The 203,031-nt window shown below is 37.7% G+C and carries 188 protein-coding genes, 2 pseudogenes, 1 riboswitch and 1 other annotated feature; of the genes and pseudogenes, 50 read left to right on the top strand and 140 right to left on the bottom strand.

All coding sequences use genetic code 11. The features are described 5' to 3' along the window. Positions 1–250, top strand: a 250-nt coding sequence (locus AN161_RS30330; RefSeq protein WP_206743145.1) for a hypothetical protein, incomplete at its 5' end; no start/stop codon positions are given. 257 nt (positions 251–507) lie between these two features. Here AN161_RS30330 and AN161_RS12145 read toward each other — a convergent pair. Beyond that, the gene (locus AN161_RS12145; RefSeq protein ID WP_053594622.1) at positions 508–2,076 is read right to left on the bottom strand and encodes a cation acetate symporter; all 1,569 of its coding nucleotides are present in this window, start codon (positions 2,074–2,076) and stop codon (positions 508–510) included. Positions 2,077–2,101: 25 nt separating this feature from the next. Further along, entirely contained in the window at positions 2,102–2,437 is a 336-nt protein-coding gene (locus tag AN161_RS12150) for a hypothetical protein (protein WP_053594623.1), read from the bottom strand. A 234-nt stretch (positions 2,438–2,671) separates the two neighbouring features. Here AN161_RS12150 and AN161_RS12155 point away from each other — a divergent pair, with 234 nt between their 5' ends. After that, on the top strand, positions 2,672–3,850 hold the full coding sequence (locus tag AN161_RS12155; RefSeq protein WP_241774557.1) for an AraC family transcriptional regulator: 1,179 nt from the start codon (positions 2,672–2,674) through the stop codon (positions 3,848–3,850). Positions 3,851–4,205: 355 nt separating this feature from the next. On the opposite strand, the gene ileS is transcribed toward AN161_RS12155, so the two are convergent. Continuing rightward, the gene (gene ileS / locus AN161_RS12160; RefSeq protein WP_053594625.1) at positions 4,206–6,974 is read right to left on the bottom strand and encodes an isoleucine--tRNA ligase; all 2,769 of its coding nucleotides are present in this window, start codon (positions 6,972–6,974) and stop codon (positions 4,206–4,208) included. Between the two features lie 139 nt (positions 6,975–7,113). Between ileS and AN161_RS28810 the strand changes: the two genes are divergently transcribed. Next, positions 7,114–7,323: a hypothetical protein gene (locus tag AN161_RS28810; protein ID WP_143114764.1), complete on the top strand. Its 210-nt coding sequence runs from the start codon at positions 7,114–7,116 to the stop codon at positions 7,321–7,323. Positions 7,324–7,549: 226 nt separating this feature from the next. Next, positions 7,550–7,769 (bottom strand) — a binding site (T-box leader). A 115-nt stretch (positions 7,770–7,884) separates the two neighbouring features. On the opposite strand, the gene AN161_RS12165 is transcribed toward AN161_RS28810, so the two are convergent. From AN161_RS12165 to AN161_RS12190, 6 genes are all read right to left on the bottom strand, one after another. After that, positions 7,885–8,409: a DivIVA domain-containing protein gene (locus AN161_RS12165; protein WP_053594626.1), complete on the bottom strand. Its 525-nt coding sequence runs from the start codon at positions 8,407–8,409 to the stop codon at positions 7,885–7,887. 95 nt (positions 8,410–8,504) lie between these two features. Continuing rightward, a complete protein-coding gene (locus tag AN161_RS12170; protein ID WP_053594627.1) occupies positions 8,505–9,293 on the bottom strand; it encodes an RNA-binding protein in 789 nt (262 codons plus the stop codon). Positions 9,294–9,789: 496 nt separating this feature from the next. Beyond that, positions 9,790–10,068: a YggT family protein gene (locus AN161_RS12175; RefSeq protein ID WP_053594628.1), complete on the bottom strand. Its 279-nt coding sequence runs from the start codon at positions 10,066–10,068 to the stop codon at positions 9,790–9,792. A gap of 20 nt (positions 10,069–10,088) precedes the next feature. Beyond that, complete coding sequence (locus AN161_RS12180) at positions 10,089–10,586, bottom strand: cell division protein SepF (protein ID WP_053594629.1); 498 nt, start codon at positions 10,584–10,586, stop codon at positions 10,089–10,091. Continuing rightward, entirely contained in the window at positions 10,570–11,274 is a 705-nt protein-coding gene (locus AN161_RS12185) for a YggS family pyridoxal phosphate-dependent enzyme (RefSeq protein ID WP_053594804.1), read from the bottom strand. The genes AN161_RS12180 and AN161_RS12185 overlap by 17 nt, the downstream gene beginning before the upstream one ends. Before the next feature lie 152 nt (positions 11,275–11,426). Continuing rightward, entirely contained in the window at positions 11,427–11,663 is a 237-nt protein-coding gene (locus AN161_RS12190) for a YlmC/YmxH family sporulation protein (RefSeq protein WP_053594630.1), read from the bottom strand. 512 nt (positions 11,664–12,175) lie between these two features. Here AN161_RS12190 and AN161_RS28815 point away from each other — a divergent pair. Next, entirely contained in the window at positions 12,176–12,433 is a 258-nt protein-coding gene (locus tag AN161_RS28815; protein WP_143114767.1) for a hypothetical protein, read from the top strand. Between the two features lie 38 nt (positions 12,434–12,471). Here the strand turns inward: AN161_RS28815 and sigG are convergent, their stop codons facing one another. From sigG to AN161_RS12315, 24 genes are all read right to left on the bottom strand, one after another. Next, positions 12,472–13,245: an RNA polymerase sporulation sigma factor SigG gene (sigG, locus tag AN161_RS12200; RefSeq protein ID WP_053594632.1), complete on the bottom strand. Its 774-nt coding sequence runs from the start codon at positions 13,243–13,245 to the stop codon at positions 12,472–12,474. Between the two features lie 114 nt (positions 13,246–13,359). Beyond that, positions 13,360–14,067, bottom strand: coding sequence for an RNA polymerase sporulation sigma factor SigE (gene sigE, locus AN161_RS12205; protein ID WP_053594633.1), 708 nt, complete (start codon positions 14,065–14,067; stop codon positions 13,360–13,362). A 13-nt stretch (positions 14,068–14,080) separates the two neighbouring features. Then, a complete protein-coding gene (locus tag AN161_RS12210; protein ID WP_053594634.1) occupies positions 14,081–14,914 on the bottom strand; it encodes a sigma-E processing peptidase SpoIIGA in 834 nt (277 codons plus the stop codon). 602 nt (positions 14,915–15,516) lie between these two features. Beyond that, positions 15,517–16,683 carry a cell division protein FtsZ gene (gene ftsZ / locus AN161_RS12215; protein WP_053594635.1) on the bottom strand — a complete coding sequence of 389 codons (1,167 nt, stop codon included), beginning with the start codon at positions 16,681–16,683 and terminating at the stop codon, positions 15,517–15,519. Between the two features lie 53 nt (positions 16,684–16,736). Further along, entirely contained in the window at positions 16,737–18,020 is a 1,284-nt protein-coding gene (gene ftsA, locus AN161_RS12220; RefSeq protein ID WP_053594636.1) for a cell division protein FtsA, read from the bottom strand. 96 nt (positions 18,021–18,116) lie between these two features. After that, complete coding sequence (locus AN161_RS12225; protein ID WP_053594637.1) at positions 18,117–18,488, bottom strand: small basic family protein; 372 nt, start codon at positions 18,486–18,488, stop codon at positions 18,117–18,119. Positions 18,489–18,492: 4 nt separating this feature from the next. Continuing rightward, positions 18,493–19,212: a DUF881 domain-containing protein gene (locus AN161_RS12230; RefSeq protein WP_053594638.1), complete on the bottom strand. Its 720-nt coding sequence runs from the start codon at positions 19,210–19,212 to the stop codon at positions 18,493–18,495. 113 nt (positions 19,213–19,325) lie between these two features. Continuing rightward, positions 19,326–20,054, bottom strand: coding sequence for a DUF881 domain-containing protein (locus AN161_RS12235; protein WP_053594639.1), 729 nt, complete (start codon positions 20,052–20,054; stop codon positions 19,326–19,328). Beyond that, positions 20,032–20,865, bottom strand: a complete 834-nt coding sequence (locus AN161_RS12240; protein WP_053594640.1) for an FtsQ-type POTRA domain-containing protein — start codon at positions 20,863–20,865, stop codon at positions 20,032–20,034. The genes AN161_RS12235 and AN161_RS12240 overlap by 23 nt, the downstream gene beginning before the upstream one ends. A 20-nt stretch (positions 20,866–20,885) precedes the next feature. Beyond that, positions 20,886–21,965: a putative lipid II flippase FtsW gene (gene ftsW, locus AN161_RS12245; protein ID WP_053594641.1), complete on the bottom strand. Its 1,080-nt coding sequence runs from the start codon at positions 21,963–21,965 to the stop codon at positions 20,886–20,888. A gap of 40 nt (positions 21,966–22,005) precedes the next feature. Next, positions 22,006–23,355, bottom strand: a complete 1,350-nt coding sequence (murD, locus tag AN161_RS12250; protein ID WP_053594642.1) for a UDP-N-acetylmuramoyl-L-alanine--D-glutamate ligase — start codon at positions 23,353–23,355, stop codon at positions 22,006–22,008. Next, positions 23,352–24,326, bottom strand: coding sequence for a phospho-N-acetylmuramoyl-pentapeptide-transferase (mraY, locus tag AN161_RS12255; RefSeq protein WP_053594643.1), 975 nt, complete (start codon positions 24,324–24,326; stop codon positions 23,352–23,354). The genes murD and mraY overlap by 4 nt, the downstream gene beginning before the upstream one ends. A gap of 125 nt (positions 24,327–24,451) precedes the next feature. Next, a complete protein-coding gene (locus AN161_RS12260; RefSeq protein WP_053594644.1) occupies positions 24,452–26,368 on the bottom strand; it encodes a stage V sporulation protein D in 1,917 nt (638 codons plus the stop codon). Positions 26,369–26,426: 58 nt separating this feature from the next. After that, entirely contained in the window at positions 26,427–28,646 is a 2,220-nt protein-coding gene (locus AN161_RS12265; protein ID WP_053594645.1) for a penicillin-binding protein, read from the bottom strand. Continuing rightward, positions 28,643–29,008 (bottom strand): cell division protein FtsL, encoded by a 366-nt coding sequence (gene ftsL / locus AN161_RS12270; RefSeq protein WP_053594646.1) that lies wholly within the window; start codon positions 29,006–29,008, stop codon positions 28,643–28,645. Before ftsL ends, AN161_RS12265 begins: the two co-directional genes overlap by 4 nt. Next, complete coding sequence (gene rsmH / locus AN161_RS12275; protein WP_053594647.1) at positions 29,009–29,959, bottom strand: 16S rRNA (cytosine(1402)-N(4))-methyltransferase RsmH; 951 nt, start codon at positions 29,957–29,959, stop codon at positions 29,009–29,011. It abuts the gene before it with no gap. 58 nt (positions 29,960–30,017) lie between these two features. Continuing rightward, positions 30,018–30,449 (bottom strand): division/cell wall cluster transcriptional repressor MraZ, encoded by a 432-nt coding sequence (gene mraZ, locus AN161_RS12280; protein WP_053594648.1) that lies wholly within the window; start codon positions 30,447–30,449, stop codon positions 30,018–30,020. Positions 30,450–30,947: 498 nt separating this feature from the next. Beyond that, complete coding sequence (gene bshC / locus AN161_RS12285; RefSeq protein WP_053594649.1) at positions 30,948–32,564, bottom strand: bacillithiol biosynthesis cysteine-adding enzyme BshC; 1,617 nt, start codon at positions 32,562–32,564, stop codon at positions 30,948–30,950. A gap of 451 nt (positions 32,565–33,015) precedes the next feature. Continuing rightward, a complete protein-coding gene (locus AN161_RS12290) occupies positions 33,016–33,411 on the bottom strand; it encodes a DUF3397 domain-containing protein (RefSeq protein WP_053594650.1) in 396 nt (131 codons plus the stop codon). Beyond that, on the bottom strand, positions 33,408–34,310 hold the full coding sequence (locus tag AN161_RS12295; RefSeq protein WP_053594651.1) for a 2-dehydropantoate 2-reductase: 903 nt from the start codon (positions 34,308–34,310) through the stop codon (positions 33,408–33,410). Before AN161_RS12295 ends, AN161_RS12290 begins: the two co-directional genes overlap by 4 nt. A gap of 345 nt (positions 34,311–34,655) precedes the next feature. After that, a complete protein-coding gene (locus tag AN161_RS12300) occupies positions 34,656–35,033 on the bottom strand; it encodes a transcriptional regulator (RefSeq protein WP_053594652.1) in 378 nt (125 codons plus the stop codon). A gap of 110 nt (positions 35,034–35,143) precedes the next feature. Then, positions 35,144–35,911 (bottom strand): enoyl-CoA hydratase/isomerase family protein, encoded by a 768-nt coding sequence (locus AN161_RS12305; RefSeq protein ID WP_053594653.1) that lies wholly within the window; start codon positions 35,909–35,911, stop codon positions 35,144–35,146. A 163-nt stretch (positions 35,912–36,074) separates the two neighbouring features. Beyond that, positions 36,075–36,248, bottom strand: a complete 174-nt coding sequence (gene rpmF, locus AN161_RS12310) for a 50S ribosomal protein L32 (RefSeq protein WP_010858320.1) — start codon at positions 36,246–36,248, stop codon at positions 36,075–36,077. Positions 36,249–36,272: 24 nt separating this feature from the next. Continuing rightward, positions 36,273–36,806 (bottom strand): YceD family protein, encoded by a 534-nt coding sequence (locus AN161_RS12315; RefSeq protein WP_053594654.1) that lies wholly within the window; start codon positions 36,804–36,806, stop codon positions 36,273–36,275. Between the two features lie 203 nt (positions 36,807–37,009). Between AN161_RS12315 and AN161_RS12320 the strand changes: the two genes are divergently transcribed. Continuing rightward, positions 37,010–38,221: a nucleotidyltransferase gene (locus AN161_RS12320; protein WP_053594655.1), complete on the top strand. Its 1,212-nt coding sequence runs from the start codon at positions 37,010–37,012 to the stop codon at positions 38,219–38,221. A 360-nt stretch (positions 38,222–38,581) separates the two neighbouring features. Here AN161_RS12320 and AN161_RS12325 read toward each other — a convergent pair whose 3' ends face one another. After that, entirely contained in the window at positions 38,582–39,628 is a 1,047-nt protein-coding gene (locus AN161_RS12325; protein WP_053594656.1) for a SepM family pheromone-processing serine protease, read from the bottom strand. 118 nt (positions 39,629–39,746) lie between these two features. Here AN161_RS12325 and AN161_RS12330 point away from each other — a divergent pair, with 118 nt between their 5' ends. After that, on the top strand, positions 39,747–40,646 hold the full coding sequence (locus tag AN161_RS12330) for a hypothetical protein (RefSeq protein WP_241774558.1): 900 nt from the start codon (positions 39,747–39,749) through the stop codon (positions 40,644–40,646). A 498-nt stretch (positions 40,647–41,144) separates the two neighbouring features. On the opposite strand, the gene coaD is transcribed toward AN161_RS12330, so the two are convergent. The 3 genes from coaD to AN161_RS12345 all read right to left on the bottom strand — a co-directional run bounded on the left by coaD (position 41,145) and on the right by AN161_RS12345 (position 43,786). After that, complete coding sequence (coaD, locus tag AN161_RS12335; protein ID WP_053594657.1) at positions 41,145–41,636, bottom strand: pantetheine-phosphate adenylyltransferase; 492 nt, start codon at positions 41,634–41,636, stop codon at positions 41,145–41,147. Between the two features lie 97 nt (positions 41,637–41,733). Continuing rightward, positions 41,734–42,294 carry a 16S rRNA (guanine(966)-N(2))-methyltransferase RsmD gene (rsmD, locus tag AN161_RS12340; protein ID WP_053594658.1) on the bottom strand — a complete coding sequence of 187 codons (561 nt, stop codon included), beginning with the start codon at positions 42,292–42,294 and terminating at the stop codon, positions 41,734–41,736. Between the two features lie 76 nt (positions 42,295–42,370). Then, positions 42,371–43,786, bottom strand: coding sequence for a hypothetical protein (locus AN161_RS12345; protein ID WP_053594659.1), 1,416 nt, complete (start codon positions 43,784–43,786; stop codon positions 42,371–42,373). A gap of 56 nt (positions 43,787–43,842) precedes the next feature. Here AN161_RS12345 and AN161_RS12350 point away from each other — a divergent pair, with 56 nt between their 5' ends. Next, positions 43,843–44,232 (top strand): hypothetical protein, encoded by a 390-nt coding sequence (locus AN161_RS12350; RefSeq protein ID WP_053594660.1) that lies wholly within the window; start codon positions 43,843–43,845, stop codon positions 44,230–44,232. A 2-nt stretch (positions 44,233–44,234) separates the two neighbouring features. Here the strand turns inward: AN161_RS12350 and AN161_RS12355 are convergent, their stop codons facing one another. Next, on the bottom strand, positions 44,235–44,507 hold the full coding sequence (locus tag AN161_RS12355) for a YlbG family protein (protein WP_053594661.1): 273 nt from the start codon (positions 44,505–44,507) through the stop codon (positions 44,235–44,237). A gap of 260 nt (positions 44,508–44,767) precedes the next feature. Between AN161_RS12355 and AN161_RS12360 the strand changes: the two genes are divergently transcribed. Beyond that, a complete protein-coding gene (locus AN161_RS12360; protein ID WP_053594662.1) occupies positions 44,768–45,667 on the top strand; it encodes a glycerophosphodiester phosphodiesterase in 900 nt (299 codons plus the stop codon). Positions 45,668–45,925: 258 nt separating this feature from the next. Here AN161_RS12360 and AN161_RS12365 read toward each other — a convergent pair whose 3' ends face one another. Beyond that, the gene (locus AN161_RS12365) at positions 45,926–46,978 is read right to left on the bottom strand and encodes a tartrate dehydrogenase (RefSeq protein ID WP_053594663.1); all 1,053 of its coding nucleotides are present in this window, start codon (positions 46,976–46,978) and stop codon (positions 45,926–45,928) included. Between the two features lie 164 nt (positions 46,979–47,142). After that, entirely contained in the window at positions 47,143–47,589 is a 447-nt protein-coding gene (locus tag AN161_RS12370) for a YlbF family regulator (RefSeq protein WP_053594664.1), read from the bottom strand. Between the two features lie 87 nt (positions 47,590–47,676). On the opposite strand from AN161_RS12370, the gene AN161_RS12375 reads away from it, so the two are divergent. Next, positions 47,677–48,183, top strand: a complete 507-nt coding sequence (locus AN161_RS12375; protein ID WP_053594665.1) for a PaaI family thioesterase — start codon at positions 47,677–47,679, stop codon at positions 48,181–48,183. On the opposite strand, the gene AN161_RS12380 is transcribed toward AN161_RS12375, so the two are convergent. Next, on the bottom strand, positions 48,158–49,633 hold the full coding sequence (locus AN161_RS12380; RefSeq protein WP_053594666.1) for a UDP-N-acetylmuramoyl-L-alanyl-D-glutamate--2,6-diaminopimelate ligase: 1,476 nt from the start codon (positions 49,631–49,633) through the stop codon (positions 48,158–48,160). The genes AN161_RS12375 and AN161_RS12380 overlap by 26 nt on opposite strands. Positions 49,634–49,961: 328 nt before the next feature. Further along, positions 49,962–51,083, bottom strand: coding sequence for a CAP domain-containing protein (locus tag AN161_RS12385; protein ID WP_053594667.1), 1,122 nt, complete (start codon positions 51,081–51,083; stop codon positions 49,962–49,964). Positions 51,084–51,232: 149 nt separating this feature from the next. Between AN161_RS12385 and AN161_RS12390 the strand changes: the two genes are divergently transcribed. Then, on the top strand, positions 51,233–51,598 hold the full coding sequence (locus tag AN161_RS12390; RefSeq protein WP_053594668.1) for a YugN family protein: 366 nt from the start codon (positions 51,233–51,235) through the stop codon (positions 51,596–51,598). Positions 51,599–51,825: 227 nt separating this feature from the next. After that, entirely contained in the window at positions 51,826–52,890 is a 1,065-nt protein-coding gene (gene ytvI, locus AN161_RS12395) for a sporulation integral membrane protein YtvI (RefSeq protein WP_075807233.1), read from the top strand. Between the two features lie 121 nt (positions 52,891–53,011). On the opposite strand, the gene AN161_RS12400 is transcribed toward ytvI, so the two are convergent. From AN161_RS12400 to cyoE, 7 genes are all read right to left on the bottom strand, one after another. Further along, positions 53,012–53,473, bottom strand: coding sequence for a DUF420 domain-containing protein (locus AN161_RS12400; RefSeq protein WP_053594669.1), 462 nt, complete (start codon positions 53,471–53,473; stop codon positions 53,012–53,014). A gap of 34 nt (positions 53,474–53,507) precedes the next feature. After that, positions 53,508–54,437, bottom strand: coding sequence for a cytochrome c oxidase assembly factor CtaG (ctaG, locus tag AN161_RS12405; protein ID WP_053594670.1), 930 nt, complete (start codon positions 54,435–54,437; stop codon positions 53,508–53,510). Positions 54,438–55,036: 599 nt separating this feature from the next. Continuing rightward, a complete protein-coding gene (locus AN161_RS12415; RefSeq protein WP_053594672.1) occupies positions 55,037–55,381 on the bottom strand; it encodes a cytochrome C oxidase subunit IV family protein in 345 nt (114 codons plus the stop codon). Position 55,382: 1 nt separating this feature from the next. Next, entirely contained in the window at positions 55,383–56,009 is a 627-nt protein-coding gene (locus AN161_RS12420; protein ID WP_053594673.1) for a cytochrome (ubi)quinol oxidase subunit III, read from the bottom strand. Beyond that, complete coding sequence (ctaD, locus tag AN161_RS12425) at positions 56,009–57,892, bottom strand: cytochrome c oxidase subunit I (RefSeq protein ID WP_053594674.1); 1,884 nt, start codon at positions 57,890–57,892, stop codon at positions 56,009–56,011. Before ctaD ends, AN161_RS12420 begins: the two co-directional genes overlap by 1 nt. 41 nt (positions 57,893–57,933) lie before the next feature. Continuing rightward, positions 57,934–59,022 (bottom strand): cytochrome c oxidase subunit II, encoded by a 1,089-nt coding sequence (gene coxB, locus AN161_RS12430; protein ID WP_053594675.1) that lies wholly within the window; start codon positions 59,020–59,022, stop codon positions 57,934–57,936. Positions 59,023–59,122: 100 nt separating this feature from the next. Further along, positions 59,123–60,040 (bottom strand): heme o synthase, encoded by a 918-nt coding sequence (gene cyoE / locus AN161_RS12435; RefSeq protein WP_053594676.1) that lies wholly within the window; start codon positions 60,038–60,040, stop codon positions 59,123–59,125. Between the two features lie 336 nt (positions 60,041–60,376). Here cyoE and AN161_RS12440 point away from each other — a divergent pair, with 336 nt between their 5' ends. Both AN161_RS12440 and AN161_RS29645 read left to right on the top strand, forming a co-directional pair. Beyond that, positions 60,377–61,300: a heme A synthase gene (locus AN161_RS12440; protein WP_053594677.1), complete on the top strand. Its 924-nt coding sequence runs from the start codon at positions 60,377–60,379 to the stop codon at positions 61,298–61,300. Between the two features lie 303 nt (positions 61,301–61,603). After that, on the top strand, positions 61,604–61,753 hold the full coding sequence (locus AN161_RS29645) for a hypothetical protein (RefSeq protein ID WP_158003019.1): 150 nt from the start codon (positions 61,604–61,606) through the stop codon (positions 61,751–61,753). A 73-nt stretch (positions 61,754–61,826) separates the two neighbouring features. On the opposite strand, the gene pyc is transcribed toward AN161_RS29645, so the two are convergent. The 3 genes from pyc to AN161_RS12455 are packed head-to-tail and all read right to left on the bottom strand — an operon-like array spanning position 61,827 to position 66,800. After that, entirely contained in the window at positions 61,827–65,261 is a 3,435-nt protein-coding gene (pyc, locus tag AN161_RS12445) for a pyruvate carboxylase (protein WP_053594678.1), read from the bottom strand. A gap of 12 nt (positions 65,262–65,273) precedes the next feature. Further along, positions 65,274–66,458 (bottom strand): FtsW/RodA/SpoVE family cell cycle protein, encoded by a 1,185-nt coding sequence (locus AN161_RS12450; RefSeq protein ID WP_053594679.1) that lies wholly within the window; start codon positions 66,456–66,458, stop codon positions 65,274–65,276. Positions 66,459–66,518: 60 nt separating this feature from the next. After that, positions 66,519–66,800 carry a YlaN family protein gene (locus AN161_RS12455; protein ID WP_004224778.1) on the bottom strand — a complete coding sequence of 94 codons (282 nt, stop codon included), beginning with the start codon at positions 66,798–66,800 and terminating at the stop codon, positions 66,519–66,521. A gap of 182 nt (positions 66,801–66,982) precedes the next feature. On the opposite strand from AN161_RS12455, the gene AN161_RS12460 reads away from it, so the two are divergent. Next, positions 66,983–67,483, top strand: a complete 501-nt coding sequence (locus AN161_RS12460; protein WP_053594680.1) for a hypothetical protein — start codon at positions 66,983–66,985, stop codon at positions 67,481–67,483. 11 nt (positions 67,484–67,494) lie between these two features. Continuing rightward, complete coding sequence (locus tag AN161_RS12465) at positions 67,495–67,698, top strand: YlaI family protein (protein ID WP_053594681.1); 204 nt, start codon at positions 67,495–67,497, stop codon at positions 67,696–67,698. 395 nt (positions 67,699–68,093) lie between these two features. Here AN161_RS12465 and AN161_RS28820 read toward each other — a convergent pair whose 3' ends face one another. The 6 genes from AN161_RS28820 to typA all read right to left on the bottom strand — a co-directional run bounded on the left by AN161_RS28820 (position 68,094) and on the right by typA (position 74,399). After that, positions 68,094–68,318, bottom strand: a complete 225-nt coding sequence (locus AN161_RS28820; RefSeq protein WP_143114770.1) for a hypothetical protein — start codon at positions 68,316–68,318, stop codon at positions 68,094–68,096. A 622-nt stretch (positions 68,319–68,940) separates the two neighbouring features. Then, entirely contained in the window at positions 68,941–69,735 is a 795-nt protein-coding gene (locus tag AN161_RS12470) for an ABC transporter permease (RefSeq protein ID WP_053594682.1), read from the bottom strand. Then, entirely contained in the window at positions 69,728–70,495 is a 768-nt protein-coding gene (locus AN161_RS12475; protein WP_053594683.1) for an ABC transporter ATP-binding protein, read from the bottom strand. The genes AN161_RS12470 and AN161_RS12475 overlap by 8 nt, the downstream gene beginning before the upstream one ends. Before the next feature lies 1 nt (position 70,496). Next, positions 70,497–71,489, bottom strand: coding sequence for an ABC transporter substrate-binding protein (locus tag AN161_RS12480; RefSeq protein WP_053594684.1), 993 nt, complete (start codon positions 71,487–71,489; stop codon positions 70,497–70,499). A gap of 639 nt (positions 71,490–72,128) precedes the next feature. Then, positions 72,129–72,524: a YlaH-like family protein gene (locus tag AN161_RS12485; RefSeq protein ID WP_082340064.1), complete on the bottom strand. Its 396-nt coding sequence runs from the start codon at positions 72,522–72,524 to the stop codon at positions 72,129–72,131. Between the two features lie 30 nt (positions 72,525–72,554). Next, the gene (gene typA, locus AN161_RS12490; RefSeq protein WP_053594685.1) at positions 72,555–74,399 is read right to left on the bottom strand and encodes a translational GTPase TypA; all 1,845 of its coding nucleotides are present in this window, start codon (positions 74,397–74,399) and stop codon (positions 72,555–72,557) included. 138 nt (positions 74,400–74,537) lie between these two features. On the opposite strand from typA, the gene AN161_RS12495 reads away from it, so the two are divergent. Then, positions 74,538–74,723, top strand: coding sequence for a DUF5325 family protein (locus AN161_RS12495; protein WP_053594686.1), 186 nt, complete (start codon positions 74,538–74,540; stop codon positions 74,721–74,723). A gap of 39 nt (positions 74,724–74,762) precedes the next feature. Here the strand turns inward: AN161_RS12495 and AN161_RS12500 are convergent, their stop codons facing one another. Further along, positions 74,763–75,557 (bottom strand): inositol monophosphatase family protein, encoded by a 795-nt coding sequence (locus tag AN161_RS12500; RefSeq protein ID WP_053594687.1) that lies wholly within the window; start codon positions 75,555–75,557, stop codon positions 74,763–74,765. A 235-nt stretch (positions 75,558–75,792) separates the two neighbouring features. Further along, the gene (locus AN161_RS12505) at positions 75,793–75,990 is read right to left on the bottom strand and encodes a hypothetical protein (RefSeq protein WP_053594688.1); all 198 of its coding nucleotides are present in this window, start codon (positions 75,988–75,990) and stop codon (positions 75,793–75,795) included. A gap of 123 nt (positions 75,991–76,113) precedes the next feature. Between AN161_RS12505 and AN161_RS12510 the strand changes: the two genes are divergently transcribed. Continuing rightward, the gene (locus AN161_RS12510; RefSeq protein ID WP_053594689.1) at positions 76,114–76,740 is read left to right on the top strand and encodes a DUF1054 domain-containing protein; all 627 of its coding nucleotides are present in this window, start codon (positions 76,114–76,116) and stop codon (positions 76,738–76,740) included. Between the two features lie 465 nt (positions 76,741–77,205). Here the strand turns inward: AN161_RS12510 and AN161_RS12515 are convergent, their stop codons facing one another. Beyond that, positions 77,206–77,493 carry a UPF0223 family protein gene (locus AN161_RS12515; protein ID WP_053594690.1) on the bottom strand — a complete coding sequence of 96 codons (288 nt, stop codon included), beginning with the start codon at positions 77,491–77,493 and terminating at the stop codon, positions 77,206–77,208. 20 nt (positions 77,494–77,513) lie between these two features. Beyond that, the gene (locus tag AN161_RS12520) at positions 77,514–78,473 is read right to left on the bottom strand and encodes a nitronate monooxygenase family protein (protein WP_053594691.1); all 960 of its coding nucleotides are present in this window, start codon (positions 78,471–78,473) and stop codon (positions 77,514–77,516) included. 145 nt (positions 78,474–78,618) lie between these two features. Here AN161_RS12520 and AN161_RS12525 point away from each other — a divergent pair, with 145 nt between their 5' ends. Continuing rightward, positions 78,619–80,088 (top strand): aminotransferase class I/II-fold pyridoxal phosphate-dependent enzyme, encoded by a 1,470-nt coding sequence (locus tag AN161_RS12525; RefSeq protein WP_053594692.1) that lies wholly within the window; start codon positions 78,619–78,621, stop codon positions 80,086–80,088. Between the two features lie 152 nt (positions 80,089–80,240). On the opposite strand, the gene AN161_RS28825 is transcribed toward AN161_RS12525, so the two are convergent. Then, positions 80,241–80,444 carry a helix-turn-helix transcriptional regulator gene (locus tag AN161_RS28825; protein WP_053594693.1) on the bottom strand — a complete coding sequence of 68 codons (204 nt, stop codon included), beginning with the start codon at positions 80,442–80,444 and terminating at the stop codon, positions 80,241–80,243. Positions 80,445–80,619: 175 nt separating this feature from the next. On the opposite strand from AN161_RS28825, the gene AN161_RS12535 reads away from it, so the two are divergent. From AN161_RS12535 to AN161_RS12545, 3 genes are all read left to right on the top strand, one after another. Continuing rightward, complete coding sequence (locus tag AN161_RS12535; protein ID WP_053594694.1) at positions 80,620–81,216, top strand: class I SAM-dependent methyltransferase; 597 nt, start codon at positions 80,620–80,622, stop codon at positions 81,214–81,216. A gap of 341 nt (positions 81,217–81,557) precedes the next feature. Next, positions 81,558–81,872, top strand: coding sequence for a hypothetical protein (locus AN161_RS12540; protein WP_053594695.1), 315 nt, complete (start codon positions 81,558–81,560; stop codon positions 81,870–81,872). Positions 81,873–82,041: 169 nt separating this feature from the next. Continuing rightward, positions 82,042–82,494, top strand: a complete 453-nt coding sequence (locus tag AN161_RS12545; protein WP_053594696.1) for a GNAT family N-acetyltransferase — start codon at positions 82,042–82,044, stop codon at positions 82,492–82,494. Between the two features lie 314 nt (positions 82,495–82,808). On the opposite strand, the gene AN161_RS12550 is transcribed toward AN161_RS12545, so the two are convergent. The 7 genes from AN161_RS12550 to pdhA all read right to left on the bottom strand — a co-directional run bounded on the left by AN161_RS12550 (position 82,809) and on the right by pdhA (position 90,473). Further along, positions 82,809–83,486: an LrgB family protein gene (locus AN161_RS12550; protein WP_053594697.1), complete on the bottom strand. Its 678-nt coding sequence runs from the start codon at positions 83,484–83,486 to the stop codon at positions 82,809–82,811. Beyond that, positions 83,479–83,922 carry a CidA/LrgA family protein gene (locus AN161_RS12555; RefSeq protein ID WP_053594698.1) on the bottom strand — a complete coding sequence of 148 codons (444 nt, stop codon included), beginning with the start codon at positions 83,920–83,922 and terminating at the stop codon, positions 83,479–83,481. The genes AN161_RS12550 and AN161_RS12555 overlap by 8 nt, the downstream gene beginning before the upstream one ends. 640 nt (positions 83,923–84,562) lie before the next feature. Continuing rightward, complete coding sequence (locus tag AN161_RS12565; RefSeq protein WP_053594700.1) at positions 84,563–85,345, bottom strand: SDR family oxidoreductase; 783 nt, start codon at positions 85,343–85,345, stop codon at positions 84,563–84,565. 228 nt (positions 85,346–85,573) lie between these two features. Then, positions 85,574–86,989: a dihydrolipoyl dehydrogenase gene (gene lpdA, locus AN161_RS12570; RefSeq protein ID WP_053594701.1), complete on the bottom strand. Its 1,416-nt coding sequence runs from the start codon at positions 86,987–86,989 to the stop codon at positions 85,574–85,576. A 5-nt stretch (positions 86,990–86,994) separates the two neighbouring features. Continuing rightward, positions 86,995–88,329 (bottom strand): dihydrolipoamide acetyltransferase family protein, encoded by a 1,335-nt coding sequence (locus tag AN161_RS12575; RefSeq protein ID WP_053594702.1) that lies wholly within the window; start codon positions 88,327–88,329, stop codon positions 86,995–86,997. 47 nt (positions 88,330–88,376) lie between these two features. Continuing rightward, positions 88,377–89,354 (bottom strand): alpha-ketoacid dehydrogenase subunit beta, encoded by a 978-nt coding sequence (locus AN161_RS12580; protein ID WP_053594703.1) that lies wholly within the window; start codon positions 89,352–89,354, stop codon positions 88,377–88,379. A 3-nt stretch (positions 89,355–89,357) separates the two neighbouring features. Beyond that, complete coding sequence (pdhA, locus tag AN161_RS12585; protein ID WP_053594704.1) at positions 89,358–90,473, bottom strand: pyruvate dehydrogenase (acetyl-transferring) E1 component subunit alpha; 1,116 nt, start codon at positions 90,471–90,473, stop codon at positions 89,358–89,360. Positions 90,474–90,868: 395 nt separating this feature from the next. Between pdhA and def the strand changes: the two genes are divergently transcribed. Then, positions 90,869–91,426: a peptide deformylase gene (gene def, locus AN161_RS12590; RefSeq protein ID WP_053594705.1), complete on the top strand. Its 558-nt coding sequence runs from the start codon at positions 90,869–90,871 to the stop codon at positions 91,424–91,426. A 215-nt stretch (positions 91,427–91,641) separates the two neighbouring features. Here the strand turns inward: def and AN161_RS12595 are convergent, their stop codons facing one another. Further along, complete coding sequence (locus tag AN161_RS12595; protein WP_053594706.1) at positions 91,642–92,412, bottom strand: Cof-type HAD-IIB family hydrolase; 771 nt, start codon at positions 92,410–92,412, stop codon at positions 91,642–91,644. A gap of 745 nt (positions 92,413–93,157) precedes the next feature. On the opposite strand from AN161_RS12595, the gene AN161_RS12600 reads away from it, so the two are divergent. Beyond that, complete coding sequence (locus tag AN161_RS12600) at positions 93,158–93,367, top strand: DNA-directed RNA polymerase subunit epsilon (protein WP_053594707.1); 210 nt, start codon at positions 93,158–93,160, stop codon at positions 93,365–93,367. A 5-nt stretch (positions 93,368–93,372) separates the two neighbouring features. Continuing rightward, positions 93,373–95,040 (top strand): ribonuclease J1, encoded by a 1,668-nt coding sequence (rnjA, locus tag AN161_RS12605; protein ID WP_053594708.1) that lies wholly within the window; start codon positions 93,373–93,375, stop codon positions 95,038–95,040. 376 nt (positions 95,041–95,416) lie between these two features. Here the strand turns inward: rnjA and AN161_RS12610 are convergent, their stop codons facing one another. Then, entirely contained in the window at positions 95,417–96,250 is an 834-nt protein-coding gene (locus AN161_RS12610; protein ID WP_053594709.1) for a TetR/AcrR family transcriptional regulator, read from the bottom strand. A gap of 99 nt (positions 96,251–96,349) precedes the next feature. On the opposite strand from AN161_RS12610, the gene AN161_RS12615 reads away from it, so the two are divergent. Continuing rightward, positions 96,350–99,439 (top strand): efflux RND transporter permease subunit, encoded by a 3,090-nt coding sequence (locus tag AN161_RS12615; protein WP_053594710.1) that lies wholly within the window; start codon positions 96,350–96,352, stop codon positions 99,437–99,439. Positions 99,440–99,957: 518 nt separating this feature from the next. On the opposite strand, the gene AN161_RS12620 is transcribed toward AN161_RS12615, so the two are convergent. The 5 genes from AN161_RS12620 to AN161_RS12640 all read right to left on the bottom strand — a co-directional run bounded on the left by AN161_RS12620 (position 99,958) and on the right by AN161_RS12640 (position 107,558). Next, positions 99,958–100,953: a S66 peptidase family protein gene (locus AN161_RS12620; RefSeq protein ID WP_053594711.1), complete on the bottom strand. Its 996-nt coding sequence runs from the start codon at positions 100,951–100,953 to the stop codon at positions 99,958–99,960. 18 nt (positions 100,954–100,971) lie between these two features. Continuing rightward, on the bottom strand, positions 100,972–101,838 hold the full coding sequence (locus tag AN161_RS12625) for a S66 peptidase family protein (protein ID WP_082340067.1): 867 nt from the start codon (positions 101,836–101,838) through the stop codon (positions 100,972–100,974). A gap of 599 nt (positions 101,839–102,437) precedes the next feature. Beyond that, on the bottom strand, positions 102,438–104,960 hold the full coding sequence (gene mprF, locus AN161_RS12630) for a bifunctional lysylphosphatidylglycerol flippase/synthetase MprF (RefSeq protein WP_053594712.1): 2,523 nt from the start codon (positions 104,958–104,960) through the stop codon (positions 102,438–102,440). Positions 104,961–105,251: 291 nt separating this feature from the next. Beyond that, positions 105,252–105,956 (bottom strand): response regulator, encoded by a 705-nt coding sequence (locus tag AN161_RS12635; RefSeq protein ID WP_053594713.1) that lies wholly within the window; start codon positions 105,954–105,956, stop codon positions 105,252–105,254. Further along, entirely contained in the window at positions 105,957–107,558 is a 1,602-nt protein-coding gene (locus tag AN161_RS12640) for a sensor histidine kinase (protein ID WP_053594714.1), read from the bottom strand. Between the two features lie 440 nt (positions 107,559–107,998). Between AN161_RS12640 and AN161_RS12645 the strand changes: the two genes are divergently transcribed. Continuing rightward, complete coding sequence (locus AN161_RS12645) at positions 107,999–109,261, top strand: dicarboxylate/amino acid:cation symporter (RefSeq protein ID WP_053594715.1); 1,263 nt, start codon at positions 107,999–108,001, stop codon at positions 109,259–109,261. A 207-nt stretch (positions 109,262–109,468) separates the two neighbouring features. Here AN161_RS12645 and AN161_RS12655 read toward each other — a convergent pair whose 3' ends face one another. From AN161_RS12655 to AN161_RS12665, 3 genes are all read right to left on the bottom strand, one after another. Further along, positions 109,469–109,948 (bottom strand): hypothetical protein, encoded by a 480-nt coding sequence (locus tag AN161_RS12655; protein ID WP_053594717.1) that lies wholly within the window; start codon positions 109,946–109,948, stop codon positions 109,469–109,471. Between the two features lie 6 nt (positions 109,949–109,954). Then, entirely contained in the window at positions 109,955–110,617 is a 663-nt protein-coding gene (locus tag AN161_RS12660; protein WP_053594807.1) for a TrkA family potassium uptake protein, read from the bottom strand. 444 nt (positions 110,618–111,061) lie between these two features. Further along, positions 111,062–112,093 carry an MFS transporter gene (locus tag AN161_RS12665; protein ID WP_241774559.1) on the bottom strand — a complete coding sequence of 344 codons (1,032 nt, stop codon included), beginning with the start codon at positions 112,091–112,093 and terminating at the stop codon, positions 111,062–111,064. Positions 112,094–112,111: 18 nt separating this feature from the next. On the opposite strand from AN161_RS12665, the pseudogene AN161_RS12670 reads away from it, so the two are divergent. After that, positions 112,112–112,465: pseudogene (locus AN161_RS12670) on the top strand (transposase); the annotation flags it as partial. Positions 112,466–112,564: 99 nt separating this feature from the next. On the opposite strand, the pseudogene AN161_RS30590 reads toward AN161_RS12670, so the two are convergent. Beyond that, positions 112,565–112,774: pseudogene (locus AN161_RS30590) on the bottom strand (hypothetical protein); the annotation flags it as partial. 266 nt (positions 112,775–113,040) lie between these two features. Here AN161_RS30590 and AN161_RS12680 point away from each other — a divergent pair. After that, the gene (locus AN161_RS12680; protein WP_053594721.1) at positions 113,041–114,111 is read left to right on the top strand and encodes an SDR family oxidoreductase; all 1,071 of its coding nucleotides are present in this window, start codon (positions 113,041–113,043) and stop codon (positions 114,109–114,111) included. A gap of 470 nt (positions 114,112–114,581) precedes the next feature. On the opposite strand, the gene AN161_RS12685 is transcribed toward AN161_RS12680, so the two are convergent. From AN161_RS12685 to AN161_RS12705, 5 genes are all read right to left on the bottom strand, one after another. Then, positions 114,582–115,337, bottom strand: a complete 756-nt coding sequence (locus AN161_RS12685) for an SDR family oxidoreductase (RefSeq protein WP_053594722.1) — start codon at positions 115,335–115,337, stop codon at positions 114,582–114,584. Between the two features lie 60 nt (positions 115,338–115,397). Next, complete coding sequence (locus tag AN161_RS12690) at positions 115,398–116,183, bottom strand: MerR family transcriptional regulator (RefSeq protein WP_053594723.1); 786 nt, start codon at positions 116,181–116,183, stop codon at positions 115,398–115,400. A gap of 422 nt (positions 116,184–116,605) precedes the next feature. Then, positions 116,606–116,986, bottom strand: coding sequence for a helix-turn-helix domain-containing protein (locus tag AN161_RS12695; protein ID WP_053594724.1), 381 nt, complete (start codon positions 116,984–116,986; stop codon positions 116,606–116,608). Positions 116,987–117,226: 240 nt separating this feature from the next. After that, on the bottom strand, positions 117,227–117,682 hold the full coding sequence (locus tag AN161_RS12700; RefSeq protein ID WP_053594725.1) for a thioredoxin-like domain-containing protein: 456 nt from the start codon (positions 117,680–117,682) through the stop codon (positions 117,227–117,229). A 135-nt stretch (positions 117,683–117,817) separates the two neighbouring features. After that, entirely contained in the window at positions 117,818–118,360 is a 543-nt protein-coding gene (locus AN161_RS12705) for a peroxiredoxin (protein WP_053594726.1), read from the bottom strand. 683 nt (positions 118,361–119,043) lie between these two features. On the opposite strand from AN161_RS12705, the gene AN161_RS12710 reads away from it, so the two are divergent. From AN161_RS12710 to thiW, 7 genes are all read left to right on the top strand, one after another. Next, on the top strand, positions 119,044–119,586 hold the full coding sequence (locus AN161_RS12710) for an XRE family transcriptional regulator (protein ID WP_053594727.1): 543 nt from the start codon (positions 119,044–119,046) through the stop codon (positions 119,584–119,586). 17 nt (positions 119,587–119,603) lie between these two features. Next, on the top strand, positions 119,604–120,710 hold the full coding sequence (locus tag AN161_RS12715) for an ABC transporter ATP-binding protein (protein ID WP_053594728.1): 1,107 nt from the start codon (positions 119,604–119,606) through the stop codon (positions 120,708–120,710). Next, positions 120,700–121,509, top strand: coding sequence for an ABC transporter permease (locus tag AN161_RS12720; RefSeq protein WP_053594729.1), 810 nt, complete (start codon positions 120,700–120,702; stop codon positions 121,507–121,509). The genes AN161_RS12715 and AN161_RS12720 overlap by 11 nt, the downstream gene beginning before the upstream one ends. Further along, positions 121,506–122,303, top strand: a complete 798-nt coding sequence (locus AN161_RS12725; protein WP_053594730.1) for an ABC transporter permease — start codon at positions 121,506–121,508, stop codon at positions 122,301–122,303. The genes AN161_RS12720 and AN161_RS12725 overlap by 4 nt, the downstream gene beginning before the upstream one ends. Continuing rightward, positions 122,300–123,373: an ABC transporter substrate-binding protein gene (locus tag AN161_RS12730; protein ID WP_053594731.1), complete on the top strand. Its 1,074-nt coding sequence runs from the start codon at positions 122,300–122,302 to the stop codon at positions 123,371–123,373. The genes AN161_RS12725 and AN161_RS12730 overlap by 4 nt, the downstream gene beginning before the upstream one ends. 220 nt (positions 123,374–123,593) lie before the next feature. Continuing rightward, a complete protein-coding gene (locus AN161_RS12735; RefSeq protein ID WP_053594732.1) occupies positions 123,594–124,790 on the top strand; it encodes an MFS transporter in 1,197 nt (398 codons plus the stop codon). A gap of 63 nt (positions 124,791–124,853) precedes the next feature. Next, positions 124,854–124,961, top strand: a riboswitch (TPP riboswitch). A gap of 103 nt (positions 124,962–125,064) precedes the next feature. Beyond that, on the top strand, positions 125,065–125,565 hold the full coding sequence (gene thiW, locus AN161_RS12740; protein ID WP_053594733.1) for an energy coupling factor transporter S component ThiW: 501 nt from the start codon (positions 125,065–125,067) through the stop codon (positions 125,563–125,565). Between the two features lie 76 nt (positions 125,566–125,641). Here thiW and AN161_RS12745 read toward each other — a convergent pair whose 3' ends face one another. From AN161_RS12745 to AN161_RS12795, 12 genes are all read right to left on the bottom strand, one after another. Beyond that, positions 125,642–126,088, bottom strand: a complete 447-nt coding sequence (locus AN161_RS12745; RefSeq protein ID WP_053594734.1) for an EVE domain-containing protein — start codon at positions 126,086–126,088, stop codon at positions 125,642–125,644. A 16-nt stretch (positions 126,089–126,104) separates the two neighbouring features. Next, a complete protein-coding gene (locus tag AN161_RS12750) occupies positions 126,105–126,428 on the bottom strand; it encodes a hypothetical protein (protein WP_053594735.1) in 324 nt (107 codons plus the stop codon). Positions 126,429–126,773: 345 nt separating this feature from the next. Continuing rightward, the gene (locus AN161_RS12755; protein WP_053594736.1) at positions 126,774–127,019 is read right to left on the bottom strand and encodes a hypothetical protein; all 246 of its coding nucleotides are present in this window, start codon (positions 127,017–127,019) and stop codon (positions 126,774–126,776) included. Between the two features lie 28 nt (positions 127,020–127,047). Continuing rightward, positions 127,048–127,191 (bottom strand): hypothetical protein, encoded by a 144-nt coding sequence (locus tag AN161_RS29650; protein ID WP_158003020.1) that lies wholly within the window; start codon positions 127,189–127,191, stop codon positions 127,048–127,050. Positions 127,192–127,736: 545 nt separating this feature from the next. Beyond that, the gene (locus tag AN161_RS12760; RefSeq protein WP_053594737.1) at positions 127,737–130,334 is read right to left on the bottom strand and encodes a VWA domain-containing protein; all 2,598 of its coding nucleotides are present in this window, start codon (positions 130,332–130,334) and stop codon (positions 127,737–127,739) included. Further along, positions 130,318–132,063, bottom strand: coding sequence for a BatA and WFA domain-containing protein (locus AN161_RS12765; RefSeq protein WP_053594738.1), 1,746 nt, complete (start codon positions 132,061–132,063; stop codon positions 130,318–130,320). Before AN161_RS12765 ends, AN161_RS12760 begins: the two co-directional genes overlap by 17 nt. Positions 132,064–132,074: 11 nt before the next feature. After that, entirely contained in the window at positions 132,075–132,950 is an 876-nt protein-coding gene (locus tag AN161_RS12770) for a DUF58 domain-containing protein (protein ID WP_053594739.1), read from the bottom strand. Next, positions 132,947–133,942, bottom strand: a complete 996-nt coding sequence (locus AN161_RS12775; RefSeq protein WP_053594740.1) for a MoxR family ATPase — start codon at positions 133,940–133,942, stop codon at positions 132,947–132,949. The genes AN161_RS12770 and AN161_RS12775 overlap by 4 nt, the downstream gene beginning before the upstream one ends. Before the next feature lie 11 nt (positions 133,943–133,953). Then, a complete protein-coding gene (locus AN161_RS12780) occupies positions 133,954–135,390 on the bottom strand; it encodes a hypothetical protein (RefSeq protein WP_053594741.1) in 1,437 nt (478 codons plus the stop codon). A gap of 12 nt (positions 135,391–135,402) precedes the next feature. Beyond that, complete coding sequence (locus tag AN161_RS12785; RefSeq protein WP_053594742.1) at positions 135,403–136,248, bottom strand: ABC transporter permease; 846 nt, start codon at positions 136,246–136,248, stop codon at positions 135,403–135,405. Further along, the gene (locus AN161_RS12790) at positions 136,245–137,180 is read right to left on the bottom strand and encodes an ABC transporter ATP-binding protein (RefSeq protein WP_053594743.1); all 936 of its coding nucleotides are present in this window, start codon (positions 137,178–137,180) and stop codon (positions 136,245–136,247) included. The genes AN161_RS12785 and AN161_RS12790 overlap by 4 nt, the downstream gene beginning before the upstream one ends. Beyond that, positions 137,180–139,567, bottom strand: a complete 2,388-nt coding sequence (locus AN161_RS12795; RefSeq protein ID WP_053594744.1) for a hypothetical protein — start codon at positions 139,565–139,567, stop codon at positions 137,180–137,182. Before AN161_RS12795 ends, AN161_RS12790 begins: the two co-directional genes overlap by 1 nt. Positions 139,568–139,858: 291 nt before the next feature. Here AN161_RS12795 and AN161_RS28840 point away from each other — a divergent pair, with 291 nt between their 5' ends. Continuing rightward, complete coding sequence (locus tag AN161_RS28840; RefSeq protein WP_143114782.1) at positions 139,859–140,068, top strand: hypothetical protein; 210 nt, start codon at positions 139,859–139,861, stop codon at positions 140,066–140,068. Between the two features lie 47 nt (positions 140,069–140,115). Here AN161_RS28840 and AN161_RS12800 read toward each other — a convergent pair whose 3' ends face one another. The 11 genes from AN161_RS12800 to AN161_RS12840 all read right to left on the bottom strand — a co-directional run bounded on the left by AN161_RS12800 (position 140,116) and on the right by AN161_RS12840 (position 149,475). Further along, positions 140,116–141,003: a LysR family transcriptional regulator gene (locus tag AN161_RS12800; RefSeq protein WP_053594745.1), complete on the bottom strand. Its 888-nt coding sequence runs from the start codon at positions 141,001–141,003 to the stop codon at positions 140,116–140,118. Positions 141,004–141,071: 68 nt separating this feature from the next. Then, complete coding sequence (gene cbpB / locus AN161_RS12805) at positions 141,072–141,512, bottom strand: cyclic-di-AMP-binding protein CbpB (RefSeq protein WP_053594746.1); 441 nt, start codon at positions 141,510–141,512, stop codon at positions 141,072–141,074. 262 nt (positions 141,513–141,774) lie between these two features. Further along, positions 141,775–142,014, bottom strand: coding sequence for a hypothetical protein (locus tag AN161_RS12810; RefSeq protein ID WP_053594747.1), 240 nt, complete (start codon positions 142,012–142,014; stop codon positions 141,775–141,777). 66 nt (positions 142,015–142,080) lie between these two features. Next, the gene (gene fadH / locus AN161_RS12815) at positions 142,081–142,848 is read right to left on the bottom strand and encodes a 2,4-dienoyl-CoA reductase (protein ID WP_053594748.1); all 768 of its coding nucleotides are present in this window, start codon (positions 142,846–142,848) and stop codon (positions 142,081–142,083) included. Between the two features lie 15 nt (positions 142,849–142,863). Then, the gene (locus tag AN161_RS29655; protein ID WP_158003021.1) at positions 142,864–143,157 is read right to left on the bottom strand and encodes a hypothetical protein; all 294 of its coding nucleotides are present in this window, start codon (positions 143,155–143,157) and stop codon (positions 142,864–142,866) included. Then, complete coding sequence (locus AN161_RS28845; protein WP_143114785.1) at positions 143,154–143,588, bottom strand: hypothetical protein; 435 nt, start codon at positions 143,586–143,588, stop codon at positions 143,154–143,156. Before AN161_RS28845 ends, AN161_RS29655 begins: the two co-directional genes overlap by 4 nt. A gap of 102 nt (positions 143,589–143,690) precedes the next feature. Next, positions 143,691–144,875: an iron-containing alcohol dehydrogenase gene (locus tag AN161_RS12820; protein ID WP_053594749.1), complete on the bottom strand. Its 1,185-nt coding sequence runs from the start codon at positions 144,873–144,875 to the stop codon at positions 143,691–143,693. 16 nt (positions 144,876–144,891) lie between these two features. Beyond that, the gene (locus AN161_RS12825) at positions 144,892–145,653 is read right to left on the bottom strand and encodes a 3-hydroxybutyrate dehydrogenase (RefSeq protein WP_053594750.1); all 762 of its coding nucleotides are present in this window, start codon (positions 145,651–145,653) and stop codon (positions 144,892–144,894) included. A gap of 11 nt (positions 145,654–145,664) precedes the next feature. Beyond that, positions 145,665–146,981, bottom strand: a complete 1,317-nt coding sequence (locus AN161_RS12830) for a Na+/H+ antiporter NhaC family protein (protein WP_053594751.1) — start codon at positions 146,979–146,981, stop codon at positions 145,665–145,667. 64 nt (positions 146,982–147,045) lie between these two features. Further along, complete coding sequence (locus AN161_RS12835) at positions 147,046–148,566, bottom strand: CoA-acylating methylmalonate-semialdehyde dehydrogenase (protein WP_053594752.1); 1,521 nt, start codon at positions 148,564–148,566, stop codon at positions 147,046–147,048. Between the two features lie 15 nt (positions 148,567–148,581). Further along, positions 148,582–149,475 (bottom strand): NAD(P)-dependent oxidoreductase, encoded by an 894-nt coding sequence (locus AN161_RS12840; RefSeq protein WP_053594753.1) that lies wholly within the window; start codon positions 149,473–149,475, stop codon positions 148,582–148,584. 527 nt (positions 149,476–150,002) lie between these two features. Here AN161_RS12840 and AN161_RS12845 point away from each other — a divergent pair. After that, the gene (locus AN161_RS12845) at positions 150,003–150,617 is read left to right on the top strand and encodes a TetR/AcrR family transcriptional regulator (protein ID WP_053594754.1); all 615 of its coding nucleotides are present in this window, start codon (positions 150,003–150,005) and stop codon (positions 150,615–150,617) included. Between the two features lie 366 nt (positions 150,618–150,983). On the opposite strand, the gene AN161_RS12855 is transcribed toward AN161_RS12845, so the two are convergent. The 6 genes from AN161_RS12855 to AN161_RS12880 form a co-directional block, all read right to left on the bottom strand. Continuing rightward, a complete protein-coding gene (locus AN161_RS12855) occupies positions 150,984–152,990 on the bottom strand; it encodes a GGDEF domain-containing phosphodiesterase (RefSeq protein WP_053594756.1) in 2,007 nt (668 codons plus the stop codon). A 29-nt stretch (positions 152,991–153,019) separates the two neighbouring features. Continuing rightward, a complete protein-coding gene (locus AN161_RS12860) occupies positions 153,020–155,176 on the bottom strand; it encodes an RNA degradosome polyphosphate kinase (protein WP_053594757.1) in 2,157 nt (718 codons plus the stop codon). After that, positions 155,166–156,719 carry a Ppx/GppA family phosphatase gene (locus AN161_RS12865; RefSeq protein WP_053594758.1) on the bottom strand — a complete coding sequence of 518 codons (1,554 nt, stop codon included), beginning with the start codon at positions 156,717–156,719 and terminating at the stop codon, positions 155,166–155,168. Before AN161_RS12865 ends, AN161_RS12860 begins: the two co-directional genes overlap by 11 nt. Positions 156,720–156,996: 277 nt before the next feature. Beyond that, on the bottom strand, positions 156,997–157,899 hold the full coding sequence (locus AN161_RS12870; RefSeq protein WP_053594759.1) for a chemotaxis protein: 903 nt from the start codon (positions 157,897–157,899) through the stop codon (positions 156,997–156,999). 219 nt (positions 157,900–158,118) lie between these two features. After that, positions 158,119–159,447 carry an MFS transporter gene (locus tag AN161_RS12875; protein WP_053594760.1) on the bottom strand — a complete coding sequence of 443 codons (1,329 nt, stop codon included), beginning with the start codon at positions 159,445–159,447 and terminating at the stop codon, positions 158,119–158,121. 432 nt (positions 159,448–159,879) lie between these two features. Beyond that, positions 159,880–160,197 carry a helix-turn-helix domain-containing protein gene (locus AN161_RS12880; RefSeq protein ID WP_053594761.1) on the bottom strand — a complete coding sequence of 106 codons (318 nt, stop codon included), beginning with the start codon at positions 160,195–160,197 and terminating at the stop codon, positions 159,880–159,882. A gap of 158 nt (positions 160,198–160,355) precedes the next feature. Between AN161_RS12880 and AN161_RS12885 the strand changes: the two genes are divergently transcribed. Further along, complete coding sequence (locus tag AN161_RS12885) at positions 160,356–160,748, top strand: DoxX family protein (RefSeq protein WP_053594762.1); 393 nt, start codon at positions 160,356–160,358, stop codon at positions 160,746–160,748. A gap of 397 nt (positions 160,749–161,145) precedes the next feature. Here the strand turns inward: AN161_RS12885 and AN161_RS12890 are convergent, their stop codons facing one another. From AN161_RS12890 to AN161_RS12895, 3 genes are all read right to left on the bottom strand, one after another. Next, entirely contained in the window at positions 161,146–162,012 is an 867-nt protein-coding gene (locus tag AN161_RS12890) for an NAD(P)-dependent oxidoreductase (protein ID WP_053594763.1), read from the bottom strand. Positions 162,013–162,405: 393 nt separating this feature from the next. After that, the gene (locus AN161_RS27560) at positions 162,406–162,582 is read right to left on the bottom strand and encodes an aspartyl-phosphate phosphatase Spo0E family protein (protein ID WP_075807235.1); all 177 of its coding nucleotides are present in this window, start codon (positions 162,580–162,582) and stop codon (positions 162,406–162,408) included. 92 nt (positions 162,583–162,674) lie between these two features. Then, complete coding sequence (locus AN161_RS12895) at positions 162,675–162,863, bottom strand: hypothetical protein (protein WP_053594764.1); 189 nt, start codon at positions 162,861–162,863, stop codon at positions 162,675–162,677. Between the two features lie 124 nt (positions 162,864–162,987). On the opposite strand from AN161_RS12895, the gene AN161_RS12900 reads away from it, so the two are divergent. From AN161_RS12900 to AN161_RS12910, 3 genes are all read left to right on the top strand, one after another. Further along, a complete protein-coding gene (locus AN161_RS12900; protein ID WP_053594765.1) occupies positions 162,988–163,179 on the top strand; it encodes a DUF2187 family protein in 192 nt (63 codons plus the stop codon). A gap of 77 nt (positions 163,180–163,256) precedes the next feature. Next, positions 163,257–163,871 carry a type II CAAX endopeptidase family protein gene (locus AN161_RS12905; protein ID WP_053594766.1) on the top strand — a complete coding sequence of 205 codons (615 nt, stop codon included), beginning with the start codon at positions 163,257–163,259 and terminating at the stop codon, positions 163,869–163,871. 64 nt (positions 163,872–163,935) lie between these two features. Next, positions 163,936–164,634 (top strand): hypothetical protein, encoded by a 699-nt coding sequence (locus AN161_RS12910; protein ID WP_053594767.1) that lies wholly within the window; start codon positions 163,936–163,938, stop codon positions 164,632–164,634. Positions 164,635–164,951: 317 nt separating this feature from the next. Here AN161_RS12910 and AN161_RS12915 read toward each other — a convergent pair whose 3' ends face one another. Together AN161_RS12915 and AN161_RS12920 are read right to left on the bottom strand one after the other, a co-directional pair. Further along, positions 164,952–165,398 carry a MarR family transcriptional regulator gene (locus tag AN161_RS12915; protein WP_053594768.1) on the bottom strand — a complete coding sequence of 149 codons (447 nt, stop codon included), beginning with the start codon at positions 165,396–165,398 and terminating at the stop codon, positions 164,952–164,954. A gap of 122 nt (positions 165,399–165,520) precedes the next feature. Further along, positions 165,521–166,882, bottom strand: a complete 1,362-nt coding sequence (locus tag AN161_RS12920; protein ID WP_241774560.1) for an ATP-binding protein — start codon at positions 166,880–166,882, stop codon at positions 165,521–165,523. A gap of 315 nt (positions 166,883–167,197) precedes the next feature. On the opposite strand from AN161_RS12920, the gene AN161_RS12925 reads away from it, so the two are divergent. After that, positions 167,198–168,937 (top strand): B12-binding domain-containing radical SAM protein, encoded by a 1,740-nt coding sequence (locus AN161_RS12925; protein WP_053594769.1) that lies wholly within the window; start codon positions 167,198–167,200, stop codon positions 168,935–168,937. A gap of 925 nt (positions 168,938–169,862) precedes the next feature. On the opposite strand, the gene AN161_RS12930 is transcribed toward AN161_RS12925, so the two are convergent. Then, entirely contained in the window at positions 169,863–171,218 is a 1,356-nt protein-coding gene (locus AN161_RS12930; RefSeq protein ID WP_053594770.1) for a TrkH family potassium uptake protein, read from the bottom strand. 161 nt (positions 171,219–171,379) lie between these two features. Between AN161_RS12930 and AN161_RS31020 the strand changes: the two genes are divergently transcribed. Together AN161_RS31020 and AN161_RS29660 are read left to right on the top strand one after the other, a co-directional pair. Continuing rightward, the gene (locus tag AN161_RS31020) at positions 171,380–171,514 is read left to right on the top strand and encodes a hypothetical protein (RefSeq protein WP_277815941.1); all 135 of its coding nucleotides are present in this window, start codon (positions 171,380–171,382) and stop codon (positions 171,512–171,514) included. After that, on the top strand, positions 171,490–171,642 hold the full coding sequence (locus AN161_RS29660) for a hypothetical protein (protein ID WP_158003022.1): 153 nt from the start codon (positions 171,490–171,492) through the stop codon (positions 171,640–171,642). The genes AN161_RS31020 and AN161_RS29660 overlap by 25 nt, the downstream gene beginning before the upstream one ends. 56 nt (positions 171,643–171,698) lie before the next feature. On the opposite strand, the gene AN161_RS12935 is transcribed toward AN161_RS29660, so the two are convergent. Then, positions 171,699–172,466, bottom strand: a complete 768-nt coding sequence (locus AN161_RS12935; protein WP_053594771.1) for a TerC family protein — start codon at positions 172,464–172,466, stop codon at positions 171,699–171,701. A 200-nt stretch (positions 172,467–172,666) separates the two neighbouring features. Here AN161_RS12935 and AN161_RS31025 point away from each other — a divergent pair, with 200 nt between their 5' ends. Continuing rightward, positions 172,667–172,795 (top strand): hypothetical protein, encoded by a 129-nt coding sequence (locus AN161_RS31025; protein WP_277815942.1) that lies wholly within the window; start codon positions 172,667–172,669, stop codon positions 172,793–172,795. Positions 172,796–173,098: 303 nt separating this feature from the next. On the opposite strand, the gene AN161_RS12940 is transcribed toward AN161_RS31025, so the two are convergent. From AN161_RS12940 to AN161_RS12960, 5 genes are all read right to left on the bottom strand, one after another. Continuing rightward, a complete protein-coding gene (locus tag AN161_RS12940) occupies positions 173,099–174,184 on the bottom strand; it encodes an SDR family oxidoreductase (protein WP_053594772.1) in 1,086 nt (361 codons plus the stop codon). Between the two features lie 18 nt (positions 174,185–174,202). Next, positions 174,203–177,256 (bottom strand): efflux RND transporter permease subunit, encoded by a 3,054-nt coding sequence (locus tag AN161_RS12945; protein ID WP_053594773.1) that lies wholly within the window; start codon positions 177,254–177,256, stop codon positions 174,203–174,205. Positions 177,257–177,597: 341 nt separating this feature from the next. Continuing rightward, complete coding sequence (locus AN161_RS12950; RefSeq protein WP_053594774.1) at positions 177,598–179,175, bottom strand: peptide chain release factor 3; 1,578 nt, start codon at positions 179,173–179,175, stop codon at positions 177,598–177,600. Positions 179,176–179,554: 379 nt separating this feature from the next. Continuing rightward, a complete protein-coding gene (locus AN161_RS12955) occupies positions 179,555–181,021 on the bottom strand; it encodes a UDP-N-acetylmuramoyl-L-alanyl-D-glutamate--2,6-diaminopimelate ligase (protein ID WP_053594775.1) in 1,467 nt (488 codons plus the stop codon). 476 nt (positions 181,022–181,497) lie between these two features. Then, a complete protein-coding gene (locus tag AN161_RS12960; RefSeq protein WP_053594776.1) occupies positions 181,498–182,886 on the bottom strand; it encodes an aldehyde dehydrogenase in 1,389 nt (462 codons plus the stop codon). Between the two features lie 210 nt (positions 182,887–183,096). On the opposite strand from AN161_RS12960, the gene AN161_RS30145 reads away from it, so the two are divergent. From AN161_RS30145 to AN161_RS12970, 3 genes are all read left to right on the top strand, one after another. Next, positions 183,097–183,252: a hypothetical protein gene (locus tag AN161_RS30145; protein ID WP_198926879.1), complete on the top strand. Its 156-nt coding sequence runs from the start codon at positions 183,097–183,099 to the stop codon at positions 183,250–183,252. 32 nt (positions 183,253–183,284) lie between these two features. Continuing rightward, complete coding sequence (locus AN161_RS30335) at positions 183,285–183,608, top strand: hypothetical protein (protein ID WP_053594777.1); 324 nt, start codon at positions 183,285–183,287, stop codon at positions 183,606–183,608. 414 nt (positions 183,609–184,022) lie between these two features. Then, the gene (locus tag AN161_RS12970; protein WP_053594778.1) at positions 184,023–184,709 is read left to right on the top strand and encodes a YjjG family noncanonical pyrimidine nucleotidase; all 687 of its coding nucleotides are present in this window, start codon (positions 184,023–184,025) and stop codon (positions 184,707–184,709) included. Positions 184,710–185,057: 348 nt separating this feature from the next. Here the strand turns inward: AN161_RS12970 and lpdA (AN161_RS12975) are convergent, their stop codons facing one another. After that, positions 185,058–186,392 (bottom strand): dihydrolipoyl dehydrogenase, encoded by a 1,335-nt coding sequence (lpdA, locus tag AN161_RS12975; RefSeq protein ID WP_053594809.1) that lies wholly within the window; start codon positions 186,390–186,392, stop codon positions 185,058–185,060. A 121-nt stretch (positions 186,393–186,513) separates the two neighbouring features. Here lpdA (AN161_RS12975) and AN161_RS12980 point away from each other — a divergent pair, with 121 nt between their 5' ends. Continuing rightward, complete coding sequence (locus tag AN161_RS12980) at positions 186,514–187,062, top strand: hypothetical protein (RefSeq protein WP_053594779.1); 549 nt, start codon at positions 186,514–186,516, stop codon at positions 187,060–187,062. Positions 187,063–187,119: 57 nt separating this feature from the next. On the opposite strand, the gene AN161_RS28850 is transcribed toward AN161_RS12980, so the two are convergent. Genes AN161_RS28850 through AN161_RS12990 form a run of 3 tightly spaced genes read right to left on the bottom strand, consistent with a single transcriptional unit; the run spans position 187,120 to position 190,215 of the window. Further along, positions 187,120–187,434 (bottom strand): hypothetical protein, encoded by a 315-nt coding sequence (locus AN161_RS28850; RefSeq protein ID WP_143114788.1) that lies wholly within the window; start codon positions 187,432–187,434, stop codon positions 187,120–187,122. Positions 187,435–187,493: 59 nt separating this feature from the next. After that, positions 187,494–188,090 (bottom strand): hypothetical protein, encoded by a 597-nt coding sequence (locus AN161_RS12985; protein WP_053594780.1) that lies wholly within the window; start codon positions 188,088–188,090, stop codon positions 187,494–187,496. A 43-nt stretch (positions 188,091–188,133) separates the two neighbouring features. Next, positions 188,134–190,215, bottom strand: a complete 2,082-nt coding sequence (locus tag AN161_RS12990; RefSeq protein WP_053594781.1) for a catalase — start codon at positions 190,213–190,215, stop codon at positions 188,134–188,136. Between the two features lie 261 nt (positions 190,216–190,476). On the opposite strand from AN161_RS12990, the gene AN161_RS12995 reads away from it, so the two are divergent. Further along, on the top strand, positions 190,477–191,166 hold the full coding sequence (locus AN161_RS12995) for a hypothetical protein (RefSeq protein ID WP_053594782.1): 690 nt from the start codon (positions 190,477–190,479) through the stop codon (positions 191,164–191,166). A gap of 936 nt (positions 191,167–192,102) precedes the next feature. Here the strand turns inward: AN161_RS12995 and glpK are convergent. From glpK to AN161_RS13040, 9 genes are all read right to left on the bottom strand, one after another. Continuing rightward, positions 192,103–193,599: a glycerol kinase GlpK gene (gene glpK / locus AN161_RS13000; protein WP_053594783.1), complete on the bottom strand. Its 1,497-nt coding sequence runs from the start codon at positions 193,597–193,599 to the stop codon at positions 192,103–192,105. 167 nt (positions 193,600–193,766) lie between these two features. Then, complete coding sequence (locus tag AN161_RS13005; RefSeq protein WP_053594784.1) at positions 193,767–194,570, bottom strand: MIP/aquaporin family protein; 804 nt, start codon at positions 194,568–194,570, stop codon at positions 193,767–193,769. A 155-nt stretch (positions 194,571–194,725) separates the two neighbouring features. Further along, the gene (locus tag AN161_RS13010) at positions 194,726–195,289 is read right to left on the bottom strand and encodes a glycerol-3-phosphate responsive antiterminator (RefSeq protein WP_053594785.1); all 564 of its coding nucleotides are present in this window, start codon (positions 195,287–195,289) and stop codon (positions 194,726–194,728) included. Between the two features lie 127 nt (positions 195,290–195,416). Further along, positions 195,417–197,060: an FAD-dependent oxidoreductase gene (locus tag AN161_RS13015; RefSeq protein WP_053594786.1), complete on the bottom strand. Its 1,644-nt coding sequence runs from the start codon at positions 197,058–197,060 to the stop codon at positions 195,417–195,419. A 467-nt stretch (positions 197,061–197,527) separates the two neighbouring features. Then, positions 197,528–198,103 carry an RloB family protein gene (locus AN161_RS13020; protein ID WP_053594787.1) on the bottom strand — a complete coding sequence of 192 codons (576 nt, stop codon included), beginning with the start codon at positions 198,101–198,103 and terminating at the stop codon, positions 197,528–197,530. Further along, complete coding sequence (locus AN161_RS13025; protein ID WP_053594788.1) at positions 198,100–199,377, bottom strand: ATP-binding protein; 1,278 nt, start codon at positions 199,375–199,377, stop codon at positions 198,100–198,102. Before AN161_RS13025 ends, AN161_RS13020 begins: the two co-directional genes overlap by 4 nt. Positions 199,378–199,547: 170 nt before the next feature. Then, the gene (locus AN161_RS13030) at positions 199,548–200,711 is read right to left on the bottom strand and encodes an MFS transporter (RefSeq protein ID WP_053594789.1); all 1,164 of its coding nucleotides are present in this window, start codon (positions 200,709–200,711) and stop codon (positions 199,548–199,550) included. Between the two features lie 372 nt (positions 200,712–201,083). Then, positions 201,084–201,395, bottom strand: coding sequence for a helix-turn-helix transcriptional regulator (locus AN161_RS13035; RefSeq protein WP_053594810.1), 312 nt, complete (start codon positions 201,393–201,395; stop codon positions 201,084–201,086). 272 nt (positions 201,396–201,667) lie between these two features. Further along, positions 201,668–202,594 (bottom strand): NAD-dependent epimerase/dehydratase family protein, encoded by a 927-nt coding sequence (locus AN161_RS13040; RefSeq protein WP_053594790.1) that lies wholly within the window; start codon positions 202,592–202,594, stop codon positions 201,668–201,670. Between the last annotated feature and the right edge of the window lie 437 nt (positions 202,595–203,031).

Below are 203,031 nucleotides of genomic sequence, written 5' to 3' on the forward strand. Positions count from 1 at the left end.
GCGCGTTGACTTTCCGTCGCTCTGGTTTCCATCCGTCGCTTCGGCTCTTCCTTCCGTCGCTCTCGCCTTTCTTTCCGTCACTTCGACTCTTCTTTCCGTCGCTCTGATTTCTATCCGTCGCTTTGACTCTTCTTTCCGTCACTCTCGGCTTTTTTTCCGTCGCTTTGGCTCTTCTTTCCGTCGCTCTGATTTCTATCCGTCGCTTCGGCTCTTCTTTCCGTCGCTCTCGGCTTTCTTTCCGGCGCTTTGACTCTTCTTTCCGTCGCTCTGATTTCTATCCGTCGCTTCGGCTCTTCTTTCCGTCGCTCTCGGCTTTCTTTCCGTCGCTTTGGCCCTTCTTTCCGTCACTCTCGGCTTTCTTTCCGTCGCTCTGATTTCTATCCGTCGCTTTCGTCCTTCTTTCCGTCACTCTGGTTTCTACCATCACTTCGTTCCTACAAAAAAAGCTATTGCCATCACTTTATAAGTAATGGCAATAGCTTTTAATTTTTATTCGAGGCTGCGTTTTTAGGCTGTTTCAGATTCTTTTGAATGCACACGCTTCATGAAATCATTGACATCAGCTGGTACTTTTCGATCTAATAATGACACAATAACAACCGATAAGAAGCCAACTGGTACTGTCACAATGCCAGGAATTTTAAATTGTAAGAAACTTGGTAGTGTTCCTGGTAGGAAAATCATCCACATGGATACGCCAAGTCCAATTAGTAAACCTGCAATTGCTCCTTTCTCTGTCATTCCTCTCCACCAAATACCTAAAATGAATATTGGTGTAAATGTACTCGCCGCAACAGTAAAGGCTAGAGCGACTAAATGTCCAATGGATGCATCCTTAACAAGTAAGCCTAATACTCCATATAAAATACCTAATATAACAATTGCTACTTTCCCTGCAATCACTCGTTGTTTTTCTGTAATATCCTTTTTCATAATGCTTGCATATAAATCATGGGCTAATGCACCTGAGCTTGTAATAAATAATCCTGATAAATTTGAGAATATCGCCGCAAATGCCCCTGCTATGACCAGCCCAAGCAGCCATTTACCTCCTAATGCAAGTGCAGTTGTTGGAATAACCATATTGTTCCCGCCAAGCACTAAATCACGCATTACTTCCTCACTTGCTGTACCTGAGATAAAAATAGATCGACCTACGGCACCCAAATATACAGCTAATAAGAAAAACGCACTTGCAATTCCAATCGCCATAAGGGCTGATTTACGAGCTGCCTTCGCACTTGGATTCGTATAAAATCTTAGTAATATATGTGGCAGACCAATTGTACCTAATGCTAAACCTATTGTCATACTGATAGTTTGCCAAAATGTTGGGAAATAAAAGCCTGTCCCAGTCCATGCAGCACCATCAAAATTAATATCACTTCCATCTAAAGCGTATGGTGAGGTTCCTGTAATAGGACCGCTGAATGAATTAATAGCTGCTAAAATTTTATCGTAATGTAAACCACTATACATTGCTGCAATCAACATAACAATAAACGCACCGAGGCGAATCCAAAGCTCTAAAGCTTGGTTAATTGTTGTTCCTTTCATACCGCCTATTCCTACATAGAAAATCATTACAATACATGTAAAGATGATCCCGAATTCATAAGAGGTGCCAAAAAACATACTTAAAATTTGTGCTGCCCCTAATAATTGTGGCGCTGCATAAAAACCAGAAATCGCCAAAACTACAGCTACTGCTACTAACCGAGCTCGTCTACTATGAAAACGATAGGCTAAAAAATCAGCAACAGTAAATGCGCCGAAGCGTCTTAATGGACCAGCTACGAAAATAGCTAACAGTGTTAATCCAATGGAGAAGCAAAATGCATAATAAGCACCATCATACCCTAATTGAAAAGTTAAACCAGCTATCCCAAGAAAAGTAGCCGCACTTAAATAGTCTCCTCCAATTGCCGAACCATTTGTAAACCATCCAAAACTTCGTCCCCCAACAAAGAAATCGGATGCCGTTGCATTTCTTTTCGTTAAATACGTAATGTATACAATTGTTCCCATTAAAGCAATAGTCATTAACATCTTCGGTTCTAATAGAGCTTTCATCATTCAACATATCCCCCCTTAGCTAAAACTACTTATTAAGTATTTCGTATTTCTTTAGGCGTTTTTCGTACAATGCTGTATGCACATAAGCAATAATAAAAGCCATTGCCATCATAACGACTGTTGTCACAAACCATGTAATTGTCATACCGCCCCAAATTTTCTTAAAAGCAAATTCTGGAGCGAACCAGTTCATAACTGGAATGCTAAAAATTAAAATGAAATAAAATACCGTTAAGCCAAAACCTGTAGTAAACTCATCTTTCATAATTTTGTTAGTAGTTGCATCCAGTGGCGGAAGATCCCTCACATTTATGGTTCCTGCTTCCACGTATTCATAATCATGACTCCCTACTTCTGCCATATTTAAACTCCCCTTTCTGTATGGTAAATAATTATCTGAAATTTCAAATTATTATTCACTACAATTATTCTATTCTATTTAACCTATAATATAGTTACAAAATATTGCTGTATTAGTACAAAAAAATGCTATTTTAAGTTAAAATGTTTTTATTGTTTTTTATTTCAATAGAAGGGAGCTGTTAGCATTTTAAATATTGTTTGGTACATTGAAAATTCAAATACAAAACAACAAATGGGCTACTGGCTAGAAGAATTTCTACCTAATACATTTTCGAACTGTGAAGAACCCAAAACAGAAGATGTCGCCATCATTGTCTATGAAATCAACCGCTTATTTGACTGGGTAAAGATAAATCGGTTAAAAAGAAATTATCCTAATAGTATAATTGTCCCTATTGTTGCAGAACACCTTACCTACTCAACTGGTATAGCGATTGAACTAAATTTGCCCGCACTTCTCATAAAACCATTACAGAAAGCAAAATTTCTACGAATTGTTAAAAAGCTTTATACGTCCTATAAAGAAAAGCAGGAGAGTACTCTTACAATGCTTGAGCTATCACAGCAAATTTCGCAAGATCATACTTCACCTTTCCGAGAAGCCTTTTTAAAACGACTTATTCGAGGAGAAGTTGAAAATGAGCAGGAAATCATCCAGTCTGCCTCTTTTTTATCGAAACACTGTATTCCAAATATCGTGTTTTTAATTCAGGGCTATATAGATGTGAATGAAGATCGACCTGTCCCTCATGATGCGAGCAGTGTTATAACAAATGTGTTTCGTCAGAACTTTGCTAACAAAGCACCGTTGTCCTTTTTAAATTTTGAACGTTATTTACTGTTGCTTATGCGCATTCCTAATGAATACACATCATTTAAACATTGGTCTGAGGGGCTAGCTTGTTTACTTGAGGTTATTGAAGTGTTAAAAAAAGATTATTGCATCCATCTTTTTATGGGAATTGGCGGTGTTTTTCAGGACGCCATGCAAGTCAAGGAATCCTATAGCCAAGCGCGAAAGGCGCGGAGAAAACCACCTGTTCATAATATTCATATACGGTTTTATGAAGATTTAACAAAGCAAGAACAACTCCAAAAGGGTATCCAATATATAGAGGAACATTATGATGAACAAATTACAATCAGTGATGTTGCCAAGTATATTAACTTTAGTCCTACTCATTTTAGTAGATTGTTTAAAAAAGAGACTGGTCGGAATTTTGTTGATTATGTTGCCTTTACACGTATCATCAAGTCACTGCCGTATTTGCGAAAATACGATTACACCATTGAAAAAATCTCCTCCATCTGTGGTTTTAACACACCTAATTATTTCAGCCTTACGTTTAAAAAATATGTTGGCATATCTCCAACGGACTACCGCAATACAAAAGAAATATTATTTAAATAAAAAAGTGCATTCACGCCCATCAACATGTATAGTAAACGGCGAGAAGTTGATATATCACCCGTATGCCTTGCTCCTATCATCATGTCTTTAAAATACTTGCTATTGTTCGAATATCACGTTGTATTTGAAATGTGATATTGACGTTTTAAGTATTCAAAAATTCCTCCAAAGGACACGATCCGCACCCCGGCGTAGGGCGAGAATGCAATAAACTTATTTTTTATACATAACTCTATAAGGAAGGTTTTTCAACTTGCTAGAATAAGTTCTATCCGTCACTTTGGAACTAAAGAACGCAAGCCCCCCCATCATCAAGGAGACTTGCGTTTAATTTGCATTACTATTTGTTTTATTTTTAAGCGTAATATTTTTCTACAACGTCTGCACAACGCGCGCACACTGTTGAATGAGCTTCATTTGAACCAACTGTTTCAGAAATTGACCAGCAACGTTCACATTTTTCACCTGTTGCCTTTTCTACAACAATCGATGCATGTTCAAGAGCTAATGCATCTGCAGGTGCAGCTTCTATTGATGCCACCTCAAAGGCAGAAACGATTGAAAGCTGTGCAAAATTAATGTTTGCATCATTTAATAATGCTGCCACATCTTCTTTCGCATAAACTGTCACTTTCGCTTCAAGCGATTTACCGATTGTTTTTGCATTACGAGCTTCTTCTAATGCTTTTAAAATATCATCACGAACATCAATAATTTTCACCCATTTTGCACGTAGGTTTTCAAAGTTTTCATGTTCATCAACCTCTGGGAAGTCTGTTAATTGTACAGATACCTCTTCTACAACACCTTGAGCATGTAAGTAAGACCACATTTCATCAGTTGTATGAGGGATAATAGGTGACATTACTTTTACTAATGTCATTAATGTGTCATAAATAACCGTTTGCATCGCACGGCGGTCTTTGTTGTCATGACCTTCGATGTACACAACATCTTTTGCAATATCTAAATAGAATGAAGATAATTCTACGGCAACAAAGTTGTTCACTGCATGATAAACAGCTGCAAAATCATAGCGATCATATGCAGCACGTACAGTTTTTAAAACATCCTGTAGGCGCATATAAACGTATTGATCCATTTCACGTAGGTCTGCATAGGCTACTCGATCTTTCGTTGCATCGAAATCTGCTACATTTCCGTGTAAGAAACGGAATGTGTTACGAATTTTTCGATAAACCTCAGAAACTTGCTTCAACATATCCATTGAGATACGAACGTCGGCTGTATAATCTACAGAAGCAACCCATAAACGAAGAATATCTGCTCCGTATTGATCCATAACCTTTTTCGGGATAATGACATTCCCTAAAGATTTACTCATCTTACGACCTTCACCATCTAGAACGAAACCATGTGTTAATAGTCCTTTGTATGGTGCATAGCCATTAATAGCTACAGAAGTAATTAATGATGAGTTAAACCATCCACGGTGTTGGTCAGAGCCCTCTAAATATAGATCAGCTGGATATTTCATACCACGTTCTACTAGCACACCTTGGTGAGAAGAACCTGAGTCAAACCAAACGTCCATAATATCATTTTCTTTTGTAAATTCACCGTTCGGGCTACCTGGATGTGTGAAGCCTTCTGGTAATAATTCTTTTGCAGTTTTTTGGAACCAAATATTTGACCCATGTTCACGGAATAATGCAGAGATATGGGCAATTGTTTCTGGTGTAATAATTGGCTCACCATTTTCAGCATAGAAAATTGGAATTGGCACACCCCATGCGCGCTGGCGTGAAATTACCCAGTCCCCACGGTCACGAATCATATTATAAAGGCGTGTTTCACCCCAAGCAGGTGTAAATGCTGTTGATTTTACAGCCCCTAGTAACTCATCACGGAATGCATCAACAGACGCAAACCATTGCGGTGTTGCACGATAAATAACTGGTTTCTTCGTACGCCAATCATGTGGGTAAGAGTGTGTAAAGAAGTTAAGTTTTTCTAATGCGCCGACTTCTTTTAATTTTTCTGTGATCAATTTGTTTGCATCATTGTAGAATACACCTTCAAAACCAGGTGCTTCATCTGTATAGCAGCCACTATTATCAACAGGGCTAAGAATTGGTAGACCATATTGCTTACTAATATGATAGTCCTCTTCCCCGTGTCCTGGTGCTGTATGAACACAGCCAGTACCCGCTTCTGCAGTTACGTGCTCTCCAACCATTACAAGTGATTCACGGTCATAAAATGGGTGCTGTGCAACAACTCGATCTAATGCCTCACCTTTTACTTCCTGAACAACTTCATACGCTTCCCACTCAAGTTCGTTAGCAACTGTTTCTAATAATTCTTTTGCAACGATGAATTTTTTATCTGCAATTGCCACAACCACATAGATAAATTCAGGGTTTACAGAAATCCCTAAGTTCGCTGGAATTGTCCAAGGTGTTGTTGTCCAAATGATAAATTTAGCATCAGTTGGTACAACGCTTTTTGAATCTTTAATCGCAAAGCTTACATAAATAGAAGCCGATTTAACGTCTTGATATTCAATCTCTGCTTCTGCCAGTGCAGATTCAGATGATGGAGACCAGTAAACTGGTTTTAAACCTTTATAAATATAGCCTTTTTCAGCCATCTTTCCGAATACTTCGATTTGACGTGCTTCAAATTCAGGCTTTAATGTAATATATGGATTTTCCCAATCACCACGAACACCTAAACGGCGGAATTGTGTACGTTGGTTGTCAATTTGCTCGTACGCATACTCTTCACATAATTTACGGAAGTCAGCTACAGACATTTCTTTGCGCTTTACACCTTTGTTTGTCAGTGCTTGTTCAATTGGTAAACCATGTGTATCCCAGCCTGGAATATAGTTCACATGATAACCATTCATAGAGCGATGGCGCGTAATCATATCTTTCAGTACTTTATTTAAAGCATGACCGATATGGATATCACCATTTGCATATGGAGGACCATCGTGTAACACATATTCTGGGCGTCCTGCTGTGCGCTCCATCTGTAATTTATTTATGTCCATTCCATCCCATTTTTCTTGCATTTTCGGTTCATTTGCCGGTAAGTTTCCACGCATTGGGAAATCTGTTTTTGGCATTAATAAAGTATCTTTGTACTCAACCATTTTTTCAATTCCTCCTTTAAATTTACAAACAAAGAACAAATACACTTAAGTGCTCATTCACATACGACAGTTATTAGGCTTTTCACCATAACGTAGGGTTGATTTCCGTTCCGACTGGGCGCTTTCCTAGGGGCGTCCGATGAGCCGCTTGGGCCAACAAATGTTTTCTGTGCGAAAGCTTAGTGCTAACGTAGCGACAGCAACAGGATGTTTTTTGCGCGAAAGCGAAGCGTCAGCGGCAGGATGTTTTTTGCGCGAAAGCGAAGCGTCAGCGGCAGGATGTTTTTTGCGCGAAAGCAAAGCGTCAGCGGCAGGATGTTGGTCACGAAGGCGTTATCACAGGACGTGATGCTCTTAGCCTTCGTTTCTCTATTCTCCAGGGTCTCATTTGTGACGCTGATCCCTAAGGAGTTGCCCAGCCTCCACTCCAATCAACTTATATACATAGCATTCGTTTTGAGAAATGCCACCTCTAACTTCTAGTTATTGGCAAAATCAATTCATTTTAACAATGGAACACTAATAAGAAATGGAAGCCAACCGCCATTTGAACATAAAAAAGCCCCTCAATCCCTCAAAGGGACGAGAAGCTTATACTCGCGGTACCACCCTAATTGTAGTACAAAATTGTACTACCACTTAAAGCACATTAACGTCGTGCATTACGAAATAACTTACTACATTCAGTTATTTAGCTCCGAAGTGATGTTCAATGTTAGTTGCTTGTTTGGGCTCACACTATCCCCAAATCGCTTAACTACGCCTAACAAATACTGTCTTCGTCTCTGCCTGTATGCATATCTGTTCAAAATAATTACTATTACAATAGTATATGAAAATCAAACAATCACGTCAAGTTTCACTTATTGCGTTCAAAGGTCTACGCAATAATAGCAATATAAGGTAGCATTTAAATTTGATCGGCTTCCTGTGCTTCTTCAACAGATGTTTGAATTTCTGTAAGATCAATATCATATTGTAGCAAATGATCCCAATCATCTGCATTTAGTAAATCAAGCTGTGCCTCTACAAGCATTTTAAAACGATTACGGAATACCTTTGATTGTTTTTTCAGCTCATCAATTTCAATTGTTACCTTACGAGCCTTCGTTAAAGCCTCATTGATAATACGATCAGCATTTTTTTCTGCTTCCTTTACAATGAGTTTAGCCTCTTTTTGAGAATTTCTTCGTACTTCATCAGCTGCCTCTTGTGCAACAACAATTGATTTTTGTAACGTTTCCTCTAAAGTGTTAAAATGTCTCGCTTGTTCTAAGGACATTTCTAGTTGTCTGTCTACTTCTTTTTTTTCACGTAGCAAAATCTCATAGTCTTTAATAATTTGATCTAAAAATTCATTTACTTCATCTTCAGCATAACCCCTGAAGGATTTGGTAAACTCCTTATTATGTATATCAATAGGTGATAATGGCATACGATCCTTCTCTCCTTTACATGTACATTCGTACTTTCTATTATACAATTGTTCCGACAACTTAGCAGTAAAAATTAATGAAATTTACTTGATTTTTAGCTTTTTTGAGTCAAATGACCGACTTGTAAACGAATTTTATCTTTTTTTGTACGGCCTTCAGTCATAATGATTTTTACTCGACCGCTTCCGCGTACAGATAAAATATCTCCTTCTTGTAATTCAAAAGCAACTGTATCCCGCTCAGTCCAGTTGACACGTACCTTTTTACCTGTAATTAATGCTTGTGCCTTTTGACGCGAGATTTTTAAAACTGTTGAGATAATAACATCTAAACGCATGGAAGAAACAGTATGAGACTCTTCTAGCCACTCTTCCTCGTTTTGTAGCAGAGGCTCCGTCTCTTTAATTGATTCTACTTGTACTTTTACTTTGCCAATACCTGTTAAATGTAAACGTACATAATCTGCTACCTCATTCGCTACTACAAACTGTACTAGATGTTCATTTACACGAATATCACCAAATTTGCCACGATTCAGTCCTAATGATAATAATGCTCCAAGAACATCTGGATGTCGTAATTGTACATATTTCACAGGATATTGAATTGTAAAAACTGTAAGCTGAAAATCTTCTTCCACTGGCTCATAATAAGTAGGATAAATAAGCATACGTTGTCTTTCAGCTTCATCAAAGAGCCCAGCACTAGCTGTTTTTAATGTGTCATACTGTCCAATAATGGATGCAACAATAAAGCGTTGTCGAGGATCTAGAAAATCAGTAAGCTTTGGAGCATATCGATCCTCCACCTCACGCTGCCAGCTCACAACCTGTTCAATAAAAGACTGTTCATCTTTCCTAAAATGCTGAATTAAATGCTCCATGTAACTCCACCTCTATTATCTCTCTTTTACTAGTTCAATTTCATTGGTATTTTAAGGATTTATAAAAAATAGGCTCCTAACCATAAACTTGGGGGTTGATTTACGTTCCGACTAGGCGCTTTGTTGCTGCCGCTTCGCTTTCGTGCAGAGCTTCCTGAAGCCGTTCGATGAGCCGCTTCGCTCCAGGGTCTCGGGCCAACAGATGTCTTTTGCGCGAAAGCGTAGTGCTAACGTAGCGGCAGCAGAGGGTTTTGTTTGTGCGAAAGCGCAGCGACAGTAGCAGCCGATGTTGGTCACGAAGGCGTTATCACAGGATGTGATGCTCTTAGCCTTCGTTCCTCTAACGCTGATTCCCCAAGGAGTCGCCCAGCCACCACTCCAATTAACTTATATACATAGCACTACTCACACTTACGAATTCTAGGGAAGCACCACTAAATTGTTATGTAGTATTCCCATAAATAAAAAAACCCCACCAATAGTGAGGATTTCTTTATTAAAACATAAAGTATATTTTTTGAATAACAATAACAAGTCCATTTTTAATAAAATTAAGCATAAAAATTGCCACAATTGGTGAAATGTCAATCATCCCAATGGGTGGAATGAATTTCCTGAAGATACCTAAATATGGCTCACAAGCTTTTTCAAGTATCCGACCAACCTTTGTACTTTGTACAGCAGGTACCCATGACATCAGTACATATCCGACTAGCATAAATGAGTATATATTAAATGCTAATGACACATAGTAATAAATTGAATATAAAATCATATAAACTACAATCCTCGCTATTAATTATCGTCTAAAATAAAATTCGAAATTTCGCCAGACACTTCTACATTATCAGGTGTGCATAGGAAAATATCTTTACCGATTCTTTGAATATCACCGCCAAGTGCATAAACCGTGCCGCTTAAAAAATCAATAATCCGTACACCTTGCTCTCGCTCAATACGTTGTAAATTGACGATGGTTGCACGCTTATTTTTAAGATGTTCAGCAATATCCTGTGCTTCTGCATAAACTCTAGGTTCAACTAATACAACTTTTGCACCTTTAGAATTCATAGCTGCCTGCAAACTTACAATGTTGTTTGTAGGTGTTGTACTCTGCGGAAAAATTTCTTGAACCGGTGCCTTCCGCTCCTTCATAACTTTTTTAGGCTTCACTGATTGAATCTGCTGCTGCTGTTGTACGGGTTGCTGCTGTTGAATAGGAGCTTGCGCGATTTCTTCTTCTATTTCTTCCTCAAGATAAAAGAAATTTTTAATTTTATTTTTCATGCTCATCCCGTTCCCCTCTTTCATTTCCAACAAGAGCCGTTCCAACTCGAACAAATGTAGCCCCTTCCTCTACCGCAATTTCAAAGTCATTAGACATGCCCATTGATAACTCGGTACAAGGTGCATGTGCGAATCCTTGCTCGGCTATTTGCTGTTGACATTGTTTTAATTGCTTAAAAACAGAGCGAATAATTGTATCCTCATCTGTATTTGGTGCCATTGTCATTAGACCTACAACTTGAACTTTTATAAAATTTTTTAATGATTCAATAAAAGGCAGTACTTCCTCAATTGATAAACCATGTTTTGATTCTTCGCCTGATACATTAACTTGTACAAAGCATTTTATAGGTTTGTCTGCTCTTTTTTCAATTTCTTCTGCTAAACTCAGACGATCTAATGAATGTAAATAATCAATGCTGTTAATAACTTGTTTTACCTTACGTGTTTGTAAAGACCCAATATAATGCCAATGTACGTTAGCTTGAATAGCCTCAATTTTACGATTTAAGCCTTCAGGACGGTTCTCTCCTAAATGAATAAGTCCTGCATCAATTGCTTCTTGTGTTCTTTCTACTGAAACTTCTTTTGTTACTGCAATAATTTGGACTTTCTCTGCTTCACGATTTGCACGTTTTTTTGTGGCTTGTATTAGATCATTAATTTCATTCAAATTTGCTAAGATTTTTGTCACTGTTTTTCCCAACTTTACAACAATAGTTTCTCTTATTGTAACAAGCAATACTCGAATTATCAATGAATAGCCTGACCTATGTGAAAGTACATTTACCCTACCAACGCTTTAAAATTGCTTAGATTTTTAATACGCATAAAAATTTTTGCTCTTTAGGATAATGCTTTTACTAAAATGACATCCTTTCCAACTACAAGTACATCTTTCATATACACTTTCCTAACAGATTCTTCCCCGCGAAAAAGGCCCAGATATTTTCGGGGCTCCGCAATCATAAAAGCCGTTACATAGCCTGTTTCTTTTGATACCTCTGCATCTACCACAAATCCTAAAAAGCGTCCATTGCCTGCTTCAATAACTTCTTTTTGCTGTAACATCGAGAAACGCATTTTATCCCTCCTAGATCAATTACTCTCAACATCGTTTTATTTCCAACAAACTATGTTTTCCCTTTATATTTATGTGTTTATTGTTGGTTAAATGAAAATGAAATGATCAAGGAATCTTTCTTTGGCAAAACGAGGAGGTGATTTCCGTTCCAGGCTACTCGCTTTCCTGTGGGCGAGCGTCGAGCCGCTTCCTTCGCTACGTTGCTGTCGCTGCGTTAGCACTACGCTTTCGCACGGAAAACATTCGCTCCGTGCAGGGTCTCGCCTGTCTCGCTTTCCCACGGGAGTCGAGTAGCCTTCCACTCCAATCAGCGATAGCGTAGAATTTCAATAGTGGACGCTATAATAACATACCTTAAGTTAACACTTCGCCTTCGCACAGAAAACATTTGTTGCTGTCGCATAGACAAAACCCTTTTGCTAAAATTACGTTTTATCACTTAAATTATAGCAATTGGAAGAGGATACATGCTATATGAATTGGTTGATTGGAGTTGAGACTGGGCGACTCCTTGGGGATTAGCGTCAAAGATGAGACCCTGGAGCGAGCACATAGAGGAACGAAGGCTAAAAGCATCACGTCTTGTGATAACGCCTTCGTGACCAACATCGTGTTGGCCCAAGCGGCTCATCGGACGCCCCCAGGAAGCTTTGCTCTGTGCGAAAGCGAAGCGTCAGCGGCAAAGCGCCCAGTCGGAACGGAAATCACCCCCTCATTTTGCCGAAGAGCCATCTTAATCTTATATGACGTTTTAATTTCATCGACATAATTAAAATGCGCACCGAGAACTCGGATGCGCATTGTCTTTTACTTATAATCTTTCTGCATTGTTTCAATTGCATTTTTTTCCAGACGTGAAATTTGCGCTTGAGATATTCCCAATTCTTTTGCAATTTCAGTTTGTGTCTCACCGTAATAAAAACGCTTTGCAACAATCATTTGTTGACGTTCATCTAACTTTTGCAAACTTTCCTTTACCGACACGTAGGCAACCCATTGTTCTTCTGATACATCATCATCACGTAATTGGTCCATCATATAAACAGCGTCCCCACCGTCTGAATAAATGGGCTCTTGTAATGAAACTGGGTCTTGAATGGCATCTAAAGCAAATAATACATCTTCCTTTTTCATGTCAATCATTTCAGCAATTTCTTCAATCGTTGGTTCGCGTAAATTATCGGTTATCCATTGCTCTTTTGCCTGCATCGCCTTATACGCAATATCTCTTAGAGAACGAGAAACACGTAAAGCATGATGATCACGCAGATGGCGACGAATTTCACCAATGATCATTGGTACAGCATATGTTGAAAATCGCACATTATGCTTCAAATCAAAATGATCAATGGCTTTCATGAGGCCAATACAGCCTACCTGAAATAAATCATCTGCCTGTTCACCCCTATAGGCAAATCTACCGACAATACTGAGTACTAACCTTAAATTGCACATGACAAGCTCTTCCCTAATCTCAGTTTCTCCAGCTTGTAAGCGGATGAATAGTTCCTTCATTTCCTCGTGCTTTAAAATTGGCAAAGTCGATGTATCTAAGCCGCAAAGATCAACTTTAGTTCGCATATTCGATTCCTCCGGATGTTATTCTCTGACTAAACCGTTACATCAGTTTGTCCGAGAGAAACGAGAATATGCACTAAGGATACGACCAATTTTAGGTAGGTTAAATTTCCCTCTCTAAGATATTGGCTGATTTAAGTTTTCGCGTAAATCTTGAATAATTTTCTTCTCTAATCGAGAAATATATGATTGCGAAATACCTAAATGATCAGCAACTTCTTTTTGAGTCATTTCAATTTTTCCATTGAGACCGAAACGACATTCCATAATATATCTTTCACGCGCACCTAGTAAATTAATGGCATGAAACATATGTTGACGCTCAATTTTCTTCTCTACATTGTCTAAAATAATATGCTCTTCCGTTCCTAAAATATCAGACAATAACAATTCGTTTCCATCAGCATCGGAGTTTAATGGTTCATCTAATGAAACTTCACCCTTCATGCGACTTGTTTTACGTAAATGCATCAAAATTTCATTTTCAATACAACGTGAAGCGTATGTTGCAAGCTTAATATTTTTATCCGTATTGAACGTTTCAATCGCCTTAATTAAACCGATAGAGCCAATACTTATTAAATCCTCAATCGGCGTTCCCGTATTATCAAAACGTCTAGCAATATAAACGACAAGACGTAAATTACGTTCAATTAGTGTATCTCTAGCTCGTAAATCACCATTCATAAAGGATGCAATGACTGTAACTTCTTCTTCTCGACTTAGTGGCACTGGCAATGAATCATTTCCCCCTATATAGTACGTTTCACGACTCCGAAACTTACTCCATAATTTTTTCAAGCTAGCAAGTAGCCTAAGAAGCAATAGTTCTCCCCCTCTATGAGTTATTTGAAAGCGCTGAAAAATGTAAAATTGCTGCTGTGCTATGCGGAAAATTTTTAGCCTTTTTTGTTAAAACGATATATTCATTCATTTTCACTTGTGAGTGCTCCCCCTTTATATGCCACTCATCAAAGCGGAAACCTAGTACAACCGACTGCTGTTGCACTGTATTAACATGAATAAATCGAATGTAACGCTGATAATCTTCTGAAAACATGGATACATTATACGGATCAGTTTCTTGCCATTCTAATAATGATTTGCAAAATGCTGCAGGTAAATGCGGGCGTAATGCCGCATAAGAGACAAAGTGAACAGGTTTTCCTGATAATGGCTCGATAGCTTGATTCCCGGTATCTACAAATGCAGAGAGTGGTATCTTTACATCAAAAATTTTTAACGCTGTATCAAACACAAACTGACCACTTAACCGCTCAAGCTTTACAAATCCCCATTGCTTATAAAAAGCAAGAAGGTTACCAACAGCTAATAGTAGGCAAATGATTATAAAATGGATGACAGAAAGATTCTTTAAATACGGTTGTAATGCTGTTAATAATCCACCAATAATGATTGTTGCCGTTAAAACGATTGGTCCTTGCTTTTGAAAGCTTCGAATCTTGAAGCGAAAAGCTAGTCCGATTAGTAAGATAAAGCTTAGCAGCGTCGTCAACAGCATTTGTCCACCTATTACAGCTACAAAACTACTACAAATAGAACTCATTAATAATCTCGTGTTCTTTACAAAAACCCCTGTTACCTTTGCCGTAAACTTGAGTATCGCTAGATTAAAAAGTGTATTAATGAGCACCAGCCATTCTCCATACATAACAGCCGCCTCCTACTTACAAAGTTAGCATGTTACACCCACAAATATTGTCAAACAATCGCATCATTTCCTTAAAATGTTTTGACAAAATACATCCTTTCCTTACACAATTGAACATAATTAATTTTATGTCACTGAAAATAGTCAGGGGAATATCAATGAAATTATGCTGTCATATTAAATATAAGTATATGGCTTTTCTGCAAGGCGAGGGGTTGATTTCCGTTCCGACTGGGCGCTTTGCCGCTGACGCTTCGCTTTCGCACAGAGCAAAGCTTCCTGGGGGCGTCCGATGAGCCGCTTGGGCCAACACGATNTATCACAGGATGCTTTTAGCCTTCGTTCCTCTATGTGCTCGCTGCAGGGTCTCATCTGTGACGCTGATCCCCAAGGAGTCGCCCAGTCTCCATTACAATCAACCACTTCATAGAATGTATCTTCTGGGGATGTCACTCTCTAATTTAAAGAAAACAAATATTTTCAGTGCGAAAGCGTAGCGACAGCAGCAACAACATTCATAACATAATAGATTTTTAACAACATAAAAAGCTCGTATTTCACATAATGTAAAATACGAGCTTTTTAGAAGGTTGTATACTGATTTATCCGCGATTTTTACGGTTACGTAAAAATGCTGGTACTTCAAGCATGTCATCCTGTGCATAATTTTGTTGATTTTGACGTGGTTGCTCTTGCTGTACATGCATATCTTGACGTTGCTCACGAATCGGAGCTTGCTGTTGCTGTGCAGCTTGTCTATTTGTACTATTTGTACTTAACGTCGGTCGTGTAGTATTACGCTGTTGCTGTAGAGCTTCCTCTGAGAAACCAGTCGCAATTACTGTCACAATAATTTCATCTTTTAGATTTTCGTTAATAACAGAACCGAAAATCATATTTACTTCTTCATCTGATGCTGAAGCTACGATATCTGCGGCTTCTTGTACTTCAAATAAGCTAAGATTCGAGCCACCTGTAATATTCATAAGGACACCTTTTGCGCCATCAATTGATGATTCAAGTAAAGGACTTGAAATAGCTTTCTTAGCTGCTTCAGCAGCACGGTTTTCACCTGTAGCAATACCAATACCCATTAACGCTGAACCTTTGTTAGACATAATTGTTTTTACGTCTGCAAAGTCTAAGTTAATAAGACCTGGCGTTGCAATTAAATCTGAAATACCTTGTACACCTTGACGTAAAACATTATCTGCCTCACGGAATGCCTCTAGCATTGGCGTAGATTTATCGACAATTTGTAATAGCTTGTCGTTCGGAATGACGATTAAAGTATCTACAGACTCTTTCATGCCACCAATACCACCGATGGCTTGTGTTTGTCGTTTGCGACCTTCAAACGTAAATGGACGCGTTACAACACCAACTGTAAGAGCTCCTAAATCTCGAGCAATTTGTGCAATTACTGGCGCGGCTCCAGTACCAGTTCCTCCGCCCATTCCAGCTGTAACGAATACCATGTCTGCACCACTTAGAACCTCTTCTAACTGTTCACGGCTCTCTTCTGCAGCTTTTTTCCCTACTTCAGGATTTGCACCTGCACCTAACCCACGTGTTAGTTTTGTACCAATTTGTAGCTTTATTTCTGCTTTCGATAAATTTAGTGCCTGTGCATCTGTGTTTACTGCGATAAAGTCAACACCTTGTACACCATGTTCTATCATTCGATTGACAGCGTTGTTACCGCCGCCACCGACACCAATGACTTTTATTACTGCAAGTTGATCAACACTTGTATCAAATTCTAACATTTCTTTTTCCTCCCACGGTAACTCGACTCTGTATCATTCATTACGCATTCAAGTTAATCAAAAAATTTATCAAATAATTTTTTTGCTCTCCCGATTACGCTCCCTTTTGATTCTGAAGGTGCAGCATATTCTTGCTTTTTAGGTGTGGCTGCTGGAGATCCTACAACTGAATATTCAAGAGGTTGCGCATTTGTACTTTTTCCATAAAAATCATCTTCTAAATAGGCGTAACGAATAAGTCCAACCGCCGTTGTAAATGAAGGCTCTCTAACGCCAATATAATCGGGTGTATATATTCTAACACGCGTTTGCAAAATCTGGCGTGCCAGTTGAGCTATACCCTCAAGCTTTGCAACGCCACCCGTTAAAACAACACCACCTGGTAAATCTCGAACTCCTAGACGCGCTAGCTCGTCAATGACTAACTCAAATAATTCTTCTAAGCGAGCACCAATAATTTCTGCTATAAAGCGCTGGCTGTATTGATCTGTTGAATCGGTCCCTACAACCGGTACTTCAAAGAGTTCATCATCTGATGCGTCATCATAAAAGGCATGTCCAAATTGGTGTTTAATTTGTTCCGCTTGTTCTGTTGGTGTTTTTAAGACGATCGAAATATCTTTCGTGATATGATCACCACCAACTGGAATGACACCTGTATGAGTCAACAGTCCCTCTTCGAATACTGTGATAGTAGTTGAACCGCCTCCTAAATCAACGAACGCAGTACCTTGGTTTTTTTCATCCTCCGTCAATGCAAAAAAGCCTGCCGCTAATGGTTGCAAATATATTTCACGAATACTTAGACCTGCACGTTCTACACAACGTAGAACATTGTGTAGAAGTGTCTTCGAGGTTGTAATCATTGTGGCATCCATTTCTAAACGGATACCAATCATACCTCTTGGATCTTTAATCTCATCTAAGTTATCTACAATAAATTGTCTTGGAATGATGTTAACTAATTCGCGTTCAGGAGGTATTGACATGACTTGTGCAGATTCTACCACTCTATCTAAATCGTCATCTGTAATTTCCCTATTTTCACTATTTACAGCGACAACACCTTTAACTAGCTGTAACATCGTCTGGTTAGCCGGAACACCCAAAACGACTTCATTAATTTGATATCCTGTCATTCGTTCGGCTTGTTCTATTGCTTTTCGAATCGATTGAACTGTTGCATCAATATCAACAATTGCACCTTTTCGAACTCCATTCGATTTTACATTTCCGACTCCAATTACATGTAATTGACCGTCGCTCATTTCACCTATTAATACCTTGATAGAGGATGATCCTATATCAAGAGAAATATATAAATCTTGCTGATTCAATTAGCTGCACCTCCTTGAAAAAATGCTCTTATTCTCATTCTATTGTAAATTCCGCATAATGTCTAAGCAAATCGAGTATTTTGCTCAATTTTTCTCTCATTCTAAGGAATTTTTCTTCCTCTTGAGACGTTTCTCATCTAATCGAGTTAGTAAAATACGCCTAATTATTGCTATATTTTGGAATAAACGTACTCCAAAAGCAAAAACAGCAGCTAAATACAAATCTATTCCTAAATACACACCTAAAAAGGCTAATCCTGCTGCAAGAATTATATTAAAAAAGAACCCTGATACAAATACTTTATCGTCATATACTTGCTGTAATTGAGCACGAATACCGCCAAATAATGTATCTAAGGCTGCTAAAACAGCTATTGACAGATAATTTTCATATATAGAGGGTATTTGTATATTTGTTAACAAGCCAAGGGCAAGTCCAAACATCAAACCTAAAAATGGTAACCACATAAAATTATTCTCCTTTTTCCACCTCTGTTAAATAATCATTTGTCAATGGCTGATCAAATGCTGGGATTGTTAACTGCTCAGTTGGCTCCTCTATTATTAAATTAAAGTTATCTAAATAAAAGGAATCGATAAATGTAGAGGCCTGTAACGAATTGTACATTTTTTGAGCTTCTTTAAAAGAGCTTGTCCCAATATAAATTTCAAAGGGTGGTGAGGACAGTGGTACACTGTTCACTGTAGTCTTTCCATTTATGTCTCGAATGGCTGTCGTATGGACAACCCGATTTCCATCTATGGAGACACTCGCTGCATTGTTTTTAAACAGAGCATTCAGTAATTGAGTTAGTAAATCGGGTGAAATTTCTTTAATTTCATACCCCATTTCTACTAATTCTGGCGCTGGTTCAACACGAAGTACAACTCCTGGCCCTGTGACTTCCGTTAGCCCAGCCTGTAGCTTTAAACGATTCAACGTTTCATATAATGCTGCCTGTAAATTTGCTTTCTCAGATTGCTCATAGCGACCCACTACTTCATTAAGTGAGCGAATTTCTGCTAATAATGTGGAATGCCTTTGCTTCTCTTCTGCTAATTCCTCTCTTATGGCCCAAATATCTCGTGTATCTCGCTCAGCTGGTTGCTTTATGGTATTGTATTGTACCGCTATCATCAAACCGATAATAAATAGCACGATCGTTATTCGGGTGTACATATTTTTTTTCAAAATAGCCCCTCCTAGACGTATCGTAACACCCCACAGATTACGCCTTAGATCTGAATTATGCAGACGCATGTTAAAATCTATAACTTACCTGGAGGCTATAACTAAAATATAGTTTAACTTTCTACTTTTACTTTGGGCATTGTAAGCTTTTCATCTTCTTCTAATGACACAATAATATTGTCATTTATTAATTGATCCACAACACCACCATTTAAATTTAAGGAAGCCATTAATGTTGCTGAATCTCCTACAGCCTCGATGACAAATGGAGCCGGATGTTGCTTGCCATCAATAGTAATGACTGGTCCATTACAGCGTATATAAGAATCTGCCCTAACACGTTGACCATTAATAGCAATTGCTTGAGCACCAGAAATTTTAAGCTCATTGAGCAATTTAAAAACATGGCTTTCATGCACGATATAATCATTAGGATTAGCAGATTTCGGATTGTAATCCCCATCTTGAAGGGTTATACGTATCCCTTTTCCTTCTGCATTTAAATCACCTAACAACAAGCGTAAATCCTCTGCTTCTTCAACAAGCTTTGTATAATCCTTTTCACTAGCAACAAATGATTTTTCATGCTTGCGAATTTTTTCTTGTAATGCATTCGCTTCTTCGGACAGTTCTTTATTACGTTCTTGCTGTGCAATTAACTCCTCACGATATGATTCCTCTTGCTCAAAAAGCTCTGTATCCGTCGAACTTGCATCTCGATTGTCTTTTGCCTGGTTGTAAGAATAGCCAATGATAAACCCCATAGTCACACAAACAATAAGCAACTCAAATTGTTTTCTAGAAAAGAAATTTCCTTTGCTATTCTTTTTCTTGTTGCTCATCTTTATTCACTTCCTGGATGGCCGTTTCTCCATCTGCATTTTCTGTTAAGTCAACGTTTACTTGGTTGTACTCAGCATTGAAAGATTTAAAATACGAGCCAACCTCTAAATCGATGACACCCTTTTCTGCATTCGGAATTTGTGCCACAATTGAGGGGTAATGATTTAGCTTTTCTGCTAAAGTTTGAATAACAGCACGTACTTCATAACCATCATTCATAAAGAGCTTGACCGCATTAGGATTTGTCTCATCACTGTTTGTATTAACTTGAGAAATTAAGTCTAATACTTCTGGCTTTAATTGTGCTAATTGCTTAACTAGCTTATTAATTGTCTTTTCACCAGTTATACCGATAAATACAGGTGCATCAATCGGGATGTCATCCTCAGCATGTTCAAAACGCTTGCCATTTTCAAGCAATGGATAGTAAGTACCGTCACCAGCTAAGTACGCAACTTTTTTCCATTCTTTAATTTCTATTGTCACGCCTTGAATCCAATTACGTTTAACCTGTGCTTCTTTTACCCATTTATCCTTTAGTAATAATTTCTCCACATCTTCTACTTTAAATCCCCACATTGACTTTCCAGGTGTAAGACTACTGGCCTGTAAATAATATTGTTCATCTGCTAATTGAGCGCCGTTGACTGTTATTTTGTTGATTTTACTGTAAGGAGATTGAAAATAAAGGAGTACTGCTAACACTATAAAGAAAAGTAATATTAGCACTATAAATTTCCGATTTGTACGCTTTTTTCGTCGCTTTTTTAGCGTAGGTATGCGATCTTCTATATCAATTACTTTCTCCAAAAAGTACTCCTCCTTTATATTTATTTCGCTAATTGATAAATAATACCTATTATTAGCCACATTGTTACTAAAGATGTTCCTCCATAACTAATAAAGGGCAATGTGACACCTGTTACCGGAACTAAGCCAATCACTACAGCTATATTTAGAAATGCTTGTACGGCCAACATCGTTACAAGCCCAATGATCGCGTAATAAGATGTTCTTGATTTAGCCTGTACTGCGAATTTATAGCCTGCATAGATCGTCAGTACAAAAAGCGCTAAAATAACGAGCCCACCAAGCAATCCAATCTCTTCAAGAATTATTGCGTAAATAAAGTCATTTTGTGGTTCAGGTAAATATAAAAACTTTTGCCTGCTTTGTCCAAAGCCATGCCCGAAAATCCCAGCAGGACCTATAGCCATTAACGATTGTACAGCCTGAAAGCCACTTCCTAAAGGATCGACCCACGGGTCAATAAATGCCTCAATCCGCTTTAGTCGATATGGCGCTGTGACAATCAAGCCCACTAAGCCGGCAATCCCTACAACCATAAGCATTGCATAAAGCTTTAAAGGATACCCTGCCACAAAAAACAATAAAAACACAGAAACAACGAGAATAAATACTGAACCAAAATCAGGCTGCAGCATAATAAGTACAATGGGCAATAGTAAGACCAATCCATGCCGCCAATTTACAATCGGCGTACCCGTTTTATGTTGCGCTAAAATATGACTCAGGTACACAATGACTGTAATTTTCGTTAACTCTGCTGGCTGAATTGTTAACGGACCTACCCCAATCCAACTTTGAGAACCATTTCGTACAAGTCCAATTCCTGGTATAAGTACAAGGACCAATAAAATTAACGAAAATATATAGGCCATTTTCCAAAAGGACTGCTCTTTCAAAATATTTAATCGAATGGTGATTAAAAACACTACAATGGCTACGGCAAAGTACAGACTTTGCTTCATATAAAACGGCATTTTTCCACTATAATGAATTTCACTCCAATAGGTACCTGCAGAATAGACGAAAATTATGCCGATTATTGAAAGCATCAATGTTGTGACGAGCAATAAATAGCTTTCTTTTCCTCTCAGTAATGCCATCCTTCCAAGTCAAGTATATTCTAAAATAGTTACAGGCTCATTACAGCTTCATTACAGCATCAATAAAAACGTCACCTCGTATTTCAAAGCTGTCATATTGATCCCAGCTTGCACATGCTGGAGATAATAGAATCACATCTCCTTCTGCCGACATCGGTGCCGCATAATGTACGGCATCCTCAACATTTTGAGCAATGACAGTTTGCTGTACACCACAAGACTTCGCAAATTCTACAAAGCGTAGACCTGTTTCTCCAAAGGCAACAACACCTTTTACATGGCTCATGCATGGGCGTAATTCTTCTAATGAATGTCCTCGATCTAAGCCACCTGCAAGTAAAATAACAGGTGCTTGGAATGCATCTAAAGCACTTTTTGTAGCTAAACAGTTTGTCGCTTTAGAGTCATTATAAATCTTGCGTCCGTTCCATTCGCGCACGAACTGAGTACGGTGACGAACTCCTCCAAACTTAGTTAAGACTTCTTCCATTTTGGCTTTGTCACAGCCAACTAAAATGCAAGCCGCTACAGCTGCTAAAATATTTTCTAAGTTATGCTTCCCAGGCAAGGCGATATTTGCTCGCTCTAGATATGGCTCACCTTGCCAGTAAATTGTTGTGTCATCCGCACTAATTCCTTCATCCATACGTCCCTGAGAACTAAATGGTACCTTTTTAGCATTGGATTTTGTTGCATAATCAACAACAATCGGCTGATCAGCATTATAGATAAAATAATCACTTTCATCTTGATTACGTGTAACAGCACATTTCGCCTCTGCATAATTGTCAAATGTTCCATGATAATCAAGATGCGCTTCATAAAGATTTGTTAAAATAGCGATTTTCGGCTTGAATGTTTTTATCCCCATCAATTGGAAAGAAGATAACTCCGTAACAATTACATTATCCTTCGTTGCTTCTCTTGCAACACCACATGCAACCGTCCCAATATTTCCTGCAATTAACGGTTCTGGGCTACCATTATTCAGCATGTCAAAAATTAATGTTGTCGTTGTTGTTTTACCATTTGACCCTGTAATACCAATAAACGGCGCTTCACTAATTAAATAAGCTAGCTCAATTTCTGTCCATACGGGGATTTCACGGCTTATGGCATCTGCTACTATCTTGTTGCTATAGGGGATTCCTGGATTTTTTACAACTAATTCAAAGCCCTCATCGAGTAAATCCTCAGGGTGACGCCCACAAATAACCGTAATTCCTTTTTGCAATAGGCCTTGTGCATCTGGGCTTTCGTCAAATGGTTTTGAATCATTGACCGTCACAAAGGCGCCAAGCTCATGTAAAATCTCAGCTGCAGCCACACCACTTTTAGCTAAACCTAAAACAAGGACTTTTTTATGTTGTAAATCTGTATAGTTTCTCATATGAACGCCTCCGATAAGACTGCAATCAATGCTACTGCTAAAGCAGTTGACCAAAAGACAAGTACTACCTTCCATTCTGACCAACCTGATAATTCAAAATGATGATGAATAGGACTCATTTTAAAAATACGTTTTTTACGAAGTTTAAAGCTACCTACCTGTAAAATAACGGATAATGTTTCAATAACAAACACCAGTCCAATTAATAACAATAAAAATTCTGTTTTTACTAAAACAGATACCATCGCTAAAGCTCCACCTAATGCTAACGAACCCGTATCTCCCATAAATACCTTTGCAGGATTCGCATTAAAAAGTAAAAATCCTAATAATGCACCTGTCACCGCAAATGTAAATAAGGCGATATCAGCTTGATCTTGGAATAGAGCTATAACACCAAATGCTGCAAAGGCAATGGATGCAGTACCTGCCACAAGCCCATCTAATCCATCTGTTAAATTCACTGCATTTGAGAAGCCAACTAACCAGAAAATTAAAAAGGCAACATAGAAAATACCAAGATCGATCGTCCAATCTGTAAATGGTATAGCAAGTGTTGTATCAAACGATCCTACATGTAGTAAGAAATAGGCCAAGATCGCAATGACAATTTGACCAATCAGCTTTTGAAGGGATGTTAGTCCTAAATTACGTTTAAAAACAACCTTTAAGCTATCATCTAATAAGCCGATTAACCCAAACCCTACTAATACTAATAACAGTACGACGGTTTGTGTTGTAAACAAATCTAAAAAGCTACCTACACCAACCGTAGTAAGGATAATGGCAATTAAGAAAATAATGCCGCCCATTGTTGGTGTACCAGCCTTTTTCATATGCGATTTTGGTCCTTCTTCACGAATGCTCTGACCAAACTTTAGTCGGCGAAGAAGTGGAATACTAATTGGTGCCAGGATAACTGTTACTATAAAAGCAAGAGCTAAAATGGTAAGCGTTGTTGCGAGTTTCATTGAAAAATCTCCTTTAAATCTTGTTTCACTTTCTTCTTCAAGAAAAAAGCACAAACTTTCATTTATTTATTACTACCCTTCATAATAATAGTGGTTCTTTCCCATTTTTTAAAGGTAAAGTTATATTAGTTCTCTAAATATAAATGAATGGTGCCATCTTGTTTGATAACACTATCCACTTCAGGCAGCTGATTGCCAATTTTAGTCCCTTCTCCATGCCATTCAATACGGAATGGATAATGTTGCTTGGCAATATCGTCCTTCGTTTGACCAATAAAACTTGGTACCTTCACAGTGATTGGGTCACCCCAACGATAATCCTTTTCAAGCTGTTCCTTCGATTTTTCAATGCCAACAAAAGGTGCTACATCTTCTATAATTTGACCAACGATTGGAGCAGCTACTACACCGCCAAACTGCGTTGTCTTTTTCGGATTATCTACTGCAACATAAACGACAATTTGCGGATTATCCGCAGGTGCGAAGCCAATAAACGATACGATATATTCGCCACTTTTATAACGACCATCCTCTACCTTTTGCGCTGTACCGGTTTTGCCACCAATACGTAATCCATCTCGGTAGGCTTGTCGTCCTGATCCCTTCGCTACAACAGATTCCAATGCACCTCGAACCTTCGCTGACGTCTCCTCACGAATAACCTGATTTTTAACTTCCGGTTTAGTCTCTTCTATAACTTCCCCAGTGTTCGGATTAAAAACCTTCTTCACAACATATGGCGTATAAAGCTTGCCTCCATTTACGGCTGCAGCTACTGCTTGCACTTGTTGAATGGGTGTAACGGATACCCCCTGGCCAAATGAAGTTGTTGCCTGCTCAACAGGCCCAAAGGCTTCCTTTGAAAATAAAATCCCTGAAGATTCGCCGGCGATGTTAGACCCTGTTTTTTGTCCAAAACCAAAATCTTTAACATATTGTAGTAGTCTTTCATTTCCTAGTCGCTGACCTAATTCAATAAAACCTGGGTTACAAGAGTTCTCTACAACTTCTAGGAAGGTCTCATGTCCATGACCGTCACGCTTCCAACAGCGCAATCTAGCTCCTGCAACCATCGAATAGCCTGGATCATAAAAAGTATCCTTCTCTAAATCTACTAAATTTTCTTCTAGTGCTGCACTGAGCGTTATAATTTTGAACGTTGACCCCGGTTCATATGTCATCCAAACCGGTAAATTCCGATTGTAGATAACAGGTTCAACCATTTGGTATTCTGCTGGATGAAAGGTAGGATATGAGGCTAATGCTAAAATCTCGCCATTGTTTGGATTCATGGCAATCGCCATTGCTTGGTCAGCTTCATAACGCTCCATTGCCTGTGACAATTCACGCTCGACGACCTGTTGTACATCTACATCTATCGTTAGCTCGATCGTTGCGCCATCTTCACCGGACTTCCAAGCGCTCGCTACATTCTGCAAATTATTCCCTTTCGCATCTGTAAAGAGCCGTATTGCCGAAGAATTAGCCTGTAGCAGCTTTTCGTATTCATATTCAATTCCTGCTAAACCTTGTGTATCATAGCCTGTGAAACCTAAAAAACGGGATAGCAGAGTACCATATGGATAATCCCTTGAATAATCGACGCCACTATATAATCCGTCAATCTGCATCCCCTGTAATTCCACTGCTTTTTCATAGGGAATATTTTTCCCTTCAGGTGCCAGCTTTACTAAGTATTCTTTTTTCTTCATTTTTTCCAGAAGCTTTTGTTCATCTACCCCCAGAACTTGGGCAATTTTTGCTGCTGCTCCTTCAATGTCCTTACTTTGAGAAGGCATAAAATATAAAGTTGGCGCAAGCTTATTTGTGACAATATTTTTTCCATCACGGTCTGTAATATGCCCTCGCTCATTGGCAAATGGAATTTCTCGGTCCCAATTCTCTTCGGCTTTCTTTGTCAATTCTTTTTGATCCAGTACCTGCAAGAAAAAAATTCTAATGACAATGGCAGCTGCTACAAACATAAACAATACATATAAAATTCTCAATCGCTTTTTGGAATGGATAGAAATCCACTTCATTCGACATCACACCTTGTTTTTTACAACGTATGAAATAAAGTGGACTTCTATTCAGTGTCTATTCATTATCTATCTGTTCAATTTCATCCTCGGATGGTGCTTCAACATCTTTATTAAAGCTTTCAGAAGGAGTTTTCAACTTCACGACAATCGGTGAACTATCTGAAATTACGGTACCTGCCGATACGCTCTGACTAGCTACAAAGCCCTCTCCAACGACTTCAATTTCTAAATTTGCCATTGACTTAAAGACTAGTACATTACGCAATGACCAATCGGTGAAGTTTGGTAGTGTTACATCACCTTCTGTCTTTAAAAACACAATATTACCATTTACAAGTTTTTGAGGACCTTTTGGATACTGGTCAATAATTTTACCACCACCACCTACAATAACTGGCTGTAGGCCATCATTTGCAAGCTCTACTTGAATAGCCTCAGCACTTTGACCTGTGTAATCTTGTATTGTTGCGTTGTCAACGTGCTGTACATCTTCAGGATTAACGTTTAAGTACTTTAAACTATTTAACATTACTGGGTTAAATACTTTTGAAACTGGTACAGAACCGAGTTCACCCTTTAACTTTGGCCTTTTTACTGAGACATACATAATGAGCTGAGGGTTATCTACAGGGGCCATCCCTAAGAAAGAATAAAGGAATTCATTTGATCCCCATGAATATCTACCATTTCCTAGTGGGATTTGGGCAGTACCTGTTTTCCCTGCAACTTCATATTCATCAAGGATAAAGTCCTCTGCCGTACCATACTCGGCCGTTAAAGTAGAGGCAAGTATTTCTTTTACTTGCTTCGCTGTGTCAGCTGAAATTGGTTGTCCTTTTTCAACCGGCTCATGATTTTGAATAGTTTTTTCTGTCGAGGAATCAACAATTCGATCAATAACGTAAGGTTGCATCATTTTTCCATCATTCGCAATCGCCGTCATCGCTTGAATTAACTGAATCGGTGTTACTGTAGAACCTTGACCGAACGTTGTTGTCACTCGTTCTACTGGATATTTCGATAAAAGTGTACCCGACGCTTCATTCGGTAAATCAATGCCTGTTTTCTTACCAAATCCAAATCGATCTAAATAATCAAAAAATACATCGTTACCAATTTTCTTTAAAAGGTGAGCCATTGAAGTATTGGATGAACGTTGGAAGCCTTCTAAATAAGGAATCATACCCCAACCAATCCCATTATTATGGTCTCTAATAGGCTCGCCAAAAACCCGGTATGTTCCTGACGGATATCTTTCATTTGGATCCCAAACCCCAGTATCAATAGCTGAAGCGAGCGTGAACGTTTTCATCGTCGAGCCTGGTTCTATGGTCTCTTCAATAGCCTCGTTCAGCCACTTCATATTGTCGCCTTCACGTGTATCAGGATTAAACGTAGGTCGCTGTGACATCGCTAGAATTTTCCCTGTTTTCGGATCTGCTACAACAGCTGTCATCGATTCAGAGTTGTATTCCTGTTCCACCTGTGTCATTGCTTCCTCTAAAAAGCTTTGTATCGTTTTATCAAGTGTTAAATAAATATCTTCACCATTCTTCGCAGGTGTTATCATTTTCTCACTATTTGGCAATAGATAGCTGAAGGCATCTGTTTCGTATTCAACCTTACCGTCTTTTCCAGTTAGCTCTTTGTTGTAGGTGTATTCAAGGCCCATTTTACCTTTAGTCGTGAACGTTCCATCTTTATTTTCCTCTTTTAATGCGAAGCCAACTAAGTGCGAGGCAAAAATACCATTTGGATAATAACGTTTCAAATCATTTACAAATAAAACCCCTGGTAATTTCTCCGCTTTGATTTTACTCATAGTCTCATGACTTATTCCACGGCCCGCACTTCCAAATTCAACTTGATAAGGCTTTTCGCCATCATTATTTAACCTAGTAAGCTGTTTATAGATTTTTTCTTCGTCCATAGGAATATTATCTGCTAATATTTTTGCAGTTTTTTCTGCATCTACAACATGTCGAGGTTTTTTTGCATCCGTCGTGGCCTTGTCATTAACGATTGCGATTAATCGATAACTAAGTGTGTCCTCAGCAATGACTTGACCATTTGTATCATAAATTTTCCCACGATTTGCCGTTATTGCACTTTCCTTACTATATTTCGCAGCTGCCCTAGCCGCAAGCTCTTGTCCTTCCACTTCACCTGTTGCCTGTAACGTAACCATTCTTGTGAACAATAGAAAAAAGAGCCCTCCATAAAAAATTAATAATAGAAAGGCTCCCCATTGGAATCGAAATCTCTTTTTTTTCATTCTCCCGGCACTACCTTTACATTTTTCTCATTTTGAGTTAAACCGAGTTCTTTAGCTTTTTTCCATATGTTTTCGTATGTAGAAAGTTCACTTACACGAACTGTCAAGTCAACATTCTGTTTGGTAATCTCTTCTGCTTCAGCTTCGATTTTTTGAATGTCCATGCTTGTCGTTTGAATTGCTGCTTGCTTATTTAAAACTAGCACTGATAATACAGCAATAATGCCAACGAGAACAATTAGCATTGTCTTTTCAAACTTCTGGTTCGTTTTTTTACGACGTATGATAGTGGGTTGTGGACTAGGAGGTGTTATTGGTTGTTGCACTTGTTGTTGGTGCTGCCTTACACGAACTGCTGCCATTTACTCACGCCCTTTGTCGTTAATTTTCTCTACCACTCTAAGCTTTGCTGAACGAGAACGATTGTTTACAGCTAATTCTTCATCAGTAGGAACGATCGGCTTTCTCGTGATAAGCTTTAAAGTTGGCTTCATGTAATCAGGAATTACTGGTAAATTTGGTGGTAATTCCGGTAATGATGACGCTTCCTTAAAAATAGTCTTGCATAGGCGGTCCTCCAATGAATGGAACGTAATGACACTAATGCGTCCACCTACGTTTATCATATCAATCGCATCGACTAATGAATCCTCTGCCGCGCCTAGCTCATCGTTAACAGCAATTCGTATTGCTTGGAATATGCGCTTCGCAGGATGTCCACCTTTACGGCGAGCCGCTGCTGGGATACCCTCTTTAATAAGCTCTACAAGTTGACCGGTTGTTTCAATCGGCGCCACCTTACGTGCCTCTTCGATTTTACGAGCAACTTGCTTTGAAAATTTTTCCTCTCCATAACGGAAAAATATACGCACTAAATCTCCATATGCCCATTCATTCACAACGTGAAATGCCGTAAGTGTTGCCGTTTGATCCATGCGCATATCTAGAGGCGCATCATGGTGATAACTAAAGCCTCTTTCTGGTGTATCTAGCTGTGGGGAAGAAACACCTAAATCATATAAAATACCATCAACTTGCTCGATACCAATAGCTAATAACTCTTCTTTTAAATAGCGGAAATTTGAATGGACAAATGTCACGCGCTCAATATATGGCGCCAATCGAATTTTCGCATTGTTAATAGCAGTCATATCTTGATCAAAGCAAATCAAACGGCCTTTTTCAGATAATTGTTGTACTAAATATTCACTGTGTCCTGCCCCACCTAACGTACAGTCCACATACACACCATCAGGATCGATGTTCAACCCATCAACTGTTTCTTTTAATAGCACGGTTGTATGATCGAACATACACTCGCTCCCTTCAGGCCTTAACTTCATACAGCTGACACTTAAGTGTCTAAAAAAGTTAAAAATCAAAGCCAATCATATTTTCTGCAATTTCATTAAAGGATTGTTCAGACTCACTAAAGTAAGCCTCCCAAGCATCTTTCGCCCATATTTCAATCCGATTCGAAACCCCTAACACTACACATTCTTTCGCAAGATGTGCATGCTGCATTAGAGTTGAAGGAATATTAATGCGCCCCTGCTTGTCTATCTCTACTTCCGTTGCCCCAGAAAAGAAAAACCTTGCAAATGCACGTGTATCTTTTTTGGTCATCGGTAAGCCCTTTAATTTTTCTTCGAGTTTTCGCCATTCATCCATAGGATAGCCAAATAAACAATTATCAAGTCCGCGTGTCACAACAAACGTTTCACCTAAGGCTTCACGAAATTTTGCGGGCACGATTAATCGTCCTTTCGCATCAACAGAGTGTTGATATTCTCCCATGAACATGCTATTCACCCCACTTTATTAAATAATGTACCACATCCCACCACTTTCCTCCACTTTTTTTAAAAAAAACTTGACATTTTAACACTGAATGTGCGATTTGACCTTTAACAAATTATTGGTTCTATGCTAAATGACACAAAAAAAGAGCTACCCTTAGTAGGATAACTCTCTATTTACTATTTATATTGACAATGTTCATCAAAATAACATTGTATCAAACTGTTACTTAGGCATTAAGTTACAATCATTGGAAATTATTGGGCATATTGATTAACCATTATTATCCATCATAATTAGAAGGCTCTGATTTCCGCTACAGGGACCTCGCTTTCCCGCAGGAAGCTTTGCTCTGCGACGAAAGCGAAGCGACAGGAGCACTCGAGTAGCCCTACGCTACAATCAGTTAAAATGGGAACACATTAGCAAAATAGCAACAAAAAAAATCCTTTTATCACTCAATAATAAACCTATATTTCCCTAATCAACAAGCATTGAAAATTATAAATAAATTAAATAGTGGTGATTGCTAATGCTATAATTTTGTTTCAACATTTCAGTAATTAACATAGGTCCAAACTCATTAAAATATTGATAAGGATTATAAGTTCTTTCCTGGAATCCTTCATTTGGATATAGCTCATTTTGAAGCGTCATAAATTTTCGGATAGTCGTTTCATGCTTGTTAAGTACAGTTTGTTCAACCTTTTGCTGTAAATACTCAAATTGCTTTAGATGATTCTCTTTATTTTTCACAAGTATTTTATCTAGTAATAGATGTTGCTCTTCTAAATAAGTTTGAAGTGCAGCATACTTTTCTAAAAGCTCTTGTTGCATCGTCTGAATTTGACGCTTCACTTCAGTATCTTGTACTTCAGCAATAAACTGTTCCTTAAGCTGTAACGCTTTCCCATCCCAAACATCAGCAACATTTAAATGATGTTCACGTAATAGTTGTTCTACATGACGTGTGACAATCGTGATATGAAGACGTGGAGCAAAAATTGGCATCTGTAAACCTAACACAGAGAATGCATCTTTCAACGTTGCCCAGTACGCAAGCTCTCCCGGTCCACCAACAAACGCTAGCACGGGTAATGTCATTTCTTGCATTAACGGACGCGTCACAACGTTATTACTTAACTGTTCAGGATGTTTTTCAGCAATTTCTAAAAACTCTTCATGAGATAGCTTGATATTTGCAGCTAGATTGACAAATTGTTGGTTTTTTCTTTCTAAAAGATGACGCTCCCCATCTACTACATAGAATAGATTGGCCGCTTCGTTTGTTGCCAAAATAGGTTTACCATAACCTGCACGTTCAAGCTCTGCTTCCCTCTCCGTTACTACTTTTGCAATTTCTTCATTAGAATGAATGATACGGGTAAAACTTTCGCTCTCATATTGACGGAATTTAAAGTCAGCTGCATCAATCATCAATAAACCTTCATCTTTAAATAATTGGTTCATAAGTCGAGCAAAGAAGTCCGTAAATGTTTCACTCTTATTAAGAGTATCCACTAGCTGTTTAATAAGCATTTCAGTGAATTCTGTTTCACCAATATCCTTCACAATTGTATTCATTAAATGCGTCATTGATTCTTTGTTTAAACTTGTTACAGAAGCCATCGTTTTACGTCTTGAACGTTCACTGTAAGCACGTTTTTTTATATCCGCACCATGTACTGTATACGTATGGTTAATTTCCTCTAAATCATGATCCTCTCCAGCTATCCAAAAAACAGGAACAACCGGTCTCTGAAGCTTTACACTTTGCTCTTTCGCTAATGCAATGACTGAAATCGCCTTATGCACCGAGTAAAGAGGGCCTGTTAAGATACCCGCTTGTTGCCCCCCGACAACCGTAACAGCTCCTTGCTCTAGTTGCTGTAAATGTTCATTCGCTTTCTTCGATATACCAAGTGGCTCCATAAATTGGCGGATGATGGCTGTTAATTCCTTTTGATCATGCGCATGCTGTTCTAAATATTGCGCCCGTTTTTCAAAAGATGTATCGTTATATTCATATTCAAAAAACTCATGGATGGCAGTATTTGACGACCAATAATCTGCTAGCAAACGATTTTTTATGGGTACTTGGATTGACTCCAGTTTCATTTAACACAAACTCCTCTACTCACTAAATCATTCTCTTACTCTTAATAAGCGCATTTGAAATAAAATAAATCCCTTTAATACTTACTATGCGATTTCCCCTTAGAAAGTTTATTTAAAACGACAATTTCCAACAAATATTTCGAAAAACCGTAATAAGATTTTCGTTAGACTCTCAATTCGTTGACAATCGCTTGTGTAAATTGGGATTTTATAGCTCATCTCCATAACAGGGGTTGATTTTCGTTCCGACCGGGCGCTTTCTTAAGGGCGTCCGACGTCCCACTTCAATCAACTAGAATACATGGCATACGTTTTAATAAATGCCATCCCCATTATTTGGTAATGAACCAATTTTATTTAATATTTTTTGCACATATAGAGTTACTACTAAAAAAACAATTTTTAATGCTATTATTTTAACGCTTATGGCTTCAACATGAAAAGAAAATGCTTAGACAGCCTGTAAATATTCTATTACGGATTGAACAACACCTACTATACAAATAACAATATACGCCGTACTTAGTACTAAAAATTGAAAGCGCCAAATTTTCCTAAGCAGCGGTTTCACTTCAATTTCTTTTTTTGTTCGCCAATCAATATATGTAAAAATTATTGCCATCATTATCGCCAACGTTACTAATAGCGCGCTAACATTGACGTTCCATAGTACACCTATTGCTAGTGGTACCGAAAAAAACAAACATAACGTCGTGACGTCCGATGCTGCTCCAAAAGCATGAGTGCCTCGAAATTTAACCTTTCGACCAATTAAATAGACAATCACAAAAAGGAGGATTGGACAAAAAATAATAATACTTATAACAATATGTAAAAAATCTTTCAACGTCTTTCACCGCTCTCCTCTATCGCAAGTACTTGGTGATATAAAGTACGTAAAGTAGGCAAATTGTGACCACTTGCTAGAGCTTTTTCTAGTATTACCCCAACAATTGTGTCAATTTCACTTTTTCTCCCTTGCATCCGATCCGCTAACATAGATGATGTATTACTTGCCGTTTTTTCACATAAGTTTATCACCTTAAAAAAAGGTATAGTTTGTTCTATGCCTTTAAATGCATCCGTTAACTCTTGATAGATGGTTTGCATTAATAAAAATGCTTGCTTATTCGTTACTAGCTCTCCGTTCTTCACTTGCAATATAGCCGTTAACGGATTAATCAAGCAATTGAATACAGCTTTCTCAAATAGCATTTGTTCCGCATTAGCAACCAATTCAATTGGATATAAAGAATTTCTTAGTTGCAACAACTTATTAAATACATCACTATCCCCTCGCTCTATCGCGATTTTACAAGGACCTATACCTCTATGTTGTACAGTTGACTGATCTATCATTTGAGCACCAAATGACACAGAACAAAAGGCTATATTTTTTTGTGGCAAACGTAGTGCTTCCTCAAAATGTGCTAAACCATTTTGCATAAACAGCAACGGCACTGTACTTGATAATGAAGACAATTGTTCATAAAGCTCTTGTAATTGTACATATTTCACCGCAATCACAATTAAATCTTGCTGTGGTAGCTCCTCTAATTTCGTAGTTGAAGCAACTTTTTGAACAGTTTTTGTTCCATCAACATTCACTCGTGTTAAGTTCTTTGCATTAAGTTCTTTAACTTGTCCAAGTCTTCTTGCAACCAACGTTACAGATACACCAGACTCAGCTAAAAAACTTGCCGTTAACTGACCTACAGCCCCAGCACCAATAACCGCTATATTCACAACACTCCACACCTCCCACATTTACAAATGGGCGATCTAAAATGAAATAACGCCCTTCTAAACAGTCTTATCACAAATATATCGCATACTTAAAGTGATCCATTTTGTCCCTCTCTATAGAAGGAGGTGCCTTAGAACTTTTTCTAAGGCACCTCCTATGCAGGTTCTTTTATTATACAGGATTAGCTGAGTGTTTACGATAATATATAAAGTGAAACTTTAATCAGTGGGGGTTTAATAAATAATTGTATAAACACTTAGCGTGGGATTATGTTTTCGTTTAAGTTTACAGTTTTTCTAAGTAACTTCTTTACAGAACTTTTAACTTTCAATGGCTTCCTCATTTTAATCTTTCATTAAAGAATATCCTTGCTGCAACCATTTCACTAGTTTTTCATGCTCATTTTGTAACTCACGGTGCCTAATTTCAAGATTTTGATAGGCCTCTGTTAATTCATCAAAACTTGTCAACGCCAATTTCAAATGGCTTCGCATAGATTGTTGCGGTTGATTTCGCACAGCTAGTAGTGACTGACTATATTGACCACGTAATGTTTTATTCCAACGGAAACCACATGCTTGTTTTGTACGACCAAGTTCAACAGCAGCCATTTCAAAAGCTTCTAGCTGCGTTTTGCCATTTTGCACATTATGCAACACAATTTCTGCTAATCTTTCATCGTCTTCCTTCGTCCATTGATCTTTTCTTTTTTTCAATTCCATAATCTATCACCCTCGCATTTTTTACTACTATATGCATGTGCGAGCAAAATAGAATCATCGAATTAAAAAAGGCAGCGATTATGTTTTGCTATAATCACTGCCATTATACATTATTTATTGTTCTTCTTTGTCAGAAAATTAGTAACTGCCTCATGGTGAGCTTCACTTTCCCACAATTTTGCACATGTACGAACTTCCTCCATAACACGCTCATACATATTACGCTCACGCCACTTGCGAAGCTCAATTTCTTTATAAGCCTTATGCACAGAAGGATGAATTTTACGCATATGTTCGATAAAATCATTCAAAGCCTCTTCTTTTGAGCCTTCAAAAACGCGCATTGCCCAACCAATCTCATATAGTAATTCTGCTGGATAAGGCTTTGCATCGACTAGCATCTTCATCGCGCGATCATGACGTAATCCTCGTTCGAATAAGTATGTACCGCCACCCCAGCCGCTCGTAATTGCTAATGTCCCCTGTATAAAACCACACTTCGCGTGACTAGCCACTAGACGGAAATCGCAAGCTGTTGCAATCTCACAGCCTCCACCAACCGCTGTTCCATTAATTAATGCAATCGTTGGCACAGGTAATGTTGCAAGGTCGTATAATATTTTGCCCATCTTACTTAACATCCCGAACGCCTCATCCTCAGTTTCAAGCGAATGGAATTCAGATAAATCGCCACCTGAGCAAAATGATTTATCCCCTGCACCTGTCACGACTAAAAAACGTACATCATCATGATTTTGAATATATGTAATTACTTCTCGAAGGCCATCCATAACTTCATCATTGACAGCGTTCCTCTTCTCTTCTCGATTAATTGTAAACGTCATGATACCATCTTTGTTATCAATTACATAAGCCACACTATTTCCCCCTTTGTCCCATTGGATAAATTGTATCATACAATTATTATAGTACTATATATCTTTTTGTTATTAACGAAAAATTCTGTCTCTTCAAACCAACAAAAAGGCTAGTAAAGAGCCATGGTCTCTCTACTAGCCTTTTAAGTGAGCAAACACTGTATTATTTGCTTACTACTTCTTTACCTTTGTATTGTCCGCAAGCTTTGCAAACACGGTGTGATAATTTTGCTTCACCACAGTTTGGGCAAGCTACCATACCAGGTACAGATAGTTTGAAATGCGTACGACGCTTTCTTTTTGCAGTTTTAGAAGTTCTTCTAAATGGTACAGCCATTGATGGCACCTCCTTACAGATCGTCTATTCGTCTGTTTGATCAAAATACTTAGCTAAATTAGCTAGTCTTGGATCCACTTTTTGTGTGTCAGCTTTTTTGTGTAGTTCAACGTCTTCATCTGTTGCGTAAGACCAGTTTTTACCACCTTGCACTTGTCCTTCGGTATTCTCCTTGAACACTTGCAAAGGTATTTCAAGAAGCACTAACTCCTCGATAACCGGCTTCATGTCGATTACTTCACCATCAAGATAGTGAATTTCTCCGTCATCTTCCCCTCGTTTTTCCTCGTCAATCCAGCTGAAAACTTCAACTGTCTCAACTTCGATAGGAAACTCAACATCTTCCCACGTGCGTGCACATGGTAGTGTTAACGTCGCTGTCACGGTTAGCTGACATGTCATTTGCGATGCACCGAAAGTACATAGCCCTTTTACATGAATGGGCGAAATTGCTCGAATATCCTGGTTTCGCTCCATCACCTCGTCCAATTGGACATAGGCATCGATTGGCATCCCGTTTTGGCGGTATTTAGATAATTGATGAATTGACCATTTCATTCGTTTAATCACCTCGAGACAACAATGTTGATTATATAATGTGTAAAAATAGATGTCAAGATAATTTCTTGTCACCTCAATAAAACCCACCTATAATTATATACTACGGTAAGTGTATTTGCTCCAAACAGTTCTAATAAGCAACAGGCTCTGAAATTACTTAGAACGAGAAGCAAATGATAATGATAAAGGGGGCTTAATTAATGCAAGCAGTCGGAATAGTAGTTGAATACAATCCTTTTCACAATGGACATGCCTATCATTTGGAACAGGCAAAAAAAGTAGCACAAGCGGATATTGTCATCGCTGTCATGAGTGGTAATTTTTTGCAGCGTGGTGAACCAGCCATGGTCGATAAATGGACACGCACAAAAATGGCTCTGGCAGGTGGTGTTGATATTGTCATCGAGCTACCCTATGTCTATAGTACCGCGCCTGCAACTGATTTCGCAAAAGGTGCGATTTCCTTACTGTCTGCAATTGGCTGCGATTCTTTTGCCTTTGGAAGCGAAGACGGTGCCATTCAACCCTTTATGAATACGTTCCAGCTTATTAACAATCATCGCACTGAATATGACGCTTTTATTAAAAAAAGCCTTAAAACGGGAGCAAGCTATCCTAAAAGTCTACATTATGCCTATGAACAGCTTTCTCAAAAGTTTCCTGCTACATACATTGATTTGGCACAACCAAACAATATACTTGGTTTTCATTATATTGAGGCTGCCATGATGCTAGATAGTAACATTAAGCCATTAACTATCCCTCGCATTGCAGCAGGTTACCACGACGCTTTACAAGAAGGTGCATCAATTGCTAGTGCCACAGGAATACGCAAGGCTCTAGCAGCAACCAGTGCTCTACAAAGTGTGCAAGACGTTCTCCCTAAAGCATCGTTTGATTATTTAGCTGATTGGTATGAAAAATACGGTAAATTCGCAAGTTGGGAAACATTTTGGCCTTTCTTACAGTTTACACTTATTCGGCATACACCTAATGAACTTACTCGCTACGCTGAAGTAACAGAAGGAATTGAGCATGCTCTTATTAAAGCAGCGAAAACAAGTCTTTCATTCAGCAGCTTTATGGAGAAAATTAAATCAAAACGCTATACGTGGACACGACTTCAGCGTATGCTCACACATATTTATACTGGATTTACAAAGGAACAGTTACAAAGCTTTGATGCCCCATCCAATATACGTTTACTTGGTATGAGTAAGAATGGACAAGCCTATTTAGGAATGCATAAAAAAGACATACCTTTACCTTTAATCAGTCGGGTTGCAGCTATGGATGATACTATGCTTGCTGTAGATATTCATGCAGCAGAGGTTTACAATTTAAGTATAGAACATGGAACAAAAGAGCAAAGTCTTCCTAAAGATTATCAAACACCACCGATTCGTTTTTAAGTAACGAAAAAGGATGCTAGAAATTCTTCTAGCATCCTTTTATGCTGTTAGAAAACAATTACGTCAGTAAAATCACATTATAGCTCTTGTGCAAAGCGAGAGGCTGATTCACATGATATACGTTTTAACAAAATGACATCCAACTTTTTAGTTTTATCGGAACACTTTCAGGAATTATCGACAAACTTTTGAATTTTATCGACTAACTTTCACGTTTTATCACCCAACTTTTAATTTTTATCGACATCCACCTTCCAAAGAGAAAAAAGGATTCATACACAAAACTATGTGTGAATCCTTTTACTTTTTTATGTCGCCCAGTCGGAATGGAAAGCAACTCCACGTTACGGTAATAAAACTTTATTTTGGCTGTAATTGTTTTAAATATTCGATTGCATCATCAACAGTTTTAACTGGAACTATTTTCATTTTTGTACCAATTTCTTTAGCAGTCCTTACTGCAGTATCATAATTAGATTCCAGCTCAGGATATTTCGCTTTCATTTCTGGAGTAATTTCATCATCTGGCGCAAAAAAGATTTCCATATCATCTCGATCCGCAGCAATGATTTTATAATCTATTCCACCAATTCTTCCAACAGAGCCATCAGCCAGCATTTCCCCTGTACCTGCAACAGCATAACCTTTTGTTAAATCTTCTTCGAGTAGTTGATCTAAAATTTCTAATGTAAACATCAGGCCAGCAGATGGACCTCCAATATCCTCTGTCTTCATAGTCACATTTGGATTTGTTTCAATAGATTTACTTTCAGTATACGAAATACCTAAACCAGCTCTTTTCTCTTCTGACTCAGGAATTTCCTTTAACGTTATCGTTACTTCTTGTTCTTTTTTATTACGTATAAATTTAATGGTCGCCTTGTCCCCAAGTTGCTTTGGTTTCAAAAGATCTACAAGCATTTGTTGGTTACTAATTTTTTGTCCATCAACTTCAATAATTTCATCGCCAGCTTTTAGTAGATTATCTGAAGCACCACCATCTAGGACATTTAATACAAAAACACCATTGAAAAGAATTTTTGTTTGAAGGCCAGCTTTTTGAAAAGCTATATATTTTGCATTAAATTGTGAATCAGACATTAATTTATACTGTCGAACATTGTATTCCTCTTCATCCTCCATTGGATTTCGAACTTGAGTAATATCCATTAGTTTTTGATATTTTTGTGTTTTCGCCCACAGATACGAAAAAGGCGTTGCTTGCTGCATAGCCACTGTCATTAAACTCATGGATCCTTTATCGTCAGTATGGTTATTTTCAACGTTAACAAATTTACTGACATCATAAGCACTTCCAGGCTTCATAATATAAGCGTCTAGTCGGTATAACATTAAAAAACAAATAACGACTAATAACACTGAATAAATACTAATTTTTTTCTTCATTGAAAAACACCTCCTAGGACGCTCGCAAAACCATACGTTCATGTTTTTGCCTTTTTTACATATATTGATTTTAGCATTTGCCTATGTGAATGACAAAAAGTTGAAATGAGATGATAACATGTACGCGACAATTCAAATAGCGATTTGCATAGTTCTTATTCTATTACTCTTGTTATTCCCACAAACAGCTCATCATGGTACTGATTTAGGTTTGAACCTTTTTATGGATGCGCTATTCCCATATTTATTACCTTATCTTATTTTAACGCAATGGCTTCTCCGTTTAACTGCTCCTATGCGAACGAAAACAAAAAGAGCTTCTTTATACGTACAAGCCTATATTATTAGCGCACTCGGGGGATATCCGTCTGGAGCAACAACAATTGTTTACTTAAAAAACAGTGGTCAACTACATCCAAAAGAGGCAAATTTTTTATTAGCCGTATGTCATGCACCAAGTCCACTTTTTGTGCTAGGTTTTGTAAGCCTTGATTTATTACAAAGTAGTACGTTCGGATGGATGTTTTTATGTTTACTACATAGTTTTAATATTTGTTGTTTAATTACTGGCTATTTTTTATTCCGTAAAATTGATCCTCCTAGCATTTCCATACACAATACACCTTTAAATACTGCACCATTTTCAGAAAGCATAAAAGAAACAGCACCAACAATACTATTAGTTGGAACTACAATAATTTTTTTCACTACCATCCAGACGATTGTACAGCAAGGCTTAGATTCACTGATACCTAAACTTCCATATGCGGCTGAGCTTTCCATAGCCGCAATTCTTGAAGTTACAAATGGTCTTAAAATGACCGTCTCGGCCTTCCCTAACCTTTCGTATTTACCATTACTAGTTGTTATGTTGTTAACTATGCAAAGTATAAGCATTCACTTACAAATTTTTGTTATTGCGAAATCAGCCAAGCTATCCGTTCGACCATATATAAAATTCCGCCTACTTAGCATAATCATTGTGCCTACTATTTATGCTCTTTTTTTCTTAAAATAAAAAATCGTTCTTATCTTTATCTTTAGAGTAAAAATGAAGCTCATCGTTATAAGAAGTAGGCGACTTTGGATTTCAGGAATGAGTGAAGACTGGACGACTCTTAGAAGATTGGTGTCCTTGATGAGACCGAGGAGTAGGCGGTAGAGGGAAATCAACCATTTTGCTTATTCCTTTAACCTTTCTCAATTGTAAAAGCAAATCAGCAGAAAAATATTATGATAATTCCTCAGGTGTGTTGATTAACCATTTTTTATCCATCCTAATTAATTAGAAGGCTCTGATTTCCGCCACGGGCTACTCGCTTTCCTGCGGGAGTCGAGTAGCCCTACGCTACAATCAGTTAAAATGGACATATATTAGCAAAATAGCAACAAAAAAATCCTTTTATCACTCAATAATAAACCTATATTTTCCTAATCAGCACGCTTGATATTTCCTAAATTTATTTTTATCAAATAAAATAAGGATGCCTTAAAATTAAGACATCCTCTTTGTAGTTTATTTTGTAAAATCATACTTTTCTTTTAAAGCTGCTACAACACAAGTAGGAACAAGCTCACTGACATCACTACCATATTTCGCAACCTCTTTGACAATGCTTGAACTTAAGAATGAGTATTGATTTTTTGTCATAATGAAAAACGTTTCAATAGTTTCATCAAGAAAACGGTTCATCGAAGTAATTTGCATTTCGTATTCGAAATCCGAAACAGCACGCAAACCACGGACAATCGCCTTTGCCTTTTTTTCCTTAGCATAGTCTATTAGCAGTCCAGATGAGCTTTCAATACGTACATTGGGCAAGGTTTTAGTTACCTCAGCCATTAAAGCCATACGCTCTTCTACTGAAAATAATGGCTGCTTTGATGAATTATTTAAAACAGCAACATAAACTGTGTCAAACACATCTGCCGCACGTTTAATAATATCTAAATGGCCAAATGTCACCGGATCAAAACTTCCTGGAACTACAGCAATTTTCTCTGACAACTTATTCTCCCTCTTCCTCTGTGCAACGATCAATTTCGCCTTGGCGTAATGGTAGCTCTTGCTTCGCTACAGCAAACATGTGTTGATGACGCTTCGTTTACACTCCGCTTTCGCACAAATAAACTGAAATAATCGTTCCACCATATGTTTCTTGTCTTTTTAATACAAAGTCCCCAAATCTTTGTGGTAATTCTACTTCTTTTGCATGCTCACATAAAATGATGCCATCATGTTGAATTTTATCATTGTCGACAAGGATCTGTACTAAGTCATAATATTCTTTGTGATGGTATGGTGGATCTAAAAATACTAATTTAAATGTAATATCACGTTTTAATAACGCTTTCACAGCACGCTTCGCATCTATGCGAAATAGCTCAGAACAATCCTCGTAACGACATTTTTTTATGTTTTCCTGTAGCACTTGGAATGCCTTTGCATCCTTTTCAATAAAAACGGCTTGCTCTGCCCCTCTACTTAAAGATTCGATGCCTAAGCCACCGCTTCCTGCAAATAAATCGAGCGCTATGCCTCCATCAAAGAATGGACCAATAATATTAAAAATGGATTCCTTTACTTTATCTGTTGTAGGCCTCGTCGTGTTCCCTGTAATCGCCTTTAACGGCATCCCTTTACGTTCTCCTGCTACAACTCTCATCTTCGCAAATCACCGTACTTTCTTATTCCATATAAAAGTATTTTTGCAGCGAAAGATGAACCTCCGCTGCAAAAATTTATTCTTGTGTTAAGACCTGGATACGATCATCACTTTTTTGTAATTCTACTAAAAATAATCGTTGTAGCCAAGCTTCTTCAACGTAATAATGATTGGCAATTTTAACAATCGGTTCTGAAATAGTAGAATATCTACGTTGATTAAATACATAAAATCCAGGTTCTTTTGGGAATCGGAAGGTGCGATTATCACTATTTATATAATATCCATTTTCACCTTCACCTGCAGTATAGCCTAGATATGGCAATAATGTATCAGCAGTATATAATACTTGTCCTTCAAAGAGAATTACTTGAATATCTTCTTTCAAAACATCATTGACATAAACACTTCGATCATCCTCAAATAATAGTGGATATGTGCCATTTTCTTGGTCCGCATTCAGCTTAAAATAAGACGTTTTTGCATCTAACACCACGGATAAAAGCTCGTCCATTGTTGCAGGAGAAATTGGCTCTTCCCCAAGCTTATTTAGAGCTTCCTGCCATGCCGACTCTTGATTAGCCGTCATATATTCTTTTAATGTCTTCACGATTTCCTTTGTTTTAGCAGAACCAATCGTATCCTTCACTAAATAAGATGCCACAACTTCCGGCAACCATGTTGGTGAATCTTCAAACTTATATTGTGACTTTATTTGTGACAATATAACTTCTTTCTCCACAGCTTGTTCAGTTAATTCTGGCAAAAATAAAAGTCGATCATCATGCTCTTTCACTGGATTCTTTTCTTGAATAATAGCAATATGTTGATCATTCAAAAATTGTAAATTTTCCAATGAAGTTAAGAAATCCTTGGAAATAGCTTCCGGGGCATAAATAGATAACACAGGGGTTTGCTCTTGTACCTTAAGATTACCCGTTTGCCAATAAATATCACGAACTGTACCATATCCACTAAACATTGTATAGTTAACAAGTGAAAGTTGTTGCTGACCTACTAATGGCAAGCCAGTTATCCACTGACCAACAATTTTACTATCAGTTGAAATATGTACAACAGAATAAGATGTTTCACCATTCGTTAATGTGGCGAAAACATTTTGGATGAGCATTTTTTCTTTTAAGCCACCCTCAATTGGAATTATGTATGAAACAGATTGCGATTTAGTCTCTCCTTTTTTAAAGTATGAGACTTCTTCTGATAAGCGATCACAGCTTTTTTCGTTTTCGATAAAGCAACTAGGATTTACAGCATTTTCTGGCCACTTTATTTTCACCTTTTGGTTGGGTAAATTTTTAAAATGTTGGCGAATATCCAAGCTATTTTCCCGATAGACAATTTCTATCTCTTGCGAATAATGGAATTCGCCATTTCCTGTCTCTAAGTCAGACGAATAAGCATGGTACTGGAAAAATATTGTTCCAGTAATAATTAGTGCTAGTATGGAAAAAAAACTCATTGCAAATTTCATGTGCTTGACCTCCCGCAGCATGATACTATGTGTATTGGAAAGGATGTGCAATTTTTATGCCACAACAATTTATAGAATTAGGTGAGGGCTATGGTGATGTTTATGAGCTACTTGAAATCGTGAGAACCAATCAAGATCGCTTCCACCAAGCCTTTATACTAACATCCACTAAAGAAGAAAAAAAGGTTACCTCTTTAGCAGTCGCTTTAAAACCAGTTGGTGAAAGTAAATTCATGCCGATTTATATTTGTCGAGAAGGCATCCCTTATAATGAAGAGCAGCCTTCACAGCGACAAAAAATGTTTGAAGAAAGTATTAAACGACTAGATAGAAAAGCGGTTGTTGTAGAAATAAAGCACTCTTCTATATTTTCGGAATCAAAACTATTTTATCAATACTTAATTGGAATAATGAGACTTCATCACTACGTTCCGGCGTTGATATAATACTATAGACCTGCTTTATAGTCATATTCTTTCGCTTTATCTGGTTTTGCATTTTCATACTCTGTTTTAACAAATGGACGATAAGACTTTACAACGTCTTTCACGAATGGAAGGCGTTGTAGTTTTGTTGTCATTGATTCAATTTCCTCTTGCTCGCAATAAATCACTACATATTTTTGCCTTCGAGAAATATAAAGAACATGACCATATTTTCGAAGAGACTTCGCATGTTTTAATTGATGGACGTAAACGATTAGTCCTTGTCGTTCGTTCATATCGTATTCCCCTCATTTCTTACATAAAAGAATACCATAGACCGGAAAATGATAGCAACAGAGTTTAGCTGACAGAACGCTCATTTTTCCGTTATAATGGAAAAGCATACAACGTTGATTAAGAGTTTTACATTCACTTATGTAAGTTAATAGAGCTCTAGTTTAAGTTAGAAATTTCTCTGATTTTGTTTGCTCACTGAAAATGAAAAGTGAATTCACTAGTACTTTTTATATCATTTTAATTGTTAAGGAGGACGAACATGGGTAAGAAAACAAAAATTGCGCTCGCAATCGCAGCGGCAAGTGCAGCTGCTTGGGCAGGTAGTAAAGCTATTTCTAAACCTCAACAACGAGAAGGTAAACAAGCATTACAATTTGATCACCCAATCATTCTCGCACATCGTGGCGGTGCTCACTTAGCACCAGAACATACAATGCCTGCTTTTAAAAAAGCCGCACAGTTTGGTGTTGACGGCTTTGAAATAGACATTCGCTTAACCAAAGATGAGGAAATTATCGTTTTCCATGATGATACTGTTGATCGTACGACAGATGGCTATGGTCTTGTTGCAGACATGACTTTAGCAGAAATAAATGCTTTAAACCACGGCTATCAATTTGAAGATTTAGATGGGGAAGTTCCTTATCGAAATGAAAAAATTGACGTTGTCACATTACGGGAACTACTAGAAACTTATCCAAATATGTTGGTGAATATTGATATTAAAGACGCACCAGATACTTATGAGGGAAGTTTAATGCCTTCTAAACTATGGCGTTTAATTGAAGAGCTTGGTGCAGAGAATCGAGTAGTTGTCACAAGCTTTTACGGTGAACAGATCGATCGCTTTAATCTATATGCGCAAAACCAAGTAGCACTCGGTGCAGGTGAATCAGATGTTCGTAAAGCATTCGCTTCTTTCTCAAGCCAATTCGGACATTTATATCATCCAAAGGTAGATGTATTCCAGATACCACCTAAATCAGGAGTAATTACACTGGATTCTCCGAAGTTTATTCAGTTTTTAAGCAACTTAAACATCCCTGTACACTATTGGACAATTAATGATGTGGCAACAATGAATAGATTAATTCACAACGGTGCAAAAGGTATTGTTACAGATCGACCTGATATTGCTGTAGAGCTACTACAAAAATAAGAAACAAAGGAATGGAGGCTCCCCTTCATTTTATAATGGTTGACACATTGATTGGTAAGGGCCTCTTCTAACAGCCCTTACCTTTTATTATTATATTTTATCAAGTGTGTTGATTAACCATTTTTATCCATCCTAATTAAATTAGAAGGCTCTGATATCCGCTACGGGCCACTCGCTTTCCTGCGGGCGAGCGACGAGCCGCTTCCTCCGCTGCGCTCCGTGTTCGCCTTGGCGTAATTACGTCTGGAGGCTTTAACTTTATTGTAAATGATGTAATACCGCATCTGTTACATCACGTAATGTCGCTGTTCCTCCCAAATCGGCTGTTTTAATACCTTTCGCTAATGTTGCTTCCATCGCATTCAGCACTTTTGTTCCAAGCTCATGATAACCTAAGAAGTCAAGCATCATTTTACCTGTCCAAATTTGTCCAAACGGATTTGCTATCCCTTGTCCTGCAATATCAGGAGCAGAGCCATGGACTGGTTCAAACATGGATGGATATTGTCGTTCTATATTTAAATTTGCAGCCGGAGCAATTCCAATACTCCCCATAATTGCGCCACCTAAATCAGTTAAAATATCCCCAAATAAATTTGATGCAACAATTACATCGAAGTTTTCTGGCTTCATCACTAAAAAAGCAGCTAAAGCATCAATATGATTAGATACTTGTCCTATGTTCTCGTAATCTTTACCTACTTTAGCAAATACTTCATCCCAAAAAGGCATACTGTAGGTAATTCCATTAGATTTTGTGGCACTTGTCACATGCCCGCGTCGAGTTTTCGCCATTTCAAATGCATATCGCATTGCACGTTCCGTACCCTTCCTTGTGAAAATAGCATTTTGGATAGCAACCTCATCCTGTCCACTATGTATTCTGCCACCGCTCTCCGCATACTCTCCCTCTGAGTTTTCACGTACAACAACAAAATCAAAGCCATTTGGGTTACGTAAAGGGGAAGGCAAACCTTGAAGTAGCTTTGCTGGACGCACATTAATAGATTGCTTCATCTCACGGCGGATTTTAATAAGTAGCCCCCATAATGAAATGTGATCTGGTACTAAATCTGGCATACCTACAGCACCTAAAAAGATTTGATCGTACCCTTTCAAAATTTCAATACCATTATCAGGCATCATTTTACCGGTCTCTAAATAATAATCACAGCCCCATGGGAATGTTGTCCATTCAAATTGAAAGCTGCCATCTAATTGGGCGGCTTTATTCAGAACTTCTATCGCCGCTGGTACAACCTCTTTACCAATTCCATCTCCTGGTATAACGGCAATTCGATAAGTATTCATCTGTTAATCCTCCTTTAATTTCTATATTGCTTATTCAATTACTATACAATTTTCCCGTCATTATTACACCCCGAAGTCGCAATAGCATTGTCATAAAAAAAGACTGTATACAAACTCATAATTCATCGAGTTTGTATACAGTCTAAGAAGAAATATTACCTTGTTTATGCAGAGCAAGAGCAAGAACCGCCTGAGCCACATCCTCCACCACATGAAGAACCTGATGCAAAGAACGGATTACTTACAGGAACTTTCACTGCTTCTGATACAGTTTTTCCTATAAGTAGGCTTATTTCGTCAAGTAAATCTTGAAAATCGTTTTCAGCAATCTTTAAGGCCGAAACCTTTTCATTTAAATCGAGTGCGCGCTTTTGCTGACGAATCGATTTCATAATTGTATGATAATCCGGATGATATTTTCCGAAACGTTGTACATCTTCGTACTGCTCTTTCATGCGATTAAATGCGTGAATAGCTTCAACTAATTGGACGTCGCCATAAACAGCATCATACGCTTGTTGCAGCGTTTTCGCAGGTTCAGAGGAAAGAATCATCTCACAAAGCGCATCGGCCTCATCCAAAATGATTCCCCAGTCAGAGGTCATCATCATTTTTAATTCCCCCAATCTCTTTCCCATCATAACAGATTTTGTGGTAATTTTACATTATTGATATTTTTAAATGAAGGAGTTTTTTAATTGGTAACATCATCTAAAGGACAAATAGAAGAATTATTAGCAGATATTTTACAACATAGTACAGCTGAAGATGAGGAAGTTTTACTGCATTTATTGTCTGGACTTCGTGATAAACAACAAGGTATTCATCGCCGTTATATTAATGCTGCCTTACATATGGTGGGTAAGTTTGAGCCTGAGGTCAGCGAGGTTCGTATCCCTATTACACCCGTTATCCATAATACAATTAAGGTCCCACATGGAGGGATAATTGCAACAATTGCGGATGCAGCAATGGGAGGACTTGCTTCGCGTTCGGTACCAGAAGGCTTTAATGTTGTCACAACAAATATCAATGTCTCTTATATTGCCACAACAACTAACAAAGAACTAATCGCTCGTGGACGTTTCGTACATAAAGGGCGTCAAACACTTGTGATGGAATGTGATATCGAGGATGAGACTGGACGCAAACTTGCTATTGCGACTGCTTCTTTCTTCGTCATTCAACGCCGTCCTCAGTCATAATATTTAAAAAGTAGTCTCGAATACATTGTTGATCGGAAAAAGGGAATTTTTGATTTTTTATTTGTTGGGTCTGTTCATGCCCTTTTCCGGCAACAAGTACAATATCTCCTTTTTCTGCCTTTGCTAATGCCTGATGAATGGCGACTTTTCGATCTAAAAAGATTTCATAATATTGCTGTTCAGTAAAACCAGCAATAATACTTTCATTAATTAAGATAGGGTCTTCATCGCGTGGATTATCGGTTGTTAAAAAAATGACATCTGCATACTTACTAGCTACAGCTCCCATCGCAAAACGTTTTGCCTTATCTCGATTTCCCCCACAGCTAAATACAAGGTAAAGAGTTTTCGAGCGATCAAAAGTTTGCAAAACTGCCTGTAGTGCCTCTGCAGTATGCGCGTAATCTACATACACATCAAGTCCAAATGGATTGTCAATTTTCTCAAGTCTTCCTTCTGGTAGCTTTAACGACCACATATGCTCAGCTATCTCTTCAATGGAGAAACCTAGACGCCATAAAGCCATTAACGCTGCTACAGCATTTTGCACATGATACTTTCCAACGAAAGGGATTTCTACAATATGCTCACTCGATGACGTTTGTAAACAAAGTACCGTTTTTCCAATTGATTCACTGACAATTTGGATATGTAAATCATTATGATTATCAAAGCCAAATGAACAGGATTTTTTCTTATCATAAATACCGACAGAACGGCAAAAATTATCGTCTCCATTTAGCACTAGCTTTTTTGATAAATCTGCCAGCCTTTTTTTCGCACGCTTATATGCCTCAAGTCCTCCATGATCCTCTAAATGGTCCTCCGATAAATTTAAAAAGACGCCACAATCGATGTCACAATGATCAAGTCGATGTTGCTGTAGCCCCATTGATGAAGCTTCCAAAACAACATGTGTAACACCATTTCGTACACATTGCTTTAAAATCGGATGCAACTCTTTTGCCTGCAATGTTGTTAATTGCTCATATATCGTTTGTTGTTTCTGTCCATTGATGAATAATCCTACAGTTCCAATAACTGCTACATTTTTATGTAAAGCTCTTAACAATTGGCTCACAAAATGGCTCACTGTTGTTTTACCATTTGTACCTGTAATCGCAATTACTGTTAATGCTTCTGCTGGAAAGGCTGAAAGCTTTGCACTCGCATACGATAAAAATAAGGATGTATTTGGAACCCAAACAGAAGGAATATTTTGATCGATAATAGGTAGTGAAATACTTTCCTCTGATACAATGGCGGCAGCACCTCGTGCTATTGCTTCTTTTACAAAACGACTTCCCGTTGTTTTCTTGCCCTTGCGAACAATAAAAATATCTCCTGGCTTTATTGCCTGTGCATAATCCTCAACACCCGTAATACTTGTGCGGATAGATCCTCCAGTCACGCTACATGGCCAGTCTTTCAATAGCTCAGCTAATTGCAAGCTTCATTCCCCCTTTCAGTTCTCTATCATATGACGGCGAATGTAACGGTGTTACGAAAAATGTAGATGCTCTATGTTATAGTGGTCTACACCGCTGCTCATCTTTTTTCGCAAAAGCATAAGATTTTAGAAAATGAAAAGACTGAAGATAAACTTGATTTCGCCAAGTTTACCTTCAGTCTCAGATTTCTATTTTATCCCGTATTAACGAGCGTTACGATTCCCACCTCAAAATTCAGCGAAAGCAAAGAAGAGATTACCTACCTGTAAAAGCTCGATTGATGAAGACTAACAATCAGCGGGGAAGAAAACCCCACTGATTAAAATTTCATGGTGATGATTCATCAATATTTTCTTCCGGTTCCTCAGAGTCCTTATTCTCACTATCCAGTTTCTGAGAAGAAGGTTCTAAGAATATTTGCGTATAATAGTTTAAAAATACTCCAGATCCAACTGTAGTATATTTATCATTTAAGATAACTTTTCGATGCTCAGGTGAATTGAGCCAGCCATGCATTGCTTCGATAGCATCAAAATAATCAGTCGCAAGATTTTCATTCGCCTCACTATATTCGATTCCCTGTGTTTCTAATCTCTTTTTTAAATCTCCATTTGTTGGTGATTCATGTCCAAGAAAATTTTGAACCTTCATATCTTCACTATGCATTTTTGCAACTTCCTCTATTGATTCATCAATTTCTAATGCAGGTAAATCATGATAAACCCTTGTTACATTTATTAAATCGTCAAGCTGCGCAGCATTCGCTACATTGATTTCCTGCTGTAAAAAGGAAGACGGCGGTGTTGATGTAACAAGCTCTCCTTGATAGGTCATTTCATACGGTTGATGAAGAACTAGCGTTTCACTATTAGTAAAACGTATTCCTTGTAGCTCACTCGTTTCTCTATCTATATAGAGTTGTGCAAAAAGCCCATCGAATTTTACAAGCAATCGTGTTTGCATATCTTCTTCACTCATTGAGAAAATGAAAATATTTTCACCTACATTCGCAGTTACTTCATAATCAATAATTGTCATTCGGTATATGTCATCGCGCTTCTGACCAACCTTAAAAGGAGATGCATCCAAATCTTCGCCAGCAATGTAAACTTGTGTCACAACATTATTGTCAACGCCTACCATGAAAAATGTAGAAGATCTGGTATTATAGATCCACCAATCATATCCATAGGAGGATGGTTCCTTGCGTACTGGTTCACCATATTTCTCCAAAACCACCTTAGCTTCTTGACCGATTAATGTCGACATCCCACTTTTTGGACGTGTCGTTGCTCCCATTTCAGGCTGCTTTAACTCGGTTTTGGGAATAATATTTGAATTGGCATTCGGGCCTTTTAGTGGCTCGTTTTCCCGTGGTGTATTAAAAAACATAAAGCCAATCAACGCAATTGCAGCACATGCCATAAAAATGCGAAATAAAGCTTTCATACATGACTCCTTTTCATCACCATTATTCTGTAAGTTATTATATCAATTGTAATTGGGTTGACACAATGTTGTCATTGCAACAATGTCGAATATGCTCTATTATAAAAATGAGCGTATACTTTGTACGAGAACCTAAAGGAGGATTATAGATGTATTTTGAAAATACTAACCTTGAAAATTTAACAGCTGATCAAGAACTTATTGTAAGCGTCATGAAAAAAAATGGTTTAGAATGTGATGGCGGCTGGGACTACGAACGTATGACATTTGATAAGCGTTTCGATACTCGTGAGGGACGTTACTATCTACGTGTATTTGCATATGCAAAATCTGGTGATGTTGGTGCTCACGATGCAATCTTAACATTAATGAAACCAGCACTTGGTAAGTACTACTATCCACATGGTGTTGAGTATGGAGATGACGAAGTTTTCCCAGCACATCTTGTAAAAAAATGTGAAGAAATCTTAAAAAAGGTTAAATTAGACTTACAAGCTTTTGAAATTCATGCGTAATTTTAGATAGTTAATTCACGGTGCATGCTTGTCAATTAAACATTGAAATCATTTTTTATCATTTATCTGTTATACGTTGACAGGACAGAGTTAACATAAAGTTGGCAACAGCGTGCAGTGCAATAGCTATATCTGAAAAGACTGGTGGTCCAGTCTTTTTTATTTTGAGTAAAAATATTATTTCTTCTCATACTAACTATATCTTTTACATGATGTAGGTGAGATAAATGTTACAATTTTTCAAACGGCCCTTTTTTCGACATCCAATAATCGTAATAGCTATCGGAATTGCTATTTTCTGGTTTATATCCTTGTCATTACCAATACTACTTGCCTACGTAACTGCATTACTATTGGAACCTGTCATCACACGAATCAGTAAACGGTTCCGAAAAAAACGCAAAATAGTCGCATCCATTTTCTTTATGTTCTTTTCAAGTATAACTTTACTATTATGTATTCTCGTTATATTTATAAGCTGGAAACAATTTTCAACATTTATCATCCATATTCCAGAGTACCTCAATCAGCTGTCAGCACTGTGGATTCAAATACAATCCAAGCTTTCCAACTATACGTATCATTTACCCTTAGATCTTGTTATACAAATTCAACTTACGATAGCACGGGCTCTATCTTCAATCGAAAAATTCGCACTTTCTTTAACAAATGTGAATGTTTGGTCATCATTACTTACGCATATACCTTCACGATTGTTTGATATTTTTGTTTATTGGATTGTGTTATATATGCTTCTTTTAGAATTGCCAACTATCAATCGTAAAATCTTAGCGCCTATTCCCTTTCACTACCATCAAAAATTACTATTTATTGGACAACGTGTGAAACTTGCTTTATTTGGTTTTATGAAAGCACAATTTTTAGTTGGTATTTGCATTTTTGCTATAGCATTTGGAACCTTTTTTTTACTTAAAACACCATTCCCACTAATTTTAGCACTCTTATTAGTTATTTTAGATTTCATTCCTTTTTTAGATTCATTTATTTTGCTTATCCCTTGGGCGATATACAAAGTCTTTACAGGTGATTATATCTTTGCTGTTGTTCTAGTCGCACTAACAATCGTACAATTTTTAGTTCGACGTATGATTGAGCCTAGAGTTATCGGAAATAAAATTGGACTTTCTTCACTAACAACCTTTATTGCAATGTTTATCGGTTTTAAAGTATTTGGGTTTCTTGGTATTTTAATCGGCCCTTTACTCGTTGTCGTTGTTCTTTCTCTATTTAATCAAACATCCATAAAAAATCTCCCACCTTCTCAAGAATAAGGAGGGAGATTTTTTTAATTAATTATGTCTCGGCATAATTACGTCCGGAATCGGCTTCTTTCAGCGGATGTTTGGACACCTCTGAAAAGTGACTTAAAACCGCATTCATTTGCTGAAGAAGTTAAAAACCTAAAATAGCTTTAATGACAGATGTAGTTTCACCTGGTTCAAATAAAATATATAGTAATAAGTATACTAAAACCCCAGTAATAGCTACGAAGAACCAAATAATACTTGTAATCGGTCCAATACGACGGTGAAGCTTGATATTAGTCTTCAAACCAGAAATAATACTAACAATACCAAATACTGCTCCAGTTGTTGCAAGCGTAATATGGAAAATTAAGAAGAACGTATAATATGGTTTTATATTTTCTCCGCCACCAAACGCTGTGTTACCAATAAAGACTGTACGTGAAGCATAAATGATAAAGAAGATAAGTGCTGCAACGCCTGCTGCAAGCATTACTTTTTTATGTGCTTCTACTTTTCTTTTTACAATTAAGCCCCAACCAATAGCTACAAGTACAGCACTAATAACGATGAATGATGTACTTATAGTAGGCAAAATTTGCAATTCCATTCACAAAACCCCTTAACAAAGTAAATTTCTATTTTTACAATTGATGTTGCTGTTGGCTTTCCCATTTCTTTTGATGTTCTTTTAACGCATCAGCAGTAATTTTATCGGGATCCTTTTGCTCTGAACGATACCAATTAATAAAGATTGATCCAAGTAATACACCAAAAATAATCTCTTGTAAAATCTTCATTAAAACGCCGCCTAGTTGTTGATCGGCAACAGGTTTCATATCTGTGAAGAGCTCTGGTCCTGAAAGAGATAAACTAGATAATGTAGAAACTGGTACACAAAGTTCCATCGCCTTAAGCCATGCATCACCATTTGTATATGTTTCATACATAGCGTTTGGTGCAAAAATAATTAATGCACACGCAGGTGTAATTAATACCGCATTAGCAATGATGTAGGCTAATTTATACAAGGGTTTCATTTGCGGACTATCAGGCATTTTTTGAATTAAAGGCCAGTACATTAAAACAGCTGAAACAAATAATACAAAAGTATATGTACCATGTAAAGTTTCGTTTAATTTAATGTAATCTAATACTGCAGGTAAATGGTAGAAAGAAAATAAACCAATAAACACAAATATCGCAACGACAGGTAATGTCAAAACTTTAAATAAAGTTCTAACAACCGGTGCTTCAATCGCAACTTTCCATACCCACCAAGGAATCCCCTTTATTAAGAAAATCGGTACAAGTAACAACAAAATTGCCATTTGCACCATATGCATCGTAAACATAATGTGCGCCATTAAATCTATTGGAGATCCTTTAATAATATATATCGTTACCATTGCTAAGACAAAATAAATCGCCTCGCCCTTTTTCAAAGGCTCACTTACTTTAAAATCCTTGCGCCACTTTGTTGTGACTAAAAAATAGATGACTGTTATGAAAACAAGAACCCCTATTAGGTAAGGGCTCCATAAAGCTTGGAAACCAAATATACTAAGTGGCATACAGAACGCACTCCTTTAAACTTCAGTACTCCTATTATAGAACGCTTACAAACATTCTGCAATGAACGAAAGGTGAACAAATGACTATCCACATTATATTACTCGAACGAGCTAGGGCACCTATTGAAAAAATGTTAAAAACGATAAATCACCACATGAAAAGTATCTTATTTCGCGTGGCTCATCAGCAAAGTGTGGGGTTGATTTCCGTTCCGACTGGGCGTTTCCTGGGGGCGTCCAGTCGGAACGAAAATCAACTGATTCACATGACATACGTTTTAACAAAATGTCATCCAACTTTTAGTTTTATCGGATCACTTTCAGGAATTATCGCCCAACTTTTAAATTTTATCGACTAACTTTCACGTTTTATCACCCAACTTCTGAAATTTATCGACATCCACCTTCCAAAGAGCAAAAAAGGACTCACACACAAAACTGTATGTGAATCCTTTTACTTTATTATGTCTCCCAGTCGGAACGAAAATCACACTCACATGAATTATATTAATTCTTACCAGCTCATCACTAAATCGTGAACAGAACCCAAAAAGAAAAGCACGTTCCTACATAAAGTAGAGAACGTGCTTTTTTGGTGATTACCACCAAATAATTGTTAAAAATGCTAAGAAGAATGTAAATGCGATTAATATTCCCATCCACATGAAGAAGCCAATTACACCACCGAAGTGTGTTTTTTTGTCTTCTAAGTGCATGAAAGCGTAAAGTTGAAGAACAACTTGAACACCAGCAAGCAATAAAATGAGCGGTAATATTAAGTATTTAGAAAAATCAGCTGCAACTACAGCGAATGCGATAAACGTAAAGAAAATCATAATCGCAAAGTTGATTACTTGTTTACGCATATGAACGGCATTATGATGACGATCATACTCGTATTGTGCCTGAGACTTAGCAACTATAGGTGTATCGTGTGAAGACATATTATCCGATCACTCCCATCAAGTATACTACTGTAAAGATGAATACCCAAACTACGTCGATAAAGTGCCAGTATAAAGCAGCCACGAAGAATTTAGGCGCATTGTATAAGTTAAGACCACGTTTAGCATTACGAAGCATTAACGTAGCAATCCACACAAGACCTAAAGTTACGTGGAAACCATGTGTACCAACTAATGAATAAAACGCAGTTGCGAACGCAGATTGGTTAAATGTGAAACCAAGGCCTACATAGTGATTAAACTCATAGATTTCAAGAGCTAAGAATCCAAGACCTAAAACTAATGTAATCGCTAACCATGTTTGCATTCCTTTAAAGTTAAAGTTACGCATATGGTAAATTGCATAAACTGAAGTTAGTGAAGATGTTAAAAGTAACATCGTCATAGCAAATGCTAATGGTAATTCAAATAAATCTTGTGTTGTGAACTCCATGCCAGCAGGCCCTTTGTTCTTAAGCGCTAAGTAAGTAGCGAATAAACTTGCGAAAAGTACAACTTCACAGGCAAGGAAAATCCAGAAACCAACAACTTTATTTTTCCCTTCCATCGTAGCTTGTTCAGGATGATCTGGCCAAGTATGAGGAGTAAATTTAGTATTGAAATCCATTATTTATTTCCCCCTTTGCCGTAAAGTTGTTCTTCAATTTCAAGAATTTCTTCTTTGTGTAAGTGGAAGCCGTGATCGTCCTTAACAGAACGGAAAATCATAGCACCAAATGTAATTGCAAGACCAGCAATTAAAACATAAATTGACCACGATTTATCTGCATCTGGATTATAAAGAGCACCGAATGCCGCGATAAACAGCCCTAGAGAAATAACAAATGGGATAGCTGAGTTGTTTGGCATATGAATATCACCGATTGGTTCAGCAAATGTCATTTCTTTATTTCCTTCTTGTTTTTCAATCCACCATGGATCTAAACCACGAACAAGTGGTGTTTGACGGAAATTGTAGAATGGGATTGGTTGTGGAATTGACCATTCTAATGTACGTCCATCGCCCCATGGGTCGCGACCTGCTGGTTTGCCTTTGATTGACATTAAGCAGTTGATTACCATTAAGATAACCCCTACACCCATCATTAATGCACCGATTGTAGAGATATAGTTGAACTGATCCCAACCTTGACCTTCCATGTAAGTGAATACGCGACGTGGCATACCCATTAAACCTAAGAAGTGTTGAACGAAGAACGTTAAATGGAATCCGATAAAGAATACCCAGAACGTAATTTTACCAAGCGTTTCGTTTAACATACGGTTGAAGAAAATTGGCCAGTAGAAGTGTGCTGAACCAAATAACGCTGTTACAATACCACCAACGATTACGTAGTGGAAGTGAGCAACGATAAAGTAAGAATCGTGTAATTGGTAGTCAAGAGGTGCAGATGCTTGCATTACCCCTGTAACACCACCCGCAACGAATGACGGGATGAAACCAAGTGCATAAAGCATTGGTGTTGTAACTTTAATAGATCCGCCCCAAATAGTTAAGATCCAGTTGAATACTTTCATACCTGTTGGTACGGCAATCGCCATAGTTGCTACAGCAAAGATTGCGTTAGCTGTTGGCCCAAGACCAACTGTAAACATGTGGTGAGCCCAAACCATGAACCCTAAGAAACCGATTAAAATTGTTGCGAATACCATTGAAGAGTATCCGAATAAACGTTTACGAGAGAACGCTGGAATGATCTCAGAGAATAAACCAAATGCTGGTAATACTAAGATATAAACCTCTGGGTGTCCGAAGATCCAGAATAAGTGTTCCCAAATAATTGTGTTACCACCCATAGTATGGTCAAAGAAGTTACCACCGAACATACGGTCAAATAACATCATTAATAAACCAATTGTTAATGGAGGGAATGCGAATAGGATTAGTGCACTTGATACAAGCGCAGTCCAAGTGAATAATGGCATACGCATGAATGTCATACCTGGAGCACGCATTGTAATAATCGTAACGATAAAGTTAAGACCTGAAATTAATGTACCTGCCCCGGATATTTGTAAACCAAGAACATAGAAGTCAATACCATGTCCTGGAGAATATAAAGATAATGATGCATAAGAAGTCCAGCCCGCATCAGGAGCGCCACCCATAAAGAATGACAGGTGAAGGAATACTGCACCTAGGAAGAATAACCAGAACCCTAAAGAGTTAAGGAACGGGAATGCAACGTCACGCGCACCAATTTGTAATGGTACAAGCATGTTCATAAATGCGAATAGTAATGGAGTCGCAGCTAGGAATAACATTGTCGTTCCGTGCATTGTTAATAATTCATTGAAAAAACCAGCTGATATGAAATCGTTATTTGGTTTCATTAACTGAATACGCATTAATAACGCTTCAAAACCAGCGATAGCGAAGAACAATGTACCGGCTAATAAATACATTACTGCTAACTTTTTATGGTCAACAGTTGTAATGTAGTCCCAGACAGTTGCTCCAAAGCCCTTTTTCTGTGTGTATGAGCTCACAACTTTTACCTCCCTCAAAGTTTGTTACATAAAACTACAAATTATTTCTCAACAGATAAGCCCATGATATAAGTTGCTAGAGCTTGAATTTCTTCGTCAGTTAAGTCGCCGTATACTGGCGCAGTACCATCTGCGTTCATCATTAAGTTACCTGGCTTGAATTTCTCAGGGTTCTTAATCCAAGCTTTTAAGTTTTCTTCATTATGTTCTAAGAAACCAGCAACACGGTTACGGTCACCAAATGTAGTTAAGTTAGGACCCATTCCGCCTGAACCGCCTGAACCAGAAACAGCATGACAACCTAAACAGCTGTTAGCAAATGTTGCTTCACCAAGATCTGTTGAAGCTTTATCAGCCAATTTTCCTTCTGTTGCTTGCATTGAAGCTACCCATGCATCGAATGCTTCTGGGCTTAATGCTTTAACTTTGAAGTCCATTAATGCGTGTGAAGGACCACACAATTCAGCACATTTACCATAGAATACGCCGTCTTTAAGATCTTTTGATTCTTTATCAAATTCTAGATAGAATTTGTTTAAGTTATCTACGTTCGTATCCATTTTACCGCCTATAGCAGGAATCCAGAATGAGTGCTTAACATCGGCAGCTTTTAAGTTAAAGTAAACTTTTTCACCTGTTGGTACAACTAATTCTTGAGCTGTTACAATACCTTGATTAGGGTATTCAAACTCCCACCAATATAATTTCGCAGTTACATTTACTGTAAGTGCTGTTTTGTTACCATCTTCATCTACTTCGTCCATTGCAGCAACATCTGCAAATTTGTAAGTAGCCGTAACAACTGGTACAGCTAAGATTAATAATAAAATAATTGGAATAACTGTCCAAATTACTTCAAGAGTGTGACTTCCTTCTACTTGCTTAGGAATAACATTTTCGCCAACTTTTGAGCGGCGGAATTTTAAGAATGCAAGTAAATAGATAACGGATACTACTACTACAACTAACGTCATAATTCCAGTAGCTAACAGTAATAGATTGAATTGTTCTTTACCCACTTGACCAGATGGTTTCAGTGCAGAAATATGATCTTCACCACATCCTGAAAGGAAAACCATCATCACTGCTAGAAGTGAAAAAAGACGCCATTTTTTAAGCCCTTTCATCATAGCTTAATTAAACCCCTCTTTCTTTGTTGTATTTTCATGTGTACCTAGGACATTAGTTCTGTCTATATGAATTCTCTAGGAAAAGAAAGAATTCCTAAATTTAGCTAAACAACGCAAATATTATGATGGATACAAATAGTATGGTCATATGATTCAAAGAATAGATAAACATTTTATTTGCCCATTTCATATCATCTTTTGTAGTAAAGCCTTTAAAAGCTAGAATCAACCAGCCCAAGTTCAATGCAGTGGCAAGAATTAAGAAGCCAACGCCAAGCTCTGTTAAAAGGAAAGGTAACGGTAATAATAAAAGAATCCAGAATAACATTGAGTACTTCGTACGTTTAAATCCTTTTACTACAGGTAGCATTGGTATATTAGCTGCACGATATTCTTCAGTACGTTTCATAGCAAGCGCATAAAAATGCGGTGGTTGCCATGCAAACATGATTAGGAATAAGGCAAGTGCTCCTGAACCTAATGCAGGCTCAACAGCTGCAAACCCAATAACTGGTGGAATCGCCCCTGAAATACTTCCTACAATCGTGTTACTAACATGCTTCCTCTTTGACCACATTGAATACAGAACGACATAAGCAAATATTCCTACTAGTCCCCACATGCCGGCCGCAAACGATGCCGCAAATAACAAAATTTCACCTACAATTAAAAATGAGAGGGCAATGGTCAATACAAAATTCGGCTTAAATCTACCCGTTACTGTCGGTCTTGTCTTCGTTCTTTTCATGATTGGATCAATATCCTGATCAATAAAGTTATTCATTGCGCCTGAGCCACCTATAATTAATGCTGCACCCAGCATGGTGAACAATATGACATCAAGCTCTTGCAAGAAGTGTCTACTAGTAAATTGAAATGCCAGCCACATCCCTGTAAACGTTGTGACAAGATTCGAATTAACGATTCCAATTTTTATCAGTGCTAAGAAATCTTTTACAACAGATGTTGATTCTGGTCCACTATTTCTAGTAGCCGTCAGTGCACGACCGTTTGACATAATACCTCTCCTTTCATTTTTGTAAGCATATTCCGCTAACAATAACTATAGCGAAATTTGCGATTGATTTCTAGACATTAAGTGAAATTTAGATGAAGTTGTAAAAATTAGCTTTGTCTAGAAATATAATTAAAAACAACATATCTATAGTAAAACATTTTCTAAAATGAATTGTGAAGGTTAAAGCACGAAATTATGAACAATTTGTGAAATGGAATCGACATCTATTACTCCCTACTCTTTACAAGTTGTATTTTATCTGTATTTTCGATATTATCTAGTAGCAGAAACATTACTTTCATGTAATGTTGATAGATAAAGTAGGTGACTCATTTTATGCAACACAACAGGTATATGAAATGGTTTGCTGTTGCCGCTACAGTTGGAATGCTCCTTATCTTACTAGGAGGAGCACTTGTTACCAAAACAGATAGTGGCTTAGGCTGTGGTCGAAACTGGCCTGATTGTAATGGTTCTCTTATTCCAAAAGAAATTACACCAGAAGTCTTAATTGAATTTTCACATCGTCTTGTAACTGGTGTCGTATCAATCTCAATTCTTGTGTTAACAGTTTGGACATGGCGTAAACTTGGCCATATTCGCGAAGTAAAGTTATTAGGTTTCTTAGCGATGTTTTTCTTAATCGCACAGGCTCTTATTGGAGCTGCTCAAGTTTTATGGGGACAAGGTGATTTCATACTAGCACTTCACTTTGGGATTTCTCTTATTTCCTTTGCTGCTGTTCTCCTTCTTTCTATGATTGTATTTGAAGTGGATCGGAAATTTGATGCCGATAACGTTTTTATTGGTAAAAAGTTACGTTGGCATACGATTGCTGTCACAATTTATTCTTATTTAGTCGTTTATACAGGGGCGCTTGTTCGTCATACAGATTCTAGCTTAATATGTCCAGACTGGCCATTTTGCTATAACGAAACACCATTCGCACCTTTTAATAATATGTATGAATGGGTGCAAATGGGGCATCGCCTAGCTGTTCTTATCTTTTTCATTTGGATTGCATACATAACTTGGCATGTTGTAAAAGAATATAAAAACCAACGAGTTATTTACTACGGTTGGGTTATTGCCTTTACTATAGTAATTTTACAAGTGATTGCTGGTATGTTAGTAGTCCTAACTAAATTGAATTTAATCGTTGCATTACTTCATTCATTACTTATTTCAATTTTATTTGGTCTACTTTGCTACATGATAATGCTAGTTGCACGTAGCAATTATAATGAAAAAAACAAATAATAGTAGAAAAAGATTCGCCATATTTTTCAACGGCGAATCTTTTTTTTCAAACGCTTCTGCCTCAATAATATGTCAAACAATTTACAATTTTATTATTGAAAAATAGTAAATTAATAGGCACATCATCAAGTTGATTGGAGTGGAGGCTGGGCGATTCCTTGGGGATTAGCGTCACAGATGAGACCCTGGCGAGTAGGGGAACGAAGGCGTTATCACGTCCTGTGATAACGCCTTCGTGACCAACATCCTGTCGCTTCGCTTTCGCGCAAAAAAACATCTGTTGCCCCGACGCCCCAGGAAGCTTTGCTCTGTGCGAAAGCGAAGCGTCAGCAACAATTGTTTTATCTGTGCGAAAGCGTAGCGACAGCAACAACAAATGTTTTCTGTAGCGAAAGCAAAGCGGCAGCAACAAAGCGCCCAGCCGGAACGGAAATCAACCCTACATTATGGTGAAGAGCCAATATAACAAAATAAAAAAGGTTATTAGTATGCTATAAAGCCATCTAACAACCTTTTTTATTTTCAATTATTCAATTTCAATTAACAAATCACCTGTTGAAATGGCGTCGCCCGCACTTGCGTATACTTCTTTCACGACCCCATCTTTCGGTGCTTGGACGGTTGTTTCCATTTTCATTGCTTCGGTAATTAACAAGTGGTCTCCACGTTTGACAGAGCTTCCTTTCGATACGACTACTTTTAAGACCGTACCAGGCATCGTTGCCCCAATTTGATTTGGATTGCTTGGATCTGCCTTTAACGCTAGGCTGCCATCTACTTCGACAGTCATATCTTGAATCACCAGCTCACGGGATTGACCGTTTAACTCAAAGTACATGACACGCGTGCCATCATGCTGTGGTTCACCGATAGAGACAAGTTTAATAATCAGTGTTTTTCCTTTTTCGATCTCGACTTCAATTTCTTCACCTAGTTTTAACCCATAAAAGAATGTTGGTGTATCTAATACCGAAATATTGCCGAAGGAATCCACTGTTTTTGCAAACTCCTCAAACACTTTCGGATACAAAGCATACGCCAACACATCTTGCTTCGTCACGGGACGACTAAATTTCCCCTCCAGTACCGCCTTCAATTGCTCAAAATTCACAGGCTCCAGTAGCTCACCAGGACGTATCGTAATTGCCTCACGGTCCTTTAACACAACCTTTTGAAGTGCCTCTGGGAAGCCGCCATGCGGTTGTCCCAAATAGCCTTGGAAGAACTCAATCACAGAATCTGGGAAGTCAATAGTTTGCCCTCTTGTCAGTACAGAGCTTTCATCTAAATCGTTCTGCACCATAAATAACGCCATATCTCCGACTACTTTCGAAGATGGGGTTACTTTGACAATATCGCCAAATAGAAGGTTTACGCGGGAATACATGTGCTTCACTTCATCCCATCGATCACCAAGGCCCACTGCTTTGGCTTGCTGCTGCAAGTTACTATATTGGCCACCTGGCATCTCATGAACATAAATTTCAGAATGTGGACTGATCATGCCACTTTCGAAATCCTTATAATATTTACGCACGTCTTCCCAGTAATACGATAATTTTTCAAGCGCTTCGATATCGGCACGAACCTCACGCTTGCTGCCCTTCATTGCATAATACAAGGAGTTTGCACTTGGCTGTGATGTTAAGCCTGCCATCGAACCGAGCGCCGTATCAATGATATCCACCCCAGCCTCGATCGCCTTGGCATATAAATAAATGCCATTGCCACTTGTATCATGCGTATGCAGGTGGATTGGTAGACTTGTCGTCTCTTTTAACTCGGAAATTAAACGATACGCTGCCTCAGGCTTCAATAGTCCAGCCATATCTTTTATCGCTAAAATATGGGCACCTGCTGCCTCCAGCTCCTTCGCCATTTCCTTGTAGTATTGGACTGAATATTTCGCCCTTGTTTCATCAAAAATATCTCCTGTATAACAGATAGCAGCTTCAGCAATTTTACCAGACTGGCGTGCAGCATCAATTGCTACTTCCATGCCTTTAATCCAGTTCAAGCTATCGAAAATACGGAACACATCGATGCCGGATGCAGCTGATTCAGCGATAAACTCACGAATTAAATTGTCAGGGTAGTTCGTATAACCGACGGCATTCGCACCACGAAGTAGCATTTGGAATAGCACATTTGGTACTTGTTCACGTAGTTTGGCAAGACGCTCCCATGGGTCTTCTTTTAAGAAACGGTACGCCACATCAAACGTCGCGCCGCCCCACATTTCGAGCGAGAAGAAATCGTGCATCATGTGCGCTGTTGCGTCTGCAATTTCGAACATATCCTGTGAACGCACACGCGTAGCAAGCAGTGATTGGTGCGCATCACGGAAAGTTGTATCCGTTAACAGTACATCCTCTTGCGCTAGAATCCATTTCACAAGCCCCTCTGCTCCTTGGGCATCTAGAATCTGTTTTGTACCCGCTGGTGGCACGATTAATTTATCGACTTTCGAAATGCTCGGTTGCACAAAAATTGGCTTTGCTTTCTTCTCCACTCCAGGGAAACCATTGAGCGTCACATTACCAATATAGCTTAAGAGCTTTGTCCCACGGTCCTTACGCACAGGGAAATTAAATAGTTCAGGTGTTGTATCAATAAAGCTTGTATCGAAGGCACCCGTTAAAAATTCCTCGTGTGTCACAACATTATTTAAAAATGGAATATTCGTTTTTACCCCACGAATACGGAACTCTTTTAAATTGCGGTCCATTTTTGCTGCGGCTTCTTTAAACGTCATTCCTGATGTTGAAATTTTCACCAGTAGTGAATCATAGTACGGTGTTACTACAGCCCCTTGGAACCCATTACCGGCATCTAAGCGAACACCAAAACCACCGCTCGAACGGTACACCATAAGCTTTCCTGTATCCGGCATAAAGTCATTGGCTGGGTCTTCCGTTGTGACACGTGCTTGAATCGCATACCCAATCATTGGGACATCCGCCTGTTGCGGGATATGGATTTCCTCACTATGCAGACCGTAGCCTGCTGCCACTTTAATTTGGGCGTGCACGATATCGACACCCGTAATCATTTCAGTAATCGTATGCTCGACTTGAATACGAGGATTGACCTCGATGAAATAAAAATTCTCACCTGCGACTAAAAATTCTACTGTCCCTGCATTTATGTACGAGACATTGTTCATTAATTGAACCGCTGCATCGCAAATTCGATTTCTTAAATCTTCCGAAATTGAATTAGATGGTGCAATTTCAACAACCTTTTGATGACGACGTTGAATCGAGCAATCACGCTCATATAAATGAATGATATTGCCCTGTTGATCGCCAATAATTTGAACTTCAATATGCTTTGGCTTAATAATGGCCTTTTCTACATACACCTCATCAGAGCCAAATGCTGCCTTCGCCTCAGATTTTGCACGTTCATAGGAGGAAGCTAGCTCCTCTTTTGTATGAACAAGGCGCATTCCACGACCACCGCCGCCTAGTGCTGCCTTAATCATAATTGGATAGTCATATGCGCTAGCAAAAGCCTCTACCTCTGCTAAATTAGCTACCGGACCATCTGTACCAGGAATAACAGGAATACCTGCAGCAATTGCTTGTTCGCGCGCCTTAACCTTATCTCCAAACATATCTAAATGCTGGGAAGTTGGCCCAATGAAGACAATCCCCTCTTCTTCACATCGACGTGCAAATTCCACGTTTTCCGATAAAAAACCATAACCCGGATGAATCGCATCTACACCAGCATCTTTGGCAATCGTAATAATACCCTCAATATCTAAATAGGCATCGATTGGTTTCTTGCCCGCTCCCACTAAATAGGCCTCATCTGCTTTAAAGCGATGGAATGCCCCACTATCCTCCCGCGAATAAATGGCCACAGTTTGGATATTTAGCTCCGTACATGCCCGGAAAATACGAATTGCAATTTCTCCTCGATTGGCTACGAGAATTTTGTTGATTGATTCCATGGATATCCCCCTTTATGATTGTGTTTTTCTCCTTTCTATCTTTTCAAACATAGAAACATTCATCAATATTCCCATCGCTAAAGATAGAATAATTATAGATGTCCCGCCATAGCTAATAAAAGGTAGCGTTACACCGGTTAACGGGATTAACCCAGTTACACCCCCAAGATTGATAAACGATTGCCAGCCAATCCAGCTCGCAATACCTGCAGCAATCATACGTGCTAGTGGATCTTTCGTGCGCAACGCAATCGAAAATCCTTTATATACAATAAATCCCAAACCACCTAAAACGACAAGAACTCCCCAAATACCTAGCTCTTCCATAATAATCGCCATAATAAAATCAGTTTGTGGTTCAGGCAAATACCCTAATTTTTGAATGGACTGACCGAGACCTCTTCCCTCTAAACCGCCTCCGCCAATTGCATAATAACTATTGACAACCTGGTGACCACTACCACTTTCATAATTAAACGGGTTTATGTATGATTTAATACGGCCCATACGGTTATCCGTTAACATATCCCCTTTAAACAACCATAGTATACCAAAGATGACTCCTCCAAACGCACCCAATACCCCAAAAAACTTCCAAAATGTTTTAAACGGAATGCCACTAGCTGCTACAACACAAACAGCGATTCCACATAAAATAATACTTGCTCCTAAATCGGTTTCAAATGCAACACCAGCAACAACTAGAATCCAAAGGAATATTGGATAAAATATTTCAGTTGGTTGTAGCTTTTCAAGTGTATATTTTTGTCCTTTCCGATAAAAAGCAGCAGCAAAATATAAAATTATAAATAGCTTCGCATATTCAGAAGGCTGAAAGTTCCCAAAACCGGGGACGGAAATCCAACTTTTAGACCCTATTCCTGCTTCATCACCATTACCAGCAACTTTTACCCAAGTAAATAGTACAACTAATACAGCCGTTAGTATCAACATAACTTTTTTATTTGCATAATGCTTATACGGAAAAAATGCCGCTGCTAAAAATCCAAGAAAAGCTACAGTTAAATTGATTACTTGCTTGTGGTAATAATAATCTGGTGCCTTTCCTTTTATTGCAATCGCTACCATAATACTTGAGCTATAAATCATTATTAATCCAAATAAGCTTAACAATAGGACCGTAAAAAATAATGGGTAATCAAAATTTTGTGCATAACGTTTTAAGTATTGTTTCATCGGAAAACCTCATTCTAGAAAAAAAACTCAAATCGCAAATTGCGTTTGAGTTTTTTCTTTTTATTTGTCTGTATACGCGTCATGTAGTACAGAAAGTTCTTTCTCGAGTGAATCGAGAATTTCTTTGCCTTTTTCGCGTTCAATGAGTCCAAGCTTCACAGCAAAGTCAATTTCACGAGAAAGGCCGAACATTTGTGTATCTAATACTTCTTCATATAGAGGGCATTGTGGCATTGTTAAATGATCCATTTGTACTCGAATGAGGCGAGCAATTTTGTCTGCATCAGCAACTAAAAGCTCCAAAGCCTTCTCCTGAAAAGAAGTTTGTGATTTAGTATCCATGAGGACGCCCCCATTATCTGATATTTCTTCGATTCTATCTTAATAAAGTTTATCTTTTAGTCGTTAAAAATGCAAGTGTCTTCATTGGAAAATAGAGAAATCAAATTATATTTCTTTATTATCTCTAGTCATTAGCGTTATACTATTTCATGGATATACAAGATTTGAGGAGGATTTCTATTATGGAAACAATAATTCCTATCAAGGGCGCAGTTTCATTCCAATTAACATTAGATCCAACTGTTTGGATTTTCGATGATCGCAAATTAGATTTAAAAACGTACTTCGACACACAAGAAGTTGAGGAAGATTCCGATATTAAATATATGCGTGAGGTAGGCGCTCACTGGTCACGTGAGATTATGGAAGGAGCTACTTTCCCACCAACATTGAAATCAGAACGAAAATTTGACCGCAAAGGGATGGAAACAGGTACTTTCGGGATCGAATTAAGTCACTTCCTAAAGAATGCTGACATTAAACCTGAAGCGACAACAATCGTCATTGAATGTGAAGGTGGCAAAGAGTATCCATTTACAATCGAAGAAGCTCATACATTAATTTTAAAATACAGCCAAGATGGTAAGCCATTAATGGAAGATGGCCCTGTTTATGTGTTATTTAGAGACGGTTCAAATGTAGATAGCCCTATTAAAAATGTATTAGCTATTCGTGCTGAGTAGGAGGGAATGCAATGCGCGTAAAGTGCGTTATTTGCGATACAATTAACAATTTAGATGATAATTTACCGTTAGCTAAAAAATTACGCAATCGACCAATTCATACGTATATGTGTGAAACATGTCATGATCGTATTAAAGAAAATACGGTTACACGCATTGAAACCGGGAATTTCCGGTTTTATCGTACCTCTCCACAGATGGATGAAGAATTTTAACAAAACAGAAGGAGGTGACTCATTATTTGAGACACCTCTTTTATGTTGTTTAAAACTATTGTGTCAATAAAATTAAGGTGTCCTAATCAATTATGCCTCGGCATAATTGCGTCCAGAATCGGCTTTGTGCTTAGGCCTGCATGAGGGCCGACACGATGTCGGTCATTTCGGTAATGCCACAGGACGTGGCGTTTTTACCGATGCAGGTCAGTTAGCCGTCAAGGATGCGATGATTTTAGGCTAACATCCTATGTGAACTCCTTTCCGATTCCGTGACATCCTCCGGAGGCTTTGGGCCAACAAGATGTTGGTCACTCAGTCGTTGCCACAGGACGTGGCGTTCTTAGACTGAGTTCCTCTATTTCAGCGGGTGTTTGGACACCCGCTGAAATAAGTTAAATATAGTATGCTCTTCGGCAAAACGAGGGGTTGATTTCCGTTTCGACTGAGCGCTTTGTTGCTGACGCTTCGCTTTCGCACAGATAAAACAATTGTAGCTGCCGCTTTGCTTTCGCTACAGAAAACATTTGTTGTTGTTGCTGTCGCTTCGCTTTCGCACAGAGCAAAGCTTCCTGGGGGCGTCCGATGAGAGCCTTCGTTCCCCTATTGCTGATCCCCAAGGAGTCGCCCAGCCTTCACTTCAATCAACCACTTCACATAACATGCGTTTTAACAAAATGATATCCAACTTTTTAGTTTTATCGAAACACTTTCAGGCATTATCGACCAACTTTTAAATTTTATCGATAAACTTTCACGTTTTATCACCCAACTTTTAATTTTTATCGACTAACTTTCACGTTTTATCACCCAACTTTTAATTTTTATCGACATCCACCTTCCAAACAATTACGTCACTGTTATATCTGTTCAATTATGGTGCGTTGTCATAGCGTCCACTTTTGAAATGAATAAAATTTTTAAAAGCTCTACTCTACCTCTGATTGGAGTGGAAGGCTATTCGAGTGCTCCAATCGTTTCGCTTTGATCGCTGAGTAAAGCTTCCTTGTGAAAACAAGTAGCCTAGAATGAAAGCTACCCTCATCTAAAAAGCCACAACATTCACAAAAATTCCCTTGATCGCTTTGTTTTTCAACATTATGAAGAGGCTGGGACAAAACTTGTCAAAACCTTAAAAAGCGCGAGAAATCAATTTTAGAAACGTTGATTTTTCGCGCTTTTCTGATGTGAAATTTTTAAGTTTTTCTTTAAAAATATACATATCCCAGCCTCTTTAACCGTCTAACCATTATTTTTTATAATCGCCTTCTCAATCAACTCGACAACCTGATACATAATCGTCGCAAAAAAGGCGATGATGAGAAGTGACATAAGCACAAGATTAAAATTAAACACCTGGAAGCCATAAATAATTAAATAACCAAGCCCTTTTGAGGCGACTAAAAATTCACCAACTATGACACCTACCCAAGAAAGTCCTACATTTACTTTCAAAGTAGAAATAATCGTTGGGAAGGAAGCAGGTAAAATAACTTCTTTAAATATTTGCCATCTGGTTGCCCCAAAAGTTTGTAATACTTTGTTGTAGTTTGGATCAACCCCTTTAAAAGCCGTATAAACCACGATGGTTGTAATAATGATTGAAATCAACGCACCCATCGCTATAATAGAAAAATAACCAGGACCAAGGGCGACTATTAAAATGGGTCCTAAAGCAACTTTCGGCATAGCGTTTAAAATAACTAAATATGGATCAAGTACCTTTGATAGCATTGATGACCACCACAATACGGTTGCTATTAATGTACCCATTAGTGTTCCGGCAATAAAGCCAATAATCGTTTCCATTAAAGTAACACCAACGTGAAGTGTTAACGTACCATCGCTCACTTTTTCTACTAATGTTTGCCATACATGCGTTGGAGAACTAAAAATTAAACGGTCAATCCATCCAAATCTTGATAGAAGCTCCCACCCGCCGAAAAATAAGATTAAGATGATAAGCTGATATAATCGAACATAGCGCTTTTCTTTTTTTAGCATTTGCTGATACTGTTTAAACATTGTATTATCCAAGACTCTCCAGCTCCTTCCAAATATTTTGGAATATGTCTGAATACGCTGGATGCTGTCGAACATCAAAAGGTGAAAGCTCTTGTAACTCTGTAGGTATTTCAAATACTTTATGCAATGTACCTGGATTTGCAGAAAATAGAAATACCCGTTCACTCATCGCAATGGCTTCACCAATATCATGTGTCACAAGAACGGCAGTTTTTTGATAGGCCTTTAACGTTTCAACAACCAAGTCCTCCAGTTTTAATTTAGACTGATAATCAAGTGCCGAAAATGGTTCATCTAGCAATAAAATTTTAGGGTCCACCGCTAAAGTTCTAGCAAGGGCTACTCGTTGACGCATGCCACCAGATAACTCTCTCGGATAGTTGTTCCCAACATGCGGCAAACCAATTTCTTGCAAAAGTGCATTTGCCGTTACTTTATGAGTTTTATTGCTTCGTTCCATGATTTTCAAACCAATAGTGACATTTTCTTCGATGGTTTTCCAAGGGAATAAATAATCTTGCTGAAGCATGTAGCCAATGAGAGACTGATTGTGTGTTGAAATTTCCTCACCCTCAATGTATACCTTGCCTTCTGTAGACGAAAATAAGCCAGCAATAATTGATAATAACGTTGTTTTCCCACATCCGCTCGGTCCTATAAAAGAAACAAACTCACCTTCACGAATATCTAAATTGATATCACGTAAAACTTCCTTTGCCTGCGTTTTCGAAAAATAGCTATGGTGAATATTTTTTACTTCTAAAAATTCCATATTACTCAGCTGCCTTTTTAGCAAAGGTTGTATTCACAAGCTTTTCATAATCCACCCGTTGAGGAAGTTCACCTGCTTCCTCCATAATCGTTTGCAAGTTATCCCATTCCTCCTTCTCCAAAATAGGATCTGTAGCATAGGAACCCTGAGATTTATAACGCTCTACCACTGTTTCAATTAAAGCAACATCTACATTTTCAAAGTATGGCTGAATAATTTTCGCTACTTCAGCTGAACTCTCTTTTTGCACAAAATCCTGCGCTCGTTTCAATGCATTTGTAAAGCTTTGAACTGTCTTCGCTTTATCCTTCAAATAGCTACTTTTCGCCATAAACGATGTATAAGGTAAATGCCCAGATTCAGCACCAAATGAAGCAACAATATAGCCTTTACCTTCTTTCTCAAAGATGCTCGCAGTTGGTTCAAATAGCTGTACAAAGTCCCCTGTTCCAGAAGCAAAGGCCGTAGAAATATTAGCAAAATCAATGTTTTGAATGAGTGTTAAATCGTTCGCAGGGTCAATGCCATGCTTTTTTAGTACGAACTCACCCGCCATTTGTGGCATTCCGCCTTTACGTTGCCCTAAAAATGTAGAGCCTTTTAATTGATCCCAGGAAAAATTATCCATCTTTTCGCGCGCCACTAAAAATGTGCCATCTGTTTGTGTTAACTGTGCAAAATTTTGAATCGGATCATTGGAGCCCTGGAGCGTTACGTAGATGGAAGTTTCCGATCCAACTAAGGCAATATCAATTCCATCAGAAAGTAACGCCGTCATCGTCTTATCGCCACCTGCAATCGTTTGTACCTCAACAGAAAGTCCTTCGTCCTCGAAGAACCCTTTTTCAAGTGCTACATACTGCGGCGCATAGAAAATCGAGCGCGTCACTTCTCCAACCTTGACTTTTTCATGCTCCGTTTTATTACACGCCGTCAAAGAAAGGAGTAACAAAGCAAAAACACTAAATAATAAACCTCTTTTAAACCAACGCATTCCATTTCCTCCTTGATTGATGAAAATAAGCCTATCGACATTAACTTATTCATATCGGAAGATTTCGGTGCCTATATCTTTTAAAACTGTTCTACATCAAATGTTAGGTTGAGGTTCTATTAGCTAGTTCGATTCTATCCGTCACTTTCGACTTTTTATCCGTCACTTTGACTGTTCTATCCGTCGTTTTGGCTCTTCTTTCCGTCACTTCGATCCTATCCGTCGCTTTGGTGGTTCTATCCGTCGCCTTGGCTTTTCATTCCGTCGCTTTGGCTCTTCATTCCGTCACTTCGATCCTATCCGTCGCTTTGATGGTTCTATCCGTCGCCTCGGCTCTTCATTCCGTCACTTCGATCCTATCCGTCGCTTTGGTGGTTCTATCCGTCGCCTTGGCTTTTCATTCCGTCACTTCGATCCTATCCGTCGCCTTGGCTCTTCTTTCCGTCACTTCGATGGTTCTATCCGTCGCTTTGATGATTCTATCCTTCACTTCGATAGTTCTATCCGTCGCTTCGGCTCTTCTTTCCGTCACTTCGATTCTATCCGTCGCTTTGGCTCTCTAAAGAACCCTTAAAACAAAAGAAAACAGCCTTAGCTATTCAACGCTAAGACTGTTTCTCTCAGATAAAGTTATTTTCACTAGTTAGCAGCTTGTTGCTCTTCTCTTTTTTCACGCCATAAACGTGTTTTATAGACGATTAAAATTAACGCTGCTACAATGAGCCCTTCAACCATTGGAAGATATAATGCAAAAAATGTTAACATAATACACCCTACAAACAGGAAAATATAAATAATAATATTTTGTGATAGTTTTAATTTCTTTGCAAAGCCTAGTTTATAAACAAGTGCAGAGAGCAAAAACACTAAAGCAAACAGAACATAACCTGCCATTTCGTAGTTAGGTAAGTTTTCATATAAAAAACGCGTTACTCCGGCCATTTTTTCATAAGCATCTGCTGTTTCCTTTGCGTTTGCTTGTTCAGCAACTTGAATAACATTTAGTTCACCAAATAAAGCGGACTTAATACCCAAGACTCCTCTTCCTTTCGTGGAAGCAAAAAATTATTGTTCAGCGTTTTTTAATTTTTTCGCTGCTTTTTCACGTTCATTTTTGTCTAGAATTTGTTTACGAAGGCGAATAGATTCTGGCGTGATTTCTAGGTACTCATCATCACTTAAGAATTCTAATGCTTCTTCTAGTGTTAATAAACGTGGCTTTTTAATAACGTTTGTCGCGTCTTTTGTCGCAGAACGAACATTCGTTTTTTGCTTCATTTTTGTAATGTTTACAGTGATATCATTATCACGTGTATTTTCACCAACAATCATACCTTCATAAATTTCAGTACCTGGTTCTACAAATAGTGTACCACGGTCCTCTACTTGCATCATACCATAAGTTGTTGATTTACCAGTTTCCATTGATACAAGTACACCTTGGTGACGACCACCAATACGACCTGAAATAAATGGTTGGTAGCAATCGAAAGTATGGTTAATGATACCAAAGCCTTTAGTCATTGACATGAATTCAGTTGTATAACCGATTAAACCACGTGCAGGAACTAAGAATGTTAAACGAACTTGGCCATTGCCATTGTTCACCATATCTAACATTTCACCTTTACGAGTACCGATTGATTCGATAATTGAACCAACATTTTCTTCTGGAACGTCAATTTGTACACGTTCAAATGGTTCACATTTTACGCCATCAACTTCACGGATGATTACTTGAGGTTTTGATACTTGTAACTCAAATCCTTCACGACGCATATTTTCAATTAGGATCGATAGGTGAAGCTCACCGCGACCAGAAACAGTCCAAGCATCTGGTGAATCTGTATCTTCAACGCGTAAAGAAACGTCCGTTTGAAGTTGTGAACGTAAGCGTTCTTCTACTTTACGTGCTGTTACCCATTTACCTTCACGACCTGCAAATGGTGAGTTGTTTACTAAGAAAGTCATTTGTAATGTTGGCTCATCGATACGTAACGGCGTTAGCGCTTCTGGGTGCTCAACAGGGCAAACTGTTTCACCAACGTTGATGTCTTCCATACCTGAAACGGCGATTAAGTCACCAGCTTTTGCTGTCTCAACTTCTTCACGTTTTAAGCCGAAGAAACCAAAGATTTTCGTTACACGGAAGTTTTTCACTGTTCCGTCTAACTTCATAAGAGATACTTGTTGACCTACAGAAATTGTTCCGCGGAATACGCGACCAATACCGATACGTCCAACGAAGTCATTATAGTCAAGTAAAGCTACTTGGAATTGTAATGGCTCTTCTGAGTTATCAATTGGTGCTGGAATAGCTTCGATAATTTTCTTAAATAGACATTTCATATCCACTTCTTGCTTAGATGGATCAGCGTCTAAAGAAGCTGTACCATTTACACCTGAAGCATAGACAACAGGGAAGTCTAATTGATCTTCATCTGCACCTAGTTCAATGAATAATTCAAGTACTTCATCTACTACTTCTAGTGGACGAGCTGAATCTTTGTCTACTTTATTAACAACAACGATTGGTGTTAAACGTTGTTCTAATGCTTTTTTCAACACAAAACGTGTTTGTGGCATACAACCCTCATACGCATCGACAACTAGTACAACGCCATCTACCATTTTTAAAATACGTTCTACCTCACCACCGAAGTCAGCGTGTCCAGGCGTATCAAGGATGTTGATACGAGTTCCTTCATAGTTTACTGCTGTATTTTTAGCTAAAATCGTAATACCACGTTCGCGTTCAATATCATTAGAGTCCATTGCACGTTCTTCAACACGTTCGTTTGAACGGAATGTACCTGATTGTTTTAGTAATTGGTCGACTAAAGTAGTTTTACCATGGTCAACGTGGGCGATTATTGCGATATTGCGAAGATCTTGACGTAAGTTTGTCATTATTCCACTCCATATTCTTTTTTCGAATGTTTAACTGTGTTATTATAGCACATGAAGGGTAGAAATGTCCTTACTAGAATTTTCATCGTTCTAAAAAATATATTTGATTTACAAATTTTTACTATAGGAGGCTCGGCTATGAATCGTGCAAAATTCGTAATGGCCATTTACGCATTAGCAGCTGTTTTAGCAATGTGTTCTATCGGATATTCTGTGGCAACTGGTAGTGGATTTGGTATAATAGCAGGCATTGTGGCTACTTGTGTCATTTTCATGACAGCCTTTAAAATGAAACGTAAACTGCGTGAGCAAGGATTACTTTAATAGTAAAAAGGAGCCTGTCTAAAATAGACGGCTCCTTTTTTATTCATAAGGCACAATATATTTTTCTAATAACTCTTTGTGAATAGAAGGGTTGGCAATGATAAAAGTATCCTGATGTAGGAAATCAAAGTCCTCACCATGTAAGTTAGTAGCGACGGCCCCAACTTCATTAGCAATAATGGTACCCCCAGCAATATCCCATGGTGATAGTCGCATAGATACATAAGCATCTAGTTTACCACTAACAACAAACGCTATTTCCATTGCGGCTGAACCATACGACCGTGTACCACGTACTTTCCGAACCATTTCAATTACTTTTTCATGATGAATATGTCGATTTGGTGCTACCCAGTGTGCGTTTATACCAACGACCGATTCCTCGATTTTGACTGGCTGCAATTTACGTAATGGTGAGTCATTGTACCATGCCCCTTCGCCTGCAATTGCATAAAATAAGTCACCACGCATCACATCAAATATGTAACCTAGCTTGCCTACCCCATTAATAAAAATACCGATAGAAATCATAAAATGACGATGTTGTTTAACAAAATTCATCGTGCCGTCTATTGGATCAATAATCCATACAACGCCTTCTAATGACTCTACTTTCTCTCCCATTCCCTCTTCCCCTAAAATTTTGTGGGTTGGATCAAAAGCTCGTATTTTTTCTATAAAAAATAATTCTGTTTCACGGTCAATATTTGTGACAAGGTCATTTGCATTTGATTTTGTCTCGATAACTAAATTGTACGAAAAGGCCTCTCGAATACGACTACTTGCTTCAAATATAATACTTTTTGCAAATTGATCAATTTGTTGTAAATCCATAAAAACCCACCCTTCGAATATAAGAAAAGGCACTATGCTTTCGGGCCTTACTTAAAATACTTGCAACTTCTCAACACTCAAATAATGTGCTCGGGTTCTCATTGCTCATGATGTCATGGTTAAAAGTAGCACATAATACTCTGATATACTGTCCATTTTACACTTTATAACAATAAAAATCACCTGCTGTCGGAATATTCAGCAAGTGATTTTTCAAATTGGTATAAAATTTTTATTACGCATAGGCGTGCAAACTTTCAAGTTCCATCTGAATTTCAGCCAGACGTTTTTTACTTTTTTCAATTTCAAGCTCATTTTTTTCATTCATTGCAGAGAATAAAGAGGCTAATTCATAATCTAATTCTAATTGTAAAATGTGTTCATATTGCTTTTCAATGTCAACTTTACGTATAATTTTTACGATTGGTTTCATAAAAATCACTTCCTTTTTTATTATTTTACAAGAACTTATCAGATTCGATAAAGTTCTTGTTATAAGATTTTTTCCCATTTTCCTAATAAAATAAACCTTATAAATCGAAAGGAGTTATTAAAATTGCCGAAAATAAAGTGGACTAACAAAGACTTCAATGTTTTTCAAATAGACGGTTTAGAACAGAGAATGGATGCATTAATTTCTTGTGTACGACCAAAATTCCAACTGCTAGGAGAGGATTTTTCTTCATTCTTTTCAAGTCATCTTGGAGAAGAGTTTTATCCTCATGTTGCGAAGCATGCACGAAGAACAGTAAATCCGCCAAACGACAGTTGGGTTGCCTTTGCTCCGTACAAAAGAGGGTATAAATCATTACCTCACTTTCAGATTGGTCTTTGGAGCACACATTTATTCATCGTCTTAGCTATTATTTATGAAGCTCCACAGAAAAATGTGATGGCAGAACGTTTAATTGCCAACAAAGCGATGCTACAGCAGCTTCCTGATGATTTTATTGTCTCTGGGGATCATATGTCTCCTGCTGCAATCTCCTTGCTAGAAGCAAAGGAAGACAAGCTAGATGAATTACTTGTTCGTTTGCGTGATGTTAAAAAAGGTGAGTTTTTAGTGGGCCGACATATTCCAAGAGATCAAGCAGTCAAGCTGTCAGCTAGTCAACTTCATCAATTAACGGAAGAAACCTTTAGCAGCTTACTCCCAATTTATAACATCATTGTTAGGAAATAAAGTCAGGAAGTATGGCGCTTCAAGTAATGTGACATAATAACTGAAACACTTTTTACTGACTAAACCTTATATTTATATATTGTGGATAATTTACGTTATTATTCCATCGAATGATAAAAAACGTAAATTTGTTCGGAGGATATTTATTGTGAGGCTATTTTCAAGCTTGTGGATAAAGCCATAGAGGAAATTTTATATTTTTTCGATGCTTTTCGAAAAAGCCTAGTTCTATTTTTTCGATTTAAATGCGTTGTCATAGCGTCCACTTTTGAAATGCATAAAATTACGCTATTATTGATTGGAGTGGAAGGCTACTCGAGTGCTCCTGTCGCTTAGCTTTCGTCGCAGAGCAAAGCTTCCCGCAGTGAAAGCGAGACAGGCGAGACCCTGCACGGAGCGAAGCGGAGGAAGCAAGTAGCCTGCAAAGATGAATGAGGACGTGAGATATACTCACGTCCTCATTTTTTATCGACGTTGCTTCGGTGCAACTTTAATAATCGTACCATCAGTTGCTTCTTTTGCTTGTTTAACAACAGGGTAACTGACAAAGCCACTTGCTTCTTCAAATTCACGGAAAATTGTTTTTTCCTCAGACTGTGAAGGAACAATTTCTTTAAAACGACGATATTTCGCCATCATTACTTCACGTTTAATGCCTTTTTCATAGGCTTTCTCAATACCTTCAAAAAATTGAACAACATCAATAATTTCCTCAGTTGACCAATCAGTTGAAAATGGATAAGAATATTCCATTGGACATAACCACCTTTATGTTACTGACCCCATTTTACCCGGATACTTCCTGCTTCTGCAACCATTCGAGTAATAAGCTCCTCAACTGTCGGGATATCGTGAATCATCCCTGTAACTTGTCCTGCCCAACCAAATCCTTCATCTTTCTCACCATCATAAATAAAACGTTTATTGGCATTACCACTAATATAGTTTTTCAACGCCTCATACGTTGGGGTCATTTGCTCAATTTCTAAAATCTTTTCCGTAAAATCATTGCGTAACGCTCTTGCTGGCGCTCCAATAGAACGCTTAATAATCGTTGTATCTGCTTCAGAACTTGCCAGTAATGCCTCTTTATAAGCCTCTGATGCATCAACACATTCCTTAGTTGCAATAAAACGCGTACCCATCTCAATTCCCTCTGCTCCTAGGGCATGAGCTGCCATCCAGCCTCGTCCATCTCCAATCCCACCAGAAGCAATAACAGGAATTTTCACACTATCTACAACCTGTGGTACAAGCACCATCGTACCTACATCATCACGACCAAGATGGCCACCGCCCTCTTGTCCCACAACCATAACAGCATCTGCGCCAAGTTGTTCCGCCTTTTGAGCTTGCCTACGTGCAGCCACAAGTACTAATTTTTTAATATCCGTTCCTGCCAATATATCAAAAATGGGTGCAGGATTCCCTCCAGTCATCGTAACAACCGGTACTTCTTCTTCTACTGCAACACGCACCATGTCCTCGTAGCCAGTACCATACATACCAATTGCAAAGTTTACACCAAACGGTTTATCCGTTAATGCTCGTACTTTATGAATCTCTGCGCGCAATAAGTCAGGATCTCGTAAACTCATTGCTGTTATTTGTCCCAACCCTCCAGCATTCGACACCGCTGCTGCTAAATCAGCATATGCTAAATAAGCTAATCCCCCTTGAATAATTGGGTATTTAACGTTTAAAAGCTTCGTCACACGTGTATTCCAATTCATAGTACCTCCCCTTTCGTACGTTACTAACTTCTCGAAATTATCAAAAAATCCTTTTAATTTTTCTGTAAAGTCTATTTTTTCATGTCATTAGGTGCTATAATTCATTTGTTTTCCTAGATATTATAAAAGTGAGGTGGTACCTGCGTTGTCACAACTAGAGACTCCATTGTTCGACGTATTACTTAAACATCGGAACAGACATCCAATTCAGTTCCATATTCCAGGCCATAAGAAAGGTCATGGTATGGATCCTGCATTCCGAGAATTCGTCGGCGACAACGTTTTATCAATTGATTTAATTAATATTGCTCCACTGGACGATTTACATTCACCAAAAGGCGCCATTAAAGAAGCGCAAGCACTTGCTGCCGAAGCCTTTGGTGCTGATCATACATTCTTTTCCGTTCAAGGTACTAGTGGCGCCATCATGACGATGATTCTGACCGTCGTCGGTCCAGGTGATAAGATTCTAGTGCCACGGAATGTTCATAAATCCATTATGTCGGCGATTGTGTTCGCTGGTGCAATCCCGATTTTTATTCATCCTGAAGTAGATAGTGAATATGGCATTTCTCATGGAATATCGCCTGAAGCTGTCGAAAAAGCTTTAAATGCTTATCCAGATACAAAGGCAGTTCTTGTTATTAATCCAACGTACTACGGCTTCTCAGCGGATTTAAAGCGTATTGTTGACATAGTTCATAGCCGTAATATCCCTGTAGTTGTCGATGAAGCTCATGGTGTCCACATTAAATTCCATGATGAGCTTCCTTATTCTGCAATGGAAGCTGGAGCTGATATGGCTGCAACAAGTGTACATAAGCTTGGTGGCTCCATGACTCAAACATCTATTTTAAATGTACGGGAAGGACTTGTTTCTGCAAAACGTGTACAAGCTATTTTCTCGATGCTAACTACAACATCGACATCTTATCCATTACTTGCTTCACTTGACACAGCACGACGTCAGCTAGCAATCCATGGTTATGATTTAATTGGTGATGCACTTCGCCTAGCAAAAGATGCTCGTAAACGCATTAACCAAATTCCACATTTAAAATGCGCAGGTAAAGAAAAATTAAATTCATCTGCAACTTATGATATGGATCCTTTAAAGCTGCTAATAAGTGTTAAAGATTTAGGTATCTCTGGTCATCAAGCTGAAGAATGGCTTCGTTACAATGCAAATATTGAAGTAGAATTATCGGATCTATACAATATTTTATGTTTAGTGACATTGGGCGATACAAAAAAGGAAATTAACCTCCTCATTAACGCCCTAAGTCGTATGTCGAAAGCATTCGATTCAGAAGCTGCTATTACTGAAGCAGTAGTCAATGTACCGGGAATTCCAGCACTTGCCATGTCACCGCGTGATGCATTTTATGCAGATACTGAAGTTGTTCCTCTAGCAGAAGCGGATAATTGTATTTGTGCAGAATTTGTTATGGTATATCCCCCTGGTATTCCGATTTTTATTCCCGGGGAAATAATTACCCAAGAAAATATTCGTTATATTCAAATGAATATTGAAGCTGGTTTACCTGTTCAAGGACCAGAAGATACAACCTTAAAAACGATTCGCGTCATAAAAGAACGCAAACCTATTATTTAGTGGCAAAGCTACCTCAGAAAGAGGTAGCTTTTTGTCGATTAATGATAATAAAACCAAGAAGAGAGCATACCAAAAATAGGGAAAATAAGCCACGAAAAATCCCCAACAGTCTTATGATCCGAATTATTTGAATCAGAAGCTATTGGTATATGTTATTTTTCTTCACCTGTAATAAGCTGGTCTAAAGAAATTTTATATAAATCACTTAACCTTCTCAAATTATCAATATCAGGATAGCCTTTTCCTAACTCCCATTTTGAAACGGATTGTCTTGAAATATTTAAAAAACCTGCGACATCATCCTGCGTATACTTATGTTGTTCTCTCAATTCCTTTAAACGGTTTTCTAAATTCATTGAATTTCAGCTCCGACTTATAGGATTTTGATCAAATAATAATGGATTATTACACTTTATTCTAGAAGTTATTATCTGCAAATTCGCAACGCATAGTTGCCTTCAATGAATACTGAGCAAAAAATTCGATTCTGTATTGTATTTAACTTACAATATTTCGTAAGGGAGTGATGGAATGAACGCATGGGATCAACGATTTAAAACAGCCGAATATGTTTACGGTGAGCAACCAAATGCATTTATAGAAGACTATGTACATTATTTGAAAGATTATCCAAATGTAGCTGCATATGCAGAAGGTGAAGGTCGAAATGCTGTATTTTTAGCTTTACAGGGACATACAGTAACTGCCTTTGATTATGCCGAAAGCGGTCTTGAGAAAACAGATCAGCTGGCAAAAAAACATAATGTTACAGTTAATACAAAGCTTACTGATTTACTCCAAGATGAACTACCAGTAGAAATGTTTGATGCTGCTATAATGGTATTTGGCCATTTTCCAGCTGAACAGCAACAAGAAGTGTTTAAGAGGATTGTAGATTCTGTAAAATCTGGCGGTCGTATTATGATGGAATTTTATTCAATTTATCAACTTCCCTATGACTCAGGTGGCCCAAAACAGCTTGATTTTTTATATGATCCATTGAATGTTCTAAAATGGTGTCAACCTTATAAAATTATCCATTTTTTAACAGGTGAACAAGTGCGAAATGAAGGTATACTCCACAATGGCCTTGCTCATACCATTCAATTGATTATCGAAAAAAGTTAAAAACTATATACATACTCTGTAAAATTAAGTACAAGTGAATGTACCTATTTATTGGAAGCGTAGTTGATTGGCTTTAATGTCAGACATTAAATATAAATTAAGTACATCACTTGAATATAGTGGTGTACTTTTTTTATATATTAGACGTCTAAATGACCTCATTTACTACAACACTATTTTAATTTCGAATAAAAACAGAGTTATTTAACAGAGCCTTTTCTTTATTAAACTAACAGGGCAGTTTAGTTATAGAAGGAAATTTTTAAGTAAATAGCGAATTGTTATAATGGAATATATTACTAAATAAGGAAGCTGTAACGAAGAAGTTGGAGGTGATTTTTTTGAAGAAGGTTATTATTGGGCTATGTATAGTTGTAACTGGATTTATCCTCTTTATCGCACAAGATGAATTTGAAGGGAACGATACTGCAAATGGTATTGAAAAAATGTTTTCTGGTCAAATTTTTGATGTTGCACAAGAGAAATTTACTGTACACTCTATGGGATTAAGCCCAGAAGAAAATGTCCTTACAGTTAGAATTGAAAAAAAACAATACAAAGAACAAACAGAGGAATACTTTAGAGACATTTTAGATTCTCTTGGTATTGAGAGTTATGAACTTGAGGTAGTTCCTGTTGATTTAACTTTAAAATAAAGAAGTTTGTGAAAAATTACACTTAAACTAACGGGTGTTTTACTTGAAGATCATTGAGTTGCATAATGCAGCTCTTTTTTTCTTTATTGAACTAACGAGGTATTTAGTTGAATAAGCTGTTATGGAAGTAGAAAATTGTGGTAGGGTTTATGTTAAGGGGGAATTATTAATGGAGAATCTAGTTCGTTTATTATCAGAAAATGATTTAGAAGAGGCATCAACCATTTATACTTATGTTTTTTGTTCCGATCCTTGGAATGAGCCTTGGATTAATCAGACATCTTACAAACGATTAAAGGATATAAGTGAGACTCCTGGTTACATAGGGATAGGATATTTTGATTCTAATAATCAAATGATTGGTTTTTTAGTAGGAAATGAAGAGCAATGGGCGGATGGTAAGAGTTTTTACATCAATGAAATCTGTGTTCTAACTAATACTCAACAAAGTGGGATTGGTTCAAGTTTACTAAAATATTTAAAAAATATCCTTAAACAGAAAAACGTTGATACGGCATATTTATCAACTGAGAGAGGCAAAGGTAAACCAGAGTTGTTTTTCAGAAAAAATGGCTATGTAACAAATGAATCTAGAGTAATAATGACTACAACCATTTTTTAACTTGAGTACATAAAAAGCTGTAATCCTTATTGAACTACCGGAGTGCTTTAGTTGAAGAAGATAGACAAACCAGAAGCAACAATCTTTTAGAAAAGAGCCTTGAGAAAACAGCCTAGTAAAAAATCAATTTGTTGTAGTAAATGAGGTAATTTGTAGTACAAAAAAGGATAGAGGGAGCAATGCCTAATATGCTCATCTATCCTTTCTTTTTTTATCCTATATAATGTCTGACATCAAATAGAAACCTATTCATATAATACATTCTAAGAAATATCTTGACTTTTAATAAAAGATTTTCTGTATATAGCTTTTTTTTACAAAAACAAATAAACAAATAGTGGACATAGAAATGCGCCAATAATTGCAGTTAAGCCCATAGATAACGAGCCTACTGATAATTCTTGTTCTCCGTATTCTCTTAATTTAACAAGTCCTACGCCATGTGAAGCACTACCGACTGCAACACCTCTACTAACGGCTGAGTCAATTTTGCCGTATTTAATGACTAACGGTCCGATAATAGCGCCTACAAACCCTGCCAGCATTACAAGCACAGCTGTTAAGGGTGGAATGCCGCCAATTGTCTCACTCACCTGCATACCTACAGGTGTCGTTAATGATTTAGGCAAGGCCGTCAGCATCCAGCTTTCATTGACACCAATCCATTTCAGCATAACAAATATTGTCACTAGGCCCGTAATCATGGCGATAAAAATGCCTGACAAGATAGCATACTTATATTTCATAATGATTGCGCGCTGGTTATATAGGGGATATGCAAGTGCTACAACTGCTGGACCTAGCATTTTTTGAAGCCACTCTCCCCCCTCCATATAAGTAGAATATGGAATATTAAAGACTACTAACATGACTGCACTGACGATGGTCGTTGTCACTAGCGGAATCATTAAAGGATGTGGGAAACGTTGATAAAGTTTTGTAAATAACATGAACAACACAATGGTGCCAATGATAACAATAATTTCAGTCAACGGTTAATTCCCCCTCTCCATCCTCTACAATAGCTTCTGATTCTTTTTTAGCCAGCTCTTTTCTCTCGATAATTTGACTAAGTAATCCCGTAACATAAATAGAGATTAATGTACTAGCTATAACTGCTAGAATGATCAACAGGCCCGTTGTTGACAAAAGCTCAGGATAGTCAATCACTCCTACTGTTGCAGGAATGAAGAACAATGTTAATACACCAATTAAAAAGCCTGCTCCATCTTGGATGTATTCTACTTTAATTATTTTAAAATTGAGTGCAAGTGCTAATAATAGTAATCCAATTACACTTCCTGGAAGAGGTACATGTAATAAAGTTACAATCCCCACGCCCATGTAATAAAAAATATTGAGTACCCCAATCTGAACAATAATACGAACAACTCTCTTTAACATCGCAGCAAAATTCTCGTTCAACATTTCGCCACATTTCACCCCCTATTACGTTCATTCTACATCTGCAGAAATTTTCTGTCTATTATAATTTTAGGAAAACAATAGAAAAAGAAGATAGCTCAAAAACATTTTGAACCACCTTCTTTCATTACATAAGAAAAAGAGGTTGTCTAAAAACTGAACTACATTCATTTGTTAGACATCAGTAAATTTGGGTCATCACCATAACGTGGGGTTGATTTCCGTTCCGACTGGGCGCTTTGCCGCTGACGCTTCGCTTTCGCGCAGATAAAACATTGTTGCTGTCGCTTCGCTTTCGCACAGATAAAACATTGTTGCTGTCGCTTCGCTTTCGCACAGATAAAACATTGTTNGCTTTCGCACAAACATTGCCGCTGACGCTTCGCTTTCGCGCAGAGCAAAACTTCCTGGGGGCGTCCGATGAGCCGCTTGGGCCAACACGATGTTGGTCACGAAGGCGCTATCACAGGAAGTGATGGTTTTAGCCTTCGTTCCTCTATCGCTGATCCCCGAGGAGTCGCCCAACCTCCACTCCAATCAACTTATTTACATAGTATACGTTTTAACAAAATGTCATCCACAACTTTTGGTGATGGTCCTTAAATATTCCTTTTCTCAAAAAATATTACTATTTTAGTTACTTCTATAATGCATGTCCTGAACCGCCATCAATATTTACAGAAGTGCCTGTCACATAGCTCGCTGCATCTGATACTAAAAATGTGATGACATTTGCCGCTTCTTGAGTATCCCCTACGCGACCAAGTGGAATCGATTGACCTACTTTGCGAGAATAATCCCCCCACGAAAGTTCTGCCGCTTCTTCTTTCCATTTCTTCTCTATTTGATCACTACGAATAAGCCCAATACAAACCGAATTCACTCGAATATTATCTTTACCTAAATCTTTGCTCATGGCTTTCGTTAATGCCAGCCCTGCAGCACGACTTACAGTAGTAGGAAGGGAATTTGCTGGTGGTGTTTTAGCCATTACCGCAGTCACATTAACAATTGCACCGCCGCCAACCTTACGCATATGAGGTGCAGCATATTTTGAACAATTGACAGCACCAAATACTTTTAAATCTAAATCAGCCTGCCATAGCTCACTACTAACCGATTCAAAAGGATTAGCTGAAGCTGTACCTGCATTATTAATAAGGATGTCAAGTCGGCCAAAATGTTCTACCGTTCGTTCAATTAAGCGCTTACAATCCTTTTCCTTTGTAATATCAGTCGGTACAATTAAAACGTCCTCACCCGTTTCGTTTTTAATACAACTAGCAGCCACTTGAAGCTGTTTTTCACCACGAGCACAAAGTACAACCTTCGCCCCCTCTTTCACAAGCTGCATCGCTGTGTAATAACCAATTCCCTTACTTGAACCTGTAATAACTGCTACTTTCCCCTGTAATCCTAGTTCCATTTTATCACCCCGGTTTTTTTTCAACTTCTCTTGTTCGGCAGGCATCGTTACTTTTGAACATCTAGCCATCAATTTCTAAAATCTATCTTTCAATTTGCTAGGTCTATCCATCACTTCGAACTATATTTTTTGAATATTCATTCGATATAGTTACTTTATCAAAATTACAAGTAATATACAAAAAACGGCTACAAAGCAAATGCTTTATAGCCGTTCCAATTAACTCTATTATTTTTTCGTTACAATATGGATTGGGTTGCCAAGTAATACTTCAGCAGCTTCCATTGTAATTTCACCTAATGTTGGGTGAGCATGGATTGTTAAAGCAATATCTTCAGCAGTCATGCCGCCTTCAATTGCTAAGCCCATTTCAGCAATCATATCTGATGCACCAGCACCTACGATTTGAGCACCGATTAATAAGCCATCTTCTTTACGCGCAACAAGCTTCACGAAACCTTCTGTTTGGTTTAATGCAAGTGCACGACCATTTGCTGCGAATGGGAATTTCGCTGCAGTGTATTCAATGCCTTCAGCTTTCGCTTCATCTTCGTTATAACCAACTGTTGCCATTTCTGGATCTGTGAAGCATACAGCAGGAATAGCTAAATAATCAACGATTGATTTTTCACCAGCAATTGCTTCAGCAGCAACTTTACCTTCGTAAGATGCTTTATGAGCAAGCTGAGGACCTGCTACAATATCACCAATTGCATAGATGTTTGGAATATTTGTACGACATTGTTTGTCGACATTGATAAGACCGCGTTCACCGAATTCAATACCGATTTCAGCAAGGCCCATTTCATCTGTATTTGGACGACGACCTACAGTTACTAATACATAGTCAGCTTCAACTTTTTTCTCTTCTCCGCCAACTTCATATGTTACTACCACGCCGTTTTCTGTTTCTTCAACGCCTTTTGCAGATGCGTTTACTTCCATTTCAACGCCTTTCTTTTTAAGGCCTTTTTTCACGATTTGTGTCATTTGTTTTTCGAAGCCAGCTAAGATATCTTTGCCGCCTTCGATAATTGTTACTTGTGAGCCAAGATTAGCATAAGCTGAGCCTAACTCTGTACCAATATAGCCTCCACCGATAACGACTAATTTACCAGGTACTTCTTGTAAAGAAAGTGCGCCAGTAGAGTTTAGTACGCGATCAGAGAATTTAAATGTTGGAATTTCAACTGGGCGAGAACCTGTTGCGATAATTACATTGTTAAATGTGTAAGTTTGAGCAGATTCACCATTGATGATACGCACTGAATTAGCGTCAACGAAATAAGCTTCACCTTGTACAATTTCAACTTTGTTACCTTTAAGTAGGCCTTCAACACCGCCAGTTAATTTTTTAACAACGCTGTCTTTAAATGCTTGTGCTTTTGAGAAGTCTAATTTCACATCAGAAGCGATGATACCCATGTCATCTGAATGTTTAGCATGCTCAAAACGGTGACCTACTGAAATTAATGCTTTTGATGGGATACAACCTACGTTTAAGCACACACCACCAAGTACATTTTTTTCAACGATTGTTACTTTTTGGCCAGTTTGAGCTGCACGGATTGCTGCTACATATCCTCCAGGACCTGAACCAATGACAAGAGTATCTGTTTCGATTGGAAAATCTCCTACTACCATTTTTGTTACGCCTCCATTAATAATAATTCTGGTTCACTTAACAAACGCTTTAAGTGATTTAAAGCATTTTGCGCAGTGGCTCCATCGATCATACGATGATCAAAGCTCAATGATAATGCTAACACAGGTGCGGCTACAATTTCACCATTTTTTATTACAGGTTTTTCTGAAATTCGACCAATACCTAAAATCGCTACTTCAGGATGATTAATTACCGGAGTAAACCACTGTCCTCCTGCAGAGCCGATATTCGTAATCGACATCGAAGCGCCTTTCATTTCATGTGGTGCAAGCTTGCCTTCACGCGCTTTAGTCGCTAATTCATTAATTTCATTAGATACTGCAAAAACAGATTTACGATCTGCGTGCTTAATAACAGGTACTAGTAAGCCTTTTTCTGTATCTGCTGCAATACCAATATTGTAGTAATGCTTCTGAATAATTTCTTGCATTGCATCATCTAATGAGCGGTTAAATTCTGGGAATTCGCGTAAAGTTGAAATAAGAGCTTTAACTACGTAAGGTAAGTACGTTAATTTAACACCTTTTTCAGCAGCGATATCTTTGAATTTTTTGCGATGTGCTACAAGAGCAGTTACATCGACTTCATCCATTAGTGTAACATGAGGAGCCGTTTGTTTCGAGTGAACCATTGCTTTTGCAATCGCTTTTCGAATGCCAGACATTTTCTCACGTGTTTCTGGGAATTCCCCTTCAAGGACTACTGGTGTTGCTTGTGCAGTTGTTTCTTGTTGAACAGCTTCTTCATTAGCAACTTGTGCCGCTTCAGCCTCAACAGTGCCTCCACCGTTTAGGAAATTCTCAATATCTTGTTTTAAAATACGACCATTTTTGCCTGTACCTTTAACTTCACGAATATTAACATCATTGTCTCGTGCAAATTTACGTACTGAAGGCATTGCAATGACACGCTTATTCTCTTCAGCTACAACTTCAGTCTTTTCAGGAGTTTTCTCTGGAGCCTGCTCATCTTCAACAGGTGCCTTTGCTACTTCCTTACCAGATTCAGCTGTCGCTTGAACTTGAGCCTCTGTTTTCGCTTCAGCATGGTCATCACCTTTTAGCTTTAAGTCTTCATAGCCAGGTGCATCAAAGCGGATTAAGACATCACCAACAACTGCTACTGTGCCTTCTCCTACTAAGACTTCCTCTACTGTCCCTTCAACTGGAGAAGGGATTTCTACCACTGCTTTATCGTTTTGTACTTCACAAAGAATATCGTCTTCTTTTACTGTATCCCCAGCTTTAACGAACCATTTCACGATTTCTCCTTCGTGAATACCCTCGCCAATATCCGGTAATCTGAATTCAAATGCCATGTGTACCCATCCTTTCTATTCACCGTTCTTCAAGTCTAGAAGCTACATTAGAATGTTAAAACTTTTTTAGCTGTTGCCATTACATCTTTATAGTTCGGTAACCAAACACCTTCAGCTTGTGGGAATGGGTACACAGTATCTGGTGCAGCCACACGAAGTACAGGTGCTTCTAAGCTTAAAATTGCGCGCTCTGTTATTTCAGCAACTACATTTGCAGCAATACCTGCTTGTTTTTGGGCTTCTTGTACAACGATTGCACGACCTGTTTTTTCAACTGATGCAATAATTGTTTCAATATCAATTGGTTGAATTGTACGTAAATCAATAACTTCTACAGAGTGGCCTTCTTTTTCTAGCTCTTCTGCAGCCTTTAAGCTTTCGTGAACCATTAAACCATAGGCAATGATTGTTAGATCTTTACCTTCACGTTTTACATCCGCTTTACCTAGTGGAATTTCGTATGCTTCCTCAGGTACCTCTTCACGGAATGAACGATATAATTTTAAATGCTCTAAGAAAATTACTGGGTTATCATTTCGAATAGATGAAATCAGTAAGCCTTTAGCATCGTATGGTGTTGATGGTACAACAACCGTTAAACCTGGCTGTGATGCCATTAAGCTCTCTAAGCTATCAGAGTGCATTTCAGGAGTATGCACACCCCCACCGAATGGTGAACGGATTGTTACTGGTGCATTATAGACACCACCACTACGATAGCTCATACGTGCTAATTGACCATTAATTGAATCCATTACTTCATAAACGAAGCCGAAGAACTGTATTTCAGGAACTGGACGGAAACCTTGTAGAGAAAGACCGATTGCTAAGCCACCAATACCTGATTCTGCTAATGGTGTATCGAATACGCGGTCAACACCAAATTCTTTTTGTAGGCCTTCAGTTGCGCGGAATACCCCACCGTTGACACCTACATCTTCCCCGAATACAAGAACGTTTTCATCGTTCTTTAATTCTGTGCGAAGTGCATCTGTAATTGCTTGAATCATCGTCATTTGTGCCATAGGTTATTTCGACTCCTTCTCTTTGTAGATTTCATACTGTTCTTTTAAATTAGATGGCATTTCGCCTTTATACATATTTTCCATTAACTCTGTTACTTTTTGTTTTGGAGCTGCATCGGCTTTTTTGATAGCTTCTTTAATTTCTTCTTTTGCACGTTCAATAACAACCTCTTCTTTTTGCTCATCCCATAGACCTTTCGCCTCTAGGTATTTACGGAAGCGTACAAGAGGGTCTTTTTGTGCCCATTCACTATCTGTATCAGATGTACGGTATCGCGTTGGATCATCCCCTGCCATTGTATGAGGACCATAGCGATAGCATAGTGTTTCAATTAAAGTTGGACCTTCACCATTGACTGCGCGCTCACGTGCATCGCGTGTTGCTACGTAAACTGCTAGCGCATCCATTCCATCTACTAAAATACTTGGTAAGCCTGCTGCTACACCTTTTTGAGCAATTGTTTTCGCAGCTGTTTGTAATTCGCGAGGTGTTGAAATTGCATATTGGTTATTTTGTACAATGAAGATCGCTGGTGATTTAAACGCACCTGCAAAGTTAATGCCTTCATAGAAATCCCCTTGTGATGAACCGCCGTCACCTGTATAAGTTACAGCTACAGCCTTTTTACCACGTTTTTGAATACCAAGTGCTACACCCGCCGCTTGAATATATTGTGCACCGATAATAATTTGAGGTGCTAATACGTTTACGCCTTCAGGAATTTGGTTCCCCATAAAATGACCACGTGAGAATAAAAACGCTTTATCTAAAGGTAAACCATGCCATACGATTTGTGGTACATCACGGTAACCTGGTAAAATCCAATCTTCTTTTTCTAACGCAAAGTGTGAAGCAAGTTGCGAAGCTTCTTGACCAGCCGTTGGAGCATAGAAGCCTAATCGACCTTGGCGGTTAAGAGAGATAGAGCGTTGGTCTAAAATACGTGTATAAACCATACGCGTCATTAACTCAACTAGCTCCTCGTCAGATAATTTTGGGTCTGCCTCGTCATTTATAATTTCGCCTTCTTCATTCAAAATTTGAAACATTTCAAATTTATCTTCGATTTCAGTTAGCGTTTGTTTAGCATCAAAAATATTATTGTTTTTATTGCTCATTTGTCACATCTCCCTTTCAGCTGTATTAAAATAAATCACCTTTGCAACTAGTACAACTTATTCTTTGCACTCAGTATACTGAATAAAATACTGTCGGTCAATCATATATTACGCGTACAAACAAAGATTTTTTCTAAAATAACGATTAAACAATACTGTCTCATACTGTACCATCAATTAATATAAACTGTATTATAACAATGTATTTATAGTACACAAACATTAAGTTTTCCGACATGATTACCAATAGTAGAATGCCCCAGTTCTAGACAATCTAATAGCTATAGAAAAAATTTTTAAGTATATTCAAATAAGGTCTTTTTTCATGTGATTGTTTTAATACGTGATGTATACTTATAAGTAAGGCACTACAAAGTTGAAAGGAAGATTCACATATGATTTTAATGGATGATATTATTCGCGAAGGTCATCCGACTTTACGCACAAAAACTGAGGAGGTTAAATTCCCTTTAACTGATGAAGTAAGACAGCTTGCAGAAGGTATGCTTCAATATTTAATAAACAGCCAAGATCCTGAAATTGCAGATAAATATGATTTACGTAGCGGCATTGGATTAGCTGCCAATCAAGTAAATAGCCTACATCGAATGTTTGCCCTTCATTTAATAGATGACAATGGCGAACAATTAAGTTTTGTAGCAATCAACCCAAAAATCGTTAGCCACTCTGTAGAAAACACATACCTTGCCACGGGTGAGGGTTGCCTTTCTGTAGACCGCAACGTTCCAGGCTATGTACCACGTCATGCTCGTGTTACAGTTAAATTTAAAACAGTTGACGGTGAAGAGAAAAAAATGCGACTTAAAGGCTTGCCTGCTATAGCCTTCCAACATGAATTAGACCACCTTAATGGCATAATGTTTTACGATCGCATCAATGAAAAAAATCCATTTGCGGAAATTCCAGATTCTACACCATATGAGCGTGACTAAGGGCACATAAAGAAAACAAACCCCTGCAGTTGTTTAACATCTGTAGGGGTTTGTTTTCTTGCGTACCTCACCGCGATTTTCAATCCGCCACTTTGGTTTTCTACCCATCTAACAAAGAAACAAATGAAATATTAACTTTAATTTTTCACCTGTTTCCTAAATACAAAAGCAACTAACTGTAGTCATTTCCTCCAACTAGTTGCTTTTTATCTTCATTAAATAATATTTAACTCACGCATAATTTTAGCAAGACCGTCCTCATCTACATGATCTGCAATATGAGTAGCAATAGCCTTCACTCTGTCATGTCCATTCCCCATCGCCACACCTGTTCCAACAGCCTGTAGCATTTCTATATCGTTGATACCATCTCCAAAAGCAATTGCATCATTTAGTGTCAGTCCCATTTTCTCAAGGATTTTTTCAATGCCAGCAGCCTTTGAGCCTCCCTTTGGTAAAATATCACAAGAATAGCGATGCCAGCGTACAAACTGGACATTTGGAAACGTTTCACAATATAAAGGTTCATCTTTTTCTTCCATAAAAATAAGTGTTTGATACACCGCATTATGCATATAATAAGTTGAGTCTAAATTTGGATACGGGTATTTTAATGTATTTAAGCTTTCTGCCACCATATCGTTATTTCCAACAGATGCAATCATTCGCTTGTCATCTAAAAATACTACAGGTTCATTTCGCGCTTCACCAAAGGCAATGATTTTGGCTAGTTCATCTTTCTCAATACCGTTTGTATAGACAACCTCACCACGATAAACAACATATTGCCCATTAAAGGTCACATACGTATTAATATCTAGTTCTTCTAGTAAGGATTGAATCATAAAAGGTGCACGCCCAGTTGCAATGGCTAGCTCATACCCTTTACTACGAGCTTCAAAAAGTGCTTCTTTCGCAGAAGCAGGTAATATTTTTTCACTATTATAAAGTGTACCATCTACATCAAAAAATAAAATTTTCTTCATCTTATAGTCCCTCTCATTATGTATTATTCTGCAAAGGTTAATGACTTTACACAGGTGATTTTTTTTGTTATAATGATCCTAAGGAGTGATGTGCCATGATGAAGAAACTCAAACGCAAATTGTTGAAGCAACTTCGCGGCATACTCGGAAAAAAATCAATTGCCTAACATTTGCCCTTCATTATTTGAAGGGCTTTTCTTTATTTTAGAGTAACTGCGTGATAATATAAAGGAAATGCATTTATTTGGCTATGTGCAACCACTGTCTCATTGCTTCTTATCAAATACGCCTTGGTGTACTTACGTCCAGATTTTGAATTGTATCAACATAATTGATTCCTTTCAAAATCCGCGACATCTACCAGAGGCTTTAGGCCAGCAGATGTCTTTTGCGTGAAAGCGAAGCGTCAGCAGCACGTGTTTTTTGCGCGAAAGCGAAGCGTCAGCAGGCATAATGTTGGTCACTCAGGTATTTTCACAAGATGTGAAGTTCTTAGCCTGAGTTCATCTTTCTCAGCTATTATTTTGACATCCACTGTCTTCTGCGGTTGATGATTGGCTTTAAAGCCGCAAAATACATTTGCTGAACGAAGATAAATAGTGCAATTTTGAAACACTGAGATACAAGAAATCCAAACGCCTATTTCATTTTCAGTATACTAGAAATTCGCTATTTTTTCTTGTAGTACGTGTGTGGTATTAGTCAAAGGTGCAATAAAAATGTACGCAATAAAGGAGAGCAAACTATGATTTACAAAGTTTATTATCAAGAAAATGCTATTGAGATTCCAGTTCGCGAAAACACTAAAAGTCTATACCTTGAAGCTGCTTCAGAGCGCGAAGTACGTGAAAAGCTAAAAGACCGAAACTATAATATTGAGTTCGTTCAACTGCTTGAAGGTAACTATTTAACTTACGAACAAGCAAGTCCGAACTTCATCTTGGAGGAAATTTAACAAACATGAAGTTTGTTAAAAATGACCAAGCAGCTGTTTTCGCGCTCGGCGGACTGGGCGAAATCGGCAAAAATACTTACGGCGTTCAATTTCAAGATGAAATTATCTTAATTGATGCCGGCATCAAATTTCCAGAAGACGACTTACTCGGCATTGACTATGTTATTCCAGATTATACGTATTTAGTACGTAACGTCGACAAAATTAAAGGCTTATTTATTACACACGGACACGAGGATCATATTGGTGGTATTCCATACTTACTACGCCAAGTGAATGTTCCTGTCTACGGTGGTAAGCTTGCACTAGGTTTATTGCGCAATAAATTAGAAGAGCATGGACTGTTACGTACAACAAAACTTATCGAAATTAAAGAAGAAGATGTGATTAAGTTTAGAAAAACATCTGTCAGCTTCTTTAGAACAACACATAGTATTCCAGATGCTTACGGAATTGTTGTAAAAACACCACCTGGTAACATTGTGCACACAGGTGACTTTAAATTTGACTTTACACCAGTAGGCGAACCAGCAAACTTAACAAAAATGGCTGAAATCGGCCGTGACGGAGTACTTTGCTTACTTTCAGATAGTACAAATGCTGAAAAACCAAACTTTACAATGTCTGAACGTACAGTTGGAAAAAGTATTGATGAAATCTTCCGTAAGGTTGATAGTCGCATTATTTTTGCAACATTTGCGTCAAATATTCACCGTTTACAACAAGCAACAGATGCTGCAATAAAATACGGACGAAAAATCGCTGTCTTCGGCCGTTCAATGGATAATGCCATTACAATCGGTCGTGAACTTGGCTATATTAATGCACCTAAGGATACATTTATTGATGCCCAAAGCATTAATCGTCTTCCTGCCAATGAAGTAATGATATTATGTACAGGCTCTCAAGGTGAACCGATGGCAGCCCTTTCTCGTATTGCCAATGGTACACATCGTCAAATCCAAATCCAGCCTGGTGACACAGTTATCTTCTCTTCTTCACCAGTACCAGGAAATACGGTAAGTGTAAACAAGATCATCAACTTACTGTTCCGTGCTGGTGCAGAAGTTATTCATGGTGCACTAAATAATATCCATACTTCTGGTCACGGCTCTCAGGAAGAACAAAAATTGATGCTGCGCTTAATGAAGCCTAAATTCTTTATGCCGATTCACGGTGAATTCCGTATGTTAAAAATGCATACTCATCTAGCAGAAGATTGTGATGTTCCACTTGAAAATACATTCGTTATGGGGAATGGTGACGTCCTAGCATTAAGTGCGAATGAAGCACATGTGGCAGGTCGTATTCCTTCAGGAGACGTTTATATTGACGGTAATGGTATTGGAGATATCGGCAATATCGTGCTTCGTGATCGACGCATTCTTTCTGAAGAAGGTTTAGTTATCGTTGTTGTAAGTGTTGATATGGAAAATCAAAAAATTGTTTCCGGCCCTGACATTATTTCACGAGGCTTTGTTTACATGCGTGAGTCAGGTACGATGATTAATGAAGCACAAAAAATGCTAAATCGTCATCTAAATGAAACTATCCAAGGCAAAACTCCTCAATGGACTGAACTGAAAAATGAAATTACTGACGTGTTAGGACCCTATCTATTCGAAAAAACAAAACGTCGACCTATGATTTTACCGATTATAATGGAGGTTTAACCTCACTAAAAAAAACTACGCAAAGTTTGCGTAGTTTTTTATTTTCAATTTTTTGAAACCTCCTTGCTTCTTTTTCGTATATAGTAATAACAACTCTAAAAATCATCTCAGTAATACAACCAGTAGACATACTTAGCATTCAGTTAATCGAAATGATTTAGAGTAGTACATTCAGTAAGATACCGTTTTTTAGGAAATGGCTGCCTGAGTGGAAATCTTATTCATATTGTGGTGCTACTAGAAGCACTGCTATCACTTCTAATCACCTAGACTATTACATAATTTCCGCTAACACTTCAAATTTTTCGTACGACATTTAATCTCAATAAAAAAAAGGATCGTTCACCTTTTAGAGTGAGCAATCCTGTTCTTATGCCTAAATCTTAAAGTATTTAGCTAGTACATAAGCAACCCATTTATAATCCGACTGTAAGCGTATGTTTTCAATTAAACCTTTTAGAATTGGTTTGCTATAGGTTAGATTTTCAACTTGATATTTTAATAATTCAAGAGACTCGCGTTCAATAGACTCCTCTAAACCATTTAGATATTGTTCGATTAATTCTAGCAAATATTCCTGGGAAACTTCTTCATCACAAGGTTTTGCTGTTAATTGAACAAGCTCTTCAGTAATAAAGGGAATCGTTGTATGCCTTGCTATAATATCCGTCTTTTCCGCTAAAGATTTAGCCAATTGATCTAAGTCTAGTGGTATATCGGAAAAAATAAAAAGTTCTGCATAGCTCTTCATAAATCCTTTAATACAATACATGACATCATACTTTGTATTTCGGAGTTCATCCTGATATAGCTGCTCAAGCATATAAAGGATTGACTTCGACATATCGGCATCATAGGCACTTATTTTCTGAAACAATTCTTTTTTAGTTAAAAGGACTTTTTCATTAAAAAAAACTCGAGCAGATGCAGAGTGGTTTTTAAATGCTTGAAAAATACTTTTGTAAAACTCAACTAATATAACATCTTTACTAAGTGAACCTCTGACTACTTGGTCAATGTCAGTAACAAACTGCTGTAGATAGTACTCTACCATCGAAAATAGAAGTTCATCTTTTGTTTTAAAAGATAAATAAAATGCACCTTTTGAAATTCCACACCTTTCTGTAATTTGCTGTACAGATGTAGATTCAAAGCCTTGTTCAGAAAATAGCTCTAATGCTTTCTCCATAATTAGTTGCTTTTTTAGCATACTTTTAATTCTCTCCTAATGTATTTCGTTGACAAATGACCGATTAGTCATTATTATAAATAACTGAATCTAGTAAGTCAATAAAGGGTAGGTGTGAAAGTGAAAGGTTTAGTTAATTTCGTTTTGAAAAACAAATTAGCAGTGTGGTTATTAACAATTATCATCACTGTCTCGGGTATTTATTCAGGTACAAGAATGAAAATGGAATCGATACCTGATATTTCTATACCATACTTAATAGTTATGGGTGTTTATCCTGGCGCAACACCTGAACAGGTCATGAATGAGCTTTCCATTCCATTTGAAAAGTCAATAGAGAGCTTAGAAGATGTAAAGGCTGTTTACTCAAATTCCTCTTCAAACGTAGCACAAGTTCAAGTTGAATACGACTACGGAATTGACATGGATGAGAAAAAGCGCCAATTAGAGTCCGCTTTAGATAATGTAAAACTACCTGAGGGTGCTGAAAAGCCGACAATTATGGCAATTAGCATGAATATGATGCCTGTCGTAGCTTTATCAGTAAGTAGCTCTAAGGAAGATATTGTTGAATTAACGTCAACAGTAGAAGATATTTTACTTCCTAAAATCGAAAAAATTGATGGGGTTGCTTCTGCAACACTCACTGGTCAGCACATTAACCAGGTTTCATTTAAATATGATGAAGCGAAAATGGCTGCGCTTGGTTTAACAGAGGAATCTGTCAAGCAAATGATTCAAGCAAGTGATATGTCACTTTCACTTGGATTATATGAATTTACTGCTGGCGAACAGGCTGTTTCAGTAGACGGTAAAGTTACATCCGTAGATGAATTAAAAGACCTATTAATCCCAGTAACGCCTTCAGCTACAAATCCATCACCATTCGTTCGCTTAGGTGATATTGCGAAAATTGAAGTAGAAGGTAAAGTACAATCTGTGTCACGTACAAATGGCAAAGATGCGATTGCGATTCAAATTGTTAAAGGTCAAGATGCCAATACAGTAACTGTCGTAAATGCGGTTAAAGACCTAATTAAAGACGAAGAAAAATCTATAGCCGGTTTAAAAGTAGATATCTCACTTGACCAAGGTGCTCCGATTGAAGATTCAGTCTTCACAATGATTGAAAAAGCCGTATTCGGTGGCGCAATTGCCGTATTAATTATTTTACTATTCCTACGTGATTTCAAATCGACAATTATTTCGATTATTTCTATCCCAGTTTCAGTATTTATGGCATTACTACTATTAAACTGGATGGATATCACATTAAACATTATGACCCTCGGTGCGATAACCGTTGCCATTGGTCGTGTAATTGATGACTCCATTGTAGTTGTTGAAAACATTTATCGACGTATCCATTTAAAAGAAGAAAAATTAACAGGTCGTGCCCTTATTCGGGAAGCGACTATCGAAATGTTCAAACCAATATTTTCTTCAACATTAGTAACTGTAGCAGTATTCGCTCCACTAATTTTCGTAGGCGGTATGGTTGGAGAATTATTCATGCCGTTCGCGTTAACCATGACATTTGCTCTAGGTGCTTCATTAATAGTAGCGATTACAATAGTTCCAGCTTTATCTCACTTCCTATTCCGTAAAAAAATATACGGTGAGAAAAAAGAAAGTCAGCATAAAGAAGTTGGTAAACTTGCTACTTGGTATAGAGGTGTACTAGAAAAAGCATTAAATCATAAAATTATTACATCTGCAATTGCGATTGTAATGCTTGTTGGTTCACTTGCTTTAACACCACTTATCGGCTTCAGTTTCATGGGCTCTCAAGAAGAAAAGGTTATGTACTTAACTTATTCACCAGCTACAGGTGAGCTAATGAAAGATACAGAAGCAAATGTGGCAAAAGTAGAAAAAGAATTAATGAAACGCAAAGACGTTGATATTTTACAAGTCTCTATCAATGATCCTAAAAATGTTGATCCTTCTGCAATAATGATGGGTGGCGGCGGTGGCGGCGCCTTAATGTACCTCATTTTTGATCCTGATATGAAGGACTTCCCTAAAGCACGTGAAGAAGTAGAAGACTATATATTTAACATCGGTCAATCAGGAGAATGGAAAACTCAAGACTTCTCAGCTATGTCTATGTCTTCAAATGAAGTAAGCTACACATTATATAGCGAGGACTTAGATAAGCTTCGTAAAGCAGTGAAGCAAGTAGAAGGCGCATTAAAAGAAGTTGATGGTCTAGAAGACATTAAGTCTGATAATGAAGATCCATATGTTGAACATACCTTAAAAGTAGATCAGAAAAATGTTCTACAATATGGTTTAACGACGGCTCAAATCGTCATGGCATTGAATTCAAACACTTCATCAGAAGTTTTAACATCAGTCAAGTATGACGGTGAAGATATTGATGTCATTGTACAGCATGAAGCAAAGGCAGCAGCATTATCTCTTGATGATGTATTAGCTACTGAAATCAAAACAGCCTTAGGTACAACAATGACAATTGGCGAATTAGTAGATGTAGAAGAAGGCACTACACTTAACACATTATCTCGCTCTAAAGGTGAATATTTCGCAACAGTGTCTGGTACGATTATCGGCGACGATATTTCAAAAGCAACTTCTGCTGCTGATAAAAAGATCGATAAATTAGATTTACCTAAAGGTGTAACGACTGGCGTAGCTGGTGTGGCTGCAGATATGCAAGAAACATTTACAAAGCTTGGAATTGCTATGTTAGCTGCAATTGCTATCGTTTACTTCATCCTAGTAGTAACATTTGGTGAAGGGTTAGCACCATTCGCTATTCTGTTCTCACTACCATTCGCAGTAATTGGTGCATTTGTCGGCTTGTTCGTCACAGGTCAAACCATTTCTGTTTCTGTTATGATGGGACTATTAATGCTCATTGGTATCGTTGTGACTAATGCCATCGTATTAGTAGACCGTATTATCCATATGGAACGTGACGGACTCGCTATGCGAGAGGCCATTTTAGAAGCAGGTGCAACTCGTTTACGCCCAATTCTAATGACAGCCATAGCCACAATCGGTGCGATGGTTCCAATGGCACTCGGCGGTGGTGGCAGTGGTCTAATTTCAAAAGACCTAGCGATTACAGTAATCGGTGGTTTACTATCTTCAACACTATTAACATTAGTAGTTGTACCAATCGTATATGAAATGTTATCTAAAATGTTAAAGAAAAACCGAAAAGATATTGAAGAAGATTAATAAATACATGTAAAAAAGGGCTCTCCTTTACAGGAGCGCCCTTTTTCTATGTTTTGATATCATCACCATAGCGTGGGTTGTACGACTGGGCGCTTTGTTGCTGTCGCTTCGCTTTCGCACAGATAAAACATTGTTGCTGCCGCTACGCTTTCGCACAGAGCAGAGCTTCCTGGGGGCATTAGGCTAACACGATGTTAGTCACGAAGACGTTATCACAGGACGTGATGGTTTTAGCCTTCGTTCCTCTATTGCTGATCCCAAGGAGTCACCAGTCACCGCTTCAATCAACTGATTAACATGGCATACGTTTAAACAAAATATCATCTCAAACATTCGATAATGAACACTCATTTTTAATGTAAATTCATGAAAAATAAAATCATCTGAATATATCACCTATCATTTGAGTAAACCTTTTTAACAATATAAATCCCCTAATAGTGCTTGCATTAATGTTCATTATCTCGCTTAAGCCTTAAAATATCCCCTCTCAAACTCTAATTGCAAAAAAGCAGGGCTTATAACCAATTCTCGATACAATAGACTTTTTTGGCCGTTGCATCTAATCTCACCTGTTTTCCTATAGCAATTGGATGCATCGGATGTGTATGACATATATCAAATTCTGCTAAGATTGGGATATCGATGCCGTCTAACTGTTCAAGCAGAACTTCATATGGTATACGCCCTGTTTCTAAGTCATCATAACATTCATGCTTACCTAAAATAATGCCACTTATTTTTTCAAATACTCCGTGTAATTTCAGCATCGCAAAATTTTTCTCAACGATAGCTGTATTTTTACCGCAATCTTCAATTAATAAGATATCTCCATTTTTAATATTCGGAAAATAAGGTGTACCAATGAATCCATACATAGCATTTACATTGCCGCCAATTAACCTACCTTCAGCAACTCCTTCTCGAACCGTCACCCATTCATTCTTATATAACTTTTTTTCTACCGTTTTTTCTAGCCAATTGACAGGTTCATCTGACCAATAAGTAGGCATCGGAATTTCGTAAGGTAATGCTTGTGATTTAAAGAAGTAGTTCTCGAAGAATTGATATGTATCATTAACTAATGGCTCAAACTCACCAAAGGAAGGAACTAAAGCTGGACCATAGAAAGTTGTAATTCCCGTTTTTGCGTAAAGTGCAAGTAAAATTGTCGTTGCATCAGAATAACCAACAACGATTTTTGGATTGTTTTGAAACGCCTCATAGTCGATATACGGCAGCACACTATTTGAATTTGTACCACCGATTGTCGACATTATGATGTGGACGTTTGGATTTCGTAGTAATTCATTTAATTCTTCAGCACGCTCTTTTGGAGTGCCAGAGCGATAAATATCAGATTTACCAGTTAGACCTCCTTCAATTAAGTTTATATTTCTTTGTTCAAGAAAAGCTTTTGCACGCTTATATCGGGAAAGTGCACTGACAGATGCTGGCGATGATGGTGAAAAAATACCAATATTTATACTACTACTGTTTCTTATTGGATTCATACAAACACTCCTTTTGAATTACAATAATTTCGACATGTAATATTCGTCCATGTATTCCCCATCAACATATAAGGAATGTCTTTTAGTCCCCTCAATTTCAAATCCCATTTTTTCGTATAATGCTACCCCTGCAGTGTTGTTTGCCATTACTGATGAGGTGAAATCTCGAGCAAATATTTCTGGATTAACTAGTTCATCATCCTCGACAAATAAAATACTATTTGATAAATCAGGCATATACGGTGTACCTTGAAGTAGATTTAACGTACATAAATTTCCGCCATATAATTGTCCACTTGCTTTTCCGTCAGAATACACCTTCCAGCTAGCTGCTTCAAAATGACGATTATGCTGATCTAAATACCATGCATCATCACTCCAAACGCTTGATGCTTTAATCGTATATGGTGTATTGTTCATTAAACATTGTTGAAAATATATTAGCTGATAGTCTTGTGCCTGTTCCATACGAAAGCTAGAAAAATGAGGACCTGAATACGTTATAAATCCACATTTTTTTGTAATAGCTGTTGCTGAAGCTGTGATATCACTGAAACCACAAAATATTTTTGGATTATTTGCAATCATGTCGTAATCCAAATAGGGTAATACCTCATTACAGTTAAAACCACCGATGACTGTTAATACAGCCTTTACATTCTCATCGTGAAAGGCATCATGAATGTCAGCAACTCGATGCTCAATCGATGTTGAATTTTGAAGATCACATTCAAAAATATGACGCCCATAGGATACCGTAAAGCCTAACTCTCCAAGCTTTTTCTTTGTTTGTTCAGCGCCTTCTACTGTAATAATTGCTGCACTACGACTAGGTGCGATAATACGTATCTCATCACCTACTGTTAATTTATTCGGAATACGCAAACTGCTCCTCCCCTAAAAAGTTTTAATTTTTCATCTAGAACTAAAATTTTCTCTATTATTACAAAGCGCCAATGGAAAATCAAATATGAAATTACAATTTTCTCATATCGCGAAATGAAGTTCAATGAATACCATTCAAACGAGGCTGAAACAAAACTGGTCTGAACCTTAAAAACGCGAAAAATAAATTTTAGAAACGTTGATTTCTTTCTTCTACCAGCTTTGTTTGCTGTTTATCAGCGATGTTTGAGATTTTACCGGCGATGTTTGAGGTTTTACCGGCGATGTTTGAGGTTTTACCGGCGATGTTTGTTGTTTATCAGCGATTCTGATACTTTTATCAGCGATGTTCGATGTTTTTTCAGTGATGTCCGGGTTCCGGCTCTTTTCATTCTTCCCACTATAAAAATCCATCAAAAAAGATGCATCGCAAAGTAATTTTGCAATGCATCTTTTTTTGGTTTGGCTAAGCGAATACTTCCGTCTAAGCAATTATGCTAGTACAACTAATACTTAATTATGTTGGCAGCACAGACTCCTAAAAATGATTATTGAGCTTCCTATTCTTCTCTAAGCAAGCAGCGTTAGAACTCAGCTACCTATCTCCTCCTTTTACCAATTAATAGCGTGACTTGTGCCATTGTAAATGGTAATGAAGATTTTTTTCGATACGCTACATACTTTGGCTCCCAAAAATCTGCATATTTTAATTTGAAGTTTTTTAATCCTTTAAAATGGTAGAAGTGCTGCCCATGTAAAAATATTTGTGCTGCAATTTTTTCACTTAAAAAGGAATACCTAGATTGTCCGACATTTGACAATGGCGACATCCCCATATTAAAAACACGATAGCCTTGTGCTTTTGCCCATTCAAATAGCGATAGAAAAATGAAATCCATCGTTCCAGATGGTGCTCCCGGTTTAAAACGCATGAGGTCTACTGAGATTCTTTCGCCATTATCGTACATTGGCATGATACTGGCAAATCCAATAACTTCTTCTGCTCCACGTAAAACGACAATCTTGGAAGTGTTTAAATAGTGTTCATCAAAAAAGCCAAGAGAAAAGCCTTTTTCTGCCCTTCCCTGCAACCATTTCATTGATACTTCTTCCAACTCATTCATTACTTCCTGTGAGTAAGGTGGGCTTATTAATTCCAATGTAAAATTTTCTCGTTCAAATTTATTTTTTATCGCTCGGCTCCCCTTCATCCCCTTACCGACAAGTGTAAATTTTTCTAAATCTACAAAAGCTTCCTCACCAAGCTTAAAAAAACTATAACCATGCTCATGTAGAGAAGAAAAAATTTTATTGTTAATTTCATAAAAGACTGGTGTATAACCATGCTTATCCGCCAATTCCAAAAACTCCTGAATAGCAGATAAAAAATCAGATTCATTCCCTACTGGATCTCCAAGTACAACGATTTTATCAGCATATATTTGATAAGAAAATAAAACTGTACCTTTTTCATTCCAGTGGACAAATTTGTCATGTAAAAAAATCAAGTGTGAATACTCCGTCCCTTTATAGGTCATCAAATGATTTTTGATTGTATCTTCTTGCTCACTAGACAAAAGCTTTTCCATTTTCTTAGGTGCACGGATAAAATAACCTATATAAAAAATGACAATTGCTATTAGGATGCCAATTACAGCACTATAAAATAGATCTCGGTAATCTGTAATGATATAGACCTGTAGAGTAGCTGGAATATGAATTTTGGAAGTAGGTAAGTTCACATAACCAATTAATAAATACATCACTGTAATGATTGTCACTGCAGCAAGGTCAAATAAGACTATTCCCCATGTCAAAACATAACTTTCACGGTAAAATTGTTTTTTTGACGCAATTAACAACCCTGTGACAATCATTAAAAAAATAGCTTCTTCATAGTCAAGGCCCTTAAATATAGAAAACAGAGCGGAACTACTGAGTACAATGATGGTAAGCTGATATGCCCTTTTTACTTTATATTTAATCCCCCTACATAATCCTAAGAGAATAAAGCCTGCTGCAACAGTCATTTGATGAGAGACATTCATGATTGGCGAGGATAAAAATTCCTGAGCTATTTTTAATCGAGTTAAAACACCTGGCACCGACGCAGATAGTAATAACACAATGCCAGAGATAAAAACCAATATTGTTAGCAACATGTGACTAAGCCTCTGGAAAATAACATTTGGCAAGTCATCCCATGATTGATTCCAACGTTTCCAATATTCTTTTATAAATAAGAAAGAGGAAACCAAAAATGGAAGCACAAAGTAACCAACCCGGTACAAAATTAATAGAAACAGCACTTTTTCATCAGCGATTCCTACACTTTGAGTCCCCCACAAAAAAACAAGGTCAAATGAGCCAACTCCACCAGGTATCATACTGACTATTCCCGCACTGGAAGCAATTAAAAATATTGGAATTAATGCGGATAATTCTATCGGTATATTCAAAATAAAAGTTAATATCCAGATAACTAAAAAGACCGCAAACCATTCAGCTACTGAAGTTACTATCAATTGAAGAGCTATCTTTGGATTTAAAGAACTCGTTTTTTTATAGCGAATGATGTGCATAGCAATAAAAACCGGAACATATAAGCTGACAAGAATGACTGCAATCGATAACCACCGTACTTCTTTCAGCAATGGGAAGTCCCAGAAGAATATATACATAATCCAAACTAACAAAGAAATCCCTGTTAAATAAAAGAGTGTTACGGAGGCAATGGTTTTTAACAAGTATTCCTTATCCTCTTTATATTTCGAATAGAAATAATTACGCAGAAATACACCAACTAAACCACCAAAACCAATAAGATTTGAGAAGGTATTCACAATAAATGAATGATTCAGTAAAATACGGTTATTTATTTTGATTCCCAATATTTTCACTAAAATAACATCATAAAAAATCATCGGTGTAATAGCACAGAAGGTGATAAAAAGAATAAATAAGAGCTCCCATATCTGCAATTCATTCACTTCTTTGCGAAGTAAATGAACATCTATCCCACTTATCGTTTGTAGAATTTCATAAATTGCTATTGCTAAAAGTGCTATTGGAAATAGAATTTTCAAAAATTTCAACAATGCCTCTTTTCGAACGTTAAACATGTGCTAAACCTACTCCCCATAAGTTTTGAAATCAATGATATTTTCTGTATTTCCCTTTCTACTTCATATCAATCCATATACAGTTTGTTCATGACCGAATCTTTCTAACACCTGTACTTTTTGCATGCCTCGTTTTTCAAGTAAACGACAAGAAGCAATATTGAGAGATTTATCAAGAATTTTCTCTTGTTTATCGATACTTTTCAGTGATTTATCGCCCAACTTATTAAAAATATCGACATCAAGAAAAAAGCGTACCCTTTATTCAATACTCATAGGTACGCTCATTCTCTAAATATAGTATCGATGGATCGGACGTCCCACACTTCCATATTGTATATCCACCTTTAATAAATTTTGCTTTTCTAAAAAATCTAAGTAACGTCGAGCCGTTACACGGGCTGTTCCTATGTACGTGGATACTTCCTCCGCTGATACCGCTTCGTTGCTTTCTTGAATATAGGCAAGCACTTTATCTAATGTTGCTCGGTTAAAACCCTTTGGTAGCTCGTTAATTATAATTGTTTCAGTAACTGAAGGAACAGCTATTTGCTCAGATATACGCTGTTGCATTAGATGATCAACATCATGTTGTGTTAGATCTTGCATGTCACTTATTTTCTTTTTATACGCTTGATAATTCATTAAAGTTTGCTCAATTCGTTCAAACGTAAAGGGTTTCATAATATAATCATAGACACCTAAGTGTAAAATTCGCTGCACAGTTGGCATATCATTAGCTGCGGTCACAGCGATAACGTCAACTGGAAGATGTTCTTCACGAATCTTTCCTAACGTAATGATGCCATCCTGCTCAGGCATAAAAATATCCATAAAGACAAGCTCAGGATTTAATTGTTTAATCTTCTCAAAACCCTCGATCCCATTTCCAGCATAGCCTATTAACGAAAACCCTTTGATTTGCTCAATAAATTGCCTGTTCACTTCTCGTACCATCGGATCATCTTCAATTAGTAACACATTTATTTCATCCATCTATTCTTCTCCTAACTCAAATAAGATTAAGAAACTTGTCCCTTTCATAAATTCACTCACCACTTCAATATCGCCATTGCCTTTTCTAACAATTCCATGGATTAAATGTAAGCCAATACCGCGATTCTCACTTGCCTTTGTTGAAAATCCATTTTCAAACATACGAGCTTGTACCTCCTCAGACATCCCAATACCATTATCAGAAACAGCAATTGCTAACACAGAGTCATGCTCATCTACAGAAATTGCGACATATTTATCATCCTTAGAAACAACATTTAACGCTTCAAAGGCATTTTCAATTAAATTCCCTAACAAGACAACAAAATCGTGATGATCTAGAAGAGCTGGAAAGCGTTTAAAATGACTTTTTCGATCAATTTCTACTTGTATGCCTAATTCCTTGCCATAACTAACTTTACTAAGCAATAATCCAGAAATATTTTCATTATGAAAGCGTTCATTCAAAAACTTCGTTAAAGAAGCTTCATTTTCGGTAGTAGCAGTAACGTATTCAAGTGCCTGCTTTGTATGTCCCAATTGCAGAAGCCCTGCAATAGTATGAAGCTTATTTTTATGCTCATGCGTTTGTACGCGTAGCGCTTGAACAAAAGCTTTAACGCCTGTTACCTCTTCCGCAAGCTTTTTCACCGCGGTTAAATCTTTAAACATGGCAACCGCACCGACTAACTCATCATTTACAATAATCGGGACACGATTACTTAGAATACTATGATGATTAATGTACAGCTCTTGATCGTATACAGGAGTTGCCGTTTCAACAATTTCAGGCAATCGTGTGTCAGGCAAAACATCATAAATCTTTTCACCGATACAATCCTCTATCTTTCTAGTTACTCCTAATATATCAGCTGCTTTTTCATTAAAAATTGTTATATTCATTTCCTTATCAACCGCTATGATGCCTTCATGCATAGCATTGAACGTTTCTGTTCGTTCTACATACATCTTTGCAATCTCATGAGGTTCGAGCCCAAACATTTGCTTTTTAATGTGTCGGCCGAGTGTATATGCTCCCCAAATACTAAAAACAAGTGATATAAGAATAGTAATAAAAATTTCATGCTCATAACTTTGTAACATTCCAATAAACGTTGGCAGTGAATACCCTACAACTACAATGCCTACTTGTTCTTTTTTTTCATCAACGATAGGGACAAAAGCTCGAATCATCACACCGGCTTCCCCTTGTGCCTTCGATACATAATAATGCTCACTAAAGGCAGCATTTAAATCCTGTGATCCACTACGTTTCCCTATTTCTTTACTGACGGGGTGTGATAGTTTAATACGATCCATATTCATCACAACAATATACTCAGCTTTATTAATAACACGTATTCCATCTACAATTTTATTGACATTTTTTGAAGCTTCTTTAATATTGTCATTTTTCAAATGCATACTTAACTCTGGCACATTCGATACAGTTCGTGCGACGAGCATAGCACGCTGACCAAAATCCTTTTCTTGCTCAGTTAAGAGATTACCAAGTACAAAAATGCCACCAAGTAAAAAGGAGAAAGCAATGATTAAAAATGTCACTAACAGTATCTTGCCATTTACGGGCATTTTCATCATTTAAAGATTCCTTCCTTTCCAATCAGCATATGCACTATTAAGAGAAGCTTAATCAGTGGGGTTTTACTCAAGCTCAGAATGTCACTTTTACAAATGATATGCTTTTAAGATTATCTTCAAAAAATTCTTTTGACAACACCTTTAGTTGACATAAGCAAGAGAAAGTCATGAACTTAATGAACAATATTACAAAAAATTGATATAAAACTAAATATTTTATCATTAATTATTTTTGTATTATAACAATAGTAAATTAATTATAGCGTACCATAACAGCTTGAAATATTGAAAACACTACATTTCATTGAAAATGTTAGTGAATGTACTTAATGAACGATATGTTTCTTATTTTCTAAATCTCTTTTTGTAAAAAGGATTCGCTATGATAAATCTAGTGAAAACGATATCAAAAAGAAAATTCAGAAAAGAGGTAGCATAAAATGAAATTACTGAAAAATTTGACTGTTCAGGTTATCGCTGCGATCATTTTAGGGGTTATTGTTGGAGCCATCTTCCCTGAGTTTGGTGCAAGCCTTAAAATCTTGGCAGACTTATTCATCAAGCTAATTAAAATGTTAATCGCTCCTATTATCTTCTTAACAGTTGTAATCGGAATCGGCAGTATGGGAGATATGAAAAAGGTTGGGAAAATCGGAGGAAAGGCGTTACTGTACTTCGAAATTGTCTCTACTATTGCCTTAGCAATCGGGATTACTGTTGCATTAATCGTTAGCCCAGGTACAGGATTAGATACATCAGGTGCTTCCGAAGCTGATATCTCAAAATATACAACTGCAGCAGCAGAAACTGAGCAAGGCATTGGCGCCTTCATCTCTAGCATCATTCCTGAGAACGTAGTAGGTGCACTTGCAGCAGGGCAATTACTTCCTGTTTTATTCTCTGCAATATTGTTCGGCTTAGCCGCTGCCTCAATTGGCGCACCTGCAAAACCTGTCATTACATTTTTTGAACAAGTGGCAGAAATTTTCTTCAAGATCGTAAGTATGGTGATGAAAATATCACCAATCGGCGCATTTGGTGCAATGGCCTATACGATTGGTAATTTTGGTTTGAAATCGTTAGGCAACTTAGGTCTATTAATGGCTGCAGTATATATTACAATGTTCTTATTTGTAGTCTTTGTTTTAGGTACGATCGCTAAATTCTTCGGCTTCAACATTTTCAAATTTATTGCATATTTAAAAGAGGAGATTTTCTTAGTAATTGGTACTTCATCATCTGAATCGGCCTTACCATCTATGATGCGTAAATTAGAAAACTTTGGTTGCTCTAAGCAAGTTGTTGGATTAGTAGTACCAACCGGTTATTCCTTCAATCTTGATGGAACTTCTATCTACCTATCAATGGCTGCATTATTTATTGCACAAGCATACGGAATGGACTTGACGTGGATTCAAATCATTACACTTCTTGGGATTTTAATGATTACATCTAAAGGTGCCGCTGGTGTAACAGGTTCTGGTTTTATCACATTAGCAGCGACACTTGCTGCCTTCCCTATGATCCCAGTCGAAGGGATTGCGCTACTAATTGGTGTTGACCGCTTCATGTCTGAGGCACGTGCCGTAACAAATTTAATTGGTAACGGTGTAGCTTGTGTTGTCGTATCAAAATCTGAAAAAGAGTTTGATGTAGAAATGCAAGAACGTGCACTTCAAGGAAAAAATACTATTGTGTCCTAAGAACAAATGCGCTAAAGCTCTCGAGAGCCCGAAACAAAAGTAAACGCTCCACCACTTTTGCCCGAGGGATCTAAGCGACCTCGAGGTTGTAGCGCTTTACTTAGACGCCGACTATGCTCTAGGTTATCCACAGGCAAAAAATCTATAGTTTCCTTAACTACAAGAAAGGGTAGTGATGACAGCTTAATTGCTGTATCACTACCCTTTTTATTTAACATATTGTTCAAGCAAGCGTTGCGTATTTAATGATTGTTCAAGTGCCTTTTTCTCTTTTGCCCAATATATTAAATATTGCTGTTCTCCAATATTAAAAACCATCTGCTGTAATTCTTCACTTAGCTCAGAGCTAATAGCAACCTTTAAAATATCTACCTCATATAATGGCTCATCTTTAATTTCGTAGACAATATGATAGACTGGTTTTTCTTCAAATATAGCTCTTTCGTTTTTGCTTAGTTTCTTGACATGGCTTAGAGGATAGTTTTCTATATAGGCTGTTGCATCTTGACCTGTTGTTCGAAATAAGGAGTGCTCTCCTTTATATAATTCGATTGCATCAATTTCTATTGCATGATCTAAAATACTAGAAATAACCTCTTCCTCATTTTTTTCACGAAACTGCATTGTAAAAGCACCAATAAGTATAATTGCAGCAAATATGACTAGTTTCCATCTTCGTTTATTCATTTTTAATTACCCGTTCAATGCTTTTTTGACAAAGCGATTAATATCTACATCCGCACCAATGACAAGCATAATATCCCCTAGCAAAATTTTATCACTCGCCTGCGGAGAAACGATTATATCTGCACCACGCTTAAGACCTACAATATTAATACCGTACTTTGCACGAATATCTAAATCCATAATAGAGTAACCTGCAATCGCATCATTTGCCTTAAGCTCCATAATTGAATGTTCATCCGAAAGCTCTAAATAATCAAGTACTGTATTGGACAGCATATTATTGGCAATACGTATCCCCATATCACGCTCAGGATGAACGACAAAATCTGCACCAATTTTGCGCAGTACTTTTTCATGGTAGTCATTCTGAGCCTTTACAGTAATCTGCTGAACACCAATTTCTTTTAAAATAATAGTCGTCAAAATACTAGCCTGAATATCTTCACCAATCGCTACGATAATATGCTCAAAATTACGAATACCTAATGAATTTAATACCGATTCATCTGTTGAATCTGCGATAACAGCCTGTGTGGCAATAGAAGCAAACTCGTCTACCCGCTCTGAGGAATGGTCTATCGCCATAACTTGTGCGCCTTGACTCATTAGTTCGCGAACAATGCTTCCTCCAAAACGTCCAAGTCCAATGACAGCAAACTCTTTTTTCATCATAAAAAATCCCTCCGAAAACTACTATACCATTATTGTAACGCATTCTCTGCTATATGTATCGTCAAAACAAGATACTATTCATCAGTAAAAGACAAATACCTGGTTATAGTTAAGAGCACTCGGTTCTCTTCTTTGCTCATGGTACTCCTTTGAACGCTCGAGTTACGTCATCAGGTTGTGATTTTAAGTAATCCTTTCTTTTATACCATGTTGTTCATTAAATTTTTTCTATTTTTGGCATTATTACCTATTTATCTATTAGCTTATCTAATAACTGCAAAACAATTTACCTCCAATTGTTTTGGGCAAATAAATAAGTACCGAAACACGTCAAAATAGACGATGTATTCGGTACTTCCGTTTGCATCATTGAAAGGTAATAAACTTATGGATGTGTATTTGACATAAATAAATGGAATCGCAATAAAAGTGAAAAGATTATTAATTACCATCGATTTGATTTCGATTAGGCTTAAATGCATGTGTTTTTCCTCCATACACAATCAAGGAACCGATGAGACTTAATAATACGAGTATCCATGGGAAAGAACTCGCTCCAAATTGATTCAGCATCATTCCGCCAACAAATCCACCTCCAGCTACTGCAAGGTTGAAAATGGTGACAAAAATAGATTGAGCCACATCTGCTCCTTCTCCAGCAGCATCTGCTATGACCGTTTGTAATAATGTTGGTGCCCCGCCAAATGTCAAACCCCAAGCTGCTATTCCAATAAAAATGAGTAATGGTAAACCATTTGCAATTCCTAGCACAAGTGACGCAATGGCGAAACCAACAAGACTGATTATTGACATCAGCCGTAAATAGTTATCAATAAATACCCCCATCACCCAAATTCCTACTATCGATGAGATACCGAACGTTAGTAAAGCGAGACCGACGTAATTAGCAAGTCCAACATACGTCATGTATGGGGCGATATAGGTATAGAGAATATTATGAGCCAAGATCCAAACGAAGACGACACACAATATCGGGCGAACGCCAGGCAATCGGAAAATCTCATAAATAGGTTGTCGTTGTTGAGCAGATTGTCCAGAAAAATCTGGCACTTTTATATATATCCATACCATCAAGAAAAGTGTAAGCACACCAATAATGATAAAAATAGATTGCCATTCCAAAAACAATCCCAACCAAGTACCCATGGGTAGCCCTAATGACAAAGCGATTGGTTGCCCTGTCCCTGCAATTGCCAACGCACGCCCTTGTAAAGATGGTGCTACCATCCGGCGCGCATATCCGGCCACAAGTCCCCATAGCAAACCGGTGGACATTCCCGCAAGGAAGCGTAATCCTAAGATGAGGACATAATGAGAAGATATTGCCGTTGCTATATTTGCAAGAAATAGGATACATAATGCCAGTAACAACACTTTCTTTCGCCTCCATCCTCTTGTTAATGTAACAAGGGGAATGGCCGCTAGAACCGAACCGATGGCAAAGAGTGTCACCAATTAGAGTTAACAGAGGAAGAACGTGGTTTTGTGCGTGAATGGCTACGGGAAGATTTTTATACAAAGCATATCTATCAAGCATTGAATCACATGCGTTATGTGTTAAAAGCTACAACGGATACACAAGCAACAAAGCGCTTAAAAAACTGGCTCGAACGCTATCAATTTCACACAAGTGGTGTAGTTTCAAAGATAGCTAAAACCGTGATTGTTCGTGAGAAAGCAATGGTAGATACCATATACTCACCTTTCTCAAACGGCATTATGGAAGGCACAAATAATAAAATTAAGCTCATCAAAAGACGTGGTTTTGGCTACCGAAATGATGCCCATCTTTTCCTCCGTTTACGTTTGGAAACAGGTCATTGATTTTGTCATCCCCGGATTTTGGTGATGAGCCAAATAATTCGAAATACCCCATATTATTCCGTTTTCACCCATTCCCCATTTAGTGCTAAGTGAGAGAGACCGTTCCCCTAAATGGTAGATCAAGTTGCCATATTCATGACCCCAGCGCATGATGGTTGTCGGATGAACCGAAACACTACGTTCCTTCAGGATTTCATCAAAGAAGCCTGCTTGAAACCCTTGCTCGTGTATTTGTATAATATTTTCCTCTCCAAAAGCCTCGTAATCACCCAGTATAAGAATAGTGTGTAGACAATAAAGTTGTTTCATTTCAAAGTGTAAACATGTATAACACCTTTCAGAAAAGTAATTGTTTAATTACATAATCCCATACTTATTTTTCGCAAATCAGATATCAATATAGTCTTTTAAAAAATCTTTTAAAATCCTGAGTATTCTTCCGCATACTCGTCTTAAGAGCACTGTTAGATTACAAAAAAGTGCTTATGGCACTTCAAAGTGCGTACTTCTCAAGTGTGGTTCCTTGATGCAAAATAACAGTGAACAAAGCAGATTATAAAAGGAGCTAAAACACTATGAATAATGAATCTCAATCAACACGCAAAGTCGCCTTAGTTGTAGGTGCAAATGGTGTCATCGGTCGCAACCTCATTGATCACCTAATTACTCTCCCTGATTGGGAAGTGATAGGCGTATCGCGTCGAGGTGGAGAATCTTTTGGCCATGTCCGGTATGTGGCTGCGGATCTACTCAATATAGACGACACCTGGGAGAAGTTAGGCAATTTAACTGAGGTAACACACATCTTCTATGCCGCCTATCAGGACCGTCCAACTTGGGCCGAACTTGTTCCCCCTAATCTCACCATGCTAGTAAATACCGTAGAAGTGATCGAGTCAGCCGCACCAGGCTTAAAACATGTAAGTTTGATGCAGGGTTACAAGGTATATGGCGCACACCTCGGTCCGTTCAAGACTCCGGCTCGTGAGACAGACGCTAACCATATGCCGCCCGAGTTCAATGTTGATCAGCAAGATTTCTTAGAACAAAGGCAAAAAGGTAAGGCTTGGACTTGGTCGGCGCTCCGTCCTTCTGTAGTCTGCGGCTTCTCGCTTGGAAATCCAATGAACCTCGCTATGGTTATTGCGATCTACGCTTCAATTTCGAAGGAACTTGGACTGCCGTTGCGGTTTCCGGGCAAGCCGGGTGCTTACGATAGCCTCTTGGAGATGACAGATGCTGGACTTCTCGCGAAGGCAACAGTATGGGCGGCAACTGAAGATCGTTGTGCTAATCAGGCATTCAACATCACGAATGGCGATTTATTCCGCTGGAATGAATTATGGCCGAAAATTGCTCACTACTTCGGCTTGGAAACGGCGCCTCCATTGCAGATGTCCCTGGACGTTGTCATGGCGGACAAGGAGCATCTTTGGAACAAAATGGTCGAGAAACACGGGCTTGCTCAGCATTCCTATAAAGACGTATCCTCCTGGGGATTCGGTGATTTCGTGTTCTCTTGGAATTACGATTTCTTCGCTGACGGAACTAAGGCCCGTCGCTTAGGTTTTCATGAATACGTCGATACCGAAGCGATGTTTATGAACATCTTCGACGACTTTCGCAAACGTAAAATCATTCCATAAACGAAAAGCCGGCATTTTTATATGAACTGCATCCCAATTGTTAGACACAGTCTAACAATTGGAAGTGCAGTTTTCTATGGCTAAATTTTCTTCTATAGAAAAAATACAAGAGGGAAAAGATATTTAAAGGGGACTGAAGGTGGAAAAACAATTGCCAAATCTTAAGGTGTTGCTTCGAGTGTATTTTACGAGTGAGTGAAAAATTATGAGTCGCATGGTGAAACAACTTTCGAAAAGCGCTATTTTTTTATAAAAAAGGATTGATCAAATTAATTACCATGAATCCTATATGAAAACGTCTAAATAATTATTTCATCTGTCCTTTTTGTAAATAGATATAAATTTAAGAAATTTCGTGATCCTCAATACCGTTAAACAGACTGTTTAATGCTAATTATCGAATTTAATTATGCTTATTACACTTTAAAATTCATGATTTTAATCAGTCTCTAGTTAAAACATTTACCTAATTACAGATGGCTTCCACCAGTTACATCCATATTATGCCCAGTAATAAAACTCGCTTTTTCACTCGCTAGAAATGAAACAACATTTGCAATTTCTTCTGGTTGACCCTCTCTTTTTAAAGCACTCATATTCTTTGCATTTTCTTGACCTTCTTCTGTATGCAACCAGTTAGCAGTTGAATCCGTATCAATAATTCCAGGCATTATGGAATTAACCGTAATTCCTTTTTCACCCAATTCCTTTGCTAATGTAAACGTCATTGTATTAATAGCGCCTTTTGTCATACTGTATACCATCATATGTGGAAACGCGATACGTGTCACACCTGATGATAGATTTATTATCCTACCATTGGATTCGATAAGTCCGATTAAAGATTGTGTGATAAAATATGGTGCTTTAACATTTGCATTAAATAGCCGATCGAACTCATCATAATCCACGTCTCCAAATCCATTTGATGTAGCATGTCCAGCATTGTGAACAATTGTATGCAATGATACATTATTATCCTGGATTATCATTTTTTTGATTTTTTTGATAAACTCTTTAATTCCTTCACTGGAATTAAAATCACCTTGAATTAAATGTGCTTGTCTGCCAATTGATTCAATTTCTTCTTTGACTTGATTAGCTTTTTCAATATTTTGATTATAATGTAATAGTAAATTGAATCCATCATTTGCAAGTTGGATTGCGATTGCCTTTCCTATCCCTCTAGAAGCTCCTGTTACTAATGCATAATTATTTTTTTTCACGTAATATAACCTCCCTTTAAAGAGAGTGTAAGGGTTAACCTAAGGGGGAAGGTCAATTACTTAATACTTAGACGGAAAAATAAATTCCGATAGGCGTTTGGAGGAATATAGATAATCATCTGGGTTTAATATACGTTCATAAATATATGGTTCAGATAATTCTATTTCGTTATTTTTCATGATCTCATTTATTTTTAATACCGATTCTTCTTGATAAGGATCAATTTCATAAATAATCTTTTGCGTTTGAAAACCAAAATAACTTGTGATTCCGGATTGACTCAATTTGTGATTTTCCAATTGTACAGCGACACGAATAGGGTGAATTTTATTATCCATCAGTTTATATTTGATGATTTTTTCATTCTTTTTAACATTAAGTTCGCTAACTAATTCCTCGATGTTATTCAGCGCTACACATATATTTTCATTTGGTAATAATTCATATTCATATACGATCAATGATTCTAAATACGCTTTTTGGACTTCATTATTTAACATCATAATTGCAGGACTCAGGGCTTTCAAATTATTTATTGTTTGATTTGCATCTTTTATCTTATTCATTTCCAACTGAAGCTTTTCTTCTATCAAATTATTTATTTCATCATCTGATAACTTTCTATGGATGATTTTACTGATTTCATTTAAGCTAAATCCTGCTTTTTTTAATAAATTTATTCGTTTAGCAGTTAGTAACTGATTCTTATCATAATATCGATAATCATTATTTGGATCAACAAACACTGGATTCAAAATATTATGTTCATCATACAGATACAAAGTTTTTCGTGATAAGCCAGTCAACTTGCTAAAATTCTTTATTAGAAGCAAATTATTATTCACTAATAAATCACCTACTATCAATTTTATTTTGATTTATAATATACATTATAGGATTTAAGTTCAATTTATTAAAACGTGGATCTTCCACTTGAAGAGACGTTCTGAATAAATACAATACGAAAAATAAAATCCATTCATATACAAATGGGTTCAGTTCATCCTTTTTATAATCATCGTACTTTATTTCAAAGCCTCATTAAGATATTTCAACTTCTTTTTTATTCAGATTCTAGCCATACTAGTTCAGCTTCTTTCAAACCAACATCTCGTTCGTATGAAAAAAATCGTTCTTATAAAGGGAAAGTTGGAAAAATCGCACCTAATCTTTTAAATAATAAAGTCCAAGCAGAAAAACTAAATGAAAAGTTGGTTACGGAGTTTAAATTATTGGGCGAGAAATTATAACTATCACCGATGAGCCCTTATATGTCATTTTTGTCTCCAAGCTCTGGGTTGGCCAGAACGGTAGCCCTTCCCCCGTACTTTCTTTCTAAATGCGAATCCCCCCACCTACACATCAGATGGAGAATCTCTTTTAGACTCCAACCGTAGTCGGTCAACTCATACTCGACTTTTGGTGGAACCTGATTGTAAGAAGTGCGTAAGATGACGCCTTCCTCTTGAAGCTCGCGAAGTTGCTGCGATAACATTTTTTGAGTAATTGCAGGTATCAAGTTTTTCAATTCATTGTTACGTTTCTTGCCAAATGTCAGATGAAAGAGTATTACAGGTTTCCATTTACCTCCAATTACCTCCAAAGTTGCCTCTACCGCCGTATTGTAAATCTTATGAGAATCCTTCATTCCACACCACACCTTACTTTTATGACTTCATTTAGTTCAGCTTTTGTTACATTTTTCATCATTATTCATTTCTACCTCTAAAATCAAATTTAGGGAACTACATTTCTTTTGTATCCTCTACTTCTGTCTTCAGGGTTCAGGACTTGCACCCTATAGTTCATAGGCATGCCGGGCGCACAAATTAAGTATATTTTTACATTAAAAAAGACGAGGAAAAAATATCCTCGCCTTGGCATTACATTATTCAGCGTTGCGCATTTCATCTAAAACACGATTTACACGTTTTTCTAGCATTTTCATACCGCTACCACCAGCTTGCATGTGACGAAGCTGACCATCTTTATCGAAAACATAATACGCAGGTACGTATTGGTTTTCAAATGCATCTGTTAGCTTTAATTCGTTATCAACAAAGATTGGTTGTACAATATCAAATTCTGCTGCTACCGATTTGATTGTTTCTAAATCTGTATCTTGCTCAGAACGTGGCATATGCACAGCAATAACGTTTAACTCATCCTTGTATTGATCACGGAAATTGTTCACATCTGGCATTGCTTCTTTACATAAATGGCAACTAACCGACCAGAAGTGGATTAACGTAGGTTTTTCTCCTACTAAACCTGCTTTTGTTACTTCACCATTTAACCAAGTCGTTGCGCCTACAAGTTCAGGCATTTGTTCACGAAGTTTCATAAAACATTCTCCTTTTTCTCTATCAAGTTTAAAAAAATCCCCACAGCAAGTTTGTGGGGACTCTTTATTTTTGAATGATCAATTTCGTCAAGCCTTGAATTCAGTTCAAAGCCTGACATGAAAACCCTACTTAAATTATAGAGTTGCTTGACCTGGGCGCCAGTTTGCTGGGCAAAGACCACCAGTTTGTAAAGCTTGAAGTACACGTAAAGTTTCGTCTACATCACGGCCGATGTTGTTATCGAATACTGTTTGGTATTTTAATTCACCTTCTGGGTTGATGATGAATAAGCCGCGTAGTGCGATACCTTCTTCTTCAATTAATACACCATATTCTTTTGAAATTTGGTGATTTGTATCCGCTGCTAATGGATATTTTAACTCACCAAGACCATTTTGAGTGCGGTCAGTGTTAATCCAAGCTAAGTGAGTGTGAATTGTATCAGTAGAAACACCGATTACTTCTGCATCTAAGTCTTCGAACTCGTCGTAACGATCGCTCATTGCAGTGATTTCTGTTGGACATACGAAAGTGAAGTCCATTGGATAGAAGAAAAGAACTGTCCATTTGTCTTGTGCTTTAATGTCTTCTAATGATACTTTACCAAATGATTTGTCTGAAAGTACCGCTTCCATTGTAAAGTCAGGTGCTTGTCTACCTACCATGCGTTCTGCCATAATAAATCCCTCCGATTAAATATGTAGTGTATATATTCCATTCGCACCAGCGAACTCGTCTTCTACGATAGCAGAGTAATCGTAGTTTTTCAAACAAGTAAACTTCATAAAAGTACATGTTTGAAATTGTCTGACAAATTTTTGTCAATTTCCTAAGTGGAATGGCTACTACAGCATATTTATTAGCTATTTTTCACAATTTTATTCTAGAATTAACAATATTTCAGCTCATCACCATAACGTCGGGTTGATTTCCGTTCCGACTGGGCACTTTCCAGGGGTGTCCGATGAGCCGCTTGGGCCAACAAGTGTTTTTTGTGCGAAAGCGTAGTGACAGCAACAGCACGATGTTCAGGACGTGATATTTATAGCCTTCGTTCCTCTGCCGGCTCCAGGTACTCATCTTTGGCGCTGAGCCCCAAGGAGTTGCCCAGCCTCCACTCCAATCAACCTATATCCATGGCAAATGTCATCCATAACTTTTGGTGATGAGCCAATTTTTTTCACACATCATTTATGTATAATTTCTAAAAATTTTTTCTACTTTTTTTCATAAAAAAACGATTGCAAATTCTTTATTATTATGTATAATTGTAATGGTTTTAGTAAACTAAAAGTTTCGTTAAAGTAAACTTCGTATTTCAAAAGTTTATGATTGCTAAACTTCTTCTAGGAGGGAAAAGATGCAAATAGGAGCAAAAATCAAAGCGCTTCGCTTAAAAAAAGGTCTTACCCAAGAGGAGCTTGGAGAACGTACAGATTTAAGTAAAGGGTATATTTCACAATTAGAACGTGATCTAAATTCACCTTCCATTGAAACGCTATTTTCACTATTAGAAGTTTTAGGGTCAACACCTAAGGAATTTTTCGATGATGAATCACCTGAACAAAAGGTTGTATATACAGAAGAAGATCAATCCACTTATACAGACGAAGAAAAAAAATATGAAATTCAGTGGCTCATTCCTACATCAAATGAAAAAGAGATGGAGCCCATTTTCTTAACACTTGATGTTGATGGTGAATTCAAACAGTTTGAGCCCTCGCTCTCGGAAACATTTATTTATGTTGTCGAAGGGCGTATTCGTCTCGTTTTGGGAAATGAACAGTATATAGCAAGTAAAGGCAATGCACTCTATTTTGACGCGACAGATCATCATCAAATTCTTAATGCACATACTGGAGAAACAAAAATTTTACTTGTCGCAACGGATTCATATTTATAGCTTAAGGAGGCGCATCTATGACAACGAATTCGATTATCCGCTTTGAAAATGTTTCAAAGTCCTATAATGACGGCACGGTCGTCTTAAAAAACATTAACTTGGAGCTAGAAAAAGGGAAATTCTATACACTACTAGGTCCTTCTGGTTGTGGTAAAACAACTATTTTACGTATGATTGCTGGCTTCACAGAACCGACTACAGGAGATATCTATTTTCACGATAAAAAAATCAACTCAGTACCAGCAAATGAACGCCAAGTAAATACTGTTTTTCAGGATTATGCGTTGTTCCCTCATTTGAATGTCTTTGAAAACGTCGCATTTGGGCTTCGCATCAAAAAACTTCCTGAAAGTGAAATTAAAAACCGTGTTGCTGAAGCATTAAAATTCGTTAACTTAGCAGGCTATGGCAATCGTGAAATTTCTGAAATGTCCGGTGGTCAACGTCAACGTGTTGCTATTGCTCGTGCGATTGTGAATGATCCTGAAGTGATTTTACTTGATGAGCCTCTTTCTGCTTTAGATTTAAAGCTGCGTACAGAGATGCAGTATGAGTTACGCGAATTACAGCAACGACTCGGGAAAACATTTGTCTTCGTTACACACGATCAAGAAGAAGCCCTTGCCATGAGTGATGAAATATTTGTCTTAAGTGAAGGTGAAATTCAACAATCAGGTACACCAGTAGATATTTATGATGAGCCAATTAACCGCTTCGTTGCTGATTTTATTGGAGAATCAAATATTGTTCCTGGTGTGATGATTGAAGATTTTAAAGTAGAATTTGCCGGTAAAGTTTTTGAATGTGTCGACCAAGGTATGAAGCCAAACGAAAAAATTGATATTGTCATTCGCCCAGAGGATTTAGAAATGACAACAATCGATAAAGGCAAACTTGTCGTTAAAGTTGATACTCAATTGTTCCGTGGGGTGCATTATGAATTATCCACGTACGACAAGGATGGAAATGAATGGCTCGTGCATTCATTGAAAAAAGCTGAAGTAGGGACAGAAATTGGCTTAGACTTTGATCCAGAAGCAATTCATGTTATGCGCTTAAATGAGACAGAAGAAGAATTCGATAAACGTTTAGAAGCTTATGGAGACGACGAAGATGCAAACTAAGACTTCGAAATCAGCCTTATTTCCATATGTTTTATGGATCGCACTTTTCGTTATCGCGCCGATTGCACTTGTTGTTTACTATTCCCTACTAGATATACATGGCAATTTCACGCTCGATAACTATAAAGCGTTCTTTACTTCTGTCTATTTAAAAATGACATTAAGTTCGTTCTGGTATGCGTTTTTAATTACGTTCTTTACGTTACTTGTTTCGTATCCAACAGCCTATTTTTTAACAAAAACGAAGCATAAGCAGCTTTGGCTTTTACTGATTATTATTCCTTCTTGGATTAATCTTTTGTTAAAAACATATGCCTTTATCGGGATTTTTGGCTTATACGGTCCATTAAATGCATTTATCGAAGTATTTGGCTTTGATCCACAGCAGATGCTATTCACTGACATTAGCTTTGTATTCGTATCCGTTTATATTTTTATTCCATTTATGATTTTACCGATTTTCAACTCATTGGATCGTTTAAATCCGACTCTTGTTTACGCAGCACGTGATTTAGGGGCATCTGCCCTTACTACATTCCGTCGCGTTGTGTTGCCACTAACAATGGACGGTGTTAAATCAGGTATTCAAGTTGTATTTATCCCTGCTTTATCACTCTTCATGATTACTCGTTTAATTGCAGGAAACCGTGTTATTACACTTGGTACAGCTATTGAACAACAATTCCTTGTGACCCAAAACTGGGGAATGGGTTCAACAATTGCTGTTTTCTTAATTTTATTCATGGTTATCATTATGTTAATTACGGGGCAAAAGGATAAAGGAGGTCGCGTACGATGAAAAAACTATCTGCGTCAGCAAGAGTGTATTTAGCGATTGTTTTTATCGTCTTATATGCACCTATCTTCTATTTAATCTTTTATTCGTTCAATAGTGGTGGCTCGATGAATAATTTTGAGTCCTTTACGTTAGAACATTATATAGCCGTGTTTGAGGATTCACGTTTACTCGTTATTTTAATTAATACAGTCATCGTGGCATTGCTTTCTGCATTGATTTCTACAGTCATCGGGACACTAGGTGCCATTGGCATTGTCACTGTTAAAAATTCAAAAATGCGCAACACTCTACTTTCTTTAAACAATGTGTTAATTGTTAGCCCGGACGTCATTATTGGTGCAAGCTTTTTAATTTTATTCACAATGATTGGTATTAAATTAGGCTTTGCTTCTGTGTTACTAGCACATGTAGCGTTCAGTGTCCCAATCGTTGTACTGATGGTCTTACCGAAACTGTTAGAAATGAATAAATCATTAATCGACGCTGCATTAGATTTAGGTGCAACGAAAAAAGATGTGATGATGCGTGTTATTTTACCGTATATTCAACCTGGTATTTTTGCAGGGTTCTTCCTTGCCTTAACGTACTCTTTAGATGATTTTGCGGTGACGTTTTTCGTGACAGGTAACGGCTTTAGTACATTATCTGTTGAAATTTACTCTATGGCACGTGCCGGTATTTCCTTAACGGTTAACGCTATTTCTGGTTTAGTATTCTTTGTAACGGTTATCGTCGTAGTTGGCTATTACTTCATTACAAGCCGCGCTAGTAAAAGAACGGGGGGAACTCAATGAAGCAATTAATTCAAGCAACAATCGCCATCCTTGTCGTTTCCGCCCTTTTGTTCTATGCTGCTGACGCCCTAAGTGCCGGCGGTGGGAAAAGTGGGAAAGATACGTTAACAATCTTTAACTGGGGAGAATATATTGACCCAGATTTGCTAAAGCAATTTGAAAAAGAAACAGGTATTCATGTTATTTATGAGACGTTTGATTCAAATGAAGCAATGATGACAAAAATTCAACAAGGTGGTACGGCTTATGATATTGCAGTACCTTCTGAATATATGATTGAAAAAATGAAGGAAGAAAACTTACTTATTCCTTTAGATAAAACGAAAATCCCTAATTTAAAAAATATCGATCCTTACTTTTTAGATTTACCATTTGATGAGGACAATAAATATTCTGTTCCATATTTCTGGGGAACAGTCGGCATTGTCTATAATCCAAAGCTCGTTGGTAATTTAGATTTTTCTTCTTGGGATGACTTATGGGACCCTTCGTTAAATCGAAAAGTCTTTTTAGTAGACGGTGCACGTGAAGTGATCGGTATGGGCTTAAACAGTCTTGGCTATTCTCTCAACTCTTTAAATGGCCATGAGCTACGTGAAGCTACTGATAAACTGATAACATTGGCGCCAAATGTTAAAGCCATTATCGGAGATGAAATTACACCGCTGATGATTAATAATGAGGCAGCTGTTGCCCTTACTTGGTCTGGTCAAGCAGCAGATATGATGTCCGAAAACGAAGACCTAGACTTCGCTGTACCAGAAGAAGGCTCGAATTTATGGTTTGATAATATGGTCATTCCAAAAACTTCAAAAAATATAGATGGAGCACATGCCTTCATTAATTTTATGCTTAAAGCTGAATCCGGTGCTCAAAATGCCGATTATGTAGGCTACTCTACTCCTAATATTGAAGCGATGAAGTTAATGGATAAAGAAGTTGTATCAGATGAACGCTACTATCCTACTGAAGAACAACGCGACACATTAGAGGTATATAAAAATTTAGGCCCAGATTATTTAGGCAAATACAATGAGCTGTTTTTAGAATTTAAAATGAGTATACGATAACCTATTTAAAGCTGTTCTTACGTTACTAACGTTGAGAACAGCTTTTTTCGTTTAGCGCTGGAGGTAAACTTCTAGAGGAAAACTGGGGGCAGTATTTGTTTAACAAAAAGAATCCCCACAACTTTACTAGCAATTTCTCTTATTTCAGACTTCTAGTCAATAGCAAACGTACAAGCCTTGTGGTAGACTGTAGTATATTTGATTAAAAAGGGGGTATTCGATGACCCAGCAGAAGTCTAATAAGGCGGCTTTGTATATTTTAATGTTTAATATGTTTATCGCAATGGGGAGTATTGGAATTATTATTCCTGTCATGCCTGAATATTTAAAACTATTTGGTGCTGCAGGACAAATTCTTGGCATGTTGATTGCAACGTTCGCCTTGGCACAATTCGTTTTTTCTCCAATTGCTGGGAATCTTTCGGATCAATACGGTCGAAAAAATCTCATTATTTTCGGTCTTATAGTGACAGGACTTGCACAAATTGGTTTTGGGCTTTCTACAGATGTGTGGATGCTCTTCTTGGCACGCTTTTTAGGTGGCCTTGGATCTGCATTTGTGGCACCTCCTATAATGGCTTTTGTGGCAGACGTCACGACTTATGAGGAACGAGGTAAAGGAATGGGTATGCTAGGGGCAGCAATGTCCTTTGGTTTTATGATTGGACCAGGCATCGGTGGATTCCTCTCAAAAGTTAGCTTGCATTTTCCATTTTATACTGCTGGATGTGCAGCTATCTTAGCAGCTATTTTATCGTTCTTTTTATTACCTGCTACAAAACCAAACACAGCGAAAAAAGCGCAGAAGCAAGATAATCTTGCAAAGCAAATGGTCCGTTCAGTCCGAATGCCTTATTTTGTCATGCTAATTATCATGCTTGTTTTCTCATTCGGAATCGCTAACTTCCAAACAACATTATCATTATTTGTTACAGACAAGTTTAATTACACACCTACAGATATCGCTATTATATTAGTTGTAGGTGGCGCTTTTGGTGTTATTGTACAAATATTTGTTATTACACCGCTGTTTAATCGATTCGGCGAAATGAAAGTAGTGTTAGTCAATTTATTTATTGCATCCGTTTCGATTTTCTTAATATTATTCGCATCTGGCTTTGCACTTATTTTAATTGTAGCGACAATCTTCTCTACAGCTACGACATTGATTCGTCCAGCTGTCAACACACTGATTTCAAAGCTTGCTGAAAATGAACAAGGCTTTGCAGCTGGTCTCAACAATGCATATATGAGTCTTGGTAATATGATTGGTCCAGCTTTAGCAGGTTTATTATTCGATTGGAATATGAACAGTCCTTATATTTTCGGGTCTATTATTTTAATGGCTTGCTTCTTCCTTGCCCTTATTTGGACAATGAAAAAAGCACCGCATCTAATGCATCCTGATACAAATTAGTCTGAAAAGTTATTGACTATTTTTAGTAGTATACTACATTATTATGTAAAAATTAAATTCTATTATTACCACTAGGGGAGTCTTTAAAAGGCCGAGACGTATATGATCATATACGGACCCTTTGAACCTGATCTAGTTCACACTAGCGGAGGGAAGTGGCGACACTTGCTTTTTAAATATGTAAATGCAAGGCCGCTTCCTATTGTTTTTAGGAAGCGGCTTTTTTTGTCTGGTTTATCAACGATTCACTAAATACTAAAAAGGAGTGGAAATTATGTCAATTCGAAAATTAACAATCATGGCCTTATTAGTAGCAATTGCCGTAGCAGGTTCTACCTTCGTATCTATACCAACGGGAATTGCACGTGCCTACCCTGTACAGCATGCCATTAATGTTATTGGCGCTATTATTCTTGGACCAGTGCCTACTGTTATGGTCGCCTTTGTCACAGCTATTATTCGTATTTTAACAGGCACAGGCTCATTATTAGCTATACCCGGCAGTGTCATTGGTGCTCTATGTGCAGCTCTTGCCTATAAATACAGCGGCAAACAATGGCTCGCAGGTATCGGTGAAATGTTTGGAACAGGTATTATTGCCTCACTCATTGCAGTACCTTACGCACATTTAGTAATGGGGACATCCGTTGCTGCTTTATTTTTCATGCCAGCCTTTTTAACCTCAAGTACCATTGGTGCTATCCTGGGCATTGTCATTGCTAGCAATTTGCGCAAGACTATGTTTGTAACTAATCTTAACACTCTACTTAAATAATGATTTACGGCAATATAAAAACGTTACTTCTTAATGGCAATTAATTAAGAAAGTAACGTTTTTTGTCCAACCAAAATCATTCATACTTCAATGGTAATCCCATTTCATGAGCAATTAATAAAAAATCTTTTTTACTTATTTCAAAATGACCAAATCTGAATTTATAGCCATATTTCGATGTATCTTCTACAAATTCTAAATAATCTAAGATCCTTTTTATTGGTACAGACTTTGCCTCTTTATAAAAGTCTATATCTCTTCTAAAAGGAATAAAATTTTCTGCCATTTGGAACTCGTAAATTCGCTCGTCTTTTACCCTTCCAATTGCGGTAAACTCTCTTACAGGCTCATTACCATCTAGACTTTTTTTAGGAGAATAATAAATGATCCAATCTCCTTTTTGCATTCGTTTCAAAGGTCTCTCTTTGCCATGGCATAACTGGCCGAATCCTCCCTCAACCCCTTTTTGCACATGATTGAGAGATACCACGCCAATCCAATATTTCGTGTCTCTTTCAGTCATAGGAAGAGCTCTCCTTTTATTTTGGGATCATCGTAAACGACTTTATTTTTTCATTTTCAAGAATTAGCCTTTCTTCCAAAATCACTGGATTTGGCAAACCATCCCAAGTAGTCGAAACGATAGCACTACATTTTATATCATCGCCTTCAATATTTTGAATAGTTAATTTAAACCCTTTCGGCATAGGTGACGTGTAAAAATTCTGTATTTCTTTTCTTCCTTTAAAAACTTCACCTTTAAAATTTTTCAATTCCCCATGATCTGCATACATATCAGATAAATCTTGACCCTCTTCTTGTGCTCTTTTTAAATACTCCTTCATAACCTCTACTGCTTTCATCTGTCATCACTCTTTCATTTTTATTGATAAGGTTATCAATTATGCCTCGGCATAATTGCGTCCGGATTCGGCTTTGTGCTTAGGCCTGCATGAGGGCCGACACGATGTTGGTCATTTCGGTAATGCCACAGGACGTGGCGTTTTTACCGATGCAGGTCAGTTAGCTGTTATCGCATGGATGCGATGATTTTAGGCTAACATCCTATGTGAACTCATTTCCAAATCCGCGACATCCGCCGGAGGCTTTAGGCCAACACGAAGTTGGTCACTCAGTCGTTGCCACAGGACGTGGCGTTCTTAGACTGAGTTCCTCTATTTCAGCAGGTTGCTGAAAGAAGTTAAACCCTATGCACGATTTTCATATACTTTTGTCAATATGCCTTTCAATTGTTCTTTTTCTTCCAATGTAAGTACGTTTAAAACATCATTCTCAGAAATCGAAAGGGTCTTCCATAATTCTTCTGCCATACTTTCACCTTGTTCTGTAAGGCATATTAAATTCTCTCTTCTATTTTCTTGATTTTTCTCCCTATAAACATAATTTCTTTCTTCTAGACCATCGATAAAAAAGCGAACACTATTTTTATCCAACTTTAATATCTGCCCTATTTGAATTTGGCTAAGTTTTTTTTACTGCCATCATGATCCCGACTTCTCTGGATTTCATTTGAAATTTTTCGCTAATATATTTCTCGAGATTATCCTCTAGAGCCTCTGCTAGCTTAAAACTTAGAAAACCAAATGAATTCATTATATTGGTCATGTCAGATCCTCCAAATCCATAGTACTTTAAAATGATAGTAATATTTTATTACTATAATCCATTATTGCATTTGTGTATATTATTTACAAGGAAAATTTCACTATCACAAAAAAATTCTCTAATTTCATAAAAGTAGCAATCTAAAATTAGCTCATCAACATAACGTGGGGTTGATTTCCGTTCCGACTGGGAGCGTTCGATGAGCCGCTTCGCTTCGCTCCAGGGTCTCGGGCCAACAAATGTTTTTTATCCGAAAGCGCAGTGCTAACGTAGCGGCAGCAATGTGCGTTTTTTTCTGTGCGAAAGCGTAGCGACAGCAACAACACGATGTTGGTCACGAAGGCGTTATCACAGGACGTGATGCTTTTAGCCTTCGTTCCTCTATTGCTAATCCCCAAGGAGTCGACCAATCGGAACGAAGATCAACTAATTATTCATGATAGAAGCTTTAACAAATATCATTCCCAACTCTCAATGATAGCCCGCCAAATAGAATGACAAAAAACGATGGCTCATTGCTATAAAGCATGCACCATCGTTTTTTGTTAGGGTCGTTTTTTCATGCCCTTTAATAGCTGGGCAACATTTGTGTCCTCTGCCTGTTTTGGTTTTTCCTCTACAAGCTGTTCTTGTTTCTTCGGCCTTGTTAGGAAGCCCCAACCAAAGCGTCGAATAGTAATATCCATGAAGAATAGTAGCATACCTGCTAATAGGAGCCATGTTGCAATATTTTGGCGTTCCGCACCTTTTTTAGTAAATTCACGGAACACTTCATTCGGCTCTTTCAAAACGGAACCGCCTGTCTGCTTCGTTAGTTCTTCCACTAGTTTTTCATTGACTGGGCGTAATTCATATTCAGCACTATAAGGTACACTTAAGCCTGCTTGGTAAATAGCCTGTTCTTCATCGGCAATGCGGAAGAAGATTAGTCCCGGCTCTGCTTGTACGACTGCTCGCACTTGTGACGCTGACATTGTTTCAAGCTGTGTTTCAAGTTCTTCACCGGCTTCATTAACAGCAACAATATCTAAAAACGCCGCTTCATTTGTTGGATCAGTGATGACAAATGAGCCGTCTGACTCTAGACGTACATCATAGGCAACATCGTTATAGCTTGGTAGCATTTGTGAAATAAGCGTTTGCCAAAATGTGCCCCATTCTTGCCATCTTGCCCAGTCCCCTGCCCATTTTCCTGTCGAATCAGAAGTAAAGGCGAATGTCTTGCCAAGACCATATTGCCACTGTGCTAGCACTGGATCTTCCTTCTCGCTTTCTGCAATAACAGAGGCTCCCTGCTTTGCTGTTGTACCGATATAAGCATTCATTTTAGGTACACCATTCGTAAATAATGTATTCCATGCAGATGCATTATATATAGTTGGATAGAATGGATTATCCTCAATATATGTGCGTGAAATCATGGCAGTTTCACGAGATAAAATAGAAGGGATTGTCTGCTCATCAACAACATCGTAGAAACGCCCATTGCCCATTTCACTAAGTGCTTCAAGTAAGTTGGCATCTGCATCCTGACCAATTGCAACCGTTGATAGTGTAATACCATTCTCTTTTCCTTGTGCGATTAAGTCTTCATAATTACCTGACTGTGACTGTCCATCCGTTAAGAGAATAATATGCTTACGCTGTAGCTTTAATTCAGCTAGATTTTCATAAGCTTTAGCAAGTGATCCATATATTTCAGTGCCGCCCCCTGGTGTTACAGATAAAATGGTATCTACTGCTTCATCCTTATTGCCAAGTGGTCCTGTCTCAATAATTTCCCACGGTTTATCATCAAAGGCAATAAACCCGAGCGTATCCTCATCTCGTAGCATTTCGACTGAACGAGCGGCCGCTTCCTTCGCGAGCTCTAGCTTCGTTCCATGCATACTTCCAGAGCGGTCAAGCACGATAACAAGTCCTAATGACGGTAATTGTTCCTTACCTTTAATCTCCATTTCAACAGGTAGTAAAGTTTCGATTGGTGTTTTAAAATAGCCGCCCAAGCCAAAGCTATTTTCGCCACCAACCATTGTAAACCCGACACCAAAATTTTTCACTGCCTGTTCAATAACATTCATTTTTTCCTCGCCTACTAAATGCCCTGGTACATTATCAAAAATGATGGCATTGTATTGTAAATAACTAGAAAGTTCATTTGGCAAACTGTTAGCATCCACAACATCATAGGAAATTGATTGGCTGCCAAGTGCTGCAGCGATTGGCGATGCCGTGTCATAGCCATTAACAATTAATAAATGCGGTTCACTTTGTACCATCGTGACACTCGTTAATTTATTATTTTCAAAAATTGCATCTTGGTCAACCTGCACGAGTGCTTCATATTTTACAAGTCCTTCAGCCGTTGCGGCATGTTTATACGTAAAAATATTTGACCCTTCAGCAAGCTCCACTGCCTCACGATGAATAAGCTTATCATTTTCGTATAATAATAGCTCGCCTTGTTCTGCTGCAGTTGCATTAATCTCAGTGACTAACTGTTGCTGTTCACCTACATAAGCAACCTGTGGGGTTACAAAGCTTTTCAGTGATACATCGTTAGTAACAGGTTGACTAAATGGAACTACATCAACACTACTATTCGACCCTTTAAACTTTAATGCAAATTCTAAGGCATCTCCTTTTGTTTCATTGCCATCCGTTAAGAGCACAAGTCGTGTTGCTTTTTTCGGATCTACAATACCTGAAGCGAGCTGTAGGCTTTGTTCAATATTTGTTTGATCTGTTGCTTTTATGGTTGTAAACTTCGGCACTTCCTTTAAAGTATTCGATAAAATGGCTTCCATTTGTAATGTCGATGAAAAAGAATAAATCCCTGCAAGCTGTTCATCATTTTTCGACTGTAAACTTTCCGCTATAAAATTGGCCATCTCATCATCGGTACCATTCATTGAAGCAGAACGGTCAACTAAAAATAATACTTGTTCTTCCTTTACGGGCAATAAAATATAGGGCCCTGCAAGTGCAAAAACCAAACAGCCTACTGCCACAATACGAATACCTAGTACGACGATATGACTCTTTTTTAGTCGCTGACGCTCACGCCAATAGGTCCATCCAAAATACATAAGCAACGGAAGTAAAAGCAACAATGCTAATGGCATATCAATTCGTAAATCCACGACGTCGTTGCACCTCCCACTCTGAAACAAGTAATACTAAAATAATGAGGATGAGCCAAGGTACGAACGAAGTTTTCGATATTTCTTCCTTACCATTGTCCTGAAGCTCTCCAAGCGTATAGCTTGTCCCTTTTTCAATGACACGCTCTTGCGCTTGAAGCTGCACGATGAAGCGCTTTTCTTCATCATTTGAGCGAGCTGAATAAATTCCTGGCTTCATTGGAGCTGTTAATAGACCATTCGTAATGGACGATAAAAACTCATCTTCCTGCGAATACACACTCCAATCCCCCTGCGCTAAAGCAACTGCTCGTTGCTCATTTGGCGTAAAAATACCAAGTGAATCAATTGATTCTGAAAGCTGCTGTTCAGCACTCCATAGAAATAATGGGAATGAAGGGTGTAACGGCCAATCTGTATCGGCAATATCGGCTAATATGACAATATCCCCTTCAGGTGAACGTTGAATAAATGGCTGATCTCCAACTGATGCAATCGTTTTATAGTCATCGAATCCGGGATATACAGCACTGACATAAATATCTTTTAACTCACTAAACGCAAACAATGCATCACTTGTAGTACCGACTCCTCCAGTTGCTTCAACCTTTTCAACGTCATCCCGTCCAAATAATACGATAGGCTTGTCCATTTTTTCGAGTAGCGTCGTTTGATTTGTCACCACTGTGGCATCCTGACTGTCAGCTACTTGTAGAGACGGAACAATTTTCACACTGCTATTAATCGTTTGAAAGCCTTTTTGAATGAGTTGATGCATACTTTGATCGATGACTACTTTTGAAGTAGCTGTTTGTAGCAATACAGTTTGTGAATTATCAACAGCGTAATCGTCCTTAGCATCTATCTTGGCAGTCATCGTATCTTCTAACGGTAGGTCTTTAAATGTTTTTGTTACAGCTTCACTCGGTGGTAATGTGACACTCTCAGCAACTATCTCATTACCCTCCGCATTTTCTAGCGAAAGTGTTACATGTTGCTCTTGGTCCGTATCATTTTGTAACTGTACAAGCGCCATTGCAGACTGTCCATCTGTAGTAGCAGCAAAACGTGTCATTGCGATATTTGTTAAATCCTTTGCAGACCCTTTTACGATCCACTTCACCGTATCTTTTTCCATCGGTAGTTGCTTTTTATCGAGCGCATCTGTAAAGACATAAATAGATGTTGGTGTATCACCGACAAAAGCCTGTGCCACATCTAAACCTTTATTCATTTGAGCTGTTTCATATGTTACGTGTAACTGTTGAATGGCTTTTTCAATATCTTTTGTATTCGTTTCCTGCTGCAATATAGCTTTTGGCGTATTGCCTGTTGTAATGAGTGTCACAGGTCTTCCATCAAGCTCATCGATCAATGACAGCATTTCTTTTTTATGTGTGTCAAATGTTGACTGCTCTTTCCCTGCTAACATTGTCGCAGACGTGTCCACAATGAAAATCGTCTGCGCCCCAACAATCGTCGACTTTTTAACGTAAGGATTCATTAATGCCAGTACAAGTATAAGAAGAGCTAGCAGTTGCAAATAAAGCAGTGCATTTTTTTGTAAATGTTTTAAGTATGGTGATACACGTGTTTCTTGCATAATTTCCGACCAGAAAAGTGTGGAGGATACGGTTTGATCGGTATATTTTTTTCTAAAGAAATAATATAGAAGGACAATGACCGGGATGATGGCCGTCCAGCTAAAAAGTATTTGACTAAAGCCCAATACGGCTCACCTCACCTAATCCAATGTGCTTTTAATAATTGTTGGAAGATGGCATGCTGCAATCCATCCTCTACTTTAAGCTGTAATTGTCGAACACCGAAGCGCCGACAAATTGCCTCAAATTCCTCTTCATGTAATACACGTCTTGCCATATATGTGTCCAGAACTTTAGAAGACATCGTAACATTTACATCTCTGCCCGTTTCACGATCAAGTAAGCGTACATCGCCCGTATATTCGGGTGCTATTTCTTCTTGCGTAACTATTTGCAAAATACGGACATCCCCTGCAAAGCGTGGTAGCCTTTTTAAAAGTTGCTCCCATTCCTCGATTGGCTCAAGTCCGTCCGTCACAATAAATAGTACGGTACTATCCTTAGGCAATGCTTTGAAAGCTCCCTGTGCGAAGCTATTTGTATAAGTTGCTTGCTCAATCTCTGTGACTACCTGTAAAAAGGCGCGACGATACATGGCACCTTTACGACGAAACGGTGGTTTCACCTCATCCTGTAGAAAAGAAAATGATAAGCGATCATCGCGACCGAGCACCATTAGCCCTAGTGAGGTGACAATTTGCCGGGCAAAAGTCCATTTTGCTTGATCGCCCATCGATTTCGTTGTATCTAACAAAATGTGTACGCGCATTTCTTGTTCATCTAAAAAACGTTTGATGAAGTATTTATCCGTTCTCGCGAAGACGTTCCAATCCACCTGACGTACATCATCACCTAAATGATATTCACGAAAATCTGAAAAATCGAGCGATGCCCCGAAGCGTTGCGAACGGTGCGAGCCCTTGTGCTGCCCACGTAATTTGGAGGCCGTTGCCACTTGGAAGCGACTTATTTTCGCTAACCAATCCTCGGGCAATAATAATTTTTGTGTCACCTGCTAACACCTTGCTGTACTTTTTCTAAAATGATATCAATCACATCGTCTGCTGTTTTACCTGAAGCCTCCCCTTCATAATTCAACAGCATACGATGGCGTAACACTGGCTTAGCCACAGATTTAATATCTGCTACAGAAACGTGGAAACGTCCATTCATAAGCGCCCTTGCCTTCGCTAATTTGATTAAACTTTGTAAACCTCGAGGGCCGCTACCATACATGGCATATTGCTTGACCTCATCAATGGCATCCACTCTCTCAGGATGGGTAGCCACAACAAGGTCCGTCGCAAATTCGAGCATTTCATCAGCAACCAGTACTTCCTTCACCATTTGCTGCGCTTCAATAAGTGCTTCTGTATCCATGATTTTTTGTAAACCAATTTCCATAGCGCCTGTTGTACGCTTCATAATTTCCATTAGTTCACTTTTCTCAGGATACGGCACAAGAATTTTGCATAGGAAACGGTCCATTTGTGCTTCTGGTAAAGGGTATGTTCCCTCCATCTCAATCGGGTTTTGTGTTGCTAACACGAAGAATGGTCTTGCCATCTTCTTTGTATCTCCCAAAATTGTTACAGTTTTTTCACCCATAGCTTCAAGCAGTGCACTTTGTGTTTTTGGTGTTGCTCGGTTAATCTCATCCGCTAATACCATTTGGCTAAAAATCGGACCTGCCTGGAACGTAAACTGCTGCTTGCCGTCAGCTGTGCGCTCAATCATACTTGTTCCTGTAATATCCGCCGGCATTAAATCTGGTGTAAATTGAATTCGCGAAAATGATAAATCTAGTACTTCAGAAATTGTACGGATTAACATCGTTTTCCCTAAACCCGGTAGGCCCTCTAATAATGCATGCCCATCAGCAAGGACTGCGTATAATGTATAATCAATGGCGTCCTCTTGTCCGACGATAAAGCGATGAATTTCTTCCTTTACTTGTTGTAATTTCGAACTCATTTCAACATATTGTTGCTCTGTAAATGCCATTCCTTTTCCTCCTACTGAGACTCAATTGACGTGAAATAAGATTGCACGACATTTTGTAAATCCTTCGGTAATTGTAAACGCTCCGAGCTTTCTAAATAGCTATCTTTATAGGAACCTATAACTTCCTCATATGGGCGGATAGAACCTTTCGTAATGGGGCCATTTCCTTGTTGCTCTGATACATGTGAGCCCTCTCCTAATGCTCCGCCATCAACTGAAGTCTGACTAGAGCCACCAATTCTATTTGGTGTCGTTAAAACATCGCGACTGCCTTGCCCTGTGCCTGCACCTTGACCACCTGAACCATTGCCTTGACCTGAACCATTACCATTTCCTTGGCCATTTCCTTGACCATTGCCTTGCCCTTGTTGTTTGCTTTGATTAGAGCCTTGTGCCTGGCCATTACCACTAGCTTGTTGTGAATTATTTTGGGAATTAGTTTGGGAATTAGTTTGGCCTTGTTGTCCTGTTTGATCTTGCTGATTGCTTGGCTGTGAATTCGCTGATGAATTTTGATTTTGATTTGAATTAGTATTGTTTTGCTGATTGTTATTGGCACTATTGGCACTCGCAATAGCATTTTGTAGAGTATTGCTTACGGGTTTCCCAAGTTTACTCATAGCTGTCTGAGTAGCATTGGCATTTTGCGTTAGCTCCTGCTGCATTTTGGCCAACTCCTTCAATTGCCCCACTTCTTCCTTCGATAAGCCTTTCTCGTCAGAAGCGCCATCCTTACTAGCAGTTTGCTTATCTTTTAATTGCTGTTCCTTTAAAGCAAGCTCTTTTTGCTTTTTCACGACTTCACGTAATGCCTCTTCAGCTGTTTCTGCCTCTTTTAACGTATTTTGCAATTCTTTTAATTGCTCTTTCACTTCTTTTGTTTCTGCTTTCTTCTCTAATTTGGCAACTTCCTTTTTCACGTCCTCGATGACAGTTTTTTCTTTTTCTACCTCAATTGCTTCAATTTGTGTAGCTGCTGGGAACATATAAAGGATTGCCAGTACGATAGCTGTTCCAAATAATCCGATCAATGCTTTTGGTCGGAACATATTTTTCTTCCGAGTCTTAAAATCAGCAAACACCTTTTCAACGTTTTCTATCGCTTTCGTTAGTAGAGATTGAACGAGTGGGTCCTTATCGTCCTCGAACGATAAGGCTGTCACAAGCTCATTGTGAGAAAAATAACCATCCAGTGTATGCAATGCTTCCTTTTCTTTGGTACGCTTCCACCACATAAACAGCCCTGTTGCCAGTATGCCAACGATAAAGACAGCAAGAGCTACTTGGCGATAATAAGGCCATACAAATAATCTTGAGACGAGGACAAGTGAAGCACTCGAAAGCAATGCCAAAAACAAGCCGTACTGTGCAATAGGGATACTTCTTTCTACTGTTAAACTCGTCTTTGCACGTTGAATATACTTTCGTAATTGCTTACGACGCTCCATAAGATTTCCTCCTCATCGGTTACTTTTCATATTGGCACGTAATTTTTTAATCGCAATTGTTAAACAAAAAACAATAATAAGTGAATAAGCTATTAAATAACTAATCCATACAGGTAATTTCACTCCCGAAACTTCCGCTAAAGCATCGCCCATAGATGGTGAAATAAGCGTAAGCATTAATGCACCTGGGTTAATAGAAGCCCAGAAGTAAGTCATATAAGAAGTACTAGTACCGATGGCATTACCCATTTGATGGAAGGCCATTGATAAAAAGAAGAAAAAAGCTGTAATGCCACCTAAAAAGATGATCGAACCATACGTACTAATCATTGCAACAATTGTTCGTTTTGTAACGGTTGAAAACATAACACCAATACTACCTATTGCTACAACTGTTAATAAATAAAATAAAAATATCGAAATTAATTGAGACGGCGATACGCCACCAAATAAAAATACTAAACTATATAATGGTAACCCTGCGATGAGCATTAATACTAAAAATGCTACCGAGGATAATAATTTTCCAATGACGATCTGAGTAGAGCTTTGTGTCGTTGTGAGTAAAATATTTAATGTTTGTTTTTCCCTTTCGCTACTAATTGCACCAGCAGTTAAGCTTGGTGTAATGAAAAGAACAAGAGCCATTTGTAATATTGTTAATACTGCAAACATCATAAAGCTTGTATCTGGTCTAAAGAAACCCTTGCCTGTGAATCCAGTTGTTAGTAGCAAAAATCCTGCGATAAAAATACAAATAACCGCTAAATAAAACATTAAACCTGAAAAGCTTTTAAAAGAACGGAAGCGTAACTTCAATTCTTTTACGAATACCGGATTATAAAATCGTTCCATCATTGATAGTCCGCTCCCTTCGTAATGGCCATAAAGACATCCTCTAAATCTTTTTCCTCTTCGCTTAATGCATAAATAGGTAAATTCGCAAGTATTGCTTTTTTCAATAGTGCTACCTGATCAGCATCTGTTCCACGGTAGTTAAATGCAATTTCTAAACGATTATCCATTATATCTATAGAAGAGATCAGTGGATCCTCCTCCAAAAATGCACGTACCTCGTTTAATTGATCCGTCACTTTTATCACGATGCGCTTCTCACCCTGTAGCTGTGCTTGAATGGAAGCCACATTGCCATGAGCGATTAATTTACCATTATCAATCACCCCGATTTCATCGCACATTTCTGCAAGCTCAGGCAAAATATGTGAGGAGATTAAAATCGTTTTACCCATGGATTTTAAATTTCGTAAAATATCACGCATCTCTACTCGTGCACGTGGATCTAAACCTGATGCAGGTTCATCTAAAATTAATACCTTTGGATCATGGATAAGGGCACGAGCTAAACATAGTCGCTGCTTCATCCCACGTGACAGTAAATCAACATATTCATGACGTTTATTCGTTAAATTTACGAGCTCTAGTAGCTGTGGAATAAGTACTTTTCGTTCAGCTGCCCCAATGCCGTAGCTGGCACCATAAAAATCTAGGTACTCATCTACTTTTAGCAGATCATAGACCCCAAAGAAATCTGGCATATAGCCAATTTGTTTTCGAACTTCCTTTGGTTCCTTAATAACACTTTTCCCATTTATAAGAGCATCACCAGAAGTTGGAGATAGCAAGGTTGCTAAAATCGAGAATGTAGTCGACTTACCCGCTCCATTGGCACCTACAAAGCCAAATACAACTCCTTCCTCCAATGATAGATTCAAATGATCTAGTGCTGTAAAGGAGCCATATCTTTTCGTTAAATCACGAATTTCAATCATTATTTCGCCACTCCCTTCAGCTCTATATCTGGTAATTTTGTTTGCTCACCTGTTTGATCTGGCCCAAATTTAATCTCAATCAGCAATTCATCATTATTATTGAAATATTTTGTAATGTTATCTGTAAACACCTGTTTCGCATCTACGAATGGTTCATATTTTTTCGTTTCGTTATTCCAAATCGATAGCTGCATACGGTTAACATCCTTATTTGAAATCGTCAGTTCGTTTAATGTTTGAACTAAATTCATAAAATTATCTGGCATTGCAATTGACACTTCATATAAACCGTCAGACAAGTACCAATTATTTAGCTGTTCATCAATTTCATTGTAATTCGCATTGGAAGATAATGGGTTTACTGAATACGTAAAGTTGTTGCGTTTCATCGTAAATGGACCTGATAGCTCTACTTTGCCGTCAAATGGCTGAACAAAATATGAAATCGGTGACATATTGGCACTTGTTTCTAGCTCAACCCCAGCAATTGCTTGGTCTGCCCATGCTGTAATGACAGGCTTTTTATCATTTTCTACAAGCTGAAGTGCTTGATTGTTAATCCGTTCGATAAGAGCAGGATTAATCTCTTGCTTCTTAGTTGGAAAACTAAAATTGTAATTATTAAATATAGATGGCCTTTGTAGAACCGTAGTTTTCAATTCCGTATCCACCTTGAGTGTTCCATTTGGTTCAATATCTCCAAGCCTAATTTCTTTAATACCAGAGAATAAAGTGACATCTTTTAAAGCAAATGGGAAATTATTTTTAATTGTTCCAGAGAGCTTCTCATTTTTTAAAGTAATATCAATATCCATCTTACCGATGTTCGGAGCCTCTGTTTTCCCTGCAAAGGATTGAACAGACCAATAACTTAAATCGCGTAATGTTAGCGTAGAACCATTTGAATGCTCCTTAATATAGGAGAATTCATATAATTCCCTCGATGAACCTGAAAATCGATCATATTTTCGTAATGCGAGTGCCGTAGTATCCTTATTTGCGTTTACAACAAAATCACCACTACGATTTGTTAAAATCGATTCTACATAATAACCATTTACACTACGATCATCATTTATTTTATAAAAGGCTGCTTGTTGTACTTGTGGTTGGATAATACGATCTTTAGCCCCAAAAATGAATAACCCGATCGATAAAACAATAGAAATGACAGGAATAACCCACCATGCATGCTCACGTTTGTCCATTTTCTTTAAGATAAAATAAAGAACAGGTCCGATAATTACAATATAAAGAATGATAACAATTAGCATATAGCTTACAGATACCTCAAATGATGGGAATAATTCATTTACTTGCTGTATATCATAAATTTTATCTATCGCTGATTGACCATGCATCACCCCTTGTTGTTGAATGCTTTGAATATTCAGTATTTTAGATATTAATGCCACGTAGCCATCCATAGACGCAAGTGGTTGATCCCCTAAAGAAAAGGCTGTTTGAATAATTTCACCACTACCCACTTTTTTCTTAGATGTTAGAATCGTATTGTTATCTGTTAATACAGGAATACTTTCTTGGTTTTCAGTCGCTGAATAAACAGAAATTGATTTTGTAAAAATTCCTCCGCCTGATAATTTTGATAGGCTATCTGCAGAAACGGATGTCATTTGTTGTGATAATGCAAGTGGTAAATAATCCTTGAAGATACCTGCTGTTGCATTTACTTGATCAGCAGCACCCAATAATAAAGTTCCACCATTCTGTACCCATTTTAGTAAAGACTCTTGTTGTTTTTGCGATAAATCAGCAATAGCAATTTCATCGATGACGATAACATTCGCCATGGCAAATCCTTCTGTATTCTCTGGTAATGTATAGTCCTTAATTTGATTTAAATTGAAAACTTCAACATTATTTTGAGGAGCTAATTGGGATAAGCTCAAAAATGCCGATAAACGATCACTTTTATCTGTCAATGTATAAATAAATACTGATGAAGGATCTAAAAGGTTACCTTGTAGCTGTTTTGTTCCGTTATAAGCAACCTTTTTTCCTTTCTCTATGCCTCCTTCAAAAAACGCAAACACATCTGCATTCGAGGAATTATAGTTATCGATACCTTCTAGATAAATATCAAATGTTTTTTCTTCTCCTGCCGCTATATCTATTGGAAGCACTTGTGCTGATGCAGCCTCATAGGAACTGGAGGCATTGATGACCATATCTCCAGAAAAATCTGCACCATTATTTTTCACTGTTACTTGAAGTGGCACAACTGATTGGGATTTAGCTTTACCTGCAATCCCTACCTTAGCCTGAACATCCAATGTAGCTGCTGCACTTGCCTGCTCCACAGGTAGAATAAAGCTAATAACAAGCATAAATAGCAGTATGAGTGCCGTTATATTCGTTTTTTTCAAAAACTCAACCCCTTTTTTTGTAAATTGATGGTTAAATAATTATACGATTAAAATTGCATTTCGTTCCATTTCTTATGACATCTTCATGAATATTCATAAACTCTTAAGAATTAACTAATTACCAAAGTTCGGGATGACATTTGTTAAAATATGCATTTATAAGTTGATTGGAGTGGAGACTGGGTGACATAATAAAGTAAAATGGGCTGTCGATAAAAATTAAAAGAAAGTGTTCCGATAAAATTAAAAAGTTGGATGACATTATGTTAAAACCTATGTCATGTGGATAGGTTGACTGGAACGAGCCACGTAAGCGAAGCGGCTCATCGAACGTCCCCTGGAAGCTTTGCTCTGTGCGAAAGCGAAGCGTCAGCAACAATGTTTTATCTGTGCGAAAGCGAAGCGTCAGCAACAATGTTTTATCTGCGGCGAAGCGTCAGCGGCAAAGCGTCAGTCGGAACGGAATTCAACCCCACTATGGTGAGATTAAGAATTGGCTAGAAAAAGGCAGCCCCTAGTGAATCACTTGAGACTGCCTTGGTATATTCTTATTTCGTATAATCAAACAAACAACGAGCATGATCTTGTACTACTTCTACAAAAGCCTCTACTTGTCGTAATTCAAATGACGACTCATAGCCTATTAACCATGTATCACGTGTTAAACCAAATTCTTTTTCATTATTAGTTAATGCTATTTTATTAATACCATCGTGGTCATTTAAAGTGATTGAAGGTAAAATAGCGTAGCCGATACCGTTCAATACCATTTGCTTACAAATTTCAATCTGATCAACTAAAATTTGTTTACTCGGATTTGAAGCGAAATGCTGTTGCCACCATTGTTGAATTTCCTGATAGTAATTGGAGTCACTTTTAAATTGAATAAAAGGTCGCTCTGTCGTCAGAACATCTTCAATGGTTTTTAGCTCTTTATCTACTAAATAAAGGGTGTCACGAAAAAGGTGAATCTTTTCCCCTTTCCAATCAACCTGCCCACGTACAATTCCTATATGAGCCTCACCCTCATAAAGTGCTTTTACAATTTCAGAGCTCCAGCCGGTCATAAGAGAGATTTTTGCTTCTGGATATTTCGTTACAAAATCCTTTAATATTTTCGGAAGCCAGTTTTGGCCGACAATCGAAGCACAGGCAATTTTCAATGTCCCGTTTACTTTCGTCGTTAATGATTGGATTGTTTCAAAAATCTCTTCTTTTTTGCTCAGCATTTCAGTCGCATAAGCAATTATAAGCTCTCCAGCAGGAGTCGCTGTAAGTCCTTTTTGCGAACGAATAAATAACTGCGCGCCCCAGTCCTTTTCAATAGTTTGCAGCCGTTGCGAAAGCGCTGGTTGGGATAAAAATAAACGTTCCGCTGCTTTACGCATATTACGTTCCTCTGCTAGTACTTTTAAAATTTCTGCCTCCGTTGCCATTAATCAGTAAACCTCCGATACAAGCAAAGAGGGCCTCATGATTTTCATCTGAGTCCCCTCTTAAACTACTACTCTTTTTGATAAATATATTTTTTCAATTGCTTTAAAATAACACGTCTCGTTAATATTCCCGCAAATGTTCCGTCATCGTCCACAACACATAAAAAGGCGTGATTAATAACTAAGTCGAGAGCTCGCTGAAAAGTATCCGTCAACTTTAATACAGCGATATCTTTATCCATAATCGTATCCACTTTAATATCGGGTAGCTTTTCATATTCAATATGTTCTAGTCCAAGAATGGATTCAGTAATCATTTTCATGCTTAGTAAACCTTGAAGCCGATATTTCAAATCTAAAACAGGTATCGACGAATACCCTGTACGTGTAAGTACTAGGAGTGCATGTTCCGCACTATTTCCACTTTGTACGTGCGCAACTTTTTCAGATGAAATAATAAAATCACTAATTGGCATTGCTAATAAGTCTTTGCTGTTAGTTGAAATCATGAACTTCTTCTCCTTTTCTGTCCTCGTTTTGCAGAACAGGATGCTTCCCTTTTATCATATCATAACTATTCCTTTTATGACCACGACAAGGCCGAGAAGAGTTTTTTAAGAGCAACGAATTATTTTAGCATTTTGAACAAAACTAAGTATCGAAAGTGCACATATTTACGGGGAGTTTATTTTACCTGGGCTCAATGGAAATATCTTCATTCAGCCATTTTATTGCTCGCAATAATATAAGCTGAATGAAGAAAATGTTTATTTAATAGCCGGTCTTACTCCAGTAATAAAAAATCATTATCCCTAAAAAAAGCAAAAAAATGATATATACCCAAACAATTGGATTTAGCATTGTGGCATATTCTTCAACTGTTTCAGAAATCGGCGTATCATTTTCTGACTTCCGTTCAGACGTCATTTTGGCAATTTTCAGCGTGGACACAAGCGAAATGACAGAAATAATCGTAATGGCAATAAGAGCCGGTATTAACCACATACCCATAGGCAAAACTCCTTTCTTTAGCCTTAGTATGCGTCAACCCAGCTCCACATTATGCAATTTTTTTATTTAGAATGGATATTGATTGAGCCATTGCCCGCCATCAAGTGTCACACATTCACCGTTCATATAGCTTGCCTTATTAGACATCATAAATGTTGCTAAATCAGCTATTTCTTCAGGAGTACCTGTTCGACCTAACGGGACAGAGTCTAGCGTACGAGCTGCAGCAGCTTCTGACTCCCAGAGCTTATCTGCACCACCAGTGCGCTCAATTGGACCAGGTGCAATTGCATTTACTCGAATCCCATATTGTTTTCCCCATTCAACAGCTAACGTTCTAGTTAATGATAATACGCCTGCTTTAGCTGCTGCTGAATGAATAACACCAGCCCCGGCATTCCAAGCGTAAGTCGCGACCATATTAAGAATAGATCCTTTAATATTATTTTGAATCCAATACTTACCAACTGTTGAAGAACAGAAGAATGTCCCATTTAACACAATATCAACAACAGCCTTCCAGCCATTTGGTGATAAATCCTCTGCACGCACTATAAAATTGCCAGCCGCATTATTTACAAGCCCATCAACCTGTCCAAACTTTTCAACAGTAAATGCTAGCATTGCCTCTGCATGCTCAGGCACCCGAACATCCATTTGAAATGTTTCAATCGTTTTTCCAGCCTCTAAAATAAAGGCTTTCGCCTCTGCTAATCGCTCCTCGTTACGACCTGTAATGACAACATTTGCCCCTTCAGCAACGAATTGCTTCGCCATATAAAGCCCCATACCACTTGATCCACCCGTAATAATAATTGTTTTCCCCTGCAACATTTAAGATTTCCCCCTTCACAAAATGAATGATGATTCACTTAAAATTTTACTATATTTTCTCGTATATGTCATATTAATTCTGCAAAACGATGTATAGTAGCGAAAGGATGAAAGGTGACAACTATTTATGTATTCAGGGGATTTTTTTGTTGCGCGGGTATTTGCTCTTCTTCCGCGGGTATTTGCTTCTCTTCCGCGGGAATCCTCCTTCGCGCAGGTATTCGCTTCTCTTCCGCGGGTATTCTTCCTTTGCCCGCAGGTATTCACTTCCCTTTCGCGGGTATTTGCTTCTCTTTCGCGGGTATTCACTCCTCTTTCGCGGGTATTTGCTCTTCTTCCGCGGGTATTCGCTTCTCTTCCGCGGGTATTTGCTTCTCTTCCGCGGGTATTCGCTTCTCTTCCGCGGGTATTTTTGCCCGCAGGTATTCACTTCCCTTTCGCGGGTATTTGCTTCTCTTTCGCGGGTATTCACTCCTCTTTCGCGGGTATTTGCTCTTCTTCCGCGGGTATTCGCTTCTCTTCCGCGGGTATTTGCTTCTCTTCCGCGGGTATTCGCTTCTCTTCCGCGGGTATTCTCTTCCCTTCCGCGGGTATTTGCTCTTCTTCCGCGGGTATTCGCTTCCCTTCCGCGGGTATTCGCTTCCCTTCCGCGGGTATTCGCTTCTCTTCCGCGGGTATTTGCTTCTCTTCCGCGGGTATTCGCTTCTCTTCCGCGGGTATTCTACTTTTGCGCCATCCACAACTTTTGGTGATGAACCAAATAAATTGATTTAATCAATAAAAATAGTTTACAAATTACATATGGTTGGTAACTCTATTTTAGACAGTTTCTTCTCGAATTCCTAAAACTCATAATGATAAGCAATTTTATAAAGTTCCATTAACTCTTCCTGTGTTGGTACCTTAGGATTATTTCCAGGGCTACCGCTGGCAATTGCATCAGCTGCCATTTTTGGAATAGCTGCGTAAAAGGCTTGTTCATCAATTCCCAATTGTTTCAAATTCCCTATATCCATCTTCTTGCACATTTTCTTAATTGAAACAATAGCTAAATCGGCAAGCTCTTCTTGAGATAGCAGCTCATTATCTTTATTGAAAAATTTACCTAAATCCGCCAGTCGATCGACACAAGCATCCTTTGAAAATTCTAATACTGCTGGCAAGAGCATGGCATTTGAAATACCATGTGGTACATGGAAGAGCGCTCCTATTGGACGAGACATACCATGTACTAAAGCAACAGAAGCATTGGAAAATGAAAGACCTGCTTGCATTGAGCCTATTGACATGGCCTCACGAGCGTCAATATCATTACCTTGTTCATAAACTTTTAAAATATTATTGACGATTAACTCCATTGCTGATAATGCAAGTACATTCGAATAAGGATGTGCCAAACGTGATAAATAGCTCTCAATAGCGTGACTTAATGCGTCAATACCGGTTGCCGCAGTAATGGCGGGTGGAGATGTAACCGTTAAAATTGGATCAATGATTGCTATGTTTGGCATAAATGCAGGCTGCTTAATCATCATTTTCACTTCATTCTTCGTGTTAGTAATGACGGTTGCATCCGTTGCTTCTGAGCCAGTTCCTGCTGTTGTCGGTATTGCAATATGTGGGATCGGTACTTGCTCAGCTATTTTTGCCATTTTCATATAATCGCCAATATAGCCACCATTCGTTGCAACTACTGCAATTGCTTTTCCTGTATCGATACAGCTCCCGCCACCGACAGAAATAATAATATCGCAACCCTCAGATTGTAAAATATGAAGTCCCTCTGCTACATAAGTATCCACGGGTTCCGTTGTTACGCCTAAATATGAAACCGCTTCCAAACCACTAGCTCTTAATAAAGTGCTACATTGATTAACAAAGCCTAAACTATCCATGATCGGATCACTAATGATAAGAGCCTTAGTCCCCAATTTTTTTGCATGGACACCTACTTCTTCAAAAGAATCTCGTCCATAAACGATCGTTCCTGGCGAATGAACCGTATAGATTGTTTTTGTTTGAATCATATCTAATCCTCCTAAGCTATTGTGCTGTATAACCGCCATCCAAAAGTATTGCTTGACCTGTTATACCCTTTGCCATATCACTAGCTAAATAAAGCGCAAGTCCTGTAACTTCCGATACATCTAGTAAGCGTTTTTGAGGAACGAGTGGATATAGCACCTGCTCAAGCACTTCCTCTACTTGAATGCCCCTTGTCTTTGCCAAATCCGTAAACTGATTACGTACTAATTCTGTATCGACATACCCTGGACAAATGGCATTCACGGTTATCCCTTCAGTTGCAACCTCCAGTGCCGCCACTTTCGTTAAACCGACAAGTCCATGTTTGGCTGCATTGTATCCAGCTTTACCTGCAAACCCAATAACGCCATTAATAGATGCCATATTAATAATGCGTCCAAATTTATTTTTCTTCATATGAGGTAACGCGTATTTCATTGCTATAAAAGGTGCAACAAGCATCACTTTTTGCATGGATTCAAAGATTTCTGTCGCGAAATCCTCGATAAGAGAGACATGCTGAAATCCTGCGTTGTTAATTAAAATATCTATTGTCTTATACTTTTTAACTGTAAAGTCAATCGCATCACATATTGCCTGTTCATTCGTAACATCACAGGTGTATGCAGTTAATTGCGGATTGTGTTGAATTGCCTCCGCCAAAAGCTGTTCATTAATATCTGTTATCACGACATTCGCTCCCTGCTCAGCAAACGCTAGTGCCATGGATAACCCGATACCACGGGCTGCTCCAGTAATAAAAACTATTTTTCCTTTCACGCAATACCCTCCTACATTCCTAGTGAGAATAATATGATAGCGATTAACGTACCTATGATAGGTATAATGACAGTTAAAGCACCAAATGGCATATAAGCATCTTTATGCTTTTCATTGCATACCGAATTGATAGTTGTTACTACATAACCACCATGTGGCAATGAATCGAGAGAACCTGATGCAATAGCAATTGTACGGTGCAATGCCTCCGTATCAACTCCCATGTCAATATAGTGTGGAGCAAGTAAAGGCAATGCAATTGTTTGACCACCCGAAGCCGAGCCTGTTAAACCTGCTATTACAGCGATGGCTAACGCACCGCCAATTAATGGACTTCCAGGAATATTAGTCATGACGTCAACAGTTGCCAAAAATGATGGTGTAGCTTTCACCACACCTCCGAAACCAACTACAGCTGCCGTATTAGCGATTGCTACAACGGCCCCCATAGCACCAGCTGCTAGTGTCGCACCGACAGACTTTGAATATTTATAGCTCACTAGATAAGCCATAATACATCCGCTCGTTAATGCTACAATTAAGGCTGAAGTTCCTAGTGATTCGTGAAACACAAAGGAAATGCCTAAAACTACTACTAGTGGTACAATACTTAAAATTGGACTTGGAAGCTTACGAGATTCATCAACAACTGGATCAGTAGATCGTTCTATAAATATCTCTCCATTTTTTACTGCACGTTTGATCATCCAATTTAGCCATAGTGATCCACCAGTAGCCATAAAAATTGCAACAATTATACTTACTGCCCATCCAGCATATGGCGTTGTACCAAGGTATGGAATAGGAATCCAGTTTTGAATTTCCGGTGAACCTGCCGAGGTCATCGTAAAGGTTACAGAACCTAAACCAAGTGCAGCAGGAATAAAGCGACGAGGAAAATTAGCTTGCTTGAATAAACTGATAGCCATTGGATAGACAGAAAAGGCTACGATAAACACTGAGACACCACCATACGTTAGTACTGCTGCTGCAGCTACTACTGCAAAGGCTGCATATTTCACTCCAATTTTTTCTACAATCCATTTAGAAACACTATCAGCTGCTCCCGTATCTTCCATTACCTTTCCAAAAATGGCTCCTGCCATGAACATTAAATACCATGAACCTACGAATCCAGTGAACCCATCCATATAACTTGTTAAGAAGTTAGCTTGATTCTCATCAGCTGTTTGTGGAAAAAATGCTAGACCATTCGTTACGGCCGCTATCAATGCAGTCAATGGTGCTGAAATTAGTAAATTTACGCCCTTCATTGTTAAATACACAAGTAAAGCTAAACTGCCAAAAAGCCCAATGTATTCTAACATCCCCATCCTCCTCTTATGCTTTTAGAAAAAAAGAGCTGCAAAAGAATACAGCTCTTCATTTGTATTAGTCGTTATTACTTGGGAATGCAAACGTAGATGCTGTCGATGCTTGACCTGTCATCCAACGCTCTGATATTGTTTTTGTTTTTGTGAAGAAGCGTGCCTGATCTGGACCAAACATATGCCCTTCTCCAAATCGAGAACCTTTAAATCCAGCAAAGTTATGGTAACCAACCGGAATTGGAATCGGCACATTGACACCTACCATGCCAACATCTATTTCTGTTGTGAATTTACGTGCTGCTAGGCCATCATTCGTAAAGATTGTGACACCATTTCCAAGCTCATGCTTATTAATAAGTTGGATTGCTTCATCCAATGAATCAACACGAACAACATTACGAGCTGGACCGAATATTTCTTGTTCATAAATTTCCATGCCTGGTTTTACGTTATCTAGCAATGTCGGCCCTACAAAGAATCCTTTTGACTCTTTCACAATATCAAGATTTCGACCATCACAAATAACTGTTGCACCTTCAGATTCACCTCGATCGATAGCAGCAATAATCGCTTCCTTCGATTGCTGTGAAATGACAGGGCCAAAGTCTGTCTCTGGATTTGTATATGAACCAACCTTCAAGTTAGTGATTTTCTCCTTTAAGATTTCAACAAGACGATCTGCTGTATCCTTTCCAACAGGCATAATCGTAGAAATGGCCATACAACGTTGAGAGGCCGCTCCATATGCTGCACCGATAAATGCACTGGCAACCTGTTCAAGATCTGCGTCCGGCATGACAACCATATTATTTTTTCCTCCACCAAGTGCTGTAACACGTTTACCATATTTTGAACCTGTCTCGTAAATGTATTTAGCAACTGGCGTTGATCCTACAAATGAAATCGCTTGCACAATTTGGTTTTCTAAAAGTTCATTGACAGCATCTTTATCACCATTCACTACTGTCCAAACTCCATCTGGTAATCCAGCCTTTTTCCAAAGCTCACTAATATATAATGCTGTCATAGGAACTCGTTCGGATGCTTTTAAAATAACTGCATTACCGACAGCAATAGCCATACTTGTTTGTGCTAACGGCACCATAATCGGGAAGTTAAATGGCGAAATGGCCGCTACAACACCTAATGGATATTTTGCTGAGTAGGCATTAATTTGACCCCCGACATTGACCGAGTACTCACCTTTCATTAAATGGGGTGCACCGATTGCTAAGTCCACAGACTCCAAACCACGTGTAATCTCACCTTTTGCATCCTCAATCGTTTTACCACTTTCTATACAAATAATTTGTAAAAGCTCCTCCATATTTTCAGTAATGAGGTTACGGAACTTTAATACAATCTCTGCACGTTTAGCTACTGACATATCACGCCATTTTGGAAATGCCGCCTGTGCCTTATCGATAGCCTCTCGAGTTTCTTCTACAGTTGCAAGTGGAACCTTGGCAATAACCTCACCAGTCGTTGGGTTAAATACTGAACCGAAGCGTCCACTTTTCCCTTCTACTAATTCCCCACCAATAAAATGCGTTAAAGTTTTAACCTCTTGTGCTGTTGTCATAATTCTAGTCCTCCTTTAAAATTGTTCAATTTTACATTTTTCTTTTAAACTTAAATAAGCGGCAGACATATCATTTTCTCCATAGCCCTGCTGAGAAATATCACTATATAGATCCACTAATTTTTCCCCGATTCGAAGTGGAACCCCTGCTTCTTCTGCCATATTTTTCGCTAGCTTCAAATCTTTTAATAATAGATTTGTAGAAAAACCTGGCTGATAGTTTTCGTTTTTCATATACTCTACGTAATTACGTTCATAAATACGGCTTTGACCATAGCTATTGCTTAATACGTCATACAGCGTATCTGCATGGATACCCATTTTCTCACCTAGTACAATTGTTTCAGCGACTGCCTCTGTATAGAATCCAATCATTAAATTATTAAGTAATTTAATACGTGTACCTACACTTGGAGATGTACCGAGATGATAGACGTTTTTTCCGACTATTCGGAATATTCCAGACCCACTTTGATAATCTTCTTTTTCACCACCGACCATGATTGTAAGTGTTGCATGAATAGCCCCTATAACGCCCCCACTAACAGGTGCCCCAAGATAACGTAATCCCAATGATTGTGCTTCTATATGTAAGGAATCATTTAATTCGGGATTTACCGTACTAAAGTCTATTAATAAACTTCCTTTTTTAGCATGGTGCATTATACCCTGCTCAGAACTATACACTTGTCCCACTATTTGTGGTGTCGGCAAGCTCGTCATGATGATATCACTTTGCTCAGCAACTTCCCTTGCTGTTGCAAGTCCAACTCCACCTTCTGCTTTAAATTGTTCCATTGCTTGTGAATTCGTGTCAAAGCCATAAACCTTATAGCCTGCCTTTAATAAATTAATCGACATTGGTAACCCCATATTGCCTAAGCCGATAAAACCTAATTTCTCCGTCATTTTGACCTCCCCCGTTCCTTGAAAATCCGATGAACACTAGCCAACTCTACTCTTTTATCGTAACATTAATAACAAGATTTATTAGCTGACCACAGTCATTGACTCCGGTCACTTAAATCATAATCAAAATAAATCCATCTCGTCAATTAAAATATTTTATATTTTCAGAATAATCTTGTAAAAAAATATCTTGAAATACTTAAATTTGGCTCATCACCATAAGTTATGGATGACATTTGTTAAGACGCACCTATGTATATAAGCTGATTGGAGTGGAGGTTGAGCGACTCCTTGGGGATTAGCGTCACAGAATGAGACCCTGGAGCGAAGCGAGTAGGAGAACGAAGGCTAAAAGCATCACGTTCTGTGATAACGCCTTCGTGACCAACATCCTGCCGCTACGTTGCACTACGCTTTCGCACAAAAAACATTTGTTGCCCCGACGCCCCCAGGTAAGCGCCCAGTCGGAACGGAAATCAACCACACGTTATGGTGATGAGCCTTAAATTTGGAGGAATTATCGAAATATGAATTCACTAACTAGTCGACAATTAAAAGCATTAGAAACACGGGAAAAATTACTAAAAACATCATTAGACCTATTTAATAAACATGGATTTGAGCATGTATCTGTTGAGCAAATTACTAAAGCATGTAATGTATCAAAGGGAACGTTTTACACCCACTTCCCGTCCAAGTACGATGTTATTTTAGAAAAATTTAAAGAGCTTGATAGTTTTTATAGCACTGTGGAAAAAAATATTGATCGCACTTTACCGGCAAGTGAAAAAATTTTATTACTCTATCAAGAACAAATGAAGTACTTAACAAATGTTGTTGGAAAAGATTTATTGAGAACAGTCTATACTGCTGCGATGACAAATCAAGTGGAACAAGATCATTATTTAGTAAATCCACAACGAATGATTTTCCAAATTATGAACACTTATATCGAAGAAGGTATTCGACTTGGAGAGTTTCGTCAAGATTTGGAGGTTAGTCAATTTCAAGCAATTATTCAACGCTGTATGCGTGCAAATGTTTATGATTGGTTAATTCATAATGAAAATTTCGATTTAGCTGCTGAGATGGCACAATTTACATCTATCGTGTTAGATGGATTGAAAGTAGAAAATAAATAGCTCATTGTAGAAGGGTGTGTATAGGTGGAAACTGCTTGCGTTCGGGTGAAGTCATATTCTGCTCCGGTTGTATCTCCTTTCGCTCAGGTAACCGGAAGTAATGATCAGGTAAAGCCTTGATTTGAGCGGGTGGCCAGGTGAAATGATCGGGTATTGCCCTTATTCGATCAGGTTGCACTGATGTTCGCTCCGGCCGAATCCTTTTCCGATCAGGTTGCACTTGGGTTCTTCTACTTTTCGCTTGGCTGAGTTTCTTTCCCACTCGAATTGCGCCTTCATTCGCTCAAGTAAATCACTTTGCTCAAACTCTACAAAAAAATAGCACTTCATCCAATCCGGAATGAAGTGCTACTTGATCAGTTTTCATTAACTAACAAAATATTTCTCAACAACGGTTTCTACAGGTAATGGCTTGTTATATAAATAGCCTTGCCCTTTTTGACATCGATGGCGTTTTAGAAAATCGACCTGTGACGGCTCCTCGATTCCTTCAGCAACGACCTCTAACCCTAAATTATGGGACATTGAGATAATGGCTTTGATGATGGCCTCATTTTTATCATCTTTTGTAATATCCGCAATAAATGATTGATCTATTTTTATGATATCTATCGGATAACGTTTTAAATAGCTTAAAGATGAATAGCCAGTTCCAAAATCATCAACCGAAACATAAACACCTAGCTGCTTCAATTCAGTTAATATTGAAAATGTTTCATGGACGTTGGTCATGGAGCTTTCGGTAATTTCAACCTCTAATAATTCAGGTGGCACATTATACTTTTTCAAGGCAGCTTTAATTTTCCGAGCGAAGTTTTCTTTTCTAAATTGTTTTGGTGATATATTAACGGCAATTCGAACTGGTCGATAGCCTTTCATTTGCCACTCTTTTTGATAGCGACATACCTCGTCAATAATCCAATCACCAATTTCAATTATTAAGCCTGATGCCTCTGCAATGGGTATAAACTGTGCAGGTGACACAAAACCAAATTTGCGATTATTCCATCGTAATAATGCCTCGAAGCTATTTATGCTGTTATTTGTTAAATCCATTTGTGGCTGTAAATGAATACTTAGCTCATTAAATTCGATGGCACGACGTAAATGCGCTTCCATTAATGCCTCATTTGGAAAAATAGTTGTCATATCTTCACGATAGTAACGGTAGTGTGATCGCCCATGCTCTTTTACAGAGAATAATGCTTTATCTGCTTTACGTACAAGTGTTTCTAAGTCCTTGCCATCTGCAGGACTAAGTGAGATACCGATCGACACGCTTATAAAATATTCCTGCTCATCTATCATGAATGGCTGTTTTAGTGCGTCTAAAATAGCGTTAGCCGTATGTTCAATTTTGTTGATGGTTGCATCTTTTAGAACAAAAATAAATTCATCGCTATTATAACGATAAAGCGAGCATTTGGAGTAACAGAGCTCACGAAGTCTATGACTAAACATCCGCATAAGTTCATCACCCTTACTTTCACCAAGGGATTCATTAAACTTTTTAAAGCGATCAATATCCACTAAAATAAGAGCTGCTTGCTTTTTTCCATGCTTTTTATCATTTAAATGATGTAACCAATGCTCCTTAAAAGCTTTGCGATTCCAAACACCCGTTAATTCATCCATTAATGCTAGGTAATAAAAGGCCTCATGATCATTCATAAATGAAGTAGCATCTTTCACAAATAGATGTACACCAATAATTTCACCATTAAAATACGTTGGATGCGTTCTTAAATAAAATGGTTCTTTACTTAGCAATTGGCGCTTAAATAAGCATTTTGGCATACCAAATGCTGAGCCCTCAACAGTTTTTGCAAATAGTAATTTAAATTCGTTGATATACTTACTCTCTAATAATGAAAAAATATTTTGTCCTATCAAGCTGTGATGCTCGTTTGACAATAGAGAAGTGGCAATAACGTTTTGATGAATAATGCGACCTTGTAAATCAGTTGTTAATACCGGACTTACGTGCTGTTCCACAAATTGCAAATAGGGTTCCTCTTCATTTTGTTTCTCACGTAGAATAACTGCTACAACTGATTTTTCTAAATGCTGTACATGAACAAAAAATGTTTTTACTTTGTGTTCAGTACGTATTTTTAGCCTTTGGTCCATATTCAATTCTTGTTGTAATATATTCGATAATTGCAGCCAGCAATGCTCCGTAAAAAAATGTTCTGCATTGGTGGCTTTCACATCCTGTAGCTCAATAAATGACGGTAGCTTATCGTTAAAGTTAACGATTTCAAACGCTTTTGTTTTAACTTTTCTCAAACATACGACTGCATCAAATGGATTAAGTTGTATGACTTGATGATAGTCTGCAAATTGCGCTACACTCTCTTTATATTTTTTCATTATATCCCTCACTAAGTAGCGTGTTTGCTTTATTCTTCGTCTAGCGTAGGTTTAAGTGCATCTTTTAAGAAAATTTCCTGACTATTAATTGGATCTTCACTACGATCAAAATCTTTGTAATGATATTTTCCATTTGAGTCTTGAATACGAGCTTTTGCTTTATCCTCAAGTTGTGTATTCATGATGTTAATAATACGGGCTTTTGCTTCACTTGCATATACAGGGAATAGAATTTCTACACGTTTAATCATATTACGAGTCATCATATCTGCAGAAGATAAATATACTTTATTTTCCCCATTATGATGGAACCAATAAATACGAGAATGCTCAAGGAAACGACCAACAATACTTGTTACTGTTATGTTTTCACTAATTCCAGGGATACCTGGTCTAATACAACAAATACCACGAATGATAAGCTCTACTTTTACACCTGCAATGGATGCCTCATATAGCTTCATCATTAAGTCTTTGTCCGTCAGTGAATTCATTTTAGCTCGGATAAAACCATTGCCATGCTTCTTATGACAAGCAATTTCCTCATCCATTAACCGGATAAATTCATCTCGAATATCAAACGGGGCCACGACTAAGTGATTAAAAGCTGGCTTCTCTGTATAACCACTTAAATAGTTAAAGAAATTAGTGGCATCAATGCCAAATTCCTTATCTGTCGTTATTATACCCATATCTGTATAAATTTTTGCAGTTGCATCATTATAATTCCCTGTTCCAAGATGTACAAAACGCTCAATTTTTCCATTTCGACGACTTACAACAAGTGTTATTTTCGAGTGTGTTTTTAAATTGTTCATACCGTAAATAACAAGGCAGCCAGCTTGCTCCAGTTGCTTTGCCCAATGAACATTATTTTCTTCATCAAAACGTGCTTTCAATTCAACTAAAACTGTTACCTGCTTACCATTTTCTGCTGCGAACTTTAATGCTTGTATAATGGGTGAATTACCACTTACACGATATAATGTTTGTTTGATTGCTAAAACGTTCGGATTGACTGCCGCTTCTGAGATAAAATCTACGATAGGCACAAACGACTCATATGGGTGATGGAAAAAAATATCTTGTTGCAGAGCTTTTTCAAAAATATTTTCATCCGATTGCAAATCTAATGGTGGCTGCGGGATAAAGCTTTCATATTCTAAATGTTCTCGACCAATAGATATGCCTTTTACAAACGAGAACATAAATGTTAAATCTAGCGGTCCATCTATATGAAAAACATCCGTTTCTTCAATTTCAAATTCATCTAGTAAGTATGTAAGAACTTCCTCACTCATCTCGCCCTCACGAACTTCTAGACGACTGCCTAAACCCCATCTACGTTTTTTCAGTTCTTTTTCGATTTCTACAAGTAAATCTCTTGCGCCTTCTTCATGAATTGTTAAATCAGCATTACGTGTCAAACGGAAAGCCTGTGCTGACTTAACACTGTATCCATAAAAGAGCTTTTCTATATGCGCTGCAATGACGTCCTCTAATAAGACAATTACAGTTTCTCCGTCTGCTGATGGTACTTTAATATAACGATCTAAGACAGATGGTACTTGTACAATCGCTACTTTTTCACGACTCTCTAAATCCGCTTCATCTTGCTCTAATAATACAAGTAAATTTAATGTTTTACTGAACAAAGTTGGGAAAGGACGATATGCATCTACAGCTACGGGTGTTAAAACAGGGAAGATTGTTTCTGCAAACATTTCATTGACAAACGCTTTTTGTGTACTATTTAAGTCTTTCATGTCTGCTATATGTACATTATGTTGTGGTAATAAATCATATATTAAATGTCTGTATACTTCAGTTTGACGGCGCACTAATGCCTGAGTACGCTCTGCAATTTTCGCTAATTGCTCTTTTGGTGTTAGGCCCGACTTATTTTCAGGCTTATGGAAACCTGCACGTACCTGATCCTGTAGACCTGCAACACGTACCATGAAAAACTCATCTAAATTCGAACTAAATATTGCTAAAAATTTTAGACGTTCTAGCAGAGGATTATTAACATCCTCTGCTTCCTCTAAAACTCGTTCATTGAAGGCTAGCCAGCTTAATTCACGATTATTATAGTATTGCGGCTTGGCAATTTCCTCTAATAATCGACCTTGTGTTTCTGTTGATTCCTCTTCTTGTAACTGATTATTCGTAATTTCAGTTGTCATAATTGTTCAACCCTTCTTCAATAAAGTTTATTTTTATAGGTATCTTTAGTGCGCGTTCTAGATGTTTTTTATGTCGGTTTGCTTGATATTTTTCTGCGGCAGCGTTGTTTTTTACATAGATACTAAGCTGCACATAATCCTCTTCTGTCTGCATCTCAATGGCATGTACAATCTTTCTTTTTGACACATTTAACGCATAGACAAATTTTAAAAGTGCGCCAAAGTCTCGTATTTTACGATACTCCTCACGACTCAGCCATTCTGTAAAAGGAGCAGCGAATCGTTGATAATAATCTTTATTTTTATATGAGGCTAAAAGTGCTAATTTCACACGTTCCTTATGATTCAGCCCATCAATAGATTGGTTCGCAATTAAATAAAAAGTATGCTGACTTGCAGAACTTAACTCAATATACTCTCCAATATTAAAAACTTTCGCCGCTTTCGTTAATAATTGTAAATCTTTTGGATTATATTGTGAATAACCAAGATGGCAACACTCACGGTATAATTGATCCGTTAAATTCCTCAAATAGTCTACTTCTTCTTCAGTTCGACCATACTGACGAGCCAATCTTCTTGCGTTTCCCTCAAACACATTGTACTTATCAAACGCACTTTCATCTGTTTGCAAAATACGCTGTATAATAAGTCCCTCACGCAATCCGTTCTTTGTTATCTGGAACAACTCACTGCCAACAACCTCCATTAACACACTGAAAACTTCTAATGCAGGGACAATGATATCGGCACGATCCGCCGAAAGCCCATCTAACTGTTTCAACTCATTAAAGCTTAAATTACCTAAAAATACACTGAGCTCTTCTAAATTTTCCTTAGTCATTTCGTAACCATGTACACTTGCGATTGGATATACATGTTTTTGTTGATGAATTTGAGCAATATTTCGGGCACTACCACCAATAGCGATAATTGGTAAATTGATATCCTGAATCCAGGGAAGTGATTTGAACTGTTCTTTAATAAATGCAATGAGTTCCTTTTTTTCACTGCTATTCATAATGTCTCCCTTTACAAAACGTTGCTTTAAAGAAACTGTACCAAAAGGAAAACTATGAGATTTCTGTAGTTCTTTATTTTCAAAAAGTGTTATTTCTGTACTACCGCCACCAATATCGATCGTTACAGCGGACTTTGTGCCTATTGAATGCGCTACAGCAACAAAGCCATAATATGCCTCTTCTTCTTCAGTTAAAAGCTCTATTTGAATACCTGTCCGATCCTTCATTAAGGCAATTATTTTTGCTTTATTGGTCGCCTGACGGATTGCAGCTGTTGCAGCAGCTTTCACATCAGTCACTTCAAAATCATCAAGCATTGCTTTAAAAGTCAATAATGTATCTGTTAATACTTGTATACCCTCTTCAGACATTTCACCAGAGGGCTGTAAATATGTACGTAAACGTGCAACCGTTTTAATATTTCCAATCTCACGAAGTCCCTCTTCTTTATCGTATCGATGCAATACTAATCGAATGGTGTTAGAGCCAATATCGATGATAGCCGTTTTTAATTCATTCAAATAATCACTTCCTTAACGCGTACATGCCATATTATTATCGGTTCTATATCTTTTTCGGTAGGAGTGTCGCGACATCCATTTCCATGTGGATACCCAACTAATAGACCTTATTATTGTGTTCCTAGCATCATAATCTATACAAAAAAATCGGAACCTAAAAAGGCATCCGATTTTCTTAAAATTATTAATATACTTTCAGGATACCCATTATTAATATTGTGAAGTACCTTTTCCAACTTTATTCATCTTAAGCGTTCACTCTTGGTAAAGCTTCATTTTATAGGATAAGCTGGTCTACTCGTAAAATAAGCTCTGCAATTTCAGGCTTACTAATTTGATCCTCTGCACCTACTTGGTCGCCTTTATGACGAAGATCATCCGTAATTAAGCTTGAAAAAATAATGACAGGAAGCTTTTGGAGATCTGGATGTTCCTTAATTTTACGCGTTAAATGATGCCCATCCATTTGCGGCATTTCTATGTCCGTCACAACTAATTGAATATGCTCAGACACATCGCTACCACCTTTGACGACGGATTCGAGGTATTCATAAGCATCACGGCCATTCTCAAAGAATTCTACATTTTCGTAACCTGCTTCATTCATAGTATCGAATAATAGCTTACGTAGTAATGGTGAATCTTCAGCAATTAAAATTCGTTTTTCAGAGCGATCACGTTTACCAAGCTTTTTAACAGATTCTACACTTATACCAGAATCCGGATTGATATCTACCATAATTCTTTCGAAATCAAGCAATAAAATCATTTGCTCATTTTGCTTAATAACACCAATTACTTGTGATGTTCCTCCTTGATACATATCAGAAGGTTTCTCGATTTGATTCCATGAAATACGGTGAATTTGTGTAACGTTATCTACATGGAATACTACGCGCTGTTTATTAAACTCAGCTACAATATATTTTTGCTGAGGATTACGCTCTGTACTTTGAATACCCAATACTCGGAGCATATCAACTACTGGTAAAACCTCACCTCGTAATTGAATAATCCCTTCTACATGCGGGTGCGCGTGTGGAATAAATGTTACTGGAATCGGTTGAATAATTTCTTTCACTTTAATAACGTTAATACCAAATTTATTGTTAGCTACTTCAAATTCAACAATTTCTAGCTCATTTGTGCCACTCTCTAATAATATTCCTTTATGTTCCAAAGCAACCCCGCTCCTTTCTTTCCAACTTCTATTTATAATTCAATTGTATCATAGGCAATACATTTCTCCTACTTGCTTTTTCCATTTTTATCATTGACTTGGCTCATCACCATAACGTAGAGTTGATTTCCGTTCCGACTGGGCGCGTCCGATGAGCCGCTAATCCCCAAGGAGTCGCCCAGCCTCCACTCCAATCAACTTATAGACATGATATACGTTTTAACAAATATCATCTCCAACTTTTGAGCCATTGACCTTTAGATGTACCAATAGGCCAATTACTGTCATCACAATTAATGTCGATAACGCAACACGACTTGCTAGCGTTCCGTAATCTTTCATCCATAATGTGACCGTTCCGTAGACTGCTGGCCCAATAATTGAAGATACTTTACCCGAGAATGCAAACAAGCCAAAAAATTGGCCACGTTTTTCATCTGGAGACAATTCAATAATATACGTTCTAGATGTTACCCACATTGATCCTAGTGATATGCCGAACATACTACCAGCAAGCCAGAACATCCATTGCTCTGTTGCAAAGACAGCAAATGCTAAAGCGACAATCATTAATAGTGCCACCACAGTTATCGCTCGTTTAGCTCCAATTGCTTTTGTAATATAACCAAATGCAAGCGAGCCAATAATTGTTGAAACAGTAGATACTAAATAAAGCACGATAAATTGCCCCGATGTAAAGCCTACAATCGTTGTAGCATATACAGCCATCATTGCAATAGTTGTTGCAATTGCATCATTTAAAAAGAAGTAAGCAATCATAAAGGTGAAAATAGCTTTATATTGCTTCATGTCCTTAAATGTTTGAACAATTTCCTTATAACCATCTAAAAATTTAATAGGCTTTCGTTGAGACGTTGGAATCGGTGTATCTTTATTAATAAAAAATAATGGCAAAGAAAATATTAAATATAAAATGGCAGTTGGAATAAATGCTCGATGGAAATCACTGTTTCCTACATACAAATAAACAAGTAACCCCAAAATTGTACCTAAATAGCCAATCGCTACCCCATATCCAGAAATAAGGGGCATTTCCTCTTTCGTCCCTAAGTCTCCCATCATAGAATCATAGAACACTAGACTTGAATTAAAGAAAAATTTCGCAATGACAAAACTAGCTACAACTAAAAATAAACTAAGTGGCACACCTGAATAATTTGTTGACGTCTGTAGATTCGCAAAAACACCCATCATAAAGGTAAAGAAGATGGAAATAGATGCAAACCACACGATAAATCTCTTTTTATAGCCAGTATTATCAATCCATACGCCAAAGAGTGGTGAAAAAATAACGAGGAAAAAGCTAGCAATGGCATTTGCATACGAAATAAACGTGCTCGCCACCTGCTGCATTACCTCATTCGTCCCTAAAACCTCATCCATATAAAATGGGAAAAATATTGTATTAATATTTGAAGAAAATATTGTATTCGCAAAATCATAAAACGCCCACGATAAAATTGGCAGTGATAAATAAAGAGCTAACTGACTTCGATGTTGTACGTCTACTGCTGAACTCCGCTTCATAAAACCCCCCTCCCCATTCTCTATACTATTAAATAAATTCCCCTCTGTAATAAAAAATTCCCTTTATTTAAAGAAAATTAATACTATTTACAATATACAAGCAATCGCACTTCACTAACACTCTAATATGAACGAATCTTCTCCCTCTCTAAGGACTACTAAAGATTTACTTAATACTCATTAATTTAGGGTTATAGGACTATTGTTAAAGGAGTATTATCTAGAACTTTGTTTTAGCAATGCAGTAATTCTTATACCTCCATCATAAAAAAGCTCATCACCAAAAGTTGGAGATAATATTTGTTAAAATGTATGCCATTTATATAAGTTGATTGGAGTGAGGCATGGCGACTCCTTGGAAATTAGCGCCACGTTATGGTTATTAGCCTAAAAAAAAGATACCCAAGCCCCCTCGCTTGGATATCCATTGCACTATTCTTCCGTATTCACCCACATGGAAGACCATTGTTCTATTGCTTTAAGGACCGGTGTAAGTGCATGTCCTTTTTCTGTTAGCTCGTATTCGATCACTACTGGTGTTGATGGAATAACTGTACGTTTTACAATTTGCTCAATCTCTAATTCTTTTAATCTCTCCGTTAACACACGACTGCTAATACCCAACTGATTTTTAATTGTTGAGTATCGTTGAGGCCCTTCTAATAACTGATAAATAAGCAGAGTGTTCCAGCTATGATTTAATATTTTGAGCGCCTTTTCAAATCGTGGACAAATTTTTTTTTGATCCAATTTACCTTCCTCCAAAAGTATTTTGTTCTTATATAACAGTATATCATTTTTTCGAAAATAAGTTTCAAAAATAAAATTTAGTTACTTGACAAAACTTGTTTTTAAAAATAAACTAAGTTACGAAATGTAAGTTGGAAAACAAAAGGAGTTATTAAACTATGCAACATATCGGTTCAACTATTTTACGTGTCGTACTCGGCATTATTTTTGCCACTCATGGCTTTCAAAAGTTTCAGGGTGGTATCGGCTTCACAGCTGATTATTTTGACGCCATTGGTATTCCAGGCTTTATGGCATATATTGTTGCCATTATAGAACTAGTCGGTGGTGTTGCAATTATTTTAGGCTTAGGTACAAGACTTTTTGGCGCTTTATTGACAGTGACAATGATTGTTGCCATTTTTACAGCGAAGCTTAGCGTTGGCTTTATCGGCGCAGATGGCTTAGCTGGATATGAATTAGATTTAGCTTTAGCCGCAATTGCTTTATACTTTGCACTTGCTGGGGCATCTAGTTTTTCTTTAGACTCAAAACTTTTTGGTAAAGAGTAATTCTTCCGTAGCCTTCTACTGAATGAAGACATAAGAAAACCCGAAGTTCCATAAGATGGCACTTTGGGTTTTCTAAAATTAGAACTCTTCAGTTTTTTGTGTTTTTTCTATTATGATTATCACAATTTGTAAGAAGTCTAACATTTTTTGATAAACCTATCAATTATGCCTCGGCATAATTGCGTCCGGAATCGGCTTAGTGCTTAGGCCTGCGTGATGCAGGTCAGTTAGCCGTTATCGCATGGATGCGATGATTTTAGGCTAACATCCTTTAAGAATTCATTTCCGATTCCGTGACATCCGCCAGAGGCTTTAACTTCTTTCAGCAGATGTCTTTTGTCCCGAAAGCGTAGCGACAGGTACAGGTGTTTGGACACCCGCTGAAAGAAGTTTAAATTTATTGATAAGCTTTTAAAAGTGCCTGTGTTCCGTTTTCACCATAGCCCTCTTCCATTAGCTTTTCATACATGTCATAAGCAAGTGCAAGACCTGGTAATGTAATCCCCATTTTTTTAGATTCGTCTAAAGCAATTTTCATATCCTTCACAAAATGCTTAATATAAAAACCTGGTGCATAATCTTCTTTGATCATGCGGGGTGCTAAATTACTTAACGACCAAGAACCTGCTGCACCAGACGATATGGATTGCAATACTGTTGGTAAATCAAGTCCAGCCTTTAAACCGTAAGCAAGTGACTCACACACACCAATCATTCCTGAAGCAATAACTATCTGATTACACATTTTAGCATGCTGTCCTGCACCGGCCTCACCTTGATAAACAATATTTCCACCAAAATGATTCATGACTGGTAAAACTTTATTGAATGTAGCTCGACTACCTCCAACCATAATGGATAAGGTACCATTTTGAGCACCGATATCTCCGCCAGAAACAGGTGCATCTAGCGATTCTACTCCAAGCTTTTGAGCATGGTCAAAAATTCTCTTTGCCAATGTTGGCTCTGAAGTAGTCATATCAATAACGATATTGCCGAATTCAGCTGTTTGAAATAATCCGTTGTCTCCAAAATAAACTTCCTCTACATCTGCAGGGTATCCAACCATCGTAAAGGCTATTTCCTTATTTTTAAATGCTTCTGCTGGTGAACTTGCCCAAGCTGCACCTAATGCCATAAGCGGCTCTGCTTTCTCCTTTGTACGTGTATAAACTGTTACCTCATGACCATTCTGTAATAAATGCTTGATGATGCTAGCTCCCATAACGCCTGTACCGATAAATGCAATACGCTCTTTTCCCATATGTAAAAATGCTCCTTTGCTATAAAGGCTATCGATTGATTCTCTATACCACTTTTCAGATAACCAACATTAGCACTTATTTTAACTTTCAGTGTAGTTGAATAAGTGGGATAATTCAAACTCTTCTTTGACTTGTACTAAAAACCTTATGTGCTGCATATATACGAGTAAATCAATTTTGCTTTCGCGCAGATAAACATTGTTGCTGTCGCTTTGCTTTCGTTACAAAAACATTTGCTGAATGAAGATAAAAAAAAGAGAGCAGTTGATGGGGTATCACTGCTCTAAAGGGGGAAATGAGAATGTTGCTGTGTTCATATTAAGTATTCCCCAGAAAATGCTTTTTAAACATACTATTTAAAAAGTTTATACTCTGAATACTGGAACATTCTTTCAATCTTCTTGATCTTCTTCGTCTTCAAATGCTGTCTGTCTATAATAAGTATTCATTAACTGATCTAATCTGCGACTCAGTTGAATGGTTTTCGCATTTTGTAACCCGTTTTCTACACCTGAGCGAATCATCATCTCACGAGTTTGTTCCATTTGTTTCAAGAGTAGATTGACCATTCATACAACCCTCCACACACAAATAATCATACCATTATTATACATTTATATTTCATTTCTTACAGCATTAACTTACGACAATGTTCGACAAATTAGCTTCTAGGAATTTCCTGATAAGTGTAAATCACTCGTCCATTTTGTTTGGCCTCACCTCTAACATGTTTAAATAAAGGATGTTTTACAAGTACTTCTCGAAACTCATAAAATTGTTCCTTTTCTATTTCTACACTGTTTATTTCCCCATTTTGTAATTGTTTAATCATATTTTCGTATTTTTCCATTAATTCTATTCCTTTCTTTTTATCATTTTGTGTAACAAATTATGAATTATTTAAAAAAGGCTTTACGTTTCCCTTTTTTTCATGCAAACTGTATATTATTAGTCGATGAAGGAGCTGACTGTCTGTGAAAATAGCTGAAGTTGGAAATATTATCGAGTTTAAAGATGGCTTACAAGGTATAGTCGAAAAAGTAAATGAAAATTCGGTGATCGTTGATTTAACATACATGGAGAATTTTGATTCCCTTGAAATTGAAGAGAAAACGGTCGTCAACCATAAACGTTACAAAATTTTATATACAAATGAAGCTCAATAGTCTGAATAGTCCCTATTTATCTTTATAGATGATATGGGACTTTTTTTTTGTTAAAATTAAAGCATGGAGGTCGAAATATGCTTACAAATTCGAAACAAACAATAATATTTCTCCTTTCTTTATTATTCGTTTATGGCATGCTAGCTTTTACCTTTGCTAACCAAGCTGTATTTTGGTACATGTATGCATTTACTTTACTTGTATGTATTGCCATTGCAATTCTGGCTGGTAAAATCGAAGATCAGTTACCTACCTGGCAATTTTTACTCTTTGGTATTGGATACGGTACAATAACATATGGTATTATACGCTTTGGCTATTGGCTTGCACCACACATTAATAATTCCTTAGTACAATCAGTACAAAAATTTTTAGCAAACTATGGACCACAAAATATTTGGCACTATATATTACTCGTATTCATTGTAGCCATTGGTGAAGAACTATTTTGGCGCGGCTATATTCAACAACAGCTAAAACGCTTTATGCGTCCTGCTTTTGCTGTTATTGTAACTGCGATGTTATGCGCCATCTCCATTGCTATTAGTGGCTTTATGCTGGGTATGATTGCTGCACTTGTAACAAGCCTTATTTGGGGCTTTTTATATGAATGGCGTAAAAGTATGCCACTTGTTATTGTAACCCATGTAGTTTTTGTACTATTATTATTTTTAGTGTTACCTTTAACATGATAACATTAAAATTTGGAAACATTTTATCTTTACCAACGTTTAATAAAGAAAAGGAGGGCTTTTCATGCAAAAAAGATTATTTTCTATACCTGCATTATTATTAACAGCAGTTTTAGTCGTAGGATGTAACACTTCTGATAAAACAGAGGATTCTGATGCTCAAAAAAAGGAGCCAGCAAATACAACGACTGAACAACAACAGCCATCATCTGAGGATACAGCTGTAGATGAACCGCAAGAAACGCCTACATCAAATGAAACAAATAAAGACAATACGGACACTTCAGCTAAGCCTGAACAAGAAGTTAACTATGTACAAAAAGGTGAAGACAAGACTGGAAAAGCAACAGAATCTAAAAGTGCTGAACAAGGCTATAAAATGCAACAGCTACCTGGATTTACACTTACTCAAGAAGAACCAGGTAAAGACATGTTAGTTTCTAATGAAAATTCTGAAGTATTTATGCGTATCGAAACAATTGATGCATCACAATCAAGCTATGATGATACAAAAACATCTATGCAAGATTATATGAATGCTGTTGGTGAAACAGTAGCTTTAACTTCTGAGGAACTAGCTGCATTTAAAGATGTTAAAAACATTGAGGGTTATGTTGTGAATTTTGATACAGAAAAAGAAAAAGTAATCGGCATTGTTTTTGAAAAAGATGGTTTAATTTCAAAACTAATAATTCACGATAACGACGAACTAGATTTAACAGATGCTATGCTTAAAATGGCAGCAACTATTTCTAAAAAATAATGATTCAAAAAAGACTGTAGACAAACTTGTTAGAAAGACTTGTTTGCTCTACAGTCTTTTTATTATTTTAAATGAGGCTCATCACCATAACGAGATTGATTTCCGTTCCAATTGGGCGCTTTCCTGGGGGTGTCCGATGAGCCACATGAGGCCACAAGTGTTTTTTGTGCGTAAGCGAAGCGGCAGCAACAAGTATTTTTTGTGCGTAAGCATTGTGTCTCAGCTCAACATTTGATGTAGAGCCTTTTTAATCAACAAAAGCGCGGCTACTGTTCAAAATAAAAAAAGTTGCCTCAAATGGATTGAGACAACTCTTTTTAATAAGACAAATCCTTAATAGACAGGCCTAATTTTTTTAATAAAGTGATAGCTTGATCTTTTTCTTCAACGGAAAGCACACTCATCAATTCATGTAAATGCTGCTCATGTTTTGGAAATAGTTCTCCCATAAATGCTTCACCTTTATCAGTAATATCTGCATAGGTAACACGGCGATCTGATGGACAAGAGACACGCAATAAATATCCTCTTTTTTCAAGCTTGTCAATGACATACGTAATAGACCCACTAGCTAGCAAAATTTTATTGCCAATTTGCTGTAATGGTTGTCTTCCTTTATGATAAAGAAGCTCTAATACAGCAAACTCAGTTGGGTTTAATCCATTCTCTTGAAAAAATTGATGGGTCGTTTCATTAATTGCTTTATGCGCACGTGATAATACAATGTATAATTTTAAAGATTGTTTTATATCTTCTGACGTCATATCCTTTTCCTCTCAATTCGCTCTTTATACATGCCATTATAGCGATATTAGAAAAGCGTTGTCAAAAGCAATATTTGATTTTGTGCCTTTCGCGGTGGTTTATGCAACCATTAGTACTCTCTTTATGTTACTAAATAAGCAGAATCCTTCGCGGATACATCCATTGTATCCATCTGATTAAATGTGTAAATTGGGAATTGTAAGTGGAAGCATGTCCCCTTCTGTAATTCACTATTCACACCTATTACACCTTCATGCTCTTCAATCACCTTTTTCACGAAAGCAAGGCCTAGTCCTGTCCCTGTTGATTTCGTCGTGTAAAAAGGTTGGAATAAGTTTTGAAGGGTAGCGCTGTCCATGCCGACACCTTCGTCTTTAATCATTAGTTCTACACTCGCACAATCAATAACATTTATTTCTACTGTGATGGTTCCACCACTTTTCATGGATTCCATCGCATTTTTAATAAGATTCATGAATACTTGCTTTAAACGATTCTCATTGCCACCAATATATACTTGCGTAGAAGCAGAAATATATTGAATCATAATATTTTTCATAAGTGCATCTGGTAACATAAACTCAATCACTTGCTTCACAATGTTGTCTAGCTCTAATAATTCTACCTTCATGCTTGTTGGCTTGGACAATACTAAAAGCTCGGATAAAATTTGTTCCATCCGTTGGAGTTCACTATCAATGACCGATAAATACATGCTTGATTCCTCATCAGCATTTAGCTTTAATAACTCAGTAAAGCCCTTTAAAGAAGTTAATGGATTACGAATTTCATGGGCAATACTCGCGGCCATTTGACCAACAACATTTAAAGCTTGTTGATGCTCAACTTTATGTTGAAGTTGTTTCTTTTCTGTTTCATCATTAATGACTGTGACAATAATATTGTTATATTCATCAAAGACACTCGAAATTTCATAATAACAAGTTCTGCTAACTTGAGTTTCATCAACTACATGAATACTTGCATGCTTTTCACCCATCAGTTTAGAAAGGTATGTTGTAATTTGACCTTTCTTCAACGAAAATGTATCAAATATGTGTTGATGTGCTTTATGAAGAAGCTGTGATTTTTCAATTTTCAAATACATTTCAGCATACTTATTTAGCCCAAGAATTATCCCGCTAGCGTCACTTACAATAACAGCGTAAGGTAAGTTATCATAAGCATTGAAAGATTGTGATCTCTCCTGCTCTTGGCTAACATATAATTCATGAGCTATGTCATTATTTAACGTTGAAATTTGCGCAACAATTTCTTCAGTGTTTGGATCATAAAAACATTTGAAGGACATCATTTCAAACTCATTACCAGTTGTTCTAATATTGAAGATTTCCTCTGATCTCAAATCACTTTGTAATTGTTTGACGAACTTCGCCCAGTTTAAATTTGATGGCTCGTCCATAGCTAAGTAGCCAATATACGTTAAATTAAGGTTAAAAAGTTTAATAGCAGCCTCATTCACGTTCAAAATTTTCCCTGCTTTATTAAGAATAAGTGTTGGTGACGAAGTACTTTTCATAAGATTTCCAAAACATTGATTAATATCATTTTGCTTCAACTTTCTCACCTAACCTTTCAAAAGAGTAAAAAACCTCTTAATCGAATTTTGAGCCTTACTATACTTTATGACTGTACGATTCTATTATTACAAAATTTAGTAAATTTAAGTATTTAAAATTATTTCACGAACTGTTCACAAAATAAATAGGTAAAAAGGATTATATTGTATGACAGCTACTTGACTGTTACAATTAGAAATTGAAAGGAAGATTATTAAATGAATACTATTTTAACTACTTTAAACGCAAAGTATATTCACACAAATTTAGCATTGCGTTATTTAAAAGGTGCTGCTCTACCGGAGTTTAATCCAGTCATTGCAGAATATACAATTAAAGATCCCGCTTTTAATATTGTATCAGATTTGTTTCAAAAAAAACCTGATATTGTAGGATTTAGTTGCTATATTTGGAATATTGAAGAAACGATTCACGTTATCAAGATGTTAAAAACTGTCTGTCCAAATGTTAAAATTTTGCTCGGGGGACCTGAAGTTTCTTACGATACCCATCATTGGTTACGGAGAATTGAAGAGGTTGATTTCATTATTATGGGCGAAGGAGAAACTTCCTTTAAACAATTGCTCCGCTATTTGCATGGAGAAATTGCATTAGAGGATGTTCCAGGGATTTGCTACTTAGAGGATGGTAAAGTGCGAATTCACGCACAACCACCAAAAGTAGATTTACGTGAATTGCCAAGTCCATTTCGCTTTGATGAGGATCTCCCACATCTAAGCAAACGAATTCAATATATCGAAACAAGTCGAGGCTGTCCATTTAGCTGTCAATTTTGTTTATCTTCTATTGAAGTAGGTGTTCGATATTTTAACCGAGAAAAAATAAAAGAAGATATTCGATTCTTGATGGACAATGGTGCACGTATTATTAAATTTGTTGACCGTACATTTAATATAAGCCGCAGCTATGCTATGGAAATGTTCCAATTTTTAATCGATGAACATAAGCCAGGGGTTGTATTCCAATTTGAAATTACCGCAGATATTATGCGTCCTGAGGTTATCCAGTTTTTAAATGATAACGCACCACAAGGTCTTTTTCGTTTTGAAATCGGTGTTCAGTCGACGAATGATTTAACAAATACTCTTGTGAAACGCCGCCAAAACTTTGAAAAACTAACGCGTACAGTGACGATGGTCAAAGAAGGTGGAAAGATTGATCAGCATTTAGATTTAATCGCTGGTTTACCAGAGGAAGATTATGCAAGCTTCCGCCAAACCTTTAATGATGTTTTCGCCATGCGACCAGAAGAATTACAGCTTGGCTTCCTTAAACTTCTGCGCGGTACAGGCCTTCGTCTAGAGGCTGAAAAATTCGGCTATACTTATGTGGACTTAGCTCCTTACGAAATTTTCTCAAACAATGTCTTAACATTTGATGATATTGTACGCATTAAACATGCAGAGGATGTACTTGAGAAATACTGGAATGATCACCGTATGGATCATACGATTGAATACTTAGTAACTGAAGTGTTTGAAACGCCATTTGATTTCTTCCAAAATTTCGGTACGTATTGGGAAACAAAGGGTTGGTCACGTATCGGTCATCAGCTTGAGGATTTATTCCGTCGTTTATTAATGTTTTTAGAAACTGTAGAGGGTGCTAATTTAAATGTTATTCAAAGCTTAATGCAGCTGGATTATTTAAAGGCTCAGCAGTTCCAGCCACGTAAATTATGGTGGAAGGAGCGCCCTACAGAGGAGCAACAAAAAACACTTTATAATGCTTTACGTGAAAACCCTACAATTGCAGGTGAGGAATTCGCAAGCTTCAATCTATCTGAAAAAGAGTTGTTTAAACATACGCTCATTATTCCGCATCACATAGATTACCAAAATTTCTCAAATGGCAAAATTGTACAAAAAAATGCCTATCTTTTAACTTACTTCCGTCTCGGTCAAGCACCATACTTTGCAACAATCCACTCTGTATAATAAGAAACGCTAGTCCATTAATAAATATTGGATTAGCGTTTTTTTACATTCATAAAGAACTCTTAAATTTATCAGTAATCTAAAATGAATCCAAATAATTACATTTCAAATGTACCTATTTTAAGTAAAACCGATAGCTTTCTTATGGTCATCAGATGTTAGTAGAGGTATTACAATTATCCTAAAAAAGTTTAGTACGAAATTCTCAGGTCACTAATGCCTTTGCATTGTAAATATTACCCACTCAACAGTCATTATATTCAGGAAAAACAATTTTAAATTTTTTGACAATTATATGACGAAGTCACTTATATGCTGATTTTATACATTATTTTCTTTGTAAATGACAAATTGTAATAGTAAGTATATCAAAAAAAATCGAACTTTGGTGAAGTAAAAGAAGCTGTTCAAGATAAGTTATGAGCTACTTAATCGTCAAGAATAGATTGCCAATGAGAGGCCCAATCATGCTCGATAGTTCAAGTGATCCACCAAAAATAAACGATAACACAAAAAAAACGCTGCAAAAGATTTCCTCTTATGCAGCCGCTCTTCATTTTTCCTATATCTTTTTTTGCACGAATTTCCTTACACGTATCAGACACCATAACTGTATCTTCAGCAAGATTTAATAAGTAAACCGACCAGGTCAAATAAATCGAGTACCTGGTCTTTTTTGGTTGGTTTACCTAGCATACATGACTAAACCATTCTCAACAAACACTGAACAACGTTGTTGAATTGTGATATACAATCCTAGTGCCAGTCCGTAGTCATCACACCACTTTGTGTCACAGCTAACACCTACTTGCACATTACATCTATAAATTTGAAGATTATCTCAAAAGGTAACCTTTAAGAGAACAAAAAGGGGCAATTCAAGAATAGACTTCCATAAAAGCCTTTATATCAATGGTTTAGTGCTTTACCCAATAATTACACGTTCCTTTGGATAGTGATAATTAGATTTTTTACCTCTACCGCCACCACCTAGAGTGTAAAGGAAGGAAATTAATCCGACACGACCAATAAACATTAAAATCATAACGATAATTTTACCAATTACCGATAAGTCAGAGGTGATCCCTAAAGACATCCCACACGTTCCGAACGCTGATGTAATTTCAAAAATAATTTGAATCAGTGACGCATGTGGCTCAGTAATGAGTAAAATAATTGTCGCTACTAATACCATAAAGAATGCCAATAAGATAACAACAAACGAGCGGAATACATCAATTAAATGTATTTCACGTCCGAATACTTGAATATCCTCTCTTCCTCGTGAGAAGGTAATTAGGAATAGAATGGCCATTGCAAACGTTGTTGTACGTATCCCACCACCAACTGAACTCGGTGAGGCGCCAATAAACATTAAAAAACTCATAAAAATATCTGTTGCTTCACTAAAGGTTGTTACATCATACGTCGTAAGTCCAGCTGATCGTGTTGAAACAGAATGGAACATTGCAGAAAACAGAGCCTCATGCCAAGGCATTCCCTTAAAGGAATGGAATGATTCAAGCAGTAAAATAACGACAGCCCCTACTGCAAATAAAATTGCATATGTGGAAGTTGTTATTTTAGTAAATAAACTAAAGCGGAAATTTGCATGGCGATTAAGTAAAAAGGTTTTCACTTCAATTAAAACTGGGAAGCCTATCGCGCCAAGCACAATTAGCACCATTGTTATCGCTTGAACAAAGTAATCGTTATGAAACGGTAGTAAACTCATACCAGTAATATCAAAGCCCCCATTTGTAGTAGCTGAAACGGAGGCAAAGACACCATGAATCAAGGCTTCTTCCAAAGTATCGAAGTAATTGGTAAAGTGCAACGTTAAAATAAATGCCCCCATCACTTCAATGCCAATTAAGATTTTCAATATTTCTCGAATTAATTGAACAACCCCTGACAAATTGTATTGGTTATGGTCAATCATAATCAATTGACGCTCACGCATACCAATTTTTTTCCCAACAAGTAACCAAACAAAGGTACCTAGTGACATTATACCAATTGCCCCAAGCTGTAAAATGACAAGGACCATCACGAGCCCAAATGTTGTATAGCTCTCAGATATATTAAATGTTGTTAAACCTGTTACACTAACTGCACTAACTGCAGTAAACAAGCTATCTAATAATGAAACTTTCACACCTTCTTGGTGAACGCCAGGTAGCCGTAGTAACAGGAAGGAAATCGCTATAGCTATAAAATAATAAGAAACAAGTACCTGAAAAGGGGTTACAAGTCTATTTGATGATTTTTTCCAGGGCACTTTAACAACTCCTTCCTCACATGATGCCAAACTCGATAGATATTAGTATAGAAAAAATATATAAAAAAAGAAAGAGGAATAGATACGACTATTCCTCATCAATGATGCCTCGGCATAATTACGTCCGGATTCGACTTTGTGCTTAGGCCTGCAGATGTTTTTTGTGCGAAAGCGAAGCGGCAGCAACAGGGTTTTGTCTGTGCGAAAGCAAAGCGGCAGCAACAGGGTTTTGTCTGTGCGAAAGCAAAGCGGCAGCAACAGGGTTTTGTCTGTGCGAAAGCGCAGTGCTAACGTAGCGGCAGCAACAGGGTTTTGTCTGTGCGAAAGCGAAGCGGCAGCAACAACAGGATGCAGGTCAGTTAGCCGTTATCGCTGCGATGATTTTAGGCTAACATCCTTTAAGAACTCCTTTCCGATTCCGTGACATCCGCCGGAGGCATTAACTAATTTCAGCGCATGTTTACTGAAATTAGTTAATGCTTATTGAGCTTCTTGATTTTTATGACGAACACCTACTAGATACCCTACTAGTGCGATAGCCACTAACACAACCCAGAAAGTTAACTCCCATGCAGTAGAATGTGGAAACTCTACAGGTAAAATGCCCACTTTCTCATGTGACAAAGTTAACACAACAAGCTTCACTCCTACCCAACCTACAATTAAAAACGCAGCGGTTTCAAGTGAGGGGTAGTCATTTAATATTTTTACAAACCATTGTGCCGCAAATCGCATCATAATGACTCCGATAAACCCTCCAAGTAACATGACACTAAATTGCCCACCATTAATGCCACCAATATCAAAGTCCCCTAACTTCGGTAAAGTTACAGCAATGGCAACTGCAGCAAGCATAGAATCGATAGCAAATGCAATATCCGCGGCCTCCACCTTAAGCACTGTCATCCAAAAACCAGTGCCCTTTTTCTTAGCTTTATCGTTCGCCACTTCTTCCGAATCCTCTTTATGACGCAAATCATATATATTTTTGGCAGACATGAATAATAAATAAGCTGCTCCCAATGCTTGAATTTGCCAATAATTCACTAATATTGTAATGACAAAGAGTGCCGAGAATCGGAAAATTAACGCGCCAAATAATCCATAAAATAATGCCTTTTTTTGTTGCTCTTGTGGTAAATGCCTCACCATCACAGCCATCACAACCGCATTATCTGCTGCTAATAACCCTTCTAATACTATAAGTACAATAAGTACCCAACCATATTGTAATAAAATTGATTCCATTCAAGTGCCTCCTCTAAAGCTCTGTATACCCAAAATAGTCATTACTATACGAGTACAAAAGAAAAGACCCCTGCCCCTATTAAAAGGCAAAGGTCTCGCTAAGCAAATAAATACCTGACTTTTATATCAGTACCGTTCTATTACTAGTAGATCAATTATGCCTCGGCTAATTGCGTCTGGAGGCTAACTTCTTTCAGCAGATGTTTTTTGTAGCGAAAGCGAAGCGTCAGCTACAGATGTTTTTTGTAGCGAAAGCGAAGCGTCAGCTACAGATGTTTTTTGTAGCGAAAGCGAAGCGTCAGCTACAGATGTTTGCTGAAAGAAGTTAAATACCGCTAGCATAGAGTTATTCGCCTATCACACCCGATGGTAAAAACCATGTCATGACGAATGTGAATCCAGATACATCGCTCGTATCTGTTAGCTACTCCCCTTTGACAAAACGTCGAAGGTTTTTCTTCTGAAAACTTATTATAGCACTATCATATATGAGTGGCAAAATTATCTACCCCTACTATTAACCCTCAATAACTTCTGTCTGATGTCTACCGCTAATTGAATAGTGACAACTTGTTTGTTTGCTAGATGGGCCATAAACGCACGATTGCTCCAACTCTCAATCAGTGTACTATTTACCTTATCTGAATTTGATAGCTTTTATCTTCTTTATGTGCTAAATAAAAATCAATCATTCTAGGCATAGTCTGTATAAAATCGGGGCATGTAATACCACCCTTTTTCAAAATAGCAACTGCTTCTGATGTATCGAACTTAGCATTCCAAGTTAAGTAGTCTAAAGATTCTTGCTCAACACCTAGACTTTTTCGGATAAGTGGCACTTGTAAAGATATTCTAGCCAGTGTTAACGGTAATCGTCCCTTAGGATAATGGCTAGTTAATAATTTTACCATCGTACGGTACACTTCCTGCACAGGATGCGGATTTGGGTCCGTTAGATGCAACGTTTTCCCTTCAGCACATTTTTCATCAACTAGATAAGTCGAGGCGTTTATAATATAATCCACGGGTACCACATTTATTATTGATTTCGATTGACCGATATACGGAATAAAAGGAAGACATTTTAATTTATCCACCATATTTAAAAAGAAATAAGGCCCATCGAATTTAATTGTCTCCCCTGATTCAGAATGACCACGCACTATGCCTGGTCGAATAATTGTCAGTGGTATCTCTGATTTTAAATCCTCTACTCGATGTTCAGCTTCAAATTTTGTTTCCTCATAATAGTTTTTAAATGCAGGCGGGCGAATTAGTTCGTTTTCACACAAAACACCTTCACGTATACCTGCCACATACGCCGTACTAAAGTACATATAGCGTCTTAAGTTCGGAAGTGTTCGAACAAAATCATTGACCATAGTCGTACCATGCACATTTACCTTCCACGCTATATCGCGTGGTACTGCTAAATCATAAATTGCAGCTAAATGCCAGAGCACCTCAATTTGAGGTACAATTTCCTGTATAGCTTGGTTTTCTATGCCAAGATTCGGTAATGTAATATCTCCCTCTACAATACGAATAGAAGCGTTAGGAAACTCCGTTAATATATTAGCTCTTTCTATATTTGCTTTTACTAATTCACCAGCTAAAACAATAGCGATTACTTCCTGTGATTGATTTTTTCGAAATAGCTCTCGTATTAATTGACTTGAAATAAACCCAGGAAAACCTGTAAAAAAATGAACCCCCATCTCTCATCCCCCCTAAACTTAGCGCATCTTCCTAGTTTCTTTATCCATTAAGCTATAAACAATCGGTACAATATATAATGTCAGCAAAGTTGATGTCACAAGTCCTCCGATTACTGCAATTCCCATCGGTTGATTCATCTCTGTTCCCTCGCCAATGCCAAGAGCAAGTGGCAACAATCCTAAAATTGTTGTTAGTGCAGTCATTAAAATTGGTCGAAGTCGATCCTGTGTAGCAAGTAAAATCGCATCATACGTCAACATTCCTTTGGCTTTTTGCTGATTAATGTAATCTACAAGTACAATTCCGTTATTTACGACAATCCCAACGAGTACTAATATTCCTATAACAGATGTCACACTAACTAGCGTGTTCGTAGCAAACATCGCAATGGCAACGCCAATAATCATTAATGGTACTGTGAACATGATGACGAATGGATATTTGAATGATTCAAACTGTGCAGCCATCACGATATACACAAGCACTATTGCTAGTGCAACCGCTAAAAGCATATCATTGATCGCACTATCATAAAGCTCTCGATCTCCACTAAAGACAACTTGAGTTTCGGATGGTAAATCAGCTTTTTTCAATGCTCGGTCCACTTTAGCTGACACCCCTCCTAATGATTCCTTCGTTTCATACTCGACAAAAAATGCAACAGCAGCCGCCTGATCAGAACGTCTAATCGATACTGGTCCTTCCTTTATAGAAACAGTGGCAATGTCCTCTAATTTTACAAATAAACCAGCAGGTGAACGAAGTTGCATCGATTTTAATGACTCGATACTATCATTAAATACTTGTCCAAAGCCTGTATAGACAGGCAATACGGCACCATCCTCTGCAATTATTTGAGTAGTTAGCTGTCCCTTTGTCATTTGATTGACCGTTTGAGCAATTTGTGCAGGTACAAATCCGTAGTCTTTTGCCTTTTCTCGGTCTACTTCGACTTGTATTTCTTTTACAGTGATATCTAAATCCGTAGATACCTTTGTGACGGCATTTACTTTTGATAGCTCCTGCTGCACTTTATCAACAGAGCTATGAAGTCTTTGTTCATCAGAGTCTGTTAACCTAAACGTTAATGTATTTGGTGAAGAACCTGTTGACGTTGAGACATTGAAGGTGATTTCAACTTGCTCACCAAGTTCGGCATGCAAATCTCGCTCAACCTCTTCCACAAATTCGAAAATCGAACGGTTCCTATCTGCTAAAGGGACAAGTTTTACATATAGCTCTGCTTGGTTTGCACTTGTTTGTCCTCGTGCTTGTGACTGCTGTGTACCACCGATTAAGCTAACATATACGTCAACATCTTTCTCCTGTTTTAAGCGTTCTTCAATTTTCGCAACAACTTTTTCTGTTTCTGATACTGCTACCCCTTTTTCAAGATTCACACTAATGGATGCAAATCCTTCATCGGTTGGCGGTAAAAACTCTGTGCCAATTTTCATAAGCCCAAATAACGCAAGTCCAAAACAGACAACTGTTGAGATCAATACAAGCATGCGGTGACGCAGTACCCAAATAATTGATGATTTGTAGCTCTTGTAAAAAGATGATTCGTTACGTTTTTCATAAATATTTGTAGATTTCATTTTTAACAGACGACTTGCAAGCATTGGGACAACTGTTAGCGCAACGACTAAAGAAGCAATTAAGCTAAAAGAAATAGTTAATGCAAATTCTGTGAAAATTTGTCCTATTAATCCTTCAATAAACATCACAGGAATGAATACCGCAATTGTTGTGAGAGTGGAAGCAGAAATTGCAAGCGCCACTTCCTTTGTCCCTTCCTTAGCCGCTACTATCGGGTCCTTGCCGAGTCCTAAATGTCGTTCAATATTTTCAATAACAACGATAGCATTATCAACAAGCATACCGATGCCAAGTGCTAACGCTCCCAATGTCATAATATTGAGCGAGAAATTTGCAAAAAACATTAAAACAAATGTAACAATAACCGAATAAGGAATTGCAATTCCAATAATAATAGGGCTTTTCACACTTCGTAGAAAGACAAAAAGTACGAACATTGCAAATAATCCACCTAAAAGTAAAGAAGATCCGATATTGTTAATCGCTAAATCTACATAGTTTCCTTGATCCACTAGCACATCCGCAACGATTCCTTGATATTCCTTCTTCGTTAATAAATCATTTAAAGCTTCTTTAAAAGCTTTTGAGACCTCTGCCGTATTAGCGCCTGATTCCTGTAATACAGACATTAAAACTGCAGGATGCTCATTTGCTCGTGTTGTAGTTATAGATTTTTGCTCCGCGCGCTCAACAGTCGCTACTTCTCCAACTGTTAATGCTTTACCATCTATTGGATTTACCGAAATGATTAAATCAGCAATGCTTTCTGGCGAATTTAATGTGCTAAGAATACGAGTAGTTAACATCTTCCCATCGGCTGTTAACACTGGTTCACCTGGAAGAGATACATTGTTCGATTGAATAATTTGAATAACATCTGCTTGGGTTAATCCTTTTTCAATTAACTTCGATTCATCTAAAGTTAGTTGAACTTCTTCTACCAGCTTACCGGAAACATTTACACTTGCGACACCTGCTGTTCGACGAAGCTCTTTTTCCAAGGCTTCCGCCAATAATCGCACATCTACATTATCATTCTCCGCACGTAGCGAAAGCTGTATGATAGGAAATTGTGATGGATCAAATTTTAAAAAGCTAGGCTTCTCAGCATCATTCGGTAAAGGGGTCATATCGATACGTTGTAAAATATCGAGCTGAACATCTTCAATATTGGTTGCCCAATTAAACTCGAGAATAATTAAATTGGATCCTTCTTGGGAGGTAGACTGTAGTTTTTTAATCCCTGGTAAGGTGGCAAGCGTTGTTTCTAAAGGCTTCGTTATTTTCTCATTAATCTCTGTTGGACTTGCACCAGGATAAGAAGTAACAACAACGCCTATTGGTGGACGTAACTCTGGTATGAGCGTAATAGGTATTTTTAATAAAGATACGCCACCTAAAATAATGACTAATAGCATCGTAACGATTGTAAAAACAGGCCTTTTAATAGAAAAATTACTAATATTCATTTTGTACAGACTCCTTTTCTATCTCTTCCTTTCTATGATAGCCGAAAAGGAGAATATTTTATAAATTTGGGCATCACCATAACGTGTGGATGATTTCCGTTCCGGCTGGGCGCTTTCCTGGGGGGCGTCCGATGATCCCCAAGGAGTCGCCTAGTCTCCACTCCAATCAACATATTTATGGCATACGTTTTAACAAATGTTATTTTCATCCTTTTAGGAGATGAGCTCCTTAGAAGCTGTTCATCAGGCTTATATTTCCTAATACTGTATATATTCTACATATAGCTCCAAATTTCCTTGTAAAAAAACACGAATCGCAACATGTCGATTCGTGTTTTTTATTATAAGAGACTATACAGTTCAATGTTTTCGTTTTTATCAGCAAACCAACGCATGGCAAATTCATTTTCAAATAGGAAAACAAAATTATCAAAACGGTCTTTTACAAGCATTGAACGACCTGAAGACATCGATTCTTTAACCTCTTCTTCATTTTCAATCCATCTTGCAATTTTCGAACCAATTGGCTCCATCTTCACTTCAACATTATATTCGTTTTTCATACGATGCTCAAAAACCTCAAATTGTAATTGACCAACTGCTCCCAGAATAACTTCTTCTGTATGCAACGTTTTATAATATTGAATGGCGCCTTCTTGTACTAATTGTAAAATCCCTTTATGGAATTGCTTAGATTTCATGACATTTTTCGCAGTTACACGGACAAATAGCTCCGGTGTGAACTGTGGCAATTTTTCAAATTGGAATGTCTTTTTACCACCTACGACTGTGTCACCAATTTGATAAGTGCCTGTGTCGTATAAACCGATAATATCGCCTGCAACAGCTTCATCTACTGTTTCACGATCATCAGCTAAGAATTGTGTTGATTGTGTCACTTTGAATGATTTACCTGTACGAGATAAAGTCATGTTCATGCCACGCTCAAATTTACCCGATACGATACGCACAAAGGCAATACGGTCACGGTGTGCAGGATTCATGTTTGCCTGAATTTTGAAAATGAAGCCTGAAAACGCCTCATGCTCAACTGGATCAATAAATTGTTCATCCTCAGTAATTCGAGGCTGTGGTGTCGGTGCAAATTGTAAATATGTTTCAAGGAATGTTTGCACACCAAAGTTTGTTAAAGCAGAACCAAAGAAAACAGGTGTTAATGCACCACGACGAATTTTTTCTTCAGAATACTCATTACCCGCTTCGTTGAGCAACATTATGTCGTCCATTGCTTGTGAATAATAAGAAGTCACCTTCATCGGATGCTCGATTGCCAGTTCTCCATTATCATCAATTGGCAAGAAGCGCTCTTTTTCATCAGAACGGAATTGCTCAATACGCTTATTATATCGATCGTAAATACCTAGAAACTCTTTACCCATACCGATTGGCCAGTTCATTGGGTAAGCATTAATGCCAAGTACCTCCTCAAGCTCTTCAATCAGTTCAAGTGGCTCCTTCCCTTGACGGTCTAGTTTATTGATAAACGTAAAAATCGGAATACCACGCATTTTACAAACTTTGAACAGTTTTAAAGTTTGTGCTTCAATACCTTTTGCAGCATCTACAACCATGACAGCACTATCCACTGCCATTAATGTACGATACGTATCCTCCGAGAAATCTTGGTGACCTGGTGTATCTAAAATATTGACACGTGAGCCATTATAATCAAATTGCATAACTGAAGAAGTTACCGAAATCCCACGTTGCTTTTCAATCTCCATCCAGTCAGATGTTGCAAACTTACCTGTTTTTTTCCCTTTTACCGTACCGGCATCACGAATCGCACCACCAAATAGTAAAAGCTTTTCTGTAATCGTCGTTTTCCCAGCATCAGGGTGACTGATAATGGCAAAAGTTCGACGCGATAATATATCTTTTTCTAAATTTGAACTCATCTCGTCATTCTCCTTTTTTCATACTTACTAATAATAAAAGAAGACTCACCTTTCTTACAACCTTTTTACATGAATTCCCCAAAAAAGAGGTTCTAGATTGAATATTTTGGGTGAAGCACAATGTGTAGCTTATCCAAAACATTCCGGTCTCTTCTCCCTTTCCACCGACTGACTGTCAGGCCTCCTCGGTTTGAGAACGGGGTCTTGGCTAGCCCATTTTTTAGGCAGGAGTGTCAGGGCATTTACCTCCAATTGGAACCCAAAAAGAAAACCCCTTAGTACTAACTAAAAGGTTCTCTAAATATCGTGAACTTATCACATCATTGCATGGCGTTTACACTATCAAGTACGCTCTAACATCCTAATTGGAGATTATAGACTATACAAATTTTAAATGGCCAGCTTCTATTGCAATTTCTGCATCACTATGAGGATATTTTGTATTCTCAATAATTTGATAATCTTCATGCCCTTTACCAGCAAAAATAATTATATCCCCTGGTTCAGCAACTTCAATCGCATGACGTACTGCCTCGGCACGATCTCCTATACATGCATAATTTTCATGTAGCATCCCTTTGGCAAGATCACCTGTTATACTACCGTAATCTTCATAGCGTGGATCATCTGTCGTTAAAATAACGTAATCAGCAGCTGAAGCCTTTTCAGCCATTGCTGGACGTTTCGATTTATCGCGATTGCCACCTGTGCCAACTAGGAAAATAAGCTTGCCTTTTTTATATGGTTGAGCTGAAGAAATTGCCTTTTCAATTGCGTCAGGTGTATGTGCATAATCAACAAAAATTTGCACCGGTAAATCTGAGCAAACCTTTTCCATGCGTCCCTTTACTGGTGGTAGTTGCTCAATTTGCTCAATGATTGTTTCCATTGAATAACCGCGGCCATAAAAAGCGACCATAGCAGCCAGTACATTGTAAATATTGAATTCCCCAAGTAAATTCATTGTCACATGATATATTCCCTCTTGCATTTCGACGTCAAAAGAAGTCATGTAATCATGATACTCACAGTTAATAGCACGGAAATCAGCTGCTTCATTATTTAAACCATATGTCCATACTGGAAATGGTGTCATCGCTGCATAGCGCTCTGACCAAGCATCATCAGCATTTAACACGACAAATTTATTCTTTTCTAAATCTTGTCCAAGTTGAGAGAATAATAAGCCCTTCGCATGGCCATATTCCTCCATCGTACCATGGAAATCAAGATGATCATGTGTAAGATTTGTAAAAATAGCCACATCATATTCTACACCAGCCAGGCGTCCAAGTGCTAAACCGTGTGAAGATACCTCCATAGTCATTAATCGGCAGCCTTCCATTTTTGCACGGAAAATCATTTGTTGCGTCGATAATGCATCGCTCGTAGTATTTGCAGATTCATATAAAATACCATTTAAATTAAAGCCGATTGTTCCTGATAGTGCAGATTTCTCGCCCATACCATGCATTATATTTTGAATAATACCTGTTACTGATGTTTTTCCATTTGTTCCTGTTACGCCAATCATTGCCATATCCTTTGATGGATAATCAAAAAATTTTGCAGCTAGCAAGCCAACTGCTCGATCCGTATCTTTCACAACGACCTGTGCAATAGATTCACCTAATGGTAATTCACGTTCAGCCACAACAATTGTCGCGCCAGCATCAACAGCTTTCTGTGCATAGTCATGACCATCTACTGTGTAACCTTTTATACAAACAAACATACTATTCGGTTGCACACTTCGCGAATCAACTACAATATCACTTACTTGGTCAGGTAGTACTCCAATTATTTTTTTCAAAGGTAATGCACTTAACAATTCCTCTGCATACATTTCATAGTCCTCCAATCGATCTCTACACTCATTTCATCATTTGTTGTTTTTTCGACAAAAAATGATAATATGAATACCCCCACATTCTATTGAATTTATTTTACTACTTATTCGCACATAAAGAAAATGCCTCTTAAGACGTTTTTTCGATGAAAACGCTATCATTTTAATATATCTTTAATATTTCAATGAAATTTGACTCATCACCATAACATGGGGTCGATTTTCGTTCCAACTGTTAGCGTCCGATGAGCCACTTCGCTTGCGCTCTTGGGTCTCATTTCTCATCTGTGACGCTGTTCCTCAATCAACTTATATACATGGCATCCGTTTTAACAAATGTCATCTCCAACTTTTATGTCGAAAACCCAAAATTCACCTGACTTATCAAAAATCGGCATTTATCGACAACTTGGAGAGCTTGTTTAAAAAGAGTGAGGTGTCTAAGATCTTTAGTGATCCGACACCTCTGTTTACTATTTCATAATAGTTCGTACAAGCTTAACTTTTTGTTTATACGGAGGAAAGAGAACATTTGTCTCTAACTTCGAGGATTTTTTTAATATAGATTTTGGGTGGGTAAAGTTTTCAAAACTTGCCTTCCCGTGGTATGCTTTTGCCCCTGATGGTCCAACACCGCCAAATGGTAAATGTAAATTTCCAACATGGGTAATCGTATCATTAATACATCCGCCACCAAATGGTAATTCCTCTAAAAAGTACTGAGTAGCTTTTTCATGCTCTGAGAAAAAATACGCCGCTAATGGCTTTGGTAACTGACGAATTTGGTGAATGGCAAGCGGTAAATCATCATACATCATCACAGGTAAAATCGGACCAAATAGTTCATCCTGCATCGAAGGACTTGACCATTTCACATACTCAATAATCGTAGGCTCAATATATAAATCGTCACGATCTGTTCTACCACCAAATGTAATGGCATCACGTTCTGCTGCAATAATTTGCTGTAAACGATCAAATTGTCTTAGATTGACGATACGGCCGTAGTCAGGGCTTTTTATTGCATTTTTACCATAGAAGGAACGAATAGTTTCTTTCAATATTTTCATAAATCGGTCATAGACATTTTTCTGGACAAGGACATAATCTGGTGCCACACAAGTTTGTCCAGTATTTGTAAATTTACCCCAAGCAATTCTTTTCGCTGCTACTTCTAAATTAGCTGTTTGATCAACAATTGCGGGACTTTTCCCGCCAAGTTCGAGGGCAATTGGTGTTAATCGTTCCGCTGCTGCCTTTGCAACAACTTTTCCGACTGCCACACTCCCTGTAAAAAATATATAGTCAAAGGATGCATGAATAAGTGCCGTCACTTCTTCCTTTTCCCCCTCGACAACTCGCACATAGGAAGGATTAAACGTTTCTTCAATTATTTTTTTTACAATCACTGCTGTATGCACAGACGTTTCTGATGGTTTTACAATAGCTGTATTACCACCTACAATTGCACCGATTAATGGCTCCATTACAAGCTGGAATGGATAATTAAATGGACCAATGATTAATGTCACTCCATATGGCTCTCGAACAATAAAGCTTTTCCCCATCTGGTATTGAATTGGCGTTTTTACAGCTTCTGGCTTCATCCATTCTTCAACATGCTTTACCATATGAGAAATACTATCTAAAACAATACCCATTTCTGTTGCATATGCCTCAAACTCACTCTTTCGTAAATCTAAATGTAGAGCATTCAAAATTTCTTTTTCATATTTTAAAATTGATTTCTTCAGTTTTATTAATTGCTCTTTTCGAAATTTTGTACTCTTCGTCGCTCGAGAAAAATAAAATTGACGTTGCTCTGTAATCATATTTTCTACATCTTGTGTCGTAAAATTCATAATAAAAGCACCCCTTTTTTTAAAATGGCATACATAGTTTTTTCATTTCGAAACAAACTATCTTTGTCTATACGATACAACATTGACAACCAAAATTCCTCTTTCTTAAATGGGGAGATGTGTAAAGAATAAGTTAGAACTGTAGACGGTTTTGTGATTTCGGGAAATTTACAACTACATATTGAAAATTTGAAACGGGGGCGTAGATGAATGACAACAACAACAGGAACTTGGTGGGAGTCTATTTTTTCTGGACCATTAGCGCACGGTGTTTGTGAAGAAAAATTATTGCTATTGCAAGATGAGGCTTTCTTATATCTCTCTACAACACCGATTGAGAAAAAAGAAGAACCTGAAGTTAATTAATAATAGCGCGTTATAGGAGGTTACTTCCTATAATGCGCTATTTTGTACTTCACCAAAAATTGTGGATGACCTTTGCTAAAACGTATGCAAATTCATATAAGTTGTTGGCGTGGAGACTAGGGGAAAGCGTCACAGATTGGTGGTGTGCTTCTTTTGAAGCGGAACACTTATCTCTTGCATGGTTCTATGAAACGCTAATCACTTATGTCCTTCTCAAATGGCTACATACTCATATAAAATCGAAAATAATAAAGTGCGAGAAACTGTTCTTCGCTGCCGTTGTACGTTTACTACTTCTTGATCACTTATCACTCCTGAATAGGTATAAATCAGAAAAACTTAAAGAAACAGGTTAATCAACTAGCATGGTTTTAAACAGACTCTAATACTCTTTTCACGATGGAAACCTCCCCTACAAAAAATTAAAAAAGGCTTCTCTGCACGACCATCAAGTATCCATTTTGATGACTCAGATATAATTTTGCTTTTCCGAAAATGAGGTAATAAATATATAGTAATTCTTCTCTTTCGTTACAAATTAATTCTTTTTTTGAAAAGAATGAACTTCTGTATATGGAAAAATATCAAATGAAACGAACGTTTAAAAGTAGAAGTGCTGTACATAATTGTAAATTTCATCTCATTTTTTTCGTTTTTCACCTCTCATTTTGTATGAGATATCTCCTATTCTTTTTACAAGAAGAAGTGATACGTTTATTTGAGAACAAAAGAAAAAGCATATTTTTATAAAGGAAAGGGAGAGAAGCAACATGAAGAAATATCAAACATTACTATTTGATGTAGACGATACATTATTAGATTTTAAAGCAGCTGAGAGAACGGCGTTACATTTACTCTTTGAGGAACAAAAAATCCCTTTAACTGATGAAATTACAGCACATTATAAAACAATAAATCAAGGCCTGTGGAAATCCTTTGAAGAAGGAAAAATAGACCGAGATGAGGTAGTGAATACTCGATTTTCAATTTTATTTGAGGAGTACGGCCAAAAAGTTGATGGATCTTTGTTTGAACAGAATTATCGTAGTTATTTAGAAGAAGGGGATCAGCTTATTCGTGGAGCCTTTGAACTAATACAAGATCTCCAAAGCGAATATGATTTATATATTGTTACAAACGGTGTTTCCAAAACACAAGATAAACGCCTGCGTAATTCGGGGTTACATTCATTCTTTAAGGATATTTTTGTTTCAGAAGACACGGGCTATCAAAAGCCAATGAAGGCATACTTCGATTATGTTTTTGCACGAATTCCTAATTTTTCTGTGGAGAAAGGTTTAATTATCGGTGATTCCTTAAGTGCGGATATTAAAGGAGGACAGTTAGCAGGATTAGATACATGTTGGTTTAATTCTGCAAAGAAACCGAATCATACTGGAATTGTACCGACTTATGAAATACAAAGTCTTAATGAGCTGTATCAAATTTTACGATAATTACTATCTTATTCACTAGCTCTTTAAAGATGGAAAAGTGTCTTATGCAATAAGCCAAAGAAATAGAGGGAAATGTATTAGTTAAGGTACAGCTGTTATTGTAGAATAGTGAAAACTCGCGTTATGTACGTGAGTTTTTTTCATATGAATGAATTTAGGACTTATTGTAATTTTCGTGAAAAAATTTACCATATAAAAAATATGTGTGTTTTTGTCTGCAATAATAATTGGAAGGCGCCTATTCAATAAAGAAACTTTTTAAATTCCATTCATCTCGAAATAGTAAAAAACTACATTCCATCGACGAGAAGGATAGCCTTCCGCTGAAGAATGTAGTTTTTGAGACCATTAATCGTGAATGGCTTTATCAAAAATAGCTTTTGCAGCATCCCCAATATGCTCTGATACTGTAGGATGTGGGAAAATCATATTTGCGAGAGTCTGGGCAGTGCCACCAGCATTTTTAGTAGCTAAAATGGCATTTAACATTTCTGTTGCCCCATCAGCAACAACACATGCTCCTAAAATACGACCTTCCTTTGTCGCAACGAGCTTAATAAAGCCCTCTGTATTTCCTTCCATTAATGCCTTAGGGTTTGTATGTAAAGGCATTTGAGTCACCGTATAAGGTTCTTTAACCTGCTCTTCCAGTAAACCAAATGTCGCAATTTCAGGATGTGTATAAACGCAGCGAGGAATCGATGTTTGATCAATCAGTGCTGGCTTATTTCCTAAAATATAATCCACAACATGAATTCCTTCTGCGCTCGCTGAATGTGCTAGCTGGTAACCACCAACTAAGTCGCCTATGGCATAAATGTGTGGTTGACTCGTTTCAAGATGCTCATTGACAGCAATCAATCGACCATCGAATGCTAGACCAAATTGCTGAGCTATTTCTGTATTTGGGCGCCGACCTGTTGCAAATAAAAGATTTTCATATGTATAAATTCCTTTAGATGTATGAATTTCATTGCCATTAAAATGCTCAAATTGGAAATCTGTCACAAGCTCAATACCAAGTTTTTTCATCTTTTCTCGAATAATCGGTCGTGCATCCGGCTCTTCAGTCTGTAAAATATCCTCACTATGATTGAGCATCGTCACCTTCGTTCCAAGTGGTGCTAAGCTAAATGCCATCTCCACTGCAATAACGCCACCACCGATTATTGTTAACTGCTTAGGAAGTTCCTCCATACCAAAAAATGTATCCGTTGTATAATATGAAGACGTCTCTAAACCTTTAAACGGTGGTACGAATGGTTTACTTCCGGTTGCCAAAATAATATCCGTTGCAGTAAAGGTCTCATTTCCTACAGTTACTGTTAAATCCTTAGCTACCACCGCTTCTCCTCGATAGAAGGTAATTTGATTGCTCAAAATATATCCCTCAATATTCGTTAAAAGCTCGTTAATAATAGCATCTTTACGTTTCATCAATCGCGGAAAATCCACATTTACTGTAGGAGTTTCAATACCCCAGTCATTACCACGTTTTATTTCTTGCATGAGCTTACTATGCTCCAATAAAATTTTCGAAGGAATACAGCCGACATTATAGCAGGCCCCTCCAACTTTATCACGCTCTACTAAAGCGACCTTCTTACCACTTTTGGCTGCATGAATGGCTGCAACATATCCCCCAGGACCTGCACCAATAATTGCAATATCAAATTTTTCCACGAAATTCACCTCATTTACCACCATAGCATTTACAAAATTTGAATGCAATGGCATATAATTTGCAGGAAATTCAGAAACATTTTGTCTACTCCAACGTCTACTGCCGTAAAAGGAGGATTGTATGCCTAAGACATTTTTATTGTTAATATCTATGCTACTACTAGTTGTTGGCTGTCAGGAAAAGCAAGCTGTGAAGCCCACACCAAGTAAGAAATATTCACAAACTGCGACTACACAACAAGGAGATTTTCTTTATGAACTTTCTATTTCAAAACCCACCTTTACAGAAGGGGAATCAATAAGCATAACTGCAAAACTTACGTATGTAGGGCAGGCGCAAAACGTAACTATTTACCATGGAGGCTCCCCATTTTTATTTAATTTGCAGGAAACAACACGAAATTTTGAAATACCTAGTGGAATGGATACTCCTCTGATTACACGTACTCTAGAACGAAATGTGCCCTATGAAGAAGTCTATACGAGTGGAGGCTTGTACGACGAATTTTCAGAACCTAAACTCGTTGAATTTATGAAACAAACAATGAATGGTCATTTTCCAAAAGGTCATTATATCGTAAATGGGAGTACCGATTTTTACACAGAAGACCCTAATGAACAAAAAACAGAATACAAACCATCAGCAACAATAGAATTTAAGGTGCAATAAGCAATGAAAAGTCTCTCACTATTCGTTATAGAACAATGAGAGACTTTTATTTTTGAATTAGATACTTGAAACGAGCATTTTTATCATGGTGGATGAAGTAAAAGGGGGTATCGCTTCTTTATTTGCTTTGCTTCCGCGGGTATTCTCTCTGCCGCGGGTATTTGCTCTGCTTCCGCGGGTATTCGCTTTGCTTCCGCGGGTATTTGCTCTGCTTCCGCGGGTATTCACCCTGCTTCCGCGGGTATTTGCCCTGCTTCCGCGGGTATTCGCTTTGCTTTCGCGGGTATTCATTCTGCTTTCGCGGGTATTCTCTCTGCCGCGGGTATTTGCTCTGCTTCCGCGGGTATTCTCTTTGCTTCCGCGGGTATTCATTCTGCTTTCACGGGTATTTGCTCTGCTTCCGCGGGTATTTGCTTTGCTTCCGCGGGTATTTACTCTGCTTCCGCGGGTATTCTCTCTGCCGCGGGTATTCGCTTTGCTTTCGCGGTATTTGCTTTGCTTCCGCGGGTATTCTCTCTGCTTCCGCGGGTATTCACTTTGCTTCCGCGGGTATTCTCTCTGCCGCGGGTATTCGCTTTGCTTTCGCGGTATTTGCTTTGCTTCCGCGGGTATTCGCTTTGCTTCCGCGGGTATTCACTTTGCTTCCGCGGGTATTTGCTCTGTTTCCGCGGGTATTTGCCTTGCTTCCGCGGGTATTCTCTCTGCCCGGGTATTTTCTTGCTCCGCGCGGGTATTTGCTCTGCTTCCGGGTATTCTCTTTGCTTCCGCGGGTATTCATTCTGCTTTCGCGGGTATTTGCTCTGCTTCCGCGGGTATTCACCCTGCTTCCGCGGGTATTCTCTTTGCTTCCGCGGGTATTCACCCTGCTTCCGCGGGTATTTGCTTTGCTTCCGCGGGTATTCATTCTGCTTCCGCGGGTATTCTCTCTGCCGCAGGTTTTCGCTTTGCTTCCGCGGGTATTTCCTTGCTCCGCGCGGATATTCGCTCTGCTCCCGTGGGTTTTCGTTTTGCTTCGCGCGGGGATTCACTCTACCCTAAGATATTCTCCTTTTGCGCGGAAACAATGTAAGGTTAATAAATATTTCGTTGCCAAAAGCGTTGTTGGGCAATGGCATTTACAAATTTTTTAGCAAAATTTTTATCGCCAGTTGCCAACACAATTCCTGGCCCTACATTGGCATTAGACATATTGAAAAATATCGTTCCAGATGTAGCTATGCCAATCGGTTTATAATGTCTATATGATTCATTGATGTAATTAACAATATGCGAATTAAATTTTGCCTGATTCTTTGCTTTTACGCCTACAACATATAACGAGTCAAATAGTACCGCATCAGTAGTAATAAATGTGTCACTTGCCGTTAACTGTATGCCATCACTGCTAGTAACAATCCCTAATCTGTCGGAAATAATACTGTATCGAACACCCTGTCTTGTTAAAAATTTCAGCACTTCTCCAACTTCATTTGCGTCAAATCCATCACCTATTAACACGCCTACCTTAAGTGTCTGAGGTACTTTTATTGTATTAGCCTGGCTGAGGGCAGGTGAGGATAGCGTGACATTTATTTGCTCTCCTTTTGGACGATTAACACCAATATTATCGGCCACAGTCGTTGCCATTGCTTTATCAACACGGACAAACATATCGACCACCTGTTGGCGAACGGACTTACTTTTTACCTTCCCTACCTCAAAGCTAAAGGCATCAATGATGTGCTGTTTTTCAGGAGGTGACATACTATTCCAAAACAGCCTTGCCTGTGAAAAATGATTATCAAACGATTTACTCCGTGCTCGTGTGATACGTCCTTCAACCTTTTCTTCATAATGGACAAAGCCACCTTCCCTTGCAGTAGATGTTGATGGTGTATTATTGGCCAAGGAATTTTTATGATAGCTCACTCTTCCTACATTAATTGTTTGCCGACTAAAGCCATTGCGCTGATTGTTATGAAATGGACAAACGGGTCGGTTAATCGGGATTTCAGAAAAGTTTGGTCCCCCTAGACGTATTAGCTGTGTATCTAAATAAGAAAATAGCCTCCCTTGCAAAAGTGGATCATTTGTAAAATCTATGCCTGGTACAACATTTCCAGGGTGGAAGGCGACTTGCTCTGTTTCAGCGAAAACATTATCCACATTACGGTTCAAGGTCATTTTTCCAATCTTTTTAACTGGCACTATCTCTTCAGGCCAAAGCTTTGTTGCATCCAAAATATCAAAATCAAATTTAAATTCGTCCTCTGGTTCAAGCATTTGTACACCAAGCTCATATTCTGGATAATCGCCAATCTCAATTGATTCCCATAAATCACGTCGTTGAAAATCCGGATCCTTTCCAGCAATGATTTGCGCTTCATCCCAAACGAGTGAATGAACACCTAACACAGGCTTCCAATGAAATTTCACAAATCTCGACTTTCCTTTATCATTGACGAAACGGAAAGCATGAACACCGAAGCCTTCCATCATTCGAAAACTTCTAGGTATTGCTCGATCAGACATATGCCACATAATCATATGCGCAATTTCCTGATTGTTCGCCACAAAATCCCAAAATGTATCGTGCGCTGAGGCTGCTTGTGGCATTTCATTGTGAGGCTCAGGCTTTACCGCGTGAATTAAATCAGGAAACTTAATGGCATCCTGAATAAAAAAAACAGGTATATTATTACCAACTAAATCATAATTGCCTTCATCCGTGTAAAACTTCGTCGCAAAACCACGAACATCACGTGCAGTATCCATTGACCCTAAACTTCCAACCACAGTCGAGAATCTTACAAAAACAGGTGTTTTCTTTTTTGGGTCCTGTAAAAAGCTTGCCCTTGTATAATCTGTCATTGACTCATACAGCTCAAATTCCCCATGTGCCGCAAAGCCCCTTGCATGTACAACACGTTCTGGAATACGTTCATGGTCAAAATGTGTTATTTTTTCTCGAAAATGAAAATCCTCCATAATGGTTGGTCCACGAATCCCAGCCTTCAGCGAATCCTCATCATTCGAAACTTTTAACCCCTGATTCGTCGTCATCTTTTTCCCATCATTATCGACACGAAACTGCTCTAGCTGCTGATCCTTTGCATTCTCGTCTAAATTTTCGCGCTGATTCGACTTAGAGTTATCCACGCAATCCCCTTTCATTCCAATACTCATAATTCTCAATATATACTATATGTTTTTATGGAATAAACATGCTTCAAGGCGTTGCTATAGAAGAACTTTCACAATTATTTCTTGATTTACGACAAAATAACTATTCTGTCCCTTTAGCACAAAAAGTCGCTACATCATAGAACCCTCATTTTACTTTCTTATTATTGTTAGCAAATATTTTTAAAAAGATATTCCTCTGCTATAATTACTATTACTTTTTAATTTTGCAATTTAATCGGGGGACAAAAATTGAAAAAAGTATTTATGATGTTTTCTTTATTTTTAGTAATGATTTTAGGTGCATGTAATTCTCTTTCTAACGATCAATTAATTAAGGATTATGTGAAAGATACACACGGATTTGACATCGTAATAAAAAGTTCGGATAAAAATTCGTTAGAATTAGGTAAAGATTCATACGTTGTTTCTCCTGTTGACCATCAAGAATTAGAATTTACTGTTGTAGTAAATTCGTATTCAGCGGAAGATGAGCCTAAATTGAATTACAGAAATAAACATTTAATTAGAGACAATTATTCAACCGCATTAGCAGCGGATACGGAACTACACAAATTAGATGAAGTTATTCCAGAAATCAAAAAACTTGGATTCAACGAATCATTTAATGATGAACCTAGAGTGTTTTTTAGCGAAGTGAAAGATGATATTTGGGGTTTTTTATATTCTACTTCTCATTTGGATATTAAGAGTTTTGAAGAAAAAGATTTTGACCGCTTATACGAAGTTCATAAATTAATAAAACAAAGTGGTGCGTCATTTGACCTTATTATTGTCTCAGATACGAGAGAACTAAATGACAGAGGATCCCTTGTATTAGATATAAAAAAGTTGAAGGATGTAAATACAAAAGAAGAATTTTTGCTGGAAATGAAAAAAGCAAACCCAGGCATCACTGGTTTTTATGAAAATAAAAAATAAGAATCTGAAAAAGAGTTAATTGAAAACGAACGATCACTTTTGATTCCGATAATATTAATCTAGAAAAAGATTTAAACTCTATTTTTACTTTATTCGAAAAGACGATTAAGCCAAAAGCTTCAATAGAGTATATTTTTCTAAAAAAGGTTCAAATGACTCGGTTGGATTTACAGAATATGAAATCAAAAAACATTCTTCCACTTTAGATTTTATTTACAAGATTTTTAAATAAGAAGAAGCATTCGGCACAAATATGTTAACCGAATGCTTTTTTTAGCTATTTTCTAAAAGATTGTTGTTATTCAACCTATACTAATTCGTTTATCAATTTGCAAAGGTAGCCGACTATGTATTCTCTGCTTGTCGTTTCTTCAATATCGTTAATCTCTACAAGGTCATTTAATCCTTTATTAATAGCTTCCCATAGAGGTGTGCCCTCCAATTGTTCATACCGATGTGACAGATCACTGTAGACCTACCTCTTACTTGTTATTTCATATCTTTAACCATAACATATCCTTTTGTTGAACTACCCTGCTCTGTAAGTTCAATATAGAAAAAAAGAGCTGCATATGCAACTCAATGATTAAAAAGTTATCCTTTATATATTCTTAACTGGACAGGTTGATGGACAAAACAATCCTAATTATACCCAAATATTTAGGTGTGCTAAAAGAAGGGTAACTAAAACCATTGCGTTGCTAAATTCAATTCCAAACACGATTACAGAATAGGGAAACCTAGGATGCTGCTTCTCTAAAAAAGCGAATGCAAAATCCGGTAATTACAGAATTTATTCTACATATTCTAATCGTTTACCTAAAACAAAACCTTGATTGGCCAATGAAGTAACCCCAGTTAGATTTTTGTCTAACAACTTGGATCCGCTTCAAATCAGCCTATCAAGGTTTTTTCATCTCTATTCAACTATCTTTATTATTTAAACGCTTGAGCAGCTGCCACGGCTTTTTTCCAGCCTGCATAAGCTTCTTCACGATGCGAGACATCCATATTAGGTGTGAATTGACGATCTAAATTCCAATACTCACTAATTTCATCTGTTGATTTCCAGAAGCCAACTGCTAAGCCTGCTAAATACGCTGCACCTAAAGCTGTTGTTTCGCTAATGACCGGACGATCAACAGGAACATTTAATAAATCTGATTGGAATTGCATTAAGAAATTGTTTGCAACAGCACCACCATCCACACGTAATTTCGCTAGTGGAATATTTGCATCCGCTTCCATTGCACCAAGTACGTCTTTTGTTTGATAAGCTAACGATTCTAGTGTTGCACGCACAAAATGTTCTTTAGATGTACCACGAGTTAAACCGAAGACAGCGCCTCGTACATCTGAATCCCAATAAGGTGTTCCTAAGCCAACGAATGCAGGAACTACATAAACTCCATCAGTCGAACCTACACGTGCAGCATATTGCTCAGATTCAGCAGCTGAGCGGAACATTCGTAAGCCATCGCGTAACCATTGAATAGCAGAGCCAGCTACGAAAATGCTTCCTTCTAAAGCATAAGTTACCTTGCCATTTAAGCCCCAAGCAAGCGTAGTTAATAAGCCATTTTCTGATTTCACTGCCTTTTCACCAGTATTCATCAACATAAAGCAGCCCGTACCGTAAGTGTTTTTAACCATACCTTCCTCAAAGCAAGCCTGACCGAATAGTGCAGCTTGTTGATCACCCGCAGCCCCTGCAATCGGAACAGCTGAGCCGAAGAACAGCGCTTCCTCCGTATATCCATATACTTCTGAAGAAGGACGAACCTCAGGAAGCATAGAAGCAGGAACGCCTAAAATGTCTAATATTTCCTCATCCCATTTTAAATCATAAATGTTGTACATTAATGTACGAGAAGCATTTGAATAATCCGTAACATGTACTTTACCACCTGTTAACTTCCATATTAACCACGTATCAATTGTACCGAATAATAAATCGCCTGCATCTGCTTTTTCACGAGCACCTTCAACATTGTCTAAAATCCATTTTACTTTTGTTCCTGAGAAGTAAGCATCGATTAATAAACCTGTTTTATCACGGAACAAGTCATTGTAACCGTTTTCTTTCAATTCCTCACAAATAGCGTTCGTTTGGCGTGATTGCCAGACAATCGCATTATAAATTGGTTTTCCTGTATTTTTGTCCCAAACAACTGTTGTTTCACGTTGGTTTGTAATACCGATCCCAGCAATTTGATTTGAATCAATATTTTTTTCAGAAAGCACCGTAGCGATACAAGAAAGAATGGAAGACCAAATTTCTTCTGCGTGATGTTCAACCCATCCAGATTGTGGGAAATATTGTTGGAATTCTTGTTGTGCAACATGGAGAATGCTCCCTTTTTCATTAAACAAGATAGCACGTGAGCTTGTTGTACCTTGGTCTAAAGCTAAAATATATTTTTTTTCTGACATCGTACATACCTCCAAATAATTTTTTATTTCTTTCAGCATTTATTTTCTGTAGCGAAAGCAAAGCGTCAGCTACAAATGTTCTTTGCGGATGTCACAGAATCGGAAAGGAGTTCTTTGTGCTAGCACAAAGCCGATTCCGGACGCAATTATGCCGAGGCATAATTGATTTACGCTTCACTTTTAACATTTTTCACTGTCATTTGAGCACTGATAAAAATAATAACTACGATAATAGCTAGTATCCAAAATGCGATACTATTTTCCCCCTCAAAAACTTGTTGGAAAAATAGGGCACCAAATGTACCACCGATAATTGGACCAACTACCGGAACCCATGCATATGACCATCCTGAGTCACGTTTACCTGGAATTGGTAAGAAAAAGTGAGCAATTCTTGGACCTAAATCACGAGCAGGGTTAATTGCATAACCAGTAGGACCTCCTAATGCCATCCCGATGACTACAATTAACATACCAACTAAAAATGGATTCAGGCCATCAGTAATTGTATTTGTACCTAATGCTAGAATACCTAAAACAAGTATAAATGTACCAATCATTTCTGAAATTAAATTTGATAATGGATGTTTAATAGCAGGCATTGTAGAAAATACAGCCAGTTTTGCTTCCGGATCTTTCGTACCCTTCCAATGTGGTAAATACATAAAATAAACGAGTACCGCACCTAAAAATGCACCAATCAATTGTGCAGCAATGTAAGTAGGCACGTCTTCCCATGGGAAATTACCAATTGTAGCAAGTGCGATCGTTAATGCAGGGTTTAAATGAGCCCCACTAATACCACCAACAGCATATGCAGCCATAGCCACGCCTAGACCCCAAGCGAATGTAATCACTACCCATCCACCACCAAAACCTTTCGATTTGTGCAGTGATACACCTGCAACAACGCCACCACCGAATAAAATAAGAATCATCGTGCCGACAAGTTCAGCTGTAAATGTTGACATACAAGAACCCCCCTTTGTAATAGTGCACTTAGTAAAAAAAGAAACCCACACTTAAACAAGCTGCACGTTATAATGCAGATGAATAAATGTGGGTTCCTTTTCCTAACCACGCGCTTTTTAACTTATGTACAGTGTAGAGAAAATAGTATACATAGTCAACAATATTTTTGGAAATTTTCCCACAAGTTCTTATTTGAAGTTGTAATCGCTACTGCTCCAGCTGATAAAGCCTCCTCTATACTTTCAGCCGTGCGGACTAGTCCACCTGTAATAACAGGAATTTTTGTACGCTGGTGCACTTCTGAAATCATAGAAGGAATGATACCTGGTAATAATTCAATATAATCTGGCTTTGCTGATTCAATCATTGAAAAGCTTTTTTCAAGCGCGATCGTATCAATTAAAAAGACACGCTGAATAGCAATAATCCCACGAGCTTTTGCTTTTATTAACATATTAGAGCGAGTGGAAATTATTCCTGCCGGACGGATATCATTACATAAAAAATCAGCTGCAAAGTTATCCGTTTTTAAGCCATGAATTAAATCTGCATGAATAATTAATTTTTTACCGTTCCGATCCGCCTCTCGTTTTATCGACATGAGCAAACTAATATGCACTTCTAATAGAACAATGTATTCGAATCGACTATTTAATATTTCATCAAATTGCTTCACTGTTCGTGCAGCGGGAATAATTTGTTGATTATTGAAATTCATTTGATTCCCCCTTTATATGCCACAGGACGTGGTGTTCTTAGACTGATTCCCTATATTTCAGGGTGTTTGGGCACCCGCTGAAAGAAGTTAAAAAGTCAGGTCGCCATGAAGACGACCTTCATTTTTATTATAATGCAGTAGTAGCTCTTGTTATTTCTAAATTTAAATCTTTTTCATATTGTGTACGTTGTTCAGGAGACCATTGTAATTGTTTTGCCATTTCATCTAATATCGCATCTTTATATTGTTTTACAAGGTCGATATTAAAGAACATATATGCTGTACGACGAATCATAAAGTCGTTTGGATGAACAACCATTTCATGATGAATACCATACAGTAGCTGAGCATATAGCCCTTGTGGTAAAACAGGATGCTTTTCTTTGGCATATTCAAAAACTGTGTCCACATTAGAACCGTAATGATGTGCTAAATGTTTTGCTTCCTCTTCTGATAATCCGATATCGACACCCATTTTTGTTCGTTTTGACACGAAGGCATCTAAGTTTTGGGAGCCTCCAACATCTCCACCAGATATTTGAATATTCTTTGTATGACATGGTTTTGATGAAATCCCAAAGCGTTTCTCTAAATCTTGGGCAATCTTATTTAAAACTGTTTCAGCCATTTTACGATAACCTGTTAATTTACCGCCAGCGATTGTCACAAGACCCGAAGGTGATTCCCATACTTCGTCCTTACGAGAAATTTCAGATGGATTTTTACCTTCCTCATGAATTAATGGGCGTACACCTGCCCAGCTAGATTCGATATCTGCATCAGTGACTTTAACTTTTGGGAACATATAATGAATTGCCTTCATAATATAATCACGATCTTCTTGATGGATATTCATTTCACGGGCATCGCCTTCGTAAAATGTATCTGTTGTTCCAACATACGTTTTCCCATTTCGAGGAATCGCAAACACCATACGACCATCAGGTGTATCAAAATAGACAGCTTGACGTAGTGGAAATTTTGATTCATCAAAAACGATGTGCACACCTTTTGATAAAATTAAGTGCTTACCATTTTGTTTCCCTTCAATAGTACGAACTTCATCTACCCATGGACCAGCAGCATTCACAACTTTTTTTGCACGAATATTAAATGCGTTATGGGCAATCAAATCTTGTACTACGATACCATTAATTTTCTTTTCTTCATTGTATAAAAAGTTTTCTGCCTTTGTATAGTTAATGAGTGTAGCACCTTTTTCAATAGCAGCTTTAGCAACTTCGACTGTCAAACGTGCATCATCTGTACGATATTCTACATATACACCACCGCCACGTAATTCCTTAGCTTTGACCAAAGGTTCTTTTTCCATCGTTTTTGCGGGATTTAACATATATCGACGCTCAGAACGTTTAACCCCTGCTAAAAAATCATAGACACGTAAGCCAACATTCGTTGAGAATTTACCGAATGTGCCTCCTTTGTGGAATGGAAGTAACATCCAAACCGGCGTTGTTACATGTGGTCCATTTTCATAAACGATCGCACGCTCTTTCCCTAATTCTGCAACCTCTTTTATTTCAAATTGTTTTAAATAACGAAGTCCACCGTGCACTAATTTTGTCGAACGACTAGAAGTCCCAGCAGCGAAGTCTTGCATTTCAACTAACGCTACAGATAGTCCACGAGCAATTGCATCAAGTGCGATACCACAACCTGTAATACCGCCACCAATCACCAATAAATCGTATTCTTTACTTTGTAATTCTTCAATCGTTTGTTGACGTTGTGTTGCTGAAGCCGTACTCATAATGAAATTCCTCCTTAATTTAAGAACGAAAAAGAAGAGACCATTAAAAGCACATGTACAAAATGTACATATGTTTTTAATGGTCTCTCAATCGCTCAAACCTTATATTAACTTAACTCCATTGTAATGTGTTTAGAAAGAAAAGGCAAGTTAGATAGGCTAAATAATACAAATACAACATGCACTTTTCAATCATTTATAGGTTTAGAACGTTCATATGTACTGTTCAATTGTCATGGCTTCTGATGTTATTTATTCCCCATTACAAGAAATTTATTTATCTACATTTTTGAGTAGTGGATAAATAAATCTTAGTTGTCATCGTCGCATTGAAAGGAGTCGCCCAGTCGTAACGAAGATCATCTTAATATATGTCATACTTTTAATAATTGTTATTCCCACCTTTTGTGATGAGATGTAAAAGTGGCAGATTATCCATTAAGTTATATAAAATCTGCTAATTGGCATTAAAATATGTATTTTATCATTTCATGTATGTTGCAATAAGGATTGTCACGGCTTTCTGTCTTGCGAAGTGCCATCATATCTGTGCAATTTTTAATAGCAACCTCATGTCGAAGTGCGATAGGTGCAATGACTGACTCATCCGCTTTATGACGAAAATAACGTGTTATTCCAAGATGCTGCTCCATCTTGTCATTTAATACTGCACGAGGATACTTTTCAGATATATCGACCTCTTCAAAATGCAACAGTAGCCATAATTCGAACGCTTCATTTGAATAGGCAATATGAATATTATTCTCCTCACAAAAGTCATTCACTTCCTCTAATTGCTTTTCGGTTAAATCATCCTTATCAAAAACAATCCAAACCTCATCAAAATATTGATAGCTTGAATCTCGATAGGCATGCTGGGCAAGCTTAATAGCCGAACGCTTAACGTTTTTTATTTTGACACTTACCATTTTGGAGCGCTTTAAAATACGCAGTTGCTCAAAATAAATGCGTTCGGTTTCACCTTCACAATAAATTAAAATTGTTTTACGCAGTGTTCGATTCCCTTGTTGACGTACTCTCACTGCTCGGATACCTCCACTTCTTTTAAATATTGATCGGATAAATATTCATTAATAACCGGTGTTGCCCCGAATTCTCCCTTTAAGTAACGCTTAGCATAGGAAATATCTCCACGTTTCTTCTGCAAATCTGCAAAATCAAATAAGGAGTATAACTCGGATTCATTTTTAAAGCTTTTATTCACAAACCATATTTGATCGGAACGGAGTGACTGATCTAATAAATCAATTTCGTGACTTGTGACAACAAATTGATTTGTAACATTACGCTTGCTGTTCATAATGGCCATTAAAAATTCGCAGATAGACACATGAAATGCTGTATCAAATTCATCTATAAAGATAGTCTTTCCTTTATTGTATGCATCTATCATGATACATGCTAAATGCAGCATACGGACTGTACCCTTTGAATCCATCGTCCAATTGATCGTCTCTGTCCCGATCGGCGCACCTGCTTCATCGAACGACAAATAGTGCAAATCGACATCCACCTCTTGAATAACCTCGGGCGTGTCAAAATCATAGCCAATGGTATTTTTCTCTCTACGCTCAACTCGTCTTGCTGTCACATCTTGAATAGAAAAGTCTGCAATCTTTAGTAACTTAATGACTTCCTTCTTAAATGGCTCCTCTTCAAGTTTACGAATAAGCGGATGACTTGATAACCGATTTGCTTCATCTAAAAACAGTATTTTATGTAAAAACCAATCAAATATTTTCGTAGCGTCTGGGTCATTAAAGACATTTAATACTGATAAGAACGCTGTATTATTACGCGTATATTTTGTCAGCTCTAGCGCTGTGCTTTCGGCAGTTTCATACAAATATTCTGTCCCATCCCATTGTCTATTAAAGAGCTTCTCTTTCAAGGATTTTGTCGTTTTAGTTAGGCCTTCATAAAGTACCTGTGATGCATTATACTGTACCTCGTAATCATACAGTACCCCATCTAGTAATAATGAAAGCATAAATTCTGTCGGTTTCTCCTGCTGACCTCCTAACTTAAACGGCTGGTAGGGCAAACGTAGTTGTTTAACATTATTAAGATTTTCAAAGTTAAACAACAAAGAACGCAACACTTTAATAGCAGTGAATAAGTTCGATTTTCCACTTCCATTTGGTCCGAAAATAAAGGCACTTTTTACAAGGCGAAATGAGTCAAATTTCATCGTATGTGTGTCCTTTAATTTTCGAATACGGCTTCCCGCCACCATCGAAAATAGCGTTTCATCCTTATAACTTAAGCAATTTTTCACTCTAAACTCTACTAGCATATATAAGCCCCCGTTCAATTCCGCAACATTCCTTTAAACAATTATTATACTATAGCCGCGAAAAAAGACATATCGGCTATGTAGAATACATCTTTAGCACCAATAGTTAATTACAGTCTCTCGTTTTTGGTGCATTTAGGAATTCGTACGTTGTAATGAAATTATTTCAATTATACTGGAGCACTAGAGTTGAAAAATTTTATTTTTATGATAATCAGCAATAAAGAAAGCAGTGAAAAAATAATACCGCTCCAAATAAGTTGATGAATTCCTAATTGAGAAATAAACCAACCTCCAATAGATGTTCCTAAAGTAATTCCAAGATTTGAAAATGAAACAAATAGGCTATTACCAAATTCAGGGGCTTCTTTAGCTTCACTTATTAACCATGCCTGACTAACGATTAAACCGCCAGAATGTACGATTCCCCAAATGAACACCATAAAAATCATTGGGACGAAATAAGAACCTAAATAATAAACGAGTAAGTAAACGAATAAATATAGTACTGAAAATGATATTACAGTTTTCAACATGTTTCTTTGTATAAGAAATCCAAATAAAGAATTACCTAAAATCATAATTACACCAAATAATAGCAACATAATACTAATCAAGGAGCCATTCATGTGAGTGACTTTTGCAAGGTATTCAGCAAAATAACTGTATACCGAAAACATGGCTGCAAAAATAAATACAACAGTTACTATACTTAACCATAATTCTGTTTTTCGTAATATACCGACTTGCTTGCCAAAAGACATTTTTTCTTTAACAGGCATAGAAGGTAACAAAATTAATATTCCTATAAAGGCTACAGCATTTACAATCGCTCCAAACAAGAAAGCAACTTCTAATGAAAACTGTTCCGTAAGGTAAGAAGTTAATGGAACACCTAACGCGAAACCAACCGTAATCCCCATGAAAACTTTAGTAACTGCTCGACTGCTTTTTTCTGAAGGGACTAGATTAGCTGCAGTTACAAGAGCTATTGAAAAGAAGAGAGGATGAAGTGCTGCAGGTATTATACGAAAAATAAGCATAACTTCAAAATGAGTAGTATAAGCATAAACAATATTAGAAATAGCGAATATAAATATTGTTGCTAATAAAAGTAGCTTACGATTAATCCCAGACACAAGTAATATTAAAAACGGTCCAGAGATAGCAACAACTAAAGCAAAAATACTTACTAACAAACCGGCTTGTGCAGTTGAAATGTCGAATTTTTGAGCTATTTGTGGTAATACCCCGACAATACTCATTTCTGTCGTAATAATTCCAAATACACCTATTGCTAGTATAAAAATAAGTAAAGAATTTCTTTTTTTCATTAAAAAATCTCCAATCTGAAACTGAAATAATAAAAAAGAATTGAATAACTTAATAGGTATGAAATTAGGTGTGTTGATTAACCATTTTTATCCATCATAATTAATTAGAAGGCTCTGATTTCAGCTACGGGCTACTCGCTTTCCTGCGGGTGAGCGACGAAAGCGAAGCGACAGGAGCACTCGAGTAGCCCTACGCTACAATCAGTTAAAATGGACATACATTAGCAAAATATCAACAAAAAAATCCTTTTATCACTCAATAATAAACCTATATTAATCAACACGCTAGGTATAAAACATCTCCATAAAAACAAATCTATATATCTGTATAACTAGATTTGTTGTGCCAAAAAAAAGAAACCTCCTTTCTATTTATAATTCTTTTTGAACGTACTCGCGAAATTCTTGTATTGTTTTCTCATTTCGACGATAATAAGTCCATTTTCCAATTCGCTCGGATTGTAATAATCCAGCTTGCTGCATAGTTAATAAATAATTTGAGATAACTGATTGTGCCAGTCCTGCTTTCAATTGGATATCTCTTACACATACACCAATTTGAAAACTAATCCCTTGTTGTAAATAAATTTTTTCATCAAAAAATTCCTCTGGATTCTTTAACCATAATAAAATTTGACGTCTTGTATCGTTTGATAATGCTTTATAGATTTGTGAAGGTTCCATAAAATTCATTATATCTATTTTTATAGATTTGTAAACGAAGCTTTAAAAGTTGTAATTATCTGTCAATTCCAAAATCCATACCTTTAATTGCATAAGATTACCTAGCTCTCCTTAATTATAATATTTTCTAATCAATAAGCTTAAGCTATCATGTTGTGGTATCACTTTAGATTCCTTATTTATTTTTATTAACTCTATTTTAAAGTTATTTCATTTAAAGATTTGTAATTAAAGATCAACGCCAAGGTTCATTGTCCCTTGGCGTTGTTAAACTAGATTTCCACTATTTTTTCATTTTGTAATGCCTGCAATGTCAGCTCTATGCCTTCCGAAAAAGAAGTTTTTGGTCTCCACCCTATTGCCTTCGCCAATTTTTCATTATTTAAAAACGAATGCTCAATATCTCCCTCTCTTGCAGGAACATATTGGATTTCTAAAGGATGATTTAAATGCTGTAATAATAAAATGACTTGATGTATCGACCAAGCCTCATTCGTTGATACATTATAAATGCCTTGTAATCTAGCCTGTACACCAGCATAAATAGCATCTGCAATGTCATCTACATAAATGAAATCTCGTGTCTGTTCTCCATCTCCATAAATCGTAAATGCCTTTCCTTCAATACTGCTTCTTAGCATGCTAGGAATAACTGCCGCTTCCCCCTGCATACATTGCCTTGGGCCGAATACATTAGCAAATCTGTAAATCAATGTTGGTAAGCGATAATCTTTTTGCCATTTTTCACAGTATGTCTCACCAATACTTTTATTTAATCCATACATAGAAATCGGCTCACTAACATCTGTTTCTTCTAGTGGTGGATAGTGACTATCACCATAAACAGCTGCCGAAGAGGCAAAAACGAAATGCTTTACCTTATATTTTGACGATAAGAAGAGCATCTGACTAAGGCCTACAATATTCGTTAAAACATCCTTCACTGGCTCTTGCATTGATTTTTGGACGCTTGTTTGCGCTGCACAATGGATGACCACATCAAATGATATTTCCTTAAAAAGATGCTCACAAACTTCATCTTCTACATTCAAAAGATAAGATTTATGCTTAAAGTCAACATTGCGTAAATGACCTGTGCTTAAATTATCAATAATATAAACATTTGCACCTTCCTTAAAGAAACGCCTCGCCACTGCACTACCAATAAAACCATAACCACCTGTCACTAATACATTCATCCCATCGCCCCCAAAAACAATATGATGATTTATATGCAGTAATTACTAAAATTATGCAAATAACTTATTTATTAGCTCATCAGATGACATTTGTTAAAATGTATGCCCTATAAATATAAGTTGATTGGATTGGAGGCTGGACGACTCCTTGGGGATCAGCGATAGAGGAACGAAGGCTAAAACCATCACGTCCTGTGATAACGCCTTCGTGACCAACGTCGTGCTGCTGCCGCTACGTTAGCACTACGCTTTCGCGCAAAAAACATCTGTTGGCCCAAGCGGCTCATCGGACGCCCCCAGGAAGCTTTGCTCTGTGCGAAAGCGTAGCGACAGCAACAATGTTTTATCTGTGCGAAAGCGAAGCGGCAGCAACAATGTTTTATCTGTGCGAAAGCGAAGCGGCAGCAACAATGTTTTATCTGTGCGAAAGCGAAGCG

It is taken from the genome of Lysinibacillus sp. FJAT-14222, from assembly GCF_001278875.1.
Taxonomy (GTDB): domain Bacteria; phylum Bacillota; class Bacilli; order Bacillales_A; family Planococcaceae; genus Lysinibacillus; species Lysinibacillus agricola.

Coding starts and splice junctions, on each gene's coding strand:
- AN161_RS12225 (WP_053594637.1), bottom strand. CDS start 18,488: ATGTGGTTACCATTTTTAGGTTTGATGTTTGGACTTGCCCTTGGCTTG.
- rsmH (WP_053594647.1), bottom strand. CDS start 29,959: ATGTTCGATCATACAACCGTGCTATTAAAAGAAACAGTTGATGGGTTG.
- typA (WP_053594685.1), bottom strand. CDS start 74,399: ATGACAAACTTACGTCAAGATCTTCGCAATATCGCAATAATCGCCCAC.
- AN161_RS12935 (WP_053594771.1), bottom strand. CDS start 172,466: ATGGAATCAATTTTATTACAATATGGTTGGGTACTTATTGTACTTATA.
- AN161_RS12180 (WP_053594629.1), bottom strand. CDS start 10,586: ATGAGCATGAAAAATAAAATTAAAAATTTCTTTTATCTTGAGGAAGAA.
- AN161_RS12610 (WP_053594709.1), bottom strand. CDS start 96,250: ATGCTAAAAAAGCAACTAATTATGGAGAAAGCATTAGAGCTATTTTCT.
- AN161_RS12800 (WP_053594745.1), bottom strand. CDS start 141,003: ATGGCAACGGAGGCAGAAATTTTAAAAGTACTAGCAGAGGAACGTAAT.
- AN161_RS12990 (WP_053594781.1), bottom strand. CDS start 190,215: ATGAAAGGGGATTGCGTGGATAACTCTAAGTCGAATCAGCGCGAAAAT.
- AN161_RS12945 (WP_053594773.1), bottom strand. CDS start 177,256: ATGAATATTAGTAATTTTTCTATTAAAAGGCCTGTTTTTACAATCGTT.
- AN161_RS12360 (WP_053594662.1), top strand. CDS start 44,768: ATGGGTAAGAAAACAAAAATTGCGCTCGCAATCGCAGCGGCAAGTGCA.
- AN161_RS13025 (WP_053594788.1), bottom strand. CDS start 199,377: ATGCTAGTAGAGTTTAGAGTGAAAAATTGCTTAAGTTATAAGGATGAA.
- AN161_RS29650 (WP_158003020.1), bottom strand. CDS start 127,191: ATGACCAATATAATGAATTCATTTGGTTTTCTAAGTTTTAAGCTAGCA.
- def (WP_053594705.1), top strand. CDS start 90,869: ATGATTTTAATGGATGATATTATTCGCGAAGGTCATCCGACTTTACGC.
- AN161_RS12515 (WP_053594690.1), bottom strand. CDS start 77,493: ATGGAATATTCTTATCCATTTTCAACTGATTGGTCAACTGAGGAAATT.
- AN161_RS12640 (WP_053594714.1), bottom strand. CDS start 107,558: ATGATGAAAATGCCCGTAAATGGCAAGATACTGTTAGTGACATTTTTA.
- AN161_RS12300 (WP_053594652.1), bottom strand. CDS start 35,033: ATGGAATTGAAAAAAAGAAAAGATCAATGGACGAAGGAAGACGATGAA.
- AN161_RS28810 (WP_143114764.1), top strand. CDS start 7,114: ATGAGCCGCTTGGGCCAACAAATGTTTTCTGTGCGAAAGCTTAGTGCT.
- AN161_RS12830 (WP_053594751.1), bottom strand. CDS start 146,981: ATGTTAGAATACATTGGGCTTTTTGGCAGTTTAGCTTTACTTGTGTAT.
- lpdA (WP_053594701.1), bottom strand. CDS start 86,989: ATGGTAGTAGGAGATTTTCCAATCGAAACAGATACTCTTGTCATTGGT.
- ftsW (WP_053594641.1), bottom strand. CDS start 21,965: ATGGCATTACTGAGAGGAAAAGAAAGCTATTTATTGCTCGTCACAACA.
- AN161_RS12415 (WP_053594672.1), bottom strand. CDS start 55,381: ATGTCTTCACACGATACACCTATAGTTGCTAAGTCTCAGGCACAATAC.
- AN161_RS12730 (WP_053594731.1), top strand. CDS start 122,300: ATGAAGCAATTAATTCAAGCAACAATCGCCATCCTTGTCGTTTCCGCC.
- AN161_RS12575 (WP_053594702.1), bottom strand. CDS start 88,329: ATGGCATTTGAATTCAGATTACCGGATATTGGCGAGGGTATTCACGAA.
- AN161_RS12595 (WP_053594706.1), bottom strand. CDS start 92,412: ATGAAGAAAATTTTATTTTTTGATGTAGATGGTACACTTTATAATAGT.
- AN161_RS13030 (WP_053594789.1), bottom strand. CDS start 200,711: ATGAAAAAAAGAAATTCTTTACTTATTTTTATACTAGCAATAGGTGTA.
- AN161_RS12725 (WP_053594730.1), top strand. CDS start 121,506: ATGAAAAAACTATCTGCGTCAGCAAGAGTGTATTTAGCGATTGTTTTT.
- AN161_RS12925 (WP_053594769.1), top strand. CDS start 167,198: ATGAATACTATTTTAACTACTTTAAACGCAAAGTATATTCACACAAAT.
- AN161_RS12970 (WP_053594778.1), top strand. CDS start 184,023: ATGAAGAAATATCAAACATTACTATTTGATGTAGACGATACATTATTA.
- AN161_RS12475 (WP_053594683.1), bottom strand. CDS start 70,495: ATGGAATTTTTAGAAGTAAAAAATATTCACCATAGCTATTTTTCGAAA.
- AN161_RS12960 (WP_053594776.1), bottom strand. CDS start 182,886: ATGAATTTTACGACACAAGATGTAGAAAATATGATTACAGAGCAACGT.
- AN161_RS12500 (WP_053594687.1), bottom strand. CDS start 75,557: ATGGATTTACAACAAATTGATCAATTTGCAAAAAGTATTATATTTGAA.
- AN161_RS12655 (WP_053594717.1), bottom strand. CDS start 109,948: ATGAATAAACGAAGATGGAAACTAGTCATATTTGCTGCAATTATACTT.
- rsmD (WP_053594658.1), bottom strand. CDS start 42,294: ATGAGAGTTGTAGCAGGAGAACGTAAAGGGATGCCGTTAAAGGCGATT.
- AN161_RS12175 (WP_053594628.1), bottom strand. CDS start 10,068: ATGATTTTATATTCAATTTATTACTATGTGTCATTAGCATTTAATATA.
- fadH (WP_053594748.1), bottom strand. CDS start 142,848: ATGTTGCAGGGGAAAACAATTATTATTACGGGTGGATCAAGTGGTATG.
- AN161_RS12955 (WP_053594775.1), bottom strand. CDS start 181,021: ATGTATGCAGAGGAATTGTTAAGTGCATTACCTTTGAAAAAAATAATT.
- AN161_RS12565 (WP_053594700.1), bottom strand. CDS start 85,345: ATGGAACTAGGATTACAGGGGAAAGTAGCAGTTATTACAGGTTCAAGT.
- AN161_RS12465 (WP_053594681.1), top strand. CDS start 67,495: ATGCGCGTAAAGTGCGTTATTTGCGATACAATTAACAATTTAGATGAT.
- AN161_RS12325 (WP_053594656.1), bottom strand. CDS start 39,628: ATGAAGAAAAAAATTAGTATTTATTCAGTGTTATTAGTCGTTATTTGT.
- sigG (WP_053594632.1), bottom strand. CDS start 13,245: ATGCGAACTAAAGTTGATCTTTGCGGCTTAGATACATCGACTTTGCCA.
- AN161_RS12680 (WP_053594721.1), top strand. CDS start 113,041: ATGAATAATGAATCTCAATCAACACGCAAAGTCGCCTTAGTTGTAGGT.
- glpK (WP_053594783.1), bottom strand. CDS start 193,599: ATGTCAGAAAAAAAATATATTTTAGCTTTAGACCAAGGTACAACAAGC.
- ileS (WP_053594625.1), bottom strand. CDS start 6,974: ATGGTTGAGTACAAAGATACTTTATTAATGCCAAAAACAGATTTCCCA.
- mraY (WP_053594643.1), bottom strand. CDS start 24,326: ATGAAACTCGCAACAACGCTTACCATTTTAGCTCTTGCTTTTATAGTA.
- AN161_RS27560 (WP_075807235.1), bottom strand. CDS start 162,582: ATGGTCAATCTACTCTTGAAACAAATGGAACAAACTCGTGAGATGATG.
- AN161_RS12635 (WP_053594713.1), bottom strand. CDS start 105,956: ATGGATGAAATAAATGTGTTACTAATTGAAGATGATCCGATGGTACGA.
- AN161_RS12735 (WP_053594732.1), top strand. CDS start 123,594: ATGACCCAGCAGAAGTCTAATAAGGCGGCTTTGTATATTTTAATGTTT.
- AN161_RS12845 (WP_053594754.1), top strand. CDS start 150,003: ATGAATTCACTAACTAGTCGACAATTAAAAGCATTAGAAACACGGGAA.
- AN161_RS12895 (WP_053594764.1), bottom strand. CDS start 162,863: ATGGAAAAATACGAAAATATGATTAAACAATTACAAAATGGGGAAATA.
- AN161_RS12345 (WP_053594659.1), bottom strand. CDS start 43,786: ATGAAATTTGCAATGAGTTTTTTTTCCATACTAGCACTAATTATTACT.
- AN161_RS12775 (WP_053594740.1), bottom strand. CDS start 133,942: ATGGCATTTACAGAGCAACAATATGTTGAAATGAGTTCGAAATTACAA.
- ftsZ (WP_053594635.1), bottom strand. CDS start 16,683: ATGTTAGAATTTGATACAAGTGTTGATCAACTTGCAGTAATAAAAGTC.
- AN161_RS12455 (WP_004224778.1), bottom strand. CDS start 66,800: ATGGATACTAAATCACAAACTTCTTTTCAGGAGAAGGCTTTGGAGCTT.
- AN161_RS12555 (WP_053594698.1), bottom strand. CDS start 83,922: ATGTTGAACGAGAATTTTGCTGCGATGTTAAAGAGAGTTGTTCGTATT.
- AN161_RS12645 (WP_053594715.1), top strand. CDS start 107,999: ATGAAATTACTGAAAAATTTGACTGTTCAGGTTATCGCTGCGATCATT.
- AN161_RS13035 (WP_053594810.1), bottom strand. CDS start 201,395: ATGGAACCTTCACAAATCTATAAAGCATTATCAAACGATACAAGACGT.
- AN161_RS13015 (WP_053594786.1), bottom strand. CDS start 197,060: ATGAGTACGGCTTCAGCAACACAACGTCAACAAACGATTGAAGAATTA.
- AN161_RS12545 (WP_053594696.1), top strand. CDS start 82,042: ATGGAGAATCTAGTTCGTTTATTATCAGAAAATGATTTAGAAGAGGCA.
- coxB (WP_053594675.1), bottom strand. CDS start 59,022: ATGATGAAAGGGCTTAAAAAATGGCGTCTTTTTTCACTTCTAGCAGTG.
- AN161_RS12420 (WP_053594673.1), bottom strand. CDS start 56,009: ATGGATTTCAATACTAAATTTACTCCTCATACTTGGCCAGATCATCCT.
- AN161_RS12940 (WP_053594772.1), bottom strand. CDS start 174,184: ATGGGGGTTCATTTTTTTACAGGTTTTCCTGGGTTTATTTCAAGTCAA.
- AN161_RS12520 (WP_053594691.1), bottom strand. CDS start 78,473: ATGAATTGGAATACACGTGTGACGAAGCTTTTAAACGTTAAATACCCA.
- AN161_RS12355 (WP_053594661.1), bottom strand. CDS start 44,507: ATGAACGAACGACAAGGACTAATCGTTTACGTCCATCAATTAAAACAT.
- AN161_RS12155 (WP_241774557.1), top strand. CDS start 2,672: ATGGGCTACTGGCTAGAAGAATTTCTACCTAATACATTTTCGAACTGT.
- AN161_RS12505 (WP_053594688.1), bottom strand. CDS start 75,990: ATGAAACCAATCGTAAAAATTATACGTAAAGTTGACATTGAAAAGCAA.
- AN161_RS30145 (WP_198926879.1), top strand. CDS start 183,097: ATGACAACAACAACAGGAACTTGGTGGGAGTCTATTTTTTCTGGACCA.
- AN161_RS30335 (WP_053594777.1), top strand. CDS start 183,285: ATGCGCTATTTTGTACTTCACCAAAAATTGTGGATGACCTTTGCTAAA.
- AN161_RS13040 (WP_053594790.1), bottom strand. CDS start 202,594: ATGAATGTATTAGTGACAGGTGGTTATGGTTTTATTGGTAGTGCAGTG.
- AN161_RS12450 (WP_053594679.1), bottom strand. CDS start 66,458: ATGAAACAATACTTAAAACGTTATGCACAAAATTTTGATTACCCATTA.
- AN161_RS12315 (WP_053594654.1), bottom strand. CDS start 36,806: ATGAAATGGTCAATTCATCAATTATCTAAATACCGCCAAAACGGGATG.
- AN161_RS12710 (WP_053594727.1), top strand. CDS start 119,044: ATGCAAATAGGAGCAAAAATCAAAGCGCTTCGCTTAAAAAAAGGTCTT.
- AN161_RS12495 (WP_053594686.1), top strand. CDS start 74,538: ATGAATCGTGCAAAATTCGTAATGGCCATTTACGCATTAGCAGCTGTT.
- AN161_RS12190 (WP_053594630.1), bottom strand. CDS start 11,663: ATGCGTTTCTCGATGTTACAGCAAAAAGAAGTTATTGAAGCAGGCAAT.
- AN161_RS12165 (WP_053594626.1), bottom strand. CDS start 8,409: ATGCCATTATCACCTATTGATATACATAATAAGGAGTTTACCAAATCC.
- AN161_RS12350 (WP_053594660.1), top strand. CDS start 43,843: ATGCCACAACAATTTATAGAATTAGGTGAGGGCTATGGTGATGTTTAT.
- AN161_RS12910 (WP_053594767.1), top strand. CDS start 163,936: ATGCAAAAAAGATTATTTTCTATACCTGCATTATTATTAACAGCAGTT.
- AN161_RS12890 (WP_053594763.1), bottom strand. CDS start 162,012: ATGGGAAAAGAGCGTATTGCATTTATCGGTACAGGCGTTATGGGAGCT.
- AN161_RS28825 (WP_053594693.1), bottom strand. CDS start 80,444: ATGAATTTAGAAAACCGTTTAAAGGAATTGAGAGAACAACATAAGTAT.
- AN161_RS28850 (WP_143114788.1), bottom strand. CDS start 187,434: ATGAATACCCGCGGAAGCAAAGAGAATACCCGCGGAAGCAGAGCAAAT.
- AN161_RS12835 (WP_053594752.1), bottom strand. CDS start 148,566: ATGACAACAGCACAAGAGGTTAAAACTTTAACGCATTTTATTGGTGGG.
- AN161_RS12620 (WP_053594711.1), bottom strand. CDS start 100,953: ATGAATCCAATAAGAAACAGTAGTAGTATAAATATTGGTATTTTTTCA.
- AN161_RS12980 (WP_053594779.1), top strand. CDS start 186,514: ATGCCTAAGACATTTTTATTGTTAATATCTATGCTACTACTAGTTGTT.
- AN161_RS12780 (WP_053594741.1), bottom strand. CDS start 135,390: ATGGAGCGTCGTAAGCAATTACGAAAGTATATTCAACGTGCAAAGACG.
- AN161_RS12365 (WP_053594663.1), bottom strand. CDS start 46,978: ATGAATACTTATCGAATTGCCGTTATACCAGGAGATGGAATTGGTAAA.
- AN161_RS12260 (WP_053594644.1), bottom strand. CDS start 26,368: ATGAAGTGGATTTCTATCCATTCCAAAAAGCGATTGAGAATTTTATAT.
- AN161_RS12790 (WP_053594743.1), bottom strand. CDS start 137,180: ATGATTGAAATTCGTGATTTAACGAAAAGATATGGCTCCTTTACAGCA.
- AN161_RS12320 (WP_053594655.1), top strand. CDS start 37,010: ATGCAAGCAGTCGGAATAGTAGTTGAATACAATCCTTTTCACAATGGA.
- ctaG (WP_053594670.1), bottom strand. CDS start 54,437: ATGCCACTTAGTATATTTGGTTTCCAAGCTTTATGGAGCCCTTACCTA.
- cbpB (WP_053594746.1), bottom strand. CDS start 141,512: ATGATTTCAACTAACAGCAAAGACTTATTAGCAATGCCAATTAGTGAT.
- AN161_RS12695 (WP_053594724.1), bottom strand. CDS start 116,986: ATGAAGGATTCTCATAAGATTTACAATACGGCGGTAGAGGCAACTTTG.
- cyoE (WP_053594676.1), bottom strand. CDS start 60,040: ATGTCAAACGGTCGTGCACTGACGGCTACTAGAAATAGTGGACCAGAA.
- AN161_RS12170 (WP_053594627.1), bottom strand. CDS start 9,293: ATGGAGCATTTAATTCAGCATTTTAGGAAAGATGAACAGTCTTTTATT.
- AN161_RS12745 (WP_053594734.1), bottom strand. CDS start 126,088: ATGACTGAAAGAGACACGAAATATTGGATTGGCGTGGTATCTCTCAAT.
- AN161_RS12400 (WP_053594669.1), bottom strand. CDS start 53,473: ATGGAATTGCAAATTTTGCCTACTATAAGTACATCATTCATCGTTATT.
- AN161_RS12750 (WP_053594735.1), bottom strand. CDS start 126,428: ATGAAAGCAGTAGAGGTTATGAAGGAGTATTTAAAAAGAGCACAAGAA.
- AN161_RS12720 (WP_053594729.1), top strand. CDS start 120,700: ATGCAAACTAAGACTTCGAAATCAGCCTTATTTCCATATGTTTTATGG.
- AN161_RS12600 (WP_053594707.1), top strand. CDS start 93,158: ATGATTTACAAAGTTTATTATCAAGAAAATGCTATTGAGATTCCAGTT.
- AN161_RS12210 (WP_053594634.1), bottom strand. CDS start 14,914: ATGTATGGAGAATGGCTGGTGCTCATTAATACACTTTTTAATCTAGCG.
- AN161_RS12265 (WP_053594645.1), bottom strand. CDS start 28,646: ATGAAAAAAAAGAGATTTCGATTCCAATGGGGAGCCTTTCTATTATTA.
- mraZ (WP_053594648.1), bottom strand. CDS start 30,449: ATGTTCATGGGAGAATATCAACACTCTGTTGATGCGAAAGGACGATTA.
- AN161_RS12705 (WP_053594726.1), bottom strand. CDS start 118,360: ATGGCAGAACGCATGGTAGGTAGACAAGCACCTGACTTTACAATGGAA.
- AN161_RS12480 (WP_053594684.1), bottom strand. CDS start 71,489: ATGCGTTGGTTTAAAAGAGGTTTATTATTTAGTGTTTTTGCTTTGTTA.
- AN161_RS12840 (WP_053594753.1), bottom strand. CDS start 149,475: ATGACGGAGAAATTAGGTTTTATCGGCTTAGGCAATATGGGGTTACCA.
- rpmF (WP_010858320.1), bottom strand. CDS start 36,248: ATGGCTGTACCATTTAGAAGAACTTCTAAAACTGCAAAAAGAAAGCGT.
- AN161_RS12145 (WP_053594622.1), bottom strand. CDS start 2,076: ATGATGAAAGCTCTATTAGAACCGAAGATGTTAATGACTATTGCTTTA.
- AN161_RS12700 (WP_053594725.1), bottom strand. CDS start 117,682: ATGAAACTTCGTGAACAAATGCCTGAACTTGTAGGCGCAACGACTTGG.
- AN161_RS13005 (WP_053594784.1), bottom strand. CDS start 194,570: ATGTCAACATTTACAGCTGAACTTGTCGGCACGATGATTCTTATTTTA.
- AN161_RS12915 (WP_053594768.1), bottom strand. CDS start 165,398: ATGACGTCAGAAGATATAAAACAATCTTTAAAATTATACATTGTATTA.
- AN161_RS12440 (WP_053594677.1), top strand. CDS start 60,377: ATGCAACACAACAGGTATATGAAATGGTTTGCTGTTGCCGCTACAGTT.
- AN161_RS12785 (WP_053594742.1), bottom strand. CDS start 136,248: ATGATGGAACGATTTTATAATCCGGTATTCGTAAAAGAATTGAAGTTA.
- AN161_RS12535 (WP_053594694.1), top strand. CDS start 80,620: ATGAACGCATGGGATCAACGATTTAAAACAGCCGAATATGTTTACGGT.
- mprF (WP_053594712.1), bottom strand. CDS start 104,960: ATGTTTAACGTTCGAAAAGAGGCATTGTTGAAATTTTTGAAAATTCTA.
- AN161_RS12885 (WP_053594762.1), top strand. CDS start 160,356: ATGCAACATATCGGTTCAACTATTTTACGTGTCGTACTCGGCATTATT.
- ytvI (WP_075807233.1), top strand. CDS start 51,826: ATGTTACAATTTTTCAAACGGCCCTTTTTTCGACATCCAATAATCGTA.
- AN161_RS12950 (WP_053594774.1), bottom strand. CDS start 179,175: ATGAGTTCAAATTTAGAAAAAGATATATTATCGCGTCGAACTTTTGCC.
- AN161_RS12390 (WP_053594668.1), top strand. CDS start 51,233: ATGTATTTTGAAAATACTAACCTTGAAAATTTAACAGCTGATCAAGAA.
- rnjA (WP_053594708.1), top strand. CDS start 93,373: ATGAAGTTTGTTAAAAATGACCAAGCAGCTGTTTTCGCGCTCGGCGGA.
- AN161_RS12660 (WP_053594807.1), bottom strand. CDS start 110,617: ATGAAAAAAGAGTTTGCTGTCATTGGACTTGGACGTTTTGGAGGAAGC.
- AN161_RS12370 (WP_053594664.1), bottom strand. CDS start 47,589: ATGATGATGACCTCTGACTGGGGAATCATTTTGGATGAGGCCGATGCG.
- murD (WP_053594642.1), bottom strand. CDS start 23,355: ATGAGAAACTATACAGATTTACAACATAAAAAAGTCCTTGTTTTAGGT.
- pdhA (WP_053594704.1), bottom strand. CDS start 90,473: ATGAGCAATAAAAACAATAATATTTTTGATGCTAAACAAACGCTAACT.
- AN161_RS12860 (WP_053594757.1), bottom strand. CDS start 155,176: ATGACAACTGAAATTACGAATAATCAGTTACAAGAAGAGGAATCAACA.
- pyc (WP_053594678.1), bottom strand. CDS start 65,261: ATGGAATCAATCAACAAAATTCTCGTAGCCAATCGAGGAGAAATTGCA.
- AN161_RS12150 (WP_053594623.1), bottom strand. CDS start 2,437: ATGGCAGAAGTAGGGAGTCATGATTATGAATACGTGGAAGCAGGAACC.
- thiW (WP_053594733.1), top strand. CDS start 125,065: ATGTCAATTCGAAAATTAACAATCATGGCCTTATTAGTAGCAATTGCC.
- AN161_RS12855 (WP_053594756.1), bottom strand. CDS start 152,990: ATGAAAAAATATAAAGAGAGTGTAGCGCAATTTGCAGACTATCATCAA.
- AN161_RS12715 (WP_053594728.1), top strand. CDS start 119,604: ATGACAACGAATTCGATTATCCGCTTTGAAAATGTTTCAAAGTCCTAT.
- AN161_RS12875 (WP_053594760.1), bottom strand. CDS start 159,447: ATGAAGCGGAGTTCAGCAGTAGACGTACAACATCGAAGTCAGTTAGCT.
- AN161_RS12235 (WP_053594639.1), bottom strand. CDS start 20,054: ATGAGCAACAAGAAAAAGAATAGCAAAGGAAATTTCTTTTCTAGAAAA.
- AN161_RS12460 (WP_053594680.1), top strand. CDS start 66,983: ATGGAAACAATAATTCCTATCAAGGGCGCAGTTTCATTCCAATTAACA.
- AN161_RS12330 (WP_241774558.1), top strand. CDS start 39,747: ATGTACGCGACAATTCAAATAGCGATTTGCATAGTTCTTATTCTATTA.
- AN161_RS12820 (WP_053594749.1), bottom strand. CDS start 144,875: ATGATTCAAACAAAAACAATCTATACGGTTCATTCGCCAGGAACGATC.
- bshC (WP_053594649.1), bottom strand. CDS start 32,564: ATGAAACTGGAGTCAATCCAAGTACCCATAAAAAATCGTTTGCTAGCA.
- AN161_RS12905 (WP_053594766.1), top strand. CDS start 163,257: ATGCTTACAAATTCGAAACAAACAATAATATTTCTCCTTTCTTTATTA.
- AN161_RS12580 (WP_053594703.1), bottom strand. CDS start 89,354: ATGGCACAAATGACGATGATTCAAGCAATTACAGATGCACTTCGCACA.
- AN161_RS13010 (WP_053594785.1), bottom strand. CDS start 195,289: ATGAATTTCAATAATCAACAAATTATTCCCGCTGCACGAACAGTGAAG.
- AN161_RS31025 (WP_277815942.1), top strand. CDS start 172,667: ATGTTTTTTGTAGCGAAAGCGAAGCGTCAGCTACAGATGTTTTTTGTA.
- AN161_RS12810 (WP_053594747.1), bottom strand. CDS start 142,014: ATGGGTATGTGGTTAATACCGGCTCTTATTGCCATTACGATTATTTCT.
- AN161_RS12385 (WP_053594667.1), bottom strand. CDS start 51,083: ATGAAAGCTTTATTTCGCATTTTTATGGCATGTGCTGCAATTGCGTTG.
- ftsL (WP_053594646.1), bottom strand. CDS start 29,008: ATGGCAGCAGTTCGTGTAAGGCAGCACCAACAACAAGTGCAACAACCA.